The following is a 230686-nucleotide window of genomic DNA, read 5'->3' on the forward strand; positions in this document are numbered from 1 at the left end:
GTGTTTCAGCTCGCCCGCCGGCATGGATTGCGCGTGGATATAGGAGATCTCTTTGAGTTTCAGAGCCCCTTCCTTGGCGCTCAAATAGTCGATGCCGCGGCCGAGATAGAAGACCGCATCGTGCTTGGCGAGGCGCTTTGCGATGTCGTCCAGCGCGTCGGTATCTTGCAAGAATGTCTCGATTTGCGCGGGTACTTCGCTGAGTTCTTCGATGGCGAGCTTGACGGCGTCACGGTCGTAGGTGCCGAGTTTATGGCCGAAGTCCAAAGCCAACAGATACAAGCTCAAGAGCTGGGTGGAATAGGCCTTCGTACTGGCGACGGAGATTTCTGGACCCGCGTCGCAGTAGATGACCTTGTCGCTTTCGCGGTCCACGCTCGAGCCCACCACATTGGTGACGGAGAGGACTTTGGCGCCCCGGAGTTTTGCCTCGCGGAGCACCGCCAGGGTGTCGCCGGTTTCGCCGGATTGGCTTACGACGATCAAGAGACTCTTTTCGTTCAAGAACGGCATGTCGTAGCGGAATTCCGAGGCGATCTGTGCCGTGATTTCTTGTTGTAAGGCGTCCTCCAATGCGCGTTTTCCGACTTGGCAGGCGTGAAAAGCGGTGCCGCAGGCGGACATATAGATATGGTCGAAGGACTCGATCTCTTCTTTGGTAAAGGATTGTTCGCCCAGGTCGATAAATCCGTCGGTCACCTTGCGGCGCAGGCAGTCTTCCAGCGCCTTGGGCTGTTCGTGGATTTCCTTCATCATATAGTGCTCGAAGCCTTCCTTGCCGGCACTTTCGGGGCTCCACTCGACGGTGGTGATTTCTTTTGTGACGGGCTGTCCGTCCTTAAAGATTTCGTATCGGCCGTCTTGGATCACGACCAGTTCGTCGTTTTCCAAGTAGATGACATCGCGCGTGTAGTCCAAGAGCGCGGGTACATCCGATGCGGCAAAGACGCCGTCCTCTGCGATACCCAGGATCAGGGGCGATTCGCGTCGCGTGACGACGAGTTTGTCGGGGTCCTCGGGCGAGAGCACCGCGAGACTGAAGGTGCCGCGGAGCGCTTTGACAGCTTCTGCCACGGCCTCTTCCAAATTGCCGTCGAGTTTGGATTCGATCAGATTCGCGACGACCTCCGTATCCGTATCGGAATAGAAGGTATAGCCGGCCTCTAAAAGGCTATTTTTCAGGCTTTGGTAGTTTTCGATAATGCCGTTGTGTACCACCGCCACGCGTTGATAGGTGCTGATATGGGGGTGGGCATTTTCTTCGCTGGGCACCCCGTGGGTCGCCCAACGGGTATGTCCGATGCCCGTCGTACCGCCGAGGGGTTCTGCTTCGAGCTTCTCTTCGAGTGCCTCGAGTCGCCCTGCCGCCTTGGCGATGCGCAGCTTTTTGTCTTCGATGACGGCGATCCCCGCGCTGTCGTATCCGCGGTATTCTAATTTTTCCAATCCGTTGATAATGCGTTCCTGTGCATTTTTCGAGCCGTTAAAGGCCACGATTCCACACATATTTTCCTCCTAAAATTCAGGGAGCTGCTGTGTCGATTTTGTGCGCGAATTGCTCCGCGTTTTGTACGACACTGAGGTTGCAGACCTATGAAGCATCCGCCGATAACTCGATCACTTCATTCCTCGTCCACCCGAAGGGTGCTGGCGCTGTAATTTGTTCTCCCTTTTATTTTATATCGGACCTTTTCCGATATAATGTGAACTATTATACCATAGGGCGATACGAGTTGAAAATATCCGACTTCTTGACTGCGTTTTCTCCAATTGATATGATTACAAAGTATGAAATCTGCGGCGATACACCCGAGCATTTCTAAGCATATACCGCGAATGAGTAAACAGGAGGAAAAAATGACCGAAGAAAATAAAGTACTGGCGAGCATCGACAATGTAGATATCCACGAATCCGATGTCGACGCCTATCTACAAAGTATGAATCCCCAAATGGCAATCCAATTTCAAGGGGAAGAGGGAAAGAAACACATTCTCGACGAATTGATCCGCCAAGAGCTCTTATTAAAAGATGCCCTGGATACGAAAATGGACGAAGAAGAAGAATTTCAAAAGGTATTGGCAGACACCAAGAAATCTCTGTTAAAGTCCTATAACTTCTCCAAGACCATCGAAGGGGCACAGATCGACGAAGCCGAAGCCATCGACTTCTACGAGAAGAACAAGCAGTTCTTCAAACAGCCCGCCTCCGTTCGCGCGTCCCATATCCTCGTCGAAGGAGAAGACGAGGCCAAAGAAATCGCAGAAGCGATCAAAGGCGGCGCGGATTTCGAGGAACTTGCCAAAGAAAAATCCATCTGCCCGTCGAAAGAGCGTGGCGGAGATCTGGGCAGCTTCGGCCGCGGTCAAATGGTGCCGGAATTCGACGAAAAGGTGTTCTCGATGAAAGATGGAGAGATTTCCGAACCCGTCAAGACCCAATTCGGTTACCACATTATTAAGCGCGTCGAGGGCAACGAAGAACAAGAGCGCAGTTTCGACGATGCCCGCGACGATATTCGCATGGAATTGATGCGCAGAAAACAACAAGAACTGTATTTGAACAAGGTCAATGCCCTGGAAAAGAAATACAATGTCGTTCGCAAGTAATCGCGACAAAGACTCGAAGGATTTTTCTTCGGGTCTTTTTGTTTTGTCTAAGGCGGCGAGGGAAAAGGAGCGAAAAGCGCGATAGGACATCGTTTGCAGGGACGGTTTGTGATATAATACTCCCGTCAGGAGGAAATTATGGATTTAGATTTATTTTCATATATAGACGCCGCCACCGGCCTGTTGGAAGCCAATTGCGAACATATGGGAGATTTGGCCGGGGAGTTGGAGCGTTTTTTTGTTGCGGAATTCGGAGAAATAGACAGTTTTCTGAGTATTAATTCGCGGCTGAAATCGCCGCAATCCCTGCAGGAAAAGATCATCCGCAACAATCTCTATCTCGAATACGAAGACGCGGAAGAGATGTATCGAAATATTCAAGACATCATCGGGATCCGCATCGAATGCCGATTCACAGAGGATGAAATCGATCTCTACTACGCCATTCGTTCCGCATTTTATATGGCGAACGGGGACGGCTATTACCGCACGCCGGAAAACGCGCGTATTTTTTTGGATCTGGATACGCCACAGCCGATGGTCCAAAAAAACGGATTCGGGATTTATAAATTGGACGGCTATATTGTAGACGGCACACATCCGGTAAAGTTCGAGCTGCAGATCAAGTCTTTGGTCAATGTATTTTGGGGAGAGATCGACCACAAAGTCCTCTACAAAAATTTTAATTATATGCTGACCGAAAACTTCTTCCACGATATTATGCACTCGATTAAAGACAATTTGTCGATGATCGACCGTCAGCTGCGAATCCTCTACCAGCACGTCAACGAGATGGATTCTTCGGCGGAGCTGAGCAATCGCATGCAGGTAAAAAGCCTTCTGTCGAAGATCATCCACGATATTTTCGTCGGCAAGATTCACAGGGATTTGGGCTTTGTCATCGACTTTAACGAGACGTCGGATATTCTGGTCGAATACCTTTATTTTAAGTGTAAGGTGTTGATGAACTACGATTACGGCGAAAACTTCATCCGCCTGCTCAACCGCATCAATCGACTCGCCGAAGAGGAGTTTCGCATCGGCGAAGCACTGGTGTTCGACAGAGTGCCGGTGTTCGATACGCCCTTTACCGAAAAAGTAGGCGGTGCGGTATACGAGATCGTCAACAAAGAATTTGGATGGAATTTGTTTTTTAAGATCATCTCCGAAGTTGAGCAAAGCGACCCGCGTACGGATTTCGAAGGATTTTTCCGCTATATGGAGCATTTCATTCAGGAACGCATTCGCAAAGAGATCGACCCGAGCGATGTATCGGCGGAAGAATTCGACGAGATCGAGGCCTTTATACTGGATTGTTTTGCGAGAAATTTCGTCAAAGACCCTTCCATGAATTACGTATTGATGCAGTGTTTTCGGTTTGCACCCCATTCTTTGACGCAGGTATTTCGCAATATCGAAGATTACGATCACTTCCTCCAGGATAAAAAGAGAATAGAACGCACATTGTTATCACAGTGAGTAGAAATGGAGGGGCGTATGAAACGCATAGTCTTGGCCGGCGGTTGCTTTTGGGGCGTGGAGGAGTATTTTCAAAGGACCCCGGGCGTGATAGACACCGAGGTGGGCTATGTCAATTCGAACATTCCCGATCCCAGCTACGAAGAGGTCTGTGCCGGAAAGAGCAAGGCGGCGGAAGGGGTACGGATCGACTACGACGAAAGCGTGCTTTCCACCGAGGCGCTATTGGATCACTTTTACGAGATCATAGATCCCTTCAGCTATCATCGCCAGGGCATGGACATCGGCCGGCAGTATCGAACCGGGATCTATTATCCGAAGGGTGACGACGAGCTGGCATCGCTCTACAAGGCGGACAGAGACAGAAGGCAGGCGGCATGGGAGCGGACGATTCGCGTAGAAATCGAGCCCTTGGAGAACTTTTATAAGGCGGAGGAATACCACCAGCGGTATCTTCAGAAAAATCCCGGCGGCTATTGCCATGTCCCGCTCCCGGAGAATCGCCAAAAGTGATGACGAAGCGGGGGTTTTCGTGTAATATAAAGGGGAGGTGATATTGTGATAAAAGGTTTACAGGGAAACTTCCCGGTTTTACAAAATTTTGCCACCATCACGGACATTCCGCGGTGCAGCAAAGAAGAAGGACAGATTCGCGACTTTCTCGTCCGCTGGGCAAAAGAGCGCGGTCTCGAATTCATGGTCGATGAGATTCAAAATGTCATCGTGAAAAAGCCCGCCTCTCTAGGCTACGAGGACGAACCGACCGTGATCTTACAGGGCCATATGGATATGGTCTGTGAGGCAAAAAAAGGACATGTCCACGATTTTTGCAAAGATCCCATCGAGGCGAAGGTAGACGGCGATTTTATCGTCGCCGAAAATACGACCTTGGGCGCCGACAACGGGATTGCCGTGGCGATGATGATGGCAGTGCTCGAGGGCGACTTCGAGCATCCGGCTCTGGAGTGTCTGTTCACCGTCGATGAAGAGACCGGAATGACCGGGGCCATCAACGTGGATGGGTCGCTCCTTTCGGGAAGAACCCTGATCAATCTGGACTCCGAGGACGAAGGCGTAATCACCGTAGGTTGCGCCGGTGGTCTGGTCAACAATATTGCAATTCGAAAAGCGTATAAAGAATCGGATTCGGACGCCTTTTTAGAGGTCGCCTTCGGCGGATTTGTCGGCGGCCACTCCGGACAGGATATCGACGACGAACGCGGAAACCCCATCCTGCAACTGGCACGCGTGTTAAAAGAGGCGGCTGATATGGTGGACTTCGACCTGGCAGATTTTTCCGGCGGTTCCAAACCCAATGCCATCCCGCGAGATGCGGAGGCGATCGTCGCGGTTAAGGCCGCCGACAAAGACGCGTTGATCGAGGCGCTCCATACAAATGCGGACATCGTCGCTTCGGAATTTAAGGCGACCGATCCCGACATTCACCTGGAAATTTCGGATGCCGAACCGAAAAAAGTGCTCTCCGATGCCGTAAAAGACGGCATTTTAGGGTATCTCTTAACTGCCCCCAACGGCGTCAACACATTTAGCAAAAAGATCGATGGCATGGTAGAATCCTCTACCAATATCGGCGTGGCGAAAAACGACGACGAACGCATCGTATTCACCTCGCAAATTCGAAGCGATGTGGAGACGAAGATTCGAGAAATTGCGCTGAAAAACCGCACGGCCGGTGAAATGGCGGGCGCCGAATACGAGGAACTCTCGGCGTATCCCGCATGGGAATATGCCGAAACATCGTCCCTACGCGAAAAGGCGAAGGAACTCTGGAAATCGATGTACGGGGAAGAACCCGTCGTAGAAACGATCCACGCCGGGCTGGAATGCGGCCTTTTGCAAGATGCCATCGGCAAGATGGACATGATCTCCGTCGGTCCGGATATGTCCGGCGTGCATGCCCCGGGAGAGAAACTTTCGATCTCGTCTACGGAGCGGTTTTATGAATATTTACTGGCTCTATTGAAACTGAAAGGATAAGAACATGGCACACGATCACAATCACGATCACCAACACGAAGGGGAAGAGCTCGACGTAATCACCCTTACCCTCGAAGACGACAGCGAGTTGGACTGCGCCGTCATCGGGGTGTTTGAATTCGAGGACAAAGAATATATCGCATTGATGCCGCTCGACGGCGATGAGATCGACGAAGACGCATCCGTATTGATCTACGAATACGACGAAATCGACGAAAACGAGATGGAACTGGTCTTTATCGAAGAGGAAGATCGATTCAACAAGGTCGCCGAAGAGTTTGAACGCCTGTTTGCCGAAGACGTGGAAGAGCAAGGTGTATAATCGTAGATACGCGTAAAAAAGAGCCGTACCGGAGTTTCAGCGCCTATACCCGAGACGTCTTCAAAAAGAAGGTCTATAAGGTGCCCATCCACCTCAAGGGATCTTGTCCCAATCGGGATGGCACCAAGGGCACAGGCGGCTGTATCTTTTGCGGCGAAGAGGGCGGAAGTTTTGAGTGGATCGGCGGCAGCATTCAGGATCAGTTCGAAGAGAACAAAGAGCGGATGCGAAAGAGATACCGTGCGGAAGGCTTTATCGCCTACTTTCAAAACTTTACGGGCACCTATCTGCCCCTCGAACAATTTCGCGCCAATCTAGAGGCGGTGCCGAAAGAGGATTTGGCGGGTGTGTCGATCTCTACGCGGCCGGACTGCGTGGACGATGCGTACCTCGCCTGTGCAAAGTCGGTATTTCCCCATACGCCGGTGACCTTCGAATTGGGGCTGCAGAGCGCAAATCCCCGGTCTTTGGAAATCCTAAATCGGGGCCATACGGTGCAGGACTTTATCGATGCGGCCCAAAGAATCAAGGCGGCGGACATCCGCCTTTCGGTGCATATGATTTTGGACTTGCCCTTCGACGGGCGCGACGACATCGTTCGCGGCGCCGAACTGATGAACGCGGTGGCAGCCGATGAGGTAAAAATCCACAATCTCTACGTGCCGAAGGGGACGAAGTTGGCAGAGATGTATCAAGACGGCAGTTTTGTACCGGTTCCCATGGAAGAGTTTATCGAGAGGTGTATCTTGTTTTTGGAACATCTCGACCCCGATATCGTCATCGGTAGGCTGTTGGGCCGTGCACCGGAAAAAGACGTGCTCTTCGCAAATTGGAACCGCAGTTGGTATTATATACGCGACGAAATCGTGCGTAGAATGGAAGTAAGCAATAGGGTGCAGGGATCGAAGTTCTCTGCGGAACAGAAAGGACGAGAACATGATTCAATATATTTTGGGCGCTAAAGGAGCCGGCAAGACCAAATGGCTGATCGACCACGCCAACGAAGATCTACACGGCGGAAATGGCAACATCGCCTTTGTAGAGGTCGACGACGATCACATTTTCAGCCTCGACTACAATGTGCGCCTGATCAACGCCACCGAATACGGTTTGGAAAACCTCGATCAATTCTACGGTTTTCTCTGCGGCATGCTCGCCATGGATTACGACTTGGAAAAGATCTACGTAGACGGCATCTACAAGGTTCTCGACTTGTCCGTAGAAGACCTAGAAACCTTGCGCGAACGCCTGGAGGCATTGGACATCGAAAATCGAGAGATCTATATCAATGTCGATTATGTCGAATCCGAGATTCCCGACGCGTTAAAGGAATATGCACAGGAAGTATCGCTAGAGGCGTAAGCGCTTAGGCAGGGGGACGGTATGGGAAACCAAAAGAAATTTATTCGCATTGTAGCCATCGTGCTCTGCGTAGGGATGTTGTTGCCGGTATTGATCAATGCGTTCTTATAAAGAAGACGTATTGTATATGGAGCCGGTCTGCGACAAGTGGTTCGAGCATTTTTTAGAGAGAAGGAATGCGCTGATCGCCGCCTATGAGCGGGGCGATCTCGACAAAAAGGAATTCCTGGAATGCAATCTCCGGGACTTAAACAACAGCAATGTGCGTCCTTTTCTCGTGATCGATCGCCTGGAAAAGGGGATCTTTAACTACCAATATTTCAATGCCCTGGCAAAAAGTTACCGCATGGAGGCGCGTAAGGCGCGCATAAAGCCGAGGTCCAATCGGAAGTACTGCCGCTGTCTGTCCCTGGCGAACAAATACTACGGGAAAAAAGACGAAACGATATTGGAGATTTTGGAGTTTATGGAGTTTCGGGAAGTGTACGGCTACTTTGTCCACTGCGCGGGCAAAAATCTGGATGGACGCCTCTTTGAGATCGTCTTTCCGGCGTATCCCGAATTTATTCTTCACTCCACATCGAAAAAAATATACGACGCTTTGCTTCGCAACGAAGCATTCCTCGAAGAGACGCTGCGTTCGAAGATCGAAAGCTATATCAACGACAGATACTGAAATTTGACGAAAAGAGGTACACTGTGGAATATAAGCATCTGAAGGCGACGGATCCGGAGATTTACGAGCTGATCCTGCGCGAAACCGAACGACAACAAAGTCACATCGAACTGATCGCTTCGGAAAACTTTGTTTCCGAGGCGGTGATGGAAGCCATGGGATCACCTCTGACCAATAAATACGCCGAAGGATTGCCCGGCGCGCGCTATTACGGCGGCTGCGAAGTGGTCGATCAGGCGGAACAGCTGGCGATCGGCCGGCTCAAGGCACTCTACGGGGCGGATCATGCGAATGTGCAACCCCACAGCGGTGCCAACGCCAATATGGCGGTCTTTTTGGGACTGTTAAAACCCGGGGAGCGGGTGCTGGGGATGAATCTCAGCCACGGGGGACACTTGTCCCACGGCTCGCCGGTGAATATCTCCGGAAAGTATTTCGACGTGGTGGACTACGGCGTCGATCCGGATACGGAGCGGATCGACTACGACGCCTTTGCGGAAGCGGTCAAGAAATATGCGCCGAAGCTCGTTATCGCCGGCGCCTCGGCCTACCCGAGAAAGATCGACTTCGAACGAATGGCGAAGGTCGTAAAAGAAAGCGGCGCATACTTTATGGTCGATATGGCGCATATCGCGGGACTGGTCGCATCGGGGCTGCACCAAAACCCGGTGGAATTTGCGGATGTCGTCACCACGACGACCCACAAGACCCTGCGGGGGCCCAGGGGCGGTGCCATCCTATGTACCGAATCTCTTGCAAAGACCATCGACAAGGCGGTGTTCCCCGGTCTGCAGGGCGGGCCTTTGGAGCATATCATCGCGGCAAAAGCGGTGGCATTTCACGAGGCGAATACCCCGGAATTTAAGGCGTATAGCCGACAAATCATCGACAATGCCAAGGCGATGGAAGCGGTGTTTATGGAAAACGGGGTGCGCCTCGTATCGGGCGGAACCGACAACCACCTGCTCCTCTTGGACGTGCGGTCTTTGGGGTTGACGGGAAAGGATGCCGAAGCGCTCCTCAATGCCAACGGCCTTGCGGTCAACAAAAACACAATTCCTTTCGATCCGGAAAAACCCATGGTCACCAGCGGTATTCGAATCGGAACACCGGCGATTACCACACTGGGCGCAAAAGAAGAAGATGCGGCGTTTGTGGCGCAGATCATGGTGGATGTCTTGAAAAAAGAGATCAGCGAAGAAGAAGCAAAGGATCGCGTCAAGCAATTCTGCGAAAAATTCCCTCTTTACAAGTAAATGGTTGGAAAGGACTCTACCCGGAGTCCTTTTCTATTTGGAGGTACAATGAACCCATACGAAATCGATATCGTCCACAGCCAACTGAATACCATCCGCTCCGTCGATCGCGGCTCCATCGGAGAGGAGCTGGAGCTCGAAGCGGGAGATCGGGTGATCGCCATCAACGACGAGCGCATTCTCGACGTCATCGACTATCGCTACCAGATGAAAAACGAATATATTACCCTGGCGGTGGAAAAAGCAAATGGCGAGCGGATCCTGTTCGACATCGAAAAGGACCCGTCCGAGGACTTGGGGCTAAATTTTGTGACCCCGCTCCTGGACCGGCAAAAGACCTGTTCCAATCGCTGTGTGTTCTGCTTTATCGATCAAATGCCTCCGAATATGCGGGACAGCCTATATATCAAAGACGACGATTCGCGGCTTTCCTTTTTGCAGGGAAACTACATCACCCTCACGAATTTGCGCGAGGCGGACTTCGAGCGCATGATCCGCTATAAGCTCAGTCCGGTCAATGTATCGGTTCACGCCACCGATCCCGCGCTCAGGGTCGAACTTCTGAAGAATCCTTCGACGGGAAAGATTATGGATCACTTGCGGCGGCTCGCCGAGGCGGGCATCGTCGTCAATGCGCAGATCGTCTTGGTGCCCGGGAAAAACGACGGCGAAGCGCTGAAACAGACCCTTCGGGATCTGTGGTCGCTTTGGCCGCAGGTCTGTTCCGTCGCCTTGGTCCCCGTAGGCGTTACCCGGTTTCGCGAAGGACTCGATCCGCTTCCTACCTTTGAAAAAGAAAGCGCCGCGTCGGTGATTCAAATCGCGGAGTCTTTCGGCGAAGGTGCCTATCACAAGAGCGGAAGCCATTGGGTCTACGCCTCCGACGAATTCTATTTGATCGCCGAAAAACCCCTTCCCGAAGAAGCCTATTACGACGGCTATCCTCAGTACGAAAACGGCGTGGGGTTGATGCGTTCTTTCTACGACGAGTTTGAGCAGGCGCTACACGATGCGGCGGGAAACTATCGCGGTAAAATCACATTGGCGACGGGAGAATACGCCGCGCCGATGTTTCGGAGGATCGCGGAAGCGATTCGTGAAAAATTTCCCGATATAGAGCTTGAAGTCGTCGGCATAAAAAATATGTTTTTCGGCGACACCGTAAAAGTCGCGGGCCTTTTGACCGCAGAAGACGTATACGCTCAATTGAAAGGGCCAAATCGCGATGTTATAATGTTACCTATGTCGATGTTTCGCCGGGATAAAATGATTACCTTGGACGATCAGACCGCGAAGGAGATGGAAGCGGTGCTGAACGCCCGCTTACTCCCGGTGGACAATGACGGAGCGAAGTTTTTAAATACCATCTTGGAGGTGAGCGCTGTTGGATAGACCGGTCGTATGCATACTCGGCAGGCCCAATGTAGGCAAGAGTACTTTATTTAACGCCCTGACGGGTTCGAAGATTTCGATAACCGAAGATACCCCCGGCGTGACTCGCGACAGAATCTATGCGAAAGCGAGATGGCTGGACCGCGAGTTTACGCTGATCGACACGGGCGGATTGGATCCCGGATCCGACGAAATATTTATGCCGGAAATCCTCGCGCAGGCGGAGGTCGCCGTGGAACACGCCCAGGTGATTCTGTTTGTGGTCGACGGCAAAGAAGGCCTTACCTCTATGGACAGAGAAGTCGCAAGCTATATTCGAAAGTTCGGCAAAAAAATCATCCTCGTCGTCAACAAGATGGACGCCAAACAGTCCCGCGACCACATGTATGATTTTTACGAACTCGCCCTGGGAGAGCCCTATGTCATCAGCGCGGAACAGAACCGGGGGATCGGAGATCTGTTGGATGCGACCATCGAATCCTTCCCGCCGGCAGAGACGGAATTTGCGGGGGACGAGATCAAGGTCGCCTTTATCGGAAAGCCCAATGCGGGCAAGTCTTCTTTGGTGAACCGCATCTTGGGGCAGGAGCGTTCGATCGTCACCAATATCCCCGGCACTACCCGCGATTCGATCCACTCGTTCTTCGAATACGAAGATACTGAATACGTTCTAATCGACACGGCGGGGCTCAGAAAGCGAAAGAAGATCAACGAAAAGGTAGAGCGATATTCCGCGGTCCGCACCCTTAGGAGCATCGAAATGGCCGATGTCTGCGTGCTCTTAATCGATGCCGTGGAGGGGGTCAGTGAACAGGATTCCAAGATTGCGGGCTTTGCCCACGACAATCAAAAGGCGATGATTATCGCGGTCAACAAATGGGATGCGATTGAAAAAGAGAACCATACCATGAAGACCTACGAGATGGAAATCCGCCGCGAGTTGCCGTTTTTGAACTATGCGCCGATGATCTTTATATCGGCAAAGACGGGAACGAGGGTCAATAAATTGTTGGATTTGATCCACGTGGTCAACAACAATTACTCCCTCCGGATTCAGACCGGCGTATTAAACGACATTATGAACCGAGCGGTGCTGATGAACCAGCCGCCGTCGGATAAGGGCAAGCGCGGAAAACTCTATTACGCCTCCCAAGTGTCGGCGAGACCGCCGAAGATCGTGCTGTCAGTGAACGACAAGGAACTGTTCCATTTCACCTATCTGCGTTTTTTGGAAAATCAAATCCGCATGGCCTACCGTTTTGACGGGGTGCCCATTATTATGGAGTTGAGGAATCGATGAAGACGGCCATCGTCTTATTCTTGTCTTATTTGATCGGAGCGATCTCCGGATCGTATATTATCGGCAAGTTGTTTCGCGGCACCGACATCCGAGAGCACGGAAGCGGCAATGCCGGCACGACCAATGCGATTCGCGTGATGGGAAAAAAATTGGGTTATCTGACCTTTTTCATTGACGTCGTAAAGGGCGTGGCGGTAATGTTGTTTTTGGCGCCCCTATTGGCGCCCGAGCTGCGACTGTTTGCAGGTGTCTTTGTGGTATTGGGGCACGACTTTCCCTTCTACCTGCGCTTTCGCGGGGGAAAGGGCATAGCCACCACCTTGGGCGCCTGGGGAATTCTGCATCCCGTCTTTGCCGCAGTGAGTGCGGCGATCGGCGTGATTTGCGCCCTGGCGACGCGCTATGTAAGCGTCGGCTCGATGTGTTTTTTATCGGCGATTTCGATCGCAATGATTTGGACTTATAGCGCGACGCCGTGGAATGTCGTCGCCGTCGTCGTTCTCTGGATCTTGGGTTTTGTGCGGCATCGCAGCAATATCGACCGCCTAAGACGGGGAACGGAAAAGAGAATCGGAGGGAATTCGCAATGAAGATCGCAATTATCGGTTGCGGGAGTTGGGGCAGTGCCATCGGAAATATATTGGCGGATTTGGGACGAGAAGTGCATATGTATACGCGCAATGCGGCGCAGTATCGGCGCATATCCGAAAAACGGGACAATCCCGGCTATCTGGAGGATTTTCGCTTTCACGATTCGATCCGCTTTCATCGTTCTATCGAAGAGGCGATAGAAGGGGCGGACGGCATCGTCCTCGCCGTGCCCACCGCCGCGGTGCGCGAATGCCTCAAAGAGATCGCGAAGTTGGACAGTTCCGCGCGCATTATCAATCTGGCGAAGGGGCTCGAGCAAGGCAGCGGCTTGCGCCTTTCCGAGGTGGCGGCGGAGGTCCTGCCGGAAAATCCCTATATCGTGCTATCCGGCCCTTCCCACGCGGAAGAAGTGGCGAAGTTTAAGCCCACCACCGTCGTGGTCTGCTCCGCCCGGGAAGAAGACATTTTGTGGGCACAGGATCTCTTTTCCCACGACAGTCTGCGGGTCTACGCCCAAGACGACATGATCGGCGTCGAGATCGGCGGCGCTCTGAAAAACATCATCGCCCTGGGGGCCGGCCTGTCCGACGGACTCGGATTCGGCGACAATACCAAAGCGGCGCTGATGACCCGGGGTCTGACCGAAATTCAGAGGATCGGCATCGCTCTGGGCGCGAACGCCATCACCTTTCAGGGGCTTACCGGCGTGGGCGACTTGATCGTAACCTGTACCAGCGTCCACAGCAGAAATTGGAAGTTCGGCAATCTGATCGGATCGGGTTACGACGCCGAATCCGCCATGGAGAAGGTGGGCATGGTGGTGGAAGGCTACAAGACCACCAAGGCCGCCTATGATCTGAGCCGAAAGATGGGGATCGAAATGCCCATCACCGAAAAACTATATGGCGTGCTGTATGAAGGGGCAGATCCCGAAAAGGCCGTGCAGGATCTGATGCTTCGGCCCGTAAAACACGAAAACGAGAAGATCTATCTGCTATGACGAAGCGAGGCGGAACCCGCAAAAAAATAGAAAAAAAGCGGAGGTCGCGCAGGATCCGGCGGCGCGTTCTCTTGTTTCTCGTGCTCCTTTTGTTCCTATCCGGTGCGGGTTACGGCATCTATTATCACATCACCCATCGCCTGGGCACCGTATACCCCACCCAGATCAAATATCGGGATGTGGTGCGCGATAAGGGCTATCTGATCTACGAAGAGGATACGGTCTTTACCAAGGGTAACGGCATCGCGATCTACAATGTCCGGGAGGGCAAAAAAGTCCCCAAGGGACATGTGGTGGCGAATATCAATGTGATGAACGACAATTCCGAGATCAAGGACCGCCTGATCAAGGTCAATGCGGCGATCGACTTTAAGAACGACCGGAAAAACAAGGACAAATCGGAAGACCTGACGAAAGAAGACGTCAATGTGATCCGCAATATCCAGCGATTTATTCGAGACGAGGACGGCGAAAAGCTGATCTCCTCGATCAATACCCTAGATCTCAGGACCAAGCCTGCGGTAAATGTATCGGAATTGAACGAGCTCTTAAAGCTATCGCCCGATGCACTGGAGGAACAAAGAAATATCCTTACCGAAAAAATCGCCACTACAAATTCGGATTACAAGGCCCCGATCTCCGGGATTATCAGCTATCGATTTGACGATCTTCGGGGCGCACTCTCGCCGAAAAAAGACGATTCGGTCTTTACCACCGCCTATTTGAAGGGCCTCAAGCTCACGCCGATTGAGCGCGGCGAAAATCGGGTCAAGGAGGACCACGCTTTTTTCCGCTCCATCGGAGACACCGAGTATAAAGTCGCCTTGTCCGTCGAAGATTTGCGACTGCTCCCCGAGGGCGAGAATAAGCGTTTGGACGTGCGCATCGGGAATGTGACCGCAAAGGGCGAGATCGAATCGGTGAACCGCGAGGGAAGAGGCGGTGTGGTAATATTACGATTACAAGACAAATTACAGGAAGTTTACGCCCCGCGGGTGCAAGAGGTTACAATAATTAAAAGCGAAGAACCCGCCTATGCCGTGCCGAAAGAATGTATCGTTCGGGGACCTGACGGCGAAACGGGTGTCTATGCGGACGCGATTCGGGGATTTGTAAAGTTCGTTCCCGTATCGGTCTTATCTCGCGATGCGAAGCGTGCTTATCTTCGCGTGGGCGATGCAGACGGCCGGATTTTGGTCGCAAAAGGCGACAAAAAATCGACCGTTTCCGCAGACGATGCGATCGTCCTGAAGCCGAACAAGGTCGATAAGACGCGCGTCATTTATTGATGGAGAAAGGAAAGTATACATGTCGGAAATCGGCGAGAGGATCAGCCGTGTAAAAGAAGAAATAGAAGAAGCCCGAAGTCACAGTATAACGGGAGAGCCGGTGGAGTTGATCGCCGTCACAAAAACCCATGACGTCAAGACCATACGAGAGGCGATCGTCGCCGGCGCCACCGATATCGGCGAGAACAAGGTGCAGGAGCTCCGAGGAAAGATCGAAGAAATCGGTCCCGAGGTCCGTTACCATATGATTGGCAACTTGCAGTCGAATAAGGTAAAATATATTTATCAAGATGTAGTCTTGATTCATTCTTTGGACCGGAAGTCCCTGGCTAAGGAGATCGAAAAGCGCGCCCAACAGACGAACGACATCGTGCGATGCCTGTTGGAGGTCAATATCGGCAGGGAGTCGTCTAAAGGCGGTCTTCTGTTCGAAGAGGTCCTGCCCTTTTTGGAATCCATCCTCGACTATTCCCATATCAAGATCGACGGATTGATGACGGTAGCCCCTGCTGTAGACGATGAAAACTACTTACGGGCATTGTTTCGAAAGATGTTTGCTCTCAAAGAGGATATCGCCCTCAGAAATTACAAAGACGTGGATATGAAGTACTTATCGATGGGGATGAGTAATGATTTTCCGATAGCGATCGAAGAGGGAGCGAATATGGTACGCATCGGCAGTCGGATTTTCGGCGCCCGCACGTATTAAGGAGGAGATTATGGCAGATTTTGCAGACAAGCTGAAAAAAGCCTTTGGCTTCGGCGAGGATTACGAATACGACGACGAATACGAATACGATGACGACGAGAAATTCCAGACCACGGAAGTGGAACCCGTTACCGCACAACAAGTGCAAAAGCCGGTAAGTTCCACCACGCGTCGCAAGGACAACGGCAGCGTATTGAGCATTCAAACGAAGGCGGCAATGGTGATTACCGTTCACGAACCGCTGAGCTACGACGAATCTCCCAAGATCGTAGACGATCTGAAGGAAAACAAAGCCGTCGTCTTGAACTTCGAACAACTGGATCTGGAAGTCAAACGAGAAATATTCGACTTCGTTAACGGCGCTTTGTACGCCATCGAAGGCAAGATTCAAAAGGTCAACAAGGACATTTTTATTCTCGCCCCGAACAATATTGCCATCGACGGCCTGAAGGAAGAACTGCAAAATTCCGGAATCTTCCCCTGGTAAGAATGACCGACAAAGACGAATTATTACAACATATTCAGGAAACTGAGAAAATCACTATGCTGCGTCATATACTCGATTTGCCGGAGATCGCTTCGAGGAATTTTACGGCGACAGATAGTGATTTTTTAGATCCATACGAACAAAGACTCGTCCGCGATCTTCTGCCCCATTTTCCCGAGGTCGAAGCACAATTTGTGCCGGCGGGAGAGAGGGAGCGAAAAGTCGTCCTATTTTGCCCGTACCCCGCGCCGGCAGAGGATGCCGTCAGCGTCCTCAAGGCGTCGGTGTCCGGACCGATCCCCGCGCATCGAGATATTCTGGGTTCTCTGTTGGGGCTTGGGATCGAACGGGCAAAGATCGGCGATATTGTGCCGAACGATGCGAGCTATGTGGTGGTCAAAAGAGAGATCGCGAATTTTCTTCTCGTGCACTGGAGAGAGATCGGGAATCAAAGGATTCAAGTCGAAGAGGTTCCCCTCGAGACGCTGCCGATCGAAGAAAAGAAGTGGCGCGCCTCTTCTGCGGTGGTGCAGTCGCCCCGATTGGATGCCGTGGTGCGGGCGATCACAAAACTCTCTCGCGACGAGGTGAAAAGTCGTATCGCAAAAGGGCTCGTGAAGGTCGACTTTCAGCCCATTCGAAAGACCCATTGGGAGATCCACGGCGGCGAATTGCTCTCGGTGCGGGGCTTCGGGCGGGCGAAGATCGGCGAGGAATTTCGACAGACGAAAAAGGGCAAGGTCCGGTTCGAATACGGCACGCTGCAGGAAAGTTAGGTGTATATGGTTACGATTGTTATATTGCTATTGATAGCAGCCGATCAGATCAGCAAATGGCTGGTACTCAATTTTTTGAAAGATGCCGGTTCGGTAGAGATCATTCCCGGATTTTTCCGGCTGCTCTATGTGGAAAACCGCGGCGCCGCCTTCGGCATCTTGCAGGACGGCAGGCCGCTATTTATCGTGGTTACGCTTTTGGTGATCGGCTTTTTGCTCTATGCCATCTATGGAAAAAACGAGGGGATACGCGGCATGGGCCGCATCGCCTTGGTGCTGATCCTCTCCGGTGCCGTGGGCAATTTTATCGACCGGTTGCGCCTCCACTATGTGGTGGATTTTTTGTCATTTCGCTTTTTCGGCCACGACTTTGCGGTCTTCAATTTGGCGGATACCATGATCGTAATCGGTACCGTGCTGTTGATGGTGCAAATCTTTAAGATGGATCGGGAGCCGAAGCGCCATGTCTGAGACCATATATGTATCGGAGGGCGGCAGTCGGCTGGATAAATACCTCACGGGGATTCTCTCGTTAAATCGCTCGCAGATTAAAAACGCCATCCTGGAAGGCCGTATTTTGGTCGACGGCGTGCAGAAAAAGGCGGGGTATACCCTGTCGGCGGGAGAATGTATCTCCTATGAAGAAGCGGCGCCCTATCGCTTGGAAGGAAAGGATCTCGGCGTTCGCGTTCTCTATGAAGACGACGATCTCGCGCTGGTGGAAAAACCCTACGGCATGGTCGTTCACCCCGGGGCGGCACGAGAAGAAGACACATTGGTGCATCATCTCCTTTGGCGATTTTCTTCGCTGGCGGAGGGGTCGGACCCCCTACGACCGGGCATCGTACATCGGCTGGACAAAGACACATCGGGCATTATGGCGATCGCAAAAACCGATCGCGCCTATACCGGCCTGGTGGAACTGTTTTCTGCGCGAAAGATCCGAAAGGAATACTACGCCCTCTGTCGCGGCAACATCCGCGAACCGGGCCGCATCGATGCGCCGATAGGGCGCGATCCCGCACAGAGGACGAGGATGGCCTGTGATGTCTATCCCTCTAAAGAGGCGCTTACCGCCTATACGCCCGTACGCGCCTTTGGGGAAGCGACCTTGCTTCGCGTGCGGATTTACACCGGAAGAACCCATCAGATTCGCGTGCATATGCGCCATATCGGACACCCCGTGGTGGGCGATCCGATTTACGGCATCCACGCGGATCGCAAGGGAAAATTGATGCTCCATAGTTACCGGCTGTCTTTTACACATCCGATTACGCAAGCACGCATCGACGGACGCTCGAAGTTACCGCGCAGATTTATCGCCTATTTTCGCAAACACGGAGGTGAACGATGCACAGGATTTTAGATGAGATCGCCATTCGCCGCGCCATCGCCCGCATCGCCAATGAAATCATCGAAAGAAATAAGGGCATCGAGGACATCGTATTGATGGGAATCGTAACCCGCGGCGTATATCTCGCCGAACGATTGCAAAAAGCCATTCGAGAAATCGAGGGAAAAGACGTCCCCGTCTATGCGCTGAACGCCTCCTTCTTTCGGGACGACCGGCGGGATGCGGAATTTTTGCCCATGGAATTTATGGGAAAGATCGACGGAAAGCGCGTGGTCCTCGTCGACGACGTGTTGTTTACGGGCAGGACCGTTCGCGCCGCCATGGACGCCCTGATGGTGAAGGACCGGCCGCGTTCGGTGCAACTGGTGGGTTTGATCGACAGGGGGCACAGAGAGCTTCCCATTCGCGGCGATTTTATCGGAAAAAATGTACCCACTTCCCAATCGGAAAAGATTATCGTGCACTTAAAAGAACAGGACGGCGAGGACAGTGTCTACGTCGCCGACAAAGAAAAGGACTCGGAACATTGATTCCGGGTCCTTTTTGCATCAAAGCAGATCGATTTTTGCCGCGCGGGGCTCTGTCTTTTTTGTAAAGACCGCATCCACCGCCGCGACGATTTTTTCTCGAATCCGGGCCGAAGGGAGGATCTCCAAACTTTCGGCGACGCCGGTGCAGTAGTTTACGACGTGGCAGATGTTCGCATAATACATCCCCATCTCCTTGGCGAGCACCACTTCGGGCACATTTGTCATACCCACCACGTCTCCGCCGATGGAAGCGTAGAATCGAATTTCCGCCCGGCTTTCAAAGCGCGGCCCCTCGGTGGTGACATAGATGCCGCGGGGCAACTTTTCTCCATAGGCTTCCTCGAAGAGGCGATTGAGTTCTTCGTCGTAGGGCGCATCCATGGCGATGTGTTTCGCCACCGTCTCCGTGCCGTCGTAGAAGGTTGAAGGCCGGGTCTTGGTAAAGTCCAAAAAATCGTCCGTCAGCACGACGTCGTTGGGGGCATATTTCTTCTTCAAACTGCCGACGGCGCTGATCCCGTAGACTTCGGTGACGCCGATTTCGTGAAGCGCCCAGATATTCGCCTTATAGGGGACGACATGGGGCGGGATATTGTGACCGGTGCCGTGGCGCGAGACAAAAACATAGGGTTTGTCTTCGGGATACATTAACTTCGCCTCGCCGTAGGGCGTGGTCATAATTTCTTCTCTTGCGGGAGAAAACGGCGCTTCAAATCCCGTTCCTCCGATAATTCCATAGTGCATGATAACCTCGTTTCCTTTTCCTGAATATGTTACTATTATAATATATAGAGGGGGTTATTATGCAATTTGACCAAGATTTGGCATATATGTTACAGGCGGATCACGTCGCCCGGTACGAACAGGGCTGTGTCTATATATTGGACCGAAGAATTTATCCGATCCGCGTAGAATATGTGGCGTGCCGCGACCATATCGAAGTGCGCGACGCCCTCAGAAATATGGTGACCCAATCCGCCGGGCCCTATACGGCGGCGGCAATGGGGATGGCGCTTGCGGCGTACGAATCCCGTACTTTGCGGGGCGAAGAGCGTCTTTCCTATTTGCGGGAGGCGGCGTATACCATTTCCAACGCCCGTCCCACCACCGCCAATCGCATGGCGCAGGTGACCCAAGGGGCCCTCGCCATCGCCGAGGCGGCGATCGACGATCCCGATTTGGATCTAAAGATTCGTGACTACGGCATTCGATCCATGAAACAGCGCTACGACGCCATTCATACGGTGGCGAAGCATTTTATGGAGGTGATGCCGGATACGGGTACGGTGATGACCCAGTGCTTCGGCGAGACGATTATCGGCATGTTGGCGCGCGAGATTCGAAAGCGCGGAAAGGACATCTCGTTTGTCTGCCCCGAAACTCGCCCCTTTTTGCAGGGTGCGCGGTTTACCGCTTCGGTGCTTCAGGACATGGGCATCGACGTTACGGTCATTACCGACAATATGGTCTGCGCCTATATGGAAAATGTCGGCGTCGATATCTTCACCTCGGCCGCCGATTCCATCTGTATGGACGGCAGCATCGTAAACAAGGTGGGCACCCACCAGATCGCCATCGTGGCAAAGCGCTTCGGCGTGCCCTATTATGCGACGGGCATTCCCGATATGGACATTGAAAATGCCGATGCGGTGACGATCGAGATGCGCGATCCCGAAGAGAGCCTAAGCTGCCACGGCATAAAGCATACGCTCGACGGGGTAAAGGGATGGTACCCGGCTTTTGACATCACGCCGCCGGAGGCAGTAACGGGCATCGTCACCGATTTGGGCATCTACGCCCCCGAAGATCTACAGCGCTATAAGGAAAGAAAGGGAGAGGGCGATTTTTATTTCGCCGTGTAGAGAATGAAAGATACACAGTTAGAAGAGAAGATCGAATTTATATATACGCTGGAACGGATGAAAAACGTCTATCGCCGCACGAAACTCTTGCACGAGGCGCGCTACGAAAACGACGCGGAACACAGCTTTCACATCGCCGCCATGGCGCACATTTTGCGCGACTTTGCGCCGGAAGACGTGGATTTTGAGCGCGTGCTCCTATTGCTCCTATACCACGATGTGGTGGAGATCGAGGCGGGAGACACCTTCGCCTACGATGCCGAGGGCAACAAGTCGAAATTGGAGCGGGAAATTCGCGCGGCGGACAGCCTATTCGGCATCTTGCCGGAGGCGTCGGCGCGCAAGACGCGGGCGCTTTGGGACGAATTCGAAGCCCAAGAGACGCCCGAGTCCCATTTCGCCTTGGCGATGGACCGCATGCAGCCGATCCTTTTAAATGTCGCCACCGGCGGAAATTCCTGGAACGAACACGCCGTCAAGATGGAAGATGTACTCGTTCGCATGGAGCCCATTAAGCGGTATCCGGCGCTGTACGACTATATGTACGAGAAGGTATCCGCATTTTTCGAATAAAGGGGGTAGAATATGACCAAAATTTTGTTGGTGGAGGACGAGACCTCTATCCGCAAATTTATTAAAATCAATTTGGAACGGGAAGACTATACGGTCTTCGAAGCGGCAAGCGGCGAAGACGGCTTAGAGATTGCAGAGCAAGAAAAGCCCGATATCGTGCTCTTGGATATTATGCTTCCGGGGATCGACGGCTTTGAGGTCTGCGACCGGCTCCGCAAATCCTTTCCCAATCTGGGAATCATTATGTTGACCGCAAAAGCAGAGGACTACGACAAGATCATGGGCCTGCAAAGCGGCACCGACGACTATTTGACCAAGCCCTTTAACCCCACCGAGCTTACGCTCCGCATAAAGAGCTTGGAACGCCGCCTTATCGGCGATGCCGTCGACGAAAAGGAAGAGCGCTTTATCGAAAGCGGAATCTTTCGCGTCGACGTCTACGGACATAAATTTTATCGCGACAAGACGGAAATCGAGCTCACGCCGACGGAACACGAAATCGTAAAGCTCTTTATGAACAATGTAAATCGTGCCTTAAGCCGCGACGAAATCTTAAATGCGGTGTGGGGCGAGGAATTTTTGGGCGACAGCAAAATCGTCGATGTGAACATCCGCCGCCTCCGCTCAAAAATCGAAGACGATGCGGCACACCCACGCTATATCGAGACCGTCTGGGGGGTCGGTTACCGCTGGAAGAGTTTTGAAGAGGAGCAATGAAACATTCCATTCGAAAGACCATGACGCGAAATTTCGTGCTCTTGGTGCTCCTTACGGTCACGCTGTTGGATTTGGCGTTGATATTTGGATTTCGCCAGTACACCTATAACGGATTAAAATATTTTTTGGATCAACAACTCAACAGCTCGATGTATACCTATTCGAAATATTTCAAAAATATGACCCCCGAAAAGTTGATCGAGCGGGACTATGAAATGTTGTTCAATCAATTTGAAGGCCAGGTGCAATTGGTCGATGCAGACGGCGGGCTAATATATGACTCCATCGGCGGGATCAACGACCCCGTACGGGAATACACCGACGTGCAGACGGCGCAAAAGGGGAAGAAGGGTGTGCGCATCGGCAAAGTCCCCTTCTCCGACACCTCGGTGATGTCCGTCTCCCGCCCGCTCGTTTCCGATGACGGGAAGGTACTCGGCGTCTTGCGCTTTACCTCTTCCTTGGGACCGGCGCAGCGATCCGTCTTAAAGCTCAGCCGCTACCTTTTGCTCTTGACCGCCATCGTCGCGGCGATCGCGACCTTGATCAGCCGCCTGCTCGCCAAGACCATTACTCAACCCATCGAAGAAATCCAGTCCATCGCCATTCAACTCGCAGACGGACAGTATAAAAAGCGGATCGAGATCGATCGGGACGACGAATTGGGGCGCTTGGCGCGCTCGATCAATACCCTGGCGGCGGAGATTCTGCGAAAGGAGCAGGTCAAAAACGACTTTATCTCCTCTATATCCCACGAGCTGCGTACGCCCCTGACTTCGATCAAAGGCTGGGCGGCGATCCTTGAAGACGCGGAAAAGACCGACGAGGTCGTACTAAAAGAAGGGCTCGAAATCATCGAGGGGGAGGCGGATCGGCTGTCGAAAATGGTCGAAGAGCTCCTGGATTTTTCGCGCTATATTTCCGGTCGCATTACGCTTAAAAAAGACCAATTCGACATCACCTCCACCTGTACCGAAGTGCTTCGGCAGATGAAGCCCCGGGCGGTCAACGAAGAGATTCGCCTGATGGATGAGATCAACGACGAAGTCGTCGTCGTAACCGGCGACGAGGACCGATTGCGTCAGGTGCTGATCAATCTGATCGACAATGCGATCAAATTTACAGAGGCCGGCGGTTGGGTCGTGCTCGAGGCGCGCAAAAACTTTCCGTATTATGAGATGCTCGTCTCGGACAACGGCGTCGGCATGGACGAAGAGGAATTAAAGCTCGCCAAAGAGAAGTTCTACAAGGGCAAACACTCCAATTCCCATTCCGGCTTGGGCCTTTCCATCGCCGAAGAAATTATCAAACTCCACGACGGAGAAATCCGCATCACGTCGGAAAAAGGGACGGGAACCACCATACGCGTACGCATTCCCCTGGAAAAAGAGGTGCAAGGATGAAGAAATTCTGGGTATTCCTATTGTTGTTTCTCGTCGCCTGCAGCCCCGCCAAAGAAGAGAATTACCAGACCATAGAAAAACCCGAAATGAATCGCGCGCCGCTGCAGGGCCGCTGGATCGTCACCAATGTCCAGTATTTGGCGGATGACTCCAAAGATCCGGCCGCCATTGTCGGCTCGGACGCGTTTTTTTCCTCGAATGTCGCGTTGTTTCACGATCAAAGGACCGACTATCCGAGCTATACGGTGCGAAAAGGCAGCACTGACTATTTTATGAAATTGCGATATAATATGACGAAAGAACAGGTGGGGATCACCGCCGAAAAACTGTTCGTCATCGACGTATACGACGGGGAAACGCTCTTGTTCACCGTATTTCGGGAAAAAGAAGACATAGCCTATATCGACCTGTACGGCAATTTGATGCAGCTGGTAAAGACCAAAAAGGGCTTGGACGATCGACAGGTCGAGGATCTGCTGGACGGCGCCGTGCCAGAGAAGAAATACTATTCCAGCAATCCCGGCAAGTAGGAGGAAGCAATGGTACAAAAAATTTCAAACAGCTTAAACGGAAACCTGCAGTATATCGGCATACTCTTGATCGCCGTCGTCGTGGCGTTGATCATTACCTTTATCATGAATATGATGGGAAAACGCATGAAATTCCTGCGCTACATTCCCGGTCTCGTGCTGGTCTTTGTCGGCATGTTTTCTCTGATCATGGTCCTGAATCGACTGTTTGAGCGCGCGAGTTTAAACAATATTTTTATCTCTTTGGTTTGCATCACCGCAGGCATTTGCTCGCTTCTGTGCGCCCTGTGCATCGGCATCTACAACAAAGATCGCTATCCCGCACCGCGTCCGCAAGACGAGCGCCGACGAAGAGAATCCTAATCCATACAATAAAAAACGGCTATACACCGCACGATGCGGGTATAGCCGTTTTTGTATTTACACATTGAACTTAAAATTGACGACGTCGCCGTCTTGGATTACATAGTCCTTGCCTTCGCTGCGGATCAGTCCCTTGTCGCGCGCTTTGGCGACGGACCCCGCTTCGACGAGGTCTTCATAGGCGATGGTGTCGGCCTTTATAAAGCCGCGCTGTATGTCGCTGTGGATTTTTCCGGCAGCCTCCGGGGCCTTAGAACCCGCCTTGACGGTCCAGGCGCGGGATTCCATTTCGCCGGTGGTCAAAAAGCTGATCAGCCCCAGTAGGCTATAGGAAGCCTTGACGAGTCGATCGAGTCCGGAGTCGCGAAGCCCCAGCGCCTTGAGAAATTCCGGTTTGCTTTCCTCGTCCAAAGCCGCGATTTCCTCCTCGATGGCCGCGGAGATGACAATGGTTTCGTCTCCTTCGGCGTCGGCATACGCGCGCACCGAATCGACATAGCGATTGCCGTCTGCCACGTCTTCTTCGGAGACATTGGCGGCGTAGATAACGGGTTTCATGGTCAGTAAGCTGAACGAGGACAAGAGCTTTCGCTCGTCTTCGGTATAGTCCAAAGATCTCGCCGGTTTCTCTGCGTGTAATGCGTCGAGGATGCGTTCGATCAGCTCTTTTTCCGGCAGGAGGCTCTTATCGCCTTTTAACTGTTTTTTGACTTTCTCCAGGCGTTTTTCCAGCACTTCGAGGTCCGAGAAGATCAGCTCCAATGTGATCGTCTCGATGTCTCGAAGGGGATCGATACCGCCGTCTACGTGGATGATGTTTGAATCTTCGAAGCAGCGGACGACGTGGATCAATGCGTCGACTTCTCGGATATGAGAAAGAAACTGGTTGCCGAGACCCTCGCCCTTGCTCGCGCCCTTGACGAGTCCCGCGATATCGGCGAATTCGATGGTGGCATAGACGATGCGCTCAGAATGGCTCATTTCGCTCAGTACGCTGAGGCGCGGGTCCTTGACCGTGACCATGCCCACATTGGGCTCGATGGTGGCGAAGGGATAATTGGCGGCTTCGGCACCGGCCTGTGTAATGGCGTTAAATAATGTGGACTTGCCGACATTGGGCAGTCCGATAATTCCTAATTTCATAAACTCTCCCCTTTACGATTTCCCGGCTATTATATCATAGTTTTACGGGGCGTTTTCGTCCATAGATTCCATTTTATCAGGCGATCATGTATAATGGTAAAGTAAAGCGAGGTGAATCATGAGTGCTATAGTAGTGCGGGAACTCTCTAAAAAATATCGAAAAAATGTAGTTTTAGACGGTGTAAATTTAGAGGTTTTCGACGGAGAAATTTTTTCTTTAATGGGCTTAAAAGATTCCGGTAAGACCACTTTGGCTCGGATTCTCTTTAAGTTCTTAAAACCGACCGCGGGCAGCGTATCCATTTTTGACATGGACGCCCAAAAAGAAGATCGGTCCGTAAAAGAATTTACGGGATATGTACCGGAAGATGTTTGGATTTACGATAACCTGAAGCCGATGGCGATTTTTAAGACCACCTTGGGTTTTCACGGTTTAAAAAATACCGACGAGATTCAATCGTTAATGGATTATTTCGAATTGGACAATCGGCATAAATTCGTCGACTTGACGGATTCTCAGCGCAAACGCGTTGCCATTATCAACGCTCTGATTCCGAAACCGAAGCTGATCGTGATCGACGATCCGACCAAGGACCTCAGTCCGCCGATGATCGAGAAATTGTTTACTCATCTGAAGCGACTGCAGCAAGCGGAAGGCCTTTCGGTCTTGTTGCTTACCGACAATCTTTCCGTAGGGCAGCGCTACGGCGACCGTGGCGCCTATCTTGCCGACGGCAGGATCGTGGGCATGGAGTACTTAAAGGAAAAGTATACCAACGACAAGGTGCTCCGCATTTTCGACGAAGTGATTTCTGTACGCGCCTTTGAAGAGATCGGCGCGCGCTTAATCCGCGACGAAGCGGGGAATGTAGAGTTCTTCTACGACGGCTATTTGCCGACTTTGACGACGGTGCTGCACCAAGAAAAGGTAAAAAATTATATCTTGGAAGACGCCCTGCTCGAAAACAAGATCGACGCTTTCGAATCGGGCTATGACGGCACGAGCGCATCCTATGCGCCGGATACGACGGTCACCTTCGACCGGGCCAATGTCGCCGGCGTTTCGACAGAAGGGGAAGAGGATACGATCCTCGCCTACGATAAGGACGAGCTCGAGATCGCCGAACGCGGCGACGATGCGATCACCGCACCGTACGCCCCGGCAGCGCCGAGGGATGCGCTCGATCCGGCCGAAGAGGTGACGCCTATCGAAACGCAATCCGACGAGCCGATCGCGCTCCAAAAGACGCCGGACGAAGGCACTTTGCCGGCGCCGGAGGAAGGCGAGGCGGCGGACGGCGCCATCGAAGTCGAAGCGCCCGAGGATACGGAAAAGATCCGTCCCGCCGACGATTACGGCAGGATCAATCCGTCCAAGTACAATTTTGACATCGGAAAGGAGGAAGAATAATGGTATTCGGTCTTGAGTTAAAGAGCAATCGCGCTAAGGCCATTTCCTGGTTCTTCGTTCTGGGGATTTTAGCCGTATTGATGCTGGCATTTTTCCCGCTCCTGCAGGATGACAATATGCTTTCGTTGGCGAACGGATTCCGCGAAGGATTTTCCGAACGCTTTCGCATGGTTTTGGGCATGGGTTACGATGTGCAGTTCGATAAATTTACGGAGTATCTGCCCTTTATGTTCCAATACCTGGGCATTCTCTTTGCCATTTTTGGCGTACAGTTGGGTGCGAGAAGCCTTTCTAAGGAGCAGAGCGCAGGTACCATCGAATATCTCTACGCCAATCCCGTCTCCCGTATGGAGATTTACAGCGGAAAGTTCAGCGCCGATTTGTTGCTTTACGGTCTGGTGCTCGTCGCGGTTCTCGCGGTGAGCTTTGTGGCCGCCTATCTGTTCGGCATTCACGACCTGCGCGCCTTGGCATTGGTGCTTTTGCAGATCTTTATCTGTCTGCTGTTGTTGGGTTTTATATTTTTGAGCCTGGGATTTTTCTATTCCGCCCTGTCTTCTCGCTCCTCGCACGCGGAAGGCGGCTCTCTTCTCTTGATCATACTGCTGTTTATCGTATGGGCGGTATTGATCGCATTGGGCAGTGGCGCCGCGACCATCGCGGGCTATTTTCCCTTTACCGTGTTCAATCCCCTGGCCATGGCCACCGGGGCGGGCTTTCAGTGGTTGGGCATCGCCATCGACCTCGTTCTCGCCGTGATTTTGTGGCTTTTGGGCAGTGTCGTATATACCCGTAAGGAATTAAAATTTTAGGATCGAGCGACTCTAGCAGTCGCTCATTTTTTCGAGGAGAATATGATTCGATTAATTGCTTTGGATTTCGACGGAACTGTGGCGGGCAGGGGCCAAAAATTTGACGCCACCATGGAAAACTACATCCGAAGATGGTTGCAACAGGGCATCGGCACGGTAATTTGCAGCGGCAGACCGTATCGTTCCCTAAAGCGGGAACTCGAGCCCTTACAGCTGAACATTCCCATCATCTCCAATAACGGCAATCTGATTCGCTATAAGGATTCCGAGGAGACGGTTTATAAACACGTATTCCCGAGGGCGCTCGCGAAGACCGTGATCGAAGAGATGGAGAAAGTGAACATCCATCCCATCCTTCACGTGGACCGCTACGACGACGGCTACGATCTCGTAACCCTGCACGATATGACCGAACGGGAATCCATCTATGTCCAGATGTACGAAAATCTATATCGCAGAATGGAACCGGAGGAGGCGGCGAAAGAAGATATCCTCGCCATTGCGGGCTTTACTACCCCCGCGGATTACTATCGTCTGATTGAAGTCGATGCCATCAAAAATAGCGGCCTGATCAGCCATCTCCTAAAGAGTTACGATCCCAAACTGTCGCTGTTTGAGTGCATCGGCATCAGCACCAATAAGTGGCGGGGTCTGTCTTCGTATGCGATTTATTCGGGCCTTACGCCGCAAAATATCCTCGCCGTCGGAGACGACACCAACGATATTGCCATGATTGAAGGGGCGGCCATCGGCATTGCCATGGATTCCGCACCCGATGCGGTCAAAGAGGCGGCCAATATGGTCTGCGATATACCGCCGGAAGAATACGGCGCATTTCGAAAAGTGGACGAAGTCCTTAGAAACAGGAGTCTATTATGAATATAAATTGGTATCCGGGCCATATGAAAAAGACCATCGAGTCCCTAAAGAAAATGAAGTCTATGGTCGATACCGCCGTGGTCTTACTGGATGCCCGCATTCCCGAGAGCAGCTACAATCCGCTCTTGGGTGAAATTCTCGGCGACTTGCCAACGGTCTATCTCTTAAATAAGTCGGACTTGGCGAATCCCTCGGCCACAGAGGCCTGGATTCGCCAAATCCGTTCGGAGGAAGGAAAGTGGGCGCTCGCCTGGACCGCGTCCAAAAAGCCCGCAATTGCCGATCTGACGGCGGCGCTGGAAAAGAGCGTATCCAAAATGCGCGCCAAGGAAGCGGCGAAGGGCATGCAAAAACGCAAAATCAAAGTGATGGTCACCGGCATTCCCAATGTGGGAAAATCCACCTTTATCAATCAAATCGCCGGCAAAAAATCCGCCGCCATCGGGAATCGTCCGGGCATCACCAAGAGCAATCAGTGGATTCGCCACAACCCGAATTTCGATATGTTGGATACCCCGGGGGTCTTATGGCCCAAATTGGATCCGCCCATACGCGGTCGGCATCTTGCCTTTACCGGCTCCATCAAAGAAGAGATCGTCGATACCGAGACGCTCGCCTTTGAACTGGTTAAAGAGGCGGTGGCGTCGTTTCCGGAACACTTGCGCGGCCGCTATGGGCTTTCTGAGGATCTTAGCGATCCCGTGGAGATTATGGACGCGGTGGGAAAGAAGCGCGGCGCCCTCTTGCGGGGCGGCTTGATCGATTATACAAAGGTCTCCCGGATTCTATTGGACGAGTTCCGCAACGGCGTCTGGGGACGAATCACACTGGAGCATGGCGATGACCGGTCTAGCTTATGATCTCAGCCGCCTCGAAGAAGGCTACGACTATATCGCGGGGGTAGACGAGGTCGGGCGCGGTTGTCTATTCGGCGATGTGGTGGCCGCCTGTGTCGTTATGCCGGCGGATGCTGCGATCGAAGGGATATCGGATTCCAAGAAGCTGTCTCCGAAGCGGCGCGCCGCACTGGAAGCAGAGATCCTTTCCGCGAATATCGCCTACGGCATCGGAAGGGAGAACGCGGATACCATCGATGCGATCAATATCAAACAGGCGACGCGACGCGCCATGAAAGAAGCGGTGGAAAATATGCTCGATGTCTTGGGGCGCGATCAGAAGGTCTTGTTTCTCGTCGACGCCGAGACCATCGACATGCCCTATCCGCAGACGGCGCTGATTCGCGGCGACAGTCTTTCCTATGCCGTCGCCGCGGCGTCGATCCTCGCCAAAGAATATCGAGATCGCCTATGCCTCGACTGGGATGCGAGTTTTCCCGGCTACGGCATTAAAAAACACAAGGGCTACGGGACAAAGTTCCACAGAGAGGCGATTCTATCGATGGGGCCGTCTGCGCTGCACCGAAAGAGCTTCTTAAAAAAATTGCTAAAATAGAGAGCACGGCTCTCTATTTTTATGGGAATCGTTCGATTTTTCCGCCCGCGCTTTATGGTATAATGATGCAATAGGAGGCAAATATGGTAGAAAAATATTTTGTTGACCCGGCGGGAAGCACCAATGTGAAGATCGCCGAGGATGTCATTACGAGGATTGCACAAGAGGCGGCCACCCGCGTCGACGGCGTATACAACAGCTTTACATCGACACGGGAAAATATCGGAGATCTTCTGAGCGGCAGAACCGTGGGCAAGACGAAAGTATTTGCCGATGAAGAGAAAAGCGCAGTGGATATTTCGATCGTCGTAGAATACGGAAAGAATGTCGTAGAAATCGCCGAAGAAGTACAGGATGCCGTTAAAGAAAGCCTGGAAAATATGACCGATCTGGATATTACGGCGGTCAATGTGCACGTACACGGCGTACGCATACGCCAAGAAGGAGAAACCGTCTGATGGCCGGTAACTTCACCGTCAGCAGAAGACTTGTGCGAATCGGTTTGGTACAGATATTCTTTGCCATGGAAAACCGGGGAGAATTTTCCGCCGACGTGGCGGAATATTTTTTCGCCGTGGAACGAGACGAAGAAGAAGCGGATCTCTTGTATTCCCTCTTGTTTTCAGAAAAAGCACAGCGCCTGCGCGATAAGAGCACGACGCTACCTTTTAACGAAGACGAAGTCGAATATATGCGCGAGGCGGTGGCGATCTATCTCGACCACAAGGACGAAATCGACGGGCGCATTGCCGAAAATCTCAGGGAATGGACGCTGTCCAGATTGGCGACGGTGGATCTTTCGATTTTGCGCGTCGCGGTATTCGAGATCCTCTACCAAGATGATATCGACCCGGCGATCTCGATCAACGAAGCCGTAAACATCGCAAAAATTTACAGCACCGAAGACAGCGCCCGATTTATCAACGGGATCTTGGGCTCCGTGGTACGAGAAGGCAAAGCATGAAACCCATCGGAGTCGGCGAACTGTTGGAGTACACCAAAAAACTCTACCAATCGGATTATATCCTCCGAAAGGTATGTGTGCGGGGAGAAGTGGCAGAGGTAACGACGGCGCATAGCGGCCATGTGTATTTCACCATAAAAGACCGCGACGCGCGCCTCAACTGTGTCCTTTTTCGAGACGATGCCGAACGGCTTTCTTCTCCCTTACAGACCGGATTCGATATCGAGGTGATCGGCAGGCTGGACATCTACGCGCCGGCAGGTCGATTGCAGTTTTTGGCGAAAGAGATCGAATTTTCGGGCGAGGGTGCGCTCTATAAATTGTTTTTACAACGTCGAGACCTTCTCGAGAGAGAAGGTCTATTTGATATGGATAAAAAGAAGCCGCTTCCCGAAAACATTCGGACCGTCGGCGTCGTCACGAGCACTGCCGGCGCAGCACAGCACGATTTTTTGGAGGTGGCGCGCAAGCGAAACCCCGCCGTTTCCGTCCTCCTTTCCCCGACACGCGTACAGGGAAAAGACGCCGGCGCGGAAATCGCCGCGGCGTTTTTGCGGCTCGACCAAAGGGATGATGTCGACGTTATCGTCCTTACGCGGGGCGGCGGTTCGATGGAAGATTTGTTCTGCTTTAACGACGAAGCGCTGATTCGCACCCTGGCACAGCGCGTGCACCCGGTGGTCTCGGCGGTGGGACACGAGGTAGACACGACACTCAGCGATTTTGTGGCAGATCTTCGGGCTGCGACGCCCACCCATGCCGCCGAGCTGATCGTAGAGGATCGGGATCTGATTCTTCAGCGGGCGCGGGCATATCTTTTGCGCATAGAGCGCCTGGCGGAGGGACGCATAGACCGAATGCGCGCGGAATCCGACGCTCTGCGCCACCGTCTGGAGCATATTGTCTCGCCCGCCGCCGTAGAAAACAAAAAGCTGCATATCGCGCGGCTGAAAGAGCGCATGACCGGCGAAGTGGCGTATGCGCTGGGTTTACGGCGCGAGGGCTTAAAAAACCTGAGACGCTCGCTGGATCCCCGTCGAATGGACCGCTACATAGCCGAAGAGCGAGGAGGCTTCTCGGCACATAGAAAGGCGCTGTCTGTCGCGCTCCGAAGCAGCTGCCTGCGAGAACGCAAGCATCTCGACCTGATGCAGACGCGGATCGGCGTCTTGGGCAGACAGAGGACCGGTCCGCGGGTGTATGTCGGCGGACGGGTGGCGGATTCGGCGGCGCAACTACGTCTCGGAGATCGCTTGACGATCGCGTTTAGAGACGGATCGGTCGCGGCGGAGATAACGGAAATCGAAAGGAATGACGATGAACTATAAAGAAAAATCGGATCGCCTGGCAACCATCGTAGAGACCATGGAAAACGAGGACCTCAGTTTGGAGGAAATGGTGCAGCTCTATGAGGAAGGGATAGCCCTATACCGCGCGCTGGACGAAGAGCTATCGAAACTGGAACAAAAGGTACGGATTCTGACCGAAGACGGACTCGAAGAAAAGGGGGAGGCGCTAGAATGAATTTCGACGAACGGCTGAAGTCCTATTACGCTTCGCTTCCGATTGCGGGCGAAGAATTGAAAGAGGCGATGCTATACTCCCTCTTCGGAGGCGGCAAGCGCGTGCGGCCGATGCTCTTTTTTACGGTGCTCGAGGATTTGGGATATATCGGCGCGGCCGATTTTTATTTTGCCGCCGCCATGGAATCGATCCACACCTATAGCCTGATCCACGACGATTTGCCCGCCATGGACGACGACGATTTTCGGCGGGGACGCCCGTCCAACCACCGGCAGTTTTCCGAGGCGATCGCGATTTTGGCGGGGGACGGCCTTTTGAACCAGGCGGCGGAACTCGCAGCCGAGGGCGCTTCGATCGAACCGCGGGGCGGCCTTCTGGCCATGCGGTATCTGTTTCGCGCAGCTGGCACCACGGGGATGGTGGACGGGCAAATTCTGGATATACGCATCGGCGCGTCTTCCGGCGACGAATTGATCTACCGCAAAAAAACCGGCGCGCTTCTGGGCGCCTGCTTTGCCATGGCGGGTGCCTTGGCCGAGCGCGAGGAGGCGTTTTGCGATAGGCTGTTTCACGTGGGAGAGACCTTGGGGCTCAGCTATCAATTTCAAGACGATCTCTTCGATTTGGAAGAAGACGGCGTAGAGGCGGATCGGTCCTATTTTACGGAAAAAGCGGAGCGATACACCGCCGATTGTTTAGAGACCTTGCGCACATTGGGCGCGTTTGCCCGAACGGAGGCGCTGATCGAGAAGATCTTGAATCGCAAGAGGTGAGAATATGAAAGAGCGAGCGGACGTACTCCTGCACAACAAAAACCTCGCGCCTTCCCGGGAAAAGGCGAAGAAAATGATTATGGCCGGCGAAGTCTTTATCGGAACGGAGCGCATCGAAAAGCCGGGCCAGATGATCGATGTATCGGAAGAGATTCGGGTGAAGGGCCACAGCTTAAAATACGTATCGCGCGGCGGCTTCAAGCTCGAAAAGATCATACAGATGCATCGCATCGATTTGAACGGAAAGGTGTGCATGGACATCGGCTCCTCGACCGGCGGCTTTACCGATTGCATGTTGCAAAACGGGGCAAAAAAGGTCTATGCGGTGGACGTGGGTTATAATCAGCTGGACTATCAACTGCGCACCGACCCGCGGGTCGTGGTGATGGAACGCACCAATATCCGCCATTTGCCGAAAGAAGCCGTTCCCGATGCCGTCGATTTTGTGAGCATCGACGTGTCTTTTATCTCGTTGGAACTGGTTTTGCCGCGTGCCGTGCTTTTCTTAAAAGAAGATGCCAAAATCGCCGCCTTGATCAAGCCGCAATTCGAGGCGGGGAAGGAAAAGGTCGGAAAAGGCGGCATTGTTACCGATCCGAAAGTACATCGCGAGGTATTGGAAAAAATCGTTCAATTGGTTTCTGACTGTGGTATGTATATAGAGAGTCTGACCCATTCACCGATTCAGGGTTCGTCGGGCAATACGGAGTTTTTAATGCTCCTATCCGCCGATCCGCGCGCCGAGACGGCGGCAGATATCGATTCGGTGATACGTGCATCTCGGGAGGAATTTCGCTGATGTTTCTGCGTCTTCAGATCGACAATTTTGCCATTATCGAACATTCCCGCATCGAATTTCAAGAAGGATTTTCGGTTCTTACCGGCGAGACGGGGGCGGGAAAGTCGATTATTATGGATGCCGTCGGCCTATTGCTCGGCGGCCGGGCACAAAAGCATATGATTCGAACGGGTGCCGATTCGGCTTCGATTCAGGGCGTTTTTTTTACGAAAAACGAGAAGGCGCTGAATTTTTTGCGTGCCTCGCATATTCCCTTCGAAGACGTCATTATCGTCGAGCGTACCCTTTACGAAGATCGCCCTTCGATCTCGGAGATCAACGGGAAAGTCGTCACCAATGCGGTCCTTCGGGAATTCGGTGCGACCATCGCCTTCTCTTCCTTTCAGGGCGAGACGGGACTACTGTTTAAGCCGCGCTACCAACTGGAAGTCCTGGACAAGTTCTGCGGCGGCGAGCAGGCCCGGGACCTGCGCCTTTTATCGGAGGTCTTGGCGAAGTTCAAAACGCTCGAAACATCGCTCAAGGAGGGAGAGAAGGACCCCGCGACGCTCGCACGCGAGAAAGATCTCTTGCGCTATCAAATCACCGAGATCTCGGATCTCGCTCTCGAAGAGAACGAAGACGAGGAATTGGAAGCGGAATTTCGCGCGCAGAGCAATAGTTCTTTGATCGCAGATTCTTTTGCCGAAATGCGCGCCTTGGCCTATGAAGACGGCGGCATTCGCGATCTGATGGATCGCTTTGGCGCAGGGCTGGAACGCGTGCGGGAATACGACGAGCGCTATGGCGACCTGCAAGGGGAATTCGACGATATCCGCTACGGCTTTCAGGACATCGCCGCCCGCGTCCGGGACGCCGAAGGCCAAGCGGAAGAGGATCCCGAGCGTCTGGAAGAACTCAGAAATCGGCTCGACGAGATCAACCGCGCCAAGCGCAAATACGGCAACTCCATCGAAGAGATATTCGCCTTTCTGGCACAGAGCAAAAAACGCATGCAAGAGCTCGACGCCTACGACGAATTGCGAGAAAATAGGATGAAAGAAGCCGAAGCCCTAAAAGAGGAAGCGGTAAAAATTTCGAAACAACTCCGCGCACGACGCTTAAAGATGGCAAAAGTGGTGGAGGCGCGGATGGAAGAAGAAATGGCCGATCTCGATATTCGCGGGGCAAAATTTCGGATCGATTTTTTCGAGACAGAGCTCTCGACTACGGGTCTGGACGGCATACGGTTTATGGCCGCCACCAACGAAGGCGAGTCCATGGAGCCGCTGGCGGATATCGCATCCGGCGGCGAAATGAGTCGGATTTTGTTGGCTTTTGTGGGTATTTTTACGGATATGGACGAAAGGGAAATCTTGATACTCGACGAGATCGACACCGGCATGAGCGGTAAGACCGCAAAAGTCGTGTCGAAAAAGATGGCCGAATTGGCGAAGAAACGACAGCTTATCGTCGTCAGTCACTTACCGCAGGTCGTGGCCGGTGCGGACAATCAATACCGCATCCGAAAAATTACAGAAGACGGCCGGACGGTTTCGGTCGTAGAGAGCTTGGATTATAAAGAACGCATTGGCGCCCTGGCGATGATGATCAGCGGCGAAGATACGATGCAGACTAGAGAAACGGCCCGCGAAATGATGGAAGCCCGTATAAAGGAGGAGCAATGATTTCCGAAGAACGAGTCATACGGACAGAAAAAATTTACGAAGGCAAAGTCGTAACCCTTCGGTGCAGTACGGTAGAATTGGAAGGGCAGCGTTACGGCAAGCGCGAGATCGTAGAGCACGCCGGCGGCGCCTGTATGGTGGCGCTCTGCGAAGACGAAAAGATCCCCTTCGTAAAACAGTACCGGATCGCCGTAAAAAAAGAATTGCTGGAATTGCCCGCGGGCTTGATCGGTCACAACGAAAACCCTATGGACGCGGCGATTCGCGAGCTTTCGGAAGAGACGGGCTTAATCGCCGACTCTGCGGAGTTTTTGCTGGAGGCCTACACCTCTCCCGGATTTACCAATGAAAAGATCCACATTTTTTACTGTGAAAATCCGAAGCAAGGTGAAATGCACCTAGACGAGACCGAAGACCTGGAAGTGGTATATCTGGATCTCGACGAAGCCATGCGAAAAATCAAATTGGGAGAGATTATAGACGCAAAAACCGTGATCGGCATCTGTTTTGTAAAGGAAATGAGAGAAAAACATGCAAAAAACGATTGAATATATCCGTTCGAAAACCGACACAAACCCGCAGATCGGGATAATTTTGGGAAGCGGTTTGGGGGATTTCGCCGATACGCTCGAGGATGCGGTCCGCATTCCCTATGGCGAGATTTCGGGCTTTACGGAATCGACGGTACAAGGGCATTCGGGCGAGTTGATTTTCGGCACCCTCTGTGGAAAAGAGATCGTCGCCATGAAAGGGCGCATTCACTTTTATGAGGGCGTCGATATCAAAGAGGTGGTGTTTCCCACCAAGATCCTATGCGAGCTCGGCGTGGAGGCGCTGATCGTTACCAATGCCGCCGGCGGGGTCAACGAAGACTTTTCCCCCGGCGACTTGATGATTATACGCGATCACATCAATTTTAACGGAATGAATCCGTTGATCGGCCCCAATGACGGCAAGGGCGAGCGCTTCCCCGATATGTCCTGCGCCTACGATACAAAACTTGCGGATTTGGTTGATACCATCGCGACGCGCGAAGGCATCGCCCATCAAAACGGGGTGTATCTCTATATGACCGGACCCAGTTACGAGACGCCGGCGGAAGTCCGCATGGCGCGCTTACTCGGCGCCGACGCCGTGGGCATGAGCACGGTGCCGGAAGTGATTATCGCCCGGCACAGAGGCGTACGGGTAATGGGGATTTCCTGCATCACCAATATGGCGGCGGGTATTTTGGATCAACCCTTGGAGCACGAAGAGGTGATCGAGGTATCTGCCCGGGTCGCAGACGATTTTAAGAAATTGGTAACCATGGCGATCGAGGAGTTATAAATGAGTATATTGGATGTAATTGAAAAGAAAAAACACGGCGTGCGCCTTACCGACGAAGAGATTCGAAAGACGATCGAAGACTATGTAGACGGCGCGGTCAAAGACTATCAGATGAGCGCGCTTTTGATGGCGATCTACTTTCAGGGAATGGACCGCCGCGAGACGTTTTCGCTGACCCGTTCCATGATCGACTCCGGCGATACGGTGGATCTAAACGCGATCGAAGGCCCCGTACTCGACAAGCACTCCACCGGCGGGGTAGGGGATACGACGACGTTGATTATCGGCCCGCTCCTTTCCGCCTACGGCCTGCCCTTCGGCAAGATGAGCGGCAGGGGGCTCGGCCATACCGGCGGGACGTTGGATAAGCTCGAGGCCATTCCCGGGTTTTCGGTGAATCTTTCCGTCGAAGGCATTATCGAAGCCACCAACACAGCGGGCATCGCCGTGGCAGGGCAGACGGCGAATATCACCCCGGCGGACAAGAAGCTCTATGCCCTGCGCGATGCGACGGGCACGGTCGATGCAATCCCTCTTATCGCATCGAGCATTATGAGTAAGAAGCTCGCGATCCTCGGTGACTGCCTGCTTTTGGACGTCAAGGTTGGCGACGGCGCCTTTATGAAGGACGAAAAAGAGGCGCATGCCCTCGCCGATGTACTCGTAGATATCGGCGAGAACTTCGGCCGAAAGACCATCGCCGTACTCACGCGCATGGAAGAGCCCTTGGGCCGTGCCGTAGGAAACGGCATCGAAATCCGAGAAGCCATAGAGACCTTGCGGGGCGAAGGGCCAGAAGATCTAACAGAGCTTTGCCTGCATCTCGCCACCAAACTGATTCTCCTCGCCGAAGGCGGAGAAGAGGCGAAGATCCGTGCACGGCTCGAAAGCCTGCTGCACGACGGCACGGCGCTTCAAAAATTCCGCGATTTCGTGGAAAATCAGGGAGGCGACGGCCGCGTGGTCGAAGATTTTTCGATCTTGCCCCGGGCCCAAGAAACGCTCGAGGTGGTATCGGACCGTGCGGGGTATATTCAGGCGCTTCCGGCCTCGGAAATCGGGATCCTCTCCCGGGATTTGGGCGCAGGCAGAATCACCATGGAAGATGCGCTGGATCTCGGAAGCGGCATATATCTTACGAAGAAGGTCGGCGATGCCGTACGAGAAGGCGATGTGCTCGCCGTCTTATACGGAAAGCCGGGCGTCGATATGAAGGCCATCGAACAGAGGTATTTGAAGACGGTGCGGATCGGCGAGGAGAAGTCGAAAGCGCTGCCTTTGATTATCGACGAGGTCGTATATGGACATTAGTGTTTGGATTTGGTCGATTCCCGCCCTCGTCATCGCCATCGTCGGCCACGAGGTGGGACACGGGTATGTGTCTTATCTCTTGGGAGATGAGACGGCAAAACGCGACGGCCGGTTGAGTCTGAACCCGCTCGATCACATCGACCCCATGGGCCTATTGTTTATGATCGTGTTTCGCTTCGGCTGGGCAAAGGCGGTCCCCATCAATCCTTCCCGATACAAAAACCGCAGACAGGGCATGATCCTGGTCTCTTTGGCGGGGGTCGGCGTAAACTTTGTCTTTGCCTTGATCAGTGCCGTATTTTTGTGGTGGACGTCCCGTGCGGGGTATGCGATCAGCAATTTCTTCTTCCATTCCCTGTGGTACAACACCATGCTCGGCGTATTCAATCTGGTGCCCCTCCCGCCCCTAGACGGATCCAAAGTTTTGGCGTCGCTTTTGCCGCGGGATATGGAATACGCCTTTTACCGCTACGAGCGATACTTCTATATTTTGCTCTTTGTCGGGGTCATCACTGGCGTGATCTCTCGCGTCATCGGGCCCATTATTTACGCCTTAATGGATGTATTTCTCCGCTTCGGGGAGAGTATCGGCAGTGTCTTTTTGTATTGAGTACGGCTCCTTTTCGGGGCCCATGGAAGTTTTGATCGAGCTGATTCGTAATCGCGAGATGAACATTTATGACATTCAAATCCATATTCTGGTCGACGATTTTATGGCGTATATCGACGGCATGGACGGCTTGGATATGGAGTCGGTCGCCGATTTTCTCGCCATGGCTAGCTATTTGCTTGCGATCAAAAGTCGCATGCTCCTTCCCAAGCGCGTCGCCCCGAACGAAGCGGAAGAGGAGGAAGAAGACCCGAGAAAAGAGCTGGCGGAGAGGATCGTGGAGTATCAGAAGGTAAAGGCACAGGCGGAAGTGCTCGGGCGAATGGCGGAGGCGGAAAGCGGTGCGATATACCGTAAGCAGGCGGACTTTTCGCGCTTCGATTCCAAGAATCTCTTAAAGGACGAAAGCAGCGACAAGCTGATGGTCGCGTATCGAGAAGTGATGCGCCGATTTCGGGTGCACGAACGCGCCCAAAACGCCCTGGAGAAGATTCCGGCGGCGGAGTATAGCTTTCGCCAGGCGCGCCATAAGATCGCCGAAGCGTTCCGAAAGTGGCAAGAACCGCGATTTTTCGATATGGTAGAAGATGCACAGTCGAGGATCGAAGTGGTGACAATTTTTCTGACGATGTTAGAATTGATCAAAAACCAAAAGATCGTATGCACGCAGGCGGGTCGCGACATTATTCTTATGCGAAAGGAGACAGAACATGCATCCTAAGGCGAGACTGGAGGCCTTGCTGTTCGCCTGGGGCGATCCTCTGACCGAAGGCGAGATGGCCGATGCGCTTTCTTTAAGAAAAGAGGAAGTTCGGTCCCTTCTCGGCGAATACGCGCGAGAGTTGGAAGCAGAAGAAAGCGGACTGCGTCTGGTTCGTACCGAAAATAGCTACCAGCTCTCCACAAAGCCGCAACTGTTTTCGGAGATCTCCGATTACGCGCAAAAGACGCGAGAAAAACACCTCACCAATGCGGCGCTCGAGACGCTTTCGATCGTCGCCTATCGCCAACCCGTCTTAAAGGCTGAGATCGAGGAGATTCGCGGCGTTCGCTGCGATCAGGTGCTGAAGAACTTGCAGGAGGCGGATCTGGTGCGGATACTGGGAAAGCGAGAGATCGTCGGCAGGCCCAATGTGTACGGCACCACCGAGTTTTTTCTGAAAAAATTCGGCCTCGAGAGTTTGGAAGATCTGCCGAAAGAAGGCACAGAAGAACAGAATTTCCTGGGGGAAGTATGAGATTACAGAAGTTTATGGCCTATGCCGGCGTGGACAGTCGCAGAAATTGCGAGGAAATCATCGCGGCGGGCAGGGTCAGCGTCAACGGAACGATTGTCGACACCCAAGGCCACCAAGTGGAGCCGGGCGATATTGTGCGGATAGACGGAAAGCGCATATTTTTGCCGAGTGCCCATACCTATGTGCTGCTCAACAAACCCCGCGGTGTGGTTTCGACCGTTAAGGACAACAAAGGAAGAAAGACCGTATTGGATATTGTAGAAGGATTCGGCAATGCGCGTTTGTATCCCGTCGGCCGCTTAGACATGGACTCCTCGGGATTGTTGCTCTTAACCGACGACGGCACCTTGACCCAGCGTCTTTTGCACCCGAAATACGGCATCAAAAAGACCTATTTGGTTACCGTGCGGGGAAAGATCGACGAAAAGACGGCGCATACCCTTTCTGCGGGCGTTACGCTTTCCGACGGACCGACCGCGCCGGCAGAATTCGTCATTTTGGAAGATCGTGGCGAAAAGACGCGGCTGAAGGTCACCATCTCCGAGGGAAGAAACCGCCAAATTCGCCGCATGTTTGAAGCGGTGGGTGCGGAAGTCGTCACCCTGGAGCGCACAGAATTCGGGCCCTTGCGTTTGGGGCGCTTGGGCAAGGGAGAATACCGGCCCTTAAAGCGGCATGAAGTGGAGAAGCTGAAAGCATGGCGCTAGTTCCTTCGGGCGCGGTGGCGTGGTCCCATTTTTTTCTCGAGACGTTTTTGCGACCCGAGCATATTGTGGCGGACCTTACCGCCGGAAACGGAAAAGATACCGTCTTTTGCGCGGCGCGGGCAAAAAAAGTCTTCGCCTTCGACATCCAAGAGCAGGCGCTCGAGAAAACCGCCGACAGATTGGAGAAGGCGGGGATTTTGAATGCGGAATTGATCTTGGATTCTCACGCGCAGATCGAGGCGCATTTGCAGATCGAAGATATCGATGTATTTGTCATGAATTTGGGGTATCTGCCTGGCGGCGACAAGGCGATCACCACGATGTGGAAAAGCACGAAGCGCGCCCTATCCGTCGTGACGAAAAAGATGAAGCCGAAGGCCATCATCAGTCTTTGCGTATACCCCGGACACGAAGAGGGGAAGAGAGAATACGAGGGAACCTACGCGTTTTTGCGCGGTCTTTCCCAACAGAAATTTCACATCAGCTGCGTGGGCTTTCCCAATCAGGCAAACGACCCGCCGCAGTGGATTTTGATCGAGAGGTATTAATGTGATCGTCGTCGTAGGAGCGGGTCCCGCTGGGATGATGGCCGCCATCGCCGCATCGGGCCGTGAACCGGTGCTCTTATTGGATCGAAATGAGAAGGTAGGAAAGAAGCTGTTTATTACGGGGAAAGGCCGTTGCAATCTGTGCAACGACTGTGCGGATGCGCTATTTTTTGAGCGATTGCACAGAAACGCGTCTTTTATGTATTCGTCGTATTACGGCTTTTCTACATATGCGCTACAGAGTTTTTTTACCGAAAGAAAGGTGCCGCTTAAAGTGGAAAGGGGCGAACGCGTTTTTCCCGTATCCGACAAATCGTCGGATATCATTCGCTGTCTAGAGCGGGAAATAGAGAAGCGCTCGGTGGAAGTACGGCTCCACTGTGCCGTCACAGATATACAGCCCGACGGCCCAAAATTTATCGTTCAGACCGAGCAAGGCGCAATCTCTGCCGATAAAGTGATCCTCGCCACCGGCGGCATGACCTATCCCAAGACGGGGTCCAGAGGCGACGGCTACGAATTTGCAAAAAAGCTCGGCCACAGTGTGATCGCCCCGTTGCCGGGCCTGGTGGGCCTGCGAACCGAACATGCCGATCGCGAATCGCTCACGGGTTTGTCGCTAAAAAACGTGCGGCTTTATGCCGAGGCGGAGGGGCGTATATTTGAAGAATTCGGGGAAATGCTGTTTACCCATTACGGCATCAGCGGGCCGATTGTCCTAAGCCTCTCGTCCAAAATCAACCGGTTGCCTGGGGTGCGTCTGTATTTTGATCTGAAACCGTCGCTTTCCGAGCAGACTTTAGATGCGCGCATACTCCGAGAGATCGCGGGGGCACCGAATAAGGAGGCGGCGACGCTCCTTGCCACCATGCTGCCCAAGGCGCTGGTGGATCCGATGCTTGCACATACCGGTATCGATCGCCACTTACCGTCGCATCAAATTACAAGAGAAATGCGCGCGCGGATCCTCCATTTCTTGAAGGCATATCCACTGGAATACCGCGGCCTATTCGATGCCGATACGGGGATCGTGACCACCGGGGGCGTAGAGGTACGGGAGGTCGATCCGTCGACAATGGAATCCAAACGCCACCGGGGATTGTATTTTGCCGGCGAGTTGTTGGATGTCGACGGCCCCACCGGCGGGTACAATCTACAGATCGCGTTTTCGACGGGCCATCTCGCGGGAACGAGCGCAGCACAGGAGGTATAAATGAAGATCAACATTGCCATAGACGGACCTTCGGGCGCGGGCAAAAGCGCCATCGCCAAGGCGCTGGCGGCGCGCCTGGGCTACGAATATATCGACACCGGATCGCTCTACCGCTCCATCGCCTATATCGCCGATCGGGCGCATACGACGGAGGATATCGAGGCACTGATCCAAGTCCTTGAGGAACACGAAATCGACTACCGCGCGGGAAGCGCGTACGTCGACGGACGCGCCGTCGGCGATGAGATTCGAACCGAGCGCATCTCATCGCTTACCTCCACGCTGTCGAAAGAGCCGGAAGTGCGCGCGTATCTGTTGGCGCTGCAGCGCCGTTTGGCGAATCGCGGCGGTACGGTTATGGAAGGCAGGGATATCGGAACGGTCGTGCTTCCGGATGCCGAACTCAAGTTCTTTTTGACGGCGACCGAAGAAGAACGCGCAAGACGCAGGTATCTGCAGCGCAAGGAATCGGGGGAATCGGTTTCTATGGAAAAAATTCGCGCGGACCTGCACAACAGAGATCTTCAAGATTCGGCGCGCGCCGTGGCGCCCTTGGTACAGGCGGAGGATGCGATTCTCGTCGATTCCACTTCGCTTTCGCCCGAAGAGGTCGTAGAGCGAATGGCGACCTATGCGGAGGATGCGGATGTTTTATAATTTCGTCAAATACGTCGTCGGCTTTTTTTTAAAGCTGATCTACCCCTATCGTGTAGAAAATTTTCCGAAACTGGAAGACGGAGCCTATATCGTCGTCGCGAACCATAAAAGCTATTTGGATCCCTTGATTCTATCGATCCTCTTTCCCCGGCAGATCCATTGGATGGCAAAGAGGGAACTGTTCGACAATCCGATTTTAAGGGCCATCTTAAACGGCGTCGGCGCAATTCCCGTCGACAGAGAAAACAACGACGCCAAGAGCGTCATGCGCGCCATGCGCATACTCAAAGAGGGAAATGTGCTGGGGATCTTTCCGGAGGGGACACGGGTAAAAGAGGCGAATTACGGCGCCGGAAAGAAAGGAACCGTGCTATTGGCTTCCCGCACCGGAACGGAAATCCTGCCGATCTATATCCGGGATGCGTACAAGCCCTTTCGCCGGCAGGTCTTTGTATTTCGCGATCCCGTGGTTTTCGAAAAAAAGAAATTGACCGACGAAGAATACGAACGCATGGGACGTGCCTTGTTGCACACCATCTACGAAGGAGGAAGTTATATTGGAAATCTTGCTGAGTGAGTCTTACGGTTTTTGCGGCGGCGTAAAGCGCGCTGTAAATCTCGCCTTTGAGACCGCTCGGGAATACGAGAATGTAAAGATCTTGGGCGAGCTGGTTCACAATGCCGCCGTCAACGAAAAACTACGCGACGCAGGGGTCGAGGAGATCGACACCGAGCGCTTGCCCGAAAATGCGACGGTGATCACCAGAAGCCACGGCATCCCGAAGGAACTGAAAGCGCAGCTCGTCGAAAGGGGAAACGAAGTGGTCGATACGACCTGTCCCTTTGTGGCGCGGATCTACCGCATAGCGGAAGATATACAAGAGTCGTCGATTCCGGTGGTCTTGGTGGGCGATCCCAATCATCCCGAGATTCAGGGCATCGTAAGTTACGGCGAAGAGATCTATGTCGTTACAAAGCCGGAAGAGGTGGATGCGCTGCCCCTCGAGGGAAAAAGTAAGATCGCGCTGATTTCTCAGACGACAAACCCCCGAAAAAACGTAGATATGGTGGAAGATCGCCTAAAAGGTGTTTTCACAGGCGAGATTTTAAGGTATAATACCATATGTGAAGCCACAAACGACCGCCAAAAGGCGTGTCGGAATTTGGCTAAAAATGTGGATTGTATGCTCGTTATAGGTGGTAAGAATAGTGCGAATACGATAAAGCTTGCAAAAATTGCGGCCGAACATTGTAAAAATGTCTATCACATTCAAACCATAAATCAACTCGATCTACGTCCATTTAAAAAATTTAATAAAATTGGTATTACCGCCGGGGCATCCACTCCGGATTCGGTAATCAAGGAGGCTGTTAGTAGAATGGATAACTTTAGCAGGGATGAAATGAACAATGAAATGATGGAGGCCATCGAGAACTCCTTTACGCGCGTACGTCGCGGCGAGATCGTCGATGGAGAAGTCCTCTACGTAACCGACAACGAAGTCATGGTCAACATCGGTTACCGTGCGGACGGCATTATCTCCAGAGATGAATTGTCCAACGATCCCAATGTGAAACCCGAAGAGCTCTTCCAACAAGGAGACGAAATTCAGGTTTATGTTATGAAAATGGACGATGGAGACGGTAATGTAGTTTTGTCCTATAAGCGTGTGGAAAACATGAAGGTATGGGACGAAATGGAAGAAAAATTCGAAAACGGTGAGATCGTTACGGCGCACGTTACCAACGTCGTCAAGGGCGGACTCACCTGCGAAGTCGACGGACTGAACGGTTTTATTCCCGCATCTCACGCATCGGTTCGCTTCCAAAGAGATCTCAGCAAGTATGTAGATCAGGATTTGGAATGCGAAATCATCGATTTCGACAAGGGCAGAAGAAAATTCGTCCTTTCCCGTAAAAACGTCGAAGCAAAGGAAATCGAAGAAAAGCGCAAGGAAGTTTACAGCACTTTGGAAGAAGGCGAATTTATCGAAGGTACCGTCCAAAGACTGACCAACTTCGGCGCATTCGTCGACGTCGGCGGCGTAGACGGTTTGATTCACATCTCCGAACTTTCCTGGAACCGCGTCAAGCACCCCAGCGACGTGGTCAGCCCCGGAGAAAAGGTAAAGGTTTTGGTCCTCAAGATCGACGAAGAGAAAAACCGCATTGCCTTGGGTCTGAAACAAACCACCAAAAAGCCCTGGGATGAGTTTATCGAAACCGTAAGCGTCGGCGACGACGTGAAGGGTACCGTCGTCAACATTCTCGACTTTGGCGCGTTCGTTCGACTCGAATCCGGCGTAGACGGTTTGCTGCACGTGTCTCAAATCTCCAGACAACACGTGGAAAAACCCTCCGACGTCTTGGAAATCGGACAAGAAATCGAAGTCCGCGTTACCGACATCAACTACGACGACAAGAAGATCTCCCTGTCTATGAAGGCATTGCAACCGGGTGGCGAAGACGAACCCGCAGGCGGCCAAAGACCCAAGAGAGATCAAAAGCCCCGTCGCAAAGACCGTCCGCAAGCGGAAAGTAAACCGGAAGAAGAAAACTTCTCCATGGCCATTGGAGATCTTATCAACTTCGACGAACTGGAAGCCTCGGAAGATCATAGCGAAGAATAATCTGGAACTGAGTGCGCTTTCTGTAGAGAGCGCATTTTTTTATAGGTGAAACATGATTTCTGAAGCAATTACACTCGCCGTCGTAGGCGGATTGCTATTGGCTTGGCGGAATCGGACCTTCTTGTCGCCGCCGGGTTTTCGAAATCTCGCCGTAGCTGCGGCGGGGGCGCTGTTGTTTTTGCTTTCTCTGTACGTCTTGCCCGGGTGGGGAATCACTCGAGAGACCTTCGGGTTTTTGCACGCATTGAGCCTTTTTGTGATGGCGGCGGGCTTTTTCTGGGGCAAGCATATGGGCTATAAGATCGTTGGTACGGGATTTCTCTTAAACGGGCTGATCATCCTTTTAAACGGCCATATGCCCGTAGAGAGGACGGCACTGATCGCTGCGAACGACGAGCGCGCCTTGGGCCTTTTGGAGGCGAATAAGGTGCTTACCCACGCACTCGCGGACGGCGCTACGCGCCTTTCGTTCTTAGACGACCGCATTCCGTTTGCATCGCCGATCACATCGCCGCGGGTGATCAGCATCGGCGACATCTGCATTGCGATCGGCCTGTTTATTCTCGTGTCCTCGGCCGTGACCTACATTTTCAGGAGGCAACATCGCCATGAAATGGATCGCTGAATCCTTTTCGATTTTACGAATTCAAGACATTATCGATATCGCCGTGGTGGCCATTATCGTCTATTGGCTCTTCAAGCTTCTCAGGGGCACGCGCGCGGAGCAGTTGAGTAAGGGGATTATCGTCCTCTTAATCCTCACAAAAGTAAGCGAAGTGCTCCAAATCTATACGATAAATTATCTGCTGAAAAATATGCTGACGCTGGGATTTTTGGGCCTGTTTATCGTATTCCAGCCGGAATTGCGCCGCGGATTGGAATTTATCGGAAGAAGCAGTTCTATCCGCAAGGGGTTTTTGTTCACAACCACTCGCGACCACTCATCGGTCGACGAGTTGGTGAGCGCCGTGGCTTCCCTTTCCAGGCAGAAGATCGGCGCGCTCTTGGTGATTGAACGGCAAACCGGGCTGAACGAAATCGTCGAGACCGGTACGCGCGTGTACGGAGAACTTACATCGGCGCTGTTGATCAATATTTTTATACCGAATACGCCGCTGCACGACGGAGCGGTGATTATTAAAGGGGATACCATCGTATCCGCCGCCTGTTTTTTGCCGCTTACCGAAGAAAAGGGGCTCAGCAAAGAACTGGGCACGCGGCACCGCGCCGCCATCGGCATCAGCGAAAAAAGCGACGCCTTCGCCATCGTCGTCAGCGAAGAGACGGGGTCGGTCTCGGTGGCCGAACACGGCACTTTGAGTCGGCATTTGGATATCGCCAATCTAGAGCAGCAGCTGAACAGTATCTATTATCCGAGCAAAACGGAAGTTGAGGAGTAGATATGCGCGAAAAATATCTGAATTTCATTACGAAATACCGAGATACGCTGACCAAAGTTCTCTCTGTCGTCATCGCGATATTATTGTGGTACTACGTCATTACCGAGGTAGATCCCAAGATCACCAAGGATTTTTCCGGCGTAGAGGTAGAGCTGCGCAATCAGTCGATTATGCGAGATGCCGGGCTGGAACTGTTGAAGGACGAAAAGTTTACCGTAGACGTACAGGTGATCGGCAACCGTAGTGCCATCGTCGACCTGCAGGAAGGGGATATCTCCGCCTATGTGGATTTGGGCGAAGTGGCGCCGGGTTCCCAACGCCTGCCCATTCATTTGCGCATCGCCGACGATACGGTCTCGGTAGAAAAGTCCAGTCCCAAGGCGATCAGCATCGCGGCCGACGAGATCATCTCGAAGGTGATGCCTGTCGAAATTACATCCACCGGCAAGCCCAAAGACGGCTATGTGCTGGAAAACATCACCGCCGGGCAAGAAGAGGTCAAGGTGAAGGGACCCAAGACCTATCTCGATAAGGTGCGGTTTATTCGCGGGTACGTGCCCTTAAACGGAGCCACCGAGTCGGTGCTCGCATCGGTGGATTTGGTCGCATTGGACCAAAACCGGAACCCCATACGGGGCCTGGAATTTGAACCCAAGAGCATTAGTTCCCAGGCGATCATTACCAAGGCGGTCACCGTGCCCATCGAAGTGCAGTACACCAATGCGGATGCGGCGGGATTTTCCGAAGAGCGGGCGATTCTTACGCCGCAGAACGTCACCATTTCCGGAGACGGCAATGTCATCGACAATGTCGGTTCAGTTCTTACCGAACCGGTCGATGTCAAAGAGCTGATGAATGTATACACCATGCCCGTAAATCTCCGGCTCCCCGAGGGGGTTCGCTTGGTAAATCCCGACGAAACCACCTTGCTGCGCTATATGAAAAAGGAGAGTGCGACCAAGTCGCTGGATATCTCGACGAAAGACATCGCCGGCGAGAAGGATTCCGGTATATCGCCCGCCGACTTCCGCATTCCCGAGACGATCAAGGTGGAAATCTACGGCGAGAAGAACTTGCTAGAAGCCATCCGCGACGAAGACATTCTTCTTACCGTCGGTGAAAACGGCCGCATTCGCGCCGAAGTTCCCAAAGACGTCGAAGTGATTAAGCTGACGCCGAAGCATGTACCTGCCGCCACTTGATCGGCGGGTTGGAGTTTGCTAGAATAAAGTTCTATCGTTGAGGAACGAAACTAACGCGAGGAGGATATTGATGAAATTTTTTGGAGAAGGCCTTACCTTCGACGACGTTCTGTTGATGCCCGGTTATTCCGAAGTATTGCCCAATGAGGTGGACCTCGGAACCCAGATCACGGAAAAAATTCACCTGAACATTCCGATTATGAGTGCGGGAATGGACACGGTTACCGAATCCCAAATGGCGATCGCCATGGCGCGAGAAGGCGGAATAGGGATTATTCACAAAAATATGTCCAAGGAAGCCCAGGCGAAGGAAGTCGATCGCGTAAAGCGTAGCGAACACGGCGTCATCACCGATCCCTTCTCCCTCTCCAAAGACCACCCCGTCAAAGATGCGACGGATCTGATGCGCCATTACCGCATCAGCGGCGTGCCCATCGTCACAAAAGACGGCATTTTGGAAGGGATCATTACCAATCGGGACATTCGGTTTGAAGACGATTTGGGGCAAAAGATCGCCGATGTCATGACGAGTGAAAATCTCATCACCGGTCGCGAGGGCATCACCATGGACGAAGCCCTGCAAGTTATGAAAAAATACAAAATCGAAAAATTGCCCTTAATCGACGACGATCACTATCTCAAGGGTCTGATCACGATTAAGGACATCGAAAAGGCGATCCAATATCCCAATTCCGCGAGGGACGAAGGCGGGCGTCTTTTGGTCGGGGCCGCCATCGGCGTTACCCAAGACGTCTACGAGCGGGTAGAAATCCTTCGCGCCGCCGGTGCGGACCTGTTCGTCATCGACACGGCGCATGGCCAATCCAAGGGCGTATTGGAAACCATTCGAAATATTAAAAAATCTTTCCCCGACCTCCAACTCGTCGCGGGCAATGTCGCCACCTATCGCGGAACCATCGATTTGATCGACGCCGGTGCGGATTGCGTAAAGGTGGGCATCGGGCCGGGATCGATCTGTACCACCCGCGTGGTAACCGGGATCGGCGTGCCTCAAGTTACGGCGATCTTAAACTGCTCCGAAGCGGGTCGCGAGCACAATATCCCCATTATCGGCGACGGCGGGATCAAATTCTCGGGCGATGTCACCAAAGCCATTGCCGCCGGCTCCGATGTGGTTATGATGGGCTCTCTTTTTGCAGGCACCGAAGAAAGTCCCGGCGAAGAGATCTATGTCGAAGGTCGTCGCTATAAGACCTATCGCGGTATGGGATCCCTCGGCGCCATGAGCAGCGGATCCAGCGACCGCTATTTCCAATCCGAGACCAAAAAATATGTGCCGGAAGGCGTAGAGGGCCGCGTTCCCTATAAGGGAAAAGTCGGCGAAGTCGTCTATCAACTGATCGGCGGCCTAAAATCCGGTATGGGATATGTGGGCGCAAAGAATATTCAGGAATTGAAGGACAATTCTCAATTTATCAAGATTACCCCGGCGACCTTGCAGGAAAATCATCCCCACAATATCACCATCACCCGCGAAAGCCCCAACTATATCAGCAGCCAATATTAAGCAGAAGTCCGACTTCGGTCGGATTTCTTTTTTTGCCGCGGCGACATTCTTTATCGTATTGACTTGTAAATACGAGATTGATACCATGTTAAAGAGAAAAAAGGAGGACAAAATGAGAGTTTCCATCGTAATGGGCAGTTATAGTGACAAGGAAGTGGCATTCGACGTGATCGAATTGCTGAAGGAATTCGAAATCGAATACGATGTCGTGGTCTACAGCGCACACAGAACGCCGCACGAAGTGGTAAATTATGTAAAAGACGCGGAAGAAAAGGGCGCGGAAGTGTTTATTTCCATCGCCGGAAAGGCCGCGCACCTGGGCGGCGTAATCGCATCGCATACCACCAAGCCGGTGATCGGGGTGCCGGTCAAGACCTCCATCGGCGGCGGCATCGATTCCCTCTTGTCTACCGTGCAAATGCCTTCGGGCGTGCCCGTGGCTTCGGTTGCGATCCAAGGGGGCAAGAATGCCGGCATTTTGGCTGCACAAATTCTTTCGGTGGGCGATCCCGCTATGACCGAACGATTGCTCCGCTACAAAGAAAAGCTACATGCGGACGTCGACGAAATGAACCGCAAATTAAAGGAGGACCTGCGTGGATAAAATGAAATCCGACGTAGAGATTGCAAAAGAAGCGCATCTTCGAAGAATCGAAGAAGTTGCCGATCGCCTCGGCATGACCGGGGACGATATCAAGCCATACGGCCGGTATATGGCCAAAATCGAGCGCGCGTATCTTCGGAAATTGAAGGACCGTAAAAAGGGAAAATTGATCCTCGTGACGGCGATCAACCCGACGCCGGCGGGGGAAGGGAAGACGACGACGAATATCGGTCTTTCTATGGCCCTCGAAAAGCTGGGAAAATCCGCGATTTGTACGCTGAGAGAGCCGAGCCTCGGACCGGTTTTCGGTATTAAGGGCGGCGCCGCCGGCGGCGGATATGCGCAGGTGCTCCCCATGGAAGACATCAATCTCCATTTTACCGGGGATTTTCACGCCATCACGAGCGCCAACAATCTGATCAGCGCGGCCATCGACAACCACATCCATCAGGGAAATGCCCTGGGGATCGATCCGAAAAATATCACATTTAAGCGGGTACTCGATATGAACGACCGGGCACTGCGCCAAGTGATCGTCGCCATGGGACCGAAGAAAAACGGCGTGATGCGCGAAGACGGCTTCGACATCACCGTCGCATCGGAAATTATGGCGATCCTATGCCTCTCTCGCGATTTGAAGGACTTCGAAGAGCGCGTGGGCCGCATGATCGTCGCCTATAGCTTCGACGATCGACCGGTCTATGTAAAGGATCTGGAGGTAGAGGGAGCGGTCACCATGTTGATGAAAGACGCCCTCCTTCCCAACCTGGTGCAGACCATCGAAAATACGCCGGCGATCATCCACGGCGGTCCCTTTGCCAATATCGCACACGGTTGCAACTCTATTATCGCCACCGACACCGCCCTTCGCCTCGCGGAATACACGGTGACAGAATCGGGATTCGGGGCGGATTTGGGTGCCGAAAAATTCTTGGATATCGCGGCCCCCATGGGCGAATTCGACCCCGACTGCGTGGTCTTGGTCGCCACCGTTCGCGCGCTGAAATACAATGGCGATGTCCCCGCGAAGGATTTAGGGACAGAAAACCTCGATGCGCTGCGAAGGGGATTTCCCAATCTCAAGAGACATATCGACAATATGAAGAAGTTCGGCATTCCGGTCGTCGTCGCCGTAAATCGATTCCCGACGGATACGGAGGCGGAAATCGCTTTATTGCGTGAAAGCATAGAAGAATTGGGTATAGAAGTATCACTGTCGGAAGTATTTGAAAACGGCTCGGCCGGTGCTATGGATCTGGCAGAAAAAGTTGTGGCGCTATGCGACGCGCCTTCGGCGTACACGCCGTTATACGATCGATTCGGCTCTATCGAAAGCAAAATCGAGACGATTTCGAAGGAAATCTACGGAGCCGCAGAGGTCGTATATTCGCAGGAAGCGCGGAAAATGATCGAACGGATCGAGGCGCTGGGCAGAAAAGACTTGCCCATCTGCATGGCAAAGACGCCGGCGTCGTTTACCGACGACCCCGCCCAATTGGGCGCGCCGAAAGGGTTTACGATTCATATTCGCGAGATTCGCATTTCCAACGGGGCCGATTTTATCGTCGCCTTGACCGGCGCGGTTATGACCATGCCGGGTCTGCCCAAGGTACCTGCAGCGAATCACATGCATATCGACGGTGAGGGGAATATCACCGGTCTGTCATAAGGAGGTTGTATGCGTTATTCTTCAAAAATCGAAGACAAAAATATGGACGAATTGTTTGAAGCCATTTTAGCCCTGAAAAATAAAGAGGAGTGCTATCGTTTCTTCGAGGATATTTGTACGGTAAAAGAACTCAAAGCCATTTCTCAACGGCTTGAAGTGGTCAAGCTATTGGTCCAAGACCATACCTACCAAAAAATCGAGCAAGAGACCGGCGCATCTACCGCCACCATCAGCCGCATCAACCGCGCCCTACATTACGGTGCGGACGGATATAATTTGATCCTAAAGCGTTTGGGCTACCTAAACGACAAGAAAAAAGGCGAATCGGAAGACAAATAGTCCGATTGCTTGCCAATATCCAAATAAAAAGACCCTCGTCGCCGAACTTACTTCGGTAGCGGGGGTCTTTGTATGCTGGAAACGGTTTATGCATCGGATGCAGGCATTCGAAGCGCTTCTACGGATTTTTTGTTCGGCGTAACCCGCACCGAAGAAAAGTCCGTATACAGCACCAATCCCGGTTGATTCGACGGATGCCGGCGGATATGGGCGCGGCGCGTATAATCCACCTCTACATTGGCGGAATGGCGACTGCGGCTATAATAGGCGGCGAGCATCGCACATTCGGCGATTGTCTCGGGGGATGGGTTCTCTCCCGGATCCCTTAGAATCACGTGGCTGCCCGGGCCCGATTTGACGTGGAACCATAAATCGCTTTTGGCGGCGAATTTAAGCGTAAGCTCCTGATTTTGTCGATTGTTTCGGCCCACATAGACATCTTTTCCGTCGCCGGTGCGAAAGCGCAGGTAGCCGGGCTGTTTGGCGGCCTTTTTCTTCTTGTCGCGGTGGCCCTTGTACTTCTTCTTCAAAAAGTCTTCGCGGAACTCCTCCTGAATGCCGTCGACTTCTTCTACATTTTCCGCATCTTCTAAGTTGTAAAGCATAGAATCCAGATAGCGAATGGTGCTGCGATTTCTTTCGATTCGCGCGGTCAATGCCGCCTCGGCGTGTTTTAATTTGGCATAACGCTTATAGTAGCGGGCGGCATTTTGGATAGCGTCTTTGGTCGGGTCCAGAGGAATGCGAAGGGGCGCCATATTGTCGTAAAAGTTTTCCAGTTCGACTTCCTGCAGCCCCCGTTCCACTTGCCAGGCATTAGATGAGAGCACGTCGGCATAGACCTTATACTTTTTCCGGTCTTTGGCGTCTCGAAGCTCGAATTCCATCTTTTCCTGCTTGTGGAGCGCCCGTTCCAAATGATTCTTGATCTGTCGGTTTAGATTCTGACTTTTTTGTCGCACGCGGTCTTCTTCGACGCGATCGGTAAACGTCGTATCCAAAAGTTCCGAGGGGCTTTCGTAGAAGGTCTTTCTCTCTTCGGGATACTGGGTAAGGTTTACGACACTGTACGCGAGGACCTTAGTGCCGTCGGAGACGCTTTGGGGACTAAAATCTTTTGATTTGACTTCGGATACGATGCTGAAAAATGCACGTTTGAATGCATCGGGGTCTACATTTTTTACGGGCACCTTTTCGGAAGTCCCCGCGCGATAGCAGATTTCTCTTGCGATTAAGGGCGAGATGCCGAGATAGTTGCGGATCAAGAAGTTTTTGGCAGACATCGCCTCTTCCCGCGCCCATTTTTCGGCAAAACCCATCGCATCTTCTGTGAGGGGATTGTCCCTGTCGATAATATTTTCGAGGGAATAGGGTTCTCCGGGCAGAACTTGTCGCACCCGGCTGATATGGATGCCGATGCGTTTTATGGCATCGATCACATCACCATTTTCATTCAATAGAATGATATTGGAGTGGCGGCCCATCATCTCGATCATAAGAGTTTTTTCTACCGGATCGAAGAGTTCGTCGATGCCGCGGACCTTGATAGCCAATATACGGTCCATCTCGATTTGTGTAATCGATAGGATGGTCGAAGATTCCAAATGCTTGCGCAGAAGCATACAAAAAGCAGGCGGCGTTTGGGGATTTTTGAATTTCTTTTTTGTGATGTAGGCACAGGGATTGTTGGCCGCTGCGGAAAGCAACAAGCTCCCGCGGTCTTTTCCCGCCCGCAAATTAAAAAGCAATACGTCTTTCTCGGGTTGGTATATTTTATCGATCTTGCCGCCGGCAAATCGCGTATTTAATTCTTCGGAAACGGCTGCGGTCATAATACCGTCATAACTCAAACTGCATAACCTCCTTCGAGGAGCGATTGTCGCCTCCCCGTTCTTTTATGTATAATACCATAGAGGAGGCTTTTATGAACAGTATGACTGGCTTCGGAACGGCGGAGGTACATGGCGATCGCGGTTCCGTTCGGGTTTCTATAAAATCCGTAAACCACAAGGGTTTGGACATTCGAATTCGGGGGCTGGGGGAGATCCCCGAGGCGGAAGCCGATATGAAAAACATCCTTCGGCGCCATATCAAGCGCGGCCATGTGGAAGTGCAATACCGCTGTGAGAGAGTAGCCGGCGATGCATTGACATTCGACGAAGGGGCGTTTGAAGCCTATCGAAATCTCTTGCACAAGACCGGTGCCACGAAAGAAGGGGACGATGTCGACGTGTACTGGATCCTCGATAAGCCCGGTGTCGTACAGACGGAATTCGACGCGTCCGATACGTTTTTAGAAAAAGAATTCGAGGAAGCGGCGGCGCTGGCGATCGCGGATCTGGTTTCGATGCGGCGAGCGGAAGGGGCGAATGTCTTTCGCGAAATAAAGGCCGATCTCGGAAGGCTAAAGGGCATCGTCGAGGAGATGGAGCGCGAGTCCGAAGCGGAAAAAGAGATTCGCCGGGTGGCGTTCGAAGAGCGCGTGCGGGCGTTTATGCGCGAATTCGAGGCCGATCCCGCGCGTTTTTCTACGGAACTTGCGCTCTTGTACGATAAGATGTCTGTCGAAGAAGAAATCACACGTCTATACTCTCATATCGATCAGTTTGATGATATAATGAATGGTAACGGTCCGGTGGGAAGAAAGCTGGACTTTCTTCTTCAGGAGATGCACAGAGAGGCGAACACGATCAGTTCCAAGTCCAAAAGCGTGGCCGTCCTCCACGACATCGTCGAAGTCAAATCTTTGATCGAAGATATGAGAGAACAGATCGCCAATATAGAGTAGAGGAAAAAGGCTGGTGTTACGTGTCTAAAGGTTTTTTATTGGTTTTATCGGGCCCTTCCGGAAGCGGAAAGGGAACGGTTAGCGAAGCGCTGATGAAACAAAATGACGAAGTCAAGTTTTCGACCTCGGTTACGACGAGAAAGCCGAGGCCTTCGGAAGTCGACGGAGAGAACTATTTTTTTAAGACCACCGAAGAATTTGAACAGATGGTGGAAAACGACGAATTGTTGGAATACGCTCATGTGCATACCAACTATTACGGAACGCCGAAGGAATTCGTGTTTGATGAAATCGAAAAAGGCGAGATCGTGCTCTTAGAAATCGACGTACAAGGCGCTTTGCAGATCAAGAAAAAATACCACGAAGCCGTATTTATTTTCCTGCTGCCGCCGACCATGGATGAATTAAAACAGCGCATTATCGGACGCGGCACCGAAAGCGAACAGGACATAGAGACGAGATTTGCCAACGCATTTAAGGAACTGGATTTCGTCGGCGAATACGACTTTTTCGTCGTCAACGACGAGGTGGACAGGGCCGTTTCGGATATCGAAAATATTATCGCGGCCGAGAAGCTGCGGGTAAAACGGTATGAAAATATCAAAGAAGATATGGTAGAGAGGAGGGCGATACGATGAATATTCTATCTTTTGGAGAGATTTCTAAGATTACGACCAGTCGATACGCTTTGGCGAGTTTGGTCTCCAAGCGCGCCAGAGAAATCGTCGCGGGAGAGGACGCTTTGATCGATACGGAACTGGAAAACCCCGTATCCATCGCCATGCAGGAAGTGGCGGAAGGCGCCGTCGATTTTACGACGAAGGAACGATACGAAGAAATTCTCGAAGAAAAGCGGATTCGCCGCGAGGCGCTCGAAGCAGAAAAAAGCGAAGAGGAGGAGGAACTTGCTGCAGAATAAACGCATTCTCCTCGGCGTGTGCGGGGGGATCAGTGCGTATAAGTCGGTAGATTTGGTAAGCCGTCTTAAAAAAGCGGGCGCGGAGGTTCAGGTCGTTATGACCGAAGCCGCGACACATTTTGTGACCCCGCTGACCTTTCAAACTATGAGCAACAATGTGGTCCATGTGGAGATGTTCAACCAGCTTTCCAATATGAATGTGGAACATATCTCTTTGGCGAAATGGGCCGATTGCATCGTTATCGCACCGGCCACTGCCAACACCATGGCGAAGCTCGCATACGGGATCGCGGACAATATGCTGAGTACCGTAGCGCTTGCGGCCCGCTCTCCGATTCTGTTGGCCCCCGCGATGAATACGGGTATGCTGCGTGCAGAAGCGACGCAGAAGTCGCTTGCCATTTTAAGTGCGCGAAGCGGCGTAGAAATCCTGCCCACCGGATCGGGCCTGTTGGCCTGTCAAGACGTGGGAGAGGGAAAGATGGCAGAGCCGAAAGAGATCCTCAGCTATATTGACCGCGCCCTTACAAAAAAAACATTACAGGACGTAGAGATCACCATCACGGCGGGTCCGACTTTAGAGAGGATCGACCCGGTGCGCTTCGTCTCCAACCACAGTTCCGGAAAGATGGGCTACGCCCTGGCGAAGGCGGCGGCCGACCGCGGTGCAAAGGTCCATTTGATCAGCGGACCGTCACGGCTTGAGGCGCCTGTGGGCGTCGACTTTATCCCGGTCGAATCCACCGAAGAAATGTTTCGCGCCGTCGAGTCGCTATTTTCGCGCACGCGCGTGTTGATCAAAGCCGCGGCTCCATCGGATTTTAAGCCGGCGCACTATACCGAAGAGAAGATCAAAAAGCGGGAGAGCGGAGAAATGGCCATCGCCTTACGTCCCAATCCTGACATCGCCAAGCATTTCGGCGCCATTAAAGGCGATCGGGTGATCGTGGGATTCGCCGCGGAAAGCCACAATATGCGCACCTACGCCGAAAAGAAATTGAAGGAAAAGAATTTCAACTTTATCGTCGCCAATAACATCACCGAAAAGGATGCCGGTTTCCGCGCTGATACGAATCGGGTAGAAATATTTTTCTCCGACGGAAAGGCCGAATCGCTTCCGATTATGGACAAGAGCGCGTTGGCAGAGATTATACTGGATAAAGTGGAACAGGAACTGGAAAGCTAGAGGGATCTAGCTTTTTTGCATTGTTTGGAGTGTTTGGCTCGTATGATTGTGCATGTGTATATAGAAAAATCGCTGCCCCAAATCGATCAGCTGTATAGCTATCGCTGGGAACAAGACGGAAGCGATCCGATCGGTAAACGCGTGGTGGTGCCATTTGGACGGGGGAATCGACGCGAGGTGGCGGTGGTTCTGGCGGCTGAAGAAGGGACGGGGGAAGATTTAAAGGCGGTGATTTCCGTGCCGGATCACCGGTCGATTCTCTCCCGTCACGCCATAGAGTTAGGGCGTCGCATGCGGGAAGTATTTTTGACTTCTTATGTGCAGTCTTTTCAGCCCCTCTTGCCGAAATACGTGAGCGGCACCATAAAAGAGGCTCTGTATCTCGCCGAGGAAGACGAGGCGCTCGCGTCCCTTTTCGGGGAAAAAGACGCGATATTCCTAGAGGATTTAAACGAAAAGGAGACGGCGGCAATCGATGCCGGTATTCGCCGGGGGACGGTAAAACCCCGATTTGTCTCCACCGGTGCCGTTCAAAAAAGAAAGCGGCGCGTATTCGCGGCGGTGCGCACAGAAGCAGGCGATCTGCCGGAAAAACAGCGCTGTGTCTACGAACTCTTACTGGCCGAAGGGCCCCTTAGTAAAAAGGTGGTCCGCGAAAAGACGGGATTTTCCGACAGTCCCCTTACGTCATTGCAAGAAAAGGGATTGGTGAAAGAGGAGAATGCTCCGCTGCCTCTCCCCGAAGAAGGACCGGTGCTCCGCGAAGAGCAGGCCCGGGCGATCGACGCCATTCGATCGGCGCACGGCCAAAACCATCTATTGTTCGGCGAGACGGGAAGCGGTAAGACCGAGGTGTATATGCGCCTCTGTCAGGAGGCGATAAAGGACGGCAAAGACGCGATCGTCATCGTGCCGGAAATCGGACTCGCTACCCAGACGGTACACCGATTTCGGGCGCGCTTTCCGGGAAAGGTGGAGGTGCTCCACTCGGGCTTAAGCGCCGGAGAGAAGGCGGCGGCTTGGCTGCGCATCCGCGAGCGTCCGGGTACCATCGTCGTGGGCGCGCGTTCGGCAATCTTTGCGCCGACAAACCATCTTTCGTATATTTGTATCGACGAAGAACAGGAAGAGAGCTACGACTATCAAGAGGGGCTCCGGTACGACGTGCGGGAAGTGGCGGAGATTCGCGCCCGCATCGACCATGCTAAGGTGATCTACGGCTCCGCCACCCCTTCGGTGAAGACCTATGCGCGAAAGGACAAAGACCTTACCGTGCATCGTTTGGTACAGACGGCCACCGGTTCGACGGCGCGGGCGCCGATTCGCGTGGTGGATATGCGGGAAGAATTGATGCGCGGCAATGTGGAGATCCTCTCCGGCGAAATGATGGTGGGCATTGCGGATGCCCTTCAGCGCAAAAAACAGGCGATTCTTTTTATCAACCGCCGAGGGTATAGCCATTTTGTAAGTTGCAGGAGCTGCGGTTACGTATTGGAATGCGACGCTTGCGACATTGCCATGGTCTATCACAAAAATACCGATCGGCTGCACTGTCATTACTGTGGCCTGACCAAAATTTTACCCAAGACCTGCCCGGAATGCGGCAGCCCCTACCTTAAACAATTCGGGATCGGCACGGAGCACGTATCGGAGTGGATACGCAAAAAATTTCCGAAGGCGCGCGTTTTGCGCATGGACAAGGACACAATGGCGCAAAAGGGAAACTACGCCGCGGTCTACAAGAAGATGCAAGACAAGGAAGTCGATATCCTGGTGGGTACGCAGATGCTCGCCAAGGGATTCGACTTTCCCGACGTGGTCTTTGTCGGCGTCGTAGCGGCGGATCTCTCTTTGTATATTTCCGATTATCGGGCGCAGGAAAAGACCTTTCAGCTCTTGACGCAGGTGTCGGGCCGTGCCGGGAGGGGACAGGCGGCGGGAAAAGTCGTCATACAGACCTATAATCCGGACAATTACAGCATCGTCTTTTCGAAAGATCGGGCGTACGAGCGCTTCTTCCACCGGGAGATGCAAGCGCGCAAACAGTACGGCTATCCGCCCTATGTCCATTTGCTCCGCATCCATATACGCGGCAAAGGAGATCTGCGGCCGTATGGCGAGAATTGGAAGCGGACCCTCGAGGCGATCGGACGCCACAACCATTTGGATGCGATCGTATTGGATCCGGTGGAGCAGCCGCGGATCAAAAATCGCGAACACTTTACCGTTACGGCAAAGATCTATCCCGAGGACTACCGGGTCTATATGCAGGCTTTAAAACGGGTATTAAATCATTATTATAGAAATATAGCAGAGAAAAATATCGCCGTCGGCATATCCATAGACGGCTGAAAAATACAGAAAGGAAATCTATGGCGAAATTACAAATTCGAACGGACGGAGATCCCATCCTTCGCAAAAAATCCCGCGCTGTCGAGCAATTTGACGATGCGCTCCACACATTGATCGAAGATATGTACGAGACCATGTATGCCACCGAAGGGGTAGGACTGGCCGCAGTACAGATCGGAAAATTAAAGCGCCTACTTGTGATCGACGATTACGAAGGCCATAAGCTGGTCTTAATCAATCCCGAAGTCGTCGAAAAATCGGGCGCGGAATCGGGCATCGAAGCCTGTCTGAGCGTTCCCGAACGAGCGGGCGAGGTAGAGCGGGCGACCCATATCGTCGTTTCCTATAAAGACGCCCGGGGCGAAGCGCGCACCCTCGAGGCGGACGCCTTTCTTGCGCGGATCGTGCAACACGAGATGGACCATCTGGAGGGCATCTTGTTTACCGATCGCGCCGAAGAAATGTACGTACTGGAGCCCAAGGAAGAGAAGAAAGCCGAGGCGAAGTAATGCGCAGTGTATTCTTCGGGACGCCGGAGTTTTCCGTGCTGGCGCTTCGCGCCTTACATGCGGTTTCCGATGTTGTGATGGTTGTGACCCGAGAAGACAAACAGACCGGCCGCGGTAAAAAAGTGCGTCCTACGCCCGTCAAGGTAGAAGCGGGAAAATTGGGGATACCGGTATTCCAGCCGAAAAACAGTAACGACGAGGCGGCATTGGACGTATTACGAAGACAAGATGCCGATCTCTTCGTCGTGGTGGCGTACGGACAGATTCTACACGCGGAACTTTTGGAGATTCCCAAAAAATATACCGTGAACATTCACAGTTCCTTGCTCCCCCGATTCCGCGGCGCGGCACCGATGCAGTGGGCGATCCTCGAAGGGGACGCCGAGACGGGCGTCAGCCTGATGCAGATCGAGGAGGGATTGGATTCCGGGCCTGTTTGGGAGATGCGAAAGACCCCCGTCGACGGGAAGGACTTCGGCGACATTCACGACGAACTGGCGTCGCTCGGTGCCGAACTGTTGACGGATTTCGTCGAGGCAGTTCGTAAGGGGCCGGTAACGTTTTGCGAGCAGGAACACGAAAAGGCGACCTATGCCGAAAAAATCGACGATTGCGTGACACAGATCGACGTGTATTGGGAGAGCGCCGAGGAGATCGAGCGCAAGGTGCGGGCATTTTCTCCGATGCCCGGTGCATATCTCGAATTTCGCGGCGAGCGGATTAAGATATTTGCCGCAGAAGTGCAGAGTGAGAATCTGGCCCCGGGTATCTTTAGGGCGGGCAAAAAGTTTCTGCGTCTGGGAACGCGCGAAGGGTCTCTACTCGTAAAGGAAATTCAGCGTCCGGGTAAAAAACGCATGGACATTGTGTCGTTTCTCGCCGGTGTCTCTTTGCCCGAGAAGGGGGAAATCTGATGATGGGACTTTACTATTGGGACATGAAGTATTGGCTATATATCCTGCCAGGCCTTTTGCTCGCCATGTATGCCCAGGGAAAGATTCGCGAAAATTTCGAACACTATTCCAAGGTCTATAATCGCCACCAATTGACGGGGCGTAGCCTTGCGGAGCGCATTCTGAAAAAATATGGCATGTACGATGTGAAAATCGAGCGGATCCGCGGAAATCTCACCGACCACTACGATCCGTCCGCCATGACCCTGCGGCTCAGCGAAGACGTATACGATTCGACTTCGATCGCCGCTTTGGGGATCGCCGCCCACGAAGTGGGACATGCCATCCAGCACGAAGAATCCTATGGTCCGCTCCGCTTTCGAAACGCATTGGTGCCCTTGGCGGGATTGGGTTCCAATCTGTCGTACTTTTTGATATTTATCGGCCTGATGTTTTACGGGCCCCTTCTAAGACTTGGGATCGCACTTTTTGCGATTACGGTGCTCTTTCAGCTGCTCACCTTGCCGGTGGAATACGACGCGAGCCATCGCGCCAAAGTCCTCTTGCGAGACGGCGTGCTGGATGCGTCGGAGATGGTCGGCGTCGAAAAGATCCTATCCGCCGCGGCGCTCACCTATGTCGCGAGCCTACTCACGGCGGCGGGCACCTTGCTGCGCCTACTTTCTTTGGGAAGGAGAAATGACTGATGGCGGGCCCAAGATTGCGGGCGGCCTTTGCACTGGAAAAGATCTACGACGGCATCTACATCAAAGATGCGTTGCAATTCGACGGCCTTTCGCCAAAGGACGCCAGATTGATGGAGCAGATTGTATACGGCTGTGTACGACACCGTAGCTATCTCGATTCTATCGTCAATCGTTATGTGCGAAATCACAAGCGCCTCGAGACCATGATCCGCTATATTCTGCAGATCGGCCTCTATCAAATTCGCTTTCTGGACCGCGTGCCGGCCCATGCCGCCGTCGACGAAGCGGTGCGATCGGCGAAAAAAATCGCCAATGTCGGCGCCGCCGGTTTGGTAAACGGCGTGCTACGCGCGATTTTACGAGAAAAAGAGAAGGCATTTCGCATCGTAGAGAAGGATCCCGTGCGTCGCCTTTCGATTCAATATAGTTTTCCCGAGGAATGGGTGCGCCATTTTCAGCCGATCCTAAAAGAAGAGACGGAAGCATTTTTCCGCGCGCTTTCCAAGCCGGCGCCGCTTACCGTGCGCCCGGTGGGAATCGACCGAGATACACTGGCCCATATGCTGGAAGCGGTGGGATATTCTTCCAAGCCGTCTCCGGCATCGGATATCGCCCTCGATATCGCCGATCCCTGGGGACTTTTTTCCGGCGACGCTTTTCGAAGCGGCGCCTTCTATGTGCAAGATGCGGCATCGATGCACGTGGTGGAGCTGTTTACGCCCGATCGCGACGCCCGCGCATTGGATCTCTGTGCCGCCCCCGGCGGAAAGAGCTTTCAAATGGCGGAAATCTTCGCTTCGGTAGACGCATTTGACGTATCGCCTGCGCGTCTTGCGATTATGAATGAAAATATAGAGCGCCTACAGATTCAAAATGTGCACACACAAGTCAATAACGCCTTAAAACCCGTGAGGGATACAAGCTACGACCGCATTCTTTTGGACGCGCCCTGTTCCGGATTCGGCCTGATTCGTCGAAAACCCGAGATCAAGTGGCGCGTTCGCACGGAAGATCTTAAAGATTTGGCAAGGGTACAGCGAAAAATGCTTGAAAATGCCTATGGCGCACTTTCTCGCGGCGGCGAACTCGTGTATAGTACTTGCACGGTTACCTTAGAAGAAAATGAAGGGGTGCTGCAATCCTTCTTATCGGATCATCCCGAGTGTACGCTCAAGGGCGGCGGAGAGCGATTCTGGCCCCATAAGCGGCATACGGACGGTTTTTCGATGGCCTGTATCGTCAGAAAGGAATGAATATGCACTGGACAGAGATGTATCCCGAAGAGTTAAAAGAATGTATGGCGGAAGCGGGAGAGAAACCCTTTCGCGGGGTGCAGCTCTTTGAAGGGCACCACGGAAAGCGAAAAGCGCTTGAAGAGATGAGTAATATCCCCGATCGCCTGGCAAAGAAATTGGGCGATGCGCCCTATGCGGTGCGCATCGTGAAGCGATTGGCTTCCAAACTCGATGAGACGAAGAAGTATTTGTATCGACTGCACGACGGCGAGATCGTAGAGGGGGTGTTGATGCGCTATCATCACGGCTATAGCCTCTGCGTATCCTCTCAAGTCGGCTGCAAGATGGGTTGTCGCTTTTGTGTTTCCACCCGCGGCGGCCTGATCCGCAATCTACGGCCCTATGAAATGCTCGATCAGGTGTATGCGGTAGAAGCGCGGGAGGGAATTTCGATTTCCAATGTTATTCTGATGGGAAGCGGCGAACCCCTCGACAATTACGATCACGTCCTCCGATTTTTGCGCCTTCTGCACGATCCGAAGGGGAAGAATATGAGTTATCGCAATATGACCATATCCACCTCCGGCGTCGTGGAGGGAATCGATCGATTGGCCGAAGAAGATATTCCCGTCAATCTCGCCGTGAGTTTGCACGAGACCGATCAATCGGCGCGGAAAAAGATTATGCCGATCGCCGCGCGGTACCCCCTGGAAGAACTGATGCGCGCACTGCGTCGGTACGCCGATCGAACGGGGCAGCGTATCACCTTTGAATATACATTGATTCGGGGAAAAAATGACGGCGAACGCAATATTCGCGAGATGCAGTCGCTCCTTCGGGGCCTGCCGGCACATATCAATTTGATTCCTTTGAATCCCACGGACCATTATGACGAAAGTCGACCGGCGCGCGAGGAGATCCTCCGGTTTCAAAGGGAGTTGTCGCAAAAAGGCTTATCGTGTACAATACGAAGAGAATTAGGCAGTGATATTCAGGCGAGTTGCGGACAACTGAAAGCCGGATGCGAGGCCGAAGAGACAAGGTGATTATATGAAAATATCTGCGTATACCGATATCGGTGGCAGAGAGAATAACGAAGACAGCTATTATATCGATCCCCGGCACCGTTTCGCCATTTTGGCAGACGGGATGGGCGGACATGCCGCCGGAGAGACGGCGAGTTCCATCGCGGTAAGCACGCTCCGCAAGATGCTGTCGGTACCCATAGAGAACGAAAAACAGCTGATCGACCTCCTAAACCGCGGGGTGCAGGAGGCGAATCGAGAGATTTTTCGTCAGTCGGAGGAGAATTTCAAACTGCGGGGCATGGGAACGACCTTAAGTCTGGTCTACATCCTGGGCAAGAAGCTGTATTATGTCAATGTCGGCGATTCCCGCATTTACGGCTATCGGGAGGCGTTGTTTCAAATCTCAAAGGACGACAGTTTCGTCAACTATCTTTTGGAAATGGGCGACATTTCCGAAGAAGAAGCGCGCGTCCACCCGAAGAAAAACGTATTGACCAAGGCATTGGGAACGGCGAAGGGGATCGACTTCGAGATTCGAACCCTGCCCCTGGATATGTCCTATATCATTCTGTGCTCCGACGGCCTGTCGGATGTTGCGGATATCGAAGAGATCGAGAAGACCCTGTTGGCAGACAAGAAAGACGTGGCAAAGAGACTCGTACGATTGGCATTGGACGCCGGCGGCAAGGACAATATTACCGTGATCGTCTTTGATAAGAGTAGGTGAGGATATGCGAGGAATGATTTTAGCGGATCGGTACGAATGTCTCGACAAGATCGGCAGCGGAGGCATGGGCGATGTCTATAAAGCCCACGATCGACGGCTGGACCGTATCGTCGCTATAAAAGTTTTAAAAAGTGAATACAACGAGGACGACAATTTTATCCGCAAGTTCAGAAGGGAATCTTTGGCGGCCGCGAGTATCTCGCATCCCAATATCGTAAGCATTTACGACGTCGGAATGGAGACCATCGACGGCGACGACGTGTATTATATCGTCATGGAATATATCGACGGCAAGACCCTAAAAGAACTGGTGCGGGAAGAAGGAATGCTTCCGCAGAACCAGGCGCTGAATTACCTGATCCAGATCGCCGAAGCGCTAAAAATCGCGCATAGCAAAAACATCATCCACCGGGACATCAAGTCCCAAAACATTATGGTGACCCGGGACAATCGGGTAAAAGTCACGGATTTCGGCATCGCGCGCATGGCGGGCAATGCCACAGTAACCGTAACCAATGCGGTGATGGGAAGCGTCCACTATTTTTCCCCCGAACAGGCACGGGGCCAAAAGGTCGATGCCCGAAGCGACATTTATTCCATGGGGATCGTCCTCTTTGAGATGTTGACGGGCGATGTGCCTTTCGATTCCGAAAATCCCATCACCGTCGCATTGATGCATGTGCAGAACAAGATCCCCCTTCCCTCGGAGCGCAACCCCCGCGTCAGTGCGGAGGTCGATCAGGTATTCGCCCATATGACCGAGAAGAAGCCTTCCGACCGATACGACAACGTCGGTTTGATCATAGAAGATGTAAAGGCAATCCTTTTGGGCAAGGTGTACGGCAGCTCTCGTCCCGTAGAACCGACGCGGACCACCGTAGTGATTCCTCCCGAGCGGCAGAAAGCGCCGGGAAATACGGCGCCGATCCAAGCCGCAGAAAACGAAGAGCAAAACGCTGCGAAAAAGCCGAAAAAGAAGCAGTCCAATCCCGTCGCCATGGTGGCGGGTGTATTGCTCGCCCTCTTATTGCTGTTTGGCGTGGCATTTGGCGGCAGTAAGATCAAAGACATTCTGACGACCAATCAGGAAATGAGTGCGGTCGAAATGGTGGATTTGATCGGAAAAGACGTATCCGAAGCGAAGGACTTCGCGGCTTCAAACGATTTGGATTTGGGCATCGAAGAAAAAGAATCCGACGAGGGATTAAAACCCGGTACGATTCTCGCGCAATCGGTAGAGGCCGGTCAAGTTCTCAAAAAAGGCGACCGTTTCTCGGTAACCATCGCCAAGGACATCGAAAAAATCGTCGTGCCCGATTTAGAGAATATGACCATTTCCGAGGCACAATCCGCCCTCAGGAATTTGGGGCTCAAGCTTGTCGTCGACAAGACCGAGTACAATGACCAGGTTCCCTCGGAGCGAATTATTCGCCAAAAACCCGACGCCGAAACGGAAATCGAAAAGAACGCCTCCGTACACGTGGTGATCAGCAAGGGACAGGATGCGAAAATGACCGTCGTTCCCAATCTGAAAGGCGTCACCTTGGATAAGGCGAAGGCGCTGCTTGCGGAACAGGGTTTGAAGCTCGGCAATGTGGAAGAGCGCGAAGACATTACCGTCGGACCCGGCGAGGTCGTATGGCAGCAATACAACAGCGGCAATCAAATTCCCGCCGGTTCCCGCGTGGATATTATCTTAAGCAAACGACCCGAACCCGAGGAGCCGGAAGAAGAGCCGACAGAAGACGACAATTCCGGCGAAAACACCGGCGTAACGGAAAAGACGCTTTCGGCGCAGGTGCCCGCAGACGGAAACACCCACAAAATCGAAGTGATCATTCACTCGAAGGGCACAGACCGCGTCATTCAGAAGGAAGAAGTAATGGGAGGCTCGTCTATCTCGTATCCGGTAAAGGGCGCGACCGGCGATCGGGCCTCGATCCGCATCGACGGTTCTACCGTGCAGACGGTTAACTTTTAGTGACTATGCGGGGTAGAATTACAAAACTCCTCGGCGGTTTCTATTATGTCTACGCCGAGGACCACAATACCTACGAGACGCGCGCCAGGGGCATTTTTCGCCACCGCAATATGAAGCCGGTGGTGGGGGATTTCGTGACCCTGACTTTGGACGAGGGGGATCGCTTAAACTCGGTAGAAGAAATCCTTCCGCGCAAAAACGTCGTACTGCGACCGCCGGTGGCGAATGTCGATCAGATGTTGGTCTTTATCCCGGTGGCGAGCCCAAAGTACAATTTGTATTTGGTCGATAAATTGATCGCCTACTATGAATACAAGGAGATCGAGATTTACCCGGTCGTCTCAAAATTCGATTTGGATCCGGAGGAGGCGCGCCGCGTCGCCGCGATCTATGAACAAAGCGGCTACCGGGTGTTTCTCCTCTCGGAAGATGCGGAAGCCTCCGTTCAGGCCCTCGAGAGCGTGCTGCACCACAAGACGACCGCCTTGAGCGGGGTTTCGGGTGCGGGAAAATCGACATTTTTGAATCGCACGTTGGGTCTCGATCTCGAGACGAGCGCGGTGAGCGATAAAAACAGTCGGGGACGCCATACGACGCGACACACAGAAATTTTCGCCGGCGAGGAAGGGATGTACCTCTTCGATACTCCGGGTTTTTCCAGTATAGAACTCTCGGAGATCCCGTCGGAAGAATTGGCGGATGCCTTTCGCGAATTCCGCGACGTTATGGGGCAATGCAAGTTTCAAAACTGCGTTCATATCAACGAGCCCGGTTGCGCGGTCAAAGCTGCTGTCGAGGCGAAGAAAATCCCCGAATCCCGCTACGAAAACTATGTAAAGATTTATGAAGAACTATCGGAAAAGGAGAACACAAAATGGCGTTAGTGGCACCGTCGATTCTATCGGCCGACTTCTCCGCCTTGGGAGAAGCCATCGATTTTTTGGACAAAGAGGCCGTTGACTATATCCATATCGACGTAATGGACGGATTGTATGTACCGAACCTCACCTTCGGGCCGCCGGTGATTCGCTCGATTCGCAGTCGCACCGAAATCCCCTTCGATGTACATCTGATGATCGATCGGCCGGAACATTCTGTGGATCAATACATCGCAGCGGGCGCGGACCGAATTACTTTCCATACCGATGCGACCATCCATAGCCACCGTCTCGTGTATGCGATCAAAGAAGCCGGTGTGCGGGCGGGCATCAGCCTGAACCCGGGACAGAGCCCCGAGAGCATTCGGTATCTCTTGGACGACTTGGACCTGATTCTCGTGATGAGCGTAAATCCGGGTTTCGGCGGCCAAAAGTTTATCGAATCTTCGGTGGAAAAGGTGCGTGAAATCCGCAAAATGCTCCGGGGAAGAGATGTAGAAATTATGGTCGACGGCGGGGTCAACGAACATACCGGAAAGCGCCTCGTCGAGGCGGGGGCGCGCAGCTTGGTAGCGGGTTCGTATATTTTCGGACACGAGGACCCGTCTTCGGCGATACGAGCGCTTCGATCGTTATGAAGCGGGGACTGATCATCACCGGGGGCACGCCGCCTTCTAAGGAACTTTTGGAAAGAGAAATCGAAGCGGCCGACGGCATCATCTGTGCCGATCACGGTTTCGACGCATTGGGCGCGATCCCGGAGAAACTTTTGCTCGTCGTGGGCGATTTTGACAGTGCGGTTCGCACGCAAGAGATCCAAAGACCGGAGATTCCCGCGGAGATCCTCTCGCCGATGAAGGATGAAACGGACACCGAGATGGCGCTTTTGCGCATGCTCGAATACAAGCCCGAGGAAATTCGCATCCTCGGCGGCACCGGCTCGAGAATCGATCACAGCCTGGCGACGATTTTTTCTCTAGAGGCCTATGTAGATGGAGAAACGCGGATTCTCCTCGTGGACGATTCCAATCGCCTCGAGATTTTGGGCGAGGGGCGCTATACTTTTTCGAAGGACGGCTATACCTATATCAGCCTCTTGCCGCTTACGGATTCCGCCATCGTCTCGACGGAAGGCATGAAATATGAAATTTCTGCCCTGTCCCTGATGCGCAAGCGTACGCGTGGCGTAAGCAACGAGATCCTAGACAATACCGGTACGATCACCATTCACAAAGGGCACGTGGTCGTGGTCCAATCCTCGGATTGAACAAACGATGCTTGCCTACATACGCGCAATAAAAAACAGAACCGACATAGCTTTTGTCGGTTCTGTTTTTGTTTGCTGTCGGATCAGTTGACTTGGTTTCTGGGTTTTTCGCCGCGCATAAAATCTTCGAGATTGTCCACACAGGCGTTTCCCATTTCGAGTCTCGCTTCGACGGTGGCATTTCCCAAATGCGGGGCGAGGGTAACATTGTCCATGTCGAGTAAGGCTTCGGTGACCTTCGGTTCGAATTCATAGACATCCAAGGCGGCGCCGGCGATTTCGCCCTTTTCGAGTGCATCGGCCAAGGCCGCTTCGTCGATCAACGGTCCCCTTGCGGCATTGATAAAGACGGCGGTCTTTTTCATGGCGGCAAAGGCATCCGCATCAAAGCGGTGCTTCAATTCAGGGGCGAAGGCGGAATGGAGACTGATATAATCGGATTCGGCGAGGAGGGCGTCAAAATCTACATATCGCGCGCCCAATTGCTCGATATCGTCCTTTCGATGGCGGGAGTGATAGATGACGTCCATTTCAAAAGCCAAGGCGCGTTTGGCCAGGTTTTTGCCGATATTGCCCATGCCGAAAATTCCCAACGTCTTACCGCGGAGTTCGCGTCCCAAGAAATAGGTGGGCCTCCAACCGCGGAAGCCGCCAGACTTCAAATCTTTTTCCGCTTCGAGCAGTCGACGAGATTGCGCGAGCATCAGCAAAAAGGTCAGCTCCGCCGTAGACACGGCAGAGGAGGGAGCGGGGGCATTGCAGACGACGATGCCTTTTTCTTTGGCGTAGTCGATGTCGATATTGTCAAAGCCCGCGCCGTAATTCAAGATGATCTTAAGATCCGAAGCGCGATCCATGATTTCGGCGTCGATTTTATCGGAAAGGGGACAGATCAACGCTTCTTTGCCCGAAAGCCTTTCGATGATCTCTTCTTTTGTCAAGGGAATGTCGCTATCGTGATAGCTGTAGTCGTAGCCTTTTAGGCGTTCGAGCACCGATTCGGGAATGCGACTTGCAATATACAATTTCATAGACTCCTCCTTTTGCCAAATTCAATACAAAAAAAGCCGATTCATCGAATCGACTTATTTCTTACAGGGCCCGTTGGACCTTACCGGAACGCAAACAGCGCGTGCATACATAAATTCGTTTGTTGGATCCGTTTACTTTTGCCAAGACTCTCTGTAAATTCGGAGACCAAGTTCTGTTTCCCCTTCTGTGGGAGAAGGAAATAGAATTCCCATATTGCTTTTGTTTTCCGCAAACTTCACATCTTTTAGACATTTTTACACCTCCTCCGACGCTTTACAATACGAGATATTTTACCATAGGAAAAATAAAATTGCAATTCGGGCATCTATGTTTTTCCCGCTATCAAGTATGATATAATGGTGGAAATTCCGATCATCGGAAAGGAGGCATATAGAATGCAAGTAACGATTCCGACGAATAAAGGAAATATTACGATCGACAATCAAGTGATCGCCACCATCGCCGGCATCTCCGCCATGGAAAGCTACGGCATCGTGGGCATGGCGTCGAAGAATGCGGCAGACGGCATCTTTCAATTGTTGAAATTTGAAAACCTGACGAAGGGAATTTCCGTAAATTCGGAGAACGAGCGGATACGGATACAACTTCACGTAATCATAGAGTTCGGCATTCGTATTTCTACTGTGGGACAGAACGTCATCGACCGGGTGCGATTCAATGTAGAATCTCTGACGGGTCTCGAAGTAGAGGATATCGAGGTCTTGGTCGAAGGCATTCGGATGGACTAGAGGTAGCAAATGGAGCATATATCTGCGAAAGCATTTCGTGAAGCGCTGATCAGTGCTTCCAATTTTTTAGAGCAAAACAAAACGACGGTCAACGACTTAAACGTGTTTCCCGTTCCCGACGGCGATACCGGTACCAATATGTCGATGACCATAAAGAGCGCCGTTCGGCAGGTGGAATCCTCAGAAGCCGAGGACGTCGCCGGATTGGCATCGGAAATGAGCCGCGGGGCGCTTATGGGCGCGCGGGGAAATAGCGGGGTCATTCTTTCCCAGCTGTTCCGCGGATTCGCCGAAGGGCTGAAGGACAAAGAGGTCCTAAATATTCAAAACTTGGCGGTCGCCCTGAAGAAGGCATCGGAAATGACATATCTTGCGGTAATGAAGCCCACCGAAGGCACGATACTTACCGTAGGGAGAGAAAGCGCGGACTTTGCCATAAAAAATGCGAAGAAGTATTCCGATCTGATCGAATTCGCCGAAGCCGTTCTCTCGCGCGCGAAAGAATCTTTGGCGAATACGCCGAATCTATTGCCCGTCTTAAAAGAAGCCGGCGTCGTCGATGCCGGGGGACAGGGCCTGGTGACGATTATGGAAGGCGCGCTTTTGTCCTTAAAGGGTATGCCCGTCACGGGAGAGGCGGTGCACGATGCGGTGGTGGAAAAGGCGGAACGCAAACGCATTTCTACCGACGACATTCAATTCGGCTACTGTACGGAATTTATCGTAAATACCGAAGAGGACCACGTGGAGGATCTCAAGGCGAAGCTCATCGAACGGGGCGACAGCCTTTTGGTCGTGGGCGACGATAAGATGATCAAGGTCCACGTGCATACCAACGATCCCGGTCTCGCCCTGCAAAGCGGATTGGAATACGGGTTCTTGAAAGACATAAAGATCGACAATATGCGCATACAGCACTCCGAACGCCTATTTAGCGAAACGCAGGTACAAAAGGTGCAGCAAGAAGAGAAGGCCGCGCCCGTCGAAGAAAAATCGGACGGTTTTGTCGCGATTTGCGCGGGAAAAGGCCTAGAATCCATCTTTAAGGAAGCCGGCGCGGACTATATCGTAACCGGCGGACAGACGATGAACCCCAGTACGGAAGATATACTGGCGGGGATTGAGAAGGTTTCGGCAAAACGCGTATTCGTACTTCCCAACAACGGCAATATCTTTATGGCGGCGAAGGCGGCGGCCGAGATCTCCAAAAAAGAAGTCGTCGTACTGGAGACCCGTACCATCCCCGAGGGGATCAATGCTTGCATTCACTTCCTGCCCGATGCCTCTTTAGAAGAGAATTTAGAGAATATGAATGCCGCCATCGACGATGTCCGCTCCGCCCAGATCACCTATGCGGTGCGGGATACGGAAATGAACGGCATCGAAATCCATAAGGACGACATCATCGGCATTTCCGATAAAAAAATCCTCGCCAGAGGCGAAACGGTACACGACACCACCCTCGCCGTATTGGAAGAAATGATCGACGACGATACATCGTATGTCTCCCTCTACGCCGGAGAAGACGTGGATGCATCGGCGACGGAGGCCATGGAAGAGGCCATTTCTTCGGCGCATCCCGATCTGGATTTTGAAATCCTTCGCGGCGACCAGCCGATCTACTACTACTTGATTTCTGTCGAATAAACAGCAGGCGAAAGCCTGCTTTTTCATTGGAGGAATCTATGGAACTCTACGACCCCATTGAGAAGATTCGGGGGATTGGCAAAAAAACCGCCGAACGGCTCCATGCGCTCGGCAAAAAAACCGCCGAAGACCTGCTATATACCATGCCTACGCGCTACGAAGACGGCAGTCGATTGCATTCTCTAAATAAGCCGGATTTTTCAGAGAAACAGACTTATCGAGTTCGGGTCATTGAAAAATCGCCCGTGCGCTATATGAAAAAAGGCCTGAAAATGCAGACGTTCACCGTCGAAGACGGCGGCAGAGAAGCAGATCTGACCCTTTTTAATATGCCCTTTATGGACAAAAAATTGCAAATCGGCGGGGAGTACTATATCTTCGGAAAGCCGAAACTGTTTCAGAATCGCCTGCAGTTTTCTGCCGTTAAACTCTTTAATGCGGCTGAACGGGAGGAGGCGCTCTCCATCGTGCCGATCTATCCCCTCGGTGCGGGGATTGGGCAGAAGGCGATGGGAAGATTTATTGAAGAAGCGCTCGAAAATACGGCGGTGCCGCCGGTGGTGCCCGATTATTTGCGCAAGCGTTACGGGATTTTGTCAGAGGGGGATGCCCTCCAAGCCGTGCATCGGCCCCGGAGAATCGAGGATGCGATGCTGGGACGGCAATCCCTGGTGTTTTCCGAATTTCTTTTGTTCCAGGCGGCCTTGGGAAGATTTCACGAGGAGAGATCCGAAGCGGGTTTTTCGATGGAACACGAGGATCTCGCGGAGAGGCTGCTCACCTCCTTGCCCTTTTCTCTAACTGACGACCAGGCGGCGGCGTGGGCGGATATTCGCCGCGATATGGCGAGCGCCGAGCGGATGGAGCGTTTGATTCAGGGAGATGTGGGGAGCGGAAAGACGGTACTCGCATTTCTGGCCATGGCGGTGGCGGTGGCATCCGGCTACCAGGCGATGATGATGGCGCCGACGGAGATCCTCGCCGCCCAACATTATCGACAGGCACAGGAATTATTTTTTCCCTTAGGGGTAAAGACCGAACTATTGACGGGATCTATGAAGGCGAAAGAGAAGCGCGATGTTCTCGAAAACTTTTCCGTCGGAAATTGCGATATCTTAATCGGCACCCATGCGCTGTTTCAAGAAGATGTAAAAAACGACCGACTGGGCCTTACGATCACCGACGAACAGCATCGATTCGGCGTGCTCCAACGAGAAAAGCTACAGGAAAAGGTCTCGGCCAGCGACCGATTGATTATGACGGCGACGCCGATTCCCAGAAGTCTCGGGATCGTGATGTACGGCAGCGGAAAGATCTCGTCTATTCGCACCATGCCGGCGGGCAGAAAGCCCATAGAAACCGCCGTCGTGGGAGGACAAGACCTCGAGAGCGCTTATGGATTTATGGAATCTTTTTTGAAGAGCGGCCAGCAAATCTATGTGGTATGCCCGCTGATTGAGGGAGACGACAAGAATCCTCTGCACGATGCACAGAGCGTTTACCAATACTTTTCTCGGGAGCGGTTTTCAAATTATGGCGTACGCTGTCTCCACGGGCGCCTATCTGCGGAAGAAAAAAATGCGATTATGCAGGACTTCCAGGAAAACCGCGTGCAGATCTTGATTTCGACGACGGTAATCGAAGTGGGCGTCAATGTGCCTAATGCCAACCTCCTTTTCGTATTCGATGCCGATCGCTTCGGCCTCTCCACCTTGCATCAGCTCCGGGGAAGGGTGGGCCGCGGCGATCAAAAGGCCTACTGTATTTTGCACTCCGACAGCGACAAACCGGCGGCGCGGCAACGACTGCAAATCCTCGTTCGCTCGACAGACGGGTTTTATATCGCAGAAGAAGACCTTAAAATGCGCGGCGGCGGCGATTTTTTCGGCACACAGCAGTCGGGGGCTATCCATTTCCGCATCGGCGATTTGATCGAGGATATGGACATTATGCGCTATGCGAAAATTGAAGCCGATGCGATTCTTTCGGGCGGGCATTTGAATCCGAGGGAACAGGCGGATCTGTATCGTGCGGTCATCGCCTACGAAAACCGCATCCGCGGGATCTAGAGAATTGTCAGGAAAACGGAGCTATGCTACACTTTAGGGGGAGAAATTATGCGGATAATAGCGGGGGAAAAGCGCGGTAGAAAACTCAAGACCCCAAAGGGCGATCGCATTCGTCCGACCGAAGACCGCATTAAAGAGAGTATATTCAATGTCCTCTTTGGTCCTTTTTCGGATGTAAATGCGCTGGATCTTTTTGCCGGCACCGGCGGAATCGGAATCGAATTTCTGAGCCGCGGCGCAGCTATGGTATGGTTCTGCGACAAGCATCCGGACAGTTTGCGACTTATTCGTGAAAATTTGAACCTTACGGGGTATAATAGCAAGAGCAGAGTGTTCGAAGGATCTTACGAGCAATGCCTTTCGGAAGCAGCAGATCGCGGCATGCGATTCGATTACATATATCTCGACCCGCCCTATGCGGAACGAGCGTATTATTCGGAGGCAATTCGAGCGGTCGTAGCGTCCGACCTACTGAAAGAGCAAGGCCGCTTGATTCTCGAAGCGCCTCGGGAGTACGAATTCGAAGACGTCACAGGCCTTCGGCTCGCTCGCTTAAAGAAGTACGGAAATAAGAAAATATGGATCTACGAAAGTTGTGATTAGGATTTGAAAGTCATTTATGCCGGCAGTTTTGACCCCGTGACCCACGGTCATCTGGATATTATCTTTCGCGCCAGAAAGATTTTCGGCGAGGTCATCGTAGCCGTCTTAAACAATAAAAACAAGGCGGGACTTTTTTCGACGGAAGAAAGACTCCACTTGTTACGGGAAGTTTTAAAGGACGAGAAGGGGATCGAGGTCGACAGTTTCGAAGGATTATTGGTGGATTATGCCCAGGAAAAAGGCATCTCTACCGTCGTCCGCGGACTCCGGTCCAATACCGACTACGAAAGCGAGTATATGCTCGCCATGGCCAATAAGAATTATGGCACGGGTCTGGAGACGGTCTTTTTGCTTTCCGACCAGAATCAGTTGTTTGTCAGTTCGTCTCTCGCCAAAGAGGTCGCGATGTTCGACGGAGACACCTCTCTGTTCGTTCCCGCCGTGGTAGGAGAAGCGATGAAGAAGAAAATGAGAGGAAGGTAGTAATGGACGTTATTCGATTAATTGAAGATTTAAGAGATCTTCTGGAAGTCAGCAGCACCATTCCCCTTACGGGAAAGACCATGGTGGACAAGGACGAGATCAACCATATCTTGGACCAGATTCAATCGCAAATTCCCCAAGATATTTCCGAGGCGAAAAACATCAAAGAACGCAAGGATGAGATCTTTGAAGAAGCCAATCTGCACGCCAAGCAAATCGTACAGGCGGCCCATGTAGAAGCGCAAAAGCTGGTCGACGAAGACGAGATCACCGTGACCGCACAAAATCAGGCGAGAGAAATCATGCGCCGCGCCGAAGAAGAGAGCGAACAGATGCGTATCTCGGCCAAGCGCTATGTAGACGGTCTATTGGAACAGACCCAGGTGCAACTTTCCGATATGATCAAACTCATCAATGAAAACCGCAAAGAATTAGGAGAATAGCCCCTATAAAAAAGACTCGGAGACCATCCGAGTCATTTTTTGTATGTCGTGATCACGGGGTGGCGTAGATAATCCTCGCCCATTTGCGCCTTTGTAAGGACCGACCAGAGATCGGTGGCCTTCGATTCCCAAACGAGTTGTAAAGATTCGTCGGGATCCCCATCGTGCAATTGTTTGAAGTTTGTAAGGAGGCGACATTCTCCGTTTTTCGCAAAAGAGAGGATCTCTCTGCCCCGCTCGTTAAAGCCGAGAACCTGAAGGCTTCGACTGTTTTGGACGCTTGTCTGCGTCTCCTTTTTGGAGATGTCGAGATAGGCGGATAGAAGCAGGCGGGCAATGCGCCATTTGGAGTATCTGCGGGTGGAGGCGCGCTCTAAAAAGCGAAATGCATTCGTTTCCGTCCGCAGAAGACGAACAATACGGTGTTCGATCCCCGCTTCATAGCCGTCATAAGGGGAAAAATCGAAGTCGGCGCCGAAATGCGCGCGGTAGAGCAAATACAGGCCGGAAAATAGCGCGGCTTCGTCAAATTGCGGCGGCGTGGCCGCACAGTATTTTGTCGCGCGCGCGGGATCTGTGCCGAAGATGCGGCGAATTTCGCTCGCATGCATTGTAGGAAATGCGCCGTCTTCTTTTCGGGGGATCGGTATCAGTGATATGGGCAGATTCTGATCGGCGATGGCCCTATAATAACCGAAGGCGAGGAGGGCATTGCCCTGAAAAAGATGTCGCCATGCGGTATTTTTCTCTTCCAGCGCCATGCGATACGCCGTGGCATAGGAAGCGCCGTCATTCAGGGACGATTTGAGCCGGTCCCGAAAGTCCTTTGTTTTCGTATAGAGGCGAATGGCCTCGAAGGTGCGCGTATCGCCCCATTCCGTGCCGCAACAAATACTTCGAATGCCCGGCACATGGGCCAAGGCGGAGACGGCGCCATAGGAAAACATCTCTCCATGGGCTATCGCCGTTTGCACGGGATGGGTGAGAACCAGATCGCCGCCGTTTTGGAGAATGTCCTTTGCCCGCGTAAATTTGTCCGTCACCACGGGCATGCCCCGTTGGGTAAATGCGCCGCTTAAGAGGACCACCACGCCGTCTGCGCGCTGTCTTGCTTCTTGTAAAATCTGCAAATGCCCGTAATGCAACGGGTTCATTTCCGCTACGACGGCGGCATAGTTCATGGTATCCGATCCTTTCGTTTATTTCGCCATTTGTCCCTTATATGATATAATAACGGAGGTAAATTTTCTAATTCATGAGGAGGAAATGTATGAATATTTTAGTCATCAACTGTGGGAGCTCTTCGCTGAAATATCAACTGATCGATATGAAAGACGAAAAAGTCCTCGCCAAGGGATTGGCCGAACGCATCGGCATCGAAGGCGGCAGAGTGAAATACGAAGCGGAAGGACACGACGAGGTGGTTATCGAAGAAACCCTCGCAGACCACAAAGCGGCCTTGAAGATCGTATTGGATTCTTTGAAACACGAAGAATACGGCGCCGTTAAGAGTCTCGATGAAATCGACGCAGTCGGCCACAGAGTGGTACACGGCGGCGAAGACTTTGCGGAATCCGTTGTTATCGACGAAAAGGTGATGAAGGTCGTAAACGACAATGTGGAAATCGCCCCCCTTCACAATCCGCCGAACATCATCGGGATCGAAGCTTGCCGCGAAATCATGGGCGATGTCCCCATGGTCGCCGTATTCGACACCGCCTTCCACCAAACCATTCCCGCGGTCAACTATATCTACGCCTTGCCTTATGAATACTACGAAAAATATAAGGTTCGCAGATTCGGGTTCCACGGCACCAGCCACCAATATATCACCGAAAGAGCCGCAAAAATGCTGGGAAAAGATTTGGACGATGTCAATCTGATCACCTGCCATTTGGGCAACGGATCCAGCATCAGTGCCGTAATCGGAGGAAAATGCTACGATACCTCTATGGGATTTACGCCGCTTGAAGGCCTTGCAATGGGTACCCGCACCGGCGATATGGACCCCGCCATCGTACCCTTTATTATGGAAAAAGAAAAATTGACGCCCGACGAAATGTCTTCCGTTATGAACAAGAAGAGCGGCGTTTTGGGCATCAGCGGCGTCAGCAGCGACTTCCGCGACTTGGAAGAAGCCGCAGAAGAAGGCAACGATCGCGCGCAACTCGCGTTGGATATTTTTGAAAACCGCGTGCGCAAATACATCGGCGCATATCTCACCGAAATGGACCACTGCGACGGCATTATCTTCACCGCAGGCGTCGGCGAAAACTCCATTACCACCCGAGAAAGAGTCGCCGCCGGCTTGAAGAGCCTCGGCATCAAGCTCGATGCGGAAAAGAACGATATGCGCGGCAAGGAAGCCATCGTGAGTGCACAAGACTCTTCGATTCCCTTGCTCGTCATTCCCACCAACGAAGAATTGATGATCGCTATGGAGACCGCGCGCTTGGTATAAGCCTCTTGACAGAAAAGCCGGATTTAGAATATAATAATTTGCAGCAGTTTTAGAGGTGATAGCTTTGCGTACCGATATTTCTGAATTTTTACGGGGCAGTGAGGTTCACAAGCATCTTGTCGGCAGTCTTCAAAAAGAAGACAGCCCTTTGAAAGTCGACGGTCTGTCTTTGATGGATCCCATCGAATACGAGATGGACATCTACAAAGTCGATCGGGACTTGGAGGTCGATGTGGAAGTGCGATACACCTTAGACCAACGGTGTGATCGCTGTCTGCAACCGGCAAGGCGAGAGATACGAAGTGAATCCCACGTGGTTGTGACGGCAAATGTCACAGAAGAGGACGAAGACGACGACGTACTCGTCGTGGAATCTTTGGAAGAATTCCCCCTTGAAGAGTTGGTATTTTCACAAGTCATTACCTCGGTACCGACGAAAATTCTTTGCAAAGACGATTGCAAAGGCCTGTGTCCGGTCTGTGGTGTAGATTTGAACAAGCATCCCGATCACGAGCACGAGCAGCCCGAGATCAACCCGTTCGAATCGCTAAAAAATCTATTTGAAAAGTAAGATAGGGAGGTGTAAACAATGGCAGTACCCAAGAGAAAAACTTCGAAACAGAGAAAAAACAAGAGACGTGCATCTTCTTATCGTCTGAATAAAACGACTGTCGTGGAGTGTCCGAATTGTCATGAAATCAAAATGCCCCACCGCATTTGTCCGTCCTGCGGACATTACGACGGCAAAGAAGTCATGGCCGCAAGCGAAGAAGCGTAAATGTTCGCAATTAAAAAGGCCGCCGGTATCGGCGGTCTTTTTTGATTGCTTAGATCGTCTTATTTGCAATTTCTTCAAATTCAGCGGCCCAATTCCCCTTCTTGAAAATCGGGAGAACCGTTCCTGCGCGATCGATGCCGTCGATATCCATATCTTCGGCACCGACCATAAAGTCCACGTGGACGAGGCTATCGTTGGCGCCGCGTTCGGCGAGCGCTTCTTTCGACAGTTCTTCTCCGCCCTTTAGGCATGTGGGGTAGGCTCTTCCCAAGGCGAGGTGGCAGGAGGCGTTTTCGTCGTAGAGGGTATTGAAAAATAAGTGGTTGCGATTGGAGATGGGGCTGTCATACGGCACCAGGGCGACCTCGCCCAAGCGCGCAGCACCTTCGTCGGTCTCTAACAAATGTTTTAAGACGTCTTTACCGATTTCGGCATCGAAGTCGACGACTTTTCCATCTTCAAAACGCAGCCAAAATTTATCGATGGTATTGCCGTTATATTGTAGGGGCATTGAGGCATAGACCACGCCATTGGCCGTATCCTTATGGGGAAGGGTGAATACTTCTTCGGTGGGTATATTGGCGACGAAGGGCTTGCCCGCGGGCGTCTTGGAGCCGCCACCCGCCCATAGATGGCCTTCGGGCAGTCCAATCTCAAAATCCGTCCCATTTGACGAACGGTACCGCAGCGTCTTCAACTCGAGCGCGGTAAGAGCTCTCGCTTTTTGATTGACCGTCTCCATATGTGTCTTCCAGTTTTCGATCGCATCGCCGTTTACGCGCGCGGTTTCAAAGATCGCCTCCCACAGTTGTGAAACGGCTGCGGCATTCTCCGCATCGGGAAAGACCTTCTTTGCCCAGGCGCGGGTGGGAACGCCCGCCACCGTCCAGGGGTTTCTATCCGCCATCATGGCTTCGGAATAAAAGGCCATGGCCTGCATGCGATGCTTGGTCGCTTCTTGCAGTCGCTTCCCGTCGATTTGCTTTAAGAGCTCCGGATCGGAACCGGTAAAGGACAAAAACGCGGCGCCTTTGTCCAGGTAATACCGGAACATATCGCGCTCGTATTCGGGTACGGTGTTCAACACCTCGTCGGGAGCATGGGTGTAGCGCAGGAGAACCAGATCGTCATCGGACCAGATGACGTGCACGCTGGGAGCGCCGAGTTCGTAAGCGCATTTTGCGCAGGCCACCGCAAGATCTCGCCCTTCGATGGGAGAGCGGATTACGAGCAGTTGTCCTTTTTCGAGTCCGACGCCGACGCGCACGAGTAGGCGCGCATAATCGTTTAATTTTTCGGTAAAGTTCATATTGCCTCCTTAATATTGAGATATGATTTCAGTATATCACAGATACCCTTTAAGGATGCTTGCGCCACATAATGTGCCGTGTTATAATATATCGGTACAAATACGCACACTTTATGCGAACGCGGCCGTTGCCTTCGGGTCGTCGCGCTCATCAAGTAAAGTGGAGGAATAACAAATTGGAGGAAACATGTCTGTAATTTCTATGAAGAGCCTGCTGGAAGCGGGCGTACACTTCGGCCATCAAACCAGAAGATGGAATCCCAAGATGAAGAAATACATCTTCACCGAAAGAAACGGGATCTACATCATCGACCTGCAAAAAACCGTTCGTAAAGTCGAAGAAGCTTACGATTTCGTAAGAGAAGTTGCACAAAACGGCGGTCAAATTCTGTTTGTAGGTACCAAAAAGCAAGCCCAAGACGCGATCGAAAAAGAAGCGAAAAAATGCGGCATGCACTACATCAACCAAAGATGGTTGGGCGGTCTGTTGACCAACTACCAAACCATCAACAAGAGAATCCAACGCTTAAAAGAGTTGGAAGAGATGGAAACCGACGGTCGTTTCGACGTCCTGCCGAAGAAAGAAGTCATCGGCTTGCGTCACGACAGAGAACGTCTCGAGAAGTTCCTCGGCGGCATTAAAAACATGAACGGTCTTCCCGATGTGATGTACGTCGTAGACCCGAAAAAAGAAAACATTGCCGTGCAGGAAGCACAAAAATTGGGTATTCCTATCGTAGGTATCCTCGATACCAACTGCGATCCCGACGAACTGGACTATCCGATTCCCGGTAACGACGACGCCATTCGCGCCGTTAAGCTGATTACCGAGACGATTTCCAACGCCGTCATCGAAGGAAGACAAGGCGCACAAGAAGAAGCAGAAGAAGTACAAGTGGAAGACATGCAGTCTGAAGACGAATCTGTCGAAGAAACTGAAAATCAAAATACAGATAGTGCGGCTGAAACAGAAGAACAAGAATAAGTTGATTTATAAGAGTTCTAAAGGCCTTTAGGACTCTTATTTTTATGAATAGGATCATTGAAAGGGGTACAAGATGGAAATCACAGCAAAAATGGTGAAAGAACTCAGAGAAAAAACCGGCGCAGGCATGATGGACTGTAAAAAAGCGCTCCAAGAAGCCGAAGGCGATATGGATCGTGCCGTCGATATTCTCAGAGAACAAGGACTCAGCAAGGTCGCTAAAAAGGCGAGCAGAATCGCAGCTGAAGGCATCGTCGACAGCTACATTCACAACAACCGCATCGGCGTATTGATCGAAGTCAACTCCGAAACCGACTTTGTCGCTAAGAACGAAGACTTTAAAAATTTCGTGAAGGATATGGCTATGCAAGTGGCCGCAGCGAACCCCAAATACGTCACCCGCGACGAAGTGCCGGCAGAAGAAGTAGAACACGAAAAATCCATCTTGAAGGAACAAGCACTGAACGAAGGCAAGCCCGAACACATCGTCGAAAAGATGGTAGAAGGCCGCCTGGAAAAATTCTATGAAGAGATCGTCCTCTTGGATCAACCCTTTATCAAAGACGGCGATCAAACCGTCAACGATCTGCTGAGTGCATTGACCGCAAAGATCGGCGAAAAGATCAGCATCCGTCGCTTTGTCCGCTATGAGGTGGGCGAAGGCATGGAAAAACGCGAAGAAGACTTTGCAGAAGAAGTCGCAAAGCAAATGAAATAAGCCCGCGACATGACCATGGAACCGAAATACAAGAGGATCGTCTTAAAACTCAGCGGGGAAGCCATGGCCGGTGACAAGGGAATCGGAATCGATTCGTCCGTGGTTCGCCTATATGCATCGGAAATCAAAAAGATCTCCGAACTGGGCGTAGAAACCTGCATCGTAGTCGGCGGCGGAAACTTCTGGAGAGGGCGCGACAGCCAAGATATGGACCGCGCCACCTCCGATTATATGGGGATGCTCGGCACCGTAATGAATGCCCTCGCCCTTCAAGACGCTCTGGAGCAGATGGACGTCATAACCAGAGTGATGACCGCCATAGAAATGAAAGAAGTGGCCGAACCCTATATTCGTAGACGCGCCATTCGACATCTGGAAAAGCAGAGAGTCGTCATTTTCTCCGGTGGCATCGGCAATCCCTACTTTTCTACGGATACCACGGCGGCACTGCGCGCCGCAGAAATCGACGCAGAGGTCATTTTGCTCGCCAAAAAGGGCGTAGACGGCATTTACGATTCGGATCCGAATGTAAATCCCGACGCGGTAAAATACGAGAGACTCGACTATATCGAAATCCTGAAGAAAAACTTAAAAATTATGGATTCTACGGCGACTTCTCTCTGTATGGAAAACAAGATTCCGCTGATTGTGTTCGGCATCGACAACGAGAACAACATCTACGATGTCGTCATGGGCAAAACTTTGGGAACCCATGTTGAATAGACTGTAATAAGGAGGAAGTTTATGGAGTTTGGCGATATTAAACGCGATATCAAAGACAAAACCGAAAAGACCATTGCAGTATTACGCGAGGAGTTGACCTCGATCCGTGCCGGTCGGGCGAACCCCTCTTTGTTGGATCGCATCACCGTCGAGGCATACGGTCAACAGACCCCTCTGAATCAAATCGCCGGTATTACCGCTCCGGAAGCTCGTCTTCTTACCGTACAGCCCTGGGATCCTTCTCTGATCGGCGCGATCGAAAAGGAAATCTTAAAATCGGATTTGGGTTTGAACCCTTCCAACGACGGAAAGATTATCCGCCTCGTCATTCCAGCGCTTACGGAAGAACGCAGAAAAGATTTGATCAAAGTCGTAGGAAAAGACGCAGAAAAATCCAAAGTCGCGATTCGCAACATTCGCAGAGAGTCCATCGACATCATCAAAAAAGCCGAAAAGAACAAGGAAATTTCCGAAGATGAATTGAAGGCCTATGAGGAAGAAATTCAAAAGGAAATCGACGCCGCCGTCGCCGAAATCGACAAGGTAGCCAAGGCGAAAGAAGAAGAACTGTCAGAAATCTAAAGAAACTAAATAGAACCCCTTCGGGGGTTCTTTCTTTTTAGGAGGAATCTCGTGGATACGGAAACCAGAAATATGCCCGATCATATCGGCATCATTATGGACGGCAATGGCAGATGGGCACAGAAGCGCAATCTTCCTCGCGGCTACGGCCACAAAGAAGGGGCTATGCGCGTTTTGGACATCGTAAAGGCGTGTTACAAAAAAGACATCCCCTATCTTTCGCTCTATGCGTTTTCTACGGAAAATTGGAAGCGTCCGGCGGAGGAAGTGCAGCATTTGATGGCGCTTCTGCAAAAGTTTATCGCCAAATACATCGCCGAAATGCACGAAAACGGCATACGCCTGAATGTAATGGGAGATATCGAAGCTTTGCCCGAAAAAGTCAGAGAATCCGTCCAAGGCGCTTTGCAGACGACCGCCGATAATAGTAAAATGGTCTTAAATATAGGGCTGAACTACGGCGGACAGGACGAAATTCTTCGCGCGGCAAAATCCCTGGCAAAAGACGTGGAGGCCGGCAAAATCGATGCCGATGCCATCGACAAAGAAGCCTTTGAATCGCGCCTTTACACCGCCGGTGCACCGCCGCTGGATCTTTTAATTCGCCCCAGCGGCGAGCTGCGGGTCAGCAACTTTATGTTGTATCAGCTGGCATACAGCGAATTTTGGTTTTCAGACGTCCTCTGGCCGGACTTTACCCCGGAAGTGCTGGACGTCGCCCTTCGGGATTACCAAAACCGAAATCGCAGGTTTGGGGGCATTTAATTGAATAATTTTTGGGTAAGGACAGCGACGGCCGTCGTCTTGTTTTTGATCCTCGCCGTCATCCTCCACTTCGGCGGATGGGTGTTAAATATCGCCGTATTGTTGATCTCGCTGCAGCTCTGTCACGAACTGAGCAGGGCGTTTCAGCACAAGGGACATTATATTCCCGAACGCTATATCTTGTTTTCCTGTTTTCTGCATTATGTGGTCTTTCAATTACAATGGCCGATGTTTATCGCATTTTCCGTATCCACCTTTCTATTGGTGCTCTTCTTGCTTCGGAGTCGGTATTTTACATTAGAAGATGCCGCGATTTGTTTTTTAATTCTGGTCTATGTGCCGTATTTTCTGTTTCCGATCATCTACCTGGACCACACCAACTATATTTATTTGGTCTTCGTCATTACCATCGCCACCGACAGCTTTGCCTATCTCGCCGGCACGTCTTTCGGCAAGCGAAAGCTATGTCCCTCTATCAGTCCGAATAAGACCGTAGAAGGGGCGCTGGGGGCGATTCTCGGTACGGTAATCTGCGGATTGATCTTTTGCGGCGTCTTCGGATTGGGTATTACTGTATTCCACGCGCTGTTTATCGGATTAGCTTCGGTGACGGCACAGTTGGGCGATTTATTCGCATCGAAAATAAAAAGAGAGACGGGAATCAAAGATTACGGCAACTTTTTGCCGGGCCACGGCGGTCTATTGGATCGCTTTGACAGCATCTTATTGATCATTCCCATGGTCTATATGCTGTATTGGTTCCCGCTCTAGGAGGTTTTATGACGACTATACTCGGTTCGATTTTTGTATTCGTATTGATCATCGCCCTACACGAATTGGGGCATTTTGCCATGGCGAAGGCCGTCGGCATTAAGGTCAACGAATATTCCATAGGCATGGGGCCCGCGCTGTGGAAGAAGCAAAAAGGCGAAACACAATACAGTTTGCGGGCACTTCCCATAGGCGGATACGTCGCCATGGAAGGAGAAGAGGATGCCTCGGACGATCCCCGATCCTTTAATAACGCATCGGTCGCGGCGCGAATGGCCGTGGTGGTAAGTGGTGCGGCGATGAACTTCGTATTGGCCTTTGTCGCCTTTACCTTATTTTTAATGATCAGCGGCTATCCGACGCAAACGGTAGATACCGTAATCGAAGGATCTCCCGCACAAGCGGCGGGGATGCGTGCAGGCGATACGATCCTTTCAGTTGACGATCGCGAGGTCCGAAGCTGGGAAGATTTTTCCGGCTATGTCGCGGATAAACAAGGAACGCTCTCCGTTTCGGTGAATCGTGACGGCAATACACTTTCTTTTTCTGTAATGCCGAAGACGGAAAACGGAAAGAGCATCATCGGCGTCAAGCCGACGAGTGAATTTCATCCCATACGCGCAATCGCGGATGGTGCGTCCATGACGGGCGGCGTCGTCCTTACGATTTTCGACGTATTGGGAAAACTCTTTAGCGGCGCCGTCGGCGTCGACAATCTATCTGGTCCGGTAGGGGTCGTAAAGATCATCGGAGATTCCGCAAAATACGGCTTTGCCTCGCTGATGTTTATCACGGGGTATATCTCCGCCAACCTGGGTTTTATGAACCTGCTGCCGATTCCCGCCTTGGACGGGGGAAAGCTCTTGTTCCTTTTGATCGAGGCAATTCGCGGAAAAGCGGTGGACGAAAAGCTGGAAATGGGTCTTTCTCTGATCAGCATCACCCTTTTGTTCGGCCTGATGATCTATGTGACAATTTTTGGAGATATTGCCCGATTTATAAAATAGAGGGAGGATATCGATGGCTGAGAATACGAGACAAATCATGGTGGGAGACGTCGCCGTCGGCGGCGGCGCGCCGATCAGCATTCAGTCCATGACCAATACCAAGACGAAGGATACCGATTCGACGGTTCGACAGATTCACCGCTTGGAAGCGGTGGGTTGCGACATCGTTCGGGTGGCCGTAAACGATGCGGACGATGCAAAGGCACTTCCTAAAATACGATCGGCGATTTCGATCCCCGTAATCGCCGACATTCAATTCGATTACAAATTGGCCCTCTATGCCGTAGAACACGGCGTAGACGGCCTTCGGATCAACCCCGGAAATATCGGTGAGGACTGGAAAATTCGAGAAGTCGCAGAAGCCGCAAAGGCCCAGGGGCTTTCGATTCGCGTCGGTGTAAACTCCGGCTCTGTTAAGCGCGCTTTTATCGACAAATTCGGGGGCGTCAATCCCGATTCTATCGTCGGATCCGCTTTAGAAGAAACAGAGATGTTGGAAAAATTTGGTTTTCGCGACATAAAAGTTTCGCTGAAGTCATCGGATGTCCACCAATCCGTCGAAAGCTACCGCAAATTTGCCGCCCTTACGGACTATCCGCTGCACTTGGGCATTACCGAAGCCGGTGCGGGCGAAAGGGGCATCGTAAAATCCGCCATGGGTCTCGGGATTTTGCTGTACGAAGGCATTGGCGATACGATGCGCGTCTCCTTGACCGGCGACCCGACCGATGAAGTACAGACGGCAAAGTTGATTTTATCGGGATTGGGGCTGCGAACAGACGGAATCGAGATCGTCTCCTGCCCGACTTGCGGTCGCACCGAGATCGATTTGATCGGTATCGTAAAAGAAGCGGAAGAGCGTTTTAAGGATCTCGACTTTCAGGGCAAAATCGCGATTATGGGTTGCAGAGTCAACGGGCCCGGCGAAGCACAAGAAGCCGACTACGGCATTTGCGGCGGAAACGGCCGCGGCGTGATCTTCAAAAAAGGCAAGGTCATCCGCTCGGTTTCGGAATCGGAGCTGCTCGACGGACTGATCGAGTGCATAGAAAGGGATCGTCTTGAAAAATAAATCCGAAAATCCATCAGAGCGCGCTCTGGTGGATTTTATGCTAAATAGAAACATCAAAGTGAATAAGATCGTCTACGCTCCCGATCGCGCGGAAATCGTCTGTTATAGCGAATCCGTAGACGACGATTCGCAGCGGTTCAGCGATCTGATGACCCGCTGTTTTTCGGGTGTATCGATTCGAATGCATCATGAACAGACACCCGAGGCCGTCCCCGTCAAAGACCTCTCTTCCGAAGATATATTGGAATTTTTGCGGGGGCGCATCGCTTCTTCGCAGGCTTGGCTCGACGCAAACAGCTGCAAAATCGAAAAAGACAGCATTACCCTCCGCGTGCCGAATGTTACCATGGAAAGAAATATTGCCGCCCTCTCTTTAGAAGCGGAACTGGAGAAAATCAGCGGCCATTCCTATCGGATTTGTTGCAAAGTGGAAGAAGCGGAGGCGGAGATAGAAGCACTGTGTTCGCAGATGGACGACGAGGAGTCCGAATTCTGTGCGCGCTATCAGGCGGAGGCGGCAAAGTTTGAAAAACAAGAAGCCGCTCAGATCGAGGAGAATTATATCTTCGGCAAGGACAATTTCGACGCACCCATGCCGCTTTCGGATTGTCGAGGCGGAGAAACTGTGACCGTAGCGGGACAGGTGTTTCAAACGGATCGCCGCAATATCAAAAACAACAAGACGCTTTTTATATTATCGATCTACGATGGAAGCGACAGCCGCAATGTAAAAGCCTTTGTCAAAGACGAAGAAGCCGATGCGTTTGCCGCGCATTTTAAGACCGGTGCGGACATTCTCGTGCGCGGAAAATTCGAATACGACAGTTTTGACCGCAACGAGAGCATTATGGCGAGGAGTATAAAGAACATCTTCGTAGAACGGCGCACCGACACGGCACCCGAAAAGCGGATCGAGCTACATCTGCACACCAAAATGAGCAATATGGCGGGCTGTGAAAGTATCGGCGCCTTTGCCCGTCGCGCAAAGGAATGGGGCCACAGTGCCATCGCGATCACAGACGACAATGTGGTCCAGGGCTATCCCGATGCGATGCAGGCAGCCAAAAAACACGATATGCGCATTCTCTATGGCATCGATGCCGATATCGTCGACGACAAAGAGAAAATTTTTAAGAATCCGGACGGCGTTCGACACGATCTAAGCTATATCGTCTTCGACTTGGAGACGACGGGTTTTTCTCCGCGCTTCGACGAAATTACGGAGATCGGCGCCGTGAAAATCGAGAAGGGACGAATCGTCTCTCGATTTTCGACATTTGTTAATCCCGGACGGCCGATCCCGGAAAAGATCGTCGAATTGACGGGCATCACCGACGATATGGTAAAGGATGCGCCGAAGATCGACGAGATCTTGCCGGAATTTGAATTCTTTATCGGCGAAGGGATCTTGGTCGCCCACAATGCCACCTTTGACTCGCGCTTTTTGGAATTTCGACGTCCCGAAAAACCGCGCTATGCGACCATCGATACGCTCTTGTTGTCCCAATGCCTTCCGATTTCTGTAAAAAACTACAAACTCGGGACCCTGGCAAAGCGCTTCGGCATCTCGCTAAACGGCGCCCACCGCGCCGTCAACGACGCCGAGGCGACGGCGGAGCTGTTCTTGGAATTGCAAAAACTCGCCGCCCGAGAAGGCGTAGATGCACCGGAGTCGTATGAAGAACTCTACCACCCCCATCCGGAGCGCCTTTTTCCGACAAAACTGACCCTTTTCCCCAAAAATTTAGAGGCCCTTACCGAACTGTACCGATTGGTCTCGGATTCGCACACAAAGACGTTTTTCCGCACGGCGCGCATCCCGCGCTCTAAATTGGAAGCCGTACGGGAGGATTTCATCGTAGGCAGCGGGGGAGAAAGCGGAGAACTCATAGATGCCTATCTGCGCGGCGCCTCGGACGCGGAATTGAAGGATCACATTCGCCGCTGCGATTATGTCGAAGTTTCCCCGCCGCCTCGGTATAGAAAAGCCTATTTCGACGGTCTGCTCCAGTCACAGGCGGATGCGGAAGAGATGATTTGCCACATTTTGCGTCTTGCCGATGCAGAAGGCGTACCCGTCGTCGCCTCCTCCGATGTGCGCTATATGGATCCGGATGATTATTTGTATTTTGAGATCTTGAAGCACGCAAAATTTAGCGGCCGGGCGATGGGCAATTCCCATGCCTATTTTATGACGACGGACGAAATGCTCGCGGCTTTTGATTTTCTGGGGCAGGAGACGGCGCATCGGATCGTGATCGAAAATCCTTTCGACATCGTCTCGGCAATCGAAGAAATCCAACCGATCCCTTCGGGTAAATTTCCTCCGAAGATTCAAAATGCCGATGTCGATTTGCGCAACGATACCTACAAACGGGCGCGGGAAATCTACGGCGACCCGCTGCCCGAAATCGTCGAACAAAGGCTCGAGAAAGAACTTACCAGTATCATCGGAAACGGCTATGCCGTGATGTATCGCATCGCCCAAAAGCTCGTCAAAAAATCCAATGACGACGGATATTATGTGGGTTCGCGGGGATCGGTCGGTTCCTCTCTCGTTGCGACGATGACGGGCATTACCGAAGTCAACCCGCTTTCGCCGCACTATGTCTGTCCGGACTGCGGATTTAGCGATTTTTCGGTGGAGGAGAGCATCAGTTCCGGTTTCGATCTGCCAAAGAGAAACTGTCCCGAATGCGGCGCGCCCTTGCGACGGGATGGGCACAAAATCCCCTTCGAAGTCTTTTTGGGCTTCTATGGCGATAAGGAACCGGATATCGACTTGAACTTTGCCGGGGAATACCAACCCACGGCGCACAAGTTTATCGAAGACAGTTTCGGCGAAGGCTTTGTGTTCCGCGCCGGCACCATAGGCACTTTGGCGGAGAAGACCGCCTACGGTTTCGTGCGGAAGTATCTCGAAGAGAATAATATCCTCAAAAATCCCATAGAAATTCAACGCCTCGCCAAGGGCATCGAAGGGGTCAAGCGGACCAGCGGACAGCACCCCGGCGGCATTATGATCGTGCCCAAAGACGAAGACATTCACCATTTTTCGCCGATCCAATTTCCGGCGGACGATGCGAAGAAAAACGTGATTACCACGCATTTCGATTACCATTCCATCAGCGAAAACATTTTGAAACTCGACATCCTCGGCCACGACGCGCCGACGATTTTGCGCATGTTGGAAGATCTTACGCATACGCATATGGAAGATGCCGAAATCACCGACCCCGCGGTGAAGGGGCTGTTTCTTTCCGCAGAGGGTCTGGGGATGGACGAAGACGTCTTCACCTGCCAGACGGGGACTTTGGGAATTCCGGAGTTCGGCACGAACTTCGTCGTGCGAATGCTACTGGAGACCAAACCCGACAGCTTCGGTTCTCTCGTCAATATTTCTGGGCTTTCTCACGGCACGGACGTGTGGACCGGCAATGCCCAGGAGCTGGTGAATAGCAACCGAGCGAGCATTTCCGAAGTCATCAGTACCCGAGAAGACATTATGAACTACCTGATTCGCGCAGGGGCGGAAAACAAAGTCGCCTTCGATACCATGGAGGCGGTTCGAAAGGGCCGCGGCATTCCGGAAAAGTATGCGGATATCCTTCATTCTCTGAAATTGCCGGAATGGTATCTGGAAAGCTGCCAAAAAATTCAGTATATGTTCCCGCGCGCCCACGCCGTCGCCTATGTGCTCACCAGTCTGCGGATTGCCTGGTATAAGGTGCATTACCCCCTTGCCTTTTATGCGGCCTACTTTACCACGAAGCTTTCGGATCTGAACGGCGAGGTAATTTTAAGCGGATCGGAGGGGGTCAAAAGGCGCATGCAAGCCATTGAAGCGCTGAATTTTGAAGCGACCAAAAAAGAAAAGGATGAATTTCAACTGCTGCGCTCGGTCATGGAGATGTTTGCGCGGGGGTATGAATTTGCTCCGATTCTGCTTGAGAAATCCCATCACAGGAAGTTTTTGATCGAAGACGGAAAAATTCTTCCACCATTCGGCGCATTGCCCGGCGTCGGCGAAACCGTAGCCCGGGAAATCTATCGGGAAAGAAAGCAGGCGCCGTTTTTGTCGGTAGAGGATCTCGTATCCCGTACCGGCGCTTCGAAGACGGTCGTCGAGATGCTTTCTGCCCACGGCGTACTGGACGGAATCCCGAAAGACAATCAGTTGAGTATGCTCGATATCATTGGCGGCATGGCCAAAATGTGATATACTGAAGTGAAGTTAGACGAGTGAAACTAGAGTGGGGCCCCCACTCTAGTTTTTTATGGGAGGTGAGTTCTTGAAAAGTTCTCAAATGCGGGAGAAGATCTGTGCCGCTGCCGAAAAAGCAGCCGCCCGATTGGATTATGAAGTGGTCGAAGTGGAGATTCTTCGAAAAGAGCCGGCGCGTATCATCATTACCGTGTATCACGCCGACGGGGTGGATATCGACGACTGCGCCGAAATCTCTCGAGATGTCGACGAACAAATCGAAAACGAAGACCTATTTCCGGGCGCCTATACCCTGGAGGTACAGTCTCCCGGACTGGACCGGCCGATCCGAAGCCGCGACGATTACAGAAGAAATCTGGGCAAAAAAGTCGAAGTCCGACTGTATAAGAAATTAGAGAATAAAAAGGACTTTGTGGGAATTCTCGCGGATTACGGCGAGGATACCGTAGATATCCGAGAGGAAGACGGCCGAATTGTCACCCTCGATTCAAAATCCATCTCTTTAATGCGACAGGTCATTGAATTTTAGGAGGCAATGAAACGATAATGAATGAAGAGTTTATTTACGCTCTGAAAGAAATAGAAAATGAAAAGGGAATAAAAGAAGAAGTCATTCTGGAAGCCTTGGAGTCCGCATTGCTCTCCAGCTATAAGAAAAATTTCGGAACGGCTCAAAATGTCGTGGTAGAGATCGATCGGGAAAACGGAGAAATTTCTATTTCCGCCGAACGCCTCGTCGTAGACGAAGTATTCGACGAAAATACCGAGATCAGCGTCGAAGAGGCGCGCGCTACGTATCCGGAGATGGAGACGGGAGATGTATATTACGATAAAATCGATCCCGAAAAATTCGGACGCATTGCCGCACAAACGGCGCGACAAGTGGTCATTCAGCGCATAAAAGACGCCGAGCGAGAAGTGATCTACGACGATTATGCCGATCGGGAAAATGAAATCATCACCAACGAGGTGCAGCGCACCAGCAAGGGGAATGTGTTCGTCGACTTAGGCAAGACCGAGGCAATTCTTCCCATATCCGAACAAATTCCGGGGGAATCGTATCGGCAAGGCGATCGATACAAGATGCTGATCCTGGAGGTCAATCGACAGCCGAAGGGGCCGCAGATCGTCCTTTCTCGGAGCCACCCGAATTTGGTACGCCGCTTATTCGAGCTGGAAGTACCGGAAATCCACGACGGCGTGGTGGAAATTTATTCCATTGCCAGAGAAGCGGGCAGTCGCACGAAGCTCGCGGTCTTCTCGAAAGACGAAGATGTGGATCCCTTGGGCGCTTGCGTGGGCTTCAAGGGCAGCCGTGTAAAGACCATCGTCGAAGAACTCCACGACGAGAAGATCGATATCGTGATCTGGGAAAAGGACATCGGCAAATTCATAGGCAATGCGCTGAGTCCTTCGAAGGTCGTGGACGTATTCATCAACCAAAAAGAAAAATCCGCCCTCGTGGTAGTACCCGATTACCAACTGTCTTTGGCCATCGGAAAAGAGGGCCAAAATGCGCGGCTTGCTGCCAAGCTGACCAATTGGAAGATCGATATCAAATCCGAAACGCAATTTCAGGAATATCTGGATGCGCTCGAGACGAATATAGCGGATTTTCGCGCGTCCTTTGAAACACAACACGGCGCATCCCACGATACCGACGTCTCGGGATATGGCGATACAGAAGACGGATCCGATAATTTTGCCAGCATTGAAGGCCTGACGGGCTTGGACCTTTCGAATCTGTTTGCCGATGCACAACCGGAGGAGAATGCAGAAGAGGCGGCGCCGGCTGATGCCGAAGAGCTAGCAGATGCGGAAGCCATTGATGCGGCAGGCGATCCGGACGTTCACGAAACGGAGCAATAGCGGGGAATACAATGGCGAAACCGAAAAAAATCCCCATGCGCAAATGCGTAGGTTGCGGCGTAGCAAAGCCGAAAGCAGAATTAATGCGCGTAGTCAGAAATCAAGAACAAGAGGTTTTTATAGACGAAACAGGAAAGGCGAACGGTCGAGGTGCCTATATTTGCAAGGACGAAGCTTGCCTGCATAAAGCACAAAAATCGAAGGCCTTTCATAGAGCGCTGGGAGCGGAAATCCCGGCGGCGACTTTTGAAGTATTGAGAGAATCTTTGAAAGATCTATAATCCTCTACTTAGGAGGTGTTCTCATGTCGAACAAAAGAGTATATACCGTAGCGAAAGAGATCGGTATGGCGAGTAAGGATTTAATGGACGTCTTAAAGCAGGCGGGCATGTCCGTAAAAAGTCATATGAGCACTCTGTCGGAAGAAGAACAAAAGCAGCTGTATGATTTTATTCGCCGGGCGCAAAACGCCCAGGAAGAAGCGCGGACTGCGGCCAATGTGGCGGAAGAGAATCGAGTCGAACCCGAAAAGCAAGCCGAAAAGCCGTCTCGCGCTTCAAAACATGGGAATGTAACATCGGACAAAGCAGAACAAGAAAAAGACGAAGAACTATCCGAGCCGAAACAAGAAAAGCGCGAAAAGAAATCCGAGTCGCCGAAGAAAGACGGTTCTAAGGAGAAAAAGACGAAGAAAAAAGATGTTTCTCGTCCGAATCTCCACACTCGAAGCGATGACGACGAAGAGAGAGAAGAAAAGAAATCGCGCAAACGCGACGGCGGAAAGAAGAAACATAAACAGCGGGATCAGGAGCCTCAAGAATTCGATAAGCCCAAGCATCCCAAAAAGAAATCGCGCAGCCAAAAGCGCAAGGAACGACAAGCGCGAGAAATGGAGAAAGGGGATCAGGCCATTAAGATTAAAGCACCGCTTACGGTTAAAGAATTTTCGGGATCCATCGGGGTCAATATTGCCCAGGTGATTACGAAGCTGATCGGCTTGGGCATTATGGCGACGCAAAACGAATCGATCGACGAAGACGTAATCGCGATTCTCGCCGACGAATTCGGCAAAGAAGTCGAATTTATTTCCGAAGAGGATTCCGACATCGAAGAATTATATGGCCTGGATCCGGAAGATCCCGAGGAATCTTTGAAAAAGCGTCCGCCGGTGGTTACCGTTATGGGCCACGTCGACCACGGCAAGACGTCGATTCTGGACGTCATCAAAAAGAGCCATGTTACCGCTTCTGAAGCCGGCGGCATTACCCAGCATATCGGGGCTTACCAGGTCTCCGTGCATGGAGAAAACATCACCTTTTTGGACACACCGGGCCACGAGGCCTTTACCGCCATGCGCTCCAGAGGGGCATCGGTTACCGATATCGCGATCCTCGTAGTGGCGGCTGACGACGGCGTTATGCCGCAGACCGTCGAGGCAATTCACCACGCCAAGGCGGCAGAAGTCCCCATTATCGTCGCCATCAACAAGATCGACCGCGAAGGCGCCAATCCCGATCGCGTGCGCCAGGAACTGGCCGAAGAAGGTTTGGTCTCTGAAGACTGGGGCGGCGATACGATTATGGTCGAAGTCTCGGCCAAGACCAAAGAAGGCATTCCCGATCTATTGGATATGGTCCTATTGGTCGCAGAAGTACAGGAACTAAAGGCCAATCCCGATCGGCTCGCCGTCGGTACGGTGGTTGAAGCACGCCTCGACAAGGGAAAGGGACCCATGGCGACCATACTCGTACAAAAAGGGACCCTTACCGCGGACAGCTTTATCGTTTCGGGAACCAGCCACGGCCATATTCGCGCCATGACCGACGATAAGAAAAAGCGCCTGAAAAAGGCGGGTCCGTCTACCCCCGTCGTGATTCTCGGGCTGGACGATGTCCCCAATGCCGGGGATACGGTCTATGCCGTCAAGGACGAAAAGACCGCCAAGGAAATCGCAAGCCGCAACATTGCCGCATTACGGGAAGAAAAACTGGCGACCAAAAACAAGATTTCTATGAGCAATCTCTTCGAAAAAATCAAAGAAGGGGAACTCAAGGATCTGAACCTGATCGTCAAGGCGGACGTCAAAGGAACGGTAGAGGCGATCAACCAGTCTCTGCTCAAACTGAACGAAAACGACGAGGTCAAGGTCAATATCATCCACTCCGGCGCCGGCGGCATCAACGAGAGCGATATCAACCTCGCCTCGGCTTCCAATGCCCTGGTCATCGGATTTAATGTACGGCCCAATATCAATGCGATCGAACTCGCCAAACAAGAAGAAGTCGACGTTCGCACTTATCGCGTCATCTACGACATTATCAACGATGTAAAGGGTGCCGTAAGCGGCATGCTCACCCCCGATATCGAAGAGGAAGTGTTGGGTCGCTGCGAAGTGAGAGACACCTTTAAACTTCCGAACAACAACATCGTCGCGGGGATCTATGTCTTGAAGGGAAAAATCGTCCGCAACGGCATGGTGAAAGTACTGCGCGACGATATCGTCATCCACGAAGGCCCGATTGCTTCCCTGAAGCGATTCAAAGACGATGCCAAAGAAATCGCCCAAGGCTACGAAGGCGGTCTTATGGTGGAAAACTTCAACGACATCCAGGTCAAGGACTTATTGGAATGTTATATTGAAAAGGAAATTAAGAAGGAATTATAGATATGAATAACAAGAGGATCCACAGAATATCTGAAGAAATCAAACGAGAACTCTCCGATATTATTCAAAACAAGTTAAAGGATCCGAGAATCCCGCCTTTAACCAGCGTCTCCTTTGTATCGGTTACCGGAGACTTGTCCTATGCGACCGTAGGCATTTCCGTTTTCGGAGATGATCAGGCGAAAGAAGACGCGCTCGAGGGACTAAAGAGCGCCAAGGGATTTATGAAAAAGGAATTGGGACGCAATATGAAGCTGCGGGCCATGCCCGAATTGCTGCTCGAACTGGACGACAGCATCGAAAAGGGGATCGAACTGCAGCAGCAAATCGACGCCCTTAAAGATTCGGAGTAGTCTATGGAACAGACGCAATTTGCAGAAATTCTGCGCCAAAAAATTGACGAGACCGATCGGATCGCCATACTGTCTCATACCAGCCCCGACGGGGACAATTTGGGCAGCTTACACGCGCTCTACGGCCATTTGAAAAATGCAGGAAAAGACGTCGTCTATTTGGGAAACGATACGGTGCCCTCGAACTTGCAGTTTTTATCGTCGGTGGAGGCGCGGGTTCCGGTCGATACCGTCGATGAGGACTTTCCCTTATTGATCGCGTTGGATTCTTCCGACGAAGATCGCTTCGGAAAAACGGCAAAAGCATTATTTCTGCGAGCAACATATTGTGTGAACATCGATCACCATTTCAGCAACACCCAATATGCGGATTTAAACTTCGTCGATGCCGATGCCACATCCACTGGAGAAGTTTTGTTCCGAATTTTAGAAGCGATGGGCGCAGAGATCACGCCGAGTATGGCGACGGGGCTGTATACGGCATTTTCGACGGATACGGGAAGTTTTCAATACGACAGCGTGACGGGCGATACCCACCGCATGGTGGCAAAACTCTACGATTACGGCTGCGATCACTATACAATGGTCAAAAACTTCTACCAATCCGAATCGCCGAATAAACTATCCCTCGTCACCGCCGTGCTTTCGAAGATTCGCTATTATTTCGACGGTCGCGTCGCCGTCTCCGATGCATCCCTCGAGGATTTTGAACGCACCGGTGCCAAATCCGACGATACCGAGGGCATCGTCGAAAAAATCCGCAATGTAGACGGGGTAGAGCTCGCCGTATTTCTCAAAGAGAAAGAAGACGAGATCAAATTGTCTTTTCGCTCCAAATCCGAAACGGACTGTACGAAAATCGCCGAGGCCTTCGGCGGCGGCGGGCATATTCGCGCAAGCGGCGCCACCACGCATGGATCTTTGGAAGCCGTTGAGAAAAAGCTTCTCGAGGTCTTAGATGAAACATTCGGAAAATAAGTCGGCGATCGGCATCGTGGCCGTCGACAAACCCGCGGGTTGGACCTCTCACGATGTAGTGGCAAAATTGCGCCGCCTCTACCATACGAAACAGGTGGGGCATACCGGCACGTTGGATCCGATGGCAACCGGTCTTTTGCCGGTCTGTGTCGGCAAGGCGACCAAGCTCGTAGAGTATATCGCCAGGGACCGAAAGACTTACCTTGCAAAGGCGGTTTCTGGAATCCGAACCGACACCGGTGATACGACGGGAATAGTCTATGCCAAGAGCGATCTCCCCGTTCCGGACGATCTGGCGGAAATCCTTGCCTCCTTTGTGGGAGAACAAGACCAGATTCCGCCGATGTATTCGGCGCTGAAGTATAAAGGCAAAAAGCTGTACGAATACGCGCGCATGGGGATCTGCGTGCCCCGCGTCCCTAGAAGGATATGCGTCTACGATTTAGAGTGCATCGATGGCGCTGCCGATGCAATCACATTGCGCGCGAGTGTCTCTTCCGGCACCTATATTCGAACGCTTATCGACGATATCGGCGTGGAGGCAAGCTGTTATTTTACGATGGCGGGATTGCGGAGAGAGTCGGTGGGCAAATTGCATGTCGAGGAAGCACATACACTCGATGCCATCGAAGCGATGTCGGAGGCGGAACGCGAAGCGCTTTTGCTTCCGATGGACCGCATGCTGGGGCATTTGCCGGCAGCGGAGTTTCCGGCGTCGCAACGACTTGCGCTTTCGCAGGGAAAATCGTTCGAATCACCGTATGTCGAAGAAGGCGAGAACACATTCCGCGTCTATACCGACGGCGAATTCCTGGGACTCGGCGAAGTGCGAACCAAAGACGGAAGGCGAGAATTCAAGATGAAAAAGGTATTATGTTGAGGTGGGTATGGAAATAATACAGGTGGATCTCGAATCGAATATATCGCCGGAGACGTGTATCGCCCTCGGAAATTTTGACGGCATGCACCTCGGGCATCAGGCGCTGATACGAGAAGTTCGCCGCATGGCGAAGGCGGCGAACATGTCCGCATCGGTTTTGATTTTCAAAGAACACACGAAAAATACCTTACACGGTGGTAGGCAGAATCTTTTGACGCTCCGCGAACAGAAATACGAGATCCTGGACGCCTGCGGCATCGACCGCGTCTATGAGATGGACTTTACCCGCGAAATTATGCAGTTGTCGCCGGAAGATTTTGTGTTGCGCTTTTTGATCTCGCATTTGAAAATCCGAGGCGTGGTCGTAGGCTACGATTACAGATTCGGCCATATGGCTGCGGGAAATGTGGAGAAAATGGAAAAACTCTGCCAATCCGGTGGCATCGATCTCTCGGTCATTCGCCCCGTGCTTTACGGCAGCGAAGCCGTATCCAGCACACGCATTCGAAACGCCGTCCGCGAAGGCGATATTCTTTCCGCCACCGGTATGTTGGGCAGGCCCTATACCATACGCGGATCCGTACAGCCGGGCAAGCAGCTGGGTCGAACGATCGGAATCCCTACGGCCAATGTGCACTTTCCCGACGACTATATCGTGCCCAAGTTCGGCGTCTATGCCGCCAAAGTCCGTATCGACGATCGCTGGTACGATGCGGCGACCAGCATCGGCACCAACCCGACTTTTTCGGAGCGGGGCATAAAAATTGAATCGTATCTCTATGATTACGAGGGAGAGGAATTTTATGGCAAGGTGATCGACATCGCCCTGGTCGATTACATTCGCCCCGAAATCCGTTTTCCCGATGTTTCGTCTTTGAAACAACAAATGGATGCGGATCTGAAGGAAATTCCTTTGAGAATTCGCGATCGGCAATTTACTTTGCCGCCCGTTCATGCTAAAATGTGAGGGTACTAGTTTTACTCGGATTGTCGATCCTCGACGCGATCTTGGTGAGACCGAATGATTTATTTAGGAGGAAAAAATGTTATCTACTGAACAAAAACAAGAGATTATTAAAGCGTACCAAAGAGAAGAGGGAGACACCGGTTCTCCGGAAGTTCAAGTTGCTATTTTGACGCACACGATCAATGCATTGAACGATCACCTCAAAGAACATACAAAAGACCACCATTCCAGAAGAGGTCTTTTGAAAATGGTCGGTAAGAGAAGAAATCTTCTGCGTTACCTGCGCAATAAGGACGTAGAGCGATACAGAACCCTTATCGAACGCTTAAATATCAGAGGATAAGAAACCACATGAAAGAGCGGGAGACCGCTCTTTCTTTATAATGAAAAGAGGGTTTTATGCATAAATCGTATACGATTAATTTTAACGGTGCGCCCCTTACGGTAGAGATCGGAAAAGTCGCCAAGCAGGCCAATGGCGCTTGCTGGATCACCCAGGGCGAGAGCGTCGTCCTCGTCACGGCCACCGCATCGACCAAGGCCAAAGAAGGCGTGGACTTTTTGCCCCTGAGCTGCGACTACGAAGAAAAAATGTACGCATCGGGAAAGATCCCCGGGGGATTTAAAAAACGCGAAGGCAGGCCCGGTACCGACGCGATCCTCACGAGCCGGTTGATGGACCGTCCCATCCGGCCGCTGTTTCCGGGGGATTTTCACCACAGCATTCAGGTCACGGCTACCGTCTTAAGCTACGATCCCGAATACCCCACGGACATCCTGGCGATGATCGGCTCTTCTGTGGCCCTTTCCGTCTCTGATATTCCCTTTGCCGGACCCACAGGCTCCGTGCGCATCGGACATATCGACGGCGAGTTCGTCGTGAATCCCTCTGTCGATGCGATCAAAAATTCCAAATTGAACCTCACCGTCTCCGGCACCGCCGACGCCATCATGATGGTCGAAGCCGCCGTAGACTTGCTCCCCGAAGAAGAGGTATTGCAGGCGATTCTCTTGGCCCATACGAAAATCAAAGAAATCGTAGGCTTTATAGACGGTATCAAGGCGGAGGTCGGCAAAGAAACCATGGCCTATGAAGGCCTCGTCGTCGACAGCGAATACGAAGAACATATTCGCAAAAGCATCTACGATCAAGTGGAGATCGCACTCGATATCGCCGATAAGACCGAGCAGGGCCATGCCCTGGGCCGCATTAAAGAGGCCCTGGTGCAAAGACTGGAAGAAGACGAAGCTTATGAGGAAGCACAGGTAAACCGCGTCTTTGAAGACGTGACGCAAGAGATCTTCCGCAAACAGATTTTGGTGGGAAAACGCCGTAGCGACGGCCGGGCCCTTACCGAAATCCGTCCCTTGTCGTCGGAAGTGGGGCTTTTGCCGCGCACACACGGCAGCGGATTGTTTACCCGGGGCCAAACCCAAGCACTCAGTTCCGTTACGCTCGCGCCGCTCACCGAGGGGCAGATCGTCGACGGATTGGATCCCGAGTATACGAAGCGGTATGTGCACCACTATAACTTTCCCTCGTATTCCGTCGGCGAAACCCGCCCGCCCAGAAGTCCTGGCAGACGGGAAATCGGCCACGGCAATTTGGCGGAACGGGCATTGATTCCGGTGCTGCCCAAAGAGGAGGACTTTCCGTATTATATTCGCGTCGTCAATGAGATCTTAGAATCCAACGGCTCTTCCTCTCAGGCGAGCGTCTGCGGCTCCACTTTGGCATTGATGGACGCCGGCGTACCCATTGCGGCGCCTGTGGCGGGCATCGCCATGGGATTGATCGACAACGGCGATGCGCCCGTCATTCTTACCGACATTCAGGGGCTGGAAGACCACTATGGAGATATGGATTTCAAAGTGGCCGGCACCGCCGATGCCATCACGGCGCTCCAGATGGACATTAAGATCGACGGCGTATCCGAAGAAATCTTACGCCGTGCGCTTGCACAGGCAAAGGAGGCACGCCTTGCGCTCCTCGAGCATCTCCACGGCACCATTGCCGCACCCAGAGACGATCTGTCTCCCTATGCACCGCGCATCCACTGCCTCTATATCGACCCCGATAAGATCGGCGAAGTAATCGGAAGCGGCGGAAAGATGATTCACAAAATCGTCGAGGAAACCGGCGCACAGATCGAAATCGAAGACGACGGACGCGTCTCGATTATTTCCGGCGACGAAGGCGGCGTAAAGGCGAAGAAAATTATCGAAGACATTGTGCACGAATTGGAAGTGGGAGAAGTGTTCGAAGGCACCGTCAAAAAAATCGTGGACTTCGGCGCCTTTGTAGAAATTCTTTGGGGCAAAGAAGGTCTATTGCACATCTCCAATATCGACCATAAGCGCATCAACAATGTCGGCGACGTGCTGGCAGAAGGGGACAGGGTGAAGGTAAAGGTGACGGCTCTCGACAAGGGCAAGATCAGCCTCTCTCGAAAGGCTCTGCTTCCCAAGCCCGAACGCAAAGAGAACGAACGCGCCGAACGCAGAGATCGCGGTGACAGATAATGAATAAAAGAAACTAAACCGCTTCGGCGGTTTTTTCATGGAGGAAAACAATGAAAATCAAAATCGTCAATCGTTCCAAACATCCCCTGCCCGCCTATGCTACCGAGGGCGCAAGCGGCATGGACCTGCGCGCCGATCTCGATGAAGATCTCGCCATCGCACCGTTTGAGCGGATAAAAGTGCCCACCGGCTTGTATCTCGAGCTGCCGGAGGGAATTGAAGGACAAGTGCGTGCGAGAAGCGGCCTGTCCTTTAAGAAGGGAATTACCCTCATCAATGCCGTAGGGACCGTAGACAGCGATTATCGCGGCGAAATCACCGTTCCCTTGGTCAATCTATCTCAGGATACCGTCGTGATCCAAGACGGAGAGAGAATCGCTCAATTGGTACTGGCACGCTACGAAAAAGCCGATTTGATCGAGGTAGAAGAACTGGAAGAATTGGACAAAACCGCCAGAGGTAAAGGCGGATTTGGGCACACCGGCCGCCTATAACTTCGCTTCTTCGAGCGGACGCGCTGTGTTATAATAGACTCGAACATATATTTGACGGGAGGGCGGACATTGGCAAAGAGAAAAAACACAAAGCGAAAGACGAAATCCGCTGCATCGGATACACAGCGGCCGGCGATGGTCGGTGGGCTTTTGATCTTGGTGGCCGTATTGTCTTTTTTAAGCATTTTCAGCGATAAAATGGGCATCTTCGGTGACTTTGCTTCCAAAGGCATCGGATTATTCTTCGGAAAGACCGGCCCCATCTTTTGCGGCCTCTTGCTGTTAACCGGACTGTTTTTAATACTCGATACCGATCGAAAAAAGATCGTACAGGTTTTTTTGCCTGCCATTACCGCCCTCGCCATCGCCATGCTGCACTTTTACGATCCCTACAGTCGCGCGCTCGATTGGGAAGCGCGAATCGATTCCTTACAGGCCGCCCCGATCGACGGAGGCCTAATCGGCCAAGGATTCAGTCGGCTGTTGACGGGTTTGTTCGGTACGATGGGAAGTCGAATCCTTTTGATCCTCCTTCTTCTCGTCAGCTTGTATCTTTTGATTTCGGATCGACAAAAAATGATCTGGAAGCGGAAGATACTATCTGCCGTCGAATCTGTCGAAAAACGTCTTAAAGCGCGAAAGACCGCTGTTCCTCGAAAAAGGCCGAGTCGCGAAACCGCACAAAAAAAGAAGATCGAAGAGGATTCTGTGCCCGCATTCGATTTTGAAGCCGAAGCTCACGAAGAGGCCGAGCCCTTGACGATACGCGACTATATGCCCGATGCAAAACCGGAGCGGGTCGATTCCTTGGACGAAGCGGAAAAAGAAGCGTTTCGCAAAGACGTTCGCACAGAGGTCGCGGAAAATGTATACGCCTTTCCGCCGCTGAACCTCTTGAAGGAAACAGAGCGCGAAAATGCCGCCGGAGACGAGAGCGTCCGCAAAAACGCCGCCGTTATCCAAGAGGTGATGGACAACTTCAATGTAGACTGCCGGGTGACGGCCATCAACAAAGGGCCCACAATCACTTCCTATGAATTGGAACCCTCACCGGGGGTAAAAATCAGTCGCATTGTGTCCCTGCACGACAATCTGAGTCTGTCTCTTGCGAGCCCGGATATCCGGATCGAAGCGCCGATACCGGGAAAGAGCGCCATCGGCATCGAAGTGCCCAATGCCGTAAAAGACAGCGTGGGACTGCGAGAAATCCTGGAGAGCGACGCCTTTCAAAAGCTGCCGTCTTCGGTGCCGTTGACATTGGGCAAAGATGTCAGCGGACACACGATCTTATCGACCATCGACAAAATGCCGCACCTGTTGATCGCAGGCGCGACGGGATCGGGGAAATCCGTATGTATCAACTCGATTTTGATGGGGATCCTCTACAAATCGCCGCCGGAAAAGGTTCGTCTCATTCTGATCGATCCCAAAGTGGTCGAACTGGGTATCTATAACGGGATACCGCATTTATTGATTCCGGTGGTTACCGACGCGAAGAAGGCCGCCTTCGCATTGGCTTGGGCGGTAGAAGAGATGGAGAAGCGCTATAAGGCCTTTGCCGATGCCGGGGTACGCGATATTTCAGGCTACAATCGAAAGATGGACGCAGAAGGCGAGCAGGAAATGGCGAAAATCGTCATCGTCGTAGACGAGTTGAGCGATTTGATGATGGTCGCCGCCAAAGAAGTCGAGGACTATATCACGCGACTCGCGCAGATGGCGCGGGCGGCGGGGATCCACTTGATCCTCGCGACACAACGTCCTTCCGTCGATGTCATTACCGGTACCATCAAAGCAAATATTCCCTCTCGGATCGCTTTTTCCGTCTCGTCGCAGATCGATTCCCGCACGATTTTGGATATGTCCGGCGCCGAAAAACTTCTCGGAAAGGGCGATATGCTCTTTTACCCGGGTTCTTACCCGAAGCCCAAACGACTGCAGGGCGCCTTCGTCTCCGACGGCGAAGTGGAGCGGGTACTGGAATTTGTCAAGAACCATACGGAAACGGCAGAATACGACGAGGAAGCCATGGACACCATGGAAAAGAAAGTAAAAAAATCCGTTTCCGACGAAGATCCGCTGTTGGGTGAAGCTGTAGATATCGTATTGACACAGGAACAGGCTTCCATCTCCTTTTTACAGCGAAAACTCAAGGTCGGCTATGCCAGGGCGGCGCGGATCGTCGATCAGATCGAAGAGATGGGAATCATCGGCCCGCACGAAGGGCCCAAACCGCGCAAGCTGTTGATGACCAAAGAAGAAATCGAATCGATGAGAAATGAGCAGGAGAATCTATGAAAAATGTTTCAATCGTAACCTTGGGGTGCTCTAAAAATGACGTCGACTCCGGCCAAATGCGCGGCGTCTTGGATCCATCCCGATTTCAGTTTACCGACGACGTATATGAAGCGGAAGTGATCGTGGTCAACACCTGCGGTTTTATCGACGCCGCAAAAGAGGAGTCCATCGATACGATACTGGATTTGGCGCAACTGAAAGATACGGGAAAATTAGAGACTTTGCTCCTCGCCGGCTGTCTCGCCCAGCGCTATCCCGAAGAACTTTTGGAGAGCATACCCGAAGCCGACGGCATCTTGGGGCCCGGTCATATTCGCTCTTTGAATGAAGCCATCGAAGAAGCAGAAAGCGGCGATAAGCCCGTGTTCGCTCAATCCCTTTCCAATGCCTATATCGAGGGCATGGTACGGGAAAATGTATCGATTACGGAATACGTAAAGATTTCCGAAGGCTGTAACAATCGATGCAGCTACTGTATTATTCCCTATCTGAAAGGGAACCATCGCAGCCGAAAAAAAGAGGAGATTCTCGAAGAAGTCAATATGCTGGTCACAGAAGGTGCGCGCGAGATCATCTTGATCGGACAAAACACGACCGATTACGGAATCGACCTCTACGGTCGATACGCCCTCGCCAAGCTGGTGGAGGCGCTGTCTACGATCGACGGTCTCCGTTGGATCCGCATCCTCTACGCCTATCCGGACCACTTCGATGCCGATTTGATCCGACAGATGCGCGACAATCCCAAAGTGCTTCCCTATGTAGACATCCCCCTGCAGCACATCTCCGATTCGGTGCTTCAGCGCATGCACCGAAAGGTCGACCGGGCGCAGATCGAAAACTTACTCGCGACTTTGCGCGAAGAGATTCCGGACATCGCCATTCGCACTACATTTCTCTTGGGCTTTCCCGGAGAGAAGGAGGCGGATTTTGAAACGCTATTGAATTTCATCGAGCGTCATCCTTTTGAACGGGCGGGGGCATTTACCTATTCCCGCGAAGAGAGAACGCCGGCTGCCGAATACGCAGATCAAGTACCGGAGTCGATCAAAGAAGATAGACACCGCCGCTTTATGGAAAAACAGATGGAGATTTCAGAAAACCGTATGGCGCGTCTGATCGGAAAAACGCTCACGGTACTGATTACGGAATGCGGGGAAGGGGAGTATATCGGCAGATCCTATTTAGACGCACCGGATATCGACGGCATCGTCGTCGTCCAAAGCGACGTCGTGCTGCGGGAAGGAGACTTTGTGAAAGTTCGCATTACAGACGCATCGAGTTACGACCTGGGCGGTGAATATCTTGAACATTGCGAATAAGCTCACGACGCTGCGCATTCTGATGGTGCCGCTCTTTGTCCTATTGATGCTCTTAAAGACGCAGGAAATGCGCTATATCGGCGCGGCGGTTTTTGTGGTCGCCGCATTTACAGATTTTCTCGACGGATACTTGGCGCGAAAGTACGATCTCGTCACCACTTTCGGGAAATTTCTCGATCCTCTTGCGGATAAGATTCTCACGATTTCCGCCTTTATCCTCTTGGTGGAATTCGGCGTCATTCCCGCCTGGGGGGTGATCGTCATCGTAGCGCGCGAGTTGGCGATCACCGGATTTCGGGTTATCGCAGCCTCTGAAAATGTAACCATTGCCGCGAGCGGATTCGGAAAGATCAAGACCATCAGTCAACTCTTGTGTCTGATCGCTTTGTTATTTGCGCCCGCCATTCCCGAATCTATCGGTATTGTACTCTTTTATATCGCCGTCATTCTTACCGTTCTAAGCGGAATAGATTATTTGGTGAAGAATAAAGACCTTTTGGATTTGAAAAATATTTAGGAGAAATTATGATTTCTGAAATCATCACCATAGGTACGGAGATCCTTATCGGTTCTATTTTGAACACAAACGGTCCCTATCTGTCGCGAAAACTGACGGATTTCGGCTACGACGTCTTCTACCACGCATCGGTACGCGACCGCTATGAAGACATTCGCGATGCCATTGAAACGGCTCTTACGCGAAGCGATCTGATCTTTTTATGCGGCGGCTTAGGGCCCACCCAGGACGATATGACCAAACAGGCACTGGCCCACGCACTGAATATCGATCTGTACTTCGACGAAGAGGAATGGCGAAATATCAGAGACATCGCCATGGCCCATGCGCGGACGATCACCGACAACAACAAAAGACAGGCGGAATTTCCGAAAGGCGCCGTCGTCATTCCCAACGACAAGGGAACCGCGCCGGGATGTAAGCTGAATTACGGAGAGAAAGTCTTTTATCTTCTTCCGGGTCCTCCCAGAGAATTTGAACCCATGGTGGATTTGATCATCGATCGCTATTTGGAAAAGACCACCGGCGAAAACTTTATCGAGAGCCTTCGCCTGGTGAATATCGGCGAGTCCAATTGCGAAGATATTTTCCGCAAGGAAAAGATCGAAAACGACATCGTCCAAATCAATACCTTTGCCAAGACCGGCGAGGTCGAGATTAAGATCATGGCACACTCCGAAGGGGAAGAAGACTACGAAGAGACCAAACGCGCTTTTGACGAAGCCGTAGAAAAAGTAAAATCCCTATTTGCCTACCACATTTACGGCAATGGCGAAAAGAATCTCTTCGAAACGCTGGTGCAATATTTGGCATCCCGCAATATGACGATTTCCTTTGCCGAATCCGTAACCGGCGGACTATTGGCGCATATGATCACTTCGGTGCCGGGAAGTGCCGATGTCATAAAAGAGAGCTATATTACCTACAGCGATCAGGCGAAAATCGCCCTACTCGACGTTTCCGCCGATACCATTCTCGACAAGGGCGTCGTCTCTTCCGAAGTGGCGGCCGAGATGAGCCGAGGGCTTTATGCGCGTACAAAGGCGACATTTTGTATCTCTACCACGGGAGAAGCGGGCCCGGATACCGCGACGGATCGCGAAGCGGGCACCGTCTGCTATTCGATTCGAAAAAACGGCAGGGAAGTCGATGCGGAGGAAAAGATCTTCCGCGGCGATCGCAATACCATTCAATTTCGCAGTGCGAAGAATATCCTCGCGACAGTTTTGTTACAAGAATTAGGAGGGGAATATGGACGAGAGTAAGAGAAGGGCGCTGGACGATGCCATCGCCAAGATCGAAAAAGAGTACGGAAAAGGCGCCATTATGCGCTTGGGAGAAAATGTCAATCTAAACATCGAGGCCATACCCACCGGCTCTTTGAGTTTGGACATCGCCCTGGGCGTCGGCGGCATTCCCCGCGGCCGGATTATCGAAATCTACGGACCGGAATCTTCGGGCAAGACGACCATTGCCCTGCATATGATCGCCGAGGCACAAAAATTGGGCGGTACCGCCGCGTTTATCGACGCAGAGCACGCCTTGGATCCCGCTTATAGCAAGGCGCTGGGCGTAGACATCGAAAACCTGATTATCTCTCAGCCCGATACCGGAGAACAGGCGCTGGAAATCACCGAGAGTCTGGTTCGCAGCAATGCGGTAGACCTCATCGTCGTCGACTCCGTCGCTGCATTGGTTCCAAAGGCGGAGATCGAAGGAGAGATGGGCGACAGCCATATGGGTCTGCAGGCACGACTGATGAGCCAAGGCCTCAGAAAGCTCACCGGCGCCATCAGCAAGTCCAAGTCTTCGGTGATCTTTATCAACCAGTTGCGCGAGAAGATCGGCGTCATGTTCGGCAATCCCGAGACGACCACCGGCGGGCGCGCATTGAAGTTCTTTACTTCGGTGCGGATGGACATTCGCCGCATAGACAGCATTAAGCGCGGAGACGAAATTATCGGAAACCGCGTGCGCGTAAAGGTCGTAAAAAACAAGGTAGCGCCGCCCTTTAAGCAAGCGGAATTCGACATTATGTACGGCGAGGGAATCTCCAAGGTCGGAAGCATCCTCGATGCAGCGGTCGCCAGCGGCATCGTAGACAAATCCGGATCCTGGTTCAGTTATGGCGATGTAAAGATCGCTCAGGGGCGAGAAAATTCAAAGAAGTATTTAGAAGAGAATCCGGATCTATTGGCGGAAATCGAGGGAAAAGTACGCGAATATTACCGTCCCGAAAGCCAAAAGGATCAATCGACAGAGGATACGGAGAAGACACAGGGGGAATGATCGATTGAAGTTCCTTTACTTCACCGACAGCCATATTCGAGGAACGAATCCGAAATCGAGAACGGATTCGTTTTTCGATACGGTAAAAACAAAACTCGAAGAAGTGCGATCTCTTACACAACGGCACCAAATCGATTATGTGCTCCACGGCGGCGATCTGTTCGACAGACCGGACACATCGCTTTCGGTCATTCACGAGATCGCACCGCTTTTACAGTCGATCCCCGCTCCGATACTGGCGATCAGCGGGAATCACGACATTTACGGACACAATCCCATAACGCTGCCGCGCACCGTGATGGGGCTTTTGGACGCATTGGGGATTGTCACGGTCATTAATGGCAAAACAATGCTCTTACAAAAAGACGACACCGTCGTCCAGCTCACCGGCGCGCCCTATATCTACGGCATCGACCGGGAAGAACACAGAAATTTATATTTTGTCAAAGAAAAAGATCCGCGTGCGGATTTTGCCATTCACCTGGTGCATGGATTTTTGATGCCCAAAAAATTTCCCTTAATCGCCCATACCCGCGTAGAAGAAGTCGCCGATACGGCGGCGGACCTGACGATCAGCGGGCACTATCACGACGGTTTTCCGCTGATGGAAATCGGCGATAAAAAATTTATCAACCCCGGCGCCATGGTGCGCATTTCGAATACTTTGACGGAACTGAAGAGAAAGCCGAAGGTTCTCTTGATCGATGTCGAAAAGAGCGACTGCGAGATTCGAGAGTACCCATTACAATCCGCCTTGCCCGGCGAGGAGGTGCTCGACCGTAAGGAAATCGAGATGCATAAATTCAAGCGAAGAGAGCTCGCCGAATTCAAGGAGTCCATCGAGAGGACGGGGAATTTCGAACGCATCCACTTTATGGAGGTCATTACGGATATTGCGGAAAACGAAAAACTTGATCCCGCCGTCAAACGAGAAGCCCTACAGCGGATCGCAAAGGTAGAAGAGAGTAGGGGAGGACTATGAAATATATAGAACAGATCGATCTGGTCAATTTTCAGTCCCACGAACGGACGAGCCTAACACTGTCTCCCGGCGTCAATGTAATCGTCGGGCCTTCCGACAGCGGGAAGACCTCGATTCTTCGCGCTCTGCGGTGGTGCCTGTTTAACGAGCCCGCCGGCGTAGAGTTCGTGCGAGAAGGAGAGACCGAGGTATCGGTGACCGTGCGCTTTCGCGACGGCATTGCCGTAACGCGCCGGCGCACCAAGTCCAAGAATCAATACGTTTTAAAAGACCAAGAAGGCGAAGAGACCGTGTTCGAAGGCTTCGGAAAAAACGTACCGGAGGAAGTGGAAGATGCCTTGGGGATCCGAAAAGTATTTTTGGACGATAAAAAGGCATTTCCCCTAAATTTTTCCGACCAACTGGACGGTCCGTTTCTGCTTCAGGAAACAGATGCCTATAAAGCGCAGGCCATCGGACGCATGGTCGGGATCGATATACTGGATGAAGCCATGCGCGACGCCCAAAGGGATGTCAAGCAACTGGGCCTGGAAAAATCCGTGGCGGATCGCGATTTGGAAGCGCTATCCGAGGAAGAAAAAACGTTTTCGTACTTAGAAGGATGGATCGACAAACGAGAACAGCTAAAGCGTGTAATCGCCTCAATCGATGCCCTCTTGCAAAAAGAAGAAAAGCTGCGAGACATGGTGGTAACCGCACAGAGGATCCGAGCAGAAAAGGCACGGGTCTCGCAAATCCTTGCAGATAGCGCGGGCGTCGATGCCGCCGGCGAGAAACTGCATACGATCCGCGAACAATTTTATCGCTACGACAAATACCATGGGCTGTCCGTTCGCCGCACAAAAAACATTGCCGAGAAATCAAAAACGAAGAATATTTTGGCAACATTTCGGGACTTCGATCGGTTTACGGATGCCCTGAACCGATTGTCTTCCGCCTATACTCGCTACCGAAAAATCTTGCCGTATCGCGAACGCAGCCGCGCTCTTACATTGGAAAAAGCAAATTTGAAGCGAATCCTTTCCGATGCCGAGCGCCTGGAACGCATACCTGCAAATCGCATCAACGAGTTATACGGCCGATTGCTCGAGCTTAAGTCGCTTCAAAGCGCCAAAGCGGATATAGCGGATCGCATAGAGCGGGGAAAGGCATTTCTAGAGGGCTTCTCGACGATCGATTCTGCAGGGGAACGAAGAGATCTACTCATAAAAAAACACCAGGCGTTTATGCGGCGCCTGGCCATGCTCGAGGAAAAAGAGTCTTTAAACCGTCAACGAAAGATCGTGCAAGCACAGTATGACCAGGCCAAAAGCGACCTCTCTGCAGACAAAGCGGCCTATCTGGAAGCGCTGAAACACGTAGGCCGTTGCCCTTTGTGTCGCCAAACGATCGACGAAGAATCGCTTCGGGAAATCAGCTTGGCATTGGAGGAATAATATGGATTTTGAACAACAAATCAATGAACTCAACCGCCGATATGAACGGGCGAAAGACGTAAGAAATCGCGCACTATGGCGCATGGAAGAATTGGAAAAAGAAGAAAAGGAACTCAACGAAAGAATACTCGCCGACGGATTGGACCCGAACACCTTAGAGAGCGACATTGAAACGATTCAGGCGGAAATCGAAACGCTGCTCAAAGAAGCGGAAGCATTGCTGCCGGAGGACCGGTAATGGACCCGAAACAAGCGCAGACCCTCGACAAAATCCGCTCACGTGCCAAGGCATTTTCGACAAAAGTCGATCGGGAGCAGGGAAAGCGCGAGTCCGTTCGCGAACAGATGCGACAAAAAGAAACGCATATCAAGGAAATCGAAGCGCAAGAAAAGCTGTTAAACGGCGTCGTCTTTTTGCTGCAAAAGGCAGCGGACTACTCTCGCATCCAGGCAAAACACCAGATCGAAGACATCGTCACGCAGTCAATTGCCTATATTATGCAAAACAGCTCCCAATTTACAGTAGAGCTCTCGCAGAGTCGAAATCTGCCGGTGGCCGAATTCTTTGTCGAATCGGATTATGGCGATTATAAAGTCAAGACAAAGCCCGAACTCAGTCGCGGCGGCGGCGTGGTAGATATCGTTTCACTGGCGCTGCGCATCGCTTTTTTGGAGAATCACCGACCGAAGATTCAGGGCCCCCTCTTTCTCGACGAGCCGGGAAAGCACATTAGCGATGAATACATTTTCAATATGGGAGAGTTCTTAAAGGAATCTTCCCGTCTTTTCGTGCGGCAAGTCCTTATGGTCACCCATAATGAACACCTGACGAATATCTGCGACAAAGCGTTTCGCGTCGAAATTCGAAACGGTAAGAGCACGGTGTATGAGGTGATCGACGATGAAAAAGAGATGGCTTGAGAATTGAACAAGGTCATCCGCTCCATTGTATGGTATAATGTTTTCATGGTTTATACCATTTGAAACTTGAAAACTGAATAAGGAGGTGTTCCATTTGCCGGAAATTGTCATTTCAATTCTCGTGGCATTGTTTATTGGAATCCTCGGGGTAGCTATTGGTTATTTCGTACGTAAGAATTTAGCGGAAGGAAAGTTAAATCGAGCTGAAGAATTAGCCAAGAATATCATTATTGATGCGGAACGTGAAGCCGAGAACAATAAACGGGACGTGATGCTCCATGCGAAGGAAGAGATCCATCGCCTGAGAGACAGCGTGCAACAGGAAAATAATGCTAGAAAAACGGAGCTGCAGAAACTCGAAGAGCGTCTTTTGTCTAAGGAAAATATCTTGGATTCCAAGAGCCTGACTTTAGAAAAAAAGGAGGCCCAAATCTTTGAGCAACAGACGCGCATCCAAGAGAAAGAGAATTCCATCGACGCCTTGATCGAGGAAAAGACGGCAGAAATTCAACGGGTCTCGGGCCTTACCAGAGAAGAAGCCAAACAGCTTCTCCTCAACGAACTGGAAAGCGAATTAACCCAAGAAGCTGCCGTGCGCATTCGCGATTACGAACGCCATGTGAAGGATGAAAGTCGCAAATTGGCACAGGATATCATCGTGCGCACCATTCAGCGCATCGCCGCCGATCAGGTGGCTGAAACTACGGTATCGGTGGTTACATTGCCCAACGACGAGATGAAGGGCCGCATTATCGGACGGGAAGGACGAAATATTCGCGCCATAGAGGCCTTGACCGGCGTCGATCTGATTATCGACGATACGCCGGAGGCGGTCGTAATCTCTTCCTTTAATCCCATTCGACGTGAAATCGCCCGTGTCGCGTTAGAAAAATTGGTCCTCGACGGCAGAATTCATCCCACGCGGATCGAAGAAACCGTCGAAAAAGCCAAGCAGGAAGTCGACGAAATCATCAAAGAAAGCGGCGAGGAAGCTACATTTGAAGCCGGCGTGCACGGCCTGCACCCGGAACTCGTAAAATACCTGGGGCGTCTGAAGTTCCGTACGAGCTTTGGACAAAACTGTCTACAGCATTCCGTCGAGGTTTCTAAGATCGCCGGATATCTGGCCGAGGAGATCGGCATCGACTCCAAATTGGCGAAAAGAGCCGGATTGCTCCACGACTTGGGCAAATCTATCGACCACGAAGTCGAAGGCCCCCACGTGGAACTGGGCGTCGAACTCGCCAGAAAATACAAGGAACCGGAAGCCGTCATCAACGGCATCGAAGCCCATCACGGCGACGTAGAATTCGATTCCTTGGAATCGATTCTCGTGCAAGCGGCCGATGCCATCAGTGCTGCCAGACCGGGCGCCCGCAGAGAAACCATCGAAACCTATATCAAGCGACTCGAACAATTGGAAGAGATCGCTACGGGTTTCGAAGGCATCGAAAAATCCTTTGCGGTACAAGCGGGCCGAGAACTTCGCATTATCGTCAAGCCCGAAGAAATCGACGAAGCCCATATGACTTTAACGGCGCGAAAGATCGCCAAGGAAATCGAATCCCAATTGGATTTTCCCGGACAGATCAAAGTCAACGTCATCCGCGAGACGCGCGCCACGGAATACGCGAAATAAAACCTGCCTTTGGCGGGTTTTTTCTATATATGGCATATGGCAACTGCGCATCTCCTATTCAAATACAGCAAACACCATACTTTCGACGACGGGAGGAATACATTGCAATCCAATTTACTGGAAGATTACTTAAACTACCTTCGCGCCGCCAGAGGGCGCTCGGAAGGCACCATAAAGGAATACTATTACGATATTCGCCTTTTTCTGCGCTATATGCGCAGCCGAAAAGAAGGAATCCCTGCCGATAATATGGAGGAGATCCCTATCGAGGACATCGACGCAGATTTTCTCGAATCCGTAGAAAAACAGGACATCTATGCCTATATCTCGTATCTCGACGGTACGCGCGGCAACAGCGGCCGAACCAAATTTCGAAAGATCTCGTCGGTTCGTTCTTTTTTCGACTACCTCTGCTATAAAGTGGAAATCTTATCGAAAAACCCCACCGAAAATATCGATATGCCCAAGATCGAAAAGTCTCTGCCGGTTTATCTGACCCTCGAAGAGAGCGTGCGTCTCTTAAAGACCGTACAAAACTCCGAGCAGAAAGAGATCTACCGCAGCCGCGATTATGCGATCACCACTCTGTTTTTAAACTGCGGGCTGCGGCTCAGCGAGCTTTCCGCCTTAAATCAGGCGGATCTGAACCGCAAGGGCACGCTGCGGGTACGGGGCAAGGGATCCAAGGAGCGCCTGGTATATATGAACGAAACGGTTCGCGATGCCGTAGACCGCTACCTAAAGCGACGCGAGGAGGCGGCACTGGACGAGGAACCCGCCCTGTTTCTCAGCATGCGCAAAAACCGAATGAGCAATCGCTCCATCCAGCATATGCTCGAAAAGCATCTGAAAAACGCCGGCTTCGATACCAGTAAGTACACAGTCCATAAATTGCGCCACACCGCTGCCACATTGATGTATCAGTATGGGGACGAGGATTTAAAGTCCTTACAGGAGATTCTGGGGCACGAATCGATCTCTACGACGCAAATCTACACCCACGTCGACGAAGATGATATACGCCATACCATGAGTAAGAATCCCTTGGGCAATATCCAAGAGGTAGAATCTATGCTCGACGATGTCGAGAAAGAGTAAAGGACAGGAACAAATATTCGAACATTTGATCCGAATAGGATATGGAGAAACCATCAAAGGACGCGAACAAGCAAGCGCTAAATTATACAAATGCAAGAAATTCAAATTGCGAAACGCGTATGGAATTTATATTGCGACCGACGACTGCATTCGACGTTTCAGTTTTATAAGTCGCAACAAGTTCCAATCCATAGAATGGCTTTTTAGGGCGGCAGGATTGTCCGTTTCTCGTAAAATTTCAGTAACTCGTTCACGGTCAAAAAACGCTAATTTTGAGAGAAGTGGTTCAAAATTGCAGTATTTAGTCACAAAATTTATATTTTGTGACTAAATTTATCCCGCTCTTCGCCACCAAAATTCGATATATTCCCGTCCTCCTCCCCGCAATTTCCAGTCGAACAAAAAGGCGGCGACGAATTGAATTCGTCGCCGCCTTTTTATGACTTCAATGCAGCTCGTGCCGCGTATAGATTTTCAATCGATCGCCGGGGCGCAAGTCGGCGCCGTTTTGCAGGGCGTTGTCTTTGAGAATGCGGTCTACGACAAACCGCACGTCCTCGTCGGGCCCAGAATATGCCGATGCGATTCGCCACAGGCTGTCGCCTTCTGCGACCACATATGTCTCTTCCTCTACAAAGTATGTCGGCAAATTTTCTGGTGCCCCTTTTAGTCCCAGTATGGACATCAGAATCAGAGCCGCAATCGGCAATAGACGAAGTCGCTTTCGTCTTGCTCTTTCTGCAACAAGCTGATGCGATGCCCTGCGACTTTTATATTCGTATCCTAACATCGTCCACCTCCGTAGTCCCTTGGACGGTACATATGTTTTGAATATTTGTTCGTACGTTTGTTCTAATTATAAACGAACGTTCGGAACGCTGTCAAGGTTTTTAGAATATATGTTTGAAATATATGTTCGTTTTTGCTATACTAAAATCAGCTTTCAGAGAGGAGAGATATCTATGTACGAAGATCTCAATAAACGCGAGATGGAAATACTGTTTTATATAAAGAGATTTATCGACGCCAACGGCTACCCCCCTTCTATCCGGGAGATCTGTTCCGGCGTAAATATTAAAAGCACCTCTACCGTCCACTCCAGTTTGGAAAAATTGGAATTGAAAAACTATATCCGCAGAGCTTCGACGATCAATCGCGCCATCGAAATCATCGATCAGGACGACAGTTTTTTGATGCCGAAGAAAAAGACGACCGATGTACCGATTTTGGGCAAAGTCGCCGCCGGGATCCCCATCTTGGCGACGGAAAATATCTCCGATACCGTTCCCCTTTCGGTCGATTTCGTACGGGATCGGAATCTCTTCTTTCTGACGGTACAAGGTGAGAGCATGATTAATGCGGGAATCTTGGACGGCGACCAGGTGCTGATCGAACAGACGAGCGCCGCCAAAGACGGCGAGATCGTCCTCGCCTTGATCGACGACGATGCGACCATCAAGACCTTTTACAAAGACGAAAAAAACCACCGCTTCCGATTGCAACCCGAAAACGACAGGATGGATCCGATTTATGTCGATCATCTCCAGATCCTCGGAAAGGTGATCGGGTTATACCGCACATTTTAAAAATACCTGCAGGGAATGTCCCGGCAGGTATTTTTTTACAGATTTTTTAAGACGCGCTGCAATGCGATTTTAATATGTTCGTAGGTAAGGCCGCCTTGAAAATAGACGCGATACGGCGCTCGCATGGGTCCGTCGGCCGAGAGTTCGATGCTGGAGCCTTCTATAAATCCCCCCGCCGCCATAATCACCTGATCCTCGTAGCCGGGCATATCCCAAGGATACGGCGTTACGTGGGAATCTACGGGAGATGCCTGTTGTATGGCGCGGCAAAAGCGCACCAAGTTTTCCGGCGTCTTTAGGGCAATGGACTGTACGATGTCGCTACGCGGATCGTCAGAAGCGGGAATACAATCGTAGCCCAAGGTTTCAAAGGTCTTTGCGAACAATATGGCGCCTTTGATACATTGGCTGACGCGGTGGGGTGCGAGAAATAGACCCATTAAAGTGTTGCGGGTCTGGCCGAATGTCAGCCCGCATTCTTTCCCGATGCCCGGTGCCGTCAGCTCCCCCGCCACCCGCTCTACGAGATCGGAAGGACCGACGATATAGCCGCCGGAAAGGGCGAGTCCGCCGCCGGGATTTTTAATCAAAGAACCCGCCATAATATCTACGCCCACTTCGGTGGGCTCTTTGTATTCCGTAAATTCTCCGTAGCAGTTGTCGAGAAATATCGTGCCGTCATACACCGTACGGATCGCCTGCACCGCACGGCCCAGCTCCTCTACCGTAAATGCCCGGCGGTCGGAGTAACCCGTAGAACGCTGCATGATCACGAGATCCGGCAAGGTCTCTTCGGCCGTCAAGAAATCGGGAATGGCGTCGAAATCGATCTGCGCCTCCTTGAGGGGAAGCTCTCGGTATGCCACGCCCTTTTCCCGCAGATTGCCCGGCGCGTCGCCGGAGGTACCCAATACTTTATGCAATGTGTCGTAAGGACTTCCCGTCACGGACGCGATGACCGACCCGCGTTCGGTCAATGCCTTCAGTACGAGTGCGATGGCATGGGTGCCCGAGACGATATTGGGGCGCACCAGGGCATCTTCGCTATGAAAGATTTCTTTATATACCGTCTCTACCTTTTCTCTTCCGTAATCGCCGTAGCCGTATCCGGTGGTCCAATGAAAATCCGTCGACGCCAATCGAACGGCGTTGAGCGCATTCAATACCTTTTCTTGATTGGCGAGCGCCACGGCGTCTAATTGACGAAAGGTTCCCTGTAAACTGTCTTCAATTTGTGTAATATCCATATTGACTTCCATATTTTTCCTTTACCAGTTGTATAATCTTCTCTATCGCTTCTTTTTCTCCCAGATCGGACATGGGAATAAAGATCGCATCGGTTTCTCGACGAAACCAGGTGCATTGCCTCTTTGCTAAGTTTCTGGAATGTTGCTGCACTTTTTGGATCGCGGTTTCTCGATCCCATTCTCCTTTGTAGTAGGCGACGATTTCTTTGTAGCCGATGGCGCCCATGGGCTTTACCTCGTCCTTATAACGGGCATAGAGCGCCCGCACTTCTTCAAACAGCCCCGCTCGGACCATGCCGAGCACACGTCTGTTGATCCGGTCGTAAAGTTCCTCTCGCTCCCAATCGAGCACGATATAAAGCGGATCCATATCGACGCGCTTTTTGCGCAAATTTTCTGTTTTCTTTCCGCCGCTTTTGATCTGCTCCAGTGCGCGCAGCACACGACGCGGATTGTTGAGATCGGTCTTGGCGGCCGTTTCGGGATCTTTTTCGCGCAAGAGATGTGCCATAAAAGAAAGACCCCGTTTTTCGTAGAGGGAACGAACGGCATTTCGTACGGCGGGATCGGGCTTGTCGTTAAAATCCAGTTGGTAGAGCAACCCGTGTATATAGAGCGCCGTACCGCCGGCGACGATCGGCAGCTTTCCCGCATCGGACAGCGCATCGATAATCGGCTGCGCTTCTTTGTGAAAGATCGCCGCGGAATACGGCTCCTTAGGATTCTTCGTATCGATCAAGTGGTGGCGAATTCCCCGCTTTTCCGCCTCGATAATCTTGCCCGATCCGATGTCGAATCCCCTATACACTTGTACGGAATCTGCAGAAATGATTTCGGTATCGAACCTGCGCGCGACTTCCACAGAAATATCGGTCTTTCCCGAGCCGGTCGGCCCGGTGATCAATAAAAGGGGTTGCATTATACCTCCCGTAGAAACAACTTTTCCAGCGCCCGCTCTTTGAGATGAATCATCGTCGGACGTCCATGCGGACAAGTATAGGGGCTCTCGGCGCGACTTAAGCGCAAAAGCAGTTCTTCCGCTTCCCGACGCGAGAGCATATCTCCGCCTTTCACGGCAGATCTACATGCCATGCGCATAATTTTATAGATATTTCTCTCTTTTACGTCGATCCCCTCTTCCAAAGAGGCGACGGTATCGAGAAAAAAGCTGCGGAAATCCCGGATCAAAATATGCTGCGGCACTTCGCGTATCAAAATATCCTGTTCGCCGAAGATTTCCGGCACAAAGCCCAAAATCCGATACTCTTCCCTATGTGCCTTTACCGCTTCCATCTCTTCTCGGGAGAGGTGAAAGCGCATGGGCTCGATCAGCATCTGCGTCGCCACCGCCGCATTTTCGATCTTGTCGCGATATTCTTCATATAGAATCCGCTCGTGGGCGGCGTGTTGATCGACGATCAAAATCTGCCGTGTCCGCCTGTCTTCAAAGAGAATATAGGTCATAAAAGCGATGCAGAGAAATTCATAGAAAGCCGGTTCGATGCGGCGAGGATCCACAGATTCCTCTCGTCTTATATCTCTCGCTTCTGCGTTCTCTACAGTGGCAGTCAGTCTCGAATTCGAAGGTTGGTCTTCACCCTCTGCCTTCTGCGGCGATGCGGGCGAATAGGAGAGCGCCGCTTCTTTTGCCATGGCCGGTGCGTCGGACTCTTGTTCTCTCCGCGTAGCTTCGCTGATTTCGAAGATCGTCTTTTCAGGAACGACTTCTTTCTGTTTTTTTTTGGGATCGGCGATGGATTCGACGCCGGGGATCTCCTGGGATCCGTGCAGATATTTGCGAACCAAACGCTCTAAGATCGTCACCAATTGATTTTCATTGGAAAGGCGTATGGTCTGCTTTTGCGGATGGATGTTCACGTCGATCAGGACCGGATCGATGTCGATATACAGAATGTATACCGGATAACGATGGAGGGGAATTACCGAGCGGTATTCCCTGCGGATGGCGGTCGATATAACGCCGCTTTTTACGGCTCTTCCGTTGACGAATAGAAATTCCCGATCTCCCGACGCTCGGTGCAGCAAATTGTTGCCGATAAAGCCCGCAATGCGATAGGATTCCGTTTCGAATTCTACGGGAATCAGATTCTTTGCGATATCCCTTCCCAAGATCGAATAAATGTGGTTGATCGTGTTTTTTGAGGGATGGGAATGCAAGAGCGTCTTTCGGTCCCACTGTAGATGAAAGGCGATCTCTTCGTGTCCCAATGCCAAAGTCTCGACGGTCTCGAGAATGCTTCTCGATTCTTTCGACGGGCTGTTTAAAAACTTCTTCCGCACCGGCGTGTTGTAAAACAAATCCCGTACGACCATCGTGGTGCCGTCCGGTGCGCCGATGGGCTTTGTATCGATAACCTTTCCCCCTTCGATGGTATATCGATGGGCGAATTCGTCCGCATCGGTTTTGGTGATGCATTCCATATGGCTGACATTGGCGATGCTCGATAAGGCTTCCCCGCGAAAGCCGAGGCTGCGAATCACATCCAGATCGCCGATGGTGCGCAGTTTGGAAGTGGAATGTCGTAAAAAGGCTTTGTCGATTTGATCGGCGGCGATGCCATCGCCGTCGTCGGAAATTCGGATCTCGTCGATTACATCCTTTCCCAAACGAATGCTAATTTTACGCGCATTCGCATCGATGGCGTTTTCTATCAATTCCTTGACGACAGAGGCGGGGTTTTCGATGATTTCTCCCGCCGCGATCTGGGAAATGGTCCTATCGCTTAAGGGTAAGATTTCACGCACGTCTTGCCTCCTCCTGCAGTTCCCGTAATAACAACAAGGCCTCGATCGGGCTTGTCTCATTTATATCCAGGGCACACAACTTTTCTTCGAGCGGAGAAGGCGCCGGCGCCTCGACTTTAGAATCTGCGAGGTTTTCGATCTTCCCCGCCCCTTCTCGTGCTTCCAAATGCTCGAGTACGATTCGCGCTCGCTTAATCACTTCTTCTTTGACGCCGGCGAGTTTGGCCACGTCGATGCCGAATGAATAATTGCTCTCGCCGCGTACGATTTTGCGGAGAAAGTGAATTTCGCCGTCTCTCTCTTCCGTGGCGACGGTGACGTTTACAATGCCGTCGTGGCGCTCCGCCAATTCCGTCAACTCAAAATAATGGGTGGCAAAAAGTGTCTTTGCGCGTACGACATTCGCGATATATTCCGCAATCGACCAAGCAATGCTCAGGCCGTCATAGGTACTCGTACCCCGCCCTACCTCGTCGAAGAGAATTAGCGATCGAGCGGTCGCGAGACGAAGGATTTCCGCCACTTCGGTCATTTCCACCATAAATGTGGACTGCCCGCGGGTCAAATTGTCCGATGCGCCGATCCTCGTAAAAATCTGATCCACGATGGGCAAATTCGCCGCATCCGCGGGGACATAGGAGCCGATCTGCGCCAAAATCTGAATCAATGCCACTTGTCGCATATAGGTCGACTTTCCCGCCATATTCGGACCGGTGATGATCTGCAGTCTAAAACGCTCGCCGTCTAACAAGGTATCATTGGGAATATATTCCTCTTCTGCATGTACCTCCACCACCGGGTGCCTGCCGCCTTCGATGTCGATAACACCGTTTCTATTGAGTATAGGACGAATATAATCATAGCGATCGGCCGCCGACGCAAGGGAACAGACGGCATCCAAAGCCGCCAAAGACGCAGAGAGCGATTGGATATCTTGCAGCCGACTTGTGATTTCTTCCCGTATTCTTTCTAAAATCTCGTATTGGCGATCCAAAGCCGATTCTTTGGCGTGTAGAATTTCTTCTTCCTTTTCTTTGAGCGCTTCTGTAAAAAATCGCTCGGAGCCCACCAAGGTCTGCTTTCGGACAAAATAATCCGGCACGCGTTCGATATTGGATTTTGAAACTTCGAAAAAATAACCTAATATTTTATTGTATTTGATCCGCAGATTTTTGATGTCCGTCTTTTCCCGCTCGAGAGATTCCAGCTCCAATATCCAATTCTTTCCGCCTTCCGATAGCCCATAGAGTCGATCGAGTTCGGCATCGAAACCCTCTCGAATGTATCTCTGTTCGCGATAAGCGACCGGCGGATCGTCGGTAAAGACCGCTTTCCATGCCTCTCCCCGCGCGAGCAATTCGTCTTCGGGCGAAAAACTCTGTATCAAACTCTCAATGCCGGAGTCAGTGATCGCCGCTTTGATGGCCTTCGCCCCCCGCAAACTGTCTGCTAGATGAATGATTTGCTTCGGCGTAATGCTTCCCTTGGAAATCGAAAGGGACAAGCGATCGATGTCGTAAATCGTCTTCAAGCTGCGGACGATATCGTCGAATAGGATGCGATTTTCGTGTAAGGCGGTAATGCGGTCGTATCGTTCCTCCAATGCCTGCGTGTCCATAATGGGATGAAGAATTTGGTCTTTTAGGCTGCGGCTTCCCATTTTTGTTGCCGTAAAGTCCAATACGTCGTAGAGGGAATACTCTTTTGTGGCATTAAAACTATTCTCTACCAACTCCAGATTGCGGATTGTCGTCTCCGACAGATCCATAATGCTACGCTTTTTTGTCTCTTTTCGGCAGTAGAGGTGATCTTGCCGATGCAGTTGCGTCCGTTCCAAAAAGTCTAAGAGCAAGATCAATGCGCCGTCGCTTTGGGAACATGACTTTAATAGCTGGGGATAGTCTTCTGCAATCTGCGGATTCTTTACATGCCACGGCCGCAAGAGATCTACGTCGTAGCGTTTCGCCATATCCGCGAGCGACCGATTGTGATCCATGGCATCGTCGGTCAAAATCTCCACCGGACGATAGACGGCGATCTGCTTTTCCAAGAAACTGTCCACGTCGCGGCTGTCCCACACCACGCCGGATTCAGACACACATTCGCCAGAAGCATAGTCACAGTGGATCATTTGCAGAAACGCGCCCTTTTTGCAGATCACGCTCAGATGGCGCGCGCCGACATCGCCTTCTCCTACAAAAGTCCCGGGGGAGACGATTCGCGTCACTTCTCGCTTTACGAGTCCCTTTGCCTCTTTCGGATCTTCCACCTGGTCGCAAATGCTCACGGTGTAGCCGCGCTTTACCAATCGCTTGATGTATTGGTCCGCCACCTTATAGGGGACGCCGCACATGGGAATTTTTTCGTCGAGTCCGCCGCTTTTTTTGGTCAGCGTCAGGTCCAATAGTGATGATACGACGATCGCATCTTGAAAAAAGAGCTCGTAAAAATCGCCCAGACGATAAAACAGAAAGGCCTCGGGATTTTCATTTTTCGTATCGACATAATGACGCATGGCAGGCGTCAATCTGTCCAAATCACTTTGCTTCATCTAGAATCTCTCCCTCCAAAGAGAAGGTGTTGCCGCCGGTGATGCGAACCGGTACGATCTTTCCGATATATTTCTCGTCGTAGGGCACGTGGACCAGTTTAAAGCCGGAGGTTCTGCCGCTCATCTTGCTGTCGTCGTTTTTGCTGCGGGAAGCAAAGAGAACATCTTGTGTGCTCCCCACTAAGTCGAGATATTTTTTGCGCTGAATCGTATATACGGTATTGAGCAGACGCTGAAAGCGCTCGTCTTTTACCGATTTGGGCACTTGCTCTTCCATCCTATCGGCCTTCGTGCCTTCGCGCCGAGAATACAAAAAGGTAAAGGCATTGTCGAAGCCCACCCGCTCGACGAGGTCCAGCGTATCGGCAAAGTCCTCTTCCGTCTCCCCGGGAAAACCGACCATAATATCGGTAGAAAGGGCGATATCCGGCCGCACCGAGCGGATCTTGTCGACCAATGTGAAATAATCTTCTCGCGTATAGTGGCGATTCATCGCGCGCAATACGCGATTCGATCCTGCCTGTACCGGAAGATGCAGATAGTTCGCGAGCTTCGGCAGATCGCGAAAACATTCGATCAATTCGTCGGACATATCCTTGGGATGCGAAGTGGTAAAATGGATCCGCTCGATCCCCTCGATTTCTGAGACCGCACGCAATAGGGCAGAAAAACTCGTCTTTTCGGGGAGATTTTTTCCGTAGGAATTCACATTTTGTCCCAAAAGCGTGACTTCTTTTACGCCGTCGGCGACCAATCCGCGGATCTCTTCCAAAATGTCTTCCGACGTCCGGCTGATCTCTCTGCCGCGCGTATAAGGCACAATGCAATAGGTACAGAAGTTATTGCAGCCGAATATAATATTCACATACGCGGAATTGGAGGCGCTGCCGGCATAAATGCGATTGTCGAAGTTCGTGTAGTTGTCTTCGATTTCGACGACGGTGGCGTCTTTATGGTCGTTTTCCAGAATCAACTGCGGCAGGCGGTAGATATTGTTGGTTCCGAATACCATGTCCACGTGGTCGAAGGTTTCGAGCAGCGCATCGCGGGATTCCTTTCGCTGCATCATGCAACCGCAGACGGCGACCTTCAGCTTCTTATTCTTCTTTTTAATATGCTTTAGTTTTCCGATATGTCCGATTACTTTGTCCTCTGCGCTATGGCGCACCGAGCAGGTATTGATTACGGACAGATCGGCATCTTCTTCGCGATCGGCTTTTTTGTAGCCCATCTCTTCCAAAAGGGTGATGATTTTTTCGGAATCGTGTTCGTTCATTTGGCAGCCGTGGGTCGTCACCATATAGGTTTCGCCGCCATGGGTTTCGCGAACGCGTAGGATCATTTCATGCAGTTGATCGGTCATACTTACTCCTTTATATATTGATACTGCCTATTATAGCACAGAGATCTCTACGCTCTCGGCAATAAAAAAGACATCCGAAGATGTCTTTTGCAAATTCTATTCTTAGTATGCCACAAACGCCTTTGCCTTGGTATGGCAGATGGGGCAATCTTCTTCGTCGGCATCGAAGGTAATGTAACCGCATACCGGACAGAGCAGAATGGACTCGGCGTCGAGGTCGTTTCCTGCGTCAACGGCTTTTTTCGCTTCTTCGTAGCGTTCTGCGTGGATCTTTTCCGCTGCAACGGCATATTCCATCGCTTCGATGGCTTCGGTTTCTCCTTGCATCTTTGCCACTTCGATATAAGCGGGATACATTTCGGTAAATTCGAAGGTTTCTCCGTCGATGCCCTTTTGGAGGTTTTCGGAAGTGTTGCCGATTCCGAAGCCTGCCATACTGGTTACGGGGAAGTCGCCATGTACGTCTCTGAGTGCTTTGAAGTGCAAGGTAGCGTGGATGGTTTCCGCATCACTCGTGCAGAGGAACAATCTTTCTACATTGGGGAATCCTTCTTTTTTTGCGGTTTTCGCCCAAATGCCATAGCGCATATGTGCTTGACTTTCGCCGCCGAAAGCACTTCTTAAATTATCTTGAGTCATTGCGTGCATACATATCCTCCTTATAATCCGTGTTGTTTAGGTACACTTAAATTATAAACCATAAGCGAATTTACATCAAGATTATAAAAATTGTCTTACAGGCGTTCCTGTACCCCTTCGATCTTCGCCGCCTGATCCGCCGCCGTCAATGCGTCGATTACATCGTCCAGATCCCCGTTGTTGATCTCTTCGATGCGGTGGCTAGTATAGTTGATGCGGTGGTCCGTTACCCGACCCTGGGGATAGTTGTAGGTGCGAATGCGTTCCGAACGATCGCCGGAACCGATCTGCGATTTCTTTTCCTTACTGACCGCATCGGTTTGCCGTTGCAGTTCCATATCGTAGAGTTTCGCCTTCAAAATTTTGAGGGCTTTGTCTTTATTTTTCAGCTGGCTCTTTTCATCTTGACAGCTGACTACGATGCCCGTAGGAATGTGCGTCATGCGCACGGCGGAGTCGGTGGTGTTCACCGATTGGCCGCCGTTTCCCGAAGAGCGGAAGACGTCGACGCGTACGTCGTTCATGTCGATGTCCACTTCCACATCGTCGATCTCCGGCATGACCACGACGGTCGCCGTAGAGGTATGAATCCGCCCGGAGGATTCGGTCTCGGGCACCCGCTGCACGCGATGTACGCCGGATTCATATTTTAAGCGAGAAAAGGCGCCTTTCCCTTGAATCAATAAGATCGCTTCTTTATAACCGCCGATGCCGATCTCATTGGAAGAAAGGAGTTCGCTCTTCCAGTGTTTGGCGTCCGCATAGTGAATATACTGGCGCAACAGGACCCCGGCAAAAAGAGCGGCTTCGTCGCCGCCGGCGCCGCCGCGGATTTCGACGATTACGTTTTTGTCGTCGTTTTCGTCCTTGGGGATCAAGAGAAGTTTCAACTCTTCTTCAAGTCGCAAGAGCTTTTCTTCCCCCTCTTTTACTTCTTCTTTGACGAGCTCCCGCATATCTTCGTCGATCTTTTCTTCAAAGAGCCCTTTGTTTTCCGTGAGCTCTTCGTCGACGGTCTTGTATTCCCTATATTTATTTACGATCGGCTCGATATCCGCATGTTCAATGGCGGTCTTTTGCAAAAGCTTACTGTTCCCTTGCACTTCCGGGTCCATCATCATTTCGGTCAATTCGCGATACCGATCCTCATATACCGATAAATTCTCAAACATCTTTTTTCCTCCCGACGATTACGCGGTCATGTCCGCTATAATCTTTTTTGCCGTAAATATCTTCGAAACCCGCCGCGGACATCAAACCGCTGACGGCATCGTATTGATCATGGCCGATCTCGAATACCAAATATCCCCCGGCGTTCAAATACGCCGGCGCCTGCATGGCGATCTTTCGATAAAAATCGAGCCCGTCTACGCCCCCGTAAAGCGCGCCGTGGGGCTCATAGTCGTATACGCCCGCATCCAGCGCCTTCATATCTTCGGCGGAGATATACGGCGGATTCGAATAGATCAGCGCATAGCGCCCCTCAATTCGGTCGAAGAGATCGCTCTGTAAAAACCGTAGATTTGTGGCATCGTGCTTTTCTCGATTGATTTTCGCCACGCGCAGCGCTTCATGCGAGATATCCGTCGCCGTTATCTCCGATCCCGGAAACAATTTGGCGAGGGTTACCGCCACGCAGCCGGAGCCGGTTCCGATCTCTAAGATCGCGTCTTTATCTTTCGCCACTTCCAAAATCACTTCCACGCTCCGCTCCGTATCGAATCGGGGAATCAGGACGTTTTCGTCGACATAGAATTCGCGACCGTAAAAATACGCACTCTGAAAAATATAATCGATGGGAACGCCCGCCGCATACGCCGAGAGAACTTTTCGAAGACGAAATACTTCCTCTTCCGAAAGTTCCCGTTCGGGCTCGAGCAAAATTTCCTTTTTCCCGATCCCCAAGGCACGGTCAAAGAGCGCATAAACGCGGTGGCGCACTTCTTGCGCATCTCCGACGACGCAGAGCGCTTCTTTCAGGGCGCAGCTCAATTCCATAAATCGCTCTCTCCCGCTTCCGGAAGAACCGCTTTCAGAGAAGCGATTCCCACGGCGATCTGCTCTTCATCGGGTTCGCGCACGGTAAAGTGTTTTTGAATGGCGAGCCCGGGATAGCGAAGAAGTTTCGTCAGGGCATTGTCATATTTTCCCACCAGGCGATTGACTTCGTATCCGATCCCCGCGATCAGCGGGAATGCGAGAATTCTGGAGAAAATACGTCCGAGCAAAGTCGGCCAACCGAAAAAGGAAAGCACGAATATAGAAAGAAGCACCACCATAAAGAGAAAGCTCGTACCGCAACGGGGATGGAGGCGAGAATACTTTTTGACTTCTTCTACTTCCAGCGGCGCGCCGGCCTCGTAGCAGGCGATCGATTTGTGTTCCGCACCGTGATAAGCGAAGACCCGCGCAATGTCTTTCTGGCGAGAGACCAATGCCAGATACAAAAAAAAGACGAACAAGCGGAATATGCCTTCCACCAGATTCAAAAGAAATACGCTTTCGATCCGGCTTTCAAAAAATGTCGCCATAAGGTTGGGAAGAATCATAAAAAACAGTACGGCGAGTAAAAACGATACACCGACGGTAAAAATACTCTCCAGTGTCTTACTGTGTTTCGGAAAATAGCGCTCAAAAAAACTCTCTTCCTCTTCTTCTTCCCAAAAGGAAGCGGCGTACATCATCGCATCGATGCCCGTTGCCATGGCTTCGACGAGCTTCACCACACCGCGCACAACGGGCAGATTTAAAAACCGATAGCGATTCAAGACGCTGTTGTTTTCATCGACGCGCAGGGCGATTTCGCCGTTCGGCTCCCGTACCGCATAGGCCGTTTTGGAAGGCCCCTTCATCATAACCCCTTCGATCAGCGCTTGTCCGCCGATAGTAGTCTTAAAAGACTCTTTCATAGAAGCTCCTTATAAAAAATGGTCCGCTTGTTACGGACCATTTCGCTATCTCTTGTATTTCTTGTTGAACTTGTCGATACGTCCGCCGGTATCGGTAAACTTTTGGCGCCCGGTGAAGAAAGGATGACATTCGGAACAAATTTCCACTTTTAAATCCTCTTTTACAGAGCCCGTTTTAAAAGTATTGCCGCAAGCACAGGTGACCGTAGCTTCTTTATATTCGGGATGGATACCATTTTTCATCTGTCCACACTCCTTTCTTTAAGATTTAATGTTCATATTACTAACTCGAACATATTACCATATATGCGCAGAGAAGTCAATTCTACTTGGCATATTCCGGCTTGTGGCGCAGATCGTGAATGCTGTCGATAAAGCGAATGGTCTTGGAGGGCAGGCGCAATACCATGGATTGGGTGGTTGCCTTGTTGTCTTTTTTGAAGCGCACACCCTTTAGCAAATCCCCTTCGGAGACCCCGGTGGCGGCGAAGATCACATCGTCGCCGATCACCAAATCCTCTATGGTATAGATCTTTTCCAAGTCGGAGTGAAGCTCTTGGCACCGCTTCTTTTGCGCCTCGTCGTAATGCATCAACTTTCCTTGGAAGTCGCCGCCGAGACATTTTAAGGCAGCCGCGGCGATGACGCCCTCCGGCGCGCCGCCGATTCCCATGATCATGTCGATGCCGCTCTCTTCAAAACAGGTATAGATCGCCGTTACGATGTCGCCGTCGGTGATCTTTTTGATGCGCGCACCGGTGGCGCGAATATCGCGAATCAAATCTTCATGACGGTCCCTGTCGAGTACGGAGATCGTCATCTCTTCCGGCGACTTGCCGATGGCTTCTGCCACGCGGCGAATGTTATCTTCTACGGAATCCTCCAGGCGAATCTTTCCCTTTGCCTTGGGGCCGCAGGCGATTTTTTTCATATACACATCCGGCGCGTGCAAGAGGCAGCCCTTGGGCGCCACGGCGACGACGGCGATGGCGTTGTTCATACCATTGGCGATGGCCGTGGTTCCGTCGATGGGATCGACGGCGATGTCTACGGCATCGTCGGTTTCTCCGCGCGTGCCGATCTCTTCGCCGATATAGAGCATGGGCGCTTCGTCGATTTCCCCTTCTCCGATCACCACGGTTCCGTTAATGTGAACGGTGTCGAACATGCGACGCATGGCATCGACGGCCGCACCGTCGGCGGCATTTTTGTCGCCCTTGCCCAAATACTTCGCACCGCTTAGTGCGGCTGCTTCTGTGACTCTTGCTAAATTTAAACTTAAATCTCTATCCATTGATTCTCTTGGTCCCTTCGAAATCCTTTTGAAACTGTGCGATCCCCTTATCCGTCAAGGGATGTTTCAGCATCTGCATGAAAACCTTGTGCGGGATCGTCGCGATATGCGCCCCGGCCTTGGCGGCGCCGATAACGTGCATGGGGTGACGAATGCTCGCGGCAATGACGCGGGCGTCCAAACCGTAAAAGTCGATGATGTCGACGATGTCTTTTACCACGGCGACTCCGTCGTGGCCGATGTCGTCGAGTCTTCCCAAAAAGGGGCTGATAAAGCTCGCACCGGCGCGCGCCGCGAGCATCGCCTGATTGGCGGAGAAGATCAGCGTGCAGTTGGTGCGAATTCCCTCTTCTTCCAGTTTCGAAATCGCACTCAAACCCTCGACGCAAAACGGGATCTTTACGACGATGTTTTCGTGAATGGCGGCGAGCTCTCTGCCTTCCTGAACCATACCTTCCCACGATTCCGAGAGGACTTCAGCGCTGATGGGCCCGTCGACGAGAGAGGCGATCTCTTCGATGACCTCTTCAAATACCACGCCGCCCTCTTTGGCGATAAGGCTGGGATTGGTCGTGACACCGGAAAGTATTCCCCATCGCTCAATTTCCTCGATCTCTTGGATATTGGCCGTGTCGATAAAAAATTCCATTACTTCCAAGCCTTTCCGTCGCTGCCAAATACGCGGATCTTTTCTTTGACGGTTTCGGACATGGCGCTTCTCGCCGGTTTCAAAATCTTTCTGGGGTCGATCTCGTCGGGATTCTCGCGAATGAAATCGCCGACGGCACGGGCAAAGCTCGCGCGGATATCGGTGTCGATATTTACCTTACGGATTCCCAAAGAAATCGCCTTTTCCAAGGTAGAATAAGGCACGCCGCTGGAGCCGTGGAGTACTAAGGGAACGGAAACCACACTGTCGATTTCGCGGATGCGGTCGAAGTCTACCTTCGGCTCGCCCTTGTAGACGCCGTGCGCCGTTCCGACGGCCACCGCCAGAGAGTCGACGCCCGTTTCTTCTACGAAAATGCGGGCTTCTTCCGGGTCGGTATAGGCGACTTCCGCATCGGATACGACGACTTGGTCTTCGGTGCCGCCGATTTTTCCGAGTTCCGCTTCGACAGAGACGCCGACCGAGTGGGCGATGCGCACGATTTCTTTGGTGCGGCGAATGTTTTCTTCCAGATCGTATTTCGAGGCGTCGATCATAACGGAGGTAAAGCCGTTGCGAATACATTGGATGATTTCGTTAAAGTCCGTACCGTGATCCAGGTGCAGCGTAATCGGCACGTCGATCTTCTCTGCGGTAGTTTTTACCAGTGCGGTAATATATTCGATGCCCGCATACTTAATCGCACCTTGGGACGCCTGGAGAATAATCGGCGCGCGGAGTTCGTCGGCGGCTGCCGCAATCGCCTGAATGATCTCCATATTGTTTACATTGAATGCGCCGACGGCATAGCCGTTTTCGTCCGCGTGTTGTAAGATTTGTTTTCCGGTAACTAACATTTTATCGTCCTTTCTTGGATTCAACGGGTTTTAGCAGCACGACCGCCATGGCGGTTATGCCCTCTTCTCTACCTTCATACCCCATTTGCTCTGTGGTGGTAGCCTTCACGGAAATATCGTCGATATTTTTTGAGAACACGGCGGCCAAATTGGCGCGCATCGCATCGATATAGGGCGAAAGTTTGGGCCGCTGTGCCATAATGGTGGCATCGACATTGCCCAGCGTATAGCCCTTCTTTTGCATAAGCGCCACCACTTCTTCGAGCATTCGAATACTCGAAGCGTCCTTATACTGCGGGTCCGTATCGGGAAACAGTTTCCCGATGTCGCCCAGGGCGAGGGCCCCCAAGATCGCATCTTCGATGGCGTGCACGAGTACATCCGCATCCGAGTGTCCCAGGAGCCCGGCTTCGTGGGGAATCTTAACCCCGCCGAGAATCAAATCCCGCCCCGTCGTCAATCGATGAACATCATAGCCGATTCCGATTTTCATAATTCATCCCTATCCTCGCAAATGGCCTCCGCCAGAATCAAGTCTTCCGGCGTCGTGATTTTAATATTGTTATAAGAGCCCGGGATCAAGCGAACGCTCTTTCCCGTCTTTTCGACCAGGGAACAATCGTCCGTGCCGTAATATCCTTCGTCGAAAGCCTGCCTATAGGCATGCACCAGGACGTCCTTTTGAAATCCCTGGGGCGTTTGAATGGCATACAATTTGGAACGATCGGGGGTGACCCGCGCCCATTTGCCGTCGCTACTGATCTTGACCGTATCCTTCATAGGCGTCATCAGGCAACAGGCGCCGTATTCTTCCGCACAGCGAATGCTCTCGAGGATCTCCGCACGTGTGATAAAAGGCCGCGCGCCGTCGTGGGTCAAGACGATGCCGTCCCAGTCCGAAAGAAACTGCAGTCCCTGCCAAATGCTGTCCTGTCTTTCCTTTCCGCCGATCACGATGTGAATGGGGTGAATCGGCTGCATCGCATGAAGGATCGATGCGATCATGGGCTCTTCCCCTTCGCGAATCAAGAGCACGATTTTGTCGATCTCCTCCATGACGTCGAACTTTTCCAGCGTTCGGCGGATCATGGGCTTGCCGCGGATGGGAAGAAACTGCTTATTGAGTTCGTAATTCATGCGCCGGCCCATTCCCGCCGCGGCAATCATCGCACACACTTCTTGTTTACTCATCTTGGCCCTCTGCTGCGATATGTCGCAATCCATAGGAGAGGATGTCGGCGGCGATCGGTGCCGCCGCCGCCCCGCCGGTGCTGTTCGCCTGCTCTACCAAGACAGCGACCGCAAGCTGCGGGTCCTCTGCCGGCGCGTAACCGATAAACCAGGCGTGATCCTTGCCGGAGGCATTTTCTGCCGTACCCGTCTTCCCGGCCACCTGTACCGAACGGAGGGAGGCCTTTTTTCCGGTTCCGTCCTGTACCGCAGAGATCAAGTACTTGTTCAAGGTCTCCGCGATTTCCGGCGAAACGGATTCTCGCAGGACCTCGGGCTCTCTCCCTTCGATCTTGGTGCCCTTGGCGTCGTCGATTTCTTTGACGAGGATGGGCCGCATCATTTTGCCTTCGTTTCCGATGGCAGAGGCGACCATCGCCATATTCAAAGGCGTCGCCAACACATCCCCCTGCCCGATGGCGGAGGCCGCCAAAGTGGTCTTGGGGAGGTTTTTTTGGTAATCGAAGACCGAGACCGATACGGGAAGGTCGAAGGGAATTTTCGCATTGAAATGGAATTTATCCGAGGCATTGCCCAGGGCTTCTTGTCCCAGCTGTGATCCCTTACTGACGAAATAGGTATTCACCGACTTCATCAAAGCTTCCCGGAGATCGATTGCGCCGTATTGTCCCCCGCCTGCATTTCTAAATTCTCTGCCGTCGATGACTTGGGAACCCGTATCCTCATAGTTTAGATTCACCCGATCCTGATCCAACAGAGCCGATGCCGTAATCACCTTAAAGGTGGATCCGGGCGGATATTTTCCGTTGATCGATCGGTTCAGTAGCGCGCCCGCTTCGTTTTGTTGCAGCGTATTCCAATCCTCCGCCACGGTTGCCGCATTGTAGTCCGGGAGCGAGACCATCGCATAGATTTCTCCGGTTTTCGGGTTCATCAGCACGATGCTGCCCTTTTCGGTGTTTTCCTCGAGGATTTCCCGCGCCTTGGATTGCACCTGCGTATCCATCGTTAGGATCAAAGAGTTGCCGTCCTGTTTGCGGTTTCGGATCATATCCGAAAGTTCTTTTAAGGTGCGGTTTCCGTTTCTGTTCAGCAGATAATCGTTATAGCTCGATTCTAAGCCGCTCTTTCCCAAAGAAGTATGAGAGTAGCCGATCAAATGCGAATACAGAATCGGATAGGTATACTCCCGATAATACTTGCCCGGCTCTCCCTTGGAGGTGGCGAGCAACTCGCCGTTTCTATCGTAAATATCGCCCCGCTTAACCTGCGCTTCGGCGATATAACTCCGCCGATTGGACGGATGCTTCTTGACGGTTTCCGCTTCGAAGAAGTAAAAATACGTCAAATACAGAATCGCGCCCAAAAAAAGCAACATCAGGCCCGCCAGGAGGATGATTATCTTTCGATTTTCGGATTTGTTCACGATATCTCTCCCATATTCTTCGCCTCTTCCGGCTCCGTCGATTTTTCGTACTTCCAGGACAGATCTTCAGAGGCGACCTGTAGGATTCCCAAGGCGATAAAGCTCGAAAGAATAGAGCTCCCGCCGTAGGACATAAAGGGCAGCGTAATCCCCGTCATGGGAATCAATTTTATGACCCCGCCGATGTTCAAAAAAGCCTGTACCGAAATCAAGACCGTAGCGGAGATCGCCAGCATGCGGTAGAACTTGTATTCTTGTTCCAGTGCTATCTTTATGCCCCGGTAGACGAGGAGCAGATACAAGAGGATGACGGCGAATCCCGCAAACAGACCCATCTCTTCACAGATGACCGGAAAGATAAAGTCCGAAACGGATACGGGGATCAGCTCCGGATGCCCGAAGCCGATGCCCGCGCCGAAAAATCCGCCTTCCGCGATGGCAAAGAGAGATTGTACGACCTGCCTTCCTGCGTTATATACGTCCTCCCAGGGATTCAGCCAAATATTCACGCGGGTGCGCACGTGACCGAAGAGAAAGAACCCGGCGACGCTCCCGACGGCGAGTAGGCCGAGGTTTACAAAGAAAGCCTTAATATCCGGATCGTAGATAAATTGGATGGCGAGATACATCGCCATAAAGAGCACGGCCGTTCCCAAATCCCGCTGGATAAACAGGAGCAGGACGAAGAAATAAATGACCGCCAAAATGATGTAGCTGGCATAGGGAAAGCGCGTATACTTTTCGTAGTTTGCATAAAACCCGCCCAGAATAAACATCAATAGAATCTTAATAAACTCCGTCGGCTGAAAGACGATAAAGCCTAGATTGAGCCAGTTGCGCGCTCCGCCTACGGTTTTTCCGAAAATTAACGTCGCCAAAAACAACGCCACACTGACGGCGAGGGCGAGGGAACCGAACCGCTCGAGATTGGGCAGGATGCGCACGATAAAATAAGTGGCATAAAAAAACAAAACCCCTATAAAAGCCCATTGGAGTTGCTTGATACCCGTTTCCGGATCGATACGAAAGATCGTAGTGACACCAATCGTCAGTAAAAGGGATACGATTAAAAATATATAATTATCGCCCGTCGTGATCTTGCCCAAGATAAAGTTTGAAATATAGATTACGAAGATCAGGCCGCCGGCTAAAAACAGAAACTGTCTATCCAGCTGGCCGTCGTAGGTATAAAATACCAAGACGATGGCGAGAATTTCGAAGATCAGCAAGAGGTCGCGCGGACGTCTGAGCAATTTTTCTCTCATGGGATCACCTACCTTGATCGACAAACAGGAATTGGATAAATCCGACGCCGATGCGGTCGCCGTTTTTCAGTTCTGCCTCTTCATAGAGCGTATTCCCGTTTAAGAAAGTTCCGTTGGCACTGTGGAGATCTCGGATATAATACTTTCCGTCTGCTTTTTCGATCACCAAGTGATTTTTAGAGACGAAATTGTCTTTGATCACGATATCATTTTTGCTGCTTCGACCCAATTTCGTCGTGCCGCGCAATACATAGTATTCCTGCATTTTGAAGTTCAACGAATCCAGTCGGTTGACGACTTTCAGATACGCCTCATCTTTTTGAATATCTGTCGCCTTCATAGATCGGATGTCCAAATAGATCATCCGAATGATCGTAAAGATAAACAGATAGATGATAAGTATAAATATATATTTTAAAATTTGCGACAGTATTGCAATCATCTGACACCCCATTCAATTTTAAGTAAATATTATCACAGAAAGGGCGCATTATCAATGAAAGCCGCGCCTCACCCTTTGGGGATCGAGATCGCAAAAATCGCGATCTATGATAAAATAAATCCGTGATGTCTATGATTATTTTACGAATTGAAAAGGCGGGGAAAGATTTCATCCTCCGCGGCGATAATGAGGAAGAAATACGCATTACAGAATCCGTTTTCGTGCGTCATAATCTCTATAAAGGCAAAGATCTGTCGCAAGACGAGATTCGAGAAATCCACGCGGATTCAAAGAGACAAGAGGCGATCGATATTGCTCTATCCAAGCTCAGAAACCGCAAGACCGAAGGCGAGATTCGCAGACTGCTTTCAGAGCGGGAATTTGCCGATACGACGATCGATGCCGCGATTTCCTATCTGGAGACGTACGGATACGTCGACGACAGAGAATATGCGATCTTATATTGCCGCGACAAAAAAAATATCAACGGCTACGGACCGATTAAAATCGCCTATCTGTTGCGACAAAAAAAGGTGCCGGACGATTGCATCGACCGGGCGCTAGCGGAGTATTCCGTCGAAGAAGAAATCGAAAAGATTCGTGCCCTCACGGAAAAACGATTTGTTCGAGGTGGTTCTTTGAAAAAAGAGAAGCCGAAGATCATTCGATTTTTTATGAACCGTGGCTTTCACTACGATGCGATTCGGAAGGGGATGTCGGAATGGACATAATTTCGCATTACGTCTATATACTCCGCTGCGCCGACGGAAGCCTGTATACAGGCTATACCACCGATCCCCCGCGTCGCCTGAAGGAGCACAACGCGGGGATCGCCGCCAAATATACCCGCGGTCGACTGCCCGTAAATATGGTATATATAGAAGAACAAGAAAGCCGATCGGATGCGTTGAAGCGGGAATACGCCCTGAAGCAATTGACCCGACAAAAAAAATTGGATTTGATACGAAGAAAGGAGGACGCCAATGAAAAATAACAGACCGAGCATTCAATCCGCTGCGGAAGCGAAGGAACTGATGAATCTCGCATTGACCACCGGGCAAATGCTAATCGGCAACGGCGCGGAGATCTATCGGGCGGAAGATACCATTATGCGTATGTGCGAATCCCGCGCCAATATCCGCGACGTCGACGTCTTCGCCTTAAGTTCCGCCATATTTCTGTCCCTCGATTACGACAACGAGACCATTACGATTTTTAAGGACATCGATTCCTATGGAACGCATTTGGGACGCATACAGGCGCTGAATGCCTTCTCGAGAGAATTCGTCGAGAGCGATATTTCCCTTCGGGAGGCGCGGGAGCAGCTCCTGTCGATCTGGTCCATACCGGTCGCCCCGCCCCTTACAAAAATGTTCTTTACCGGCATGTGCAGCGGCTCATTTGCCATGCTCTTCGGCGGAAACTGGGCGGATCTCGTCTATACGTTTTTGGTCGGCGCGATATTGAGTTTTTGCTTATACCTAATGTCGAAACGGAATCTCACCTTTTTTCCGGAAGCCTTCTTCGGTACCTTGATCATCTCACTGCTCGCCCTTGTCGGTTCCTTTTGTTTCGCCGAACTCCATATGGATATGATTATTATCGGCTCTATTATGCCCTTGGTGCCGGGTATGACGATCACCAATTCCTTTCGCGATATCATCAGCGGCGACTATCTCTCCGGCGTTATCGGAATTACGAAGGGCATCTTCGTCGCCCTCGCCATCGCTCTGGGCGTGGGCTTTGTTTTGAGTTTCTTAAAAGTATTGGGAGGCTGATATGTCCGGAAATATTCTATTGCTGTTTATAATCTCCGTCGCTGCGACCATCGGCTATGTGGTGCCCGTCGACGCCCCGAAACGCGCTATTTTACCCGGCGCCGTTATCGGCGCGATCGCCTATCTGATTTATTTGAAGGTCATGGATTTGGGCGGAAACGCCTTCTTCGGCGCCTTTGTCGCGGCATTTATGATCGGCAGCTGCGGCGAACTCTGCTCGCGCATCTTCAAAATGCCGTCGACCATCTTCAGTATGTCCGGCTTGATTACCCTGGTACCCGGCGGCGGCATGTACTATACCATGAGCTATCTGATCCAGGAAAATATGGATTTGTTTCTGAAAGAAGCGGTAAAGACCTTTTCAATCGCCATCGCGCTTTCTGTGGGCATCGTCGCCTCTACCCTTTTTTCGAGATCGCTGAAGAGTTTTCGACAGAGATCTATGAAAAACTCCTCCCGCCCTTTCGGCCGCTACCGGGACTTTCCGTCGATCAAATCATAAATTATGAACATGAAAAAAACGCGGGTCACCCGCGTTTTTTTACATGATTCTTTTCATCCTGGGCGAAGTGTCCTGTTCTCTTCCCGCATCCGCCCGTTTTAATACGAAATAACTAATAAGCAGCGACAAAAATCCCAATCCAAAGATATACAGATCCCGATTTGCTACGCTATCTGCGATCAAGTATTGACCGGCAAAGACGGCGATCAAAAATATCGCTAAGGGGATGCCGTACAATTTATAGATCGAACGCAAGACAAAGGTGTCGTTTACATACAACTCGACCCAATCTCCCACCTTGGCACCCAGTTCATTGGGCACTGCAATGTATTCGGTCTTCGATTCACAGGCGCCATTTGTGCAGGTGGCACAGGCGGAACCGCATGCGCCCTTTCGCGTCACTTCCATATATGCCATGCCGTCTTTTACCGATACGACATGTCCCAGTTGATCCATAGAATCACTCCTCTACTACGCGTATATGCACTTCTTTCAATTGTTCCGCGGGAAGTTCTACCGGCGCTCCGGTCAACAGGTCGCTCGCCGATTGCGTCTTGGGAAAGGCGATTACGTGCCGCATATTTTTCTCTCCCGTAAGAAGCATGATCAGGCGGTCCAAACCATAGGCGAGTCCGCCGTGCGGCGGCGCACCGTAGCGGAAGGCTTCGATCAGAAATCCGAATTTTTCTTCCGCTTCTTCTTTGCTGAATCCCAGCGCCGCAAACATCTTATTTTGTACCGCAGCGTCGTGGATCCGAATGGATCCGCCGCCCATTTCGTCGCCGTTGATGACGATGTCGTACGCCTTGGCGCGACAGTTTGCGGGATCGGATTCGATCTTGTTCAAATCTTCGTCCATGGGAGCGGTAAAGGGATGGTGTTTTGCGACATAGCGCGCTTCCTCTTCGTCGTATTCGAAGAGGGGGAACTCTACGATCCAAAGCGGTGCGAGCACGTCTTCGGGGATCAGGTCCATCTCCTCGGCGATGTGGTTTCTCAGATTTCCCAACGCAGCGTAGACCACGTCGTTTTTATCGGCCACAAAGAGTACGAGGTCGCCTTCTTCCGCGCCCGTGCGTTCAAAAATCGCATCCATACCTTCTTCGCCGACGAACTTCAGCACCGGCGACTGCGTGCCGTCGGCATTCCGCTTCGCCCAGGCGAGTCCGTGGGCGCCGAAGTCCTTCACATAATCGGTGAGTTTGTCTATTTTTTTTCGGGAATAGAAGGCGGCGCCATCTTTTACGACGATGGCGCGCACGCTGCCGCCTCCCGCCACGGCGTCGGCAAATACCTTAAAGCCCGATTCCGCCACCAAATCCGAAACATCCTTCAGCTCCATCGCAAACCGCACGTCGGGCTTATCCACCCCGTAGCGATCCATCGCCTCTCGGTAGGTCATGCGGGGAAATGGCGTGGGAATTTCTTTTCCCAAAATTTCACGGAAGAGATGGGAAAGATAACGCTCGTTGACGTCGATCACATCTTCCGCCTCTACAAAGCTCAATTCCATATCGATCTGCGTAAACTCGGGTTGGCGGTTAAAACGCAGGTCCTCGTCGCGGAAGCAACGGGCGATCTGAATATACCGATCAAAGCCGCCGACCATCAAAAGCTGTTTCATCAGCTGCGGGGATTGCGGCAACGCATAAAACGCGCCTTCGTGAATGCGGCTGGGAACCAAGTAGTCCCGCGCCCCTTCGGGGGTGGGCTTGTTCAACATAGGTGTTTCTACTTCCGCAAAGCCTTCCGCATAGAAGAAGTCCCTGGTTAATTTATATACCCGGGAACGCGTTCTGAGAATCTCTTGGCTGCGGGGCTTGCGCAAATCCAAGGTTCGGTATTTTAGGCGCAGGTCGTCGGAAACCGCGTCGTCGTCTTTGACATAGATCGGCGGCACGTCGGATTCGGACAAAATTTTCAGCTCTTCTGCCAAGATTTCTATTTTCCCCGTGGGAAGCTTGTCGTTTACAGAACTGCGCGGGCGCACGGTGCCTACCACCGCGACGACAAATTCCGATCGCAATTTGGTCGCCTTTTCGAATAAGGCGGCATCCGTCTCGCCATTACAGACCGCCTGCACAATGCCGGTGTAGTCGCGAATGTCGGTAAATACCAAAGAACCCAGGTCGCGCGATTTGGCGACCCACCCCATGACGGTGACCTTCTCACCGATATGTTCTTCTCGTAACGTCCCACATAAATGGCTCCGTTTCAGAGCACCCAGTGCTTCTCCCATGATTCCTCCTAACAAATTCTATTGTCTATTTTCTGCAACCAATACGTCTTTTCTTCGCCACGGGAACGATCGGCGAGATCCTGCCAGATCACCTTCGCGGCATGATCCATGCCCTGGCAGCCGGCGAGGAGCAAGACGTCTCCGGACTCTACCGCCGGCAGAATGCGGCGGATGGAATCGTCCAGTCGTTCGATAACGGGGATTTCGTAGCCCGCGTCCTGCATGACATTTTGAAAGGCTTCCAATTCCGCATCGGTGACCACATCCTTCGAAGAAACCGCCTCGACGCTTTTGGTCGCATAGAAAGTCTTTAGCGGCAACCTCGCCATCCATTTCGCCGTTTCCACGGCATTTTCTCGATTGAGTTCGGCGCCCCGGCTGCCCCGAATGGCATAGAGGATGTGAAGATTCTTGTATTCCATCGCGTGCAGGGTCTCGAGGGTGACCTCTATGTTTTTCGTATTGGCAAAATGGTCGTCGAGGATCATATAATCGCCGCGGTAGATCAGTTCAAAACGCCGTTCCACGCCCGAAAATTCTTCCATGGCGCGTCGGACGGTTTGGGGATCGACGCCGCCCAACAGTCCGAAGGTCATTGCCATCATGGCATTTAATACCGAATGGTATCCCGCCACCTGTAAATGCACGGGGATTTCTACACTCGGAAGCGTCCATCGGCCTTTCGTCGATTCCCGCGCCACGCGATACGTAAACTTGGCAAAGCCCGTCGAAATGTCTATACCCTCGATGCGCGCCATCGCCTCTTCGTCGATGGCGGCGGTAAACACCTGTCCCTTGGTGTCTTCGGCAAGTGCCGCAATCAAAGGCGCATCCACATTTAATAGCACGGCGGTGTCTTCGTCGGCATGGCGGATCAGTCGGCTCTTATAGTGAAAGTAGTTTTCGAAGGTGCCGTGCTGTTCCAAGTGCTCCACGGAAATATTGTTAAAGCTGACGATGTCGAATTCGATGCCGCGCGACCGATAGAGTTCCTGGGCGGAGGAAGAAACCTCCATTACCACCACTTCGATCCCCGCATCGGCCATATTTCTAAGATGTTCTTGCAGGTGGATGCTTTCCGGCGTCGTCAAAATCGCAGGAATCGACACATCACCGTATTGTACCGCCACGGTACCCACCATGCCGACCCGATAGCCCGCCGCCTTAAAGATATCGCGAACCATAAAGGCGGTAGAAGTCTTGCCATTGGTGGCGGTGACGCCGAATATTTCCATCTGCCGCGAAGGATGGTCAAAGTAGATACAGGCGAGGTCGGCAAGCGCCTTGCGCGTGTTTTCGACGCGCACCTGCGGAATATCTGCTTCCACGAATTTTTCTACGACCGCAAGATAGGCACCCTTTTCTTTGGCTTGTGCGACATAATCGTGTCCATCCGCCAAGACGCCTTCGATGGCGACGAAGATGTCTCCCGTCTCGATCTCTCGAGAGTCGTGGGAGATGCGGCGAATTTCAACGTCTTCATCTATTTGTCCTCTCCGCTCGGCAATGGGTATGCCGGCGAGCAATGTATTGAGTTTCATAGTAATTCTCCTAAATACTTGGATTTTTTCCGCACGACTTCGCCGAAACGATCCGTATAGTCTCTTAAATTACGGAAATTCGAAAACTTCATAACGGTCTTTCTGGACGCATCGACCAATTTCGTCGTCGCCGACATTCCCACGCCGATGACCGAATGGATTTCTTCCATCATAATCATATTATACAACGATTCGTACCCGGGCAGCGAATAGCCGATATTCGATCCATTGCCGAGTATCCTCTTCTGCCGGTACAGATAATAGGGAATGTAGCCGGCCGCTTTTAAGCGGTTATAGCTGTATTGTTGCATGCGCGTCGTATTCTTTTGGAAGACGCCGCGGTTTTCGAAGATCTTCGATCCGTTTTTCAAAGACAATACGTGCACGGTGATATTTTCGGGAGAGAGCGGGATCAACGAATCCAAGGTATACGAGAGTTCGTCCATCCCCTCTCCGTCTAGGCCGAGGATCAAATCCATATTGATCGCCATATCCGTGGTATTTCGTACCAAATCGTATGCGTTTAAAATGTCCTCTTTATTGTGAGGACGTCGAATGCGCACCAAGGTCTCATCGACCATGGTCTGGGGATTGATGCTGATCCTCGATACGGGATAGCCTTTGAGCATCGCCATCAATTCCGGCGTAATCGTCTCGGGCCTTCCGGCTTCGAGGGTAAACTCCCGGTCGCCAAAGGAGCGCAAGCGATCGAGTATCATCGCCAGCTCTTCCGCCGCGATGGAGGTGGGCGTGCCGCCGCCAATATATATGGTCGCGGGCGCCTTGTCGAGTTTTCTGAGAACGAAGTCCAGCTCCATCAGCAGGTACTTCATATAGTGGCGTACGGCTTCTTTGTTTCCGGACCCGATGGTGGGATAGCTGCAGTACTCGCACCGACTCGGGCAAAAGGGAATGTGGATATATAGCGAGTATCCTTTTCCCTTTAAGTGATCGGTCTTTGCCGCTTCCAAACGGGCAATCTCCAGCAACAGATCGGCGATCTCCGGATGCACCAAATACGACTCGATCAAAAAGTCTCGTGCCGCATCTCCCATAATTTTTCTGCGTTTTTGCATAAATTTGACCGGTCTCGTACCGGTCAAAGAGCCCCATAGGGATTTTTCCTTCGCGGGATGATCCACTTCGCGCACGATCCAGGCGGCGATATGGCGTTTGGTTTCGTACTCCCCTACATTTTCGAATGTCTTTTCGTATTGGCGCTCGCCCACGGACAAAATGGCGCGCTTTGTATCCGCCGTCGTCTCGAGTACGAGAAAAAGCTCGCCCGAGGTCTCGAAGGCGGGAAAATAAATCCGCAAGAGCTCGTATAGGGTGTGGATCTCGGAATCCGTTGCGTTTACGATACGAATCATAGGAGCTGCCGAATAAAGGGATTAGAGCGCTTCTCATCGTCGATGGTGGTCTCGAAACCGTGACCGGACAATACGACGGCGTTTTCGTCGCAGTTTGTCAGTTTTCTGAGGGAATCCGCCATGGCGTGGATATCGCCCAAGGGAAAGTCGGTCCTTCCGATCGACCCTTGAAACAAGGTGTCGCCGCTCAAGATCAGGTCCTCGTAAAAGTAGCAGACGGAACCGGGGGTATGCCCGGGCGTATGCATCACGCGAATTTCGCCACATTCGAGTTCGATCGTATCGCCGTCTTCGACCAACACGTCGGGCGCACGATCGGGCACTTCGCCGCCCAACATGGCGACAAAGTTGTGGTCGGCGCTCTCATAGATCACCATCTCCTCCTTGTGCATATATACTTTCACGCCCAAAGCGTCGCGAACGCGATTTAAGGCCGATATATGGTCGCCGTGGGCGTGGGTAAGCAAAATAGCCTCGACTTTTACGCCCGCAGCTTCGACGATGGCGAGAATTTTATCGCCCTCTGCACCGGGATCTACGAGAAATCCGCGCTTCTTTTCGTCATAGACCAAATAGGCATTGGTCATACCGCCGACGAGTATTCTCTGATAGCCCATTAGAAGCTCCTTTCGCTGTCTAATAAAATCGTCACTGGACCGTCGTTAATCATCTCTATCTGCATATCGGCGCCAAATTGACCCGTAGCGACAGAAAATCCCTTCTTTTCTACATAGGCAATCAAATCCTCGTAGACCGCTTCCGAGATCTCTCCTTTGGCGGCGCGGATATAACTGGGACGGTTGCCTTTTTGGGCATCGCCGTAGAGCGTAAACTGACTGACAATCATAATTTCGCCCCCGGTGTCTTGGACGTTGACGTTCATAACGCCTTCTTCGTCGGGGAAAATTCGTAGGCCCGTGATTTTCTTTCCGATATATTCGATATCCTTTTTGTCGTCTTCTTCTCGAATGCCTATGAGTACCATCAATCCCGCGTCGATCCGCGAAATAATTTCCCCGTCGACGGAGACGGTAGCATATTTTACTCGTTGCACCACTGCGCGCACGTTGACCTCCTAACCGCTGACCCGATATACTTCAAATACATTTTCGATATTTTTGAGCTTCTTTAGCAGACGCGAGAGCTCGTCGATATGATGGATTCGCACCGTAATGCGAACCACCAAAAAATGATCCTTGTCTTCCCGCGCCGAAAGGTTTTGAATGTCCAGTCGGGAATCGTGAATCCGATTGGCGATATCTGCCAATACATTGTTTTTGTTGGCGGCGCGAATTTCGATCTCCGCGCTATACGTCTCGTTTTCGCCCATATCCCACCGAACAGGAATCAATCTCTCTTCTTCCAGGTTGTTCTTCAGATTGATGCAGTCCGAGCGGTGGATGCTGATCCCGCGGCCCATGGTAATAAATCCCACGATTTCGTCTCCGGGTACAGGCGTACAGCACTTGGCGATGCGGACCTTTACATTGTCGATACCCTTTACCTGAATGCCGTTGGTGTTTCGCTGTTCCTTCTTTTCCGCCACCGGGATCTCTTCGGCGCGCACCGGCGCAGTCCTGTGCTTTCGCTCTTCCTTCTTCATATAGTCGGAGAGTTTCGCGGTCACCTGCCGCACGCTCATACTGCCGTAGCCGATCTGCGCGTATAGATCGTCGAGGTCGTCGAATTTCAGACGCTCCTTTACATCTTCCATCCAATCGTCACGAACGAAATCGGAGGGTCGGTATCCCAGTTTTTTGGCCTCTTGTTCGATCATTTCTCGTCCGCGCAGGATATTCTTGTCCCGATCCTTGACCTTAAAGTACTGTTTGATCTTGGTCTTCGCCTGCGGGCTCTGTACGATTTTTAGCCAGTCGAGAGAGGGCTGTGAATTCTTATTGGTAATGACTTCGACGATCTCCCCGTTTTTGAGTTTGTGGCTCAACGGGACGATCCGGCCGTTGATCTTTGCGCCCACACAGGTATTTCCCACTGCGGTATGCACCCGGTAGGCGAAGTCGATGGGCGTAGAGCCATCCGGCAGATTGATCACATCGCCATTGGGCGTAAAGACAAATACTTCGTCGGCAAAGAAGTCGACCTTCAAAGTTTCCATAAATTCGTTGGGGTCTTTGAGGTCCTTTTGCCACTCCAAAAGCTGGCGCAGCCAAGTCAGATTTTCGTCAAAACTGGTGGACTTCTTCGTGCCTTCTTTATACTTCCAATGGGCCGCAATCCCGTATTCGGCGGTTTTGTGCATCTCCCAAGTGCGAATTTGTACCTCGAAGGTCTCGCCCCGATCGTCGATGACCGTGGTGTGGAGGGACTGATACTTATTCGGCTTCGGCATGGAGATATAGTCCTTAAATCGCCCGGGGATCGGCTTATACATGGTGTGAACCACGCCCAGCGCACCATAGCAATCCTTGATGTCATCTACCAAAATCCGAATCGCCTGCAAGTCGTAAATCTCGCCGAAGGTCTTCCCCTTTTTGATCATCTTTTTATAGATGCTGTAAAAGTTCTTCGGCCTTCCCGTAATGTCGGCGGCAATTCCGACTTTTTTGAGTTGATTCGAGATGTCTTCGATCAGCGCTTGAATTAACGCTTCCCGCTCGCTCCTCCGCTTATCGACCATTTCTACGAGATTATAATAATTGACAGGATCCAAATAGCGCAGAGAAAGGTCTTCCAGTTCCATTTTCACCCGGCTCATCCCCAGCCGATCGGCGAGGGGCGCATAGATTTCTATGGTCTCCATGGCTTTGTCGCGTTTTTTCTCGGGAATCATATATTCCAAGGTCCGCATATTGTGCAGGCGGTCGGCAAATTTTACGATCACCACGCGGATGTCTTTCGCCATGGCGAGGACCATCTTCCGTATATTTTCCGCCTGTTTTTCCTGTTTGGTCTGGTAGGAAAGCATCTTTAATTTGGTCACGCCTTCTACCAGATCGGCGACTTCCTCGCCGAAGAGGTCTTTTACCTCGTCATAGGTGACCTCGGTGTCTTCAATGGTATCGTGCAACAGTCCCGCAATGATCGTCGGGACGTCCATATTCATTTCCGCCAAAATAAGCGCAACATGCAGAGGATGGACGATATAGTCCTCCCCTGAATTGCGCTTTTGTCCTTTATGATGGCGACCTGCAAATTCGAATGCCTTGTATACCTGATCGAATTCCGCATCGGGATTATAGGAACGAATGGCTTCGATTAGTTGTTCAATCATTCTATCACCGCTTCTTGGACGGTCGCAGTGCTTCTATCTGAATCTGAAGTTTCCGATTGCCGCCATAGGTATCGATCTTGGGGCAATAGGCGATATCCATAAAAATGCTTCCGTCCGCTCGTCTTGCCCGGCGAAGAAAGTCCGTAAACTCTTCCGCCGGTTGAAATAATATACCGTCGTATTTCCTACCATTATAGGACAGATCCATGCGAATTACATTGTTATTTTTTCCGAACACGCGGTACTGCAAAAGCTGCACATCGGTGGCGCCAAAAATCGGTCGTGCGTTTCCGTTTCCGAAGGGCGCAAATCGCGAAAGCCGCTCTACCGTATCTTCGCTCACGTCCTGTAGCGAAAGAACCGCATCCAGTCGTATGCGGGGCACGAGATCTCTGGGATCCAACCGGCTCTTTTCGATGACGTCGAGCTTAAAGGGGAGGTAGTTTCCGCGCGCCAGACTCAAGCCGCACGCCATGGCATGGCCGCCGAATTTGCTGAGATATTTCTCGCTCTTTCTGATTTCTTCGACCATATTATAGGCTTCGATGCTGCGTCCGGAGCCCTTGAGACCGTCTTTTGCGCCGGTGATTACGATACAGGGGCGGTGATACTTGCCCTTGATCTTTCCCGCGATGATGCCGGCGATGCTCTCGTCGATGGATTCGTCCTTTAAGATATAGATGGGCTGTACCGCTTCCTTGGGATTTTCCAGTTGTTTCTCCAAGCGCGCAAGCCCCTCTTGGGTAAGAGCCTGACGCTTTGCGTTTAGTTCGCGCAGATACGCCGCAATCTCCTTTGCCCGCGAAGGATCGTCGGTTACAAACAATTCTACGGCATCGCCCGCGGTATCCAAACGGCCCGCCGCATTGATCGTGGGCCCGAGTATAAACCCCAGATGATAGGCGCTGATTTCGGATCGAATCGCACAGGCATCGCAAAGTGCCCGTATGCCGATCTGCTCCGTATGATTGAGCCGCTCGAGACCCAAGGTGACGAGGTTGCGATTCTCCTCGACCAATTCCATTACGTCGCAAACCGTCGCAATGGCGGCATAAGCGATAAAGTCGGGATCCATGTCCTCCGCCTTGCCGGCGATGGTATAGAGATAGCGGATCAATTTGTAGCTCAATGCGCCGCCGCACAGACCCTGAAACGGATACGAACAATCCTTTCTGTGGGGATCGACGACCGCATCCGCCGACGGCAGTTTGTCCTTCCCTTCGTCTTGTACCACCTCGTGGTGGTCGAGGACGATCACAGAAAGCCCCAACGATTTGGCGCGCTCGATCGCAGCAAATTGGGCGATGCCGTTGTCGCAGGTGATGAGGAGTTCTACGCCGTCTTCTGCCGCCGCTTCCGCCATATCGGGCTGCAGGCCGTATCCGTCTTCCCGCCGATGGGGGATGACATAATCTACCGTATACCCCAGCCCGCGAAGCCCGCGAAGTAATATGGTCGTACTCATCACTCCGTCGCAATCGTAGTCGCCGACAATGCGGATTTTACCGCGGGTCTTTTGAATGATATTCCCGGCTTTTACCATATCCTTCATAGATATGGGCGAGTGCAGTTGTTCCGCATCGGGATGGAAATACTTTTGGATTTTCTCTTTCGTATCGATCTTTCGATTGATCAACACGCGGTATTCCCATTCCCGCAATCCCAATGCGCGAAAATCTATTTCCTCTTTCGGTTTTTCATTCTTCAAAGACCAGTACTTCATTCCGCCTCACTTATCTCATTTGCGTATACAGATAGCGCACACTCCAGGCGCTTTTTCTCCATGATACATCCGATTTCGAAGGGCTTCAGAATATCGCCGTTGTTGTGATAGGCATTGGCATGGCAGCCGCCGGAACAGAAGTATTTCGCCCAGCAGTCGCGGCAATCTTCTTTGTGGAACACATCCGCCTTGTGGAATTTGTCTTGCAGCGCCTTGTTCTCGATGCCGTCGTAGACATTGCCCAGTTTGAACGCTTCTTCGCCGACGAATTGGTGACAGGGATAAATGTCGCCGGTGGGCGTCACGGCCACATATTCCGATCCCGCACCGCATCCGATACTTTTCTTATAGGCACAGGGGCCGCCCGAAAGGTCGATCATATAGTGAAAGAAGAAAAAATCCGAATCTTCTCTTCGAATTTCGAGATATTTTTCGCTAAACCGCTCGTACTCTTCGAGGATGGCGTCCAGATGCTCTTTTCGAATCGCATATTCCCGTTCGGGGTCGGTGACGACCGGTTCCATCGATGTCTTTTTGAAGCCGAGATCCCGGTAGTGGAGAATGTCTTCGGAAAAATCAAGATTGTGAGAGGTAAAGGTACCGCGTATAAAGTAATCCTTGTCGCCGCGCTTCTCTACGAGTTTTTGAAATTTCGGGATGATCGCATCGTAACTGCCCTTTCCGTTCACCGTAGGACGCATTGCGTCGTTTAATTCGCGTCGACCGTCCAAAGAAAGAACCACATTTTCCATTTCCCGATTCAAGTAATCGATGCTCTCATCGTCCAACAGGAGGCCATTGGTGGTCATGGTAAAGCGGAAGCACTTGTCGTACGCCTTCTCCCGCTCCCGTCCGTATTCGACCAGCGCCTTTACCACATCGAAATTCATTAACGGTTCGCCGCCAAAGAAGTCCACTTCGAGATTATGTCGATTTCCGCTATTTTCCAGCAAAAAGTCCAATGCGCGTTTGCCCGTTTCCAGATCCATCATCATGCGCTCGCCGTGAAAATCGCCTTGGGAGGCAAAACAATATTTGCAGCGCAGATTGCAATCGTGACAGACGTGGAGGCACATCGCCTTAATATGGCAGTCGGGATTGAATGCGCCCAGATCCACATCCGTATCCTCGGAAAAGAGCAATCCCTCTTCCATCAGATAGCGGAGCTCATCGTAGCCCTCGGCAACGTCTTCTGAGCCGAAGCGATCGGCGAATTTTCGGATCATCTGCTCCTTGCTGGCGTCCTCCATATCCGGTGCCATTTCAAAAATCATATTGTCGACGACGTGGACCGAACCGCTCGCCACGTCCAACAGGATATTTTTGCCATTGCCTTGAAAACGATGAATTTTACGCACGAATAACTCCTTCTAAAAGAAAAAGGTGTGGGAGACCCACAACCTTATCTATCCATATTTTCACACTTTTGATTGCCTACGGTGCAGCTGGTTTTGCAGGCCGATTGGCAAGAGGTTTGACATTCGCCGCATCCGGCCTTTTCCATGTTCTTCCGCAGGGAACGCTTGGTTAAAGTTTTTATGTACTTCATCGTATCTCTCCTATCTATTTTATTCAGTTTCTTCTTCGCTGCTCTTTTTATGGGCGGGCTTCAAAACGGATTTAATCGACCATTTCATGAGTTCCAGTCTCGTCTTCATGCCGCTGGACTCGACGAGCACGACATCTTCTTTGATTTGAACGATCTTCGCCACAATGCCCCCATAGGTCTGAATCTTATCGCCTACGGCAAGGTTTTCGAGCATTTTCGCCGCTTCTTTTTCTTTCTTTTTGTTCGGACGGATGATGCCGAAATAGAAGATCGCCATCATCATGACGATGGTCACCAATGTAGGAATCATCGACGCCTGTCCTTGTGCAGCTCCTAACGGAAAAGTTCCGCTTCCAAATTCCATAATCACCCTCCTGTCGATCTACTTACTATTATAACCATACTTCCGATAAAAGTCATCTTTATATTGAAGGAAGTAGTCGCCTTCGACCGATGCGCGAATGCGCTCCATCAGTTGAAGCAGAAAGTACAAATTGTGGTAGCTCGCAAGACGTAGGGCCAGTACCTCCTTCGTTTGGAAGAGGTGGCGTATATAAGCGCGGGAATAGTTGCGACACACGTAGCAATCGCATTCGGGATCCAAAGGTCTAAAATCCTTCGCATATTTCGCATTTTTGACGACGAGCTTTCCTTCGCTCGTCATGCAGGTGCCGTTTCTCGCGTTTCTCGTGGGCAGCACGCAGTCCGCCATATCGATGCCCCGTTCTACCGCTTCAAATAAATAGTCCGGCGTACCCACGCCCATCAAATATCGCGGTTTGTCCTTGGGCAAAAAGTCCGTCGTAAAATCGAGGATGTCGCACATTAAGTCCAAAGGCTCGCCGACGCTCAATCCCCCGACCGCATAGCCGGGAAAGTCCATTGCGACCAACTGGTCCGCACTGCGCCGCCGAATCTCTTTATACATTCCGCCCTGTACGATGCCGAAAAGATTTTGATCCACCCTGTCGCCGTGATATTCCTTACAACGCAGCGCCCAACGGCTGGTTCGCTCGCTGGACTTCTCGATATATTCCCGCGTGGCGGGATATGGCGCACATTCGTCGAATGCCATTATGATGTCGCTGCCCAAGATGTGTTGAATCTCGATGGACTTTTCCGGCGAGAGGAATTGCTTAGAACCGTCGATATGGCTGCGAAATGTCACGCCTTCTTCGGTAATCTTGCGACGATGGGCGAGGCTGAAGACCTGAAAACCGCCGCTGTCGGTGAGGATGGGGCCGTCCCAGTGCATAAATTTATGCAGACCCCCGGCCTCTTTCATAATCTCCATGCCCGGTCGCAAAAACAGATGGTAGGTGTTGCTCAAGATAATTTGCGCGCCGATCTCCTTCAATTCTTCGGGCGTCATAGTCTTTACGGTGGCAAGGGTACCCACCGGCATAAAGATCGGAGTTTGAATCGTGCCGTGGGCGGTCTCCAACACACCGCGGCGGGCTTTTGTATCGGAGGAGGTATGGGTTACGGTAAATTTCATCGAGCGCCCCTTTCTAAAAACATCGCATCGCCGAAGGAAAAGAAGCGGTATCGAGCTTCTACGGCATGGCGATAGGCATCGAGTATGACGTCTTTTCCGGCGAAGGCCGAAACCAACATCAAGAGTGTGGATTCCGGCAGGTGAAAATTGGTGACGATGGCATCGACACAGTGAAATTCGTAGCCGGGGTAGATAAAAATATCCGTATCACCCGCATCGGCGACGATTGCACCGTGTTTTTGCATACAGCTTTCCAAAGTGCGAATCGATGTGGTGCCTACGGCGATCACGCGTCCGCCCACTGCCTGCGCACGGCGAATGGTCTCTGCGGCCGCCTCGTCGATGCGGTAGCGCTCCGAATGCATATGGTGCTCTTCGATATTTTCCACTTTGACGGGGCGAAACGTCCCCAGTCCTACATGCAGCGTCACCTCCGCCACGGCTACACCCTTCTCGCGGATCCGTTTAAACAGATCCTCCGTAAAGTGCAGACCGGCTGTGGGCGCCGCCGCAGAGCCAAGGTATTTCGCATACACCGTCTGGTAACGATCGGGATCCTCCGGCGTCTCGTGGATATACGGAGGCAGGGGCATCTGTCCCAGTTTTTCGAGAATTTCGTAAAACACCCCTTCATAGCAAAAGCGAATATGCCGCAATCCGTCTTCGGTAATGGCCTCGACGACGCCCCGTAACCCCTCGGGAAATACGATCTCGCCTCCGAGCTTAAGCTTTTTCCCCGGTCGAACCATGCATTGCCAGAGATCCGCGCCCAAATCCTTGACCAATAAAACCTCGATCCGCTCTTCTCTACCCGGCCGTGCGCCGAAAATTCGCGCGGGCAAGACCTTTGTGTTGTTCAGTACCAAAACGTCCTCCGGATGGAGCAATTCTAATATGTCTGCAAACATAAGGTCTTTATAGCTTCCGTCCGCTTTTACATAGAGCAACCGGGAGCCGTCTCTTCTGTCGGCGGGGTGTTGGGCAATTAATTCTTCCGGCAAATCATAATAAAAATCTCTGGTCTTCATAGAATCCTTTCTAGCGAATTCGGGTTCCCGGGAAATAAAAAGCCAGGATCTCCGGATACGTCTTTCCCTTCTTCGCCATTTCGATGGCGCCGTATTGGCTCATGCCCACGCCGTGACCATACCCCCTGCCCCGCACGCGGAGACCGCGAGAAATGTCGATCTCCTCGGTGGCGGGAAAGACAGGCTGAAAAATCTCGCGAATGCCCGCGGCGGTGATCATGTTTTGAAGCGAAACGGCACGTGTCTCGCGGGCGGTGCGAACATGCTCATCGCCCAATGGGCGTTTGCCCCAAGCGGTTATCACCTCGGGCCGCTTTGTTTCCGCCAAATGTATTTCCATCGACTGGAAGTTCGTACTCTTTAGCTGCACCGATCCCATTTTCATTCGAAATGCGTTCCCCGTCATTTCCAAATTGTCCTTCGTGCCTTCTAAACGCAGATTGTGAATCCTTCCGCTATTTGTGCGCGAAAGGACGACGAGGCGTTTCGGTTCACCGATGGCGGGAAATGCCTTTTGAATGACCTCGATCGAAAACTCCGCCGTCCAAGTACTATGGGTGGTATTTACGGAATCGGGATCGTCCATCCCCTTCAAATACGGAACCGGGGCCCCGCCCCATACGTCTTCGATGGATTCGGTCCTGCCGCCGCTGGTCGCATGGAATATCGCATTGGCGACACTCTCGCCGTAGTACAACACCTTCCCCGCCGTAGCCGCCACGGCGGCATCGGTTCGCGGATCTTCGACGGCCATGCCGCCGTACGCCTGCGAGGCGGTGCCGTCTTCGAGATTGTAACCGTACTGGATGTATTTGTCGCGATTGGCGACGGCAAAGCTCCTAGATACCACCGCTTGCGCCTTTAAGGCCTCGGCGGCGGTGTCGTTTCCAATTTCTTTGGGCACGACCCCGCGCAGATAGGATTCCATATCGACGATATTGACGACCACCATATTCGATCCCTTCGGCAAAAGTTCTATTTCGCCTCGATAGGGTCTGCCGTCTACAGAAAGCGTTCCGGCGGGCGAACTGTATCGCACGCCTTTTTTCGCATCCACTGCGGAAATGCGAATCTCGTTTCCTGCGGGCGCCCCATCTTTCGCTATGCCCGAATCCGACGAGAGTACCACCTGCTTACGCTCGGATCCGAGTTTTATCCGCAGATTTTCCGCATAGGCGATCCCCGGTCGAGCGCTAAAGAACAGCAAAAGGAGCAGGGCGACGATCGACAGTCTTTTCATATTTCTTCCTCCGTAAAGGGAATGCCTAAGTGTTCATAGGCCTTTTTTGTGGCGACCCGCCCCCTGGGCGTTCTCTGCACGAAATTGATCTGCAAGAGATACGGCTCATAGACGTCTTCTATGGTGATGCGTTCCTCGCCCAATGTGGCGGCGATGGCATCGATCCCCACGGGACGCCCTCCGTAATCGCGGATCATCGTATCGAGTATGCGCCGGTCCAAATCGTCCAGCCCGTAGGCGTCGACGTCCAACAGCTGCAGGCCCTCTTCGGCGACCGTCTCGTCGATCAGGCCGTCTCTTTTCACTTCGGCGAAATCTCGAATTCGCTTTAACAGGCGATTGGCGATCCGGGGCGTGCCGCGGCTGCGCTTTGCGATCTCGAGCGCTCCCTTTTCACTCAAGGGAATCCCCAAGATGCGGGAAGAGCGCAACAGGATATGTTTCAGACTGTCGGGATCGTACAAATCGAGATTCAACAATACGCCGAATCGATCTCGCAGAGGAGAAGCCAACTGGCCCGAGCGCGTGGTAGCGCCGATCAGCGTAAAGCGGTTTAAATCCAGCCGAAGTGAACGCGCCGAAGGGCCTTTGCCGACGATGATATCCAAGGCAAAATCCTCCATCGCCGGGTACAGAACTTCTTCCACCGTGCGCGGAATTCTGTGAATCTCGTCGATAAACAAGACGTCATTTTCGTCGAGATTCGTCAAGATGCTCGCCAAATCTCCGGGCCGCTCGATGGCAGGGCCTGAAGTGACGCGAATATTGACCTGCATTTCATTGGCGATAATATTGGCAAGCGTCGTCTTCCCGAGTCCCGGCGGACCGCTGAGGAGGACGTGGTCCAAGGCTTCGTTTCGCATCTTGGCGGCTTCTGTAAAGATCTCGAGCTTTTCTTTCGCTTTGTTCTGGCCGATGTATTCCGATAGGAATTTCGGGCGCAGTGCGCTCTCCATCCGCTCCTCGTCGGGCAATATCGTCTTCGAAACCAGTCGATTCTCTTCCATATTCCCCTCCCTCTCAACCTTGACGGTACAGGGCCTTGAGCGCCTGTTTTAATATCGATTCCATATCGTCGCCTTCCGCAGAGGATATGCCGTAAGTCGCTTCTTTTTCGGTATACCCCAACCCCAACAGCGCTTCGAGCGCCTCGGAACGGGGATCGGATGCGCTCCGTTTCTGAATCGGCTTTGCATTTTCCGTCGGCGCAAAACCGCCAACTTTGTCCTTGAGTTCCAAGATAATTCGCTCTGCCGTCTTCTTGCCGATTCCCTGCGCCTTGGTCAAAAGGGTGACATCTTCTCCTTGAATGGCGGAAATCAGCGTGTCGTCTTCCATACTGCTCAACACGCCCATGGCGACTTTGGGCCCGATGCCCGTTACGCCGATTAGGAGAAGAAAAAGCTCCCGCTCCTCTCGGTTCTTAAAGCCGTATAGTTGCAGCGCATCCTCCCGAACCTGCAGATAGGTATAGAGCATCTGCTCTTCGCCAGAGCCGATTTCCTGTAATGAGGCGGTGGAGACGGATACGCGAAAGGCCAAGCCGCCCGTCGACAAAACGACGTAGTCTCCACCGCGTTCGACGACTTTTCCCAAAATTCGATCGATCAATGTGCACCTACTTTAGTCGAAACAATGCTTTGCTCTTTCTGGAATGGATATGGGTGATGGCGATGGCCAAGCCGTCGGCGGCATCGTCGGGCCGCGGAATCTCGGGGAGTTTCAAAAACATCTTTACCATGCTCTGCACCTGATGTTTCTCCGCTCTGCCGTAGCCCGCCACCGCTTGTTTGATCTGCAATGGCGTATATTCATATATCTCCAGACCCATTTCCATACAAGTCAATATCTCGACGCCGCGCGCCTGTGCGACGGAGATGGCGGTGGTAATGTTCTTATTAAAGAATAGTTCTTCCATGGCCACTTCGTCCGGCCGCTGTTCTTCTAGCAATGCCTTGAGCGCCGTATGAATTTGAAACAGGCGCTCCGGATACGGCGTCGTGCTTTTCGTTACTATCGTACCATATTCCCGGGCGCGCATGCGATTGCCTTCCAGATCTATAATGCCGTAGCCCATCGTCGCGAGACCGGGATCTATCCCCAAAATTCTCATAAAACCCCTTAAAAAAAGGGCTCACAGAGCCCTTATGCTTATGGATGATATCTTCTGAGTACCAGATCGTTTACGCCGCACCAATATGCCGAGGTGTAAATCCGCAATCCGTCTAAGTACAAGAATTTTGTCAACTTGCGGTTCAGTCCCCACAATTCCTGATGCGTTAAAAAATATTCGGGTTCGTTATACTTCCCGTTGGTACTCTTAAAGTTGATCTGCAGCTGTCGGTCCACATAGCGATTTAAGGTAAACACCTTTTTCTTCAGGACCTTCCGCCCGAAACAGACGGCGTGGGAACGCACCAGTCGATCGCCCGCTTCGCGCTCCAGCACGTGCCGTAAACTGCGGTTGCGGAGCCGATGCACGTCCTCTTCTTTGTAGTCGTATTGGAACAACTGCTTTCGCTCAAACAGCTCTGCCACATCGAAATGCCCCAAGGCGATCACTTCCAATTCATTAGCGAAATTGACCGCCGAATACCCGCGCTTATAGCCTTCCAGATACAGCGCCAGTTCATAACGATTTACATCGTCGTAGATCGCACGCGTAAGGCTGTTGGCGAGTAGCGATCGATTTTCCTTTCGCCGCAGAAACGACAGGACGTCCCGCTTTAGATTCCGCATCGATACATACGAGGGAAAAATGTTCTGGATCTTCTCCTCCAGATCGTAGAGACCGAGCAGGATCTGCATCGCGGAACTATCCTGATCGTACAGAAATCTATGCAGTAATTTCGCTTTTACGTCAGAATAATCTATATTTACAGTTTTCTGTTCCGCGTTGGTCCCGCTCATTCTCTTCCCCCTTCGATTGACATTTATTCTATCATAAAGTCAAAGAGAATTCATCGTTTTTCCTACAGGACCTCCTCGCCCCGCAGACGCGCCTCCATCAAATAGCTGTCCGGCCAAACCGATGCCTGTACTTCGGCGATAGAGCGTTTTTCCAAAAAGAACATGCAGATGCGCGACTGCCCGATGCCGCCGCCGACGGTATACGGTAGGGCTCCGTCCACGAGGGCCTTGTGGTAATCCATCTCTAGGCGATCTTCCGCATCGGCCGCCTTTAGCTGGCGCAGAAGGCTCTCTTCGTCCACGCGAATCCCCATCGAAGAAAGCTCCAGCGCGGAATCCGTCACAGGATTATAAAACAAAATGTCGCCGTTTAGATCCCAATCGTCATAGTCCGGGCTCCTGCCGTCATGGGGCGCGCCGCTATTTAAGTCCTTTCCGATCCCCTGCAAAAACACGGCCTTTTTTTCCCGACAAATCGCATTTTCCCGTTCCTTCGGCGTAAGATCCGGGTAGCGGTCCTCGAGTGCTTGCGCGGTCATAAAGTAAATCGAGCTCGGCAATTTTTTGGAGAGCACATAGGGATAGACGCTGTTGATATAGGTCTCTGTGCGTTGAAATACCGAATAGATTTCGGAGACGATAAAATGCAGATACGCATCGGTTCGGTCTTCTTTGCGGATGATCTTTTCCCAATCCCATTGGTCGACATAGATCGAGTGGATCGCGTCCAACTCCTCGTCGGGGCGTATGGCGTTCATATCCGCATACAGGCCTTCATAGGGATCGAAGCCGTAATTTTTCAGCGCAAATCGCTTCCACTTCGCCAAGGATTGCACGATTTCTACATCGATGCCGTATTTTCTGAGGGAAAAGGACACCGCCTTTTCTACGCCGCTCAGATTGTCGTTTAGGCCCGTCTCCGGTCGTACGAACAACGGTGCCGATACCCGCGTTAAATTCAATGTGTTCGCCAGATCCCGCTCAAAAAAATCCTTTAGGCTCTTGATCGCGATCTGCGTCTCTTTGATCGATAAATTCGTTACTTCTGAATTGTTTCTCATCTTTTCTCCTTAAAAAAAAGCGAAACCTTCATCACAAACGGACGAAAATTTCGCTATGCCACCATTTCAAGTACTACATACTCTATCACATAATAACGGGTAATGCCGTCTGCCCTTTTGAGAGCAGAACCTTCGAGTTGTTCTCCATAAGTCCTTCGCGACAGCTTTCACCGTCCTGTCTCGCTTTGCCGAGGGATTCTTACTTCGTTTCTCTTCACAGGTTATACAGTTTGCAGTTGTGTCTGACGTCCGTAGGCGAATGCCGCCTCACAGACGGTTTGAAATACAAAGACATTCAATACAAATGCGTCGGAGTAGTCGTTTTCGAACGAGATCTCCTTCTGCAAGTATTGGTCAATAAATCGCAAGATTTGTGTTTTCACATATACTTTCAGGTCCTGCAATACGCCTTGAAAACTGCCCATTGCCATATTCGACGCCATATCCGGGTCCAGAGGATGAGATTTGGCGTATTGATTTAAGGCATTTTCGTAGCGCACGTGTTCGCGGATGTCCTTGGCCGAAGTGAACCGTATTCTGCGGGCGTGAGGATGGGTCATATAATCGCTGAGATAATGACAGATCACACCGAGCTTGTAACTGATCGGCCCGGATAAGAGCCCGTTCCAAGCAGAGTCATATACGATTTTCGACATAAACGGAACCAATGTGATGATTTGATCGACGATGTAGTCGATGCTTTCCGAAAAATAGTGAGGAATAAACTTATACTTTGGATACAGATCCGGAGCAATAGAACCACGCAGCAATCGCTTCTTGTCAAGAATAATGCCGGTTTCTGTCTCCATATGATGAAAGACCGCACCGGCAACGGACCTATGTGTTTCAGGTACCATGCATTCTCCTTTGTACGTATTCCGTTTCGCCGATCTATTATACCAAAATCGTAGGAATCATACAATGGTTATCGGTAAGAATATTGATATTTTCCGAATTCGTTGGCCATGGTCGTCCACACATCCGGCGTTTCAAAGCCCAAACGCCAGGAAGATACGCCCGCCAAATTGTATTTGCGCATCAAAGAAGTCTTCCAGCGGATCGATTCCGCATCCTCTACCCAAATCTTTTCGGTCTTTCCCCCTACATTTTGTTCGATCATAAACTGTTTCGCCTTATCGTCCCAAGCGGGCATGAGGTTGTGGGAGGTGATATAATTTTGGGTCGTCTGCATGCCCACGGCGGAAGAATTCGTCTTTCCTTCGTTTTCCTGCCACAAACGGGTGTAGAAAGGCACCGAAAGAATGAATTTCTCCTGCGGAATGTCTCTTAAACTCAAGTTGATATTGCCTTCCACCCAGCCGTATTCCGCAACCGAACCGGCTTTGTCGGAACTGCCCCAGTGCTGGTCATAGGCCATTAAAATGACGTAATCGCAGATTTCCGCCAATGCCTTTCGGTCGTAGGGCTCGTCTTCGACGGACTTCGAGATCTGCGGCGTTACGCAGACGGAAATTACGAGATTTTCTTCTCTGCATCGCTCGGCGAGCATCTTGGTAAATTCCGTAATGCCGTCCCGATCTTCGACCTTCGTGTTTTCAAAGTCCACATTGATGCCTTTCATGCCGTAGGATTTTGCCGAAGCGATCAATGTATCGGCGGCCTTTTCCATCGCGGCGGTATTTTGCAAAAAAGCGTGGGTCAGCTCGGGGTCAAAGCTATTGTCTACATAGCCCCATACATCGATACCGAGTTTGCTATACGCATCGGTATAGCGTATATCTCCCCGATCTTTGATCTCGCCGTCGGCATTTACGACCGAAAACCAAGTCGGGATCACGACATTGAGTCCCTCTATGGGTTGAATGGCGCCGATCGCTTCCTCTTTTACAGGGCCGTAGGTATAGTCGTAGGTGATATTGATGGGCTTGGGAATCTTAGACTGCGCCGCCCGGGAATCTTTGACGATGTATTCGCCGTCGATGGTCTCCGCTTCTAAATTGTCGTCGCGGATCCAACCCAGATACCCGTCCGCTTCCCGCACGCGGAACCAATCGCCGTCCTTTCCGTAGACTTTGAGGACGGCATCGGACTTTAAGGTCGCTACGATAGGCGAATCTGTCGAAGGTTCTTCGCGCATATTGACGCCGTCGCCGGAAAGTTTGCCCGCGGCGTGTCGTACGTTTCTGTCGTCGATCAGAAGTACATTCTTATCCTTATTGTAGCTGACCGTAACGGAATAATCGTAAAGAAATGCCTCGATGGGCAAATACACCTTTCCGTCTTGCTCAAAGGCGGAATCTCGCAACCCGATTTTCGCATCGTTGATCAAAGCCTCTTTCTTACCCAAGGGAATCACTTTTTTTCCGACGTGGTTTTCGAAAATCACCGTCTTCGCGCTTTCGTCATAGCGAACGGAAGCGTCGAAATACGATTTAATCGCATCGAGGGAGAGGTAGTATTGTCCGTCCTTTCGAATGCCGTCTTCTTTGGGGAGCAGTTCGTCTTCGTAGACGACCTGATAGCTTTCGTAGATCTTCGAATATTCGTTATTGCCGCCGGTCTTATTGAGAATCCAAAAACCGCCGAATAAGATACCCGCCAATATGAACAATAAAAGTAGTAATTTCTTCATAGCACCTGCTACTTTCCGGTTCCGTTAGATAAAGTATTTTATACGATAATAGGCATTGCCAAAGCAATGCCTATGTGTCTTTTAGAACTTTTTCTCTTTAACCTTTGCAGCCTTACCTTGGCGCGCACGCAAATAGTAAAGCTTTGCTCTGCGGACCTTACCGCGCTTGGTGACTTTGATGTGGTCGATTCTCGGGGAATGCAGGGGGAAAGTTCTTTCCACGCCTACGCCGTAGGAAAGTCTTCTGACGGTGAAGCTTTCGTTAATGCCGCCGCCTTGGCGTTTGATGACGGTACCTTCGAAGACTTGGATACGCTCTCTGGCGCCTTCGATAATCTTATAGTGAACTTGAATGGTGTCGCCCACGCGGAATTCGGGCAAATTGTCTTTTAATTGTTCTTGTTCAATGGATTTAATGATGTCCATCGCTATCCTCCTTTAAACTCTTCTTCAGATCTCGAAGATAACGAATATCGGCTTTCGAAAGTTCGGCTTTTGCCAACAACTCCGGACGCCGCATATAGGTCGTCTTCAGGGATTCTCTTCTTCTATATATTTCAATTTTCTTGTGATCGCCGCTTAACAGCACCTCGGGCACTTTATATCCCCGGAAATTCGCCGGTCGGGTATAATGCCCGTGCTCCAATAGGGCTGCGGAATGAGACTCCTCTATCGGCGAGTTTTCGTTGCTCAAAACGCCTTTGATCAATCTGGCTATGCCGTCGATCAGCACCATGGATGCCAGCTCTCCGCCGGAAAGTACATAGTCGCCCAGTGAAATCTCTTCGTCCACATAGTGGTCGAGGGCCCGCTGATCGATCCCCTCATAATGGCCGTTGACGAGCACGATATGCTCCTTTTCGGCGAGGGATTTCAACATATTTTGATCCAATACCTTCCCACGCGGGGAAAGACAGATCACATGGCCGTTCCAGCCTCTATTCTTTTCGATGGCATCGACCACCGGCTGTGCTTGCATCACCATGCCGGGGCCGCCGCCGTAGCTGTAATCGTCGACATTGTTATGTTTGTCTTGAGTATAGTCGCGTATATCGACGCAGCGAAGGTCGATCAATCCCTTTTGAATCGCCTTTCCGATGACAGAGTATTCGCGCATGCTGTCGACGAAGGCGGGAAAGAGCGAAAGCACGGTAAATTTCATGCTTCCATCCCCCCGATCAGCGCGACCGTAATCCCCGTCGCTTCGACGGTTTTTACAAATGCCTTGACAAAGGGGATCATGATCTCCTTGTCCGCATCCCGCACGACTAATACGTCGTTGGCGGATTGGAGCAAGACCTCGGCCACCTCGCCCAAGGCGCGGCCATCGGTATCGGTGACGGGAAGGCCGATAAGATCTTCGATAAAAAACTCATCGTCTTCGGGAACCCTGCGGTCCTCCAGGGGGATATACACCGAAGTCTTGCGCAGTCGCTCCGCCTGATTTCTGGTTTCAATGCCTTCAAACTGCATCAATGCCAAGTTCTTCTGGATCGAGGAAGACAGAACCTCTCGTAAGTCTTCTTCCTCCCCCAAAAATACCCTGCGAATTTCTGTCAATCGCTCCGGCGTATCGGTATAGGGATATACCTTAACGAAACCGCGGATGCCGTGGGCGGAGGTGATTTCGCCCACCAATACTCTATTCTCGGATTTCATCGAAATCCACCGAAACCAATATATTCTCCTTGGTTCCCACCGCCTTGGCGATGGCGCGAATGGAACGGGCGATCTTTCCCTGTCTACCGATCACCCGTCCCATATCGTCGGGATCGACCTGCACGCGAATCGTCGCGCGATCCCCTTCGCGCTCTTCCTCGACTTTCAGTACCTGGGGGTTACGGACGAGCTTTGAAACGATGTATCGAATTAATTCCTCCACAGTCCTGCCTCCTCCGGTTCATACACGATTACTCGGCTTGCGCTTCTTCGGTTTCTTCTGCAGCTTCTTCCGCTTCGGGTGCTTCTTCTTCGCCTTCGGCTTCTTGGGCTTCCGCCGCTTCCGCTTCCGCGGCAAGACGCGCTTCTTCGGCTTCTTTCGCCTTGCGTTCTTCTTCCGCCTTTTTGGCTTCCGCTTCGGCTTTTTCGAGTTCCGCATCGCGTTGGGCGCGAAGTTCTCTTTCTTTCTGCTTTTCTTCTTCGCGTCTTGCCTTTTGGACTTCGGTATTGTCTACCGCGCCGGTCGCTTCGTAGACGGCATTTTCCTTAAACAGACGCTCGACGGTTGCGGTGGGTTTTGCGCCGTTTTTGACCCAGGTATTGGCCTTATCTGCGTCCACTTTCAAGATCTTCGGCTCGGTGAGCGGGTTGTAATATCCGATTTCTTCGATCAGACGGCCGTTACGAGGCGCTCTGGAATCCGCTACTACGATTCTGTAAAAGGGGTTTTTCTTCGAACCCATTCTCTTTAATCTGATTTTAACTGCCATTGTTTCCTCCCATACTTATCTAAAGGGAAAGGGCATCTTCATCTTTCTCTTACCCTTTCCGCCGTTCATGGCTCCCATCTTTTTCATAATCTTGCGCAATTCCTTAAATTGCTTTAGGAGCCCGTTGACTTGTCTGACATCCGTACCCGATCCTTCCGCAATGCGCTTTCTGCGGGAACTGTCGATAATCTCCGGATGCGTCCTCTCTTTTTTGGTCATCGAGAGAATAATCGCCTCGACGCGGGCAAATTCTTTTTCGTCGATCTTGATATTTTTTAACGCCTTGTTGTTCATGCCCGGGAGCATGCCCAATAGATCTTCGATCGGGCCGAGATTGCGCATTTGCTCCATCTGGTCCAGAAAATCGTCCAGCGTAAAGGTGGAAGAACGAATCTTTTCTTCCAGTTCCTTCGCCTTCTTGTCGTCGACCATCTCTTCGGCTTTTTCGATGAGGCCGAGCACATCTCCCATGCCCAAAATCCGCTTTGCCATCCGATCCGGGTGAAAGGCTTCTAAGGCATCGAGCTTTTCGCCCATGGCGATAAACTTGATCGGAACCTGTGTGACAGAACGAATCGAAAGCGCCGCCCCGCCGCGGGCATCCCCGTCTAACTTGGTGAGGACGACGCCGGTGATCGAAAGCGCTTCGTCAAAGGCCTCCGCCACGCGGACCGCGTCCTGCCCGGTCATCGCATCGAGCACCAAGAGGATTTCCGACGGTTCGACCGCCGCTTTGATGCCCCTGATTTCATCCATCAAGGCTTCATCGACGTGCAACCGCCCCGCCGTATCGACGATGACGACGTCGTGGCCCTTGGATTTCGCGAATTGCAGTCCTGCACCGGCGATGTCCACCGGATCGGCTTCTGTGCCCATCGAAAACACAGGCACATCGACTTTCGATGCCACGACTTCCAACTGTTTGATCGCGGCCGGACGATAGACGTCACAGGCGACCAAAAGCGGCCGCTTGTTCTGTTTCTTCAACAGGCGCGCCAGCTTGGCGGTGGTGGTCGTCTTCCCCGCCCCCTGTAGACCCGTCATCAAAATGACGGTGGGGCTTTTAGAAAAGTCGATCTTCTCGACGCTTTCTCCCATAAGGGCGGAAAGTTCTTCCATAACGATCTTAATGACCTGTTGCCCGGGCGTCAGGCTTTCCATGACGTCGGCGCCGAGGGAACGTTCCTTTACTTTTTTAATAAAGGACTTAACCACCTTAAAGTTGACATCCGCCTCCAAAAGCGCCAGCTTCACTTCTCGCATTGCCGCATCGACATCCTGCTCCGTTACCTTGCCTTTGCCTCTCAGCTTGCCGATGGTATCTTGCAGTTTATCGGTTAGGGATTCAAATATCATAGTATCCCTCCTTTTCCAATCGAGATCGTATCGAGCGTAAGATCATTAGAAATGTTGGATCTTCGGAAAATTCTTCCAATCGTTCCAAATCCGATCGCATTCCCTCGATATTCTCTTCACGGGCTTTCATTTTTCGTGCCAATTGCAAAATCTCTTCGTAGGATCGCAGAGCGGCTTCCGCCCGTTTAATGTTTTCAGAAACGGCTTGCTTGGATATGCCTACGATTTCGGCGATTTCGTTGAGCGAATAATCTTCTCTGTAATGTAAATCCATTACTTGTCTTTGCCGATTGCTGAGCAAGCGCTCATACAAATCCAACAAGACATTCATTCGGATCGTCTTATCCATAGTCACTCCCAAAAAAACAGGGTCAAGGCAAACCCTTGACCCTGAAATTATACTACCCCATAGGGGCTTTGTCAATCTCTCGTGCCCAAAACTTGGTCGATAATATGGACAATTTTTCCATCTCGCAAATACACCCTGGGAAGGCGCATCTTAAAGTGGGTTAAAAACGAAGTGGGGATCTCGTTGTTGGCAGCGGCAATTTCTTCGATGGTGATTTCTTCGTCTCCTTGTTTGCCAAGGAGCACGACCTCGTCGCCGATTTTGCAGTCGACGCCGGTAACATCGACCATCATTTGATCCATACAGATTTTCCCGATTTGCGGGCAGCGCTTCCCGCTGACGAGCACGTCGATCTTTTGCGACAGACTGCGCTCAATGCCGTCCGCATATCCGATGGGAAGGGTGGCGATTTTGGTCTCTTTCTCGGTCACATAAATCTGGCCGTAGCTGACCCCTTCGCCGGCGCCTACGGTCTTTACGTGGCCGATGCGCGCTTTTACGGATGCTACAAACCGAAAATCGTACGCCTCCGCCGCGGGATCGCCTTCCGCCGTTCCGTATTGAATGATTCCCGGACGTACGTATTCCAAATCGTATTTTCGTTCTTTGAGAATGGCGTGGGAATTCGAAACGTGCCGCGGCAATCGGATTCCACGCGCCGCCAATCCCTCTACGACAAATTCGAATCGTTCGTACTGCGTTTCGGTAAATTCGGGATCGTCGTCGGCCTTGGCGAAGTGGGTAAACATCCCCTTTACTTCGATTCCCTCCATTTTGCAGATCGCTTCGATCAAATCAATGCTCTCTTCGGTCGGCTTAAAACCGATGCGGTTCATCCCCGAATCGATGGCGATGTGCACGCCCGCCTTTGTGCCCGATATTTTTGCGAGCTCGTTTAATCGCTCTGCGACGTCGACGCGATAGAGCGCCATATCGATATGATTTTCTATCATTTCATCGTAGAGGTCTTCGGGCGTGTAACCCAATACGAGGATTTCAATATCGGGATGATCGCGCCTGAGCGCCAAGGCCTCATTCCCCGATGCCACCGCGAAATTTCGAATGCCCAAGGCAGAGAAGGTCGTGGCGATTTCCGATGCGCCCAGCGAATAGGCATCTGCCTTGATGACAGAAAGAATTTTTGTCCGGTCCGCAATCATATTGCGAATGCTGTTCATATTATGGACCAATTTGTCCAGATCGATTTCGATCCATGCGGGTCTCATCAGTTTCATACATACCTCCTCCAAAGTCTAGGTTGATTCTCCTGTTTCAGAATATTATCCTCCTTTTTTGGGGGTATTTCAACATACAAAATACAATTTTTAGCTATCTTTGCATCAATGCCTCGGCAAAGTCCTCGCCGGAAAAGTCCTGGAGGTCCTCCATTCCCTCGCCGACGCCGATCAGTTTGATGGGGATGTCCAATTCATGGATTAAGGGAAGCACCACGCCGCCTTTGGCGGTGCCGTCGAGTTTGGTGAGAACCAGACCCGTAAGGTCGGTTACGGCATCGAAGGTCTTTGCCTGAAGAATCGCATTTTGCCCGGTGGTCGCATCCAATACCAATAGGGATTCCCGTCTGGCGTCGGCGTGTTCCCGCTCGATGACGCGGTGGATTTTTTCCAATTCGTTCATCAGATTCTTTTTGTTGTGGAGCCTTCCGGCAGTATCGCAGATCAAGACGTCGATGTTTCTCGATTTTTGTGCCTGAATGGCATCGTAGACCACGGCGGCGGGATCCGCACCTTCTTTGTGACTGATCACCGGCGTATCGGAACGCGCGCCCCAGGTTTCAATCTGCTCGATGGCGGCGGCACGGAATGTGTCGGCAGCGGCGATCATAACCGACTTGCCTTCTTTTTTCAAACGGTAGGCGATTTTTCCGATGGTCGTGGTCTTGCCCACGCCGTTTACGCCCACGACCAAAATTACGGCCGGTGAGGGCTCGATGTCGAGCGCCGATTTTTCTTTGTTTTTTTCGAGAATTCGCGCGATTTCATCGGACAACAACGGCCTTACTTCCTTGGGATCCTGAATCTGCTCTTTGCGGATTCGCTCTTTTAGGCGATCGATCAGAAGCATGGTGGTTTCCATGCCGATGTCCGAGGAAATTAAAATATCTTCTAAATCCTCCATCATATCGTCGTCGATCTTTACATAATTGCCCAAGATGTCGTTGATCTTGTAGTTCATATCGTCGCGCGTCTTGGTGAGACCGGCGACCAGCTTGGCAAAAAAACCCTTTTTTTCGGGCTCGGATTCGCGCGGGACTTCCTCCGCTTCCTCGGGCGATTGATCCGATTCCCCTTCGGAAACTTCCATCTCCACTGTATCCGTATCGATCGGCATAGGACCCGTCGAATCCGCATTTTCTCCTTGAAAATCACCTTCTACGACTTCGGCTTGCGGCTTTTCGATTTCTTCCATTTCCGAAGTCTCGATCGTATCGCTTCCATAAAAGTCTGCGCCCTCCTCGGTCGGTTGCGGCATTTTTTCTGCGCCTTCGCGTTCCTCCGCCTCGGCGGGTGGCGTCGATGAAGCGGCCGCGTCGGCTTCCCCTTCTTCCTCCGGACGGGGTGTGCGCAATTCTTCCTCTTTGCCGCGCTCTTTGGAGTCCGCCTCTTCTTCTTTCTTACCGATCTTTCTCTTGAGCCACTCGAGCATCGATATCGACCTCCTCTAATTGCAAAAACAGTATCCTCGAAATTCCCTTTTCTTCCATTGTAACACCGTAAATTTCATTTGCCATTTCCATGGTCGGTTTTCTATGGGTGATCATAATAAATTGTATATCCTCGATTGTCTGTACATATCGCGAATATCTGCGAATATTCGCCTCATCCAGCGCGGCGTCGATCTCATCGACGATGCAAAACGGCGATTTTCGAAAACGCAAGAGGGCAAAAAGTAGCGCTACGGCTGTCATCGCCCTCTCTCCGCCCGAAAGCAGACTGAGCGACTGCAGCTTCTTTCCCGGGGGTTGGGCGCGAATGCCGATCCCCGCTTCTAAGATATCTCCTTCTTCCCAGTGAATCGAAGCGGTGCCGCCTTGAAACAGGTCCTTAAAGATTTCGTGAAAGTAGGTGTCGATCTTCTGTACCGCTTGTTCCAATTGTTTGCGCATTTCACGGTCCATATCCCGAATGATCGTCTCCAATTTTTCTTTGGAGAGGATCAAGTCTTCGCGCTGTGCGGACAAAAATTCCGTGCGCTCCTTCCAAGCGTCGTAGCGCTCTTTTGCGTCGGGATCCACGGGCCCGATGGAATCCAGTTCGCGTTTCAGTTCTTTTTGTCGCCGCCGCAGCGTCGCCACCGATTGCTCTTTCAATGCATCGTCGATCTCCGGCGCTTCGGTATTTTGAAACCGCTGTGCTTTTTCCGCCCACTCCGCCTCGGCGTTTTCTAGGGCAGATTCTATGCGCACCATTTGTTTCTCAAACATAGGCTTATCTTCCCAAAAAGATTCTCTTTCGGCGCGCAGATTTTCGATTTTTTCTTGTGTGATGCGTATATTCTCGCGGTTTTCTTCCAAGGCATCTTCGATCGCAGCAAGGGCCGTGTCGGCATCCGCTTCGCGGCCGGCTTCTTCGGCATCTTGTTTCTCTAAATCTGCGAGTTCCTTTTCGACAGAATCCAGCTCTGTTCGGGCACTTCGCATTCTCTGCGTCAGCTCTTCAAGCGTTTGTTCTGCCTGCTCGGCCTTTAATTTGCTTTCCTGTAGGGCGGACATGTTCTCTTGTCGGATCACGCGCCCATCCGCCTCTCGGGCAATCCACTGATCCAGTTCTTTTCGACAAGCCGCTGATTTTTCTTCGTCCTCCGCCGGGAGTGCCGAAAGCGCGCGTTGTATCTCTTGGCGCTGTTCTTCCAGATCCTCTTTTTCCTCGGCATAGCGGCGGACGGCCTCTTCTTCCTTTTGCGCTTCAGCGACTGCGCCATCGAGCTGCTCCCGACTCCGTGTCTCGGCGCCTCGAATGCCGATCTGCTTTTCCTCGAGCGCGCGGAGTTCCGCTTCGATCTCTGCTTTTTGCGCGCGGAGGGCATCGATGGCCTCTCGCTCCGATTCCGCTTCTTTTGCGTAACGCGCCTTTCTCGCTTGCGTCTCGTCCATCGTGCCTTCGACGGCCGCAAGGTCCTCCTGCAAGGCTTCGATCGCCTTGTTTCGATTGTAGAGTTCCTTGTCGTTGTTGCGGCTTCTGCCCCCGGTCACGCCGCCCCCGGTCTGGAATACATCTCCGGATACGGTTACGATGCGATATCGGTACTTTAAGTCCCGGGCCAGTTGCTTTGCGCTCTGCGCATCTTCGGCGATGAGGATGCGACCCAGCAGATTTTCTGCGACAATGCATAGGCGATCGTCACAGCGCACGCATTCAGAGGCGATACGAAACGGCACCGCACTGCGGGTTTTTAGACCCGATTCCACCGAACGGGGTGTAAGGGTATTTAAGGGCAAAAAAGTAATTCGCCCGAGCTTCTGCTCGCGCAAATACTTCAGCACCTCGGCAATATGCGCGTCAGTTTTGAGTACGATGTTTTGTCCGGCAAGGCCCAGCGCGGTAGAAACGGCAAGCGTATATTTCTCTTCGATCTCCAAGTGATCGGCGACGGGCCCGATAATATCGCCCGAAAACGGAAGAAAACTCGAACGCTTTAAGAATTCTTTGACGGCATATTGGAATCCCTCGTGATTTTTGCTCATTCGCTCGAGGTATTGAATCTCCCCGCTTATGGTATTTCGCTTTGATTCATAAGACATAAGCTCTTTGTCCCATGCCTGCAGTTGGCGAAATCTTTCGGCGGCGTTTTGCTCTTTTTGTTCGAGCTCTGTCTCCAATTCGGCACGCGCCTTTTGTGCGGTTCTAAGCTCGCGCGCAAAAGACGCCTTTCTCTCGCCGATTTCTTTCGACTGTGCTTCGAAGAAAGTGATCCGCTTTTTAAGGGATGCGACGCGCGCATTGTTTTCCTTCAAAAGATAGGTCAAGGCCTCGATCCGCGACGTTTTTGTATGGATTTCGTCGAGGTGCTTTTCCCTTTGATCCGAAACCATGCGGTGGGTCTCGGAATGTCGACCGAGTTCTTCCTCCAATTCCCGCCTTTTTTTTGTGGATTTCTCGAGGGCATCGGATTTTTCCTCGAGCTGTCGCGTCCTCTCTTCGATTTCCGGTACGAGCTCGTCTCGAAGGCGCTCGGCTTCTTCGTATTTTTCCCGTAAGGCTTTTGATTCCGTATCGATAGTATCGCGGCGCGTCGTCAGATACGCGGTTCGACTCGCAAAATCCCTGCGGTTTCCGGCGATGCTTTCTTTTGTTCGAATGGCTTCGACCCGGCGATTGCCCGCGTTCTCTTCAGAGGCGGAAAAAGCGCGAAGGCGAGAAGATTCTTCTTCGATCATCTTTTCCGCATCCGCGATGTCGGCGTCGGTGACATGGATCTTTTTTTCGAGATGTATTTTCTCTTCGTTATACTGTCGCCGCTTTGCCTCCAGCGCATCCAATTCTTTTTTTGTAAGTACGTAATGGATTTTTTCCCAAATTTCTTTGCGGTCCGAAAAGCATTCCGCCTTTTCTTTTTTCTCTTCGATCTCTTCCCGATGCGTCATCAATTCCGCATATATATCTTCGATGCGGTCCAAATGCTCTTCCGTGCGCTTTAAATTGCGCAGACTTTCTTCTTTTCTCCACTTGTATTTAGAAATCCCGGCGGCTTCTTCAAAGATCGAGCGACGATCCTCTGAACGCGTGCTCAAGATCTCGTCGATTTGCCCCTGTCCGATAAAAGAATACCCGTTTTTCCCGATCCCCGTGTCGAGAAACAATTCGCGGACATCCTTCTGTCGCACGCGTTTTTTGTTGAGAAAATACTGACTTTCCCCGGAGCGAAAGTACTTGCGGCCGACGGAAATTTCTTCGTAAGGCAAACTAAAAAAGCCGTCCCTGTTGTCAAAGGTCAGAACGACTTCCGCAAAATTCACCGGCTTGTGCCGATCGGTACCGCTGAAGATAATATCCTCCATCGTATTGCCCCGCAGTTGGCGGGCGCTGCTTTCGCCCAAGGCCCACATAATGGCATCGACGATGTTGCTCTTCCCACTTCCGTTGGGACCGACGACGGCCGTAATTTCATCGGAAAACCGGATTCTCGTCCTCTTGGCAAAGGACTTGAAGCCGTACAATTCCATTTCCACTAAATGCAAGTTTCTTCCCAGCTTTCTGTTTCGATTTGCACCTGATGCGGCACGGGGCGAAATACAATGGGCCCGAACCGTTTTTCCAATCGCTTTTTCCCGCAGCCATAGGGACCGACGATGCGGCTAATCTCTTCCGGACTCGCAGAAACCGCACGAAGACGGCGGTGCGATGCTTCTATTTTTCTCACCCGGCGCAGAGATTCGCAAAATCCGCGGAATTGATCGTGATACGGACCGATGACATAGGCATCTCGCGCCATCGAGGGCAATCCCACGCGTATCACGGGAATACGATGCGCTTCATAATACTCCAACAACTCTACCGTGCGATCGATGGCTTCTTTAAGCGATAAAGGGCGATAGTTCCCGGATCGATACCGGTCATAGAGTTCGGTGTTTTCAAACACCACAGTGGGATAAATTCGCACAAAATCCGCGTATTCGGCGATCCATTCGGCGGTCCTCGTCGACTTTTCCCTGTCATCTTCGGGAAGGCCGATCATTTGCTGCAGCCCCACGGCAAACCCCGACGCCTTGGCGGCTTGTACGCTTTGTTCCATCTCGAAAAACGTGATTCCGCGGCGGGAGGCGGCGAGTACGTCCCGATCGACGGATTGGATGCCGAATTCCACCGTATCTACGCCGTGCACCCGCAAACGACGGCCGACGGCTTCCGTAAAGTCCTCGGGCCGCGTGGAAATCCGCACGCCGGATATCCGCCCATCTGCCATAAAATCCGTCAAGCTCTCTAAGAGCTGGTCTTGGGTAGAGACGGGCAGCATGGTAAAACTGCCGCCGTAGAAGGCGACCTGCGCGCCCGCCTGAGCACGCCGAATGCCCGCCTCCGCCAAATCGCGTACAAGTTCCGGCGTAACGGGATTTTCAATTCGCGTTATGCGGTGCTGGTCGCAATATACACATCGCACGGGACAGCCGGCAAAGGGAATAAATATGGGAATAATTCTAGATTTCGGGGCCAAGCAATCCCTCCAAATACCGTTTCGCCGCCTGCGTTTCCGCGGCCCGCTTATTTCTACCGCTTCCCCGCGCCACGGTCTTTCCGCATATCATGACCCGAGAGACAAATCTACCTGCGATGCCGCCTTTTTTCATATCGTCCCTCTCGGTTTCATACCCTACAACATTTTCTTTATATAGCCTCTGCATTCTCTCTTGCAGCAAGGACTTATAACTCTTGAGGGCAAATTCCCGGCGGTCGCGAAGGAGCGTGCGCTCGACAAAGCGCTTCGTCTCTTCGTAGCCCCGATCGAGATATATGGCCCCGACCACGGCTTCGTAGACATCGTCTAAGGGCCATGTGAACAGGCCGTCTGTGGCCACTTGCGCGGACACGCGCACAAATCGTTCCAAGTGAATCGACTTCGCGGCTCGATAGAGCGAATCGGCACATACGATGCGGCATTTTAAGGTCGTAAGACGACCTTCGTCTCCTCCGTCCAGGTCGAACAAATAGGCGCATACAATCGAATCTAAGACCCCGTCACCCAAAAACTCCAGGCGGTCATAGGACGGAGCGTCGTGTGTGGCCGCATAGGATCGATGGGTAAAGGCCGCATCCAAAAGCGCTTTATCGGAGAATGTGACCCCGAGAATCTGTTCGACCTCCTCGTATTTCATTCTTCGATATCCATGGTCTCCAACAGGTCCAAGACATCGCCGATGGTTTGGATCCCTTCGAGGCGATCTTCGTCGATCTGAACGTCAAATTCCTCTTCCAAGCTCATCACCATTTCGACGAGTTCGATGGAATCCATATTCAAATCTTCTACGAAATGCAGATCGCGGGACAAGTCCTCGGGATCTTTGTTCAGTTGTTCGGCGATTACGCGATATACTCTCTCTTTCATCGATATTCTCCTTCCATAATAGCAATGGCATTGTTGTCGATCATTTTTTGTAACGAAACCGAAGCGGAAAAAATCGCCTCGGGTCCGGAAGAACCGTGTGCCTTTATCAAGGGCTTTTTGAGTCCCAACAGGGGCGCACCGCCATAGCGGCGATAATCGAGTCCGCCCATGGCTTGCTTTGCGGCCGCAACCACCGTCTGTGCGACATCCGGTGCGTAAGCGCCCGATGCGAGTACGCTTTGAAATCCCCGCTGTACAAATCCGATTACTCCTTCCATGCCCTTTAAGAGGATATTGCCGCTAAACCCGTCGCAGACGATTATATCCGCCGCTTGGGAAAAGACATCGCGCGCTTCGGCATTGCCGATAAATCCGGGCATGGCGTCTTGAAACAGCGAAAAGGCCTCTTTGGTCTGCCGATTTCCCTTGCCTTCTTCGGCACCGACATTCAAAAGCGCGACCCTCGGTTCGGAAACTTCCTGTACCGCAATCATATACGCCCGCGCCATCTTTCCGAAGCTCAAGAGCATTTCGGGGGTGGTGTCCATATTGGCGCCCACATCCAGAATCATGGTGCCGTTTAAGAGAATAGGCAGCGCCGCCCGTTCTACGCCTTCGATGCGACCGGTAATAAACATACCGCCCGCCAGGAGCGCACCGGTGCTTCCGGCACTGATCATGCCGTCTACTTTGCCGTCTCTTAGATCCTTAAGCGCCAAGACCATGGCACTTTTCGACTTTCTACGAATCGCCATGGCGGGACTTTCTTCTTGCGTAATCTCTTCTATCGCATCGACGATACGCTCGCGCGCTACGTTCGGCATTTTTTTTAAGATCTCTTCCGACCCGTAAAAGTACGCGACGATCCCCAGTTTCTTTTCGGCTTCCAATGCGCCTTCTACGATGGCTTCGGGCGCGCGGTCGCCGCCCTGGCAGTCATAAGCAAATTTCATGCATTCCCCCTATCGAAACATTGCGCCAATCTGTGCACAGACCCTATCAGTTCTATTGTATTATAAAGGGCAAGCTGTGTTCAACGCAAGGTCGGGCAAATGGTTCCAAGCGAATTTCCAGAAACGCCATATAAAGGGCATAGAAAAAAGCCTAAAAGCAGAGGAACCCTGCTCTTAGGCTTTTTTCAAACAATGTAAATAAATGGTGCGGGAAAGAGGACTTGAACCCCCACGTCATGGACACTAGATCCTAAGTCTAGCGCGTCTGCCAATTCCGCCATTCCCGCCTGCTCGTAAAAACGAGGCTTAAATTCGCAAACGCGAATTATGGGGTGGATAGTGGGGATCGAACCCACGATCTCCAGGACCACAATCTGGCGCCTTAACCTGCTAGGCCATACCCACCGCAAAATTGACGATGGATATATATTAACATCATTTTAAATCTGTGTCAAATCTTTTCTCCAATCTCCAATAAAGATTTTTTCAACGCATCCAAGGCGCGTCTTCTGTGGCTGCAGGCATTTTTTTCATCTGCCTGCATTTCGGCAAAGGTACGATCGCTCCCTTCGGGAATAAAGAGGGCGTCGTAGCCGAAGCCGTCTTCTCCGCGCTCGCGCTCGGCGATTGTGCCATACACCGTCCCCTCGACGGTATAGATGGTACCGTCTTTTTTCTTTACGGCGATTACGGTCGTAAAATGTGCGTCGCGGCACTGAGCGTCCTCCATCGCCCGAAGGAGTTTGGCGCGATTTTTTGCATCATCGCCGTCTGCGCCGCTATATCGACTCGAATATACGCCCGGCGCGCCGTCCAACGCATCGACAAATAGACCCGTGTCGTCGCCGATGACCACCTCTCCCTCCAGGGGCTCCACTTTTTTTATGGCATTTGCTTCTAAACTATCCCCGTCTTCTACGACATATACGTCGCCGAAGCCCGCCTCGGTTTTGGATACAATCTCCGCAACGAAACCCAGCATCTCTCTGATTTCCTGGAGTTTATGGCGATTGTCTGTGGACACGATAATTTTCATGGTCTCTCCTCGTCTTCCATAAAAAAGAGGAAGGCCTCCGCCTTCCCCTATAGGTATTTTCTGTCGTAGCTTTCTATTCCCTTGGTAATCCCTCTGGCGAGTTTGTCGAGATAAGAATCCTGTTTGATTTTGCTCATTTCAGAGGGGTTGGACATAAATCCGCCTTCGATCAGCGCAGCGGTCATCTCGGTCTTTCTGAGCACCGCGAGGTCGGGACGATTCTTAATGCCCCGACTGTGCGCGCCGGTCTCGGACAAGACGGCATTCAATACCTCTCTGGCGAGACGCGTTTGGTCTCCATCGTCCTTCTTGGCAGCCACATCGTCTTCCGAAGCGTAGAGGACTTCGATGCCGTATGCCTTACTGCTTCCTGCGGAATTAAAGTGGATGCTCATAAATATATCCGCATTTGCGTCATTTGCCATATTCGCCCGGTCGTAGAGCTTGATAAACTCGTCGCGGGTACGCGTCATAATGACATTATAGCCTTTCTGGCGCAAAAGGGCTTCTACCTTTTTAGAAAGTCGCATATTCAGTGCTTTTTCCGTGGTGCCGTCTACGCCGACCGCGCCGCTGTCGCTGCCGCCGTGACCGGGGTCTAAGACGACCGTAACTTTTCCGTTACCGCCTTTTCCCGGTACTGCATTGGGCACAGCCGTATCGACCGGCGGTGCCGTAGGCTCCGTCGCATCGGGCTGCGGCAAGGGCTCGGGCTCAGGTGCGGGCGCCGGTTCCGGTGCCGGCGCCTGTACGGCCCCGTTGGAAATGCCGGCGAGTCTTTTTCCCTGATCCCATTGCACGTCGAATCCTAGAGATTCCGAAAGAAAACGCAGGGGCACCATGGTCTTGCAGGCGCCGCCTTTTTGTACGTATTCCACCAAACGCGGAACGGAGTTTTTATCCAAATTTGTCTTCTGTCCGTTTACATATACGACAGAACTGTTGATTTTCAGTTTTACGTCTTTGTCTTGCATGCGAATGGTCGCAGATTTGGAATTCTGGTCCCACTCCACATTGGCGCCCATCAACTCGGTGAGTTCGCGAATGGGCACGAACGTCCGGTTTACATCTACATAAGGTTCAAAGGAACAGTACAGATTAAACCCGTTGACTTCTACACTTGCCGTCGTCACTTGGCGCTTTTGGCCGTTGGACTTTATCAGAATTTTTGTGCCCATGGCATTTGCCGCGTTGGTGAATCCGAACAGGAGCACCATCACCACTACCAGGCTTGTGAAAAATCGTTTCAAGAGAACCTCCTCGTATGTAACACTTTGTCACTACAATTATGAGTTTGATTCTCCGAATTGTCAATCTTTCCTAGGATTTGTAACTTTATTGTAATTCTGCGAGGGCACTATATAGAGCATCGGCGCCCGGCGGATCGATGGGGGTACGATCGCCTTGATCCGTATAGACAATGCCTTCCTCGTCGGTAATCACGCCGATCTGTGTAAAGGGAATGCCGCGCTGTAAGAGTTCGTCGTGCATGGGCTCGAAATCGTCCGGGTTCATAATGACAATCATGGAGCCGGAGGAGATAAGCCGATAAATATTAATATCGGTCGATTCTTCGATCGCCCGCGTCGCCGGATGTACGGGGATCTTGGATTTTTGGATTTCCATGCCCTTACCCACGGCGACCGCACTTTCCCAGAGGGCGCCTTCTACGCCGCCTTCGGTGATATCGTGCATATATCCGATGCGAAAGTGGGCGGCGACTTCGCCTTCGGTCTGTACGCTGAGGTCGTCTACGAGTTCCGCCCCCCGCCGGATCAAGTCGGATCCCAAAATATGTAAGGCATCGGCGCGGTCGTGACAGAGTATTGCCGTGCCTTCAAGCCCGGCATATTTGCTCATGCACACGAGGTCGCCCGCCTCGATCCGATCCGGCTCGGGGAGATCTTCTTCCCGCACCCTGCCGATCACGGTAGAGATCATAATGGGTTGATTCACCGTATCAGTGATCTCCGTATGGCCGCCGATAATGTCCATATGCACTTCGTCGCAGGCGCTTCTCGCATCGTTCATGATTTTTTCGATGTCGCTGTCCTTGGTACCCAGCGGCAACAAGAGGGTCAAAAGCACGCCCACCGCGTCGGCGGATTTTGTGGAAACGTCGTTGACGCTGACGTGGATCGCGAGTTTTCCCAAATTTTCTACCGCACCGGTGATGGGATCGCTGCTCAATACCGCGAGATCCCCGCCCAAATCCAACACCGCCGTGTCTTCTCCCACTGACGAGCCGACGAGGACTTCTTCCCGTTTTTCTTCGATCTTAGAGAGGACCAGATTCTCGAGTTCCGCATTGGGGAGTTTCCCCGGTTCCGAATAAATTTTCATACTTCACACTTCCTATATTTCTTCCATATCTTCTACTACGGACACATCGCCTTGTGCGTTTAAGGCTTCATTCTGCATACCGCTCGCCGATTCTTCTCCTGAGGACGCCTCCGGCAAAACCATCAGCCGAAAATAAACCACATCTCCGACGCTAGCCGAAGGTTCTTTTGTCACTTTTCCGTCGAGATCCTGCTCCAATGTTTGTATCCACGGATCGATCAGCGTTTCGTCTTTGGTTTCGCCGGTGATCTCGATGGTTCCGTCACGAAATTCGACGCCGGTTAGAATGACGTCTGCGGGCACCGATGCCTGAATAGTCTTGATCTGATTGCCCACATCGGCGGGCGTAGATGCGGCATTCGGCATCTGCTCGGCAACCATCTGCTCTTCCTGCCTGCGATCGCTCTGGGCCGAAAGCGCGCGGTTCTCTTCTTTTAGCTTTTCCCCGTATAGGAAGGTACCCAAGAGAATGCAGAATGCCAAGGCGACGGCAACCAGTGGGAGAATATATTTTTTGCTGGCGGCGGTATGTTTTTCCTTCCCTTGAAAGCGCATCAAGAGTTCCTTATGCGCAAGCCCCGCTGCGATTAAGTCGCCTAGCGGCAGCTGACGATACCGCCCTTCTTCCATGATAGCGCCGTAGATGCCGCTTTCTACCAAACTGCCGGTGACCAGCTCTACTTTGGAAGGAGAAAACCCGTTGCTCATGCGCTCGAGCAAGGCGAGGTTCCCGTAAAAAGCCGCCTCGGTCTGTTGGCAAAAACGTTCCCGGTCGATCTCCGAAACCCGTTCTTCATAATTGTCCCGCAGAACGCGCGCCATTTCCGAAAACTCCAGTCCCTCATTCGTAAGCAGAGAAACCATCGCCTCATTTTGTTCCGTACGAGCGTAGTATCGATTTTCGTTGACATAATGAAAGCCCAAATGCCCGATGGCAATCGAGTACATGCGTCCCCCACCCAGATGGTGGCAAAAATCCAGAGACAGCACACTCAAAGGCACGATCCCTTCAAAGGTCATATCACATCGTTTTGCCAGATCCCGATAGGCTTCGGTGATCGCTTTCGGCAAGATCGCTACCAATAAGTGGTGCACGCCTTCTGCTTCAATATAGTCTGTATAATCCAAATCGTATTCGTCCGGTTCCTGAACGAATAAATTCTCCCGCTCGTTTTCGATCAAAGACTCCACTTCTTCTGTCGACATCGACGGGATGTTTAGGGAGCGTACCACCGCCTGCGCGGTATTGACGATAAACAGACAGCGGTCTTTTTGGATGCCTCGTTCCTCGAGGGCACGCTTTAGAATATATTGAAGCTGCGATGCGTCTTGAATGCGGCCGTCTTCGATGACGTGGACGGGAATGTCAACGGGTTCGAGTTCACCCGAGGGCGCATCGTCCTCCCAACGGCCGATATAGGCCGTACGGTCCTCGATATAGAGTACCGTCAGGTTTTTATTAAATAGTTTCATAGCTTCCTCCTTAGAATATTATAACCCACCCGGAAGAAATTTCTATGAAAAGCCGCCATTCCGAAGAAAAGTCTATACGATCCATAATCGCATTATAATAAATCCCGCGAGCAAAAAGGGATACATCGCCACCGCCTCTTTTCGGCTTTTGCCCTGAAAAAGCAGCATCACGCCGTAGACCGCCGCCATAGAAAAGGATACCGTAAAGAATAAAAAGGCGAGATACACCCCGGGCAATAGGAGCGCCAAGGCCGCGGCGTAGTACGCATCGCCGTCGCCGACGCCTGCGGGAAACAAAAGTGTGAGCAGGCGAAATAACAAAAATATCGCAAGACCGCTCAAGGGGTATATTTCCCTTGCAAGGATTGCAAAAATGACGAGACTTCCGATTCCAAAAAAAAGATCCAATGTGTATACGGCGCGGTATTCGGCGTCCTCTTGCGCCAAATACAAAAAATATACCGCCACCCCACCGCCTAAAAATCCCGTAGCGCCTATGCTGTAATGGGCTACGGCCGCAGAAAACAATACACCTGCCGCTATTTCTCCCACGAAATGGCGTAGCGGTATTCGGTAGCCGCAATCGCAACGCCCGAGGCGCAGCAGATACCCGAAAACGGGCACCAGAAAATACGGCGGAATCGCCCGGTGACATTTGTCACATCGACTGCGGGTAGATATCCAGTCGATCCCCGCCTCTCTGCGCTCGGCAAACAATGCGAGAAAGGAATATAGGGAAGCGCCCAAAAGAAAAATCGCCGTTTGAAGAAGGATCTGCACGACTCTACTTTTCCGTATCCTCTATGAGTTTGTCGCCTTCGACTTTGACCTTGCCCGGCTTCACTACGATTTTTCCATCATTTACGGTGACGGAAAATTCTTCGGCTTTTAATTCTTTTGCCGGTTTGGGCAGCTTTTGATCTTCTAAATACGGTATCAATTTGTCCGCGCGGATCTCATTGTCCTCCGGATGATCGGTCGCATAGAGGATCGCCGCATTTTTGATCACGCGGACATTCGCATTGTGCGTAGATGCCTGGGCGCTCAGATTCGACTTTTGATACCGGGGAATGGCGATCGCAATCAGAAGTGCGAGGATAGCGATGACGATAATCAACTCGATCAAGGTAAATGCCTGTTTCTTTTTCATGGTTTCCCTCCTAAAAACTATTGACCATATCGAACATGGGTACGGCGACGGCAAAGACTATAAATCCGACGATGCACGCCATCATCAATATCATTGCGGGCTCTATGTAAACGGCAAATCTCCGCATGCGGTATTCTTGCCGGCTCTCTTCCATTAAAATAAGGACATGCAACATCTCCGATAGTTTCGAGGACGCTTCCCCGATGGCGACAAATTCGGATACCTCCGCCGGAAAGAGCGACGCCTCTTTCATGGCCGCAGACAATCTCTTCCCGGCGGTCAACTGCCTCGAAATTTCGGAAAGGCGGTCCCGTATATATACATCGACGGTGCTTTCTTCGGCATTTTTAAGAATCGACAATACGTCCACGCCGCTATCCGCCTGCATCTTCATACTGCGCAAAAATCGCAGTATAAAGGGTTTTTGTGTAAAAATGACACACGGCGGAAAGTGGTAGAGCCATTTTCGAAATAGGAGTTTGGTTTTTTCGGCGGAAGCAAAAAGGAGAACGCCCAAACACAATAGAGCCATTGCCGCAATATAATAGCTTCCGTAGGACGCCATATGTTCGCTGATGCCCAACAAAAGGCGGGTTGCGGGCGGTAATACGGCGTTTTGGGATTGAAAGACTTCCAAAAATACGGGCAAGATGGCGGATAAGACGATGCGCAGGACGAAAATTGCCGTGACCAAGAGCACAGCCGGATACGCGAGGGCATTCAAGAGCCTTTTTTGCATTTCGCTCTCCTTATGAAAATACGCGCCCAACTCGCGATACACCATGGAAAGCGTACCCGCCGTCTCTCCACTGCGGATCATGCCCGGTACAAAAGCGGGAAATCCGCCCGCTTCGGCAAAAGCGGCGGAAAGCATCGCGCCCTGTTGCAGACGCTCATAGATCGCCTGTAATTTTTCTTTCTTTCGGCCGCGGGACTGATTCGCCATCAATCCAAATACCGCCCCTACATCCATGCCGCCTTCGGTCATATAGGAAAGTTGCAGAAAAAATACGGACAAATCTTCAGCCGAAAACTTTCGATTTGCGAGCAAATCTCGCTTCCAGATCGATTGCGTCTTCAATGTGACGATGCGGAAACCTCGGTCTCTGAGCCGTTGTTCCGCCGCCGATGGATTTTCTGCCTCGATCTTTCCATCGAGCAATACCATATCCTCGTCGTATACCTTATATTCAAAAATCATACCGGCTCCTAAAGGGTCATCGTGGTGCGATACGCTTCTTCTATGTCGATTGTGCCATTTTGGATTTTTCTTCGTAGCGCTTCTTTCAGAGAAAGCATGCCCCGTTCTATGGCATAGGCGCGAATTTCGTCGATATCGGCATCCGCGGCGATGCGGCGCCGCATCCCATCATCCACGGTCAAAATTTCAAAAACCGCTTCTCTGCCGGCGTATCCGTTTCGACAACGCTCGCAACCGACGGCGCGATAGTGGATGCCGTCGACTTGAAAAAACGCATCTTTTCGATCGTCTTCGGTCTTGCAATAAGGACAAAGGGTCCGCACCAAGCGCTGAGAGAGGATGCCGATCACGCCGGCGGAAATCATATACGCGGGAATCCCCATATCTCGAAGGCGTAACACCGCGGCGGGCGAATCGGTGGTATGCAAGGTCGAAAAGATCAAGTGTCCGGTAATGGAGGCGCGCAGAGCGATTTCCGCCGTTTCCCTTGAGCGAATTTCTCCCACCATAATCACTTCCGGATCCTGCCTTAGGATCGATTCCAAGCCCGATGTAAAGGTGACATCGGCTTTTTCGTTGACCTGCATCTGATTGATTCCTTCGATCGCGTATTCGACGGGGTCTTCGATGGTGACGATATTTCGATCCGGCTGATTGAGCCGCTGTATGAAGGTATACAGCGTAGATGTCTTTCCGCAGCCCGTCGGCCCGCACAAAAGAATCAACCCCTGCGGCTGGCGCAAAAGCGCATCCGTCGTGCGCAGGTTTTCGCCCTCGAGACCGATTCCCACGGGTGTGTAGTCCATCCCTTCGGGATCCAAAATGCGCAGCACCAATTTTTCCCTGCCGCCGACGGGTATGGCGGAGACGCGCACATCGATTTTTCTGCCGTCCCGCTCAAACGAAAATCTCCCGTCCTGCGGTCTCCTCCGCTCGCCGATATCCATGGCAGCGAGAATCTTTAGGCGGGTCGCGAAACCGGAGTACAGCGCATCCGGATACGTTCCGTACACAAAAAGAGTGCCCTTCCGACGCATGCGAACCCGCCAATTCTCTTTTTGGGGTTCGACATGCACGTCGGAACAGCACTCTTTTACGGCATCGTCCAGAATGGCATTGGTCATCGATACGGCATCGTCGTTTTGCCGTCGTCCGCCCGATTCGGGCGTTTTGGAAGACATATCGGAAATTTTCTCGAGTATAACCTTTCGACGAATCACAAAAGAGAGGTCGTCGCGAAGCTCGGGAGAAGGCTCCTTTGCTTCGAAAACGAACCCGTCTTCGCGTTCACCGATGAAATTTACCCGAAATCTCTTGCAGATCGCATCGAGATCACGCTTCGTTTCCATCCTTTCCCTCCCAGACACTGTAATCACAGTCCTTATTGTGACATAGGATTCGAGTCCCTTTTCGGGTCTCCTTTTTGGTTAAAATATCGCCGCATTTGGGACATTTTTTGTCGATGGGACGATCCCACGATACGAAGTCGCACGCCGGGTATTGGTCGCAACCGTAGAACTTTCTACCCTTTTTACTGCGTTTGACTACGACTTCGCCGTCCTCGCATTGGGGACAGGTCACGCCAATTTTTTCTACCAACGCCTTGGTGTTTCTACATTCCGGAAAACCGGGACAGGCGAGAAATTTCCCGTATCGGCCCATCTTAATGACCATATTGCGACCGCACTTCTCGCACACAATGTCGGTGGGCTCGTCGCGGATTTCGACTTTTTCGATCTCCTTATCCGCCACTTCCAGATACTTCGCCAACTGCTTATAGACTGCATCTACTGCCTCTTGCCATGCCATATCTCCTTCGGCCACAGCATCCAAGCTGTGTTCCATATCCGCGGTAAAGTCTTCGTCGACAAAGCGCGGAAAGTATTCCGTCAGAAGATCGTTGACCGTCTCTCCCAACTCCGTCGGCACGAATTTCTTCTCTTCCATCACCACATAGTAACGAGACATCAAGGTATTGATGATCGGGGCATAGGTACTGGGTCTGCCGATCCCCAGCTCCTCTAAGAGCTTGATCAGGGATGCCTCGTTGTAGCGCGCCGGAGGTTGGGTGAAGTGTTGTTCGGGGAGAATGTCGGCGACTTTTAGCTTCTCGCCTACTTCCAAGGCGGGGATTTCCTTGTCCTTTTGCTCTTTTGCAGGCAGTACGCGGAGAAAGCCGTCGAAGACCAAAGTCGAGCCGCTCAGGCGGAATACCTCGCGATTGCTCAGAAGTTCCACCTTCTGCGTGTCGTATTTTGCCGCGGTCATTTGCGATGCGACAAAGCGCGACCAGATCAAATTATACAGGCGAAATTCGTCGCGACTCAAACTGTCTTTTACGGAAAGCGGCGTGCGCTCCACATTTGCCGGGCGTATACACTCGTGCGCATCCTGGGTATTGTCCTTTTTCTTCGACCAAGAGTACGGACGGGAATATTTTTCGCCGTAGTTTTCGAGGATATGCTTTTTCGCCTGATCCACCGCCTGGGCGGAAATGCGCGTCGAGTCCGTACGCATATAGGTAATCAGACCCACCGAACCCTCTCCGGAAATGGTGATCCCCTCGTAGAGGCGCTGCGCCACTTGCATGGACTTGCGGGTCGAAAAATTCAGGCGCTTGTTTGCCTCCTGCTGCATCGTAGAAGTGGTAAAGGGCGCCGAAGTGGAACGCTTACGGGATCCCTTCTTGACATCGCGCACCGTGAAATGTTCTTTGTCCATGCGCGCGAGAATGGCATCGGCTTCCTCGCGATTGGCGATCGAAACCGATTCCGCCGTATCCCCTTTCAATACGCCGAAATATTTCGCTTCGAGCGTCCGCCTGCTTTTTTTCAATTTGGCGAGAATGCTCCAGTACTCTTCCGGTACGAAGGCGTCGATTTCGCTTTCTCGATCGCAAATGATTTTTAATACCACCGACTGCACCCTGCCCGCGCTCAGGCCGGATTTGACCTTTTTCCACAATAACGGACTAATCTTATAGCCCACCAAGCGGTCCAAAATGCGGCGCGCCTGCTGAGAATCGACCAATTCCATATTGATGGGACGCGGGTTTTTCATGCCGTTTTTCACCGCATCTTTTGTGATCTCGTTAAAGGTAATCCGCACATCGTCCTCGGGATTCATGTCGAGAATGTGGGTCAAGTGCCAGCTGATGGCCTCCCCTTCCCTATCCGGGTCCGTCGCCAGCAGGACTTTATTGGCCTGCTTTGCTTCTTTTTTTAACTCTTTGATAATCGGGCCTTTACCCCGAATGTTGATGTATTTAGGCGCATAATTGTCTTCCACGTCGATGCCCAGTTTCGACTTCGGCAAATCGCGGATATGCCCCACAGAAGCGACGACTTTGTAATGACTCCCCGCCATCTTCCGAATCGTCTTCGCCTTGGTGGGCGACTCCACGATAATCAAATTTCTAGCCACGCTATCCCTCTATCCTTCTGTCTCTATTCGATGATCTCTATAGAATCTCCGTCTGCACCGGAGATATAGTTCTTTAATTCCAACATTGTCAAAAGCGTCAAAACTTCGGCGATTTCGAGACTCGTCTTCTCGGAAAGCGCCTCGGCGTTTTGATAGCCGTTTTTTATACTATCATATATTTCTTTTTCTTCCAAAGTCAGATCTTCTCTCTGCGGTGTGGCGAGGGGCCGCACGCCTTGATACACCGCCGACTCCAAAATATTTTTCGGGTCTAATACGATCTGTGCCCCGTCTCGAATCAAGGCGTTGGTCCCCTTGCTGTATACCGAGTCCAAATTTCCACAGATCGAGAACACTTCTTTTCCCATCTCCCCGGCGAGGCGCGCGGTAATCAAGGACCCGCTCCGCTCTTTGGCTTCCACCACCAATACGCCGTCTGCCAAAGCGGCGATAATGCGGTTGCGCTCGGGAAAGCGAAAGGGCTTGGGTGTCGTAAAGGGCGGGTATTCGCTGAGCACCAATCCGCCTTTTAATATCCGCTCGTAGGTATGCCGGTTGCTTGCAGGATAACAGGCGCCGATGCCGTTTCCGAGCACCGCGATCGTCTTTCCGTCTACATCCAACGCGGCGGTATGGGCGATTTTATCTATACCCAATGCCAAGCCGCTTACGATGCATACGCCGGCCTCGGCGATGGAGCGAACGAACTTTTCGCACATCCGCTGTCCGTAGTCGGTGTGCTTCCGCGCCCCCACCACCGAGAGCGACACATTCTCCAAAAGATGCAAATCCCCCAGGGCATACAGTACCACCGGCGGCCTCTCCGTAAGCGCCAAGGCCTCGGGATAAAAATCATCGCCGATGACGAGGATTTGTACGCATTGCCGTTCGATCAACGAGAATGCACGCGACAAATCTCGTTTCATCCATTTGTCGACCTTGTCTCTAAGACGCGGCGGAATATGTGAAATTGCAGTCCAGCTGCCCCGCGACAAAAATCGCTCGAATTCTTCCGTGTTCCCGATAAGCGTCAACAATTCATCGCAGCGCGCGCCGGCGACGGACAGACGAATCAGCGCTTCGCGCACTTCGGATGCGATCATGGCGACCAATATTTTCCCTCCACGGTTTTATAGCGAACGGCCTCCAAAATATCGGACTCACAAATTTCGTCGTGGTCCGCCAAATCGGCGATGGTACGCGCCACTTTCAAGATCTTGTGAATGGAGCGTCCGCTGAATTTGTACTTGTGATAAGCGGCATCTAAAATCTTTTGACACGAAGGACTCAGTGCGCAGTGTTTTTCGACATCGCGATCGTGAATATGCGCATTGGAAAGAATCGGACCGTCCTCAAAACGTTTTCTTTGCCTCGCCCGCGCCGCCTCCACGCGACTTCGAATGACGCGGGACGATTCGCCGGTGTCCTTTTCGCGCATCTCCTCGAGGGTGACGGGCCGCACCTCTACGTGAATGTCGATTCGATCCAAAAGCGGATGCGAAATCTTCTCGAGATAACCGCGGATCTGATTGGTGCTGCAATTGCATTCGTGATTAGGATCGCGGTAATAGCCGCAAGGACAAGGGTTCATGGCGGCGATCAATTGAAAGCGCGCCGGATACGACAAACTCGCCGTCGCTCGGGCGATATGTATGGTGCCGTCTTCGAGCGGCTGGCGCAGGACCTCCAAAACCTTCGACTGAAACTCGGGGATCTCGTCGAGAAACAACACGCCGCGATGGGCGAGCGAAATCTCGCCGGGTTTCGGTACCCGTCCGCCGCCGATGAGCGATACCCCGGAAGCAGTATGGTGCGGTGCGCGAAACGGCCTTTTCGTAATCAATTTGTTCTCGTGCAATGTGCCGGCGACGGAGTGAATCTTTGTGACCTCCACCGCTTCTTCGAAATCCATCCGCGGTAAGATGCCGGCAAAGCGCTTGGCGCTCATGCTCTTTCCGCTCCCCGGCGGCCCGATCATCAGCAGATTGTGCCCGCCTGCTGCCGCGATCTCGAGCGCCCGCTTCAGTTGACTTTGGCCCTTAATATCGGCAAAGTCCAAATCGTATTCGGTATCGTCTTCCATGGGATTTTCGCGATAGGCCGGCTGCACATCGGATTCGCCCTGAAGGAGCGCCACCGCTTCTTCTAAGGAGGGCATCGGATAAATATCGACGTCTTGTACGACGGCGCATTCGTGTTCGTTTTCCGCCGGTACGACAAATTTTCGATACCCCAAACTGCGCATAGAGATCACCATGGGAAGCGCACCGCGCACCGGAGATAAGGCGCCGTTCAGTTGCAGCTCTCCCAAGAATACGTATTCGCTTAAGTCTTCGCAATCGATCATGCCGAGTGCGGCTAGCATCGCGATCGCAATGGCGAGGTCCATTTGCGAACCGTCCTTTCTCCGATTGGCCGGCGACAGATTGATCGCAATGCGGCCCGGCGGATAGGGATAGCCGGAATTCTTAATCGCGCTGCGAACCCGCTCGCCGGATTCGCGAATCTGTGCATCGGGCAGCCCCACCATCAACAATTTCGGCAACCCCCGACTCAGGTCACACTCCGCCTCTACCAAAAACCCCTCCAGCCCCTCCAGGCTACAGGTGTTGACCCTCCCATACATTTCAATCCTCCAAATCGTTGCCGTCGAATGCGCCTTCCAAGTGGTACAGTTTCGGCGGTTGCATCAGATAGACTTCGATAATGTCGAATCGAATGTTTCGATCCCACATGCCGTAACGCGAAATATAGTATTCCGCCGTCGTATAAATCTGCCTTCTTTTTCGCGCATCCACCGCCTCCAGCGGTCGTCCGTAGCGCAAAGATTGTCTGGATTTTACCTCGGTAAAGACGAGGAAATCCTTATATGTACTGATGATATCGATTTCTCCTCTGGCAAAGCGGAAATTGTTCTCTAAAATTCGGTGTCCCTTGTCTCGAAGAAATTTCGTCGCAATCGCCTCTCCCCGATCCCCCGCGTTCATAGCCACCTCCCGTCTCGTCTACTATACCCCGACGGAGATTTTTATACAATAAAAAACCGCCAAACGGCGGTTTTGTGTGTCATTCTTATTCTTCTTCGATTTCTTCCTCGTCGAAGTCGAAATCGTCGTCTTCTTCGTCGAAATCTCCGTAGAGCTCGTAGTCGTCAAAGTCGAGATCGTCGTAATCGTCGAAGTCGTCTTCTTCGTAGATAAAGTCTTCCAATTCGCCGAGATCTTCTTCCACGACGTCTACATAATCTTCGAGATCGTCCAGGCGGTCGTCTACGGTTTCAGCCAATTCGGCCACGACATCCACCAATTCCAGTAAAATTTGGCCTTCTTTCGATGTATCGTCCACACCCAAACCGTCCGCTAAACCTTGTAAATAGGCGATTCTTTGCAAAATGTTTTTCATAGCATCCTCCTTGGCTATACCCTGGACATATATTCGCCGGATCTGGTGTCGATGCGGATGATATCGCCGCGGTCGACAAAAAGAGGTACAAGTAGAGTAAATCCGGTCTCTACCGTCGCGGGCTTGGTGGCACCGGAAGTGGTATCCCCTTTTAAGCCGGGTTCCGTTTCGGTGACTTCGAGCTCGACGAAGTTGGCCGGTGAAACGTTAAAGGGCTTCTCTTGATAGATTTGAATGGTCGCGGTGTCGTTTTCGCGCATAAAATTCAGCGCTTCCTCCACATAAGACTTTTCAATGGGAATTTGCTCGTATGTATCGTTGTCCATAAAGTAATACAATTCGCCGTCGTTGTAGAGGTACTGCATTTCTTTGGTTTCGATTACAGCGCTCTCGAACTTCTCCGAGGGATTGAAAGTGGTTTCTTTGGCCCCCCCATTGATCACGGAACGAATCTTGGCCCGAACAAACGCCGCACCTTTTCCCGGTTTTACGTGTTGGAAGTCGACGATTTGATACACATCTCCATCCATTACAAAAGTTACGCCTTTTCTAAAATCACCAGCTGAGATCATATTTTCCTCCTTAAATGTACTTCGGTTCAATTATACCAAAAGGAAATTTTCCCCTCAAGTTTACTTTCTCCTACCGGAACTCCTTTTTCGTGCGGATATTGCCGCACTCGAGGAATTCGGGAAAATTTGCCAAATATCGCTCTGCCTTTCGGGGGTGAAAATTGGACACCGTATCCATCGGCAGGTACCCGATACAAAGGCCGTCGCAGACGATTTTCCCCTCGACGACGCTGTCCGCTTCGGCTATCACGACGCCGCGCACATACAGGGTTCCCCGTAAAACGCTGCCGGACCGCAAAAAGACGAGACCTTCCGTCGAATACCCGTCCGGGACCGATAGCTCACTGCGAATGTCGAGGGCCTGTTTTGCCTCGGTCTGTATCTGTCCATCCGCCCCATCCGTCAGGATCCATTTACCTCCATTGTAATGCATTTCGCTCGGCCGATCGACGACCACAGAAGGCAGTCTATCCTTCGGCGCATACGACCAGAGGCGAAATGCCTCTTTCCACGCGGGCAAAAGCCCCGCCGTTTCGATTTCGTCGGCAGAGAGAATGCCGTCTTGCTGCGCAAACAGCGGGTGGACGAGTTCTCCCGTTACGATCGCGCGGCTGTATATCCCCCGGTAGCGACAGTCGGCGGAAAGAGAAAACCTCGTATAGGCGCCGGACGTGCGTATAGGCGAGATCTTCGCCTTTTCTCCGGCGATGCCATCCCAACTGGGCGCGCTGAGGGCAATGGCATCCCTTTCCAAGAGCACTTGTCGAAACACTTCTTCGTCCGTCGATCGATAGGCCAAATGGGCCATCGATTCTGCGGCATAGCCGCTCTTCAGACCGTCTCGCTCCGCTTCCAATAAAAGGCCGCCCCGTTCCAGTCGAGACAATAAAAAGAGCAACAAGAAAGAAAGGATGGCGAAGATAAAGATCACCAAAATACTCACCGATCCCCGCGCCTTATTCATACTTCCCCCGGGCGGCGACGATCCGCTCTCGTTCCTCTATGCCGTCTTTCCATCGTATGCGTAGCAAATTCTGATCGCGTACAAAGCGTATATCCCCGCTCCCTTCCCATATGCGATTTTTTACGCCGTAAGGGCCGTAGCTTTCTTTCTTCCGCGGTACGCCGATATGATAGTCTGCATAGCGATCCAATCGACCCCGTTTGGAAACATAGGTGATGATGCCGTGTTTTTCCTTGCCCTCCCTTATGCGATAGATGGTGATCGCATCGGAGGAGACGGCGCGGATTTCTTCCGCTGCCAATACTTCCTCGGCCAGGGAATCTACGGCAAAGTCTCTGTCCCTTAATCGGTCGATCCTCTCATTTATATGCATGGCGCTCGTCAGCGATCCCGATAGAATCTCTGCCGTCGCCGCAATCAACACGGCGCTCAATGCGATGGCGATCAAAATCTCAAGGAGCGTAAATCCCTTCTTTCGGCCGATACACGCTGAAGAACTTTTCTCCCGTTTCTTCACTATATACCTCCACCATATCTCCATAAGGGTCGTAGGGCGTAATCGTAACCATGATGCCCGGCTCTCGGCTTTCCTCGTAGGCGAGGGCGCATTCCGCGGCATTCTCCGCGCGGCGCAAAATTTCTTTTCGCGATTCGATGCGCCGCCCCTGCCGATACCCGCTCCCCAAAGCGGATGCGACGAAAATCACCAGCAGGCCCATCAAGGCGACCGCCGCCATCACCTCGATCAAGCTGAATCCCTTACTCTTCACGAATCTCCTCCACGCGAATACGCGCATTGACCGGCGACAGGATCAACAGATACCTGCCGCTTTTTGTTTCGAATTCGACCATTCCGCTATTGGAAGGCCGCCCGGAGGCACTGAATTCGAAATAATCTTTTCGGTTTGCCGTCCTACAAAGCCGCATATAGGTACCGGGTTCATAGACGACGGTTTTCGTTTCGCTGCCGTCTTCTAGTGCATAGCGATCCTCGAAAAAGTCCATTCGACAGCTCTTTCTTTTGACCATCGCCTCTCTGCGTAAGTCGTTCAATTCCGCTTTCATTCCATAAATTTGGCGCTCAGCACGGAATCGCTGAACGCCAAAATATCCCAAAGACGCAATGCTTACGACGATCGCCAATACGGCGACCGTACAGAGCACCTCGATCAGCGTCATAGCCGGGATCTTATGATTCATTGGAAAGAATTTGCACATTTTTAACGGCCATCGTCTCCTCTTTCGCCGTGTGCGGTGTAAAGCGATAGCGAATTTGCGTGGCGCGCATGGTGCCGTCCATGCCGTTTAAGGGGAAGAAAATACGGTGATAGCCGTCGCCCATATCGTCCGTGCGCACGGGCACGACTTCTTTACTATTGCCCTTGAGATCTGCCAAGACAAGGCTAAATTTGCCGTCGCTTTCGAGGGGCATTGATACGTCGATGCTGAACTCGTATCCGTTTTTCGGCAGATAGAATCCGCCCGTATCCATGCGGAGTTCGCGTTCAGTCGCCTCGGTTTCCGTTACGGGCACATCGGCGCCTTCTTTTTCTTCTGTGGTCTCGTCTTTCGACGCGTCGAGAGCCTGGATTTTGTACTGTAGCTTCAAAACATCTTCAGATTCTTTGTGTCCGGAAGGCTCCTGTGCCATGGAGACCGCATTTCCGTCGACAAAGTTTGCAGAGAGAATGCTCTTGAGCGCCGAATAACGGGTAATCGGCGGAGCGATATACTCCGTTTCGGCAGTCATGGGCGGTTTGTCGGTTTGCGGCTTCACCTTGGGTTTTGTCGGCGCTTGGGGCTTCTTCTCGGCGGGTTTGGCACTCGGCGTACTTGCCCTGGGCGGCGTATAGCTGACCGAAGGTTTGCGGCCGGTGATCACGCGGGTCTTGGGCGTCTTCGAAGCGTCAAATGGCTTGGTGGTCGCCGTAGAACCCGACGCGGGCTTGGGATTCGAAGAACTCGTACTCGGCATAGACGTCGACGGATTCGTGGGCGTCGCCGTCGTATTCGGCGTGGGCGTCGGCGGCGTCGGTGCCGACGGTTCTTCCGAAAAGGTCTTGTTCTCCAAGCTGTTGTCGGTCACCGTATAGGGAAGGAATACCCTAAGCACGGTAGATTCCGCGCCGGACGGGTCTTTCTGGTATGAAATGGAGTCGATTTGAATTTTTTTCGGCGCGCTTTCCAAGGTTTCGATATACTGCGCCAATACATCGCCGGAGCCGTTGTGCTCGACAACGAGATTAAGCGATCCGTTGCTGTCGTCTGTCTTTACGACTTCCTCGCTCACGATCACGGCATTGGGATCGGCAGAAATATAGTTGGCGACTGCGGCCTCGACTTCGTCCTCGCGCAAGATTTCCTTTTCCGGCGCATAGACGGAGGCATCGGGTTTTTCGGCATGGGCCACCGAAGAGGCATTCAATGCGGCCTTTAGGGCTTGTTGCTGCTCCAAAGGCGCCTTCAAAAATGCGGCATACCCGCAAGCACCGGTCAAAGACAATAAAAGCGCGGCAAACACGGTCTGTTCTCTCTTCGAAAAGTTTCCCTCTTTAAGTCGCTCCAGGCCGTTTTTAAACAGCGGATTGATAGGGCGTTTTTTTTCGGGCGTTCCCTCCGCCCGTTTCGGCAAAAAATTAAATTTCACTCCATCACCTCGCAAATATTGTATCAAAACTCACAAAGAAAGTCGATACAATCAAAAAGAAGAGGAGTCGCCTCCCCTTCTTACCAAAATTTTCTATCTCTTCCTCCTGCATATACCGCATCGGCGATTCTTTCGTGCCCTTCGGGTACGAGATGGATGCCGTCGAAAAACAGGTCATCCGAACCTTCCAGCACCGCTTCTAAATGCAGCCCCTGGGCGATATGATCCCACTCTATCGCCTTTTCTCGCAGCGAATCCAAAAGAGAGATTCCTACAAACGGTTCTTCGTTTACAATCACCGGTACGGGCGGCACGATATACAGAAACCGCGCCCGTCGCGATTCGACGTAGCGTCGAATCGCGGCGACCGCCCTCTGTAACGTTTCGACCGAAGCGCCGCCGAGCAAGTCGTTGCAGCCGCCCAGTGCGAGTACAATCTCTCCCGGTGCGATCTCCGGCAGATTGTTTGCAATCTCCGTGATCCATGCCCCGTTTGCGCCCGAGTTTATAATGGGTCGTTCGAGCTTACTTTCTAAAAGCGATACCCAGCATTCGCTTGGAGCCACGCCGTAGCCGGCGACATAGGAATCGCCCAGGGCGATGATATTAGCCAATGACGTGCTCTTTGATTTCTTTTTGGAGCGAGGCGATCAAGTCTTCCATCTTTACGCCGGCGGTCTCTTCGCCGTCGCGGGCACGGACCGACAGAGTCTTGTCCGCCTGTTCCTTTTCGCCGACGATGACCATATAATTGATGCGGTTGATGCGGGCGTCGCGAATCTTCTTGCCGATTTTTTCATTGCGGCGATCCAATTCGACGCGAATGCCCGCCGCTTCCAATGCGCGATACACTTCTTCGGAATAGTCTTGCGATTTTTCGCTGATGGGAAGGACCGCCACTTGTACCGGCGCGAGCCAAAGCGGGAACTTGCCGGCGTAGTGTTCGACAAGGATGCCCATAAAGCGTTCCATAGAACCCATCAAGGCGCGGTGGCTCATTACCGGCTGTTTCTTTTCGCCGTCTTCGTCGACATAGGTGAGTTCAAAGCGTTCCGGCATTTGGAAGTCCAGTTGAATCGTACCGCATTGCCAGGTTCTTCCGATGGCGTCTTTTAAGTGGAAGTCGATCTTGGGCCCGTAGAATGCGCCGTCGCCTTCGTTGATTTCGTAGGCCATCTTCTTGTCTTCCAACGCTTTTCGCAGCGCTTCGATGGCCGTGTTCCACTGCTCGTCGCTGCCCATGCTGTCTTCCGGACGGGTAGAGAGTTCTACGGAGTAGTCGAAGCCGAAGGTCTTATACAATTCGTCGGCGAGTTCGATCAACTTGCCCACCTCTTCTTGAATTTGAGAAGGCAGCATAAATACGTGGGCGTCGTCCTGGGTAAAGGTACGGACGCGGAACAGGCCGTGCAGCGCGCCCGAAAGCTCGTGGCGGTGCACTTGGCCGAATTCCATCAGCTTGATGGGAAAATCGCGATACGAGTGCATATCCGCTTCATATACGAGGATCGAACCTGGGCAGTTCATGGGTTTAATGGCATAGTCTTCTCCGTCGATCTTCGTAAAATACATATTGTCGCGATAGTGGTCCCAGTGGCCCGAACGATGCCAGAGGTCTTCGTTCAAAATGATCGGCGTCTTGATCTCGCCGTATCCGCGTTCCAGTTGCAGATCCCGCCAATAGCGTTCCAGTTCGTTTCTGATGATCATTCCCTTGGGATGGAAGAACGGGAATCCGGGGCCTTCTTCGCGGAAACTGTATAGGTCCAATTCCTTGCCGATCTTGCGGTGGTCTCTGCGTTTCGCCTCTTCCAGGCGTTCGAGGTATTCGTCGAGGTCTTTCTTCTTCTCGAAGGAAATGCCGTAGATGCGTTGCAGCATCTTGTTGTTTTCGTCGCCCCTCCAGTATGCGCCGGCAACGGAGGTCAGTTTTACGGCTTTGATGGATTTGACTTCTTCCAAATGCGGGCCGCGGCAAAGGTCCACATATTCGCCCAGGCGATAAATCGAGATCTCTTCGCCTTCGGGCAGCTCTTGGATCAGTTCGGATTTATAGGGATCGTCTTTAAAGAGCTTGGCCGCTTCCTCGCGCGAAAGCACCTCTTTTTGGAAGACGGGATTCTCTTTGACGATCTTTTGCATCTCGTCTTGAATCGCCTCCAAATCTTCGGGATTGAGCTGCTCGTCGAGATCGATGTCGTAGTAAAATCCGTTTTCGATAGCGGGGCCGATCGCGAATTTTGCGTCGGGATAGAGGCGTTGTACCGCCGCAGCCAACAAGTGCGCCGAAGAGTGCCAGAAGATTTGCTTGCCCTCGTCGTCTTCGAACTTGACCACGCGGAAATTGCCGCCTTCGGTGACGGTGTCGTGTTTACCGAGAATCTTTCCGTCGACCACCGCACCCACGCTGGCGCGTTCCAAGCCGGTAGAAATATCGGAGATCAGTTCCTTTACGCTCTTTTCGCCTTCGTATTCTCTTACGCTGCCGTCGGGCAATGTCAATTTCATCATAATCACCTCAATAAAAAAAGCCGACCGTCCCGAAAGGACGATCGGCGTCGTGGTTCCACCTTTTTTGCTTCTTAAGGCATGTAACGTATGCAGACGCTGCCGATTAAGGCAGAAGTCGGGGTTGGTTTTCCACATGAGTAAGAGCTCGCACCGTCCTCTTATCGCTGATTGGTATGTGTACTCTTCCCGTCAAGCTTAAGTGGAGTATAGCAGAATTTCATCGGGAATGCAAGTCGTCAATCGCGCTTTTTGTCACGCAGATATTCTACCAGCGCATCGGGAGAAAGGCGCTCTTCTTTGCCGTTTTCCATATCGCGGAGCGTGACCGCGCCGCTTTCGATTTCGGAAAGTCCGACGACGATGCAATACGGCACGCGCAGTTGGTCGGCGTATTTGAATTTCTTCCCCATCTTTCCGCTTTCGCCGTAATAGCCGGCGCAGATTCCCGCGTCTCGGAGCGTCTTTAAGAGGGCGAGAGACTCGCGTTTTGTCTCTTCAAAGGGAAGAATCAACACATCCAGCGCACTGTCTGTGAAATCGTCTAACAACCCCGCTTCGTTTAATTGGTAATACAGGCGCGACAGGCCGATCGAAATCCCCACCCCCGGCAACGACTGCTTTGTGTAGTGCGCGGCCAGATTGTCGTAGCGGCCGCCGCTGCACACCGAACCGATGGAGGGATACTTGTCGAGAATCGTCTCGTATACCGTGCCGGTATAGTAGTCCAGACCGCGGGCGATCTTCATATCGGGTTTGATATGTTCTTTTTTGACGCCCAGGGCATAGGCGATATCGAAGACCGCTTCTAATTCCGCCACCCCTTCCGAAAATTCCGCCTCTTCCACAGGCAGCGCACGGAGGGCTTCAAAGACCTCTTGAGTCGTTCCGTCGATCGCGATAAAGTCGGCAATGGCGGAGACAGACGCATCCGAAAGCCCCAAGGCCTGTAGTTCCTCTTTTACCGCTTCCAAGCCGATCTTGTCGAGCTTGTCGACGATTCGAAGGACCTCGGTAGAATCATCGATGCCGAGGGATCGATAAAATCCGTTTAAAATCTTTCGATTGTTGATATGGATGGTAAAATCCGAAAATCCCAGATCCATAAAGGTGCTTTCGATAATCGAGGGAATCTCTCCATCGTTAAACAGCGACAGCTTTCCGTTCCCTATAATGTCGATATCGCATTGGTAGAATTCACGAAAGCGGCCCTTCTGCGCCCGCTCTCCCCGGTAGACTTTGCCGATATGGTAGCGGCGAAAGGGAAAACTCAAATCGCTATAATGCTGTGCAACATAGCGGGCCAGCGGCACGGTAAGATCAAAGCGCATCGCGAGATCCGTATTGCCCTTTTTGAATGCATAGATCTGCTTTTCCGTTTCCCCACCGCCCTTCGCCAACAATACCTCCTGCTTTTCCAAGACGGGCGTGTCGATGGGCAAGAAGCCTTTTTCTTCGTAGTTTTTTCGGATAATGTCTTTCATCCGATTAAAAACCCGTTGGTCTTCGGGCAAAAGCTCCATAAACCCGGGCAGGGTGGACGGTTGTACAATATCGGTCATGATCTACCTCCTTGTAGGGCAAACATGGCCACCGATGCGGCCACATTGGCATTTAACGAATCGATGGAATCGCGGATGGGGATGCGGATGCGGTGCTCTGCGGCGCGGGAAATCTCCTCGCGAATGCCGTGGGCTTCGTTGCCCACCGCCAGGATAAAATCGTCTTTCGCCTCAAAATACGGCGTCAGCATATCTCCGCGGATATCCAAAGTATAAATGGGGCACTCTTTGGCCAGTCGGAAGAGCGCAGCATCGTCTATTTTGGCGATGGGAATGCGAAAGGCCGATGCCATCGACGCGCGTAAACTCTTGTCGTTGGCGGGATCCACGCAGTTCGGCCCGATCAGCACGCCGTCAAAGAAAAAAGCTTCCGCCGAACGGATCATGCCGCCCAGATTCCCCGGATCGGATACGCCGTCGGCATAGAGGAATCGACCGCGCTTCGGCAAAGCTTCGGCATCGCGTAGAAAATGTTTCGTCACGGCGACGACGCCCTGATCGCTCTCGGTGGAGACCAGGGAAGAAAATGCGCGCGGAGAAAGCAGCGTGATCGCCGCGCGCTCCTCCGAAAACTCATCCAACAGCGCTTCTGCGCGATCTTCGTCGATAAAGATTTCCTCGATATATCCCGTCTCTAAGACTTCCGTGACGGGAACGATGCCTTCCAGCAACAGCTTTTTGTAGCGCTCGCGATATTTTTTGTCTTTCAGCTTGCGGAGCGTTTTCAGTTTGTCATTGGACGGCGAATCAATTCGATTCATCGTACAAAGCCTTCATGGCGCCCAAATCTTCGCTGGAGCCGAAGAAGATAATGATATCCTCTTTGCGTAGGGGTTCTTTGGAAATATTTTGAACGATCAGATCCTCATTGCGACGCAGGGCGATGACGTTGATATGGTACTGGTTGCGCACCTCGAGATCGCGGATCGTATCGCCCACCCAAGAGTCGGGAATGCGGTATTCTACGATGCCATAATCCTCGGAAAGCTCGAAGAAATCCAAGATGCCGTCGTCGGTCAGTTTTTGCGCTAGGCGCACGCCCATGTCCATTTCGGGATAAATAATCTTGTGCGCCCCCAGCTTTCTGAGAATGCGTCCATAGCGTTTGGTCGGCGCCTTGGCGACGATCAGAGGAATCTCCGCTTCCACGCATGCCATCGTCGCCATAATCGCCGATTCCAAATTCGTGCCGATGGCGATAATCGCCACGTCGAAATTCTTCAGACCGATGTCTTCCAACACTTCTCCGTCGGTGATATCCGCTTGAATGGCGGTGGTCACGTCTTCGGAGATATTGCGCACTTTTTCGGCGTTAATGTCGATGGCGAGCACTTCGTTCTGTAAATCGAATAGCGTCCGGGCCACCGTGGAGCCCAATCGGCCGATGCCGAATACCACAAAACTCTTAATCAAATTTGCCTCCTATCCTACGATAAATCTGCCTTCCGCATAGCGGTATTTTTTGTCGTGTTCTTTTTGGAACAGTCCCATGGCAAAGGTGGTCGGACCGACCCTGCCCAGATACATGGTGAAGGTAATAAACAGCTTCGATAGCGGCGACAGATCCGCGGTAATTCCGCGGGTGACGCCCACCGTTCCGAAGGCGGATACGGTTTCGAAGAGAATGTCCACAAATACGAATTTGTTGTGTTCAAAGAACACGATACAGGATGCCACGAAAAATACCAGACAGATGGCGATTACAAAGAGTGCAAAAATCTTTCGAATCGTCGTCTCGCTGACCCGCCGCTTAAAGAGTTCCGTATCGCGGGTCCCCTTTAGGGTGGTAAAGGCGGCGGCCATGGTGATGGCAAAAGTGGTGGTCTTCAGTCCCCCGGCGGTGGAGCCCGGCGATCCCCCGATAAACATCAAGAGGATGGCGAAAAACACCGTAATGTCGTTCATGCTCCCCATCTCGACGGAGTTAAAGCCCGCCGTCCGGAATGTGGTCGATTGGAAAAACGCCGCGAGCCACTTTTGTTGCTCGGGCAATGCGCCCAGGGTCGCCGGGTTTCTAAATTCGAAGAAGTATATCAAAAACATTCCGCCTAAGAGCAGCATCGCCGTGGTGGAAAGCACCAGTTTCGTATGCGACGACAGGTGTTTGCTCTGCCGGAACTGCCACAATTCCACATAAACGATAAAGCCCAAGCCCCCTAAAATGATCAGGGCGGCGATGGTGAGCGTCACCAAATAGTCGCCTTGAAAGGGGATCATGGAATTGCCGAAGAGGTCGAAGCCCGCATTACAAAACGCGGAGATCGCATGGAATACCGAAAACACGACGCCCTTAAACAGACCGTAGGCGGGCACGAGGCGAAGACTCAACAAAAGCGCGCCGATTCCCTCTACGACAAAGGTAAAACGAATCACGAATTCGATCAGGCGCACCATACCGCTGAGCGTATTCGTATTTAGCTGTTCGCGAATAAACATGCGTTCTCTGAGCCCGATTTTTTTTCCTAAAAGCACCGAAACCAATGCGATTATGGTCATCGTGCCCAATCCGCCGATCTGAATCAGGGATATAATAACAAACTTACCGAATACGCTCCAGCCCACCGCCGTATTTCTTACGATCAATCCCGTTACACAAGATGCCGATGTGGCGGTGAATAGGGCATCGATAAAACTCGCGCCGTTTCCGTCACTCGAGGCAAAGGGAAGCATCAATAAAAGCGTGCCCATCGAGATCAAGAGCATAAACGAGATGCCCAGCACCAGCGGCGGGTTCTTTAATACTTCCCTCTGAATATGATTCCAAATTTTCACAGTCTGCTCCTATGCACAAGAAAACCCCACGGGGAGACATCCCGGTGGGGCAAATCTTATTCTCCCTTGGCTACTTGAACGAGTTGTGCAAATGCTTCCGGGTCGTGAATAGCGAGTTCGGACAAAACCTTACGGTTGATGTCGACATTCGCCTTTTTCAAACCGCTGATAAAGCGGCTATAGCTCATGCCGTTTTGGCGTGCGGCTGCGTTGATTCTCGTAATCCAAAGTTTACGGAAATCTCTTTTTCTTTGTTTTCTACCGCCGAAGGCATAGCTCATAGAGCGCATAACGGCTTGGTTTGCCGGTCTAAACAGCTTCGACTTTGCGCCGAAATAGCCTTTGGCTTGTTTTAATACTTTTTTATGACGACGCTTTGCGTTCAATCCTCTTTTTACTCTGGCCATGTCTACCTCCCGATTACGGAATCATCTTGTCGATACGGCGGGTATCGGCAGTGGAGACCAAGTCCCCTTTTCTCAAGTTACGCGTTCTGCGCGGGCTCTTCTTGCCCGTCAGGTGGCCTTTATATGCCTTGTATCTTCTCAGTTTACCGGTTCCCGTTCTTCTGAAACGCTTTGCGGAACCTCTATGCGTCTTCATTTTACCCATAGTTTTCCTCCTTAATTTTCGGACTTCGGGGCGAAGAACATAACCATGCTCCTGCCTTCCATCTTCGGCTTCTTGTCGACTTCCCCGTATTCTGAAACGAGTTCCGTAAATTCATCCAACACTTCGCGACCGATTTCGGTATGTCCCATTTCTCGTCCGCGGAAGCGAACGGATACCTTGACTCGATTGCCGTCTTGCAGGAATTCTTTTGCTTTTTTTGCCTTTGTGTTTAAATCGTGGGTCTCAATCTTCGGCGTCAAACGCAGTTCCTTTACGCTGATCGTCTTTTGTTTCTTCTTCGACTCTTTTGCTTTTTTCATCATCTCGTAGCGGTACTTTCCGTAGTCGAGAATGCGGCATACAGGCGGCTTGGCTTTAGGCGCGATATTTACGAGATCCATTTTAAATTCTTCGGCAATCTCCATTGCCTTTTCAATGGACACGATGCCCAGTTGTTCTCCATCGGGGTCGATTAGGCGCACTTGGCGCGCGCGAATGTCTCCATTGACTTGAATTTCTTTAATGATTAAACACCTCCGTAGGCAATAAAAAAACGGGTACAAAAATACCCGCCTTCACACGTTACTGGAACGAAACCTTAAAACTGATGTCGTAAGGTGAGAAGCGGACTTCTACTTGCAATACTAAGTCATTCTACCAGCTTAATCTGTATTTGTCAAATCATTTTTCGATGCCAAAAGGATTTGGTCGATCTTCGTCTGGATCAAATCCACCGCCACCCGATTGTGCCCGCCTTCCGGTACGATGATATCCGCATAGCGCTTCGAGGGCTCCACAAATTGCAGATGCGCGGGCCGCACAGTGGTAAGATACTGCTCCATCACCGAATCCAGACTCCGACCGCGCTCACGCATATCCCGCCGAATGCGCCGCAGAATGCGCACATCGCTGTCGGTGTCGACGAATATACGCATATCCAAAAGCGACAGGATCTCGGGCTCGGAAAACAACAGTATGCCTTCGAGCAAGATAATCTTCTTCGGCTCTATGCGAATCGTTTCACGTTTCCGGTTGTGGGCGGTAAAATCGTACTCGGGCATATCCACCGCCTGATTTGCCTTGAGCGCACGTATATGCGAAATCAACAAGGCGTTGTCGAAGGCGAAGGGATGGTCGTAATTGGTCTTCTCCCGCTCCTCAAAAGGCAAATGACTCTGGTCTTTATAGTAATTGTCCTGTCGAATGATCGTACAGCGCGCTTCTCCGGTGTGTTCGAAGATCGATTTCGTCACCGTACTCTTCCCCGAACCGGATCCGCCGCAGATCCCTATAATTACAGGTTTCATACCTCTTTCACCCGCTTTCTGATCATATCTTTGGGGGCAACCGGACGATCCACCGCGACGCTGAAATGCTGCCGGGCCCGATTGGCGATTTCGATCTTCTCGCCGTCGAGATCGCGCATATCCGTAAATATCTGGACAAAATGCGGCTTGCCCGGTCCAAAGATCTCCACCTCGTCGCCGTCAAATATCCGATTTCTCTGCTCGATGAGGGCGCGACCGGTTTTCGGATCGTAGTGCAAGACGACGCCGACAAAATCGTAATTTCTGATATATGTCGTCTGCTCGCTGATGCCCCGCGCGTCCTTCGCCTCGGAATAGTAAAAGCCCGTGGTGAAATCCCGGTGCGAGACCTTTTTGATCTCCTCTTCCCAGGCGGGATCGTACTGATAGCCTTCGGGATCGGCGTAATAGGCGTCGATCGCCATCCGATACGAGCGAATCACCGTGGCCAGATAATAGGCGCTCTTTACCCGGCCTTCGATCTTAAGCGAGCGAATATTCGCTTCGATCAGCGCGTCGATGTGTTCGATCATCGAGAGATCCTTCGAATTGAGGATAAAGCTTCCCTCTTCGGTGGATTCTATAGGAAAATATTCCCCCGGTCGATTTTCTTCCACCAGATGGTATTTGTATCGACAGGGTTGGGCGCAGTCGCCCTGATTGGCGTCCCTTCCGGTCATATAGTTGCTCAGTAGACAGCGCCCGCTATAACTCATACACATCGCGCCGTGCACGAAGGTCTCTATTTCCACCTCGGACACATTGTTCGCAATGGTCTTAATCTCTTCCAATGTAAGCTCCCGCGCCAAAACCACGCGCTCTGCACCGAGGTCCTTCCAAAAGCGAACGGTATCGCTGTTGGTCAGGCTGCCCTGTGTGCTCATATGGATCGGTATGGCGCAAGCGGCCTTTACCCGTTGGAACATCCCGGGATCGGCGACGATGACGGCATCGACGCCGATCTCTTCCAAGAACGCGAGATAGTCTTCCAATCCTTCGAAATCTCCGTCGTGGGGAATGATATTCAATGTGACATGTACTTTTTTTCCCCGCGCATGGGCGTATTCTACACCTTTTTTCATATCCGCTTTAGGAAAATTTTTAGACGCTTTTCTGAGTCCGAATGCCTCACCGCCCAAGTATACGGCATCGGCGCCGTAGTCGATGGCGGTGATCAGTTTTTCGAGGTCTCCGGCCGGCGCCAGCAGTTCGATCTTATTCATATTCTCTCCTAATCAATAAGAGGCCGTCGTCGATGGGAAGGATGTCCGCTACGATCCCTTCTTCCCGCAGGATGTCGTAGAGCATTCGCTTCAATCGCTTGACGATGGTCACCTTTCTTCGTACATATAGTTCTTTAGAGGCGAGCATGCCGTGAAAAAGTACATTGTCCATGGCGATCACCCCGCCCGGTGCCAATAGGGCCAGCGCGCGCTTTAGATATTTTTCGTATTGGCCCTTCGCCGCGTCGACGAAAATAAAGTCGTATATGCCTTCGTCGTTTCGCATAAATGCCTCTGCGTCTTCCACCACCAAGCGGATGCGCGATTCGAGGTCCTGATTTTGAAAGTGCGTACGGGCGGAAACCGCCCGGTCCGGATCGATCTCCACGGTCGTGATCGTCGCTTCGGGAAGCACTGCCGCCATCACCGATGCGGAATAGCCGATGGCGGTCCCCAGTTCCAGAATTCTTGAAGGGCACAAGACCGGCAAGAAGAACCGAAGGAAATTTTCAACCTCTTCTCCGAAGATCGGAACGCCTTCTTTTTCCGCAAATGCGCGCAATTCGCCGAGATAGCCGCCCCGGTCGGGTGCGATACGGGCGAGAAACCATTCATTATTGTCTTTGATACTATCTTGCATCGCAAAAATAGCCGGAATATCCGGCTATTACACATCCATAATAATGGGAAGAATCATGGGGTTTCTGCGGGTCTTTTTGAAGATAAAGCTGCGCAGGTCGTCGCGAATCTGCGACTTAATCGAAGACCAGTCCTTGACGTTCTGACGCTTGCAGTCTATGACCGATTTTTGTACCACGCCGCGCACTTCGTTCATCAAATCCGTGGATTCCCGCACATAGACGAAACCGCGGGAGATGATATCGGGTCCGGAGACCATATCTCCGGTCTTGCGGTTCATCGCGATAATGGCGATGATCAGGCCGTCTTCGGAGAGGTGTTTTCTGTCTCTGAGTACGATATTGCCCACATCGCCGATGCCCAAGCCGTCGATCATCACTTGTCCGGCAGGGACATCCTTCACCATGCGCGCGTCGTTTGCCGTCATCTCCAGGCAGTTCCCGTTTTCCAACATAAAGATGTTCTTCTTGGGAACGCCCATTTTTTGCGCCACTTCCGCATGCTTTAAGAGGTGCTTGACCTCCCCGTGGATCGGGATAAAGAAACGGGGCTTTAACAGGTTCAACAACAGTTTATGCTCTTCCTGATAGGCGTGTCCCGAGACGTGAATTTCGGAGAGGGATTCGTAGATTACGCGAACGCCCTTGTCCAAAAGGTGGTTGATTACGGTGTTGATCGCGCTTTCGTTCCCCGGAATCGGATGCGCCGAAAGGATGATGACATCGTCCTTGGTCAGCTGAATGCGCTTGTGCTCGCCGGTAGAAATCCGCGTCATCGCACTCATGGGCTCGCCTTGGCTGCCCGTGGTGATCAAGACCAGTTGTTTCGGATTATAGCGATTCATATCCTTGATGTCGATAATCGTATTGGGCTTGACGCGCAAATACCCCAACTTTTCGGCGATGCCCATGACATTCAACATACTCCGGCCGCTGAGTACGATCTTTCTGTTATAGCGTTCCGCCGCCGTGATGATCTGCTGAATCCGATAGACATTCGACGCAAAGGTCGCGATGATAATCCGATTGCCCTTCATCAGCGCAAAGAGCCGGTCAAATGTCGCGCCGACCTTCCGCTCGCTCATGGAAAATCCTTCGCGCAGTACGTTCGTAGATTCGCTAAAGAGCGCCAACACGCCGCGGTTTCCGATCTCCGCCAAGCGGTTCAGGTCGATGGGATCGCCCGAAATCGGCGTAAAGTCGACCTTGAAGTCCCCGGTGTGAACGAGTACGCCGACGGGGGTGGTAATCGCGAGGGCGGCCGCATCGGGAATAGAGTGGTTGACATTGACCCATTCCACTTCGAAGAATTTCCCGATCTTTACGGGCTTTCTGTATCCGACGGTGACCATCTTCGTGCTCCTGAGGAGTCTGTGTTCCTTCAGCTTATTTTCCAGTAGACTCAAAGTCAATTTGGTGCCGTATATGGGAATATTGACTTGCTTGAGGACATAGGGAATGGCGCCGATATGGTCTTCGTGCCCGTGGGTGATGACGATCGCCTTGATTTTATGTTTGTTCTGCAGCAAATACTTGATGTCCGGAATCACCACATCGATGCCGGGCATATCCTCTTCCGGGAAAGTCATACCGCAGTCTACGAGAATCAGCTCGTCCTGATGCTCGATGACGGTCATGTTCTTTCCCACTTCGCGCATTCCGCCCAAGGGAATGATGCGAAGCTTACCGTTATTCTTCATTCGTTTCTCCTTTCGAGGCCTCTCGACAATGAGAACATATTCCGTAAAATTTTAAATTGTGATCCGTAATATGAAAGCCTTCTCTGTTTTCGATCTCCTCTTCCAAATTGTCCAGGAGGTCCAGGTTTACTTCTGTAATATCGTTACATTTTTTGCAGATTAAATGGTGATGGGCATGCTTTTCTTCTTGCAGGCGCCGTTCGTAGCGCGTTACGCCGTCGTCGAAGGAAAGCACGGTTAAAAACCCGATCTCTTCCAAAAGATTTACGGTGCGGTAGACCGTGGCGATGCCGATTTCGGGCATCTTTTCCGCCGCATAGCGAAACACTTCTTCCGTCGTAATGTGTTCGCCTTCGTGGTCGGCGAACACTTCCATGACGACGGCACGCTGTCTCGTGTATTTGTAACCCTTGGACTGCAAAAATTTTTTGAATGTATTGTCTGACAAACTTACCACCTATTGTGCCTGTTCTATCAGGAGTTCTTCGTAGATCTCCATGGCGCGTACATACTCTTCTTCGTCGATGCCGGCATAATATACGTCCCCCGACTCGTCGTATTCTTCTCGGAGTATAAAAGTACCGTAATCGATATGTTCCGCATCTAAGAGGGCGATATAGTCGCAATCGTCGACGCGAAAACGGGCCTTAATGATAAAGCTGATGCCGTTTCCCATCTCGTCAAAAAACAACTGTCGGTTCATTTTCTCACCTGTGCGCATCCAAATACGTCTGAAGGATCATGGCGGCAGCGATCTTATCCACATGTTCCTTTCGATGTTCCCGGCGAACGCCGCCCTCGATCAACGCCATTTCGGCGGAGGCGGTGGTCAGCCGTTCGTCAACGTATTCGATCTCTATGCCCAAAGTTTCCCGTAAAAAATCGGCATAGCGCATGGTGCGCTCTGCCTGAAATCCGATGGAATTGTTCATGTTTTTCGGAAGACCGACGATCAGCTTCTCCACCGCGTATCGGTCGATCAGTTCTCGAAGCGCCTCCGCATCCGCCTTCTTCGAAGTCCTTTGAATGGTCAAAAGCCCTTGGGCAAAAATTCCCAAGGGATCCGAAACGGCGACGCCGACGGTCTTATTTCCGATGTCTAAACCCAATAGTCTTTTCATTTAAATCACTTTAATACAAAACTGCGGGCAGACTGTCGCACAGTAGCCGCAAAGGATGCAGCGTTCGTCTACGACGGCGCGTCCGTCCTCTACGTGGATGGCATCCTGCTTGCAACGTCGTTCACAATTTCCGCATCCGATACAATAATCGGCGATAATCAGCTTGCGTTTTTTCTTGGATACCGCATCATAGGCGGCTTCGTTTTCGGTTTTTCGCAAAAAGAGATCCGCATTATAGTCGATCTCCTGCTTGGACTGCATGCCCACAGCCGTGGCATCGATATGGGGTTGCGCTTGAATCCAACGGAGCGCCTCGGCGCTGTTTCCGATTAGATGTCCGCCGCCCAAAGCCTTCATCGAATATATGCCGATGCCCTTTTTGTGCCGCGCCTCTATGGCGTGAAGCATCTCCGTCGCGGTGCCGTCCTGTATGCCGATGCCCGCCCGATTGATAATCGGGTGGATAATCTCGATCTCGGGAAAGAGCGCCGTCGCATTTACACAGCCGATAAAATGGGTGGAAATGCCGATGGCGCGGATAATCCCTTTGCGTTTGAACGCCGCCAGGCACTCGAGCGCCTCTTTGTGCCCCCGGAGGGTCAACAACGATTCCTGCTCGTGGAGCATAAAGATATCAATATAGTCGGTATCCATTTCCTTCAGCGCCTTGGCTACGCTCGCCTCTGCCGTCGCGCGATCGTAGCAATACGCCTTTGTCGTAATCGTCCATCTTTCACGGCCGATCTCTCGAATTGCTTCTCGGAGAAAATGATAGTTGTCGTAAATCTCCGCCGTGTCTATAAAGTTTATACCCTTTTCGTGGGCGTATACCAATAATTCCGTGCCCTTTTTCAGGGAAAGATTCGCCTGAAATTTAGAAAATGTCAGCGAACCAAAACACAAAGGTGATACTTCGATCCCCGTCTTACCTAAAATCGCCATACTTCTCCCGTCTACAAAAGAATAGAGATGAGCCATCGCCCATCTCTATTTTTCCTTTAAATAGTATTGTAACAACTCGCCCAGCAATTCGTCTCGTTCGATCGACTGTATAATGCTTCTCGCGTCGTTATGGCTCGTAATATAGGTGGGGTCTCCGGAAAGAATATAGCCAATAATCTGATCGATGGGGTCGTATCCCTTTTCGATCAACGCATGGTATACCGTCAAAAGACCGGAACGTATTTTTTCTCCGTCGCCTTCTATCTTTTCAAAAATATGCGTCTCGAAATTATTATTGTCCATATAATCTCCTCCATAGCAAGCATTATACCACAAATTCGAGGCGCTTGGGACTAGTTTCTGAGTTCGGCGAGAATTTCTTCCAGTGCTCCCATCGCTTCGGGGATCTTTGCGGCGTCTTTTGCCCCGGCGGTCGCCATATCGGGACGGCCGCCGCCGCCACCGCCTGCGATCTTCGCCACGCGTTTAACGACATCGCCCGCCTTCACGCCTTTTTCGATGGCGGATTTGGGAGAGGCGCAGACAAATTGCACCTTCCCCGCGTTTTCAGCGCTCAACAGTACCAAAGCGTCTTCTTTGTCGCGGCGCTTTTCCGCCATGTTCCGAAGGTCTTCCACGCCGATATCGACAAAGCTTCCCCGAATCACGGATATGCCTTGGATTTCTTCCGTTTCACCCAGTTCTCGATCCATTTTGCTCGCGGCGATATCCGCTTGCAATTTCGCCAGTTCTTTTTCCAACTGTTTTTCCCGTTCCAAATGGTTGCGGATTTTTTCCGTGATTTGATCCTCGTTGGATTTTAACAAAGAAGCGAGTTCTTTTTGTCTCTCATCGAGTTCATTCATGTAGGCATATACCCCGAGTCCGGTCTTGGATTCGATTCTGCGAACGCCGGCGGAGATGCCGCCTTCGGAGAGGATCTTGAACATCCCGATCTGCGCGGTATTGTCCACATGGGTGCCGCCGCAGAGTTCTTTGGAATACTCGCCCATACTGACCACGCGTACCCGATCGCCGTATTTGTCTTCGAAAAGGCCCACAGCGCCTTCTTCCTTGGCTTCGTCATAGGACATGAGCCGCGTCGTCACCGGCAGGGACCGGAAGATTTCGGCGTTTACCTTTTCTTCCACGTCTTGAATCTGTTCGGGTGTCATCGCCTCGTAATGCGTAAAGTCAAATCGCATGGCATCGGGCGCCACCAAAGACCCCGCCTGATTAACGTGCTCGCCCAAAACGTCGCGCAACGCCCGGTGCAAAAGGTGCGTAACGGAGTGGTTTCTGCGCGTCTTTTCGCGACGCGCTTCGTCTACGTAAAGGTCCACATCGCCCAATTCCACCGTGCCTTCTTTTACCGTTCCGATGCAATAGCTATGGCCGGTTTTGGTGCTTTTGGTATCGGTCACTGCGATTTTGAAATCTTCGCCGACGATCACACCGGTATCGCCCACCTGTCCGCCGCCTTCGGCATAGAAGGGCGTGGGATTTACGTAGAATATGCCCGTTTCTCCGGTTTGAAGGTGGTATGTCTCCTCGCCCTCTGCGAGAATATGCAGCAGTCGAGCGCCCGAAACTTGAAGCCGCGTATATCCCACAAATTCGATGTCCTCTTTGATTTCTTCGGGCGCCATCGCGCCGCCGGCGGACCAGCCGATATTGTCGGAGTCGTCGCGGGCCTCTCTTGCGCGCACTTTTTGTTCTTCCATGGCACGCAGAAACGCCTCTTCGTCGAGCTGCATATCGGATTCTTCGAGGATCTCTTTGGTGAGATCCAGGGGAAACCCGTAGGTATCGTATAGCTTAAAGGCATCTTCCCCGGAGAATCGGCGAGAACCTTCTTTTTTGAGACGCGCCACTTCCCCTTCCAAAAGCGTCATGCCCGTCTCCAGGGTCTTCAAAAACCGCTCCTCTTCTCTGCGGATGACGCGCTCGATCATGTCGCGATTTTCGTCGAGCTCCTCGTAGCGAATCTTCCAGGAGTCGATGACGGCGGCGGACAGTTTGTATAAAAATGCCGCATCGATGCCGAGATTTCTTCCGTGTTTGGCCGCCCGCCGCGTCAGGCGACGCACCACATAGCCGCGCCCTTCGTTGGAAGGAATGATGGAGTCGGAGATCATAAAGGTGACGGCGCGAATGTGGTCGGTGATTACGCGCACGGAAATATCCTTTTGCGGATCGCTGCCGTATTGATAGCCGGCGGTCTCGCAGACTTTTTCTAAGATGTCGTGGATCGCATCGATCTCGAAGATATTGTTCGCTTCCTGCAGCACCGACGCAATGCGCTCGAGACCCATGCCGGTATCGATATTGGGATTGGCGAGGGGGTGATACTCTCCCTCTTCGTCTTTGTCGAATTGCGTAAATACCAAATTCCACACTTCGATATAGCGGTCGCATTCGCAACCCGGCTTACAATCGGGATCGTCGCAGCCGTATTTCTCGCCTCGATCGAAGTAGATTTCCGAACAGGGACCGGAAGGACCGACCGCCAGTTCCCAAAAATTGTCCTCTTTGCCCAAGCGGACCAATCGCGATTCGGGGATGCCGATTTCTTTGTGCCAGATTTCATAGGCCTCGTCGTCGTCCAAATAGACCGTCGCCCACAGGAGGTCGCCGTCGATTTCCAAGACTTCGGTCAAAAATTCCCAGGCCCAATGAATGGCTTCGCGCTTAAAATAGTCGCCAAACGAGAAGTTGCCCAACATTTCGAAGAATGTCGCGTGTCGGTCGGTCTTTCCGACATTTTCCACATCGCCGGTACGAATGCATTTTTGGGATGTCGCTACGCGGGAGCGGGGCGGCACGGCTTCGCCCGTAAAGTACTTCTTCATCGGCGCCATGCCCGCGCCGATCAAAAGCAACGATTTGTCGTTTTGGGGAACCAAAGAAAAACTCGGTAAAATTAAATGTTGTTTGTGCTCGAAAAATCGCAGGTATTCTTGCCGTACTTCGTGTAATCCCAATGCTTTCATAATTCCTCCTATGATATATCAAATCTATGTTTTAAATTATAGAGTTCGCAGGAAATAAAGTCAATTCGCGCAAAATCCGATCGCGCAAAAAAAGCGACCGCAGTCGCTTTATTGCACTTTCCTGATTTCTTCTTTGTTCCGCCGATCTTCTTCGATTTTCATGCGAATAAAATTTTTCAAAATCACTAATACCGAAAACACCGGCACCGACAAAATCATACCCAACACGCCGAAGGTGCCGCCCCCGATAAAGATGCACAAGAGCACCACCACCGGGTGCAGACCCGTTCGCTTGCCGAGGATCTTCGGCGCTAGCAGATTGTTTTCCGCCCACTGCAAGAATACGAACAGGATCGCCACCCAAAACGCCTTGGCAAAGGAATCCATCAGGGCGAAGAAAAATGCCGGGACAAAACCCAAAAACGGACCGATATAGGGAATGATGTCGGCCACCATGGTAATCAGGCCGATGGCGACGGCAAAATTCACCTGCAAAATCCAGAGCATAATCATCGTCGCAATGCCCACGAAAAACGCCAAGAGGAGCTTCCCCTTGATAAATTCCATCATGGCGGTGTTGATTTCCGTCGCAAGATACATCGTATCACTCCGGTAGCGGACGGGAATCGACTTGTACAGGCGCACCTTGATGCGGTTCTTGTCGACGGTAAAGTAATAGGTCAGGATCAGCACCAACACAAAGCTGATGGCGCAACCCAAAGCCTGATACATCCCCGATGCCATAATGCGGAGCCGCCCCAATATGTCGGTCTCCAATACGGCCAGGTATTTTTCCATCTGTTGCTGCACGCTCTGCATGATGCGCGTCATATCCAGGTTCGTGATCTTCTCGATCTGATCGGAGGCTTGCAAAAACCAGTCGTTTACGCTTGTCACCATCTGCGGCAACGATACGACGAAGTTTCGTAGTTCCTCGATCGTCTTGGGGAGTACCACGACGAACAGCAGGACAAACATCAGCACAAAGCCCACATATACGATCAAAACGCCGATGCGCCGGGGGATATTCTTCCTCTCCATGGCGCTTACCAGCGGATTGATGATATAGGCGAGCATCGCCGAGATCGCGATCGCCGCCAAGGTCGTGCCCACTACGGGGAAGCGCTTGAAGACATACCGCAGGACGATAATCCCCAAGACGAGCCCCAAAAAGATCCCGACTTTTCGAAAGTCGAAGTGAATGCGGCGATTCCTGTCGATGTATTGATTGCCGATGTTCACCAAATAGTAAATGCTCAAGGCAATCAGAAGGATCAAGAGGATCCCGCGGATCGCAACGAGAAAATTCGGCGTCACCACGTTAAAAAAGGAATCGAATTGATTCATGCTCTATTGCCTCATATCCGCCAATGTCATGGAATCCAAAACGCTGTCCACCTGCGCCTGAATGCGGTCGAGGATGGACTTGGCGGAACAGGCTTCCCCGCGCTCACAGGAGATCTCGTCTTCCGCGCTGCAACAGGAAAAGGACATCTCCCCTTCCAGGGCGGAAATCACATCGCCGATGGCGATCTCTTCCGGCGGCCGCGCCAAAACGTATCCGCCCTGGGCGCCGCGAATGCTCTTGACGAGCTTTCTGGTCTTCAATCGTGAAAACAGTTGTTCCAGATAGGCCACGCTCAGGTCTTCCGCTTCGGCGATATAGTTCACGGATAGGGGACCTTCCCCGTAATTTTCAGCCAAATGATACATCGCCATCAATCCGTAGCGACCTCGTGTCGACAGCTTCATGCCTTCACCTCCCAATTCCCAGTAAATTCCTATGAATAAGATATCCTAACGGAATCCGTCTGTCAAATCATCGAACGACGATATTCAGAATCTTTCCGGGAACGTAGATTTCCTTGACGATCTCTTTGCCTTCTACCTGTTTTTCGTACGATTCCGACGCCCGCACGGCGGCAAATACTTCTTCTTTGGAGGCGTCTTTTGCCGTTTGCACCTTAAAACGGACCTTGCCGTTAAACTGCACGGGGATTTCGATGACGTCCTCTACCGTCTTTTCCGGGTCGAATGTCGGCCAATCCTGTTCACAGAGATGGCCGCCCAATTCGCAGATCTCCCACAATTCTTCGGTAATATGGGGCGCGACAGGGTTCAGAAGCATCAAAAAGGTGGAAAATTCCCTTTTGTTGACGCCCGTGTTTTGGAAGGCATTGACCATCGTCATCAGCTGCGCGATGGCGGTGTTCGCCTTTAAGTTTTCGTAATCGCGGCTTACCTTTTCTATGGATTGGTGCATCAACACTTCCACTTCGTCGCGATAGCGATCCCCTTCGAGGAGGCCGTCTTGAAGATTCCACACCCGCTCCAAGAAGCGGCGGCAGCCCTTTACGCCGTTTTCCGACCAGGGCACGGCCTTTTCAAAGTCGCCGATAAACATTTCGTAGGTCCGTAGGGTATCGGCGCCGTATGCGTCGACGATGTCGTCGGGATTGATGACATTTCCGCGGCTCTTGCTCATTTTGCCCCCGTCTTCGCCGAGGATCATGCCGTGGCTCGTCCGCTTCTTATAGGGTTCCTTGGTGGGAACCACGCCAATGTCGTAGAGGAATTTGTGCCAGAAGCGGGAGTACAGCAGGTGCAGCGTGGTGTGCTCCATGCCGCCGTTATACCAGTCGACGGGCATATAAAAATCCAGCGCTTCTTTCGATGCCGGCGCTTCGTCGTTGTGCGGATCCGTATAGCGCAGAAAATACCAACTGCTTCCCGCCCATTGGGGCATGGTGTCGGTCTCGCGCTTGGCCGGTCGATTGCATTTGGGGCAAGTGGTATTGACCCAATCCTCTACCAGGGCGAGGGGACTCTGTCCGTTGTCGGTGGGTTCGTATTGCTCCACATCGGGCAGTTCCAAGGGCAAAGATTCTTCGGGGACCGGCACCCATCCGCATTCTTCACAGTGCACCAAGGGGATCGGCTCTCCCCAATAGCGCTGTCTGGAAAAGACCCAGTCGCGGAGTTTATAGTTGACCTGCTTGCGGCCAAGTCCCTTTTCTTCGAGCCAGCGGATCATGGCGGGGATCGCCTCTTCGACCTTCATGCCGTCCAAAAAGTCGGAACCGGTCATCGTTCCCTCTTGATTATCGGTATAGGCGCCGTTTTCTATGTCTCCGCCTTCGACCACGCAGACGATGGGGAGGTCAAATTTTTTGGCGAATTCCCAGTCCCGCTGGTCGTGACCCGGCACCGCCATAATCGCGCCGGTGCCGTAACTCATCAATACATAGTCGGAAATCCAGATCGGAATCTCTTTTCCGGTGGCGGGATTGATACCATTTAATCCCTTTAGAGCGACGCCCGTCTTCTCTTTGGACATCTCGGTGCGTTCGAAGTCGCTTTTCTTTTCGACTTCATGCAGATAGGCCTCCACCTCGTCGTAATTTTCGATGCGCTCTTTGTATCGCTCCACCAGAGGATGTTCCGGCGCGATCACCATATAGGTGGAGCCGAAGACGGTATCGGGGCGGGTCGTAAAGACTTCGAGTGATTCGTCGGTGTCTTTGACGCGGAAGCGAATTTCTGCACCGACGCTCTTTCCGATCCAGTTTTTCTGTTGAATTTTAACGGCTTCGATATAGTCCACTTCGTCGAGATCTTCGAGGAGACGCTCCGCATATTCTGTGATCTTGAGCATCCATTGGCTGCGTCTTCGGTGAACGACGACGGTACCGCAGCGCTCGCATTTTCCGCCCACGACTTCTTCGTTGGCGAGGCCCACCTTGCAGGACGGGCACCAGTTCACGGGCATTTCTGTCTTATAGGCGAGCCCATGTTTGAACATTTGCAAAAAGATCCACTGCGTCCACTTATAATACGACGGATCGGTGGTATTGATCTCGCGGGACCAATCGAAGCTGAACCCGAGACTCTTCAACTGTTTTTTAAAGTTGGCGACGTTTTTTTCGGTGACTTTTTTGGGATGAATATTGTTTTTCATCGCGTAGTTTTCGGTGGGCAGACCAAAGGAGTCCCATCCCATGGTAAAGAGGACATTTTCGCCCTCATAGCGCCGCTTTCTCGCCACGATGTCCATGGCGGTATAGGGCCGGGGATGGCCTACGTGTAGTCCCTGTCCCGAAGGATAGGGGAATTCGATGAGGGGGTAGAATTTCTTACCGCCCGCGGCGAGGTCCGACTTATAGACTTCCCGGTCTTCCCAAAACGCTTGCCACTTCTTTTCTATCGCTTTCGGATCGTAAGTTTTCATTCCGACACCTCTCTAAAACTCTGCATTGCCGACTGTACGGGGGAAGGGAATGACGTCGCGAATGTTGCTCATGCCCGTTATATACATGACCGCGCGCTCAAATCCCAACCCGTAGCCAGAATGAACGACGCTGCCGTATTTTCTGAGATCCAGATACCAATCGTAGTCCTCGGGCTGCATGCCGAAATCGCGAATCTTCTCGGTCAAGACGTCCAATCGCTCTTCCCGCTGGGAGCCGCCGATAATCTCGCCGATGCCGGGCACCAATAGGTCCATGGCGGCGACGGTCTTTTTGTCCTCGTTTTCTCGCATATAAAATGCCTTGATTTCCTTCGGGTAGTCGCGAATAAATACCGGCTTTTTGTAAACCTCTTCGGTGATATAGCGCTCGTGTTCGGTCTGCAGATCGATTCCCCAGGATACGGGATATTTAAATCCCTGCCCGCTTTTTTCTAAGATGTCGATGGCTTCGGTATAGGTAATCCGCACAAAGTCGGATTCTACCACGTTTTTAAGCCGATCGATGACCCCTTTGTCGATAAAGGAATTGAAGAATTCCATCTCTTCGGGTGCGTGGGCGAATACATAGCGGATGATGTATTTGAGCATGTCTTCCGCCACGTCCATATTTTTCTCCAAGTCGGCGAATGCCATCTCGGGTTCGATCATCCAAAATTCTGCCGCATGGCGCTGTGTATTGGAGTTTTCCGCCCGGAAGGTCGGTCCGAAGGTATAGACATTTCGAAATGCTGTGGCGAAGGCCTCCGCTTGCAACTGTCCGCTTACGGTCAGATTCGTATGTTTGTGGAAAAAGTCTTCCTTATAGTCCACTTCTCCGTTTTCTGTGGTGGGCACATTTTCCATATCCAGCGTGGTTACCTGAAACATCTCACCGGCGCCTTCGGCATCGGATGCGGTGATAATCGGTGTATGCACGTAGATAAAGTTTCTCTGTTGAAAGAACTCGTGCACGGCAAAGGCGATCAGGCTCCGTACCCGAAATACCGCCTGAAAGGTATTGGTACGGGGACGCAGATGCGCCTTGGTGCGGAGGTATTCGAAGGTATGTCGCTTTTTCTGCAAGGGGTAGTCGCCGTCGGCGAGAAAAAGCGGCGCAATCGATGCGGCGTGGATCTCTACCGGCTGCTTAGCACCGGGGCTTTCCACCAGTTCGCCTTCTACGCGTACGGAACTGTAGATCGGGTATTTCGAGATTTCTTTAAAGTTTTCGATATCGCTTTCGTAGACGATTTGAATCGTCCCGAAGCCGCTCCCGTCTCCCAATTGCAGGAAGCCGAAGTTTTTAGAATCCCGCGACGTCTTGATCCACCCGTCCAAGACCAGGGTTTCACCCAAATGTTCCTTATAATTTTCCAATACTTCACGAATTTCCAAAATCGTCCTCCTGTCTTTTGATTCGGTCCAAATAGGCGCGCATCGTTTTTTCGTAGCCGCGCGTCGATGGCGTATAATAGGTCTTCTCTTCCATATCTTCGGGAAGATAGCGCTGCTTTACATAGGCGTTCTCATAATTGTGCGGGTATTTATACTCGGCATGTTCTTCCATAGGCTGATGCTGATCCCTGAGATAGGGCGGAATCACCGTCCCCATTCCTCGATCCACATCGGCCATTGCCGCATTTACGGCGACATAGCTGCGATTGCTTTTGGGCGCGGATGCGAGATAGGTCGCCGCCTGCGCGAGGATGATCCTCCCCTCCGGCATCCCGATGACGCGAAAGGCGTAAAAGGCATCCACCGCCACCGCGAGCGCCCTCGGATCCGCATTGGAGATGTCTTCCGAAGCGGAGATGATCATCCTCCGGGCGATGTACTCGGGATCCTCGCCGCTTTGTAACATCTTTGCCAAATAAAACACCGCCGCATCGGGATCGGAGCCGCGGATTGATTTTATGAAGGCGGAAATGGCGTCGTAGTGTTCGTTGCCGTCTCGATCGTAGAGTCGCGGCTTTTCGAGGGTCGAATCGGCGACGTCTTGTTCGTCGATGCGAATCACCCCGTCCGAACTGGGCTTGGTGCTGAGTACGCAAACCTCGAGGATATTGAGCGCGCGGCGTCCGTCGCCGCCCGCCGATTCGATCAGGCGCCGAAACCCCACATCGGTAAATTCGATCGCCATATCGCCGTAGCCGCGTTCGGAATCGGCGAGGGCGCGGCGCACGATGCGTTCGATGTCGCCTTCGTCGAGGGTCGTAAGACGCACCACCTGCAGCCGAGAAAGTAGCGCGGAGTTCACGTAAAAGTACGGGTTTTCCGTGGTCGCGCCCATCAGCACCACTTTTCCCCGCTCCACATAGGGGAGCAACACATCCTGCTGGGATTTGTTAAAGCGATGAATCTCGTCGAGAAAGAGCACCGTCTTTCGACCCGATGCACCCAAACGCTCCTCCGCCGCTTTTAGGATCTGTCTCAATTCTTTGACATTGCTGGTCACCGCGCTGATCGGCACGAATTCCATCTTCGATTCGCGGGCGACGATCTCGGCGAGCGTCGTCTTGCCGATTCCCGGCGGCCCGTAAAAGAGCAGCGACGGCAAAAAGCCCGCCTGCATCAGACGCGGAATATACTTTCCTTCGCCTGCGACGTGTTCCTGGCCGATGTATTCCCGCAGATTTCTCGGTCGCATACGCTCGGCTAGGGGCGCGCTCGTCTTCAGATTCTCCTGCATTTGAAATTCAAAGAGATCCATCCTCTTCCCTATTCCTTCTTGTTCTGCAGCGCCTTCAGCTCTTGCATAAAGCTGTCGATATCCTGAAATCGCCGATACACCGAGGCGAATCGCACATAGGCCACCTCGTCGAGGTCTTTTAAGCGCGCGAGGATCATCTCGCCGATCTCTTCGCTGGTAATCTGGCGGATCATATTGCTCTGCAGGGTCGATTCTATATCGTCTGCGATGGCCTCCATATCTTCTACCGACACCGAGCGCTTTTCGCAGGACTTGATCAAGCCGTTTAATATCTTATTCCGATCGAACACTTCGGTACCGCCGCTTTTTTTGAGCACGGTAATGGGGACCACTTCAACCTGTTCGTAGGTGGTGAAGCGCTTGTTGCACCCCAAGCACTCCCTCCGCCTGCGGATGGAAGTGCCTTCGTCCGTCGGACGGGAGTCGACGACTTTCGACTCCGAATGTTGGCAGTACGGGCAGCGCAAAAATCACACCTCCTGAAATACAAAAGGCGTATCCCGCAGGATACGCCAAAAACTCTTTTATCTCATTCTGCGGAGGAAATCCGGAATATTCAACTCATCGTCCTTAGCTTTGCTGCCGGATCCGCTCTTTTCGTCCTTGCCTTCGTCTCCGGTGCGCTTCGAACGATCGACATTCTTTTCGTCTTGATCCTGATCGAACTCGGTGGCGATGACGGTGATCTTCACCTGATCTTTCAGGGATTCGTCGATGCCCGCACCGAAGATAATATTGGCTTCTTCGTCGACCGCCGAGCGAATCAGATCGGCCGCTTCGTTCATCTCGAACATGCCCAGATCGTTTCCTGCCGTTATGTTCAATAGCACGGACTTGGCGCCGGAGATCGAGGTCTCCAAAAGGGGACTTTGTACGGCGTTTTGCGCCGCTTCGGTAGCGCGATCGTCCCCGGATGCATATCCGATACCCATATGTGCAATGCCCTTGTTGTTCATGACGGTCTTTACGTCGGCAAAGTCGAGATTGATGACGTTCGGAACGCTGATCAGCTCGGAAATGCCTTGGATCCCCTGTTTCAGGATTTCATCGGCCATCATAAACGCTTCGGAGAAGGTGGTCTTTTTGTCGGAGATATTGAACAGCCGGTCGTTGGGAATAATGACCAGGGTGTCTACCTTGTCCTTCAATTCGGAAATGCCGCGTTCCGCCTGACGGGTGCGTCTTGCCCCCTCAAAACTGAAGGGTCGGGTAACGACGCCGACGGTAAGGGCGCCCAGATCTCTTGCGACATCGGCGATAATCGGCGCCGCGCCGGTACCGGTGCCGCCGCCCATGCCGGCGGTGATAAACACCATATCGGCACCTTCTAAGGCTTCGCGGATCTCGTCGAGACTTTCTTCCGCAGACTGTTCGCCGATATCGGGATTGGCGCCTGCGCCCAGACCCTTGGTGATCTTTTCACCGATCTGAATCTTCGTCTCCGCCAAAGAATTCTTCAGCGCCTGGCGGTCGGTATTGATCGCCAGAAATTCCACGCCCTTTACGCCGGCGTTGATCATCCGATTCACGGCATTATTCCCGCCGCCGCCGACACCGGCCACTTTGATTTTTGCAAACTCTTCGTGGTCCATATCAAAATCCAACATATACATCCTCCTAATTGCGCCCTAAAGCCACAGATATCGAATCAATTTATTCTATTTTATAGACAAATGCGAGACAAGTCAAGAATTCCCATTCTGTGTCGCGCGTGCCTTTTGTGCATCTTCTTCTGCGCCATCGCTTTCTGTCTTTGGGGTCTCTTTCGATGTCGTTTTCTCCTCGGCGCCCCGCGCTGATTTTGTCGTTTCGGAAGGCTTCTTTTGCTCTGACTGTTCGCGCTTCGTATCGTCCTCGTCATCCTCGAGCGCAGAGGGCTTTACCGCGACGGGATGATCGCCCTGGTCCAAGTAAATCTCGCTGTAACGGCTGTTTTTCGCCTTCATTTCCTTGTAGATCTCTTCCAGCTGGCGGATCTTATAGGGTCCGTCTTCGAAGCTTCGAATATGCACCGCCGTTCCGTCGGAAAGGAGGATCTTGATCCCCCTGTCCAATATGTCGACGCTGTTGATGCTCTCCGCCACCGCCGATTGAAAGAGTCCGCGAATCATTTCGATCTTTTTTTCGTTTTTGGTTCCGTCAAAGACCGTATGCCCGATCTTTATCGCCTTCGTCGGCATTCCCGAAATCTTCGGAAGATTCGGATCATAGGAGCGCGTCTTCTCGAGCGCCTTGAATTCTTCATTCACCAAGACGTAGCCGTCATCGGTATAGATCTGCGCGAAAGGCGTCTCCTCTCGTATGTCGACCTTCAGCTTTCCGAAAAACCCATAGCCGATATGCACTTCTTTGACATAGGCATTTTGTGCGATGCGATTTTCCATGCGCTTTTTGTCGATGCGCGGATAGCTCGTTCCCACCGCCTCTTCGGCGACAGCGCGCACCGTATTTTTGGGGACCACTTTGGTGCCCGTAACCTCGACGGTATCGATTTTGAGTGCCCGTGCGGCTCCCCATGCGAGCGCCGCGATCAGTAGCGCAGCGATAGCCACAAAGGCGATGCGCCGATTGCGGTACTTTTTCGGGAGTTTTTTCTTTCGCTTAGCCATGGTTTGCGATCTCCAGTATCGCATCGGCAATTTCTGCGGTGGCGCCGGGATTGCTGAGTGCATTGGCCGCATCCCCCATCGCCCGCGCCGTCTCTTTGTCTTCCAGTATGTCCAAAACCTTGTTTAGCAGCACATCTCCGTTCAATTCGGATTCTTCGATGACAAAGGCCGCGCCCTTATCCCGATAGCTGACGGCGTTGTGGAATTGGTGATTGCCCGCCGTGTAGGCTTTGGGAATCAAGACAGACGGCAAGTGCATGGCGCTGATCTCCGCCAGCGTCATAGCCGATGACGAGGCGACGACGCCCTTGGCGAGCGCCAAATACTCGGGAATTTCGTGGGAATAATCCAGGATTTTATACGACGCGGCGTCCACCTCGGGCATCCGCTTCAGAAAGTCCTCGTAGTGGTCCTTTCCCGTGATATGCACCCAATAAAACGGCAGTTCTCGGTGTTTTTCCATAATCTCGAGCACCGCCTCGTTGGTGGATTCCTGTCCGCCGCTTCCGCCGAAGGAGAGGATTGCGTCTTTTTCCGTCTGCCAGTCCAGCGTCTTTTTCGCCGTGGCCTCGTCCATTTTTTCGAATGTATCGCGAATGGGATTGCCGGTAAACAGCTTCGGCGTCTCTTCCGGAAAATACTTTTCCGCTTCCGAAAAACTATATGCCACCAGTTGAACCCGCTTGCCCAATAGTCGATTGGTCTTTCCCGGGTAGGCATTTTGCTCTTGAATGGCGGTGGGAATTCCCTGATTCTGCGCCTTTAGGAGAATCGGCGCGCATACATAGCCTCCGGTTCCCACCACGACGTCGGGACGAAAGTCCTTTAAGATCTCGCCGGCGTCTTTTAGACCGCGCAACAATTCGATCATAAAGAGGAACGAATCCTTGTTGATCTTCTTGCGCGGCAGTCCCTTTACGCGAATCGCACGAAAGGGCAGCCCCGCCTTGGCGGCGAGTTCTTCTTCCAGTCCGCCCTTCTTTCCCACATATAAAAATTCCGCGTCCGGCACTTTCTTTTTTACCGCATCGACAATGGCGAGGGCCGGGTAGATATGTCCTCCGGTTCCGCCGCCGGAAACAATCATCTTCATGCAGAAACTCCTTTCCCGGATAACCGTAATAGTATGCCGCTCATCCCCATCACCAAAATCAGCGCCGTACCGCCATAGGAAATAAACGGCAGCGTGAGCCCCGTTACCGGCAATATACCGGCGGCAACGCCCATGTTAAAGAACGCCTGAAAGCCGATGGATACAAAGATCCCCGACGCCAAGAGCTTTTCGTACAGCCCTTCTTGCACCACCGCGACCTGAAAACCACGGTAGACAAAGAACGCGAATAGGGCGATCACCGAAAAGGTGCCGATCAGTCCCAATTCTTCTCCGATGATGGCGAAGATAAAGTCGTTGTACGCCTCCGGCAGATTGTTGAATTTTTGATTCGACTGAAAATAACCTACGCCCGTGATCGACCCCATCCCCAAGGCGTACAGTGAATTGGCGAGCTGCCAATCCGTATTGGGAATGTCGTCGAAGGGATCCAAAAACGAAGTCAATCGCTTCATCCTGTACGGCACGCGAATCGCAAAGAGAAAAAAACCCAGCGCGCCGGCACCCAGCACGGCGACGAATTCGTGAAAGCGGATGCCGGAGATAAAAAACATCGAAAACAGGCTCAACCCGATAACGCTCGCCGAAGAAAAATCTTCTTTCGCCACGACGATTACCGAGACGCCGATCACGCACATAATCGCCAAAAATCCCTTTTTTCGGTGGTTTTTACGGTGCAAGACGCACAGATGTGCGACATAAAAGATCGAGGTGTATTTCAATAGATCCGACGGCATAAAGCGAAACCCCGTTCCCGGCACCTGCAGCCAGCGCGTGGCGCCGTTGATGGTGACACCGAAACCCGCCGCCACCAGGCCGCACAATAGAATGCTTACGACCCAAAGGGGCAGCGCGACCTTGCGATAAAACTTAACGGGCAGGATATAGCCGACGAAGGCGGCGCCGATCCCCAGCGCCAAATAGAGCAGATGGCGCTTTAAATAATAAGTGCCGGCATTGCCGTCTTGCATCCCCGCGGCCCACGAACTCGAGGCGACCATAAACACGCCCATCACCAAGAGCAGTACGATGTCGATCAAAAGCAGGGGATCTACGTATTTTTTCAATCTTTCCATGAAAACATCATCCGCCCCACTTCTCGGCGATCAGCGTCTTAAAGAGATCGCCTCGCTCTTCGAAGTTCTTAAACTGATCCCAGGAGGCACACGCGGGCGACAAGAGCAGCGTATCGCCGGACAGCGCCGCATCGGTCGCCGCTTTTATCGCCTCGTTTAAGGTCTCGAATGTATGAATCTCCTCGATTCCCTCGCCGCGCGCCTCTTCGGCCATCAGATCTTTTGTCTCGCCAAATAGGTATAGTCCCGCGATCTTGTCGCGATGCCGGTGAAAGAGCGGCACAAAATCGCTCCCCTTGGAAAATCCCCCGGCCAATAGCCGAATCGGCCCTTCGAGCCCTGCAAGGGCGACGTCGGTAGAATCGGGATTGGTGCCCTTCGAATCGTTGTATACCCGGATGCCGGCGAATTCGCCGAGAAATTCCATGCGGTGGTCCACGCCCTTATAGTGCATCAGCGTCTCTCGTACGGACTTCGGCGATACGCCCATTAAATAGGCGCAGAGCGCCGCCTCCAGTGCATTTCTAACATTGTGGTCGCCGGGAAGAAGCATCTCCTCTCTCTCCATGAAAGGAATCAAGTCGCTGCCATAGCGAATATAGAGCGTGCCGCCGTCGAGGAACGCGCCGTCCTGGCGCACCGGGGCGGTACTGACGACCAAAGCGCCCTCTGCCTCTTCTCCCAATAGTGCCAAATAGGGATCGTCTATGTTCAGAATCAGATGGTCCCCTTCCCGTTGGTTCTTATATATGTTTTTTTTGCTCTCCCGATAGGCGTCTACGGATTTATGGTGGTCCAAATGGTCCTCGGTAATATTGGTGAGAATCGCCACTTTGGGCCGAAAATTGATGACGGTCTCCAGCTGAAAGCTGGAACATTCCACGACGAGGATGTCGTCCTTTTTGGCGCGTTTTGCCAAGGGAAGAATGCCGATTCCCACATTCCCCCCCATATAGGCGGTTTTACCGCCGTCGAGGAGCATATGGTACAAAAGATCGGTGATCGTGGTCTTTCCATTGGTGCCGGAAATTGCCACAAAATTTTCGCATTCGGAGATCCGATACGCCAATTCTACATCAGAGATGATGGGGATATTCCGCGCGGCGAGATCTACGAGTCTTCCGCTTTCCAGCGGGATCCCCGGACTCTTTACCACGAGGTCAATCTCTTGATCCTCGTATACGGGTAAAGAAGCGCCGAAGGACTCCATTCGCGCGGCATTGTCGTCATAAATATATAGGGTGTTGTCCTCGGCCAGGGCATCGATGGCACTTAGGCCGGTGGTGCCCAGTCCGTAAATCAATAGTTTCTTATCTTTCATCTCTTCCCCCTAAAATATCAGGAAGTAACTGATGATGCAGAGCACGATCTCTATGCCGACAAAAAGACCGACGATTTGCACCTCCCGCCAGCCCTTCTGTTCGAAGTGGTGATGCAGCGGACTCATGAGAAAAATTCGCTTGCCCCGCAGCTTAAAGGAGGCGACTTGCAAAATCACCGACAAGGTCTCTATAAAATAGATTCCACCGCAGATCGGCAACAGAAGCGGCAAATTCAGCAAAATGGCGACCGCCACCACCGCACCGCCCAGCGCCAAAGAGCCGGTGTCTCCCATAAACACTTTGGCGGGATATTTGTTGTACCACAAAAAGCCCAACAAGGCGCCCGCCGTCACCAGACAAAACGCGCCGATGGCGAGGCGTTGTGTTTGAAAGGAAACCAGGGCAAAAAACAGCATGATCACAATGGTCACCGAAGTGGACAGGCCGTCCAATCCGTCGGTAAGGTTGACGGAATTGACGGTTCCCACGACGACGAAGATGATAAAGGGAATAAAGAAAAACCCGAAATCGATCAGCCGCCCCGACCCCGGCAGCAATACCGCCGTACTCAGTCCCTTGCCGGAGAGGACAAGAAAGTACAGCAGTAAGGCGATACATATCTGCGCCAACAGTTTTTGTAGGGCCGTAAATCCCATATTTCTCTTGTTGACGACCTTAATATAATCATCCACAAATCCCACCAAAGCAAAGCCCAATGTCGATATAAAGAGGATTAGGGTCTCGTAGTTCAAATTGCCGGTAAACAGCGTCGCCAATAACATGGCGGACAAAAAGATGATTCCGCCGATGGTCGGCGTTCCCGCCTTTACCAAATGGCTTTGGGGTCCGTCCTCCCGGATCTCCTGACCGGCATTGAGCCGCCGCAATAGCGGGATGCATATTTTTCCCGCGATCAAACTGAGGATCAAAGCGGCCGGAAGGCTCGCCGTCGTCACTAATTCTCCCATCTCATTATGTCTCCTTTTGCTTTCTTTTGCGCGTCGCTCGCGCCGTCTTTCGTATCGGTTTGCTGTTTCGAATCGGAAGCGGATTTTTCGTCTTTTTCTTCTTTCAGATCTTTTTCCAGACGAATGTATACCTTCTTTTGATCGCCCAGCACTTCTCCTCCCAAGGGTTCTTGGGAAACGACCGTACCTTCTCCTTCAAAGGCGTAGTCGATGCCGGCCTTGTCCAAGAGCAATTTGACTTGTTCTTTGGTCTTGCCCTGTAATTTCGGTACGCGCTTTTTGCCGGCGTCGTTGGGATCTACGGACAGATCGACGATGGTATCTTCGTCCACTTCCGTGCCCGCTTTGGGCATCTGCTTTTCGACGATGCCGAAATTCCCCACATCTTCCGAAGACATATTGAATTTGAGGCCGGAATCGGTTAGGAGTTTTCCCGCATCTTCCAAAAGCATATTTTCCACGTCGGGAACAACGATCTTTTTCTTTTTCTTCGTAGCGCCTTCGCTGAGCATGGGGACTTCCGCTTCTCGTAGCGCGGCGCCCATAATTTCCGATGCGATGGGCGCCGCCACCGTGGCGCCGTAATAGTCGCCCTTGGGATTTTCTACGATGACCAGCACCGTATACGCGGGGTCTTCGGTCGGACCCACGGCGACAAAGGAACTGATGTATTTGTCCTTTTCATAGCCGCCCATCGCCGACACTTTATCCGCCGTACCGGTCTTTCCGCCGATATGATAGCGATCGACGGCCCCCAGCGTTCCCGTTCCCTCTTCTACGACTTTTTGCAAGAGGCGCAGCATGGTCTCGCTGGTCGCCGAAGAAATCACCTGCCGCCTTACCGTGCGGTCGCGCTTTTCGATGACATTGCCGCCGGCATCGCGAATCTCGCGCACCACATAGGGCTCGAGCAGATAGCCGCCGTTGGCGACGGCCGATACGGCGGTTACCATTTGGATCGGCGTTACGGCAATCCCGTGGCCGAAACTCATGGTGGCAAGGCGCGCGGCGTTGATATCCTTTACGCCCTCGGGCACCAAGCCCGCCTGTTCCGCGGGCAGATCGATGCCGGTCTTCTCGCCGAATCCGAAGGCTCTGATATATTTTAACATACCTTCTTCGCCGAGTTCCCGCGCCATGCTCACAAAGGTGACATTGCAGCTTTCGGCAAATGCCGTATCCATCGTGATGTCCCCGTGGGGATCCGGCAGCGAGGTACAAGTGATGGTAATGCCGGGGATGTCGCGCACATAGCCGGTGCAGTAATAGTGTTTTTTCGGATCGCTGGTGTTTTCTTCCAGCGCCGCCGCGGCGGTTACGGTCTTAAAGGTGGAACCCGGCTCGTACATATCGCTGACCGCAAAGTTCCGCCAGTTGTCGAACCAAATCTCGGTCTTCTGCTTGCGCGTCAGATCCTTCCACACGGAACGCTGCGCCGCATCCGCCGGATCATAGGGCTTGTTCAAATTATAATCGTCGGTGGATGCCATAGTGGCGATCGCCCCGGTGTCCGTCTCCTGTACGATGGCGGTGATGCGCTCCGCTTTGTTTTTGGTGCGGTGCGCATCCAAAATCTCTTCGGTTTTACGCTGTAAGGATTCGGAAAGCGTCAACGTGAGATCGGCGCCGCCCACCGCCGCCTTGGCGGAATCTCTGTTTTTCTTGTCCTTCCCCTGGGGCGCCAGGTTTTTTCCCACCACCCCCCGCAGGGAATCGTCATAGTAGCGTTCCAGTCCGTATTGGCCTTCCCCGTCCCGGTTGACGAAACCCAAAACCAAGGAGGCGAGATCGTTTCCGGGATAGGTGCGCGTTTCGTAGTCTTCGACCACCACGCCGGGGATGTCCGAATCCCGCACCTCGGTCGCCACCGTGCGCTCTACGCCGCGCTTGAGCAGGACATGCCCGCCCTTGTCGAGGCGCGCCTGTACCTCGGATTTTTCCATGTCCAGTAGCGAGGCGGAAACCTTCATCAGTCGCTCCGTCGCCTTTTCGGCCTCCGCCGATGCCGAAAGCGTCTTGGTATCGACATAAATGTCGGAACGGCTGATATTTCCGACCAGCGCATTGCCCTTCGCATCGTAGATCACGCCGCGACGGGTCGTAGCGCGCTTATCACTTTCGAGTGCGAGTGCACTCTTGGTCAGTTCTTCCGATCGAAAGACCTGCAGTTGTACCATTCTTACGGACAAAATAAAAAAGAGCAGGAAGAGAAATGCGTACACCAAGGTCACTTTTCTGTCCGTTCGCTTCAAATACGAAGACAAAAAGTTTCCGCTATGCGCTTTCTTTCCCGCTCTTTTCCTATGCTTTCGCTTCCGCTCTTCCACAAGAGCCCTCCTAGTCCTCCTTGAAAATATGCAATACGGAGATTACCGGGTTCAAATACACATTTTCATTGACGTCATTTTTTTCATTTTTCATATTCACATCGATATATTTTACCTGATCGTTGTCCGGATAGACCATGCCCAGTTGAAACTTTGCTTTTCTGAGGATGTCTTCGGAACTTTTTATCGCATCCAATCCCGCATTCAAATCTCTATATGTCTTGTCCATCTCTTCGAGAGAAGCGTGTTGTTTCGCGATGGCGGTATTGAGTTCTGCAATCTGGGTGTGGGTTTTCAGATTGAAGACCAATGTAATTCCCAAGACGACGATAACGGCCGCCGCCAAAAATACGGCGGAAACTCCCCTGGCGCGCGGACGCCGTCTTTTGGCAGCACGCGTCTTCTGTTGCCGACTCCTCTGAACCCGTTTCATTATATCACTCCCATTACAGTTTTTCAGCAACCCTGAGCTTGGCCGAATGTGCCCGGTTGTTTGTGGCCAATTCGGCGTCGTCGGCGACGACGGGTTTGCGGGTGACGATGCGAATCTCTCTCTTTTTATTGCAGGTACAGATCGGTTGCCTGGGCGGACAGATGCAGTCCTGATGCAGATACTTAAAGGTGTTTTTTACGATCCGGTCTTCTAATGAGTGGAACGTGATAATGGCGAGGCGCCCCTTCGGCTTGAGCCGATCGACCATCATGGGAATGGCTTCTTCGAGCACTTCCAACTCCCGATTCACGGCGATTCGAAGGGCCTGAAAACTCTTCTTCGCCGGATGCCCGCCATCTCTTCGCACTTTAGCGGGGATCGCCTTTTTGATGATCTCGACCAATCGAAAGGTCGTATCGATCGGCTGGATATTGCGTTCGCTTACGATAAATTCCGCAATGCGCTTTGCCCAGCGCTCCTCTCCGTAACGGAGGAGAATATCCGTGATTTCATCGGCAGAATAGCGGTTCACGATGTCATAGGCGCGAATGTCGCCATCGCCGTCCATGCGCATATCCAAAGGACCGTCGAAACGATAGCTGAACCCGCGCTCCGGCGTATCGAATTGGTGGGAGCTTACGCCGATGTCCAAGAGGATTCCGTCGACGCGGTCTATGCCGTTTTCATCGAGGATCGCATCCATATGTACAAAATTTCCCTTCGCCAGCACAAAGCGATCCGAAATGGCGGACAATCTCTTCTCCGCGGCCGCCAGTGCCGCATCGTCCTGGTCGATTCCCACCAAAAGGCCGTCCTCGAGACGACGCAGAATTTCGCTGCTGTGGCCGCCGCCGCCCACCGTACCGTCTACGTATATGCCGCCGGGGCGAATTTGAAGATGCTCTATTACCTGCTCGTGCAGTACCGGTATATGACTGAAATCCATAACCCCTCCTATATGCCGAGATCCGCCAATTGCTGTGCGATTTGATCGTAAGAAAGGGATTCGTCCTCGTTGTAGGCATCCCACAACGCTTCGGACCATATTTCCATGCGCGTTCCCACGCCGATAATCACCGATTTTTGCTGCAAATCGGCATAGTGTATCAGATTTTGCGGAATCCGCACTCTTCCCTGCTTGTCCAATTCTCCGTCACAGGCGCCGGAGAAGAAATACCGTACAAAAGCGCGGGCGTTTTTGTGGGTCAGGGGCAGCTGTTTCAGCTTTTCTTCCATGCGCTTCCACTCGTCCAGGGGAAACAGAAAAATACACTGATCCAATCCCTTGGTCATGACAAAGCCCTCGGCCAAGCCGTCGCGAAATTTCGCCGGCATGACCAAGCGCCCCTTGGGATCGATATTGTGCTTTGCCTCCCCGAAAAACATATTTCCCCCAAAACAAACCCTTATGAACCACTTTGCCCCACTTACCTATATTCTACACCATTCAGTGCCTATTTCAAGCGGTTTTCGGCATTTTCGACAATAAAAAAACCGCCGATATTTCGGCGGTTCGCAAATTTCGTTTAGGATGGCTTTTTGTCAATCAGTCGGTAGTCGCCTCCGTCTTTTTTCTTGGACGCCACATAGAGGATCGCCAACCCGAAGAGAATTCCCAGAATGCTGACGAGTTGGGCGGTACGCAATGGCCCGATATACAGGCTGTCCGTGCGTAGCCCTTCGATACAAAAGCGGCCGATGCCGTACAGGATCAAATACCACGCGGCGAGTTGCCCGCGAAATTTTCTTCGCTTCGCGAGCACAAAAAAGAGAAACAGAAAAATTCCCACGTCCAAGATGGATTCATACAAAAATGTGGGATGCACCATCTCGCCCCCCACCTGAATCGCCCAAGGCAGATCGGTGGGGCCGCCGTGGGCCTCTCCGTTCATAAAGTTGCCCCAGCGGCCGATGCCCTGTGCGAGCACCACGCCGGGCGCGAGCATATCTAAAAAGTCCCAAAACGACAGCTTCCTCTTGCGAGCGAAAAACCACGCCACGAGCATACCCGCGAGTATGCCGCCGTGGATGGCGAGCCCCCCGTTTCGGATGGCGAGGATTTCTGCGGGGTATTGTCCGTAGTATTCCCACTCAAACAACACATAATAGAGCCGTGCGCCCAGAATGCCCAAAGGCAATGCGTACAGGGCATAGTCGACGACGGATTCTTTGGGGATCGCGGGATTTTTTTGGATCAAATTTTCCGCCACCCATACGGCGAGTACCGCGCCCAAGGCGATCAGTATGCCGTACCAGCGCACGTCCAGTCCGAAGAGGCGAAATGCGACAGGATCCATTTTACGCCTCTTCGACGATGGCGACGGATTTGGAGGCGCCGATACGCGATGCACCGGCTTCGATCATGGCGAGGGCGCTCTTGCGGTCGCGAATGCCGCCGCTCGCCTTTACCCCCATAGACTCGCCCACGGCTTCGCGCATAAGCCGCACGTCTTCGACGGTGGCACCCGCTTCGGAAAATCCCGTAGAGGTCTTTACAAAGTCCAAACCCGCTTCTTTCGCCAGAGCACAGGCCGCGCGCTTCTCATCGTCGGTCAAAAGACAGGTTTCGAGGATCACCTTTACGACCACATGTCCCACCGCTTCTTTTACGCCGCGCATATCTTTGAGTACCGCTTCGTGATCGCCATCTTTTAATGCGCCGATATTGAGGACCATATCCACCTCTTCGGCGCCGTTTTCGACGGCTTCTTTCGCCTCAAACGCCTTGGCCTTTGCGGTCGTCGCCCCTAAGGGAAAGCCGATCACGGTGCAGACCTTTACATCGGTACCGGCGAGCATTTCGGCGGCCATGGAGACCCAATAGGGGTTTAGGCAGACGGATGCGAAACCGTACTTCTTCGCTTCTTCTATGGTGTTTACGACCACCGCCTTATTGGCGTCCGGTCCCAAAATCGTATGGTCGATATATCTATTCAATTCCATTGTCCGTTCCTTTCACAAAACCCATTGCCGATAACAGCGCCATCGCCACGATCATAACGGCGCCGATGCGTAGCACCATGCCGGAAAAAAAGTTCTCCGGCAGCATTTGAATCATCAGATCCGTTTGGGGATCCATCAGCCACAATTCATTGGAAAATACCAGGCGATGAAACAAAAACCACGCCCGATGAAAATTCACAGCGATCGCCGCCGCCAGTAGCGCGAATACGGCGATCCAGATCCAGGCGGCACGTCCCACCGCACGCATACTCCCGCGGATGCCATAGCGCTTCTTGAGCCTATAGGCGCCCCAAACGACGATACATACGCCCGCGGCGGAGAGTCGAGCCATCCATTGAAAGAGACCGTATACGTCTTTCATATGGGCGACTTCTTCCGCCGAGAAATACGGCGCGATTTGCTTCTCTTCGCCGGTACGCAAATAGGCGCGCAGGCCGTCCGATATTTCGTCGAGTCGCGTGAAGGAAAGACCCGTTACGCGATCGATCCGGTTTTTGCGCATTTGCGCGGCATAATAGTCCGCATCTTGGCTCTGTATATAGGTAGCCAGGCTGAAACACAAAAAAATGCACAGCCCGGCTACGAGCAGGGAGAGAAATTTTTTCATTTATGCTTCTTCTGCATTCTCCCAGTTATGATACACTTCCTGCACGTCGTCGTTAGACTCCAATTGTTCGATCAACTTGGTCATCTTGGCGCGATCTTCTTCGCTGTCGAGCGCCGTGGTGGTTTGGGGAATAAAGGTGATTTCGGAGATTACGAACTCATATCCCTTTTCCTCGAGGTGGTTACGCACCTTGTGATATTCCTCCGGCGCGGTGGTAATCTCGATCCCTTCGTCGATCACGGTCACATCTTCCGCGCCGGCTTCGATGGCATCCATCATGACCGCATCGGGATCGATTCCCTCGTCCGTGGCGATGCCCAACTGCCCTTTGCGGTCGAACAGAAACGATACCGAGCCGTTGGTGCCCAAATTGCCGCCGTTTTTGTCGAAGGCGTGGCGCACATCCGGCGCCGTGCGATTGCGATTGTCGGTTAAGCATTCCACCAATACGGCGATGCCGGAAGGACCATAGCCTTCGTAGGTGACGGCTTCAAAGTCCGCGCCGTCGTCACCGCCCGCTGCCTTTTTGATGGCGCGATCGATATTGTCGTTGGGCATATTTTCCGCCTTCGCCTTGTCAATCGCCGCTTTCAACGCCGCGTTATACGCCGGGTCGTCGCCGCCTTCTCGCGCCGCCACGGTGATGTTTCGGGAAAGCTTGGTAAAAATCTTTCCGCGCTTTGCGTCTTCTTTGCCTTTTTTATTTTTAATATTATGCCATTTTGAATGTCCAGCCATAGCTACCTCTCTTTCATTCGGTCCATTATTCTATCATATTCTTTTCTTATTTACCAAACTTCGGAGGCAAAACCCGCTTGTGAGCGCTGATCTTATGCAGGTGGTCGATCTTGTCGCGGTGTTCGCCGCGATAGTCCTCGCGGATCACCGCGTCGAGCTCTTTGTAGCTGAAGCCCATCTCCAACTCGTCGGTCTGCCCTTCATAGAGGCCCGCCGTTGGCTTCTTCTTCAGTACGACTTCAGGCAAGCCAAGCGCCTCGCCCAGTGCAAAGACCTCTTCTTTTACAAAGTCCACGAGGGGCATCAGATCGCAAGCTGAGTCGCCGAATTTGGTGAAGTAACCCACATAGTATTCGCTGGCGTTGGAGGAGCCGCTCACCAAATAATTGCGGTCCTGCCCATAATAGTAGAGGGTACTCATGCGCAGACGCGGCTTGAGGTTCGCCTTCGCCATGGTATTTTCACTTACAAAAGATGCGTCGAGGATGGCGTGATAGGCCGCACTCAGATCGACCTTTTCGATTTTCAGATCCAGCGCTTCGGCCACGAGCAATGCGTCGATTTCATCTTGGGGATGGGAGTCGATAGGCATAATGATTCCCAATGCGTCGTCTCCGAAGGCGCGTTTGGCAATGCCTGCGATCACCGCTGAATCGATTCCTCCACTCAAGCCGAATACGATGCCCTTTGCGTGCGCATCGCCCACTACTTTCTGTATCCATGTTACCAATGCGTCGATGGTTTCTTTCATAAGGACCTCCTAATCCGTGGTTTGTTTGTATTTTTGTTTATTATACAATAAAAATCCGTCTCTGACAGGCCTTTCGGTGGCCTTCTTCTCGACGATATAGACGTCGCCTGCCGTAAGATCCGTCAGCTTCTCGAGCAGTGCGTCCTCGTTCTCTGCGAGCAGCGTCGTCGAAAGCGCCACCTGATCGGTAAATTCCGCATCAAAAACCGGGTATCCGTACTGCATCAAAAAGTTTTCCAGCGCCCCGTGAAAGGTGTAGTCGTAGCGAATCCGCAGATCCAATGCCGCGTGCATTTCCACGACCACCGCCTCCTCAACCGCAAGGGAGGCGGCGGTAGAGTAGGCGCGGATCAGGCCGCCCGCTCCCAGTAAGGTGCCCCCGAAGTAGCGGGTGACGACGCAGACCACATTTTCCAGACCGTTTCTCTTGAGGACTTCGAGTATGGGCGGCCCGGCGGTCTTCTGGGGCTCGCCGTCGTCGTCGTATTTTTGCACGATGCCGCCCGCCCCCACGATATAGGCGCTACAGTGATGGCGGGCGTCTG

Annotated in this window: 238 protein-coding genes, 2 tRNA genes and 1 pseudogene (2 of these 241 running past the window's edge); 117 read left to right on the forward strand and 124 right to left on the reverse strand. The window is 52.0% G+C overall.

What is annotated here, in order from left to right:
- Nucleotides 1-1506, reverse strand: partial view of a glutamine--fructose-6-phosphate transaminase (isomerizing) gene (gene glmS, locus EL294_RS03445; protein WP_126465260.1) — the 5' portion only. The gene continues 315 nt to the left of window position 1, outside the view; the window shows 1506 of its 1821 coding nt (coding positions 1-1506); the start codon lies at nucleotides 1504-1506; the stop codon falls past the left edge of the window.
- A 351-nt stretch (nucleotides 1507-1857) separates the two neighbouring features.
- On the opposite strand from glmS, the gene EL294_RS08110 reads away from it, so the two are divergent.
- From EL294_RS08110 to pyrR, 20 genes are all read left to right on the forward strand, one after another.
- Entirely contained in the window at nucleotides 1858-2607 is a 750-nt protein-coding gene (locus EL294_RS08110; protein ID WP_269471183.1) for a peptidylprolyl isomerase, read from the forward strand.
- Nucleotides 2608-2745: 138 nt separating this feature from the next.
- Nucleotides 2746-4086 carry a GTP pyrophosphokinase gene (locus EL294_RS03455; protein WP_126465262.1) on the forward strand — a complete coding sequence of 447 codons (1341 nt, stop codon included), beginning with the start codon at nucleotides 2746-2748 and terminating at the stop codon, nucleotides 4084-4086.
- An 18-nt stretch (nucleotides 4087-4104) separates the two neighbouring features.
- Nucleotides 4105-4599, forward strand: coding sequence for a peptide-methionine (S)-S-oxide reductase MsrA (gene msrA, locus EL294_RS03460; RefSeq protein WP_126465264.1), 495 nt, complete (start codon nucleotides 4105-4107; stop codon nucleotides 4597-4599).
- Nucleotides 4600-4644: 45 nt separating this feature from the next.
- On the forward strand, nucleotides 4645-6084 hold the full coding sequence (locus EL294_RS03465) for an aminoacyl-histidine dipeptidase (protein ID WP_232006506.1): 1440 nt from the start codon (nucleotides 4645-4647) through the stop codon (nucleotides 6082-6084).
- Nucleotides 6085-6088: 4 nt separating this feature from the next.
- Nucleotides 6089-6406 (forward strand): DUF1292 domain-containing protein, encoded by a 318-nt coding sequence (locus tag EL294_RS03470; RefSeq protein WP_126465268.1) that lies wholly within the window; start codon nucleotides 6089-6091, stop codon nucleotides 6404-6406.
- Nucleotides 6406-7368 (forward strand): tRNA modification radical SAM protein MnmL/YtqA, encoded by a 963-nt coding sequence (gene mnmL / locus EL294_RS03475; RefSeq protein ID WP_126465270.1) that lies wholly within the window; start codon nucleotides 6406-6408, stop codon nucleotides 7366-7368. Before EL294_RS03470 ends, mnmL begins: the two co-directional genes overlap by 1 nt.
- Nucleotides 7343-7768 carry a hypothetical protein gene (locus EL294_RS03480; protein ID WP_126465272.1) on the forward strand — a complete coding sequence of 142 codons (426 nt, stop codon included), beginning with the start codon at nucleotides 7343-7345 and terminating at the stop codon, nucleotides 7766-7768. Before mnmL ends, EL294_RS03480 begins: the two co-directional genes overlap by 26 nt.
- Nucleotides 7769-7865: 97 nt before the next feature.
- Nucleotides 7866-8444: a DUF6648 family protein gene (locus EL294_RS03485; protein WP_126465274.1), complete on the forward strand. Its 579-nt coding sequence runs from the start codon at nucleotides 7866-7868 to the stop codon at nucleotides 8442-8444.
- Between the two features lie 23 nt (nucleotides 8445-8467).
- On the forward strand, nucleotides 8468-9700 hold the full coding sequence (gene glyA / locus EL294_RS03490) for a serine hydroxymethyltransferase (protein WP_126465276.1): 1233 nt from the start codon (nucleotides 8468-8470) through the stop codon (nucleotides 9698-9700).
- Nucleotides 9701-9748: 48 nt separating this feature from the next.
- On the forward strand, nucleotides 9749-11092 hold the full coding sequence (locus EL294_RS03495; protein ID WP_164715208.1) for a DUF512 domain-containing protein: 1344 nt from the start codon (nucleotides 9749-9751) through the stop codon (nucleotides 11090-11092).
- On the forward strand, nucleotides 11085-12392 hold the full coding sequence (gene der / locus EL294_RS03500) for a ribosome biogenesis GTPase Der (RefSeq protein ID WP_126465279.1): 1308 nt from the start codon (nucleotides 11085-11087) through the stop codon (nucleotides 12390-12392). The genes EL294_RS03495 and der overlap by 8 nt, the downstream gene beginning before the upstream one ends.
- On the forward strand, nucleotides 12389-12982 hold the full coding sequence (gene plsY, locus EL294_RS03505; protein ID WP_126465281.1) for a glycerol-3-phosphate 1-O-acyltransferase PlsY: 594 nt from the start codon (nucleotides 12389-12391) through the stop codon (nucleotides 12980-12982). Before der ends, plsY begins: the two co-directional genes overlap by 4 nt.
- The gene (locus EL294_RS03510) at nucleotides 12979-13983 is read left to right on the forward strand and encodes an NAD(P)H-dependent glycerol-3-phosphate dehydrogenase (protein WP_126465283.1); all 1005 of its coding nucleotides are present in this window, start codon (nucleotides 12979-12981) and stop codon (nucleotides 13981-13983) included. Before plsY ends, EL294_RS03510 begins: the two co-directional genes overlap by 4 nt.
- Nucleotides 13980-15272 (forward strand): biotin/lipoyl attachment domain-containing protein, encoded by a 1293-nt coding sequence (locus EL294_RS03515; protein ID WP_126465285.1) that lies wholly within the window; start codon nucleotides 13980-13982, stop codon nucleotides 15270-15272. The genes EL294_RS03510 and EL294_RS03515 overlap by 4 nt, the downstream gene beginning before the upstream one ends.
- A gap of 19 nt (nucleotides 15273-15291) precedes the next feature.
- A complete protein-coding gene (locus EL294_RS03520; protein ID WP_126465287.1) occupies nucleotides 15292-15981 on the forward strand; it encodes a YggS family pyridoxal phosphate-dependent enzyme in 690 nt (229 codons plus the stop codon).
- A gap of 10 nt (nucleotides 15982-15991) precedes the next feature.
- Nucleotides 15992-16468 (forward strand): cell division protein SepF, encoded by a 477-nt coding sequence (locus tag EL294_RS03525; RefSeq protein WP_126465289.1) that lies wholly within the window; start codon nucleotides 15992-15994, stop codon nucleotides 16466-16468.
- Between the two features lie 56 nt (nucleotides 16469-16524).
- Nucleotides 16525-17244 (forward strand): YlmH/Sll1252 family protein, encoded by a 720-nt coding sequence (locus tag EL294_RS03530; RefSeq protein WP_126465291.1) that lies wholly within the window; start codon nucleotides 16525-16527, stop codon nucleotides 17242-17244.
- Between the two features lie 6 nt (nucleotides 17245-17250).
- Nucleotides 17251-17715 carry a signal peptidase II gene (lspA, locus tag EL294_RS03535; RefSeq protein ID WP_126465293.1) on the forward strand — a complete coding sequence of 155 codons (465 nt, stop codon included), beginning with the start codon at nucleotides 17251-17253 and terminating at the stop codon, nucleotides 17713-17715.
- Complete coding sequence (locus EL294_RS03540) at nucleotides 17708-18610, forward strand: RluA family pseudouridine synthase (protein ID WP_126465295.1); 903 nt, start codon at nucleotides 17708-17710, stop codon at nucleotides 18608-18610. The genes lspA and EL294_RS03540 overlap by 8 nt, the downstream gene beginning before the upstream one ends.
- A complete protein-coding gene (pyrR, locus tag EL294_RS03545) occupies nucleotides 18595-19128 on the forward strand; it encodes a bifunctional pyr operon transcriptional regulator/uracil phosphoribosyltransferase PyrR (protein ID WP_126465297.1) in 534 nt (177 codons plus the stop codon). The genes EL294_RS03540 and pyrR overlap by 16 nt, the downstream gene beginning before the upstream one ends.
- An 18-nt stretch (nucleotides 19129-19146) precedes the next feature.
- Here the strand turns inward: pyrR and EL294_RS03550 are convergent, their stop codons facing one another.
- Nucleotides 19147-19872, reverse strand: a complete 726-nt coding sequence (locus tag EL294_RS03550) for an MTAP family purine nucleoside phosphorylase (protein ID WP_126465298.1) — start codon at nucleotides 19870-19872, stop codon at nucleotides 19147-19149.
- Nucleotides 19873-19931: 59 nt separating this feature from the next.
- Between EL294_RS03550 and EL294_RS03555 the strand changes: the two genes are divergently transcribed.
- From EL294_RS03555 to EL294_RS03580, 6 genes are read left to right on the forward strand one after another with little or no spacing between them, the layout of a single operon-like run.
- Nucleotides 19932-20990, forward strand: a complete 1059-nt coding sequence (locus EL294_RS03555; protein ID WP_331852444.1) for a s-methyl-5-thioribose-1-phosphate isomerase — start codon at nucleotides 19932-19934, stop codon at nucleotides 20988-20990.
- 3 nt (nucleotides 20991-20993) lie between these two features.
- Nucleotides 20994-21563, forward strand: coding sequence for an HD domain-containing protein (locus tag EL294_RS03560; protein WP_126465302.1), 570 nt, complete (start codon nucleotides 20994-20996; stop codon nucleotides 21561-21563).
- A 12-nt stretch (nucleotides 21564-21575) separates the two neighbouring features.
- Nucleotides 21576-22280 carry a response regulator transcription factor gene (locus tag EL294_RS03565; RefSeq protein WP_126465305.1) on the forward strand — a complete coding sequence of 235 codons (705 nt, stop codon included), beginning with the start codon at nucleotides 21576-21578 and terminating at the stop codon, nucleotides 22278-22280.
- The gene (locus tag EL294_RS03570) at nucleotides 22277-23683 is read left to right on the forward strand and encodes an ATP-binding protein (protein ID WP_126465307.1); all 1407 of its coding nucleotides are present in this window, start codon (nucleotides 22277-22279) and stop codon (nucleotides 23681-23683) included. The genes EL294_RS03565 and EL294_RS03570 overlap by 4 nt, the downstream gene beginning before the upstream one ends.
- Nucleotides 23680-24213: a hypothetical protein gene (locus EL294_RS03575; RefSeq protein ID WP_126465309.1), complete on the forward strand. Its 534-nt coding sequence runs from the start codon at nucleotides 23680-23682 to the stop codon at nucleotides 24211-24213. Before EL294_RS03570 ends, EL294_RS03575 begins: the two co-directional genes overlap by 4 nt.
- A gap of 9 nt (nucleotides 24214-24222) precedes the next feature.
- Nucleotides 24223-24576, forward strand: coding sequence for a cytochrome C biosynthesis protein (locus tag EL294_RS03580; protein WP_126465311.1), 354 nt, complete (start codon nucleotides 24223-24225; stop codon nucleotides 24574-24576).
- 57 nt (nucleotides 24577-24633) lie between these two features.
- On the opposite strand, the gene ychF is transcribed toward EL294_RS03580, so the two are convergent.
- Complete coding sequence (ychF, locus tag EL294_RS03585; RefSeq protein ID WP_126465312.1) at nucleotides 24634-25719, reverse strand: redox-regulated ATPase YchF; 1086 nt, start codon at nucleotides 25717-25719, stop codon at nucleotides 24634-24636.
- A 118-nt stretch (nucleotides 25720-25837) separates the two neighbouring features.
- Between ychF and EL294_RS03590 the strand changes: the two genes are divergently transcribed.
- From EL294_RS03590 to EL294_RS03740, 31 genes are all read left to right on the forward strand, one after another.
- Complete coding sequence (locus EL294_RS03590) at nucleotides 25838-27130, forward strand: ATP-binding cassette domain-containing protein (RefSeq protein WP_126465314.1); 1293 nt, start codon at nucleotides 25838-25840, stop codon at nucleotides 27128-27130.
- Nucleotides 27130-27942 carry an ABC transporter permease subunit gene (locus EL294_RS03595; protein WP_126465316.1) on the forward strand — a complete coding sequence of 271 codons (813 nt, stop codon included), beginning with the start codon at nucleotides 27130-27132 and terminating at the stop codon, nucleotides 27940-27942. Before EL294_RS03590 ends, EL294_RS03595 begins: the two co-directional genes overlap by 1 nt.
- A gap of 42 nt (nucleotides 27943-27984) precedes the next feature.
- Nucleotides 27985-28821, forward strand: coding sequence for an HAD-IIB family hydrolase (locus EL294_RS03600; RefSeq protein ID WP_126465318.1), 837 nt, complete (start codon nucleotides 27985-27987; stop codon nucleotides 28819-28821).
- Complete coding sequence (ylqF, locus tag EL294_RS03605) at nucleotides 28818-29681, forward strand: ribosome biogenesis GTPase YlqF (RefSeq protein ID WP_126465320.1); 864 nt, start codon at nucleotides 28818-28820, stop codon at nucleotides 29679-29681. The genes EL294_RS03600 and ylqF overlap by 4 nt, the downstream gene beginning before the upstream one ends.
- The gene (gene rnhB, locus EL294_RS03610; protein ID WP_126465322.1) at nucleotides 29662-30273 is read left to right on the forward strand and encodes a ribonuclease HII; all 612 of its coding nucleotides are present in this window, start codon (nucleotides 29662-29664) and stop codon (nucleotides 30271-30273) included. The genes ylqF and rnhB overlap by 20 nt, the downstream gene beginning before the upstream one ends.
- An 83-nt stretch (nucleotides 30274-30356) precedes the next feature.
- Entirely contained in the window at nucleotides 30357-30731 is a 375-nt protein-coding gene (locus EL294_RS03615; protein ID WP_126465324.1) for an Asp23/Gls24 family envelope stress response protein, read from the forward strand.
- The gene (gene nusB, locus EL294_RS03620) at nucleotides 30731-31237 is read left to right on the forward strand and encodes a transcription antitermination factor NusB (protein ID WP_126465326.1); all 507 of its coding nucleotides are present in this window, start codon (nucleotides 30731-30733) and stop codon (nucleotides 31235-31237) included. The genes EL294_RS03615 and nusB overlap by 1 nt, the downstream gene beginning before the upstream one ends.
- Entirely contained in the window at nucleotides 31234-32565 is a 1332-nt protein-coding gene (gene xseA / locus EL294_RS03625; protein WP_126465327.1) for an exodeoxyribonuclease VII large subunit, read from the forward strand. Before nusB ends, xseA begins: the two co-directional genes overlap by 4 nt.
- Entirely contained in the window at nucleotides 32555-32761 is a 207-nt protein-coding gene (xseB, locus tag EL294_RS03630; RefSeq protein WP_197721113.1) for an exodeoxyribonuclease VII small subunit, read from the forward strand. Before xseA ends, xseB begins: the two co-directional genes overlap by 11 nt.
- Nucleotides 32758-33534 (forward strand): polyprenyl synthetase family protein, encoded by a 777-nt coding sequence (locus EL294_RS03635; protein ID WP_126465331.1) that lies wholly within the window; start codon nucleotides 32758-32760, stop codon nucleotides 33532-33534. The genes xseB and EL294_RS03635 overlap by 4 nt, the downstream gene beginning before the upstream one ends.
- 4 nt (nucleotides 33535-33538) lie before the next feature.
- A complete protein-coding gene (locus EL294_RS03640) occupies nucleotides 33539-34333 on the forward strand; it encodes a TlyA family RNA methyltransferase (RefSeq protein ID WP_126465333.1) in 795 nt (264 codons plus the stop codon).
- Nucleotides 34333-36000, forward strand: coding sequence for a DNA repair protein RecN (gene recN, locus EL294_RS03645; protein WP_126465335.1), 1668 nt, complete (start codon nucleotides 34333-34335; stop codon nucleotides 35998-36000). Before EL294_RS03640 ends, recN begins: the two co-directional genes overlap by 1 nt.
- Entirely contained in the window at nucleotides 35997-36548 is a 552-nt protein-coding gene (locus EL294_RS03650) for an NUDIX hydrolase (RefSeq protein WP_126465337.1), read from the forward strand. The genes recN and EL294_RS03650 overlap by 4 nt, the downstream gene beginning before the upstream one ends.
- Nucleotides 36532-37329, forward strand: a complete 798-nt coding sequence (locus tag EL294_RS03655; protein ID WP_126465340.1) for a purine-nucleoside phosphorylase — start codon at nucleotides 36532-36534, stop codon at nucleotides 37327-37329. The genes EL294_RS03650 and EL294_RS03655 overlap by 17 nt, the downstream gene beginning before the upstream one ends.
- Nucleotides 37330-38640, forward strand: coding sequence for a thymidine phosphorylase (locus EL294_RS03660; protein ID WP_126465342.1), 1311 nt, complete (start codon nucleotides 37330-37332; stop codon nucleotides 38638-38640). It begins immediately after the preceding gene.
- Nucleotides 38630-39250 (forward strand): site-2 protease family protein, encoded by a 621-nt coding sequence (locus EL294_RS03665; RefSeq protein WP_126465344.1) that lies wholly within the window; start codon nucleotides 38630-38632, stop codon nucleotides 39248-39250. The genes EL294_RS03660 and EL294_RS03665 overlap by 11 nt, the downstream gene beginning before the upstream one ends.
- Nucleotides 39234-39971 (forward strand): segregation and condensation protein A, encoded by a 738-nt coding sequence (locus tag EL294_RS03670; RefSeq protein ID WP_164715209.1) that lies wholly within the window; start codon nucleotides 39234-39236, stop codon nucleotides 39969-39971. The genes EL294_RS03665 and EL294_RS03670 overlap by 17 nt, the downstream gene beginning before the upstream one ends.
- The gene (gene scpB / locus EL294_RS03675) at nucleotides 39961-40488 is read left to right on the forward strand and encodes an SMC-Scp complex subunit ScpB (RefSeq protein WP_126465348.1); all 528 of its coding nucleotides are present in this window, start codon (nucleotides 39961-39963) and stop codon (nucleotides 40486-40488) included. Before EL294_RS03670 ends, scpB begins: the two co-directional genes overlap by 11 nt.
- Nucleotides 40485-41195 carry a pseudouridine synthase gene (locus tag EL294_RS03680; protein ID WP_126465350.1) on the forward strand — a complete coding sequence of 237 codons (711 nt, stop codon included), beginning with the start codon at nucleotides 40485-40487 and terminating at the stop codon, nucleotides 41193-41195. The genes scpB and EL294_RS03680 overlap by 4 nt, the downstream gene beginning before the upstream one ends.
- Nucleotides 41186-41743, forward strand: a complete 558-nt coding sequence (gene mnmM / locus EL294_RS03685; RefSeq protein WP_126465352.1) for a tRNA 5-(aminomethyl)-2-thiouridylate-methyltransferase MnmM — start codon at nucleotides 41186-41188, stop codon at nucleotides 41741-41743. The genes EL294_RS03680 and mnmM overlap by 10 nt, the downstream gene beginning before the upstream one ends.
- A 1-nt stretch (nucleotide 41744) precedes the next feature.
- Complete coding sequence (locus EL294_RS03690) at nucleotides 41745-42956, forward strand: BaiN/RdsA family NAD(P)/FAD-dependent oxidoreductase (RefSeq protein WP_232006508.1); 1212 nt, start codon at nucleotides 41745-41747, stop codon at nucleotides 42954-42956.
- Nucleotides 42957-43613, forward strand: coding sequence for a (d)CMP kinase (cmk, locus tag EL294_RS03695; RefSeq protein ID WP_126465356.1), 657 nt, complete (start codon nucleotides 42957-42959; stop codon nucleotides 43611-43613).
- The gene (locus tag EL294_RS03700) at nucleotides 43603-44190 is read left to right on the forward strand and encodes a lysophospholipid acyltransferase family protein (protein ID WP_126465357.1); all 588 of its coding nucleotides are present in this window, start codon (nucleotides 43603-43605) and stop codon (nucleotides 44188-44190) included. The genes cmk and EL294_RS03700 overlap by 11 nt, the downstream gene beginning before the upstream one ends.
- Entirely contained in the window at nucleotides 44171-46243 is a 2073-nt protein-coding gene (locus tag EL294_RS03705) for a bifunctional 4-hydroxy-3-methylbut-2-enyl diphosphate reductase/30S ribosomal protein S1 (RefSeq protein WP_126465358.1), read from the forward strand. The genes EL294_RS03700 and EL294_RS03705 overlap by 20 nt, the downstream gene beginning before the upstream one ends.
- A gap of 52 nt (nucleotides 46244-46295) precedes the next feature.
- Nucleotides 46296-46868, forward strand: coding sequence for a DUF5317 family protein (locus EL294_RS03710; RefSeq protein WP_126465359.1), 573 nt, complete (start codon nucleotides 46296-46298; stop codon nucleotides 46866-46868).
- Nucleotides 46852-47643: a diadenylate cyclase CdaA gene (gene cdaA / locus EL294_RS03715; RefSeq protein ID WP_126465360.1), complete on the forward strand. Its 792-nt coding sequence runs from the start codon at nucleotides 46852-46854 to the stop codon at nucleotides 47641-47643. The genes EL294_RS03710 and cdaA overlap by 17 nt, the downstream gene beginning before the upstream one ends.
- Nucleotides 47644-47645: 2 nt before the next feature.
- Nucleotides 47646-48845: a CdaR family protein gene (locus EL294_RS03720; protein ID WP_126465361.1), complete on the forward strand. Its 1200-nt coding sequence runs from the start codon at nucleotides 47646-47648 to the stop codon at nucleotides 48843-48845.
- 70 nt (nucleotides 48846-48915) lie between these two features.
- On the forward strand, nucleotides 48916-50373 hold the full coding sequence (gene guaB / locus EL294_RS03725; RefSeq protein WP_126465362.1) for an IMP dehydrogenase: 1458 nt from the start codon (nucleotides 48916-48918) through the stop codon (nucleotides 50371-50373).
- 85 nt (nucleotides 50374-50458) lie between these two features.
- On the forward strand, nucleotides 50459-50977 hold the full coding sequence (gene purE / locus EL294_RS03730; RefSeq protein WP_269471184.1) for a 5-(carboxyamino)imidazole ribonucleotide mutase: 519 nt from the start codon (nucleotides 50459-50461) through the stop codon (nucleotides 50975-50977).
- Nucleotide 50978: 1 nt separating this feature from the next.
- A complete protein-coding gene (locus EL294_RS03735) occupies nucleotides 50979-52646 on the forward strand; it encodes a formate--tetrahydrofolate ligase (protein ID WP_126466308.1) in 1668 nt (555 codons plus the stop codon).
- A gap of 9 nt (nucleotides 52647-52655) precedes the next feature.
- Complete coding sequence (locus EL294_RS03740) at nucleotides 52656-52985, forward strand: YerC/YecD family TrpR-related protein (protein WP_126465364.1); 330 nt, start codon at nucleotides 52656-52658, stop codon at nucleotides 52983-52985.
- 86 nt (nucleotides 52986-53071) lie between these two features.
- Here the strand turns inward: EL294_RS03740 and EL294_RS03745 are convergent, their stop codons facing one another.
- Nucleotides 53072-54835: an Rqc2 family fibronectin-binding protein gene (locus tag EL294_RS03745; protein WP_126465365.1), complete on the reverse strand. Its 1764-nt coding sequence runs from the start codon at nucleotides 54833-54835 to the stop codon at nucleotides 53072-53074.
- Between the two features lie 74 nt (nucleotides 54836-54909).
- Here EL294_RS03745 and EL294_RS03750 point away from each other — a divergent pair, with 74 nt between their 5' ends.
- Genes EL294_RS03750 through EL294_RS03820 form a run of 15 tightly spaced genes read left to right on the forward strand, consistent with a single transcriptional unit; the run spans nucleotide 54910 to nucleotide 69455 of the window.
- Nucleotides 54910-55773, forward strand: a complete 864-nt coding sequence (locus EL294_RS03750; protein WP_164715210.1) for a YicC/YloC family endoribonuclease — start codon at nucleotides 54910-54912, stop codon at nucleotides 55771-55773.
- 20 nt (nucleotides 55774-55793) lie between these two features.
- A complete protein-coding gene (gene gmk, locus EL294_RS03755; RefSeq protein ID WP_126465367.1) occupies nucleotides 55794-56411 on the forward strand; it encodes a guanylate kinase in 618 nt (205 codons plus the stop codon).
- On the forward strand, nucleotides 56408-56692 hold the full coding sequence (rpoZ, locus tag EL294_RS03760) for a DNA-directed RNA polymerase subunit omega (protein WP_126465368.1): 285 nt from the start codon (nucleotides 56408-56410) through the stop codon (nucleotides 56690-56692). Before gmk ends, rpoZ begins: the two co-directional genes overlap by 4 nt.
- Complete coding sequence (gene coaBC / locus EL294_RS03765; protein WP_126465369.1) at nucleotides 56679-57878, forward strand: bifunctional phosphopantothenoylcysteine decarboxylase/phosphopantothenate--cysteine ligase CoaBC; 1200 nt, start codon at nucleotides 56679-56681, stop codon at nucleotides 57876-57878. Before rpoZ ends, coaBC begins: the two co-directional genes overlap by 14 nt.
- A gap of 42 nt (nucleotides 57879-57920) precedes the next feature.
- The gene (gene priA, locus EL294_RS03770; RefSeq protein WP_126465370.1) at nucleotides 57921-60230 is read left to right on the forward strand and encodes a replication restart helicase PriA; all 2310 of its coding nucleotides are present in this window, start codon (nucleotides 57921-57923) and stop codon (nucleotides 60228-60230) included.
- Between the two features lie 20 nt (nucleotides 60231-60250).
- Complete coding sequence (gene def / locus EL294_RS03775) at nucleotides 60251-60739, forward strand: peptide deformylase (RefSeq protein WP_126465371.1); 489 nt, start codon at nucleotides 60251-60253, stop codon at nucleotides 60737-60739.
- On the forward strand, nucleotides 60739-61653 hold the full coding sequence (fmt, locus tag EL294_RS03780) for a methionyl-tRNA formyltransferase (RefSeq protein WP_126465372.1): 915 nt from the start codon (nucleotides 60739-60741) through the stop codon (nucleotides 61651-61653). The genes def and fmt overlap by 1 nt, the downstream gene beginning before the upstream one ends.
- Entirely contained in the window at nucleotides 61653-62339 is a 687-nt protein-coding gene (locus EL294_RS03785; RefSeq protein WP_126465373.1) for a zinc metallopeptidase, read from the forward strand. Before fmt ends, EL294_RS03785 begins: the two co-directional genes overlap by 1 nt.
- Nucleotides 62339-63592, forward strand: a complete 1254-nt coding sequence (rsmB, locus tag EL294_RS03790; protein WP_126465374.1) for a 16S rRNA (cytosine(967)-C(5))-methyltransferase RsmB — start codon at nucleotides 62339-62341, stop codon at nucleotides 63590-63592. Before EL294_RS03785 ends, rsmB begins: the two co-directional genes overlap by 1 nt.
- A 2-nt stretch (nucleotides 63593-63594) precedes the next feature.
- On the forward strand, nucleotides 63595-64620 hold the full coding sequence (gene rlmN, locus EL294_RS03795; protein WP_126465375.1) for a dual-specificity RNA methyltransferase RlmN: 1026 nt from the start codon (nucleotides 63595-63597) through the stop codon (nucleotides 64618-64620).
- A 4-nt stretch (nucleotides 64621-64624) separates the two neighbouring features.
- The gene (locus tag EL294_RS03800; protein ID WP_126465376.1) at nucleotides 64625-65329 is read left to right on the forward strand and encodes a Stp1/IreP family PP2C-type Ser/Thr phosphatase; all 705 of its coding nucleotides are present in this window, start codon (nucleotides 64625-64627) and stop codon (nucleotides 65327-65329) included.
- Nucleotides 65330-65342: 13 nt separating this feature from the next.
- Entirely contained in the window at nucleotides 65343-67310 is a 1968-nt protein-coding gene (gene pknB / locus EL294_RS03805; protein WP_164715211.1) for a Stk1 family PASTA domain-containing Ser/Thr kinase, read from the forward strand.
- 5 nt (nucleotides 67311-67315) lie between these two features.
- Nucleotides 67316-68194 (forward strand): ribosome small subunit-dependent GTPase A, encoded by an 879-nt coding sequence (gene rsgA, locus EL294_RS03810; RefSeq protein WP_126465378.1) that lies wholly within the window; start codon nucleotides 67316-67318, stop codon nucleotides 68192-68194.
- On the forward strand, nucleotides 68185-68826 hold the full coding sequence (gene rpe / locus EL294_RS03815) for a ribulose-phosphate 3-epimerase (RefSeq protein ID WP_126465379.1): 642 nt from the start codon (nucleotides 68185-68187) through the stop codon (nucleotides 68824-68826). Before rsgA ends, rpe begins: the two co-directional genes overlap by 10 nt.
- A complete protein-coding gene (locus EL294_RS03820; protein WP_126465380.1) occupies nucleotides 68823-69455 on the forward strand; it encodes a thiamine diphosphokinase in 633 nt (210 codons plus the stop codon). Before rpe ends, EL294_RS03820 begins: the two co-directional genes overlap by 4 nt.
- Before the next feature lie 83 nt (nucleotides 69456-69538).
- Here EL294_RS03820 and EL294_RS03825 read toward each other — a convergent pair whose 3' ends face one another.
- Both EL294_RS03825 and rpmB read right to left on the reverse strand, forming a co-directional pair.
- Nucleotides 69539-70486: an NAD(P)-dependent oxidoreductase gene (locus EL294_RS03825; protein WP_126465381.1), complete on the reverse strand. Its 948-nt coding sequence runs from the start codon at nucleotides 70484-70486 to the stop codon at nucleotides 69539-69541.
- Nucleotides 70487-70547: 61 nt separating this feature from the next.
- A complete protein-coding gene (gene rpmB / locus EL294_RS03830) occupies nucleotides 70548-70739 on the reverse strand; it encodes a 50S ribosomal protein L28 (protein WP_126465382.1) in 192 nt (63 codons plus the stop codon).
- A gap of 143 nt (nucleotides 70740-70882) precedes the next feature.
- Between rpmB and EL294_RS03835 the strand changes: the two genes are divergently transcribed.
- From EL294_RS03835 to EL294_RS03860, 6 genes are read left to right on the forward strand one after another with little or no spacing between them, the layout of a single operon-like run.
- A complete protein-coding gene (locus tag EL294_RS03835; protein WP_126465383.1) occupies nucleotides 70883-71236 on the forward strand; it encodes an Asp23/Gls24 family envelope stress response protein in 354 nt (117 codons plus the stop codon).
- Nucleotides 71237-71245: 9 nt separating this feature from the next.
- Nucleotides 71246-72883 carry a DAK2 domain-containing protein gene (locus EL294_RS03840; protein ID WP_126465384.1) on the forward strand — a complete coding sequence of 546 codons (1638 nt, stop codon included), beginning with the start codon at nucleotides 71246-71248 and terminating at the stop codon, nucleotides 72881-72883.
- A gap of 38 nt (nucleotides 72884-72921) precedes the next feature.
- Nucleotides 72922-74952 carry an ATP-dependent DNA helicase RecG gene (gene recG / locus EL294_RS03845; RefSeq protein ID WP_126465385.1) on the forward strand — a complete coding sequence of 677 codons (2031 nt, stop codon included), beginning with the start codon at nucleotides 72922-72924 and terminating at the stop codon, nucleotides 74950-74952.
- 48 nt (nucleotides 74953-75000) lie between these two features.
- Nucleotides 75001-75555 carry a 16S rRNA (guanine(966)-N(2))-methyltransferase RsmD gene (gene rsmD, locus EL294_RS03850; protein WP_126465386.1) on the forward strand — a complete coding sequence of 185 codons (555 nt, stop codon included), beginning with the start codon at nucleotides 75001-75003 and terminating at the stop codon, nucleotides 75553-75555.
- 3 nt (nucleotides 75556-75558) lie between these two features.
- Complete coding sequence (gene coaD, locus EL294_RS03855) at nucleotides 75559-76038, forward strand: pantetheine-phosphate adenylyltransferase (protein WP_126465387.1); 480 nt, start codon at nucleotides 75559-75561, stop codon at nucleotides 76036-76038.
- Nucleotides 76039-76040: 2 nt separating this feature from the next.
- Entirely contained in the window at nucleotides 76041-76481 is a 441-nt protein-coding gene (locus tag EL294_RS03860; protein ID WP_126465388.1) for an ATP synthase subunit B family protein, read from the forward strand.
- A gap of 32 nt (nucleotides 76482-76513) precedes the next feature.
- Here EL294_RS03860 and EL294_RS03865 read toward each other — a convergent pair whose 3' ends face one another.
- Nucleotides 76514-77662 (reverse strand): nucleotidyltransferase family protein, encoded by a 1149-nt coding sequence (locus EL294_RS03865; protein WP_126465389.1) that lies wholly within the window; start codon nucleotides 77660-77662, stop codon nucleotides 76514-76516.
- An 89-nt stretch (nucleotides 77663-77751) separates the two neighbouring features.
- On the opposite strand from EL294_RS03865, the gene EL294_RS03870 reads away from it, so the two are divergent.
- The 3 genes from EL294_RS03870 (at nucleotide 77752) to rpmF (ending at nucleotide 79720) form a co-directional block, all read left to right on the forward strand.
- Nucleotides 77752-78942 (forward strand): acetate kinase, encoded by a 1191-nt coding sequence (locus EL294_RS03870; protein ID WP_126465390.1) that lies wholly within the window; start codon nucleotides 77752-77754, stop codon nucleotides 78940-78942.
- A 148-nt stretch (nucleotides 78943-79090) separates the two neighbouring features.
- Entirely contained in the window at nucleotides 79091-79513 is a 423-nt protein-coding gene (locus tag EL294_RS03875; protein WP_126465391.1) for a YceD family protein, read from the forward strand.
- Between the two features lie 18 nt (nucleotides 79514-79531).
- Nucleotides 79532-79720, forward strand: a complete 189-nt coding sequence (gene rpmF / locus EL294_RS03880) for a 50S ribosomal protein L32 (protein WP_126465392.1) — start codon at nucleotides 79532-79534, stop codon at nucleotides 79718-79720.
- 49 nt (nucleotides 79721-79769) lie between these two features.
- Here the strand turns inward: rpmF and EL294_RS03885 are convergent, their stop codons facing one another.
- Nucleotides 79770-81029 carry an aminopeptidase gene (locus EL294_RS03885; protein ID WP_126465393.1) on the reverse strand — a complete coding sequence of 420 codons (1260 nt, stop codon included), beginning with the start codon at nucleotides 81027-81029 and terminating at the stop codon, nucleotides 79770-79772.
- Nucleotides 81030-81216: 187 nt separating this feature from the next.
- Between EL294_RS03885 and rpsB the strand changes: the two genes are divergently transcribed.
- The 31 genes from rpsB to EL294_RS04040 all read left to right on the forward strand — a co-directional run bounded on the left by rpsB (nucleotide 81217) and on the right by EL294_RS04040 (nucleotide 115108).
- Nucleotides 81217-82014: a 30S ribosomal protein S2 gene (gene rpsB, locus EL294_RS03890; RefSeq protein ID WP_126465394.1), complete on the forward strand. Its 798-nt coding sequence runs from the start codon at nucleotides 81217-81219 to the stop codon at nucleotides 82012-82014.
- A gap of 73 nt (nucleotides 82015-82087) precedes the next feature.
- Nucleotides 82088-82732 (forward strand): translation elongation factor Ts, encoded by a 645-nt coding sequence (tsf, locus tag EL294_RS03895; RefSeq protein WP_126465395.1) that lies wholly within the window; start codon nucleotides 82088-82090, stop codon nucleotides 82730-82732.
- 15 nt (nucleotides 82733-82747) lie between these two features.
- Nucleotides 82748-83455 carry a UMP kinase gene (pyrH, locus tag EL294_RS03900; protein WP_126465396.1) on the forward strand — a complete coding sequence of 236 codons (708 nt, stop codon included), beginning with the start codon at nucleotides 82748-82750 and terminating at the stop codon, nucleotides 83453-83455.
- 21 nt (nucleotides 83456-83476) lie between these two features.
- Nucleotides 83477-84037 carry a ribosome recycling factor gene (frr, locus tag EL294_RS03905; protein ID WP_126465397.1) on the forward strand — a complete coding sequence of 187 codons (561 nt, stop codon included), beginning with the start codon at nucleotides 83477-83479 and terminating at the stop codon, nucleotides 84035-84037.
- 51 nt (nucleotides 84038-84088) lie between these two features.
- Complete coding sequence (gene uppS, locus EL294_RS03910) at nucleotides 84089-84802, forward strand: undecaprenyl pyrophosphate synthase (RefSeq protein ID WP_269471185.1); 714 nt, start codon at nucleotides 84089-84091, stop codon at nucleotides 84800-84802.
- Entirely contained in the window at nucleotides 84803-85573 is a 771-nt protein-coding gene (locus EL294_RS03915; protein ID WP_126465398.1) for a phosphatidate cytidylyltransferase, read from the forward strand.
- Nucleotides 85574-85581: 8 nt separating this feature from the next.
- Entirely contained in the window at nucleotides 85582-86580 is a 999-nt protein-coding gene (gene rseP / locus EL294_RS03920) for an RIP metalloprotease RseP (protein WP_126465399.1), read from the forward strand.
- Between the two features lie 13 nt (nucleotides 86581-86593).
- Nucleotides 86594-87652, forward strand: coding sequence for a flavodoxin-dependent (E)-4-hydroxy-3-methylbut-2-enyl-diphosphate synthase (gene ispG / locus EL294_RS03925; RefSeq protein WP_126465400.1), 1059 nt, complete (start codon nucleotides 86594-86596; stop codon nucleotides 87650-87652).
- A complete protein-coding gene (locus EL294_RS03930; protein ID WP_126465401.1) occupies nucleotides 87642-91871 on the forward strand; it encodes a PolC-type DNA polymerase III in 4230 nt (1409 codons plus the stop codon). The genes ispG and EL294_RS03930 overlap by 11 nt, the downstream gene beginning before the upstream one ends.
- A gap of 73 nt (nucleotides 91872-91944) precedes the next feature.
- Nucleotides 91945-92406 carry a ribosome maturation factor RimP gene (gene rimP, locus EL294_RS03935; protein WP_164715212.1) on the forward strand — a complete coding sequence of 154 codons (462 nt, stop codon included), beginning with the start codon at nucleotides 91945-91947 and terminating at the stop codon, nucleotides 92404-92406.
- A 17-nt stretch (nucleotides 92407-92423) separates the two neighbouring features.
- Nucleotides 92424-93746, forward strand: a complete 1323-nt coding sequence (nusA, locus tag EL294_RS03940; RefSeq protein ID WP_126465403.1) for a transcription termination factor NusA — start codon at nucleotides 92424-92426, stop codon at nucleotides 93744-93746.
- Nucleotides 93747-93757: 11 nt separating this feature from the next.
- Nucleotides 93758-94027 (forward strand): RNase P modulator RnpM, encoded by a 270-nt coding sequence (gene rnpM, locus EL294_RS03945; protein ID WP_126465404.1) that lies wholly within the window; start codon nucleotides 93758-93760, stop codon nucleotides 94025-94027.
- Between the two features lie 23 nt (nucleotides 94028-94050).
- Nucleotides 94051-96411, forward strand: coding sequence for a translation initiation factor IF-2 (infB, locus tag EL294_RS03950; protein WP_126465405.1), 2361 nt, complete (start codon nucleotides 94051-94053; stop codon nucleotides 96409-96411).
- Nucleotides 96412-96413: 2 nt separating this feature from the next.
- Nucleotides 96414-96764: a 30S ribosome-binding factor RbfA gene (gene rbfA / locus EL294_RS03955; protein ID WP_126465406.1), complete on the forward strand. Its 351-nt coding sequence runs from the start codon at nucleotides 96414-96416 to the stop codon at nucleotides 96762-96764.
- A 3-nt stretch (nucleotides 96765-96767) separates the two neighbouring features.
- On the forward strand, nucleotides 96768-97742 hold the full coding sequence (locus EL294_RS03960) for a DHH family phosphoesterase (protein WP_126465407.1): 975 nt from the start codon (nucleotides 96768-96770) through the stop codon (nucleotides 97740-97742).
- A complete protein-coding gene (truB, locus tag EL294_RS03965) occupies nucleotides 97723-98622 on the forward strand; it encodes a tRNA pseudouridine(55) synthase TruB (protein WP_126465408.1) in 900 nt (299 codons plus the stop codon). Before EL294_RS03960 ends, truB begins: the two co-directional genes overlap by 20 nt.
- Before the next feature lie 7 nt (nucleotides 98623-98629).
- A complete protein-coding gene (locus tag EL294_RS03970) occupies nucleotides 98630-99589 on the forward strand; it encodes a bifunctional riboflavin kinase/FAD synthetase (protein ID WP_126465409.1) in 960 nt (319 codons plus the stop codon).
- Nucleotides 99590-99665: 76 nt separating this feature from the next.
- Nucleotides 99666-99932 (forward strand): 30S ribosomal protein S15, encoded by a 267-nt coding sequence (gene rpsO, locus EL294_RS03975; RefSeq protein ID WP_126465410.1) that lies wholly within the window; start codon nucleotides 99666-99668, stop codon nucleotides 99930-99932.
- A gap of 56 nt (nucleotides 99933-99988) precedes the next feature.
- The gene (pnp, locus tag EL294_RS03980; protein ID WP_126465411.1) at nucleotides 99989-102112 is read left to right on the forward strand and encodes a polyribonucleotide nucleotidyltransferase; all 2124 of its coding nucleotides are present in this window, start codon (nucleotides 99989-99991) and stop codon (nucleotides 102110-102112) included.
- Nucleotides 102113-102162: 50 nt separating this feature from the next.
- Nucleotides 102163-102606 (forward strand): dUTP diphosphatase, encoded by a 444-nt coding sequence (dut, locus tag EL294_RS03985; RefSeq protein WP_126465412.1) that lies wholly within the window; start codon nucleotides 102163-102165, stop codon nucleotides 102604-102606.
- 69 nt (nucleotides 102607-102675) lie between these two features.
- Nucleotides 102676-104904 carry a DNA translocase FtsK gene (locus tag EL294_RS03990; RefSeq protein ID WP_126465413.1) on the forward strand — a complete coding sequence of 743 codons (2229 nt, stop codon included), beginning with the start codon at nucleotides 102676-102678 and terminating at the stop codon, nucleotides 104902-104904.
- Nucleotides 104901-106226 carry a 30S ribosomal protein S12 methylthiotransferase RimO gene (gene rimO, locus EL294_RS03995; protein ID WP_126465414.1) on the forward strand — a complete coding sequence of 442 codons (1326 nt, stop codon included), beginning with the start codon at nucleotides 104901-104903 and terminating at the stop codon, nucleotides 106224-106226. Before EL294_RS03990 ends, rimO begins: the two co-directional genes overlap by 4 nt.
- Nucleotides 106210-106743 (forward strand): CDP-diacylglycerol--glycerol-3-phosphate 3-phosphatidyltransferase, encoded by a 534-nt coding sequence (gene pgsA, locus EL294_RS04000; protein WP_126465415.1) that lies wholly within the window; start codon nucleotides 106210-106212, stop codon nucleotides 106741-106743. Before rimO ends, pgsA begins: the two co-directional genes overlap by 17 nt.
- A gap of 8 nt (nucleotides 106744-106751) precedes the next feature.
- Nucleotides 106752-108008, forward strand: coding sequence for a competence/damage-inducible protein A (locus EL294_RS04005; RefSeq protein ID WP_126465416.1), 1257 nt, complete (start codon nucleotides 106752-106754; stop codon nucleotides 108006-108008).
- Nucleotides 107995-109032 (forward strand): recombinase RecA, encoded by a 1038-nt coding sequence (gene recA / locus EL294_RS04010; RefSeq protein ID WP_126465417.1) that lies wholly within the window; start codon nucleotides 107995-107997, stop codon nucleotides 109030-109032. Before EL294_RS04005 ends, recA begins: the two co-directional genes overlap by 14 nt.
- A 4-nt stretch (nucleotides 109033-109036) precedes the next feature.
- The gene (locus EL294_RS04015) at nucleotides 109037-110014 is read left to right on the forward strand and encodes a metallophosphoesterase family protein (protein WP_126465418.1); all 978 of its coding nucleotides are present in this window, start codon (nucleotides 109037-109039) and stop codon (nucleotides 110012-110014) included.
- Nucleotides 110011-111450 (forward strand): AAA family ATPase, encoded by a 1440-nt coding sequence (locus tag EL294_RS04020; protein ID WP_126465419.1) that lies wholly within the window; start codon nucleotides 110011-110013, stop codon nucleotides 111448-111450. The genes EL294_RS04015 and EL294_RS04020 overlap by 4 nt, the downstream gene beginning before the upstream one ends.
- A 1-nt stretch (nucleotide 111451) precedes the next feature.
- Complete coding sequence (locus EL294_RS04025) at nucleotides 111452-111688, forward strand: hypothetical protein (protein WP_126465420.1); 237 nt, start codon at nucleotides 111452-111454, stop codon at nucleotides 111686-111688.
- Complete coding sequence (locus tag EL294_RS04030; RefSeq protein WP_126465421.1) at nucleotides 111688-112371, forward strand: ATPase; 684 nt, start codon at nucleotides 111688-111690, stop codon at nucleotides 112369-112371. The genes EL294_RS04025 and EL294_RS04030 overlap by 1 nt, the downstream gene beginning before the upstream one ends.
- A 94-nt stretch (nucleotides 112372-112465) precedes the next feature.
- Entirely contained in the window at nucleotides 112466-114010 is a 1545-nt protein-coding gene (rny, locus tag EL294_RS04035) for a ribonuclease Y (RefSeq protein ID WP_442861981.1), read from the forward strand.
- A 102-nt stretch (nucleotides 114011-114112) separates the two neighbouring features.
- Entirely contained in the window at nucleotides 114113-115108 is a 996-nt protein-coding gene (locus EL294_RS04040; RefSeq protein ID WP_232006447.1) for a tyrosine recombinase XerC, read from the forward strand.
- 445 nt (nucleotides 115109-115553) lie between these two features.
- Here EL294_RS04040 and EL294_RS07885 read toward each other — a convergent pair whose 3' ends face one another.
- The gene (locus tag EL294_RS07885; RefSeq protein ID WP_164715214.1) at nucleotides 115554-115757 is read right to left on the reverse strand and encodes a LysM peptidoglycan-binding domain-containing protein; all 204 of its coding nucleotides are present in this window, start codon (nucleotides 115755-115757) and stop codon (nucleotides 115554-115556) included.
- Between the two features lie 313 nt (nucleotides 115758-116070).
- On the opposite strand from EL294_RS07885, the gene lexA reads away from it, so the two are divergent.
- Nucleotides 116071-116694, forward strand: coding sequence for a transcriptional repressor LexA (gene lexA / locus EL294_RS04050; RefSeq protein ID WP_126465424.1), 624 nt, complete (start codon nucleotides 116071-116073; stop codon nucleotides 116692-116694).
- A gap of 35 nt (nucleotides 116695-116729) precedes the next feature.
- On the opposite strand, the gene EL294_RS04055 is transcribed toward lexA, so the two are convergent.
- The 18 genes from EL294_RS04055 to EL294_RS04140 all read right to left on the reverse strand — a co-directional run bounded on the left by EL294_RS04055 (nucleotide 116730) and on the right by EL294_RS04140 (nucleotide 135293).
- Entirely contained in the window at nucleotides 116730-117941 is a 1212-nt protein-coding gene (locus EL294_RS04055; RefSeq protein ID WP_232006448.1) for a methionine gamma-lyase family protein, read from the reverse strand.
- Complete coding sequence (gene miaA, locus EL294_RS04060; protein ID WP_126465426.1) at nucleotides 117922-118860, reverse strand: tRNA (adenosine(37)-N6)-dimethylallyltransferase MiaA; 939 nt, start codon at nucleotides 118858-118860, stop codon at nucleotides 117922-117924. Before miaA ends, EL294_RS04055 begins: the two co-directional genes overlap by 20 nt.
- Nucleotides 118860-120707 carry a DNA mismatch repair endonuclease MutL gene (gene mutL / locus EL294_RS04065; RefSeq protein ID WP_164715215.1) on the reverse strand — a complete coding sequence of 616 codons (1848 nt, stop codon included), beginning with the start codon at nucleotides 120705-120707 and terminating at the stop codon, nucleotides 118860-118862. Before mutL ends, miaA begins: the two co-directional genes overlap by 1 nt.
- On the reverse strand, nucleotides 120700-123258 hold the full coding sequence (gene mutS, locus EL294_RS04070; protein WP_126465428.1) for a DNA mismatch repair protein MutS: 2559 nt from the start codon (nucleotides 123256-123258) through the stop codon (nucleotides 120700-120702). Before mutS ends, mutL begins: the two co-directional genes overlap by 8 nt.
- Nucleotides 123245-124621, reverse strand: coding sequence for a tRNA (N6-isopentenyl adenosine(37)-C2)-methylthiotransferase MiaB (miaB, locus tag EL294_RS04075; RefSeq protein WP_126465429.1), 1377 nt, complete (start codon nucleotides 124619-124621; stop codon nucleotides 123245-123247). The genes mutS and miaB overlap by 14 nt, the downstream gene beginning before the upstream one ends.
- Before the next feature lie 102 nt (nucleotides 124622-124723).
- On the reverse strand, nucleotides 124724-125269 hold the full coding sequence (locus EL294_RS04080) for a rubrerythrin family protein (protein ID WP_126465430.1): 546 nt from the start codon (nucleotides 125267-125269) through the stop codon (nucleotides 124724-124726).
- 86 nt (nucleotides 125270-125355) lie between these two features.
- Nucleotides 125356-126432, reverse strand: coding sequence for a peptide chain release factor 1 (gene prfA / locus EL294_RS04085; RefSeq protein ID WP_126465431.1), 1077 nt, complete (start codon nucleotides 126430-126432; stop codon nucleotides 125356-125358).
- The gene (gene prmC, locus EL294_RS04090) at nucleotides 126425-127258 is read right to left on the reverse strand and encodes a peptide chain release factor N(5)-glutamine methyltransferase (protein ID WP_126465432.1); all 834 of its coding nucleotides are present in this window, start codon (nucleotides 127256-127258) and stop codon (nucleotides 126425-126427) included. Before prmC ends, prfA begins: the two co-directional genes overlap by 8 nt.
- Nucleotides 127249-128169 (reverse strand): DUF1385 domain-containing protein, encoded by a 921-nt coding sequence (locus EL294_RS04095; RefSeq protein ID WP_126465433.1) that lies wholly within the window; start codon nucleotides 128167-128169, stop codon nucleotides 127249-127251. Before EL294_RS04095 ends, prmC begins: the two co-directional genes overlap by 10 nt.
- Nucleotides 128170-128214: 45 nt before the next feature.
- Complete coding sequence (rpmE, locus tag EL294_RS04100) at nucleotides 128215-128412, reverse strand: 50S ribosomal protein L31 (protein WP_126465434.1); 198 nt, start codon at nucleotides 128410-128412, stop codon at nucleotides 128215-128217.
- An 82-nt stretch (nucleotides 128413-128494) separates the two neighbouring features.
- On the reverse strand, nucleotides 128495-129463 hold the full coding sequence (glpX, locus tag EL294_RS04105) for a class II fructose-bisphosphatase (protein WP_126465435.1): 969 nt from the start codon (nucleotides 129461-129463) through the stop codon (nucleotides 128495-128497).
- Entirely contained in the window at nucleotides 129456-130112 is a 657-nt protein-coding gene (gene fsa, locus EL294_RS04110) for a fructose-6-phosphate aldolase (RefSeq protein ID WP_126466311.1), read from the reverse strand. Before fsa ends, glpX begins: the two co-directional genes overlap by 8 nt.
- A complete protein-coding gene (locus tag EL294_RS04115; protein WP_126465436.1) occupies nucleotides 130112-130969 on the reverse strand; it encodes a class II fructose-1,6-bisphosphate aldolase in 858 nt (285 codons plus the stop codon). The genes fsa and EL294_RS04115 overlap by 1 nt, the downstream gene beginning before the upstream one ends.
- Before the next feature lies 1 nt (nucleotide 130970).
- Complete coding sequence (ispF, locus tag EL294_RS04120; protein ID WP_126465437.1) at nucleotides 130971-131462, reverse strand: 2-C-methyl-D-erythritol 2,4-cyclodiphosphate synthase; 492 nt, start codon at nucleotides 131460-131462, stop codon at nucleotides 130971-130973.
- Nucleotides 131459-132160 carry a 2-C-methyl-D-erythritol 4-phosphate cytidylyltransferase gene (ispD, locus tag EL294_RS04125; RefSeq protein WP_126465438.1) on the reverse strand — a complete coding sequence of 234 codons (702 nt, stop codon included), beginning with the start codon at nucleotides 132158-132160 and terminating at the stop codon, nucleotides 131459-131461. Before ispD ends, ispF begins: the two co-directional genes overlap by 4 nt.
- The gene (locus tag EL294_RS04130; RefSeq protein WP_126465439.1) at nucleotides 132153-133586 is read right to left on the reverse strand and encodes a peptidoglycan D,D-transpeptidase FtsI family protein; all 1434 of its coding nucleotides are present in this window, start codon (nucleotides 133584-133586) and stop codon (nucleotides 132153-132155) included. The genes ispD and EL294_RS04130 overlap by 8 nt, the downstream gene beginning before the upstream one ends.
- The gene (locus tag EL294_RS04135; RefSeq protein ID WP_126465440.1) at nucleotides 133583-134851 is read right to left on the reverse strand and encodes an FtsW/RodA/SpoVE family cell cycle protein; all 1269 of its coding nucleotides are present in this window, start codon (nucleotides 134849-134851) and stop codon (nucleotides 133583-133585) included. The genes EL294_RS04130 and EL294_RS04135 overlap by 4 nt, the downstream gene beginning before the upstream one ends.
- A gap of 4 nt (nucleotides 134852-134855) precedes the next feature.
- Nucleotides 134856-135293, reverse strand: a complete 438-nt coding sequence (locus tag EL294_RS04140) for an FHA domain-containing protein (RefSeq protein ID WP_126465441.1) — start codon at nucleotides 135291-135293, stop codon at nucleotides 134856-134858.
- 131 nt (nucleotides 135294-135424) lie between these two features.
- On the opposite strand from EL294_RS04140, the gene EL294_RS04145 reads away from it, so the two are divergent.
- The 4 genes from EL294_RS04145 to EL294_RS04160 are packed head-to-tail and all read left to right on the forward strand — an operon-like array spanning nucleotide 135425 to nucleotide 137573.
- Nucleotides 135425-136024: a regulatory protein RecX gene (locus tag EL294_RS04145; RefSeq protein ID WP_164715216.1), complete on the forward strand. Its 600-nt coding sequence runs from the start codon at nucleotides 135425-135427 to the stop codon at nucleotides 136022-136024.
- Nucleotides 136015-136287 carry a GIY-YIG nuclease family protein gene (locus EL294_RS04150; protein WP_164715218.1) on the forward strand — a complete coding sequence of 91 codons (273 nt, stop codon included), beginning with the start codon at nucleotides 136015-136017 and terminating at the stop codon, nucleotides 136285-136287. Before EL294_RS04145 ends, EL294_RS04150 begins: the two co-directional genes overlap by 10 nt.
- Complete coding sequence (locus EL294_RS04155; protein WP_126465443.1) at nucleotides 136277-137071, forward strand: threonine/serine exporter family protein; 795 nt, start codon at nucleotides 136277-136279, stop codon at nucleotides 137069-137071. The genes EL294_RS04150 and EL294_RS04155 overlap by 11 nt, the downstream gene beginning before the upstream one ends.
- Nucleotide 137072: 1 nt before the next feature.
- Nucleotides 137073-137573, forward strand: a complete 501-nt coding sequence (locus tag EL294_RS04160; RefSeq protein WP_126465444.1) for a threonine/serine exporter family protein — start codon at nucleotides 137073-137075, stop codon at nucleotides 137571-137573.
- Between the two features lie 39 nt (nucleotides 137574-137612).
- Here the strand turns inward: EL294_RS04160 and EL294_RS04165 are convergent, their stop codons facing one another.
- The 97 genes and pseudogenes from EL294_RS04165 to EL294_RS04640 all read right to left on the reverse strand — a co-directional run.
- The gene (locus tag EL294_RS04165; protein ID WP_126465445.1) at nucleotides 137613-138029 is read right to left on the reverse strand and encodes a SoxR reducing system RseC family protein; all 417 of its coding nucleotides are present in this window, start codon (nucleotides 138027-138029) and stop codon (nucleotides 137613-137615) included.
- A 4-nt stretch (nucleotides 138030-138033) separates the two neighbouring features.
- Nucleotides 138034-139812: an aspartate--tRNA ligase gene (gene aspS / locus EL294_RS04170; RefSeq protein ID WP_126465446.1), complete on the reverse strand. Its 1779-nt coding sequence runs from the start codon at nucleotides 139810-139812 to the stop codon at nucleotides 138034-138036.
- 8 nt (nucleotides 139813-139820) lie between these two features.
- The gene (locus EL294_RS04175; RefSeq protein ID WP_126465447.1) at nucleotides 139821-141353 is read right to left on the reverse strand and encodes a Mur ligase family protein; all 1533 of its coding nucleotides are present in this window, start codon (nucleotides 141351-141353) and stop codon (nucleotides 139821-139823) included.
- Nucleotides 141350-142726 carry a coproporphyrinogen dehydrogenase HemZ gene (hemZ, locus tag EL294_RS04180; protein ID WP_126465448.1) on the reverse strand — a complete coding sequence of 459 codons (1377 nt, stop codon included), beginning with the start codon at nucleotides 142724-142726 and terminating at the stop codon, nucleotides 141350-141352. The genes EL294_RS04175 and hemZ overlap by 4 nt, the downstream gene beginning before the upstream one ends.
- Nucleotides 142723-143343, reverse strand: coding sequence for an MBL fold metallo-hydrolase (locus EL294_RS04185; RefSeq protein WP_126465449.1), 621 nt, complete (start codon nucleotides 143341-143343; stop codon nucleotides 142723-142725). The genes hemZ and EL294_RS04185 overlap by 4 nt, the downstream gene beginning before the upstream one ends.
- Nucleotides 143343-143792: a D-aminoacyl-tRNA deacylase gene (gene dtd / locus EL294_RS04190; RefSeq protein WP_126465450.1), complete on the reverse strand. Its 450-nt coding sequence runs from the start codon at nucleotides 143790-143792 to the stop codon at nucleotides 143343-143345. The genes EL294_RS04185 and dtd overlap by 1 nt, the downstream gene beginning before the upstream one ends.
- A gap of 9 nt (nucleotides 143793-143801) precedes the next feature.
- Nucleotides 143802-145958, reverse strand: coding sequence for a RelA/SpoT family protein (locus EL294_RS04195; RefSeq protein ID WP_126465451.1), 2157 nt, complete (start codon nucleotides 145956-145958; stop codon nucleotides 143802-143804).
- A 4-nt stretch (nucleotides 145959-145962) separates the two neighbouring features.
- Entirely contained in the window at nucleotides 145963-147681 is a 1719-nt protein-coding gene (recJ, locus tag EL294_RS04200) for a single-stranded-DNA-specific exonuclease RecJ (RefSeq protein WP_126465452.1), read from the reverse strand.
- Entirely contained in the window at nucleotides 147678-149039 is a 1362-nt protein-coding gene (scfB, locus tag EL294_RS04205) for a thioether cross-link-forming SCIFF peptide maturase (RefSeq protein WP_126465453.1), read from the reverse strand. The genes recJ and scfB overlap by 4 nt, the downstream gene beginning before the upstream one ends.
- A gap of 44 nt (nucleotides 149040-149083) precedes the next feature.
- Nucleotides 149084-149230 (reverse strand): six-cysteine ranthipeptide SCIFF, encoded by a 147-nt coding sequence (gene scfA / locus EL294_RS04210; protein ID WP_126465454.1) that lies wholly within the window; start codon nucleotides 149228-149230, stop codon nucleotides 149084-149086.
- A gap of 19 nt (nucleotides 149231-149249) precedes the next feature.
- A complete protein-coding gene (gene yajC / locus EL294_RS04215; RefSeq protein WP_232006449.1) occupies nucleotides 149250-149594 on the reverse strand; it encodes a preprotein translocase subunit YajC in 345 nt (114 codons plus the stop codon).
- An 18-nt stretch (nucleotides 149595-149612) separates the two neighbouring features.
- Nucleotides 149613-150728 carry a tRNA guanosine(34) transglycosylase Tgt gene (gene tgt / locus EL294_RS04220; RefSeq protein WP_126465455.1) on the reverse strand — a complete coding sequence of 372 codons (1116 nt, stop codon included), beginning with the start codon at nucleotides 150726-150728 and terminating at the stop codon, nucleotides 149613-149615.
- Nucleotides 150725-151756 (reverse strand): tRNA preQ1(34) S-adenosylmethionine ribosyltransferase-isomerase QueA, encoded by a 1032-nt coding sequence (gene queA / locus EL294_RS04225; RefSeq protein WP_126465456.1) that lies wholly within the window; start codon nucleotides 151754-151756, stop codon nucleotides 150725-150727. Before queA ends, tgt begins: the two co-directional genes overlap by 4 nt.
- A gap of 10 nt (nucleotides 151757-151766) precedes the next feature.
- Nucleotides 151767-152996 carry a SpoIID/LytB domain-containing protein gene (locus tag EL294_RS04230; RefSeq protein WP_126465457.1) on the reverse strand — a complete coding sequence of 410 codons (1230 nt, stop codon included), beginning with the start codon at nucleotides 152994-152996 and terminating at the stop codon, nucleotides 151767-151769.
- The gene (gene ruvB, locus EL294_RS04235) at nucleotides 152993-154003 is read right to left on the reverse strand and encodes a Holliday junction branch migration DNA helicase RuvB (RefSeq protein WP_126465458.1); all 1011 of its coding nucleotides are present in this window, start codon (nucleotides 154001-154003) and stop codon (nucleotides 152993-152995) included. Before ruvB ends, EL294_RS04230 begins: the two co-directional genes overlap by 4 nt.
- A gap of 13 nt (nucleotides 154004-154016) precedes the next feature.
- Nucleotides 154017-154607, reverse strand: coding sequence for a Holliday junction branch migration protein RuvA (gene ruvA / locus EL294_RS04240; protein WP_126465459.1), 591 nt, complete (start codon nucleotides 154605-154607; stop codon nucleotides 154017-154019).
- Nucleotides 154608-154614: 7 nt separating this feature from the next.
- Nucleotides 154615-155109 (reverse strand): crossover junction endodeoxyribonuclease RuvC, encoded by a 495-nt coding sequence (gene ruvC / locus EL294_RS04245; protein ID WP_126465460.1) that lies wholly within the window; start codon nucleotides 155107-155109, stop codon nucleotides 154615-154617.
- 38 nt (nucleotides 155110-155147) lie between these two features.
- On the reverse strand, nucleotides 155148-155804 hold the full coding sequence (locus EL294_RS04250) for a hypothetical protein (RefSeq protein ID WP_126465461.1): 657 nt from the start codon (nucleotides 155802-155804) through the stop codon (nucleotides 155148-155150).
- A 164-nt stretch (nucleotides 155805-155968) separates the two neighbouring features.
- Nucleotides 155969-156967, reverse strand: a complete 999-nt coding sequence (asnA, locus tag EL294_RS04255; protein ID WP_126465462.1) for an aspartate--ammonia ligase — start codon at nucleotides 156965-156967, stop codon at nucleotides 155969-155971.
- Nucleotides 156968-157188: 221 nt separating this feature from the next.
- Nucleotides 157189-157824, reverse strand: coding sequence for a zinc dependent phospholipase C family protein (locus EL294_RS04260; RefSeq protein WP_126465463.1), 636 nt, complete (start codon nucleotides 157822-157824; stop codon nucleotides 157189-157191).
- A 68-nt stretch (nucleotides 157825-157892) separates the two neighbouring features.
- Nucleotides 157893-159560, reverse strand: a complete 1668-nt coding sequence (locus EL294_RS04265; RefSeq protein ID WP_126465464.1) for a glycosyl hydrolase family 18 protein — start codon at nucleotides 159558-159560, stop codon at nucleotides 157893-157895.
- An 81-nt stretch (nucleotides 159561-159641) separates the two neighbouring features.
- On the reverse strand, nucleotides 159642-159986 hold the full coding sequence (gene rplS / locus EL294_RS04270; protein WP_126465465.1) for a 50S ribosomal protein L19: 345 nt from the start codon (nucleotides 159984-159986) through the stop codon (nucleotides 159642-159644).
- On the reverse strand, nucleotides 159973-160722 hold the full coding sequence (gene trmD / locus EL294_RS04275) for a tRNA (guanosine(37)-N1)-methyltransferase TrmD (protein WP_126465466.1): 750 nt from the start codon (nucleotides 160720-160722) through the stop codon (nucleotides 159973-159975). The genes rplS and trmD overlap by 14 nt, the downstream gene beginning before the upstream one ends.
- Nucleotides 160719-161219, reverse strand: a complete 501-nt coding sequence (gene rimM, locus EL294_RS04280) for a ribosome maturation factor RimM (RefSeq protein ID WP_126465467.1) — start codon at nucleotides 161217-161219, stop codon at nucleotides 160719-160721. The genes trmD and rimM overlap by 4 nt, the downstream gene beginning before the upstream one ends.
- Entirely contained in the window at nucleotides 161203-161442 is a 240-nt protein-coding gene (locus EL294_RS04285) for a KH domain-containing protein (RefSeq protein ID WP_126465468.1), read from the reverse strand. The genes rimM and EL294_RS04285 overlap by 17 nt, the downstream gene beginning before the upstream one ends.
- Before the next feature lie 301 nt (nucleotides 161443-161743).
- Nucleotides 161744-161989, reverse strand: a pseudogene (rpsP, locus tag EL294_RS07950) (30S ribosomal protein S16); the annotation flags it as partial.
- Nucleotides 161990-162004: 15 nt separating this feature from the next.
- Nucleotides 162005-163345 carry a signal recognition particle protein gene (gene ffh / locus EL294_RS04295; protein WP_126465470.1) on the reverse strand — a complete coding sequence of 447 codons (1341 nt, stop codon included), beginning with the start codon at nucleotides 163343-163345 and terminating at the stop codon, nucleotides 162005-162007.
- Nucleotides 163335-163694 carry a YlxM family DNA-binding protein gene (ylxM, locus tag EL294_RS04300; protein WP_126465471.1) on the reverse strand — a complete coding sequence of 120 codons (360 nt, stop codon included), beginning with the start codon at nucleotides 163692-163694 and terminating at the stop codon, nucleotides 163335-163337. The genes ffh and ylxM overlap by 11 nt, the downstream gene beginning before the upstream one ends.
- A gap of 71 nt (nucleotides 163695-163765) precedes the next feature.
- Nucleotides 163766-164929, reverse strand: a complete 1164-nt coding sequence (alr, locus tag EL294_RS04305) for an alanine racemase (RefSeq protein WP_126465472.1) — start codon at nucleotides 164927-164929, stop codon at nucleotides 163766-163768.
- Nucleotides 164930-165023: 94 nt separating this feature from the next.
- Nucleotides 165024-166361 carry a signal recognition particle-docking protein FtsY gene (ftsY, locus tag EL294_RS04310; protein ID WP_126465473.1) on the reverse strand — a complete coding sequence of 446 codons (1338 nt, stop codon included), beginning with the start codon at nucleotides 166359-166361 and terminating at the stop codon, nucleotides 165024-165026.
- Entirely contained in the window at nucleotides 166330-169884 is a 3555-nt protein-coding gene (gene smc / locus EL294_RS04315) for a chromosome segregation protein SMC (protein WP_232006516.1), read from the reverse strand. Before smc ends, ftsY begins: the two co-directional genes overlap by 32 nt.
- Nucleotides 169884-170867, reverse strand: a complete 984-nt coding sequence (locus EL294_RS04320) for a radical SAM protein (RefSeq protein ID WP_126465475.1) — start codon at nucleotides 170865-170867, stop codon at nucleotides 169884-169886. Before EL294_RS04320 ends, smc begins: the two co-directional genes overlap by 1 nt.
- Entirely contained in the window at nucleotides 170851-171525 is a 675-nt protein-coding gene (locus EL294_RS04325) for a ribonuclease III family protein (RefSeq protein WP_126465476.1), read from the reverse strand. Before EL294_RS04325 ends, EL294_RS04320 begins: the two co-directional genes overlap by 17 nt.
- Entirely contained in the window at nucleotides 171522-171755 is a 234-nt protein-coding gene (gene acpP / locus EL294_RS04330; RefSeq protein WP_126465477.1) for an acyl carrier protein, read from the reverse strand. The genes EL294_RS04325 and acpP overlap by 4 nt, the downstream gene beginning before the upstream one ends.
- Nucleotides 171752-172708 (reverse strand): phosphate acyltransferase PlsX, encoded by a 957-nt coding sequence (gene plsX / locus EL294_RS04335; RefSeq protein ID WP_126465478.1) that lies wholly within the window; start codon nucleotides 172706-172708, stop codon nucleotides 171752-171754. Before plsX ends, acpP begins: the two co-directional genes overlap by 4 nt.
- A 203-nt stretch (nucleotides 172709-172911) precedes the next feature.
- A tRNA-Leu gene (locus EL294_RS04340) sits at nucleotides 172912-172995 on the reverse strand.
- Between the two features lie 41 nt (nucleotides 172996-173036).
- A tRNA-His gene (locus EL294_RS04345) sits at nucleotides 173037-173113 on the reverse strand.
- 46 nt (nucleotides 173114-173159) lie between these two features.
- Entirely contained in the window at nucleotides 173160-173744 is a 585-nt protein-coding gene (gene rdgB / locus EL294_RS04350) for an RdgB/HAM1 family non-canonical purine NTP pyrophosphatase (RefSeq protein WP_126465479.1), read from the reverse strand.
- Nucleotides 173745-173791: 47 nt separating this feature from the next.
- On the reverse strand, nucleotides 173792-174994 hold the full coding sequence (locus EL294_RS04355; RefSeq protein WP_126465480.1) for an N-acetylmuramoyl-L-alanine amidase: 1203 nt from the start codon (nucleotides 174992-174994) through the stop codon (nucleotides 173792-173794).
- A gap of 85 nt (nucleotides 174995-175079) precedes the next feature.
- Nucleotides 175080-176087: an AIR synthase related protein gene (locus EL294_RS04360; RefSeq protein WP_126465481.1), complete on the reverse strand. Its 1008-nt coding sequence runs from the start codon at nucleotides 176085-176087 to the stop codon at nucleotides 175080-175082.
- Nucleotides 176088-176099: 12 nt separating this feature from the next.
- Nucleotides 176100-177560 carry a type IV pilus biogenesis protein PilM gene (locus EL294_RS04365; protein WP_126465482.1) on the reverse strand — a complete coding sequence of 487 codons (1461 nt, stop codon included), beginning with the start codon at nucleotides 177558-177560 and terminating at the stop codon, nucleotides 176100-176102.
- Nucleotides 177561-177632: 72 nt separating this feature from the next.
- A complete protein-coding gene (locus EL294_RS04370) occupies nucleotides 177633-178340 on the reverse strand; it encodes a prepilin peptidase (protein WP_164715219.1) in 708 nt (235 codons plus the stop codon).
- A gap of 4 nt (nucleotides 178341-178344) precedes the next feature.
- Nucleotides 178345-178710 (reverse strand): prepilin-type N-terminal cleavage/methylation domain-containing protein, encoded by a 366-nt coding sequence (locus EL294_RS04375; RefSeq protein ID WP_126465484.1) that lies wholly within the window; start codon nucleotides 178708-178710, stop codon nucleotides 178345-178347.
- Between the two features lie 10 nt (nucleotides 178711-178720).
- The gene (locus EL294_RS04380; RefSeq protein ID WP_126465485.1) at nucleotides 178721-179911 is read right to left on the reverse strand and encodes a type II secretion system F family protein; all 1191 of its coding nucleotides are present in this window, start codon (nucleotides 179909-179911) and stop codon (nucleotides 178721-178723) included.
- A gap of 8 nt (nucleotides 179912-179919) precedes the next feature.
- Entirely contained in the window at nucleotides 179920-181260 is a 1341-nt protein-coding gene (locus EL294_RS04385) for a GspE/PulE family protein (protein ID WP_126465486.1), read from the reverse strand.
- Nucleotides 181244-183334, reverse strand: coding sequence for a type I DNA topoisomerase (gene topA, locus EL294_RS04390; protein ID WP_126465487.1), 2091 nt, complete (start codon nucleotides 183332-183334; stop codon nucleotides 181244-181246). The genes EL294_RS04385 and topA overlap by 17 nt, the downstream gene beginning before the upstream one ends.
- A 23-nt stretch (nucleotides 183335-183357) precedes the next feature.
- Nucleotides 183358-184437 (reverse strand): DNA-processing protein DprA, encoded by a 1080-nt coding sequence (gene dprA, locus EL294_RS04395; RefSeq protein WP_232006517.1) that lies wholly within the window; start codon nucleotides 184435-184437, stop codon nucleotides 183358-183360.
- Nucleotides 184434-185960, reverse strand: a complete 1527-nt coding sequence (locus EL294_RS04400; RefSeq protein ID WP_126465489.1) for a YifB family Mg chelatase-like AAA ATPase — start codon at nucleotides 185958-185960, stop codon at nucleotides 184434-184436. The genes dprA and EL294_RS04400 overlap by 4 nt, the downstream gene beginning before the upstream one ends.
- A 1-nt stretch (nucleotide 185961) precedes the next feature.
- Nucleotides 185962-186321, reverse strand: a complete 360-nt coding sequence (locus EL294_RS04405) for a YraN family protein (RefSeq protein ID WP_126465490.1) — start codon at nucleotides 186319-186321, stop codon at nucleotides 185962-185964.
- 85 nt (nucleotides 186322-186406) lie between these two features.
- Entirely contained in the window at nucleotides 186407-186736 is a 330-nt protein-coding gene (locus tag EL294_RS04410; protein ID WP_126465491.1) for a CD1247 N-terminal domain-containing protein, read from the reverse strand.
- A gap of 14 nt (nucleotides 186737-186750) precedes the next feature.
- Entirely contained in the window at nucleotides 186751-187308 is a 558-nt protein-coding gene (gene efp / locus EL294_RS04415; protein WP_126465492.1) for an elongation factor P, read from the reverse strand.
- A gap of 70 nt (nucleotides 187309-187378) precedes the next feature.
- Entirely contained in the window at nucleotides 187379-188272 is an 894-nt protein-coding gene (locus EL294_RS04420; protein ID WP_126465493.1) for a hypothetical protein, read from the reverse strand.
- Nucleotides 188265-188789 (reverse strand): PulJ/GspJ family protein, encoded by a 525-nt coding sequence (locus EL294_RS04425; protein ID WP_164715220.1) that lies wholly within the window; start codon nucleotides 188787-188789, stop codon nucleotides 188265-188267. Before EL294_RS04425 ends, EL294_RS04420 begins: the two co-directional genes overlap by 8 nt.
- Nucleotides 188725-189042: a type II secretion system protein gene (locus EL294_RS04430; protein WP_164715222.1), complete on the reverse strand. Its 318-nt coding sequence runs from the start codon at nucleotides 189040-189042 to the stop codon at nucleotides 188725-188727. Before EL294_RS04430 ends, EL294_RS04425 begins: the two co-directional genes overlap by 65 nt.
- The gene (locus EL294_RS04435) at nucleotides 189032-189472 is read right to left on the reverse strand and encodes a type II secretion system protein (protein ID WP_164715223.1); all 441 of its coding nucleotides are present in this window, start codon (nucleotides 189470-189472) and stop codon (nucleotides 189032-189034) included. Before EL294_RS04435 ends, EL294_RS04430 begins: the two co-directional genes overlap by 11 nt.
- Nucleotides 189462-190919: a hypothetical protein gene (locus EL294_RS04440; protein WP_126465497.1), complete on the reverse strand. Its 1458-nt coding sequence runs from the start codon at nucleotides 190917-190919 to the stop codon at nucleotides 189462-189464. Before EL294_RS04440 ends, EL294_RS04435 begins: the two co-directional genes overlap by 11 nt.
- Before the next feature lie 80 nt (nucleotides 190920-190999).
- Nucleotides 191000-191533, reverse strand: a complete 534-nt coding sequence (locus EL294_RS04445) for an SGNH/GDSL hydrolase family protein (RefSeq protein WP_126465498.1) — start codon at nucleotides 191531-191533, stop codon at nucleotides 191000-191002.
- Nucleotides 191526-193430: a threonine--tRNA ligase gene (gene thrS / locus EL294_RS04450; protein WP_126465499.1), complete on the reverse strand. Its 1905-nt coding sequence runs from the start codon at nucleotides 193428-193430 to the stop codon at nucleotides 191526-191528. Before thrS ends, EL294_RS04445 begins: the two co-directional genes overlap by 8 nt.
- A 236-nt stretch (nucleotides 193431-193666) precedes the next feature.
- Nucleotides 193667-194989, reverse strand: a complete 1323-nt coding sequence (gene hisS, locus EL294_RS04455) for a histidine--tRNA ligase (protein ID WP_126465500.1) — start codon at nucleotides 194987-194989, stop codon at nucleotides 193667-193669.
- Complete coding sequence (locus EL294_RS04460; protein WP_126465501.1) at nucleotides 194986-195750, reverse strand: TrmH family RNA methyltransferase; 765 nt, start codon at nucleotides 195748-195750, stop codon at nucleotides 194986-194988. The genes hisS and EL294_RS04460 overlap by 4 nt, the downstream gene beginning before the upstream one ends.
- Nucleotides 195737-196402 (reverse strand): potassium channel family protein, encoded by a 666-nt coding sequence (locus EL294_RS04465; RefSeq protein WP_126465502.1) that lies wholly within the window; start codon nucleotides 196400-196402, stop codon nucleotides 195737-195739. The genes EL294_RS04460 and EL294_RS04465 overlap by 14 nt, the downstream gene beginning before the upstream one ends.
- A 9-nt stretch (nucleotides 196403-196411) precedes the next feature.
- Entirely contained in the window at nucleotides 196412-197761 is a 1350-nt protein-coding gene (locus tag EL294_RS04470) for a TrkH family potassium uptake protein (RefSeq protein WP_232006450.1), read from the reverse strand.
- 56 nt (nucleotides 197762-197817) lie between these two features.
- Nucleotides 197818-198168 carry a 50S ribosomal protein L20 gene (gene rplT, locus EL294_RS04475; protein WP_126465503.1) on the reverse strand — a complete coding sequence of 117 codons (351 nt, stop codon included), beginning with the start codon at nucleotides 198166-198168 and terminating at the stop codon, nucleotides 197818-197820.
- Between the two features lie 13 nt (nucleotides 198169-198181).
- A complete protein-coding gene (gene rpmI, locus EL294_RS04480) occupies nucleotides 198182-198373 on the reverse strand; it encodes a 50S ribosomal protein L35 (protein ID WP_126465504.1) in 192 nt (63 codons plus the stop codon).
- Nucleotides 198374-198384: 11 nt separating this feature from the next.
- Entirely contained in the window at nucleotides 198385-198936 is a 552-nt protein-coding gene (infC, locus tag EL294_RS04485; protein ID WP_126465505.1) for a translation initiation factor IF-3, read from the reverse strand.
- A gap of 99 nt (nucleotides 198937-199035) precedes the next feature.
- Entirely contained in the window at nucleotides 199036-199680 is a 645-nt protein-coding gene (udk, locus tag EL294_RS04490; RefSeq protein ID WP_126465506.1) for a uridine kinase, read from the reverse strand.
- The gene (locus EL294_RS04495; protein ID WP_126465507.1) at nucleotides 199677-200903 is read right to left on the reverse strand and encodes a peptidase U32 family protein; all 1227 of its coding nucleotides are present in this window, start codon (nucleotides 200901-200903) and stop codon (nucleotides 199677-199679) included. Before EL294_RS04495 ends, udk begins: the two co-directional genes overlap by 4 nt.
- On the reverse strand, nucleotides 200896-201543 hold the full coding sequence (locus tag EL294_RS04500) for an O-methyltransferase (RefSeq protein WP_126465508.1): 648 nt from the start codon (nucleotides 201541-201543) through the stop codon (nucleotides 200896-200898). Before EL294_RS04500 ends, EL294_RS04495 begins: the two co-directional genes overlap by 8 nt.
- Nucleotides 201544-201570: 27 nt before the next feature.
- Nucleotides 201571-203241 carry a ribonuclease J gene (locus tag EL294_RS04505; RefSeq protein ID WP_126465509.1) on the reverse strand — a complete coding sequence of 557 codons (1671 nt, stop codon included), beginning with the start codon at nucleotides 203239-203241 and terminating at the stop codon, nucleotides 201571-201573.
- A complete protein-coding gene (locus EL294_RS04510) occupies nucleotides 203231-203689 on the reverse strand; it encodes a Fur family transcriptional regulator (protein ID WP_232006451.1) in 459 nt (152 codons plus the stop codon). The genes EL294_RS04505 and EL294_RS04510 overlap by 11 nt, the downstream gene beginning before the upstream one ends.
- Before the next feature lie 9 nt (nucleotides 203690-203698).
- Nucleotides 203699-203944: a DUF1292 domain-containing protein gene (locus tag EL294_RS04515; protein ID WP_164715224.1), complete on the reverse strand. Its 246-nt coding sequence runs from the start codon at nucleotides 203942-203944 to the stop codon at nucleotides 203699-203701.
- A 4-nt stretch (nucleotides 203945-203948) separates the two neighbouring features.
- Nucleotides 203949-204362 carry a Holliday junction resolvase RuvX gene (ruvX, locus tag EL294_RS07955; protein ID WP_197721080.1) on the reverse strand — a complete coding sequence of 138 codons (414 nt, stop codon included), beginning with the start codon at nucleotides 204360-204362 and terminating at the stop codon, nucleotides 203949-203951.
- Nucleotides 204363-205304, reverse strand: coding sequence for an aldo/keto reductase (locus EL294_RS04520; protein ID WP_197721081.1), 942 nt, complete (start codon nucleotides 205302-205304; stop codon nucleotides 204363-204365).
- Between the two features lie 45 nt (nucleotides 205305-205349).
- Nucleotides 205350-205607, reverse strand: coding sequence for an IreB family regulatory phosphoprotein (locus EL294_RS04525; protein WP_126465512.1), 258 nt, complete (start codon nucleotides 205605-205607; stop codon nucleotides 205350-205352).
- Nucleotides 205608-205657: 50 nt separating this feature from the next.
- A complete protein-coding gene (gene alaS / locus EL294_RS04530; protein ID WP_197721082.1) occupies nucleotides 205658-208297 on the reverse strand; it encodes an alanine--tRNA ligase in 2640 nt (879 codons plus the stop codon).
- Between the two features lie 108 nt (nucleotides 208298-208405).
- Entirely contained in the window at nucleotides 208406-209644 is a 1239-nt protein-coding gene (locus EL294_RS04535) for an AI-2E family transporter (protein WP_126465514.1), read from the reverse strand.
- Between the two features lie 3 nt (nucleotides 209645-209647).
- Complete coding sequence (locus tag EL294_RS04540) at nucleotides 209648-210049, reverse strand: RrF2 family transcriptional regulator (protein WP_126465515.1); 402 nt, start codon at nucleotides 210047-210049, stop codon at nucleotides 209648-209650.
- A gap of 67 nt (nucleotides 210050-210116) precedes the next feature.
- A complete protein-coding gene (leuS, locus tag EL294_RS04545) occupies nucleotides 210117-212525 on the reverse strand; it encodes a leucine--tRNA ligase (RefSeq protein ID WP_126465516.1) in 2409 nt (802 codons plus the stop codon).
- A 12-nt stretch (nucleotides 212526-212537) separates the two neighbouring features.
- The gene (gene asnS / locus EL294_RS04550; RefSeq protein ID WP_126465517.1) at nucleotides 212538-213923 is read right to left on the reverse strand and encodes an asparagine--tRNA ligase; all 1386 of its coding nucleotides are present in this window, start codon (nucleotides 213921-213923) and stop codon (nucleotides 212538-212540) included.
- On the reverse strand, nucleotides 213907-215235 hold the full coding sequence (locus tag EL294_RS04555; protein WP_126465518.1) for a replication-associated recombination protein A: 1329 nt from the start codon (nucleotides 215233-215235) through the stop codon (nucleotides 213907-213909). The genes asnS and EL294_RS04555 overlap by 17 nt, the downstream gene beginning before the upstream one ends.
- An 8-nt stretch (nucleotides 215236-215243) precedes the next feature.
- On the reverse strand, nucleotides 215244-215702 hold the full coding sequence (gene nrdR, locus EL294_RS04560) for a transcriptional regulator NrdR (protein WP_126465519.1): 459 nt from the start codon (nucleotides 215700-215702) through the stop codon (nucleotides 215244-215246).
- Nucleotides 215703-215759: 57 nt separating this feature from the next.
- On the reverse strand, nucleotides 215760-216842 hold the full coding sequence (gene ftsZ / locus EL294_RS04565) for a cell division protein FtsZ (RefSeq protein WP_126465520.1): 1083 nt from the start codon (nucleotides 216840-216842) through the stop codon (nucleotides 215760-215762).
- 78 nt (nucleotides 216843-216920) lie between these two features.
- The gene (locus tag EL294_RS04570; protein ID WP_164715225.1) at nucleotides 216921-217844 is read right to left on the reverse strand and encodes a cell division protein FtsQ/DivIB; all 924 of its coding nucleotides are present in this window, start codon (nucleotides 217842-217844) and stop codon (nucleotides 216921-216923) included.
- A complete protein-coding gene (gene murG / locus EL294_RS04575; protein WP_126465522.1) occupies nucleotides 217837-218937 on the reverse strand; it encodes an undecaprenyldiphospho-muramoylpentapeptide beta-N-acetylglucosaminyltransferase in 1101 nt (366 codons plus the stop codon). Before murG ends, EL294_RS04570 begins: the two co-directional genes overlap by 8 nt.
- Complete coding sequence (locus tag EL294_RS04580) at nucleotides 218934-220031, reverse strand: FtsW/RodA/SpoVE family cell cycle protein (protein WP_126465523.1); 1098 nt, start codon at nucleotides 220029-220031, stop codon at nucleotides 218934-218936. The genes murG and EL294_RS04580 overlap by 4 nt, the downstream gene beginning before the upstream one ends.
- A gap of 7 nt (nucleotides 220032-220038) precedes the next feature.
- Entirely contained in the window at nucleotides 220039-221352 is a 1314-nt protein-coding gene (gene murD, locus EL294_RS04585) for a UDP-N-acetylmuramoyl-L-alanine--D-glutamate ligase (protein WP_126465524.1), read from the reverse strand.
- A gap of 9 nt (nucleotides 221353-221361) precedes the next feature.
- Complete coding sequence (gene mraY, locus EL294_RS04590) at nucleotides 221362-222321, reverse strand: phospho-N-acetylmuramoyl-pentapeptide-transferase (protein ID WP_126465525.1); 960 nt, start codon at nucleotides 222319-222321, stop codon at nucleotides 221362-221364.
- Entirely contained in the window at nucleotides 222309-224648 is a 2340-nt protein-coding gene (locus EL294_RS04595; RefSeq protein ID WP_126465526.1) for a penicillin-binding transpeptidase domain-containing protein, read from the reverse strand. Before EL294_RS04595 ends, mraY begins: the two co-directional genes overlap by 13 nt.
- A 10-nt stretch (nucleotides 224649-224658) precedes the next feature.
- Nucleotides 224659-225081 carry a septum formation initiator family protein gene (locus tag EL294_RS04600; protein WP_126465527.1) on the reverse strand — a complete coding sequence of 141 codons (423 nt, stop codon included), beginning with the start codon at nucleotides 225079-225081 and terminating at the stop codon, nucleotides 224659-224661.
- A 13-nt stretch (nucleotides 225082-225094) separates the two neighbouring features.
- Nucleotides 225095-226027, reverse strand: a complete 933-nt coding sequence (rsmH, locus tag EL294_RS04605; protein WP_126465528.1) for a 16S rRNA (cytosine(1402)-N(4))-methyltransferase RsmH — start codon at nucleotides 226025-226027, stop codon at nucleotides 225095-225097.
- 8 nt (nucleotides 226028-226035) lie between these two features.
- On the reverse strand, nucleotides 226036-226467 hold the full coding sequence (gene mraZ, locus EL294_RS04610; RefSeq protein WP_126465529.1) for a division/cell wall cluster transcriptional repressor MraZ: 432 nt from the start codon (nucleotides 226465-226467) through the stop codon (nucleotides 226036-226038).
- A gap of 140 nt (nucleotides 226468-226607) precedes the next feature.
- Nucleotides 226608-227378, reverse strand: coding sequence for a prolipoprotein diacylglyceryl transferase (gene lgt, locus EL294_RS04615; protein ID WP_126465530.1), 771 nt, complete (start codon nucleotides 227376-227378; stop codon nucleotides 226608-226610).
- Nucleotide 227379: 1 nt separating this feature from the next.
- On the reverse strand, nucleotides 227380-228024 hold the full coding sequence (deoC, locus tag EL294_RS04620) for a deoxyribose-phosphate aldolase (RefSeq protein WP_126465531.1): 645 nt from the start codon (nucleotides 228022-228024) through the stop codon (nucleotides 227380-227382).
- On the reverse strand, nucleotides 228011-228652 hold the full coding sequence (locus EL294_RS04625) for a TIGR01906 family membrane protein (RefSeq protein ID WP_126465532.1): 642 nt from the start codon (nucleotides 228650-228652) through the stop codon (nucleotides 228011-228013). The genes deoC and EL294_RS04625 overlap by 14 nt, the downstream gene beginning before the upstream one ends.
- Complete coding sequence (locus tag EL294_RS04630; RefSeq protein ID WP_126465533.1) at nucleotides 228653-229390, reverse strand: YebC/PmpR family DNA-binding transcriptional regulator; 738 nt, start codon at nucleotides 229388-229390, stop codon at nucleotides 228653-228655. It lies immediately after the preceding gene.
- Between the two features lie 46 nt (nucleotides 229391-229436).
- Nucleotides 229437-230141 (reverse strand): NAD(+) synthase, encoded by a 705-nt coding sequence (gene nadE, locus EL294_RS04635; RefSeq protein WP_126465534.1) that lies wholly within the window; start codon nucleotides 230139-230141, stop codon nucleotides 229437-229439.
- Between the two features lie 9 nt (nucleotides 230142-230150).
- Nucleotides 230151-230686, reverse strand: partial view of a YigZ family protein gene (locus tag EL294_RS04640; RefSeq protein WP_126465535.1) — the 3' portion only. It continues 133 nt past the right edge of the window; the window shows 536 of its 669 coding nt (coding positions 134-669); its start codon lies off the right edge, out of view; the stop codon is at nucleotides 230151-230153.

Source organism: Aedoeadaptatus ivorii, from assembly GCF_900638585.1.
Lineage (GTDB): Bacteria > Bacillota > Clostridia > Tissierellales > Peptoniphilaceae > Aedoeadaptatus > Aedoeadaptatus ivorii.

What these genes read in the sequence shown, in the direction of transcription:
- EL294_RS08110 (WP_269471183.1), top strand. Translation starts at nt 1,858, where the DNA reads ATGACCGAAGAAAATAAAGTACTGGCGAGCATCGACAATGTAGATATC.
- EL294_RS03455 (WP_126465262.1), top strand. Translation starts at nt 2,746, where the DNA reads ATGGATTTAGATTTATTTTCATATATAGACGCCGCCACCGGCCTGTTG.
- msrA (WP_126465264.1), top strand. Translation starts at nt 4,105, where the DNA reads ATGAAACGCATAGTCTTGGCCGGCGGTTGCTTTTGGGGCGTGGAGGAG.
- EL294_RS03470 (WP_126465268.1), top strand. Translation starts at nt 6,089, where the DNA reads ATGGCACACGATCACAATCACGATCACCAACACGAAGGGGAAGAGCTC.
- EL294_RS03480 (WP_126465272.1), top strand. Translation starts at nt 7,343, where the DNA reads ATGATTCAATATATTTTGGGCGCTAAAGGAGCCGGCAAGACCAAATGG.
- EL294_RS03485 (WP_126465274.1), top strand. Translation starts at nt 7,866, where the DNA reads ATGCGTTCTTATAAAGAAGACGTATTGTATATGGAGCCGGTCTGCGAC.
- EL294_RS03495 (WP_164715208.1), top strand. Translation starts at nt 9,749, where the DNA reads ATGAACCCATACGAAATCGATATCGTCCACAGCCAACTGAATACCATC.
- plsY (WP_126465281.1), top strand. Translation starts at nt 12,389, where the DNA reads ATGAAGACGGCCATCGTCTTATTCTTGTCTTATTTGATCGGAGCGATC.
- EL294_RS03510 (WP_126465283.1), top strand. Translation starts at nt 12,979, where the DNA reads ATGAAGATCGCAATTATCGGTTGCGGGAGTTGGGGCAGTGCCATCGGA.
- EL294_RS03515 (WP_126465285.1), top strand. Translation starts at nt 13,980, where the DNA reads ATGACGAAGCGAGGCGGAACCCGCAAAAAAATAGAAAAAAAGCGGAGG.
- EL294_RS03520 (WP_126465287.1), top strand. Translation starts at nt 15,292, where the DNA reads ATGTCGGAAATCGGCGAGAGGATCAGCCGTGTAAAAGAAGAAATAGAA.
- EL294_RS03525 (WP_126465289.1), top strand. Translation starts at nt 15,992, where the DNA reads ATGGCAGATTTTGCAGACAAGCTGAAAAAAGCCTTTGGCTTCGGCGAG.
- EL294_RS03530 (WP_126465291.1), top strand. Translation starts at nt 16,525, where the DNA reads ATGCTGCGTCATATACTCGATTTGCCGGAGATCGCTTCGAGGAATTTT.
- lspA (WP_126465293.1), top strand. Translation starts at nt 17,251, where the DNA reads ATGGTTACGATTGTTATATTGCTATTGATAGCAGCCGATCAGATCAGC.
- EL294_RS03540 (WP_126465295.1), top strand. Translation starts at nt 17,708, where the DNA reads ATGTCTGAGACCATATATGTATCGGAGGGCGGCAGTCGGCTGGATAAA.
- pyrR (WP_126465297.1), top strand. Translation starts at nt 18,595, where the DNA reads ATGCACAGGATTTTAGATGAGATCGCCATTCGCCGCGCCATCGCCCGC.
- EL294_RS03550 (WP_126465298.1), bottom strand. Translation starts at nt 19,872, where the DNA reads ATGCACTATGGAATTATCGGAGGAACGGGATTTGAAGCGCCGTTTTCT.
- EL294_RS03555 (WP_331852444.1), top strand. Translation starts at nt 19,932, where the DNA reads ATGCAATTTGACCAAGATTTGGCATATATGTTACAGGCGGATCACGTC.
- EL294_RS03560 (WP_126465302.1), top strand. Translation starts at nt 20,994, where the DNA reads ATGAAAGATACACAGTTAGAAGAGAAGATCGAATTTATATATACGCTG.
- EL294_RS03565 (WP_126465305.1), top strand. Translation starts at nt 21,576, where the DNA reads ATGACCAAAATTTTGTTGGTGGAGGACGAGACCTCTATCCGCAAATTT.
- EL294_RS03570 (WP_126465307.1), top strand. Translation starts at nt 22,277, where the DNA reads ATGAAACATTCCATTCGAAAGACCATGACGCGAAATTTCGTGCTCTTG.
- EL294_RS03575 (WP_126465309.1), top strand. Translation starts at nt 23,680, where the DNA reads ATGAAGAAATTCTGGGTATTCCTATTGTTGTTTCTCGTCGCCTGCAGC.
- EL294_RS03580 (WP_126465311.1), top strand. Translation starts at nt 24,223, where the DNA reads ATGGTACAAAAAATTTCAAACAGCTTAAACGGAAACCTGCAGTATATC.
- ychF (WP_126465312.1), bottom strand. Translation starts at nt 25,719, where the DNA reads ATGAAATTAGGAATTATCGGACTGCCCAATGTCGGCAAGTCCACATTA.
- EL294_RS03590 (WP_126465314.1), top strand. Translation starts at nt 25,838, where the DNA reads ATGAGTGCTATAGTAGTGCGGGAACTCTCTAAAAAATATCGAAAAAAT.
- EL294_RS03595 (WP_126465316.1), top strand. Translation starts at nt 27,130, where the DNA reads ATGGTATTCGGTCTTGAGTTAAAGAGCAATCGCGCTAAGGCCATTTCC.
- EL294_RS03600 (WP_126465318.1), top strand. Translation starts at nt 27,985, where the DNA reads ATGATTCGATTAATTGCTTTGGATTTCGACGGAACTGTGGCGGGCAGG.
- ylqF (WP_126465320.1), top strand. Translation starts at nt 28,818, where the DNA reads ATGAATATAAATTGGTATCCGGGCCATATGAAAAAGACCATCGAGTCC.
- rnhB (WP_126465322.1), top strand. Translation starts at nt 29,662, where the DNA reads ATGACCGGTCTAGCTTATGATCTCAGCCGCCTCGAAGAAGGCTACGAC.
- EL294_RS03615 (WP_126465324.1), top strand. Translation starts at nt 30,357, where the DNA reads ATGGTAGAAAAATATTTTGTTGACCCGGCGGGAAGCACCAATGTGAAG.
- nusB (WP_126465326.1), top strand. Translation starts at nt 30,731, where the DNA reads ATGGCCGGTAACTTCACCGTCAGCAGAAGACTTGTGCGAATCGGTTTG.
- xseA (WP_126465327.1), top strand. Translation starts at nt 31,234, where the DNA reads ATGAAACCCATCGGAGTCGGCGAACTGTTGGAGTACACCAAAAAACTC.
- xseB (WP_197721113.1), top strand. Translation starts at nt 32,555, where the DNA reads ATGAACTATAAAGAAAAATCGGATCGCCTGGCAACCATCGTAGAGACC.
- EL294_RS03635 (WP_126465331.1), top strand. Translation starts at nt 32,758, where the DNA reads ATGAATTTCGACGAACGGCTGAAGTCCTATTACGCTTCGCTTCCGATT.
- EL294_RS03640 (WP_126465333.1), top strand. Translation starts at nt 33,539, where the DNA reads ATGAAAGAGCGAGCGGACGTACTCCTGCACAACAAAAACCTCGCGCCT.
- recN (WP_126465335.1), top strand. Translation starts at nt 34,333, where the DNA reads ATGTTTCTGCGTCTTCAGATCGACAATTTTGCCATTATCGAACATTCC.
- EL294_RS03650 (WP_126465337.1), top strand. Translation starts at nt 35,997, where the DNA reads ATGATTTCCGAAGAACGAGTCATACGGACAGAAAAAATTTACGAAGGC.
- EL294_RS03655 (WP_126465340.1), top strand. Translation starts at nt 36,532, where the DNA reads ATGCAAAAAACGATTGAATATATCCGTTCGAAAACCGACACAAACCCG.
- EL294_RS03660 (WP_126465342.1), top strand. Translation starts at nt 37,330, where the DNA reads ATGAGTATATTGGATGTAATTGAAAAGAAAAAACACGGCGTGCGCCTT.
- EL294_RS03665 (WP_126465344.1), top strand. Translation starts at nt 38,630, where the DNA reads ATGGACATTAGTGTTTGGATTTGGTCGATTCCCGCCCTCGTCATCGCC.
- scpB (WP_126465348.1), top strand. Translation starts at nt 39,961, where the DNA reads ATGCATCCTAAGGCGAGACTGGAGGCCTTGCTGTTCGCCTGGGGCGAT.
- EL294_RS03680 (WP_126465350.1), top strand. Translation starts at nt 40,485, where the DNA reads ATGAGATTACAGAAGTTTATGGCCTATGCCGGCGTGGACAGTCGCAGA.
- mnmM (WP_126465352.1), top strand. Translation starts at nt 41,186, where the DNA reads ATGGCGCTAGTTCCTTCGGGCGCGGTGGCGTGGTCCCATTTTTTTCTC.
- cmk (WP_126465356.1), top strand. Translation starts at nt 42,957, where the DNA reads ATGAAGATCAACATTGCCATAGACGGACCTTCGGGCGCGGGCAAAAGC.
- EL294_RS03700 (WP_126465357.1), top strand. Translation starts at nt 43,603, where the DNA reads ATGTTTTATAATTTCGTCAAATACGTCGTCGGCTTTTTTTTAAAGCTG.
- EL294_RS03710 (WP_126465359.1), top strand. Translation starts at nt 46,296, where the DNA reads ATGATTTCTGAAGCAATTACACTCGCCGTCGTAGGCGGATTGCTATTG.
- cdaA (WP_126465360.1), top strand. Translation starts at nt 46,852, where the DNA reads ATGAAATGGATCGCTGAATCCTTTTCGATTTTACGAATTCAAGACATT.
- EL294_RS03720 (WP_126465361.1), top strand. Translation starts at nt 47,646, where the DNA reads ATGCGCGAAAAATATCTGAATTTCATTACGAAATACCGAGATACGCTG.
- guaB (WP_126465362.1), top strand. Translation starts at nt 48,916, where the DNA reads ATGAAATTTTTTGGAGAAGGCCTTACCTTCGACGACGTTCTGTTGATG.
- purE (WP_269471184.1), top strand. Translation starts at nt 50,459, where the DNA reads ATGTTAAAGAGAAAAAAGGAGGACAAAATGAGAGTTTCCATCGTAATG.
- EL294_RS03735 (WP_126466308.1), top strand. Translation starts at nt 50,979, where the DNA reads ATGAAATCCGACGTAGAGATTGCAAAAGAAGCGCATCTTCGAAGAATC.
- EL294_RS03740 (WP_126465364.1), top strand. Translation starts at nt 52,656, where the DNA reads ATGCGTTATTCTTCAAAAATCGAAGACAAAAATATGGACGAATTGTTT.
- EL294_RS03750 (WP_164715210.1), top strand. Translation starts at nt 54,910, where the DNA reads ATGAACAGTATGACTGGCTTCGGAACGGCGGAGGTACATGGCGATCGC.
- rpoZ (WP_126465368.1), top strand. Translation starts at nt 56,408, where the DNA reads ATGAATATTCTATCTTTTGGAGAGATTTCTAAGATTACGACCAGTCGA.
- priA (WP_126465370.1), top strand. Translation starts at nt 57,921, where the DNA reads ATGATTGTGCATGTGTATATAGAAAAATCGCTGCCCCAAATCGATCAG.
- def (WP_126465371.1), top strand. Translation starts at nt 60,251, where the DNA reads ATGGCGAAATTACAAATTCGAACGGACGGAGATCCCATCCTTCGCAAA.
- fmt (WP_126465372.1), top strand. Translation starts at nt 60,739, where the DNA reads ATGCGCAGTGTATTCTTCGGGACGCCGGAGTTTTCCGTGCTGGCGCTT.
- EL294_RS03785 (WP_126465373.1), top strand. Translation starts at nt 61,653, where the DNA reads ATGATGGGACTTTACTATTGGGACATGAAGTATTGGCTATATATCCTG.
- rsmB (WP_126465374.1), top strand. Translation starts at nt 62,339, where the DNA reads ATGGCGGGCCCAAGATTGCGGGCGGCCTTTGCACTGGAAAAGATCTAC.
- rlmN (WP_126465375.1), top strand. Translation starts at nt 63,595, where the DNA reads ATGCACTGGACAGAGATGTATCCCGAAGAGTTAAAAGAATGTATGGCG.
- EL294_RS03800 (WP_126465376.1), top strand. Translation starts at nt 64,625, where the DNA reads ATGAAAATATCTGCGTATACCGATATCGGTGGCAGAGAGAATAACGAA.
- pknB (WP_164715211.1), top strand. Translation starts at nt 65,343, where the DNA reads ATGATTTTAGCGGATCGGTACGAATGTCTCGACAAGATCGGCAGCGGA.
- rsgA (WP_126465378.1), top strand. Translation starts at nt 67,316, where the DNA reads ATGCGGGGTAGAATTACAAAACTCCTCGGCGGTTTCTATTATGTCTAC.
- rpe (WP_126465379.1), top strand. Translation starts at nt 68,185, where the DNA reads ATGGCGTTAGTGGCACCGTCGATTCTATCGGCCGACTTCTCCGCCTTG.
- EL294_RS03820 (WP_126465380.1), top strand. Translation starts at nt 68,823, where the DNA reads ATGAAGCGGGGACTGATCATCACCGGGGGCACGCCGCCTTCTAAGGAA.
- EL294_RS03825 (WP_126465381.1), bottom strand. Translation starts at nt 70,486, where the DNA reads ATGAAATTGTATATTGCAAGTCGCATTCCCGAATCGGTGCTCGAACGC.
- rpmB (WP_126465382.1), bottom strand. Translation starts at nt 70,739, where the DNA reads ATGTCTAAAAGATGTGAAGTTTGCGGAAAACAAAAGCAATATGGGAAT.
- EL294_RS03835 (WP_126465383.1), top strand. Translation starts at nt 70,883, where the DNA reads ATGCAAGTAACGATTCCGACGAATAAAGGAAATATTACGATCGACAAT.
- EL294_RS03840 (WP_126465384.1), top strand. Translation starts at nt 71,246, where the DNA reads ATGGAGCATATATCTGCGAAAGCATTTCGTGAAGCGCTGATCAGTGCT.
- recG (WP_126465385.1), top strand. Translation starts at nt 72,922, where the DNA reads ATGGAACTCTACGACCCCATTGAGAAGATTCGGGGGATTGGCAAAAAA.
- rsmD (WP_126465386.1), top strand. Translation starts at nt 75,001, where the DNA reads ATGCGGATAATAGCGGGGGAAAAGCGCGGTAGAAAACTCAAGACCCCA.
- EL294_RS03860 (WP_126465388.1), top strand. Translation starts at nt 76,041, where the DNA reads ATGGACGTTATTCGATTAATTGAAGATTTAAGAGATCTTCTGGAAGTC.
- EL294_RS03865 (WP_126465389.1), bottom strand. Translation starts at nt 77,662, where the DNA reads ATGAACTATGCCGCCGTCGTAGCGGAAATGAACCCGTTGCATTACGGG.
- EL294_RS03870 (WP_126465390.1), top strand. Translation starts at nt 77,752, where the DNA reads ATGAATATTTTAGTCATCAACTGTGGGAGCTCTTCGCTGAAATATCAA.
- rpmF (WP_126465392.1), top strand. Translation starts at nt 79,532, where the DNA reads ATGGCAGTACCCAAGAGAAAAACTTCGAAACAGAGAAAAAACAAGAGA.
- EL294_RS03885 (WP_126465393.1), bottom strand. Translation starts at nt 81,029, where the DNA reads ATGAACTTTACCGAAAAATTAAACGATTATGCGCGCCTACTCGTGCGC.
- rpsB (WP_126465394.1), top strand. Translation starts at nt 81,217, where the DNA reads ATGTCTGTAATTTCTATGAAGAGCCTGCTGGAAGCGGGCGTACACTTC.
- tsf (WP_126465395.1), top strand. Translation starts at nt 82,088, where the DNA reads ATGGAAATCACAGCAAAAATGGTGAAAGAACTCAGAGAAAAAACCGGC.
- pyrH (WP_126465396.1), top strand. Translation starts at nt 82,748, where the DNA reads ATGGAACCGAAATACAAGAGGATCGTCTTAAAACTCAGCGGGGAAGCC.
- frr (WP_126465397.1), top strand. Translation starts at nt 83,477, where the DNA reads ATGGAGTTTGGCGATATTAAACGCGATATCAAAGACAAAACCGAAAAG.
- rseP (WP_126465399.1), top strand. Translation starts at nt 85,582, where the DNA reads ATGACGACTATACTCGGTTCGATTTTTGTATTCGTATTGATCATCGCC.
- ispG (WP_126465400.1), top strand. Translation starts at nt 86,594, where the DNA reads ATGGCTGAGAATACGAGACAAATCATGGTGGGAGACGTCGCCGTCGGC.
- nusA (WP_126465403.1), top strand. Translation starts at nt 92,424, where the DNA reads ATGAATGAAGAGTTTATTTACGCTCTGAAAGAAATAGAAAATGAAAAG.
- rnpM (WP_126465404.1), top strand. Translation starts at nt 93,758, where the DNA reads ATGGCGAAACCGAAAAAAATCCCCATGCGCAAATGCGTAGGTTGCGGC.
- infB (WP_126465405.1), top strand. Translation starts at nt 94,051, where the DNA reads ATGTCGAACAAAAGAGTATATACCGTAGCGAAAGAGATCGGTATGGCG.
- rbfA (WP_126465406.1), top strand. Translation starts at nt 96,414, where the DNA reads ATGAATAACAAGAGGATCCACAGAATATCTGAAGAAATCAAACGAGAA.
- EL294_RS03960 (WP_126465407.1), top strand. Translation starts at nt 96,768, where the DNA reads ATGGAACAGACGCAATTTGCAGAAATTCTGCGCCAAAAAATTGACGAG.
- truB (WP_126465408.1), top strand. Translation starts at nt 97,723, where the DNA reads ATGAAACATTCGGAAAATAAGTCGGCGATCGGCATCGTGGCCGTCGAC.
- EL294_RS03970 (WP_126465409.1), top strand. Translation starts at nt 98,630, where the DNA reads ATGGAAATAATACAGGTGGATCTCGAATCGAATATATCGCCGGAGACG.
- rpsO (WP_126465410.1), top strand. Translation starts at nt 99,666, where the DNA reads ATGTTATCTACTGAACAAAAACAAGAGATTATTAAAGCGTACCAAAGA.
- pnp (WP_126465411.1), top strand. Translation starts at nt 99,989, where the DNA reads ATGCATAAATCGTATACGATTAATTTTAACGGTGCGCCCCTTACGGTA.
- dut (WP_126465412.1), top strand. Translation starts at nt 102,163, where the DNA reads ATGAAAATCAAAATCGTCAATCGTTCCAAACATCCCCTGCCCGCCTAT.
- rimO (WP_126465414.1), top strand. Translation starts at nt 104,901, where the DNA reads ATGAAAAATGTTTCAATCGTAACCTTGGGGTGCTCTAAAAATGACGTC.
- EL294_RS04005 (WP_126465416.1), top strand. Translation starts at nt 106,752, where the DNA reads ATGATTTCTGAAATCATCACCATAGGTACGGAGATCCTTATCGGTTCT.
- recA (WP_126465417.1), top strand. Translation starts at nt 107,995, where the DNA reads ATGGACGAGAGTAAGAGAAGGGCGCTGGACGATGCCATCGCCAAGATC.
- EL294_RS04020 (WP_126465419.1), top strand. Translation starts at nt 110,011, where the DNA reads ATGAAATATATAGAACAGATCGATCTGGTCAATTTTCAGTCCCACGAA.
- EL294_RS04025 (WP_126465420.1), top strand. Translation starts at nt 111,452, where the DNA reads ATGGATTTTGAACAACAAATCAATGAACTCAACCGCCGATATGAACGG.
- EL294_RS04030 (WP_126465421.1), top strand. Translation starts at nt 111,688, where the DNA reads ATGGACCCGAAACAAGCGCAGACCCTCGACAAAATCCGCTCACGTGCC.
- lexA (WP_126465424.1), top strand. Translation starts at nt 116,071, where the DNA reads ATGTACGAAGATCTCAATAAACGCGAGATGGAAATACTGTTTTATATA.
- EL294_RS04055 (WP_232006448.1), bottom strand. Translation starts at nt 117,941, where the DNA reads ATGGATATTACACAAATTGAAGACAGTTTACAGGGAACCTTTCGTCAA.
- miaA (WP_126465426.1), bottom strand. Translation starts at nt 118,860, where the DNA reads ATGCAACCCCTTTTATTGATCACCGGGCCGACCGGCTCGGGAAAGACC.
- mutS (WP_126465428.1), bottom strand. Translation starts at nt 123,258, where the DNA reads ATGAAGCAAAGTGATTTGGACAGATTGACGCCTGCCATGCGTCATTAT.
- miaB (WP_126465429.1), bottom strand. Translation starts at nt 124,621, where the DNA reads ATGACCGATCAACTGCATGAAATGATCCTACGCGTTCGCGAAACCCAT.
- EL294_RS04080 (WP_126465430.1), bottom strand. Translation starts at nt 125,269, where the DNA reads ATGCACGCAATGACTCAAGATAATTTAAGAAGTGCTTTCGGCGGCGAA.
- prfA (WP_126465431.1), bottom strand. Translation starts at nt 126,432, where the DNA reads ATGTTTGAGAATTTATCGGTATATGAGGATCGGTATCGCGAATTGACC.
- prmC (WP_126465432.1), bottom strand. Translation starts at nt 127,258, where the DNA reads ATGGAATTGAGCTGCGCCCTGAAAGAAGCGCTCTGCGTCGTCGGAGAT.
- EL294_RS04095 (WP_126465433.1), bottom strand. Translation starts at nt 128,169, where the DNA reads ATGAAAGAGTCTTTTAAGACTACTATCGGCGGACAAGCGCTGATCGAA.
- rpmE (WP_126465434.1), bottom strand. Translation starts at nt 128,412, where the DNA reads ATGAAAAATGGTATCCATCCCGAATATAAAGAAGCTACGGTCACCTGT.
- glpX (WP_126465435.1), bottom strand. Translation starts at nt 129,463, where the DNA reads ATGGATAGAGATTTAAGTTTAAATTTAGCAAGAGTCACAGAAGCAGCC.
- fsa (WP_126466311.1), bottom strand. Translation starts at nt 130,112, where the DNA reads ATGGAATTTTTTATCGACACGGCCAATATCCAAGAGATCGAGGAAATT.
- EL294_RS04115 (WP_126465436.1), bottom strand. Translation starts at nt 130,969, where the DNA reads ATGTTAGTTACCGGAAAACAAATCTTACAACACGCGGACGAAAACGGC.
- ispF (WP_126465437.1), bottom strand. Translation starts at nt 131,462, where the DNA reads ATGAAAATCGGAATCGGCTATGATGTTCATCGATTGACGACGGGGCGG.
- ispD (WP_126465438.1), bottom strand. Translation starts at nt 132,160, where the DNA reads ATGAGTAAACAAGAAGTGTGTGCGATGATTGCCGCGGCGGGAATGGGC.
- EL294_RS04135 (WP_126465440.1), bottom strand. Translation starts at nt 134,851, where the DNA reads ATGAGAGAAAAATTGCTCAGACGTCCGCGCGACCTCTTGCTGATCTTC.
- EL294_RS04140 (WP_126465441.1), bottom strand. Translation starts at nt 135,293, where the DNA reads ATGATTGCAATACTGTCGCAAATTTTAAAATATATATTTATACTTATC.
- EL294_RS04145 (WP_164715216.1), top strand. Translation starts at nt 135,425, where the DNA reads ATGATTATTTTACGAATTGAAAAGGCGGGGAAAGATTTCATCCTCCGC.
- EL294_RS04150 (WP_164715218.1), top strand. Translation starts at nt 136,015, where the DNA reads ATGGACATAATTTCGCATTACGTCTATATACTCCGCTGCGCCGACGGA.
- EL294_RS04155 (WP_126465443.1), top strand. Translation starts at nt 136,277, where the DNA reads ATGAAAAATAACAGACCGAGCATTCAATCCGCTGCGGAAGCGAAGGAA.
- EL294_RS04160 (WP_126465444.1), top strand. Translation starts at nt 137,073, where the DNA reads ATGTCCGGAAATATTCTATTGCTGTTTATAATCTCCGTCGCTGCGACC.
- EL294_RS04165 (WP_126465445.1), bottom strand. Translation starts at nt 138,029, where the DNA reads ATGGATCAACTGGGACATGTCGTATCGGTAAAAGACGGCATGGCATAT.
- aspS (WP_126465446.1), bottom strand. Translation starts at nt 139,812, where the DNA reads ATGGGAGAAGCACTGGGTGCTCTGAAACGGAGCCATTTATGTGGGACG.
- EL294_RS04175 (WP_126465447.1), bottom strand. Translation starts at nt 141,353, where the DNA reads ATGAAACTCAATACATTGCTCGCCGGCATACCCATTGCCGAGCGGAGA.
- hemZ (WP_126465448.1), bottom strand. Translation starts at nt 142,726, where the DNA reads ATGATTCGTATCGTAAACGCAACGGATTCCGAGATCCACACCCTATAC.
- EL294_RS04185 (WP_126465449.1), bottom strand. Translation starts at nt 143,343, where the DNA reads ATGGGCTATCAGAGAATACTCGTCGGCGGTATGACCAATGCCTATTTG.
- EL294_RS04195 (WP_126465451.1), bottom strand. Translation starts at nt 145,958, where the DNA reads ATGATTGAACAACTAATCGAAGCCATTCGTTCCTATAATCCCGATGCG.
- recJ (WP_126465452.1), bottom strand. Translation starts at nt 147,681, where the DNA reads ATGAAGTACTGGTCTTTGAAGAATGAAAAACCGAAAGAGGAAATAGAT.
- scfA (WP_126465454.1), bottom strand. Translation starts at nt 149,230, where the DNA reads ATGAAGTACATAAAAACTTTAACCAAGCGTTCCCTGCGGAAGAACATG.
- yajC (WP_232006449.1), bottom strand. Translation starts at nt 149,594, where the DNA reads ATGGAATTTGGAAGCGGAACTTTTCCGTTAGGAGCTGCACAAGGACAG.
- tgt (WP_126465455.1), bottom strand. Translation starts at nt 150,728, where the DNA reads ATGAAATTTACCGTAACCCATACCTCCTCCGATACAAAAGCCCGCCGC.
- queA (WP_126465456.1), bottom strand. Translation starts at nt 151,756, where the DNA reads ATGAAGACCAGAGATTTTTATTATGATTTGCCGGAAGAATTAATTGCC.
- EL294_RS04230 (WP_126465457.1), bottom strand. Translation starts at nt 152,996, where the DNA reads ATGAAAAGACTGTCGATCGTCGCCCTGCTCCTTTTGCTGTTCTTTAGC.
- ruvB (WP_126465458.1), bottom strand. Translation starts at nt 154,003, where the DNA reads ATGGAAGAGAATCGACTGGTTTCGAAGACGATATTGCCCGACGAGGAG.
- ruvC (WP_126465460.1), bottom strand. Translation starts at nt 155,109, where the DNA reads ATGAGAATTTTGGGGATAGATCCCGGTCTCGCGACGATGGGCTACGGC.
- EL294_RS04250 (WP_126465461.1), bottom strand. Translation starts at nt 155,804, where the DNA reads ATGCAGATCCTGCTCGGTCTCTACGATCTGGAGGAGAAGATCCAGAAC.
- asnA (WP_126465462.1), bottom strand. Translation starts at nt 156,967, where the DNA reads ATGAGAAACAATTCAGAAGTAACGAATTTATCGATCAAAGAGACGCAG.
- EL294_RS04260 (WP_126465463.1), bottom strand. Translation starts at nt 157,824, where the DNA reads ATGGTACCTGAAACACATAGGTCCGTTGCCGGTGCGGTCTTTCATCAT.
- EL294_RS04265 (WP_126465464.1), bottom strand. Translation starts at nt 159,560, where the DNA reads ATGAAGAAATTACTACTTTTATTGTTCATATTGGCGGGTATCTTATTC.
- rplS (WP_126465465.1), bottom strand. Translation starts at nt 159,986, where the DNA reads ATGGACATCATTAAATCCATTGAACAAGAACAATTAAAAGACAATTTG.
- trmD (WP_126465466.1), bottom strand. Translation starts at nt 160,722, where the DNA reads ATGAAATTTACCGTGCTTTCGCTCTTTCCCGCCTTCGTCGACAGCATG.
- rimM (WP_126465467.1), bottom strand. Translation starts at nt 161,219, where the DNA reads ATGAAATCCGAGAATAGAGTATTGGTGGGCGAAATCACCTCCGCCCAC.
- ffh (WP_126465470.1), bottom strand. Translation starts at nt 163,345, where the DNA reads ATGATATTTGAATCCCTAACCGATAAACTGCAAGATACCATCGGCAAG.
- ylxM (WP_126465471.1), bottom strand. Translation starts at nt 163,694, where the DNA reads ATGGATAAGACGATCCGAATGAATGTCTTGTTGGATTTGTATGAGCGC.
- alr (WP_126465472.1), bottom strand. Translation starts at nt 164,929, where the DNA reads ATGAAACTGATGAGACCCGCATGGATCGAAATCGATCTGGACAAATTG.
- ftsY (WP_126465473.1), bottom strand. Translation starts at nt 166,361, where the DNA reads ATGCTCGAGTGGCTCAAGAGAAAGATCGGTAAGAAAGAAGAAGAGGCG.
- EL294_RS04325 (WP_126465476.1), bottom strand. Translation starts at nt 171,525, where the DNA reads ATGAAATACGAGGAGGTCGAACAGATTCTCGGGGTCACATTCTCCGAT.
- acpP (WP_126465477.1), bottom strand. Translation starts at nt 171,755, where the DNA reads ATGAAAGAGAGAGTATATCGCGTAATCGCCGAACAACTGAACAAAGAT.
- plsX (WP_126465478.1), bottom strand. Translation starts at nt 172,708, where the DNA reads ATGAAATTTGCTTATGACTGCCAGGGCGGCGACCGCGCGCCCGAAGCC.
- rdgB (WP_126465479.1), bottom strand. Translation starts at nt 173,744, where the DNA reads ATGAAAATTATCGTGTCCACAGACAATCGCCATAAACTCCAGGAAATC.
- EL294_RS04360 (WP_126465481.1), bottom strand. Translation starts at nt 176,087, where the DNA reads ATGAAAATTTATTCGGAACCGGGGAAACTCCCCAATGCGGAACTCGAG.
- EL294_RS04365 (WP_126465482.1), bottom strand. Translation starts at nt 177,560, where the DNA reads ATGAAACTATTTAATAAAAACCTGACGGTACTCTATATCGAGGACCGT.
- EL294_RS04375 (WP_126465484.1), bottom strand. Translation starts at nt 178,710, where the DNA reads ATGAAAAAGAAACAGGCATTTACCTTGATCGAGTTGATTATCGTCATC.
- EL294_RS04380 (WP_126465485.1), bottom strand. Translation starts at nt 179,911, where the DNA reads ATGATTTTTGAATATAAGGTATACGACGAGGATATGGTATTGCTCGAT.
- EL294_RS04385 (WP_126465486.1), bottom strand. Translation starts at nt 181,260, where the DNA reads ATGGAAACGAAGCGTGATCTCGATGCGATCTGCAAGAGATTTCGGGTA.
- dprA (WP_232006517.1), bottom strand. Translation starts at nt 184,437, where the DNA reads ATGATCGCATCCGAAGTGCGCGAAGCGCTGATTCGTCTGTCCGTCGCC.
- EL294_RS04400 (WP_126465489.1), bottom strand. Translation starts at nt 185,960, where the DNA reads ATGTATGGGAGGGTCAACACCTGTAGCCTGGAGGGGCTGGAGGGGTTT.
- EL294_RS04405 (WP_126465490.1), bottom strand. Translation starts at nt 186,321, where the DNA reads ATGAACGCGGGGGATCGGGGAGAGGCGATTGCGACGAAATTTCTTCGA.
- EL294_RS04410 (WP_126465491.1), bottom strand. Translation starts at nt 186,736, where the DNA reads ATGAAAAACATTTTGCAAAGAATCGCCTATTTACAAGGTTTAGCGGAC.
- efp (WP_126465492.1), bottom strand. Translation starts at nt 187,308, where the DNA reads ATGATCTCAGCTGGTGATTTTAGAAAAGGCGTAACTTTTGTAATGGAT.
- EL294_RS04420 (WP_126465493.1), bottom strand. Translation starts at nt 188,272, where the DNA reads ATGAATAAGGCGCGGGGATCGGTGAGTATTTTGGTGATCTTTATCTTC.
- EL294_RS04435 (WP_164715223.1), bottom strand. Translation starts at nt 189,472, where the DNA reads ATGAATCATAAGATCCCGGCTATGACGCTGATCGAGGTGCTCTGTACG.
- thrS (WP_126465499.1), bottom strand. Translation starts at nt 193,430, where the DNA reads ATGATGAAATTGACATTGCCCGACGGCAGCGTAAGAGAATACGAAGGC.
- hisS (WP_126465500.1), bottom strand. Translation starts at nt 194,989, where the DNA reads ATGACCGATATTGTACAACCGTCCACCCTGCCCGGGTTTATGGAGCTT.
- EL294_RS04460 (WP_126465501.1), bottom strand. Translation starts at nt 195,750, where the DNA reads ATGAATCGAATTGATTCGCCGTCCAATGACAAACTGAAAACGCTCCGC.
- rplT (WP_126465503.1), bottom strand. Translation starts at nt 198,168, where the DNA reads ATGGCCAGAGTAAAAAGAGGATTGAACGCAAAGCGTCGTCATAAAAAA.
- rpmI (WP_126465504.1), bottom strand. Translation starts at nt 198,373, where the DNA reads ATGGGTAAAATGAAGACGCATAGAGGTTCCGCAAAGCGTTTCAGAAGA.
- udk (WP_126465506.1), bottom strand. Translation starts at nt 199,680, where the DNA reads ATGAAACCTGTAATTATAGGGATCTGCGGCGGATCCGGTTCGGGGAAG.
- EL294_RS04495 (WP_126465507.1), bottom strand. Translation starts at nt 200,903, where the DNA reads ATGAATAAGATCGAACTGCTGGCGCCGGCCGGAGACCTCGAAAAACTG.
- EL294_RS04500 (WP_126465508.1), bottom strand. Translation starts at nt 201,543, where the DNA reads ATGCAAGATAGTATCAAAGACAATAATGAATGGTTTCTCGCCCGTATC.
- EL294_RS04505 (WP_126465509.1), bottom strand. Translation starts at nt 203,241, where the DNA reads ATGAAGAATAACGGTAAGCTTCGCATCATTCCCTTGGGCGGAATGCGC.
- EL294_RS04515 (WP_164715224.1), bottom strand. Translation starts at nt 203,944, where the DNA reads ATGAACCGACAGTTGTTTTTTGACGAGATGGGAAACGGCATCAGCTTT.
- ruvX (WP_197721080.1), bottom strand. Translation starts at nt 204,362, where the DNA reads ATGAAAAGACTATTGGGTTTAGACATCGGAAATAAGACCGTCGGCGTC.
- EL294_RS04520 (WP_197721081.1), bottom strand. Translation starts at nt 205,304, where the DNA reads ATGGCGATTTTAGGTAAGACGGGGATCGAAGTATCACCTTTGTGTTTT.
- EL294_RS04525 (WP_126465512.1), bottom strand. Translation starts at nt 205,607, where the DNA reads ATGGACAATAATAATTTCGAGACGCATATTTTTGAAAAGATAGAAGGC.
- alaS (WP_197721082.1), bottom strand. Translation starts at nt 208,297, where the DNA reads ATGAAAGCATTGGGATTACACGAAGTACGGCAAGAATACCTGCGATTT.
- EL294_RS04535 (WP_126465514.1), bottom strand. Translation starts at nt 209,644, where the DNA reads ATGAATCAATTCGATTCCTTTTTTAACGTGGTGACGCCGAATTTTCTC.
- EL294_RS04540 (WP_126465515.1), bottom strand. Translation starts at nt 210,049, where the DNA reads ATGAAGCTGTCGACACGAGGTCGCTACGGATTGATGGCGATGTATCAT.
- leuS (WP_126465516.1), bottom strand. Translation starts at nt 212,525, where the DNA reads ATGAAAACTTACGATCCGAAAGCGATAGAAAAGAAGTGGCAAGCGTTT.
- EL294_RS04555 (WP_126465518.1), bottom strand. Translation starts at nt 215,235, where the DNA reads ATGGATCTCTTTGAATTTCAAATGCAGGAGAATCTGAAGACGAGCGCG.
- ftsZ (WP_126465520.1), bottom strand. Translation starts at nt 216,842, where the DNA reads ATGTTGGATTTTGATATGGACCACGAAGAGTTTGCAAAAATCAAAGTG.
- EL294_RS04570 (WP_164715225.1), bottom strand. Translation starts at nt 217,844, where the DNA reads ATGGCTAAGCGAAAGAAAAAACTCCCGAAAAAGTACCGCAATCGGCGC.
- murG (WP_126465522.1), bottom strand. Translation starts at nt 218,937, where the DNA reads ATGAAGATGATTGTTTCCGGCGGCGGAACCGGAGGACATATCTACCCG.
- EL294_RS04580 (WP_126465523.1), bottom strand. Translation starts at nt 220,031, where the DNA reads ATGGAAAGATTGAAAAAATACGTAGATCCCCTGCTTTTGATCGACATC.
- murD (WP_126465524.1), bottom strand. Translation starts at nt 221,352, where the DNA reads ATGAAAGATAAGAAACTATTGATTTACGGACTGGGCACCACCGGCCTA.
- mraY (WP_126465525.1), bottom strand. Translation starts at nt 222,321, where the DNA reads ATGGGAGAATTAGTGACGACGGCGAGCCTTCCGGCCGCTTTGATCCTC.
- EL294_RS04600 (WP_126465527.1), bottom strand. Translation starts at nt 225,081, where the DNA reads ATGAAACGGGTTCAGAGGAGTCGGCAACAGAAGACGCGTGCTGCCAAA.
- rsmH (WP_126465528.1), bottom strand. Translation starts at nt 226,027, where the DNA reads ATGGATTTCAGTCATATACCGGTACTGCACGAGCAGGTAATAGAGCAT.
- mraZ (WP_126465529.1), bottom strand. Translation starts at nt 226,467, where the DNA reads ATGTTTTTCGGGGAGGCAAAGCACAATATCGATCCCAAGGGGCGCTTG.
- lgt (WP_126465530.1), bottom strand. Translation starts at nt 227,378, where the DNA reads ATGGATCCTGTCGCATTTCGCCTCTTCGGACTGGACGTGCGCTGGTAC.
- deoC (WP_126465531.1), bottom strand. Translation starts at nt 228,024, where the DNA reads ATGGAATTGAATAGATATATCGACCATACGATTTTGGGACCGGACGCC.
- EL294_RS04625 (WP_126465532.1), bottom strand. Translation starts at nt 228,652, where the DNA reads ATGAAAAAATTTCTCTCCCTGCTCGTAGCCGGGCTGTGCATTTTTTTG.
- EL294_RS04630 (WP_126465533.1), bottom strand. Translation starts at nt 229,390, where the DNA reads ATGGCTGGACATTCAAAATGGCATAATATTAAAAATAAAAAAGGCAAA.
- nadE (WP_126465534.1), bottom strand. Translation starts at nt 230,141, where the DNA reads ATGAAAGAAACCATCGACGCATTGGTAACATGGATACAGAAAGTAGTG.